Genomic DNA, 228832 nt, shown 5'->3' on the forward strand with positions numbered 1-228832 from the left:
CAATGGCGTCGAGATCGATTTCTGGCGCATCGCCATGCGGCCGGGTAAACCGCTGATGTTCGGTCGGCGCGGCAAAACCCTGGTTTTCGGACTGCCAGGAAATCCCGTTTCGGCGCTCGTTACCGCACGTATCTTCGTCTTGCCGGCGGTACTCGCCATGGCCGGGGCGACGCCCCCTGCCCCGTTCTATCTGCCGCTGGGAGATACGCTGCCACCGAACACGGGCCGGCGCCATTTCATTCGCGGGCGCCTCATCCACGATGCCGAGCATGGAACCATGATCGAGCCGGTTCGGCAGACCGATAGCGGACATCTTTCTTCCCTGGCCTCGGCCGATGCGCTTATCGGCCAGATGGAGCACTGTCCCGGCAAACGCCGCGGCGAGTTCGTGCAAGTCCACCGTTTCTAATCTCCCCCTTTCGCCTTTGCCGAGCTTTTAGATCGCATCTTGCGGTGGGCTCCGCGATATGCGAATTTCCCCCTAAATCATTTTTCCAATTGGTCAAATTTTAATATTCGGGAAGTTCTTCCCGGGCGAAATCGGCGTATATATTTGCATAATATTCTATACAGCGCAGTAAACACGATTTTTTGACCCGTATGCCTGTTCATTCCTAGTGTTAACGCGTAAATTACGCATACGGCGCGCGAACCTGTTTGGAAAGGGGGAGGAGCGTGTCTGACACTTACCAAATGCAGAAGAAGGGCAGTCTGCCGGCAGGAGAAATACCCGAGCTCGACGCAGCCAGGGAACGGCCGGAGATCGCCGCCTTACTCGACGGCGCAGCCATAGACTCACTCGCGGAGCCCGAATTCCGGGTCCTGTCCTTGCGGGGTGAGCGCAAAGGGATCAGGCTCGAGGCCGTATTCTGGCAGGCTCTCGATCGGATCGCTTCGCAACTGAACGTTCCCCGTAACACCCTGGTTCTCTGGATCATCACTGCCGCCGGCCATGACCGATCCAACGCCACCAGCGTGCTCAGAAGCGTGATCATCGCCTATCTGCTCGACGATATCGATCGCCGCGCAGTCCCACCGGCGGACGCAGGCTGAACGAAGCCGGCGGGCGATTGCCTCGGCTTCTGAAGAACGGACACCGCCAACGATAAACAACGGCCGACGCGCAGGTAAGCGCGTCGGCCGTTTTGCTGTGTTCATGCTCGGCCTAAGGGACGCCGGCACCGGCCGCCCTCACCCCATAATTCCTGGATTTTGCGGTTTCGCACTCGCGAAATTAACAAAATGTAAAGATAAGCTGGACAGCGAACTCAAGTTGTGGAAATATAAATACATAGGCAATACTATATTATGTGCAGCATGTGAGGGGGTTCACGCAATGCATACAGGTATATGCTAAGTATAATCCGCTATACGGCGACAATTCTCAACATATAGATATATACAAAACCGCATAATGATCCAGCGATCTTCGCCTGAGATCATGCGGGCCGGTTTTGCCGCCCTTTCGGATTTCCCAGCAAATTCAAGAGTTTCTTGCGCTAACGCGGCGCTTTGCCGTGCGCTTTCTGATGTGCCGACCGGTTAAATGCCGGCGCCGCAAGCGTAAGTTCTGTATTTGCACAAACCAATAAAGGCTCGGACTGCGCAAGTAATGCTTGCTCAGAACAATGGAGGTTTGTGCAAATTTTCCTGGAAACAGGGCAACCGCCCCATGAGGGCAAAATTGGAGAGCAAAAATGAATAAACTTCTCGTAACGACCGCACTGGTGGGCGTGGCTGCCCTGGGCGTAACATCATCGGCCCAGGCTTTCGGTGGAGGACATCCCTGGTGGCCGCCTCACCCTGGAAACGGCGACGACGACTGCATCGAATGTATCGACAATGCCATCAATCTCGAGCAGGTCTTTTCCGGCTTCCAGAAGGCATTCAACAACATCTCCGACGTTGGTGATGTGACCGATGCCGCGCAAACAGCGCTCAACGCCGCCAACCTGATCTCGCTCGACGGTATCGATATCTCCGATGTCAATATCGGCGAAGTCGATCAGGAGGCCGATCTGGACCAGATCGCCGACAACGACATCTATGCCAGCGTCTTTGCGACCCTCTACAACATCGAGCAGTCGGCCACCAACGTGGCCAACGTCTTCTCGGCGCCCGAGGTGAACGACATCGACCAGGATGCCTGGGGCTATCAGGACGCGTTCAACACCATCGAGTTCGGCAAGGGCGGTTATGACGCCGATGCCCTCTATGATGAAGAAGGCGAACTGCTGCCCACCCAGGCAGCTCTCAACGCTGTCAACATGATCACCGTCGATCAGCTCACCGGTCAAGCCGTTCAGATGGCTGCGGTCGGCCAGACGGCGATCAACACGATGAGCTATGCCGGCGGTGGCTACAGCCCGTTCGGATATGGCGGTCATCACGGTTGGGTGGACGTGGACGTCTATGACGTCGGCCAGACGGCAACCAACGTGGCCAACGTCTTCTCGGCCACCGATATTGTTGGGCTCGATTGCGGTTGCGTTTCCGTCCTTCAGGACGCCGAAGCAGCTCAGTTTGCCGCCAACAACTTCTCCGGCTCGGGTTGGTCGACCGACCTGACCAATATCGTTCAGGAGGCGACCAACATCGCCAACTCGATCAGCTACCTGACTCCAGAAGTAGCAGAATAACTGGAGCAATAGAGAACGTCGCCGGATTTTCATCCGGCGGCGTTCATCACCGTAGAGTTCGCAACCCAGCCCAGGGAGGAACAGATGCGTATAGTTTTCGTTGCCGCGTGCCTCGTTCTTCCGACCGGTATTGCTTCGGCCCAAACGCTGGAACCGGATTTCCGTCAGTTCTTCCGGGATTCTCAATTGGCATTGCAGAAGATGTCCGAGCCCCAGGTGCCCGACACAACCAGTGGGCCCCCGTTATTCCCGCTTCCGGAAGGCCTTACATTGCAGTTGAGCCAGTCAGGAGCGAACGCGGTCAATATCCTCAATTCTGACCGCGATCTAGGGTCGGTCACGCAATTGTTCGATGGTCAGCAAGGAATAGAAAATTCGATCGACGCCCATCGTTCGGGCACGCTCGGCTCCCTATCGATCAGCCAATCCGGCAGTAACTACGCCAACATGATGCAGGGAAATACCATCAGCATGGCTGACCAGCTGATGACCGACACTTCGACCCAGCAGGTGTGGAATTCCATATGGGCAGGGGGATCGATCGATGTGATCGCCCAGACCGGCGTCAACATCGCCAACATCGCCATGGCCGAATACGCAATCGGGACCGCCGTCCAAAACATCGAGGAAGGCGCCATCCAGCGCGTGGAAAACTACATCGAGTTCGATGCCGACACAGCCGTCTCCGGAACCGTCAACCAAAGCGGCGTCAACATCGGCAACGTATTGATCGCCGACAGGATCGATAGCGTCACACGCACGTTCGCCGGCGAACAGATCGTCGACAACACCGTCGTTCTTCACGGCTCGAGCGTGCCACCAATTGAACAGTCGGGCGGCAATATCGCCAACATGGTCGTCGCCAACAATATCGGAACGATCAAGCAGCTATCGGTCGGCGCACAGCGCGTCATCAATACTGTGATCGGCCCCGATGGCCAGCCGCTCAGTCACGGCAACATCAGCCAATCGGACTATAACTACCAGGGCGCATCCAATGTGGTGAACATGATGGTACTACGCGCCCAACAGTCCGGAAGCTCATCACCCCAACAACCGGTGCTCATCGACCAGCAGGCCAACTTCCCGCAGACAGGCCAAGGGGTGTCCGGTCAGTCGCAGTCCGGGAACGTCACAGTTATCAATCGGTAAAACTTGAGTATAGCCTGATCGATTGACAGTAAAGACGCGCGGTGCGATTTTGGCGAAAATGTGAGTCGGATGCCATGATCGCACGCGTTTGGGTCTATTCCGTTATCGTGACCAGCCTTGCTTGCAGCTCGGCGCTGGCCCAGCCTTTGGCTCCGCAAATGCCGCCTCCGGGCACCGCCGAAACGGCGATCGGCGCCCAGCCGCCCGATCCTGTGCCGCTTGTTCCCCGGCAACCTGCATCCCCGCCTCCAGCCCAGGTCGCTCCCCAAGTTTCGGGACCATTCGTGACCGAGACCGATGCGGCACTGCCTGAGGTCGATGAAGACGTCCAGTCGGAGATGACTCGCGCCTTGCCCGATGCCATTGCTCCCCAGGGCGAGACCGAGGCCGCCGAACCCGCTCAAGCGGCGGCGGAGCCTGAAACCCAGGCGGAGCCGGAGCTTCCCTTCGACGTGAACCCGTTCCTTGGGGCCATGGTCGAATTGCGCGGAGCGGCGCTGACCTGCGAGCCCTTCGTGGGTGACGACCCCGTTGGCCGGACCAATACGATCCCGCAGTTCTTCGCGATGCTGGAGCAGGAGCTTCCCGAGCTCACGAACGAAACGACCCAATCGAGCCTTCGGCAGTTCATTGGATCGCAGGCCGCATCGCTTTGCGTGAACATGCTCAACGGTGCATTTTTCCGCTATACCGAGGCGGCGACCGACTACCAGGCGCGCAAGCCCGAGGCATGGCCCCCGGCCCCGCCCGTTCAGCCGGGCATGTGGTGCGCGCAACCCTACTGCCTCGATCGCTAGAATCGCGAATGTGGCGAGAATTGGCGCATAATCGGTTATACTTATCTTATCTCATTATTATCAAAGCGTTTTCTTTATTTACCAAAAAACGGTGTGCTGACCAAGCAACACCTCCGCAAAGTTTTCTTGTGCTCGTTGACGCTACGACGGAACAAGACAATACTCAAAACAAGAATCGACCGAGGTACCGGAATGCGTAAGTTCAAACGCGTTGTGCTGGTTGTAGCGACCGCGACGCTGGCGTTATCTCCCCTTCCGATACTTGCCAATGGTCTTGGGGAAGGCCGTCCCTTTCAGTTCCGCACGGACGCCCAACGGCAAGTCAACCTCTCGCTCGAGCGCACCCGGTTGGAGTTGCTGGGCCTGCTTGGGACCTCCAACAACGGCGGGCCGGGCGGTGGCAGCGGTCAAACCGGTAACGCCGTTTCGATCAATGTCAGCGGCTCGAACAACAACATAACCGTGACCCAGACCAACAACGGCAATCAGGAGCAGACGAGCACCTGCTCTGATTTCGATATTACCGGGGGCATGTTCGGAGTATGCTGATCCTCAAAGCACCCGTCGCCGCGATAACCGCGCTTGCCCTGAGCGGTTGCGTGCATTGGGGCGAGATGGGCCGCCCTTCCGCCCAGTTCTACGGGCCCGTGCCCCTGGCCACGACAACCCCGGCCGACGACGCCCTGCTCTGCCTGAGCCAGACCCCCGAAGTAAGGCGTTCGGGCATTGTTTTCGCGGTCCACACCGTGACCGACCAGACCAACAAGTTCACGTCCGAAGAAGGTGGCGTGGTGCCCCGTGACGTGGCCGGCATGCTTGTCACTGCCTTGCAGAAGGCCGGCGTGCGTCAGGTCAATCGCTCCAATACCGTCGTCACCGAATGGGAGATCGCCCGCGCCCGCGAGCAGATTCTCGGCGATGGGGGCTCGGTTACTGTCGGCAACCAGACTGTGGATTTCCGGCCCATCACGCCGGGTTCGATGCGGGGTTCCGACTACGTCATCGACGGAGCAATCACGCAGCTCGATTTCAATACCTATTCGGGCGGCGCGGAGGCGCTGATCGCAGGGATCGGCGGCGGTGCACGGCTTTATGCGCTCACCGCCGCGGTCGATCTGCGGGTCACCGATACGGAATCGACGGAAATCGTGCGCGCAGGCACCTATTCGAAACAGGCTGTCGGGACGGAGGTTTACGCCTCGGTCTTCCGCTTCTTTTCGAACGATCTTTACGATATCCGGATCGGCGACAAGTCGCAGGAAGGGCTGCATGCGGGCATCCGCTGGGTGTTGGCCGAAGCTGCGTATGACATCGTCTCCTCCATCGTGAACCACAACGGCTCGTGCGACAGCCGTCTGCCCGAGGTTACCCAGGAGCTCCGTTCCGAACAGGCCGTGCATCGTGCCGAGGTGGCCACCGGAGCAAGTTGACCGTCGGTCATTGTCGCAAGCATTTCCCGGTCCTGCGCCGAAAATTCCTGCCGAACCAAGATCTGAAGATCATAGCCGCGTCGCGCGTTCAATGTTCCGCACGAATGTAATTCTATCGAAACACTTGCAGAACATTTCCGGAACACGTATAAAAGTTCAATATTTGTTCCGATTCTACGCCGCCGAGGGGCCCGACAATGTTGACGCGCAAGCAGCACGAACTTCTGATGTTCATTCATGAGCGGATGAAGGAGAGCGGCATCCCGCCCTCTTTCGACGAAATGAAGGAAGCGCTTGATCTCAAGTCGAAATCGGGGATTCACCGTTTGATCACGGCCCTTGAGGAACGCGGGTTTATTCGCCGCCTGCCCAACCGGGCGCGCGCGCTGGAGGTTGTCAAGCTTCCCGATTCGATGAATCCGTCCTTGGGCGGCCGCAAGGCGCGGTTCGAGCCGAGCGTCATCGAAGGTAATCTGGGCAAGGTTCCCGCCAAGCCGGTGGCCGCCACTGCGGAAAATGGTGGTTCGGTTTCCATTCCCGTCATGGGGCGCATCGCGGCTGGTGTTCCCATCGAAGCGATCCAGACTCACTCTCACTCGATAGCCGTTCCCCCTGAGATGCTGGGTGCCGGAGAGCATTTCGCGCTGGAAGTGCGCGGGGATTCGATGGTCGACGCCGGTATTTTCGATGGTGACACGGTGCTGATCCGCAAGCAGGACGCTGCAGGCAATGGTGAAATCGTCGTCGCTCTGGTCGATGACGAAGAAGCGACCCTCAAGCGTCTGCGCAAGAAGGGCAATGCCGTGGCGCTCGAAGCGGCCAATCCGGCGTATGAGACCCGCATTTTCGGGCCGGATCGCGTGAAGGTTCAGGGGCGGCTTGTGGGACTTTTGCGGCGCTATTGAGCAGCGCAAAGACTATAAGTCCCGGACTTTGGGATGACGGAATTTTTCCTAATCCGACGCCAGCCGCCACGGGCGCGAGGGCGTATCGATCCCGGTCCGTATGGTGGGGGAAGCCTCGGGACCATTCCAGTCGACCATATGCGCCCCGTAGCGCGCAAGTTCGGATGCATCGATGACCAGATGGGCGGCTGATCGACAGACTTCAGGCGCTTTGATGCGGGCGATCACCACGTCGGCGATCCGGCAATCCTCATCGAATGCCGATCGGTCCTTGACGAGGGCGATCGTGTATCCCTGATCGGTTTCGAGCACGCAGCCGAGGCTATCGCAGCGGGTTGCATCGTGACTGTCCGCTATGGAAGTGATGTAGCGCTCCGACCAGACGTTGGTGGCGAATGTGCCGTTTCGGCCCGCCATCAGGGCGACCGCCCCGTCGTGGCGGACCGCAACGGCCTGGCTTTGGTCGGCGATAAATATGTCGGGCGCCCGCTCGATGCAAAAGATCGTGATGATCGGAACGGCGAGTATGGGGCCTGAAAGCCGTATCCTATTGCGGAAATAGGCAAGCCACGCCAGCGCAGCCAGGGCTACAATCAGGGCGGCTGGCGAGAGGATCGGACTGGGATCGAATCCGCCGCTCAACTCGCGCACGAAGGCGGCGCACCAGAGCATTGCCTCGATGCTCCAGCCCAAGGCCGCGTAGGGCAAAACATCAAGCCCAATCGGGATCAATAGCGTGCCGAGCAACGCCGCCGGCATCATCACGAAGCTCACAATCGGCATGATCATGAGATTGCCGACCACACCGAATGGTGCCGTCTGCTGAAAGTGATAGGCCGTGAAGACGACCGTCGCCAATCCGGCGATGACGCTGGTCATCGCAACACCGATCGTCATGCCGAAAGCCTTGGCGCGAACCGGTGTTTCTCGATTGTCCCGCCGTCGCCGAACCAGTTCATATGCCGCTATCAGCGCGACAACGGCGGCGAATGAAAGCTGGAACGACGCCCGGAATACGGTCGAGGGCTCGAAGATGATGATGATCAGCGCGGCGATCGCCACATTGCGCATGGTGAGGGCTTGCCGCCCGGCGATTATCGCCGCGAAGACCAAAGCCAGCATGATGGTGGACCGCACCGCCGGGATAACCATGCCCGAAAGCAGCATATAGGCAAAGGCGGTGACGATCCCGAAACCGGCGGCGATCTTTTTGACAGGGAAACGCTGGGGCAGCCGGTGACTCAATGCAAGAACGAAGCGGACAACGGCAAACATGGTGCCCGCGACAAGGGTAAGGTGCAGTCCCGAAATGGAGATCACATGCACGATCCCCGCCTCGGCCATCACATCGTAATCTGCTTCGCTGATGCGGCTTTGGTCGCCGGTGATGAGCGCTGCCGCGATACCGCCGATCCTGTCGCCAAGTTGGGCGACGAGTCGTGCCGTGATTGCGCCGCGTATGTCGTTGACGAAGCGTGATAGGTCGCTCTCCTGCGCCGCCGCGGTCGAAACCTCGCCCAAAACATTTCCATAAGCCCCTATACCATCGAAATAACTTATGAATTGGGAATCATATCCTCCAGGAACCGCCGGCGCCGGAACGGGATAGAAGCGGATGCGCGCCTTGATGGTATCGCCACTCGATACCGCGTAGGCTCCCGATACGCTCACCCGGGCCAGCCGGATGTCGGGCACGGTCCAATCCGCCATCCCCTCCGCAGCCGCAATATCGGAGAGTATCCAACGCTGCTCCTCGCCATCATTGAAGATCACGGCGTCGATGCGGGCGGTGTACGTGCCGTATCGCGCCGTTTCCAGCATCGGTGTTCCGAACAGCGCCCCGTGGACCGGCAGTAACATCATGCCGAGCCCGACCAGCAGGCCCAGCAAAGCCGCTTCGCGTATGCCGACGCTATTGCGGCCGGATATGGCAAGGATGAGGGCCGCGCCAATCCCCAGGCCCAGCGTTAGCAGAGCGGGTTCCATAGGCAGTATGCGGTAGATAATGAGCCCGACGATCATCGCGAACGGCCAGAGGATGAAATTGCGCCTCTGGGTCACCGCGTCCGCGATCGCCTTCGCCAACACGCAAACCAGCACCGAACGCGCCGCCCGGAGTCGGCCCAATGGGCCGACGGCCCGGGCATTGTCGAGATTTCTGGCGACCGGAAAGTCCACCATTATAGCGCACACCCCCACCCTTGCGCTCGGCGGGCGCTATGGTACACACGGGGCCAGCAAATCTCCAAGCGGTAAGCCTTATGTCCAAACCCGTCGTCACGCGCTTTGCGCCTTCTCCCACAGGTTTTCTGCATATCGGCGGCGCCCGAACGGCTCTGTTCAATTGGGTTTTCGCGCGCAAGACCGGCGGGACAATGCTGCTGCGCATCGAAGATACCGACCGCGAGCGCTCGACAGATGCCGCCGTGGCGGCAATTCTGGACGGCATGAGCTGGCTGGGGCTCGACTGGGACGGCGAGCCGATCAGCCAGTTCGCCCGCGCCGATCGGCATGCAGAGGTGGCGCGCGAATTGCTCGCCTCGGGCAATGCCTATAAATGCTACTGCACGCCCGACGAACTCACCGAAATGCGCGAGAAGGCCCGCGCCGAGGGCCGTCCCCCACGCTATGACGGACGCTGGCGCGATCGCGACCCGTCCGAAGCGCCAGAGGGCGTGCAGCCGGTGATACGCGTCAAGGCGCCGGAAACCGGCGAAATCATCGTCAAGGATCGGGTGCAGGGCGATGTGGTGTTCAAGGCCGAGAACCTCGATGATTTCATCATCCTGCGGTCCGACGGCACTCCCACCTACATGCACGCCGTGGTTGTCGATGACCACGATATGGGCGTTACCCACATCATTCGCGGCGACGACCATCTGACCAACGCCGCCCGGCAGATCGTCATCTATCAGGCGATGGGATGGGATGTGCCCGAGATGGCCCACATCCCCCTCATCCACGGTCCGGACGGCGCCAAGCTCTCCAAGCGTCACGGCGCCATGGGCGTGGAGGCCTATCGGCAGATGGGATATCTGCCCGAAGCGCTGCGCAATTATCTGGCCCGGCTGGGCTGGGCCCATGGCGACGACGAAATATTTTCCACCGATCAGATGGTCGAATGGTTCTCGCTCGAGGCACTCAACAAAGGACCCTCGCGCTTCGATTTCGTCAAGCTCGACAACCTCAACGGGCATTATATTCGCGCGGCCGAGCCCACCCGCCTCTATGAGGTCATGGTCGATACAGCCTCGGAGACCGGCCGGAACGCCGACTATGCGGGGCTGGTTTCCAACAAGGACACGGCACTGGCAGCCCTCCCGGAATTGCAGCCGCGCGCCAAAACCATTCTCGAACTGATCGATCTGGCCCAGTTCATCTATGCCGAACGCCCTCTGCCCATCGAGGAAAAAGCCGCCCAGCTCCTGACTGAGGAAAGCCTGGGACACCTCATGGCTCTCACCGAGGCCTTTGCCGCGCTCGATGGATGGAATGTTGAACGGCTCGACGCCACCGTGCGCACCTATGCCGAAAGCGTCGGCCTAAAGCTCGGAAAGATTGCCCAGCCGCTGCGCGCCGCGCTTACCGGACGCACCATTTCCCCCGGTATTTTCGAGGTGATGGTTCTGATCGGGAGGGAAGAGAGCCTGGCGCGGTTGGCGGATGTAACCCACGCGAGTGCGCAGGCCTGACCGCCATCAGCCATTCGTCTTACCTATAGGTCAAGAGCCATGACGCAGTTGCATGGCTCCGCAATTTCGGATACCCAAGCGAAGCATTTTACGAAGTCGTTGTGCGTGCTCAGATCGGGCGAGCCCTGCTGCTCGCGACGGCGCTGGGCCGATGAATCGGGAGGCACTTCATGAGCGATACTAAGGCAAAGCTAACTCTGGGCGATGAGACCTACGAGTTCCCGGTGCTGAGCGGTACAGTCGGTCCGGATGTGATCGATATCCGCTCCCTTTATTCGAAAACCGGTCTTTTTACCTACGATCCCGGCTTCACCTCGACCGCTGCGTGCGATAGCGCCATCACCTATATCGACGGCGACAAGGGCGAACTGCTCTATCGCGGCTATCCGATCGAGCAATTGGCAGACAAGAGCTCTTATCTCGAAGTGTGCTATCTGCTGCTTTACGGCGAATTGCCGAGCAAGCCCGAACTCGCGGATTTCGAAAACCGCGTGACGCGGCACACCATGGTGCATGAACAAATGCACTATTTCTTCCGCGGTTTCCGGCGCGATGCCCACCCGATGGCTGTGGTTACCGGCGTGGTCGGCGCCATGGCCGCCTTTTATCATGACTCGACCGACATTTCCGATCCGATGCAACGCGAAATCGCCTCGGTTCGCATGGTCGCCAAGCTGCCGACCATCGTCGCCATGGCCTATAAATATTCGGTGGGCCAGCCTTTCGTCTATCCGCGCAACGATCTCGATTACGCTTCGAACTTCCTGCACATGTGCTTTGCGGTTCCGGCCGAGGAGTACAAGATCGATCCAGTGGTTGCCAAGGCGATGGATCGGATTTTCACGCTCCATGCCGATCACGAGCAAAACGCTTCGACGTCCACGGTTCGTCTTTCCGGCTCGTCCGACGCCAATCCTTTTGCCTGTATCGCGGCCGGCGTCGCCTGCCTCTGGGGTCCGGCCCATGGCGGCGCGAACGAGGCGGCGCTCAACATGCTGCGCGAAATCGGCACAGTGGATCGCATTCCCGAATTCATCGAGCGCGCCAAGGACAAGAACGATCCGTTCCGTCTGATGGGCTTTGGGCACCGGGTTTACAAAAATTACGACCCCCGCGCTGCGGTGATGCAGGAATCGGCGCGCGAAGTACTCGAACTGATGGGCGTTGAAAACAACCCCACGCTCCAGGTCGCCCAGGCGCTCGAAAAGATCGCGCTGGAAGATCCCTATTTCGTCGATCGCAAGCTCTACCCGAATGTGGATTTCTATTCCGGCATCATTCTCGATGCCATCGGCTTCCCCACCTCCATGTTCACCGCCATCTTCGCGCTGTCGCGCACGGTGGGCTGGATTGCTCAGTGGAAGGAAATGATCGCCGATCCGCAGAAAAAGATCGGCCGTCCCCGCCAGCTCTACCATGGCGCCACGACCCGCGATTATGTGGATATCGCCCAGCGTTAAGCGGGCAGATAGCCGATAATCTTGTCGATCGGATTTTGAAGGGGCGCTTCGGGCGCCCCTTTTTCCATGAGCGCGCGAATGTCGCGAAAGCCCGCGACTTGCGCGGCAAGAGCCTTGGAATTTCCGATCAACGATTTGGTCACGGTGGCGAGCTTGTCGGCGTCGCCATTGTGGACAAAAAGGACCTCCGGGATCACATCGCGACCGGCGATGATGTTGGGCAACCCTATGAATTGGGTTGTCGCCTTTTCGAAAAGTCGCACCTGCGCGCCCTCCGCAACATAGGTCAGCACCTGCGGAACCCCGGCAAGAGCGAGCTCCAGGGTGACCGTGCCGCTGGCCGCGATTGCGGCGACCGCCTCCTGCAATGCCTGCTGCCGCTCCTCCTGGGTGACGAGCACGGAGACCGGGAACGGCCATTGCGCCACCATCCTGTTGATGCGGGCGGCTTGCGAGCGCGTCGAAAGAATTGCGAAGCCGGTTATGGAAGGAAGCGGGGCAAGCTGTTCGGCGGCGGTGCCCAGCATGGGCAGATGCCGTGCGATTTCACCTGACCGACTGCCGGGAAGCAGCAGAAGCGGGCCGGCTTTCGGTTGTCCTTCGCGCATGGGGTATTGCTTGAGCGCCGGGTGACCGACATAGGCGGTTTCCGGTCCACCCAGCCGTCGCATCGCTTCGGGTTCGAACGGAAGAACGGACAGGATTTCGTCGAAAATACCCACAAGTTTCCTGGCCCGCTCGGCGCCCCAGGCCCAGACGGCGGGAGCGACGTAGAGAATGATCGGTCCCTTGTAGCCGCGCCGACGCAGGGATTGGGCGACGACTTTGGAAAAGACCTGTGCGTCGATAAGGACGACTGCATCAGGGCGTTGTCGCAGGATGGTGGACGCCACCTGCCGGGCGCGCCAGAGCAGCAGCGGCAAACGCAGTATCACGTCGCGATAGCCCATGACGGCGAGGTCATCCATCGGGAACAGCGAGGACAATCCCTCGCCTTCCATGGCATCGCCGCCCACTCCCGTGATGGTTAGATCTGCGCGGCGCTCCTTAAGACCGGCCATCAAATTGGCACCGATGCGGTCGCCCGAAGCCTCGCCGGCGAGGATAAAAACGCTAGTCATCCGAGGCCATCAGACCAAGGATCGCGATGCTGGCGGCATCGGCGGCAGCAACGAGCTCGGCGCGTCCGATGAGCAGCGTGCGGCCAGTCTCGACGACGATCGCCTCGATTCCCGCCTGCTCGGCCAGTTCTATAGTTCGTTTGCCAATGGCTGGAAGATCGATGTGCAGGGGCTGTCCAGGCTTCGATGTCTTAGCCAGCACAAGATGGCCGCGCCCATTGCCGATCAAACCCCGCTCGCGATAAACGCGGCAACGTTCGAGCAATTCGTCAGTGCCACCGATATCCTCGGTGGCCACGACGCGCCCGCCCGCCACCACCAGAGCCTGCCCCAGATCGAGCGTTCCCCCCTTGCGCGCGATGTTGAAGGCGAACTCGGCGGTGCGGCGCAGATCGCCTTCCAGGGGAACGGCCCCGATCTGCCCTTCGGGCGCGAGAAGATCGGCGACGATTTCATGGACACCGATAAACGGCAGGCCGAGCATTTTAAGGAGGGCCGAGCCGAGTTGGGACAGTTTGCTGTCGCCTTTGCCAGTCGCTTCCTTTTCGCCGGCGAACTCGGCAAAGGTTTCACGCTCCTTGTCCGACATATGCATGGCGCCTACGGCACAGACGTGGGTCGCCTTGAATTTGCGGATTTCGCGCAAAACCTGATCGGGGCGCGAGACCTTGATCGAGAACGGGTCTTCGCTGGCCAGGTCGGCCCTTGGATGCAGGGCCAGAACGCGGATTTCCCACCCTGCGGCTCTGGCTGCGGCAATCGCCTGGGGCACAAGGTCGCCCGACCCCACGACCAGGGCCAGCCGCCCGGGCCCGCTCATTCGTCCGTCGAGCTGCCGTTTCCGTTTCGCGGCATGCAAAGTGCGCGTTCGGATGGCGTGCGGATGAAATCGATGACGTCTTCGACGAGCTTTTCATCCTTGAACATTTCGGCAGCGTCTTCGATGCGCTCGCGCAGCGTACCTTCGTTGGAAAAGATCATCCGATAGGCGGCGCGAAGCGCATGGATCGACTCGCGATCGAACTTCCGGCGCTTAAGGCCCACGAGATTCAGGCCGCCGAGATAGGCGCGATTGCCCAGCACCGAGCCATAGGGGATCACATCGTTTTCAACGAACGACATGGCGCCGACGAAGGCATGGGCCCCGATGCGGACGAACTGGTGCACGCCGCAAATTCCGCCGAACCTGACGTAATCGTCAACCACGCAATGACCGGCAAGCGAGGCCTGGTTGGCCATCACCACATAATTGCCAACGCGGCAATCGTGCGCGATGTGCACGCCCACCATCAAGAGACAGTTGTTGCCGACCCGCGTCTCCATGCCCCCGCCGGCGGTGCCGGGATTGATGGTGACGTATTCGCGCAGCACGCAGTCTTCGCCGATAGTGACGGTGCTCGGTTCCCCTTCGAACTTAAGATCCTGAGGCGGGTGGCCGATCGAAGAAAACGGATAAACGGTCGTCCGGGCGCCAATCGCGGTGCGGCCATCGACCGAAACGTGCGATACGAGCCTGACCTCGTCACCCAGCGTCACGTCGGCGCCGACGATGCAATAAGGCCCAATGGAAACGTTTTCGCCCAGGGTCGCATGATCGCTGACAATGGCCGTTGGATGGATTGCTGCGGTCACTCTTGTTCCCTGACGATCATCGCCCCGATTTCGGCTTCGGCAACCACGGTGCCATCCACGATCGCCTTGGCTTCGTAGCGGCCGACCGTCTTGCGACGGTGAATTTTCTTTATGTGATATTCAAGGCGATCGCCGGGCTTGGCGGGCTTGCGGAATTTCACCGCGTCGATGGTCAGCAGGTAAACGATATGCCGCCCGCCCGACTGGTTTTCGAGGTTGATGACGATGGCGCCCGCAGTTTGGGCCATCCCCTCGATGATCAGCACGCCGGGAAAGATCGGTTCGCCGGGGAAATGGCCGAGAAATTGCGGCTCATTGTAGGTCACGTTCTTGATGCCGACAGCGGAGTCGTCGCCATCGATATTGATAATCCGATCAATCATCAGGAAGGGATAGCGATGCGGCAGCGCCTTGAGAATCGCGTCGATCTCCATGCTGGAGAGTTCTCCGGCCTGCCGGGCCGTATCCTCACTGAGCGTACTCAAACCTTATCCCCTTTCGCCAGTCGTCTGATCGCCGCGATCTCGCGCTTCCACATCCTTACATCCTGCGCGGGCGCTCCGGCAATATTGGAGCCCGGCGGAAAGCTGTGGGTAATTCCTGAACGCGCGAGAATGCGGGAATTCGCACCGATGCGCAGATGTCCCGCACTTCCGACATTGCCGCCCATCACCACACCATCCTCGAGAATGGTGGAGCCGCTGAGCCCGCACATGCCGGAAATAACGCAGTTGCGCCCGATATGGCAGTTGTGGCCGATCTGGACAAGATTGTCGATCTTGGAACCCTCGCCGATTACGGTATCCCCAAGCGTTCCGCGATCGACAGTGGTGTTGGCGCCCAATTCGACGCGATCCTGGATGATGACTCGGCCCAGTTGCGGAATCTTGCGGTGCCTGTCGGCCCGTAACTGGAAGCCGAAACCTTCCGCGCCGATCACCACGCCGGGCTGCAGGACGACTTCGTTACCCAGATAAGCGCATTCGATCGAGACGTTGGAGCCGATGACGCTGTTCCGCCCAATCGCAACGCCTGCGCCGATGGTGGTGTTGGCGCCGATGACGGTGCCCGATCCGATCTGCGCTCCGGCGCCGATCACGACGCCCGCCCCCATGATCACCCCCGGCTCGATGAGCGGCGCCGGTTCGGTCCGCGTCGAAGACCGCACGACCGCTGCGCTGTCATCGGGATAGAGCACGTTGAGCACATCGACGAAAACGTCATAGGGATTTGCGCACACGACTGCCAACGCATCTTGCGCCACTGCCTCCGCGAGCTCGGCGGTGACCAGAACGACCCCTGCCCCGCTGGCCGAGAGCTGGTCGGCATATGCCCGACTCGCAGCAAAAGATATGGCGGCGGCGCTTGCGTCGGAAAGATCGCTCGCGCCCTCGATTATCGGGTCCAATGCAAGCGCGGCGGCCAGATCGCCATTGCCGGACGATACGAGCAGGTCCGACAGCCGGATCGGGCCGGTACATTCATGAAAACGATTGTCGATCATTGGGGCGCCTGAAAAAGAAACCGCGGCATTGTCGCGCCGCGGTTTCAGCTTTTTCCATGAAACGGACGATTAGAACAGTGTCGACAGCGTCAACTGGAAGACCTGAGTTTCGTCCTGATCGTCTGGATCGATAACGTGAGCGAAGTCACCACGCAGCGGGCCCAGCGGCGATTCCCAGATCAGCGAGCCGCCGACCGACGACTTGAACTCGGTGCCAAGGCCAGTAGTCTCCACGCCCTGGGTGTCCGGAATACCGTCGATCCAGCCGACATCACCCCAGACCGCACCGCGGATACCCCAGTTTTCCGGCAGAAGCGGGATCGGGAAATCGACTTCGGCAGAGAGACCTGCGTAGGACAGGATGCCCACGGGGTTGCCGGCACCGTTCTCGCCCGAGGCCACCCGAGCGCCCATACCACCGTAGCGATATCCTCGCACCAGATCGGGGCCGAGCTGCATGGCGTCGGTCGGGTGAATACCATTGCCGTCGACATCGGTAACCGTACCGGCCGTACCGCGAAGGCTCGCCACCATGCCCATTTCTTCCCAGATCGGGTAGTAAACACGGGCGCGGACTTCGGTGGTCAGGAAGTCGGAGGTGAGCGTGGTATAATCCTGCGAGAAGGACAGGATCATGCCTTCGGTCGGACGGCGCTGATTGTCGAGCGTGTCGTAGGTCAGGGTATAGCCAACACTCAGACGATCACGTGTACCGCCGAGATAGTCAGGAGCATCGCCCGTGTTTGAGAAGGTTACCTGCTCCAAGCCCACACGGGTAGAGAGGGTCAGATCCTCGGCAACCGGAATTCCGAAGCGGAGGCGACCGCCCGTGGTTTCGGTGCTGTAGGTGAAGTTGCTGCTCTCACCGGTTACGCGGCGATAGAGATCGACGCCGGCGGAAACGCGCAGGCCCATGAAGCGCGGCTCGGTGAAGCTGAAATCATAGGTCTCGCCATTTTCCGAGCGCCCGATTGCAGCGCGCAGATACTGGCCACGCCCCAGGAAGTTGCGCTCGGTGAGCGAAATTTCACCAAAGATGCCATCGCGGGTCGAATAGCCGGCACCAACACCATAGTCACCGGTGCTGCGCTCGACGACGGCGACGTTGAGGATCACACGGTCAGCCGAGCTACCGGGAGCGGAGGTCACCTGCACCGACTGGAAGAAGCCCAATGCCTCGATATTGGCACGGCCCTTGGTCACCAGCGCACGGTTGAACGGATCACCTTCGGAGAAGTCGAACTCGCGGCGAATGACATAGTCGCGGGTCTTGGTGTTGCCCGTGATGTTGATGCGCTCGACATAGATACGCGGCCCTTCGTCAACCAGATAGGTGACGTCGAAGGTTCCGTTCTCGAGGTTACGATTGATGCGCGGACGAACTTCCGCGAAGGGATAGCCCTGATTGGTCGCACCGATCGCCAGATCGCCCGTGGTCGCCGAAAGATCGGAGAGCGAATAGCGGCTACCGCTGCCGGTCGAGATGTCGCCGCGCAACGCGTCGGCATTGAGACCGGGGATCGACGTTTCGATGGCGATGTTGCCGAAATTGTAGCGCTGCCCTTCGTCAACCGTGAAGTTGATGTAATAGGCATTGCGCTCGGCATCGAACTGGGCGACGGCCGACAGAACGCGCGCGTCGGGGAAACCGCGGTTAGCGTAATAAAGGCGAACGCGCTCGCGATCGAGAGCCAGGCGATCTTCCGCATAGACGTCGTCGCGGAACAGCCAGCTCAGGAGATGGGTTTCCTTGGTGGTGATAACGCCCTTGAGAACCGAAGAGCTCATCGAATTGTTGCCGGTGAAATTGATCGCGGCAATGCCGGCACGATCGCCTTCATTGACGTCGAACAGCACGCGAACCCGACCGTCCGTGGTCGGCTCGACGCGATGGGTCACCGTGACGTTGGAATATCCGGCTTGGCTGTAAGCGGCCTGGATCGTCTGGATATCGGTAGCGATGCCCGCCTGGGTGTAAACCCGGCGCATCGCGACATCGACCATGGCCTGAAGCTGATTGTCGTTGAAACGGCTGTTGCCGTCGAAACCGATGGCGGCAACCTGAGTTCCCTCGGCCACCTGCGCTTGCGCCTGGGGAACCCCCAGGACCAACGCCGCACTCCCCATGAATGGCGCGAATGAAAAAAGCGCCATGGCGAGGAGGACGCTGTGCAAAAGCTTGGCTGATTTGGTCATGATTGTTCTTGCTTGCCTTGTGAGACTTTGTGCCGGGAATCGTCTCCAGACGTGGATTCCCCCATACTCCGACGACAGGTTTTACCTGTTTTTGCTCCACGAGCAAGGCGAAACCCCATGCTTCGCGGCCAAAAGATGACCATGGCTGTTTTCGTGCAACACTCGCTAACCCCTTGATACCTCGCGCCCGATCTAAATCAGGTCGTTGATCAGCGTCGCGACCATGAGCGTACACACCAGGACGAAGCCGATGCGGTATCCGATTTCCTGAACGCGCTGGCTCAGGGGTTTCCCGCGCAAGGCCTCGTAGAGGTAGTACATCAGGTGACCACCATCCAACATCGGCACTGGGAAGAGGTTAATTATCCCGATATTGAGCGATAAAAGTGCGGTTAGGTTAACCAATGCTAACAAACCGAGGGTCGCCACCTCCCCGGAAACCTGCGCCATGCCCACCGGACCGGCCACCTGATCGAGATCGGCGCGGCCGATGAAGATATCGCCCAGGAAGATGAGGGTGCGGTCGATGATGAACCAGATTTCCTCGAACGTCATCCCGATCGCTTCGACGGGACCGGGCTGGTAGCGAACGACATCGTTCTCCCCCACTTCCCGGCTGACGCCGATGCGCCCGATCTGGATATCGCGTCCGAATCGGGTGGTGGCCGTTTCCGAGCGCGGGACCAGGGTCAGTTCCACCCTCTCCCCGTCCCTTTCGATTACGATGGGGACCTGGCGGTCGGGCGAAGTCGAAACGATCCTCTGAACGTCCTCGAAGCCGCGAATGCCATAGCCATCGACGGCGAGGAACGTATCGCCGGGCACGAGGCCGGCAATGGCCGCAGGCGATTCCGGCGCCACTTCACCGACAACCGGAGCAAGCGTTAGGCGGCCATAGCCGAGCAACATCACGTAGAGGATGAGGAAGGTGAAGATGATATTGGCCAAGGGCCCCGCAACCACGACCGCCATGCGCTGGAAGACGGATTTGTTGGCGAAAAGATGCGGCGCAAGGGCCGGGTCTTGCAGTTCGGGAGCGTTGGGGTCGGGAACGCTGGCTTCGTTGGCGTCCCCGGCAAACCGCACATAGCCACCCAGCGGAAAGGCGGCGATGCGCCAGCGCGTACCGCGCCGATCCGTCCAGCCGAAAAGCTCCGGGCCGAAACCGATCGAAAAGGCATCGATGGCCACTCCGTTCCAGCGCGCGACGAGGTAGTGCCCCATCTCATGGACGAAGACGATGACCGTCAGCACCGCCAGAAAGGGGATGATATAATTGAGGAAGAACGGAAGCTCGCCGATCATCGCATTCCCTTGCATTCGATGGGATCACGTTGGCTTTGAGCCGCCAATGTGTCCAATTGAGGGGTTACCAGAACAGGATGCCCTGCGGCACGGCGCCCAGGCCCCGATTGGCGAGGCCGATGCACCAGAGCACGATGCCAGCGACCGTCAGGCTGTCGATCCTGTCCATAAGACCGCCATGGCCTGGGATTATGTCGCCACTGTCCTTGACCGCAAAGCGGCGTTTGACCGCACTCTCGCCCAGGTCGCCCAATTGCCCCGAAATCGAGACCACCACCGAGATCAACAGGCCGATGGCAAAGGGTGACGGGGTATCGAGTGCCCATCCCGCCAGAAACCACACGAGAATTCCGCTCAGCGTGCCGGCACACAGTCCGCCCGCAGCGCCCGACCAGGTCTTGGACGGAGATACATCGGGCGAAAGCTTCGTGCCGCCAACGATTCGGCCGACGAAATAAGCGCCGATATCGGTCATCCAGACGATCGATACGAGGAAGATGCCGGCCCATATGCCGACTCCCGAACTGCCCCGGATGGCGAGAAACGCAATGGTGGCAACGCCGAAAAACACGAGCCCGCTTATGCGCCAGTGTCGATTGGGTGCCCTAACGACCAGCGCCGCGACAATCGCCACGCCGAAGATCACGGCGCTCGCCCACGCACCGTTCATCGGGTAGGCGATGGCGATCAGTGCGATCAGCCCCATGAACAGCACCCCCGGCCAGGGTGCCTGCTGTCCGGTGATCATGGTTTCCCATTCGCGATAGGAGCCCGCCATCACCAGAGCGATCAGCAATGCAAAGGGAACCCAGCCGGCCACCAAGGCGATGGCCGTGAGCGGAATGAGAACGATCGCCGAAAGCAGGCGCGGCAGCAGGTCCGGCCCGAAGGGCCATAGCCTCGAATATATCGATTTGCCCCTGCTCTCCTGGTCCGTCACGTCCTGATACCGCCAAACCGCCGATCGCGCCCAGTGTAGGTCCTTAGCGCCCGAACGAAAACCGCCTCATCGAAGTCCGGCCAATTCTCGGGCACGAACACCAGTTCCGCATAAGCGGACTGCCAGAGCAGGAAATTGGAAAGCCGCATCTCGCCGCTGGTGCGCAGGATCAGGTCCGGATCGGGCAGGCCCGATGTGTCCAGATGATGGGCAAGCGTGGTCTCATCGATATCTTCTGGGCGCAACTCGCCGGCAGCCACCTTCTGGGCTATGGCCCGGGTGGCGTTGACGATTTCGACCTTGGCGCCATAGTTGAACGCAATGATCAGGTCGAGCCCGGTATTGTCTTTGGTCCGGGTTTCCACATCGTCGATAATCCCGCGCAGGCCCCTTTCGAGCCCGCTGCGTTCACCGATGATGCGGATACGCACGTTGCGCTGGTCGAGCTTTTCAAGATCGGAAGCAACAAAGCGGCGCAACAGGCCGAAGATAAACCGAATCTCGTCCGGCGGGCGCCGCCAGTTCTCGGCCGAAAACGAAAACAGCGTCAGGCACTGGACGCCATAATCCATTGCCAGTGTCACCGCCCGGCGCACAGCCTCAACGCCCGCCCGGTGCCCTTCCGAACGGCTGAGGCCCCGCTGCTTTGCCCAGCGGCCATTGCCATCCATGATGACCCCGATATGGCGCGGAATCTTGAGGTCGCGCTCGGGTTCTATCGATGCTGCTGCCGGATTCGTGGACATCGGTTCCCTCGGAACGGGACCAAGCGGGACGCCGCTCAGACGTGCATGATTTCCTGTTCCTTGGCGGCAACGAGCTGATCGATCTCGGCGATCGCTTCGTCCGTCGCTTTCTGGACTCTGTCTGTTTCGGCGCGAGCGTCGTCCTGCCCGATCTCGCCATCCTTATCGAGCTTGCGCAGAAGCTCGATGCCGTCGCGGCGGACGTGACGCACGGCGACACGGGCCTGCTCGGCATATTGATGGGCGACCTTGGAGAGTTCGCGGCGGCGCTCTTCATTGAGCTCCGGCAGTGGAACGCGGATGATCTGCCCTTCAGCCATCGGGTTGAGGCCCAGCGAAGATTCGCGGATCGCCTTATCGACCGCAGCGGCCATCGAGCGATCCCAGACCTGAACGCTGAGCATGCGCGGCTCGGGCACCGTTACGGTCGCCACCTGGTTGAGGGGCATCATCGAACCATAGGCATCGACCATGATCGGCTCGAGCAGGCTGGCGCTGGCTCGGCCCGTGCGCAGGCCCGCAAGATCGCCCTTCATGGACTCGATCGATTTCTTCATCCTGACGCGCAGGTCTTCAAGTGAGAACGCTTCGGACATCAAGTTTCTCCCGGTCATCGCGGGCAGTTCGCCGTTTGAGGGCGCTCTACCCGAGTTCTTGGTTTCAAATGTGGCGTCAGCCAACACGCGTACTGGGGGTTCGTCCCTCGAGAACGCCCACCAGACCGTCCTCGTCCGACAAGGCATAGACGATTATCGGCAAGCCGTTGTCCCGCGCAAGCGCAAATGCCGCAGTATCCATCACCCGCAGGTCCTGCGCGATCACCTCCGCGTGGGAAATGGTCTCGAACCGGGTCGCTGAAGGGTCCTTTTCGGGGTCGGCGGAATAGACGCCGTCCACCTTGGTTCCCTTGAGCAGAACGTCGCAGCGCAATTCGATGGCCTTGAGGGCAGCGGCGGTATCGGTGGTGAAGAACGGATTGCCAGTTCCGCCCGCGCAGATCACCGTTGCGCCCCCCTCAAGTGCAGCGATCGCGGCGCGCTGGGTGAAGGTGTCGCAAATCGAGGGCATCGAGACCGACGAGAAGACGTGAGGCCGCCCCCCTGCCTTGCGAATGGCATCGCCAAGCGCCAGCGAATTGATCACCGTGCCAAGCATGCCCATGTGGTCGCCGATCACGCGATCGCCGCCCTTGGCCGCAATGGTCATGCCACGGACGATATTGCCGGCACCGATGACGATTGCCACCTGGATGCCCTGCCGGGTGAGATCGACGATCTGCCGGGCGATGGCATTGAGGAACTGTGGCTCAATTCCATATGATTGGTCTCCGGCGAGCACTTCGCCGGAGACCTTGAGTAAGACGCGTGAATAGGCGTGTCTGGACATGGATGTCCCGCTTTTGAACTAACGAATCCGTGATACTTCGGATTACGTTACGCGGTGCCCGCAGCGGCGGCAACCTCGGCGGCGAAGTCAGTTTCCTGCCGCTCGATGCCTTCACCCAGAGCAAAGAGCACGAAGCCCGTCACCTTGATGGGGGCGCCCACTTCCTTTTCGGCGTTCTTGACGGCCTGTTCGACCGAATTCTCGCCGTCGATGACGAAGGTCTGCGCCAGAAGCGTCACTTCCTCATAGTACTTGCGGATACGGCCTTCGACCATCTTCTCGACGATGTTGTCGGGCTTGCCGGACGCCTTGGCCTGTTCGGAGAATACGGTGCGCTCGCGCTCGACGGCCTCGGCATCGAGGTCTTCGGAGGAAAGTGACATCGGCTTGACGGCCGCGACGTGCATGGCGATCTGCCGACCAAGCACTTCGAGCTTGTCCTTGTCACCGGACGATTCCAGCCCGACCAGCACGCCGATGCGGCCCAGGCCTTCCGAAATCGCCGAGTGGACATAGGTGCCCACGACGCCTTCGCTCACTTCGAGCAGGGCGGCGCGGCGCAGGGTCATGTTCTCGCCGATCTTGGCGATCGCTTCGGTCAGCTCCTCGCCAACCGTGCGGCCGGTGCCCGGATAGGCAGCGGCGGCGAGCGCCTCGACGTCACCATCGACGGCGAGCGCCGCTTCGGCTGCGTTGCGCACGATCGACTGGAACTGCTCGTTGCGGGCAACGAAGTCGGTTTCCGAGTTGATTTCCACCACTGCAGCGCGACGGCCGTCGGTGGCAACGCCAACCAGGCCTTCGGCGGTGACGCGATCGGCCTTCTTGGCCGCCTTGGCCAGGCCACGAGCGCGAAGCCAGTCGACTGCCGCTTCGATATCGCCATTGGTTTCGGTGAGCGCCTTCTTGCAGTCCATCATGCCCACGCCGGTCATTTCGCGGAGCTGTTTTACGTCTGCTGCACTGATTGCCATCTCGATACCTCTTTGTCTGCCCTCATCTCCGCGCTCACGGCACGGGGTGGGCACGGATAATAGGAAAAGCGTGTCGGAGAGATGACGCGCGGTAATCCCGCGCCATTCCCTCCGGACGGAAACGCGCGATTTAGGCCTGTGCGGCCTGCTCTTCGGCGGGCTGTTCTGCCGTCTCTGCCTCGAGCGCCGGCTCTTCGAGCACTTCTTCCGAAGCGCCAAGATCGCGGCCCAGCGACGAGGACGAGCGCGAGATGCCGTCGATCGCGGCCTTGGAAACCAGCGAAAGATAGAGTTCGAGCGCACGGGAGGCGTCGTCATTGCCCGGGATCGGGTAATCGACGACGTCGGGATCGCAATTGGTGTCGACGATGGCGACGACCGGAATGCCCAGACGACGCGCTTCCTTGATCGCGTTGGCTTCCTTGTTGGTATCGATCACGAACAGCAGGTTCGGGATGTTGCCCATGTCCTTGATGCCGCCCAGGTCGCGCTCGAGGCGTTCCTGCTCGCGGCTGCGCTGCAGGCGTTCGCGCTTGGTGAGGCCGGAGGCGCCTTCGGCCTGAAGGGCTTCGAGCTCACGCAGGCGGGCGATGGAGTTCGAAATCGTCTGCCAGTTGGTCAGCATGCCGCCGAGCCAGCGCGAGTTGACGAAATACTGTGCACTCTGGCGCGCGGCCTCGGCCACGAGCGGGGCAGCCTGACGCTTGGTGCCCACGAAAAGCACGCGGCCACCATCGGCGACGGTGTCGCTGATGAGCTGCAGGGCGCGATAGAGCGCCGGCACGGTCTGGCTCAGGTCGAGAATGTGGATGTCGTTGCGAACGCCGAAAATGTAGCGTTCCATCTTGGGGTTCCAGCGATGCTTCTGGTGGCCGAAGTGAACGCCGGCCTCAAGCAACTGACGCATGGAAAAATCGGGCAATGCCATGGGTATAACTCCTTTACCGGTTATGCCTCTGCAAAGGGAAAGAGGTGGGTTGCCCCACCACCGGATGGATCCGTTCGACACGGACCCGCCTCTGCATGTGGATTTGACGTCGCGGCCTATACAGCAGCCCCGTTGATATAGCAAGCAAAACCGCTAGTTCAACCGCACGTCCACGACGCCCGTGATTGCCTTGAGGCCGCCGGCCAATTGCGGGGTGAGCCGGAATTGGCCCGGCAACTCGATTTCATACTCGCGTTCGCCCTCGTCGCGGACCAGCACCAAGCTGACCACCCCCTCCCCGCCGGGCTGAAGCTGGGATTTGATGGGGCCAAGGCATCTTTCGTTTCCGGCAAAGATCGTCATGCGCCCCCCGAGCTTTTCGACCGATGCGTCAATCGGCTCGCAATTGATCAGGCGCAGCCGCACCCCATCGGGCCGCGCCTCGGCCCCCACTTCGATGACCACGGATTTTCCCGCTTCGAGCCAGCGGCCGAAATCGTTGATCTGCTCGGAAAAGGCGATGCATTCGTAAGACCCGCTCGGGTCCGAGAACATCATGATCGCCATGGTCGAGCCCTTACGCGTGCGGCGGTCCTGCCGGGAGATCAGCGTGCCGGCCAGACGTCCGGCGACAGCGCCATTGCGCGCCGCCCGCTCGAAGGCGGACCATTGCTGCACGCGGAGTTTTTCGAACAGCTCCTGGTAGTCGTCCAACGGATGCGCGGAAAGATAGAACCCAATGGCCGAATGTTCCCGCGCCAGCCGTTCAGTCAGGCTCCAGGGCGCCACGTGTTCGGGCGGGGTAATGGCCTGGGGCTGGCTCGAGGCGAACATGTCGACAATCCCGTCAGCGCGGCCATTGGTTTCACGCTGCGCGGTGTTGACGATCGTGTCGATGACCTGGACCAATTGCTCGCGGCGCTTGGAAATAGTGTCGAACGCCCCAGCGTTGATCAGGGTTTCGAGCGTGCGCTTGTTGATGATCTTGGGATCGATGCGCGAGGCAAAATCGGCCAGGTCCTTGAACGGGCGATCTCCGCGAATCTCGACGATATGCTCGGCGACCTGCCGCCCCACCCCTTTGACCGCACACAGCGAATAGTGAATACGCCCATCGCGCACCGAGAAGTTGACCTCGGAGCGATTGATGCAGGGCGGAACGACCTCGATCCCTTTCTTCTGGGCTTCGCGGCGGAAGTCGGAAAGCTTGTCGGTCTGCGCCATGTCGAGCGTCATCGAGGCGGCGTAAAACTGCTCAGGGTGGTGCGTCTTGAGATAGGCCGTCTGGTAGGAAACCCAGGCATAGGCGGCAGCGTGGCTCTTATTGAAGCCGTAGTTGGCGAATTTGGCGAGCAGGTCGAAAATGGTATCGGCCTGCCCTTTCTTGATCCCGTTGGCGATCGCGCCTTCCTGGAAACGGACGCGCTGCTTGTCCATTTCGGCCTTGATCTTCTTGCCCATGGCGCGGCGCAGCATATCGGCTTCGCCCAGCGAATAGCCCGAGAGGAGCTGGGCGATCTGCATCACCTGCTCCTGATAAACGATGATGCCATAGGTTTCATCGAGCACTGTCGAGAGCGAGGCGTGCGGATATTCCACCTTCTCGCGCCCGTGCTTTCTACTGATGAAGCTCGGGATGTTGTCCATCGGACCGGGCCGATAGAGCGCGTTCATGGCGATCAGATCTTCGATGCGGTCGGGCTTGAGCTCAACGAGCGCCCGCCGCATGCCGGGACTTTCAAACTGGAAGATGCCGTAGGTGTCGCCATCCGCATAGAGTTTGTAGGTCGGCGCGTCCTCCAGCGGAATGGCGTCGATGTCGAGATCGACGCCCGCTTCCTTGACCATGTCGACAGCGTAGCGAATGGTCGTTAGCGTCTTGAGCCCCAGAAAGTCGAACTTCACCAGCCCGGCCGGCTCGACCCATTTGAGGTTGTACTGGGTGACCGGCATGTCCGAACGCGGGTCGCGGTAGAGCGGCAAGAGCTTTTGCAGCGGCCGATCGCCGATCACGATGCCCGCCGCGTGGGTCGATGCGTGGCGGTAAAGCCCTTCCAGCTTGCCGGCGATCCGCAGCAATTCGGCAACCGTTTCGTCCTCGTCCCGCATCATCTGCAGGCGCGGCTCGTCATTGATGGCCTGAGCCAGAGTTACCGGATTGGCCGGGTTATTGGGAACCAGTTTACAGATCCGGTCGACCTGCCCGTAAGGCATCTGGAGCACGCGGCCCACGTCGCGCAGCGCGGCGCGCGGCTGGAGCGTACCGAAGGTGATGATCTGGGCGACCTGTTCGTAGCCGTATTTGTCTTGAACGTAATGAATGACCTCTTCGCGCCGCTCCTGGCAGAAGTCGATGTCAAAGTCCGGCATCGAAACGCGTTCGGGATTGAGGAAGCGTTCGAAGAGCAGATTATAGCGCAGGGGATCGAGATCGGTGATGGTCAGTGCATAGGCGACCAGCGAGCCCGCGCCCGAGCCACGGCCCGGCCCGACCGGAATATCATGGGCCTTGGCCCATTTGATAAAGTCAGAAACGATAAGGAAATAGCCGGGAAATTTCATATCCCGGATCACCTTGAGCTCGAATTCGAGCCGGTCTTCATACTCCGCCGTGGTTCGTTCGGGCGCGTGCCCATAATCCTTGAGCCGATGCTTGAGCCCCTCGCGGGCCTGACGGGCCAATTCCTCGCCCTCGGCGGCTACGGCTTCGGCATCGCCTACCCCCTCGGCTGCGGCGAATTTGGGAAGGATGGGATCAAGCGTGCGCGGGCGGTAGCTGCAGCGTCGGGCGATCTCGACGGTGTTCTCCACGGCCTCGGGCAGATCGGAAAACAGCGCGATCATTTCCGCGCGCGTCTTGAAATAATGTTGATCCGACAGCCGGCGACGCTCGGTCTGGGCGACCACCGAACCTGCTGCGATGGCCAGCAGGGCGTCATGGGAATCGAAATCGTCCTGCGTGGGGAAATAGGGCTCGTTGGTCGCGACCAGCGGCAGGTCGAGACGGTAAGCCAGATCGATCAGGCGCGGTTCGACAGAGTTTTCGAGGGCGCGGTCGTGCCGTTGCAGCTCGACATAAAGCCGGTCGCCGAAAATGCGCGAGAGCACCCTCAGGCGAGCTTCGGCCTGGGTGTCCAGCCCTGCGGCGAGGTAGGGATCGATGGCGCCTTCGGGGCCGCCGGTGAGGCAGATCAGACCCGAGCCATGGTCCACCACCCAATCGATATGGGCAGCGGTTTTGCCGTCGCTGCCGACCTGATAGGCCTTGGAGACGAGTTCGGAAAGGTTGGCAAATCCGGTGGCATTGGTGGCGATCAGGACCACCGAGCCCTTGCCCAGATTGATGCGATCGGAGGGCTTATCGGCATCGGCGCCGAAATCGAGGGTGAGCTCGCACCCGATGATGGGCTGGATGCCTTTGGACGATGCCTTTTCGGAAAACTCCAATGCCCCGAAGAGGTTATTGGTATCGGCAATGCCGATGGCCGGCTGTCCGTCGGTTTTTGCCGTCTCCAGAATCGCACCCAACTGCAGCGCGCCCTCGAGCAGTGAGAAGGCGGAGTGGACGTGGAGATGGACGAAGCCGGGACCGGACATTTGTAGCGTAACCCGTGGAAATCTGGTGCTTTCTTGTGCCATTCAAAGCCACTGTGCGCCACCGTGACGGCGGCTTATGCACAGGGGGAATCAGGCGAGGTAAGTGATCATATCGAAATAGAACAGTGTGACGCCACCGAAGGCGGTGAGCGAAACCAGGGCCATGAAATCCTTGACGAAATCGAGCATGGAAGCCTCCTGAACATTGTTTATGTTTTGTTCTTATATGTTCATTTTTTGTTCCTGTCCATATGTCGCATGAACGGGTTGAGTTCGGTGGTTAAGAAAAGGTTGCGCGCGCCCGTTCCGGGGTTTGGTGGCAGCAATGTGCCAGAACTGAGAGGGTAGCGCGTGCCGCGCTGGATTCCGGGATTTGTTCCCGGAATCCAGCAACAGAATCTCCACAGCAGCAGGCTGCTTTTTCGTCCGTCCTAAAGCGTCAGCGGCTCGACCTTGCCTTCGACTATGGTCACCACGCGGTCGGCGCGGCGGGCGAGGTCGTGGTTGTGGGTGGCGATGATGCAGCCGGCGCGTTGCTGACGGATCAGATCGGACAGGGCGAGAAAAACCGTGTCGGAGGTAGCCGGGTCGAGATTGCCGGTCGGCTCGTCGGCGAGGATCAGGCTGGGCCGGTTGGCGGCAGCGCGGGCGATGGCGACGCGCTGCTGCTCGCCGCCCGAGAGTTCGGCTGGGCGATGGTCGGTGCGGTGCCCGATGCCCATGAGATCGAGCAGTTCGCGCGAGCGAATGTCGGAAGTGCCCTGCCCTTCGCCTGCGATCAATTGCGGCATCGAGACGTTTTCAAGCGCGCTGAACTCGGCGAGCAGATGATGGAACTGATAGACATAGCCGATGCGATGGCGACGCAGCAGCGTGCGCTGACGGTCGGCGAGCTTTGAAGTCCGTTCCCCGTCGATATCGACATCGCCGCCCGTCGGGCGTTCGAGAAGACCGCAGATATGCAGCAGCGTCGATTTTCCGGCGCCCGACGGGGCGACGAGGGCGACCATTTCCCCGCGATTGACGGTGAGATCGGCGCCGCGCAGAACGTGAATCGCCCCCTCGCCGTCGCCATAGGTCTGGTGCACGTCGCGCAGGCTGAGAAGAACATCACTCATAGCGCAGCGCCTCCACGGGGTCGTATTGCGCGGCCCGCCAGGCGGGATAGAGCGTGGCGAGGAACGAGAGCGCCAGTGCCATGATGAGCACCGCCGAGACCTCGAAGGGGTCGACGCGGGAGGGCAATGCCGAAAGCATGAACACCTCGGGTGGGAACAGCGCGATGCCCAGTACATTGGATATCCAGGCGCGGATGGTCTCGGCGTTGAAGGCGAGCACGACCCCGAGGATAAAGCCCGCGAAGGTGCCGATAAAGCCGATGGCGGTGCCGGTGATGCAGAATATGCGCATGATCGAGGCGCGCGTGGCGCCCATGGTGCGCAGCACCGCGATATCGGGGCCCTTGTCCTTCACCAGCATCACCAGACTTGAAATGATGTTGAAGGCTGCGACCAGCACGATCATCGAAAGGATCGTGAACATCACGACCCGTTCGACCTGCAGGGCCGAAAAGAAGGTGGAGTTTCGGGTTTGCCAATCGGTGAAGACCATGGGGCGCCCCGCCGCCTGTTCGAGCGCGAGCTGCATGTCCCAGGTGGCATCGGGATTGTCGAGGAAGACCTCGACCGCCGTCGCCATATAGACCCGTTCATAGGCCGCGTCGATTTCCTCGTCGGTCGCCATGATGTCGAGCTCTTCCACGCCCTCGCGCAGCCGGTCCTCATAGAGGCGGAAATAGTTCTGCGCGACGTGGATGGGCATGAAAATGAAGAGCGAGTCGAACTCGACCATGCCCACGTCGAATATGACGTTGACCGGATAGGAGCGGATCTGCGGCGTCGAACCGAGCGGCGTGCGCGGCCCGTTCGGGGTGACGATGGTGATGGCATCGCCCACGGTGACGCCGAGCTGAGACGCCATGCGTGAGCCGATGGCCACGCCTTCGAGCTCGTTCCAATCCTCCCAGCCGCCGGCGATGGTGCTCGAATAGAGCAAGGGCAGCTTTTCGATATCCTCGAGGGTCATGCCGCGCACATTGGCGCCGGTGGAATTATAGGTGCCGGTGACGAGCACCTGCCCTTCCACGAACGCAACCGCCGAGACGACGCCGGGCACCGTCTGCAGGCTGTCGCGAACCGCCTCGTAATCATCAAAGGTCTGTTCGATGGGAAAGGCCGTGAAATGGCCGTTAAGCCCCAAAATCTTGCCCAGCAATTCGTCGCGGAACCCGTTCATGACGCTCATCACCACGATGAGGGCGGCCACGCCTATGGCGATGCCGATCATGGTCAGCGAGGCGATGACGGAAACGAACGCGTCCTTGCGGCGCGCGCGCAGGTATCGCCCCGAGACCAGCCATTCGAAACGCGAGAACGGGCGCGTGCCCTTTTGCTGCCGGGCCGGGCTGGTGGAGGTCAAACGTTGTCCCTGCGTTCGGGTTCGATCAAGGCCTTGAGGCGGGCGATCGCATCCTCGATGCCGATGGTTTCGCGTTCGCCGGACTTGCGGTGCTTGATCTCGACTTCGCCGCTCGCCAGACCACGGGGACCGACGATCAACTGGAACGGAATGCCCACCAGATCGGCGGTTGCGAATTTCTGGCCGGCGCCCGTCTCGCGATCGTCATAGATCACGTCGAGACCGGCGGCCTGAAGCTGGCCGTAGAGCTTTTCATTGGCCGCGTCGCATTGCGCATCGCCCGATTTGAGGTTGATGAGGCTCACCTCGAACGGCGCCACCGAAACCGGCCAGACGATACCGTTCTCGTCATGGCTGGCCTCGATGATGGCGGGCACGATGCGGGTGAGCCCGATGCCGTAGGAGCCCATGTGAACGGGAATGTCCTTGCCGTCCGGACCGGTAACGGACGCACCCATGGGTTCGGAATATTTGGTGCCGAAATAAAAGACCTGCCCGACCTCGATGCCGCGCGCGGCGATGCGCTTGTCCTCGGGGACCTTGGAGGCGAAATCGGCCTCGTCGTGCATGTCCTCGGTCGCCGCATAAAGCGAGGTCCAATCGGCAACGATGCCCGTGAGATCGCCCGTATAATCGGTATCGACGGGCGGAATGGGCTTTTCGATCAGATCGGCGTGGCAGAAGACGCCGCTTTCGCCCGTGTCGGCGAGGACGATGAATTCATGCGACAGGTCGCCGCCGATGGGGCCGGTTTCGGCGCGCATCGGGATGGCGGTGAGGCCCATGCGATAATAGGTGCGCAGATAGGCCACGAACATGCGGTTATAGGCCTTGACCGCCGCATCCTTGTCCAGATCGAACGAATAGGCGTCCTTCATGAGAAATTCGCGGCTGCGCATGGTGCCGAAGCGCGGACGGATCTCGTCGCGGAACTTCCACTGGATATGGTAGAGATTGAGCGGCAAATCCTTGTAGGAGCGCACATAGGAGCGGAAGATCGAGGTGATCATTTCCTCATTGGTGGGCCCATAGAGCATGTCGCGCTCGTGACGGTCCTGCATGCGCAGCATTTCCTTGCCGTAATCGTCGTAACGGCCGGATTCGCGCCAGAGGTCCGCGTTCTGGAGCGTAGGCATCAAAAGCTCGATGGCCCCTGCCCGGTTCTGCTCTTCCTCGATGATCTGCTGGATCTTGCGCAGCACCTTGTACCCCAGCGGCAGCCAGGCGTAGAGGCCCGCGCCCTGCTGGGAAATCATGCCGGCGCGCAGCATCAGGCGGTGGGATATGATTTCCGCCTCTTTCGGCGTCTCTTTGAGCACGGGGAGGAAATAGCGTGACAGGCGCATGAAAACTCCGAACTGCCGGGAACAACCCTTCAGCCATCCGGCGCTTCATGGCATCGCCGAACGGCTCCAAATTCTCTGGCGCATCGCGAGTAGAACCCGAATCGGCCGCGATGTCCCAGTGTTTTGATATTGTGCAACTTCATCCGCGAAAAGCGGTATTCACCTTTTCGCGTGCAAAGCCGCCCCGATGCCGGCTTTTTTTGACCGGGCGCCGGCACCGTTCTTTGCCGTTGTGACAGTTTTTTGTCATGGTGTGACATATCCCCGCATTTTCTTCTTGTCGCGGCAAAATGTCCTTGATAGGGTCCCCGCCATAAAATGAAAGGCGGGTGTAACCCGCCCGACGCTGACAACGTCAAGGGAGGAGCACTGGCCGCCCATATGCGCGCTGTAAGTCCAGTGGATTGTCGCGAAACTCTCTTTAAAACGCAGGGCTTAGCCCTGCTTTTTTTTGTTCTGCGCGAGGTTTGGAATGGTCGATAAAGACGATTTGCGATCTCTTGCCATGAGCCTTGAAGGCACGCAGGAAGCGCCCCATCACGCGCGGACTGCCTATAAGACCGGGCGCATATACGCCACCGTCGATGGAGCGGGCGAAACGCTCAATCTTGCGTTATCGCCCGACGAACAGGCCATGAAGGTGGAAATGGCGCCCGAGATCTTCTCGCCGGTTGCAGGAAAATGGGGGCAAACCGGCTGGACGCAGGTTCGGCTCGCCCTGCTGGAACGCGATGAGCTCGAACAGGTTTTGCGTATGGCGTGGAGCCACACGCATCGGCCGCCTGCCCCGTCTTCGAGGCGGCGATGAATCTGCAAATTCAATTGCTCATGACTTGCGCCGATTGACCGTCCGTCAGCTCCAGTATTCCTGCAACGCAGGATTGGACATACCCCAGAAAATCAGCGCGGTGACGATGGCGGCGAGAATGGTCGTCGCCAGGGCCTTCTGCCATAGATAGGGATTGACCGGCGCGCCGGGATCGGTGCCATCGGTCACTTCGCCATCTTCATGCTGGCCGCGCACGCCGAAGGGCAAGACGACGAAAAGCACGGTCCACCAGACGACGAAATAGATCGCGATATAGGTAAAGGTCTGCATTATCCAAGCTATACCTTATGGACGAACACTTTGACGATGGGCTTGCGCCCCCAGGCTGCGTTGAGCTCGGAGCGCACCGCGCGGCGGATGGCTTCGGCGAAACGGCCCGTGTCGGAGCGGCGCTTTTCGGGGAAGCTCTTGATCACGCTTCTTGCGGCCCGATGAGCGACGGCGCTCAGCGGATCGTCATCGTCTGCCAGATCGGGGATGCCGTCCAGATCGAATACCGGTCCTGAGACGATCTGTCCCTTAGCGTTGACCACAAGGCTGACGATGGCGACGCCGCCGAATCCCAGCCGGCGGCGGTCGCGCACGTTGGACTCTTCGGGCGTGCACAGCAGATTGCCGTCGAGATAGAGCACGCCGGTGCGAACTTCGCCGGGCATGTGCTTGGGTTCGGGATAGAGACGGACCATATCGCCATTGCGGATGGAAATGACCTTCTTGATCCCCTTTTCGCGGCCGAAGGTGGCGTGGGCTTCCAGATGCATGGGTTCGCCATGGACCGGGATCAGCACGTCGGGCTTGAGCCAATCGTAGAGCTGGGCGAGTTCGTGCCGGCGCGGGTGGCCGGAGACGTGGATCATCTCATCGCGACCGGTGACGATTTCGACGCCCTTGTCGACGAGCTTATTCTGGATGTCGAGGACGGCCTTTTCATTGCCGGGAATGGCCCAGGAGGAAAAGATTGCCATGTCGCCAGGCGAAAGGTCGATGACCGGATGGGAGCCGTCGGCGATGCGCGCCATGGCGGCGCGGGCTTCGCCCTGGCTGCCGGTGCAGATCAGGACGACCTTGTCGCGCGGCAGGTAGCCATAGGCGTCCTGGTCGAGGAAATCGGGGACGCCTTCCATCAGCCCCAGCTCGCGGGCGATGCCGGCGATGCGGTGCACGGCGCGGCCGGCGGCGACGACCTGGCGGTCGGCCTTGGCGGCGGCGCGGGCGATGGAGATCATCCGGCCCAGGTTCGAGGCGAAGATGGTCACTGCGACACGGTTCTTGGCGGTGGCGATCAGGCGCTCGAGATTAACGCCGACTTCGGTTTCGGACGGGCTGTCGCCGTCCTTCATGGCGTTGGTGGAATCGCAGATCAGCGTGAGCGGCTTGCCGTCCTCGCCGATCTCCTTGAAGCGCTTGATGTTGGTGGGCGGCGTGCCGACGGGCGAGGGATCGATTTTCCAGTCGCCGGTGTGGAGCACGCGGCCGGCGGGAGTTTCGATCAGCAGGGCGTTGGATTCGGGGATCGAGTGGGACACTTCGATCGGCTCGACCTTGAAAGGGCCGATCTGGAAGGGGATGCCGGGGGTGAATATCTGGACTTCCACATCATCCTCGATGTTGTTGGAAATCCGCTTGGCCTTGAGCATGGCGGCGCCGAAACGGCCGGCGAAGACCGGCTTGTCGAAAGCCGGCCAGATGTCGAGGATGGCGCCGTAGTGGTCTTCGTGGGCGTGGGTGAGGACCAGGCCGACGACGTTTTCCGCCTCGTCTTCCAGGAATGACGGGTCGGGCATGACCAGTTCGATGCCGGGGAGTTCGGGGCCGCCGAAGCTGACACCGCAATCGACGACCAGCCATTTGCGGTCATCCTCGGGGCCATAACCGTAAAGCCCCATGTTCATGCCGATCTCGCCCACGCCCCCGAGGGGGACGAAGACAAGTTCCTCGGTGCCCGAATTCCGTTTCGCCATAAGCCAATAGCGCGGCCGGGGTGCGGCCACGTCCCTTCAATTATCTGTTGTCGCGTTCCCGAAGCGAAAAACCGGTACCCGATTTTTCTGGGAATGCTCTCTAAAATTACGGCAATCGCCCTCGTTAGCGCAGCGTCGCCGTGGTTCCAAAATGGACATCGCCCGCCGCTATGGCGATCCGATGCCCCTCGTCGTCGCGGACAATCAGATGGCCCGCATCATCAATCGTTTCAAAAACGCCGCGCAGGACGCCATCGTTGCGTTGCACGGCCACCTCGGTACCGATCCCGGCGGCGTTTCCGCGCCAGGCCCGGATGATCTCGGCGGTGCCTTCGCCATTGTTCCATGTCTGGTAACACTCGACCCAGCTTTCGGCCAGTGCCTCAAACACCGCAGCCGCATCGAAAGGTGCGCCGAGCGCTGCAAGCGCGGTCGCGGGATAAGGCAGGCCCTGGGGCGCGGCGACGACGTTGACCCCGATGCCGATGACGATGGCGGTCTTGCCGTCGGGCCGTTTCTGGGCTTCGAGCAGGATGCCCGCGAGCTTTGCGCCGTCGGCGAGCAAATCGTTAGGCCATTTGAGCGCGATGCGCGCCCTGCCCTTATCGCTCACAAAATTTTTGTCTTGTCGCGCGGTCGAACCGGAAAAGTCTCCAACTTTTCCTGACCACGCTCCGTCAGCTCCATCGATGCCGCTGCGGATGGCGGCGGCGGGCAGGAGCCGGGCCAGCGCGGAATTGAGCGCGACACCGGCGACGAAACCGAGGCTGGCGAGGTTGGCGGTGGGAGCATCGGGAACGATCAGCAGCGAAGCGGCGAGGTTGCCGTGGGGGTTTTCCCATTTCCGGCCCCGGCGCCCCCTGCCCTCGGTCTGCTGGAGGGCGGCGAACCAGATCTTGCCGGCATCGCCCGCCATGGCGGCATCCATCGCCTCGATATTGGTCGAGCCGACCGTATCGAAGCCAATGACGCGATAGCCGGCTTCGACGGCTTTGGGAGGAAGCGGAAACGCGACCATCTAGAAAAGCGAATTCGCGGCAGTGTGCGCCAATGCTGTCAGAGCCGGCCCCACGGTCACGTAATAGGTGAGAATCAGGAACCCGGTAAGAGCGATCACGACACGCAGTTCGACTGCCGGGACGGCGTATGAGGCGGTTGGTTCGTCGAAATACATGACCTTGATGACGCGCAGATAGTAGAAGGCGGAAACCGCACTCGCCAGCATGCCGATGACGGCCAGGACGAAGAGTTGGGCTTCGATCGCGGCCAGGAACACCTGCCATTTGGCGAAGAACCCGGCGAGCGGCGGCAGGCCGACCAGCGAGAACATGAAGAGCGCCAGGACGGCGGCGACGAACGGGCGGCTTTGGGCAAGTCCGGCCAGATCGTCGATGGTTTCGACGTAGCCGTCCTCGTTCTTGAGCGCCAGGATGCAGGCGAAGGTGCCGATGGTCATGGCGAGGTAGATGGCCATATAGATGGCGACGCCTTCGACGCCCACGAGGCTGCCGGCCGAGAGGCCGACAAGCGCGAAGCCCACATGGCCGATGGAGGAATAGGCCAGAAGGCGCTTGAGATTGTTCTGGCCAATGGCCGCGAACGAGGCCAGCACCATCGACGCTATCGAAATGAAGACCACCACCTGCTGCCAGTCGCGGGCAATGGGCTCGAACGCATCGAAGACGATACGGATGAGGAGCGCCATGGCGGCGACCTTGGGGGCCGAGGCGAAGAAAGCGGTGACGGGCGTCGGTGCGCCTTCATAGACGTCGGGCGTCCACATGTGGAACGGCACGGCGGAAATCTTGAAGGCGATACCGGCGAGCAGGAACACCAGCCCGAAGATGACACCGGGATTGCGGTCGCCCAGCGCCACGGCCTGGGCGATTTCGTTGAGCTGGGTGTGGCCGGTAAAGCCATAGACCAGCGAAGCGCCATAGAGCAGCATGCCCGAGGACAGCGCGCCGAGGACGAAATATTTCAGCCCCGCTTCGGTGGCTCGGGCACTGTCGCGCTTGAACGCGGCGACGACGTAGAGGGCGAGCGATTGCAGCTCGAGGCCGACATAAAGGCTCATGAGATCGTTGGCCGAAACCATCATCATCATGCCCAGCGTCGCAAGGAGCACGAGCACCGGGTATTCGAACTTGTTGAGCCCGTTGTCGACGGCGGTGGAGACCGAAAGGATCAGCGCGAAGGCCGAACCGGCGATGACCAGCACCTTCATGAACCGGGCAAAGCCGTCATTGATGAAACCGCCCGCGAAGATGACGCCTTCGGTCGAGCGGAAGACGATCATGATGGCGACGGCCAGTAAGAGGCCAATGGAAATGCCCGTGATGACCGTCGAATTCTCCTTTTTGGAGAAGACGCCCACAAGGAGCATCACCAGCGCGCCGACGGCCAGCAGCATTTCGGGATAGGCAGGCGCCAGGGAGGCGAAACCGGCAAATTGAGACACCACATTCACCTCCTAATGCGCCGCCGGAGCGGCTTCGGCCGGCACCGGTATGTCGACCGCCGGAGCAATCTGCTCGATGCCGACGGCGGCCTGATACTGTTCGACGAGCGCACCGACCGAGACGGCCATCGCGTCCATCAGCGGCGCGGGGTAGAAACCGAAGAAGATCGTCAGCACGACCAGCGGGACGATGGTCACCATCTCGCGGGGGTTGAGATCGAGAATGCCCTTGAGGCTTTCCTTTTCCAGCGCGCCCCAGATGATCTTGCGATAGAGCCAGAGCGCATAACACGCCGAAAGGATCATCCCCAGTGCCGCGACGGCCGCGAACCAGGTGTTGACCTGGAAGATGGCCAGCAGCGTCAGAAACTCGCCCACGAAGCCCGAAGTGCCCGGCAGGCCGACATTGGCCATTGTGAACACCATGAAGGCGAAGGCGTATCTGGGCATCCGCTCGACCAGCCCGCCATAGGCATCGATATCGCGGGTGTGCATCCTGTCGTAGATGACCCCGATCGACAGGAACAGCGCACCCGAAACGATGCCGTGGCTGATCATCTGAAAGATGGCGCCCTGCACGCCATAGACCGTACCGGTGAAGATGCCCATCGTCACGAACCCCATATGGGCGACCGAGGAATAGGCGATCAGCTTCTTGATGTCGGTCTGGACGAAGGCAACCAGCGAAGTGATGACGATGGCGGCGACCGAAAGGAAGAACACGAAGTTGGCGAAATAGGCCGAGGCATCGGGGAACATGGGCAGCGAGAAGCGCAGGAAGCCATAGCCGCCCAGCTTCAACAGAATCGCCGCCAGGATGACCGACCCCGCCGTAGGCGCCTCGACGTGCGCCTCGGGCAGCCAGCGGTGGAACGGCCACATGGGCATCTTGACCGCCAGCGAGGCGAAGAACGCCAGCCAGAGCCAGAACTGCATCTCCTCGGGGAAATCGACCCGCAGCAGCCGCGCGATATCGAGCGTGCCGCCATACCAATACATCGCCATGATGGCGAGCAGCATCAGCACCGAGCCGATGAAGGTATAAAAGAAGAATTTGTAGCTCGCCTGAATCCTGCGCTTGCCACCCCAGATGCCGATGATGAGAAACATCGGCAGCAGCGTGCCTTCGAAGAAGACGTAGAACATGGCCAGATCGAGCGTGCAGAAGACGCCGATCATCAGCATCTCGAGCACCAGAAACAGCACCATGTATTCGCGCACGCGGAAGGTGACCGAATCCCAGCTCGCCAGAATGCACATGGGCATCAACAGGCCGGTCAATACAATGAACAGTACCGAAATTCCGTCGACGCCCATGCGGTAGCCGATGACGTCGCCGAGCCAGACATGGTTCTGGACGAACTGGAACGACGCCGTTTCAGGATCGAACATGCCCCACATGACCAGCGTGAAGATGAAGGTCACCACCGTCGTCGCCAGTGCGATGCGCTTGATATTGAGCTCGGCGACCGCATCGCGGCCCGGAGTCAGCAGAATGAAAAAGGCCCCGACCAGCGGCAGAAAGGTAACGATGGTCAGGATGTTGTTTTCAAGGATCATCCCAGAAGTCCCCCGGCGGCGATGGCCCAGGTGATGAGCGCAGTAACGCCGATGAGCATGGCGAAGGCATAGTGATAGAGGTAGCCCGACTGCAGGCGCGTGACGTAGCCCGTGGCCTGCTTGACGCGACGGCCCAGGCCTTCGACCAGGGTCTGATCGACCAGCCAATCGTCAAAGCCCTTCCAGAGCGCCGTCCCCAGCCAGCGGGCCGGCCGCACGAAGATGCGGTCGTAGAGCTCGTCGAAATACCATTTGTTCAAGAGGAACTGGTAGAGCCCGCGATGTTCCTCGGCGAGGCGCTTGGGCGTTTCCGGGCTGCGGATATACATGAACCACGCCAGGGCGAAGCCGATGAGCATGGCGAAGGTCGCCGACCATTTGACCCAAGTGGGAACGTGGTGGGCCGCATCGATGATCCCCGCATCGACCACGATCGAGCCGTGGAAGAAATGCTCGATATGCTCGGCATGGCCGAAGAAGGCGTCATAAAACACCACGCCCGAGAGCACCGCACCCACGGCCAGGATATAGAGCGGGATCAGCATGACGTTCGGGCTCTCGTGAGCATGATCGAACGTATGGTGATCGGCGCGGGTCGGGCCGTGGAACGTGAGGTGGACGAGGCGCCACGAGTAAAAGCTCGTGAAAAGCGCGGCGATGACCAGAAGCCAGAAGGCGAACGACCCTGTGTTCCCACCGAAGGCGTAGGCCGCCTCGACGATCGCATCCTTGGAGAAAAAGCCCGCGAAACCGAACGAAGTGCCCGGGATACCGACGCCCGTAAGCGCCAGTGTGCCGATGAGCATCATGGCATAGGTCAGCGGAATTTTCCGCGCGATGCCTCCCATGTTGCGCATGTCCTGCTCGTGATGCATCGCATGAATCACCGAGCCGGCGCCAAGAAACAGCAGCGCCTTGAAGAAGGCGTGAGTGAAGAGGTGGAAAATGCCCGCCGAATAGGCCCCTACCCCGAGCGCCACGAACATGTAGCCGAGCTGGGACATCGTCGAATAGGCGATGACGCGCTTGATATCATTCTGGACCAGACCGACCGTCGCCGCCATGAAGGCGGTGATGGCGCCGATGGTGATGATGAACACGGTCGCCGCTTCGCTTAGCTCGAACATGGGCGAAAGCCGCGCAACCATGAAAACGCCGGCAGTGACCATGGTTGCCGCGTGGATGAGCGCCGAAACAGGCGTCGGGCCTTCCATGGCGTCGGGAAGCCAGGTGTGGAGCAGGAACTGGGCCGATTTGCCCATGGCGCCCATGAACAGCAGCAGGCAGACGACGGTCATCGCGTGCGCATCCCACCACAGGAAACCCATTGTAGCATCGGCGACGCCGGGTAGCGCCGCGAAGGTTTCATCGAACCCGAGCGTGCCCAGGAGGAAGAAAGTGCCGAAAATGCCCAGGGCGAAACCGAAATCACCCACGCGGTTGACCACAAATGCCTTCATGGCGGCGGCGCGGGCGGTTTCCTTTTTGTACCAGAAGCCGATCAGCAGATAGGACGCCAGGCCCACTCCTTCCCAGCCGAAGAACATCTGGACGAAGTTATCGGCCGTCACCAGCATGAGCATGGCGAAGGTGAAGAGCGAGAGATAGGCGAAGAACCGCGCCCGGTGCGGGTCGTCGTGCATGTAGCCGATGGAATAAAGGTGCACGAGACTGGAGACGGTATTGACCACGACCAGCATGATGGCCGTGAGCGTATCGACGCGCAGCACCCAATCGAGCTGGAGATCACCGGAATGAATCCAGGTCAGCACGGTGACCTTGTAGGCTTCGCCATCGCCCAGGAAGAAGGGGATGAAGACGATCCATGACAGCACGGCCGCCGCGATCAGCAGCGAGGTCGTGACTATCTCGGCGGGCCTGTGGCCGATGGCGCGGCCGAAGAGACCCGCCACCAGCGCGCCGATCAGCGGCAGAAAGACGATTGCCTGGATCATGGCCGGCTCAGCCCTTCATCATGTTGACGTCTTCCACAGCAATCGAACCTCGATTGCGGAAGAAGATCACGAGGATCGCGAGGCCGATGGCGGCCTCGGCGGCGGCGACGGTCAGGATCAGCAACGCGAACACCTGGCCGACGAGATCGCCCAGATGGGCGGAAAAGGCCACTAGGTTGATGTTGACGGCGAGCAGGATGAGTTCAATCGACATCAGGATGATGATGATGTTCCTGCGGTTGAGGAAAATTCCGAACACTCCGATGGTGAACAGAATGGCCGCTACGGTCAGGAAGTGACCGAGCCCGATAACCGGTGTCATATTCAGTCCCCCTTACAGCCCTTTTCCGCTCTCGACCTTGACGGTCGTGACGCCCGATTTCCCTCGCGCGACCTGGGCCGCGATGTCCTGACGCTTGACGTTCGGCTTGTGGCGCAGGGTGAGGACGATCGCCCCGATCATGGCCACGAGCAGCACGAGACCACACGCCTGGAAAAGATAGATGTATCGTGTGTAGAGCACTTGCCCGAGCGCCCTGGTGTTTTCGACGCCCGCATCAATTGGCAGAGCGCCCGATCCCGCAACTTCGGGAACGACGAAGGCCGAGCCAGCGACCATCAGCAATTCGAGCAGCAGGATAACGCCGACCACGATGCCGATCGGGGCGTATTGCATGACGCCCTGGCGGAGCTCCTTGAAATCGACGTCGAGCATCATGACAACGAACAGGAACAGCACGGCGACGGCGCCGACATAGACCACGATCAGGATGAGCGCGAGAAATTCGGCGCCCGCCAGCATGAATATGCCGGCCGCGTTGACGAACGCCAGGATCAGGAAAAGCACCGAATGCACGGGATTTCGCGAGGAAATCACCATGATCGCCGACGCGATGACGACGGCGGAGAACAGGTAGAAGAAAAACAGCGGCAAGGTCACCTGTCGCTCCTAACGGTACGGCGCATCAAGGGCGATGTTGGCGGCGAGTTCACGCTCCCAACGGTCGCCATTGGCCAGGAGACGTTCCTTGGAGAAATACAGCTCCTCGCGCGTCTCGGTTGCGAATTCGAAATTGGGACCTTCCACGATGGCATCGACCGGGCAGGCTTCCTGGCAGAAGCCGCAATAGATGCATTTGACCATGTCGATGTCGTAGCGGACGGTGCGGCGCGTGCCGTCGTTCTGGCGCGGGCCGGCTTCGATGGTGATGGCCTGGGCTGGGCAGATGGCTTCGCAGAGCTTGCAGGCGATGCAGCGCTCTTCGCCATTGGGATAGCGGCGCAGGGCGTGCTCGCCCCGGAAACGCGGGGAGACGGCGCCTTTTTCGAAGGGATAGTTGATGGTGGGCTTGGGCGAGAAGAAATAGCGCATCGCCAGGAAAAAGGTCGACACGAATTCGCGAAGGAACAGGGCGTCGAGAAACCGCAAGGCTTTCATTTCGGCTCTCTCCTTATGCCATGCCGCCATGCCAGCCCCAGCCCGTAAGCATGAGGACGGCGGCGACGACGACGACCATCAGAAGCGAGATCGGCAGGAAGACTTTCCAGCCCAGACGCATCAACTGGTCGTAGCGGTAACGGGGGACCATGGCCTTGACCATGGCGAACATGAAGAAGGCCAGACACACCTTCAGGACGAACCAGACCACGCCCGGTATCCAGGTGAAGGGCGGCAGGTCGATCGGTGCGGACCAGCCGCCCAGGAACAGGATGGTGGTCAGCGCGCACATCAGGATGATGGCGACGTATTCGCCCAGCATGAACATCATGTAGGGGGTGGAGCCGTATTCTGTCATGAAGCCGGCGACGAGCTCGGACTCCGCCTCGACCATGTCGAAGGGCGGGCGGTTGGTTTCGGCGAGCGCTGAGATGAAGAAGATGATGAACATCGGGAACAGCGGCAGCCAGTACCAGTTTAGGAAGGTGAGCCACGGCACGCCGAGCATGTGCGCAAGGCCACCGGCCTCCTGTGCACGGACGATGTCGGTCAAATTCAGCGAGCCGACGCAGAGCAATACGGTGATGATGACGAAACCGATCGAGACTTCGTAGGAAACCATCTGCGCGGCGGAGCGGAGCGCGCCCAGGAACGGGTATTTCGAGTTCGAGGACCAGCCCGCCATGATGACGCCATAGACGCTGAGCGAGGAGATGGCGAAGATATAGAGGATGCCGATATTGATATCGGCCAGCGCCCAGCCGTCGGAAACCGGGACCACGGCCCATGCGGCGAGCGCCAGGAGGACGGTGACTAGCGGCGCGAGGATGAAGACGGCCTTGTCGGCGCCGGCGGGGATCACCGGCTCCTTGAAGGTGAACTTCAGGAGGTCGGCGAAGCTCTGGAGCAGGCCGAAGGCGCCCACGACGTTGGGGCCACGGCGGATCTGGACGGCGGCCCAGATCTTACGGTCGGCCAGCAGAATATAGGCCGTGAACACCAGGAGCGCGACGAGCAGCAGCAGGGCTTTCCAGACAAACCCGACCATGGTGCCCAAACCGATGATGGGGACACCGAAGAGATAGTCGAGCGCGTATACGATCCAGTCCATATCGCTGCCTTACTCCGCGGCCTGTTTCAGACCCGCCATGAGCTGCGAGCATTCGGCCATGACAGCAGATGCGCGGGCTATGGGGTTGGTGAGGTAGAAATCGCCGACCGGGGAGATCAGGGCGTAGGATGATTTCGGTGCGGCAGAGTTCGCAAGCGCCGAGATTTCGGAAGCGGCGCCCGGCGCGATCGCATCGAGCTGGGCGAGGTGCGGATACTCGCGATAGAGAAGAGCCCGAAGTGCGCCAAGGGAGTCGAAAGGCAGCGTCTGGCCCAGCACTGACGACAGCGCGCGCAGGATGGCCCAGTCCTCCTTGGCCTCGCCGGGGGCGAAGATCGCGCGGGTGGTCATCTGCACGCGGCCTTCGGTGTTGACGTAGGTGGCGGACTTTTCCGTATAGGTGGCAGCTGGCAGGATGATATCGGCACGATGGGCGCCGGCATCGCCATGGCTGCCGATATAGACCAGCTTGGTGTCGCCGAGGGCGGACATGTCGACCTCATCGGCCCCGAGCAGAAAGAGCACGTCGAGCTTGCCCTTGAGCATGGCGGCAGTGTCGAGACCGCCGCGAGCGGGGACGAAACCGATATCGAGGGCGCCGACGCGGGAAGCGGCGTTGTGGAGGACGGCGAAGCCGTTCCATTCCTCGGTAAGTGCGCCGGAGACGTTGGCGATTTCGGCGGCGAGGGCAAGAGCATCCTTGCCCGCTGCGCCTGTGACGGCTCCCTCGCCCACGATGACGATGGGACGCTGGGCGTTGCGGAGGATTTCAGCGAAGGCGCCATTGCCAGCCGCAAGATCGGCCAGCGAGTCGAGGCCGGCACCCAGATGCGCGTAGTCATAGGTCAGATCGGCGGCTTCGCCGATGACGCCGATTTCCACATTGCCGGCGCGCCACGCCTTGCGGATGCGGGCGTTGAGGACGGCGGCTTCGCGGCGCGGGTTGGTGCCGATCAGAAGAATGGCGTCGGCCTGCTCGATCCCGGCGATGGTGGGATTGAAGATGTAGGACGCCCTACCCTTTTTCGGATCGAGCGCCGACCCTGCCGGGCGGGCATCGATATTGGGCGAGCCGAGTGCGGCCACCAGGGATTTGAGGGCGTACATTTCCTCGACGCCGGCCAGATCGCCGGCGATAGCACCGATACGTTTGGGCTCGACGGACTTGACCAGCGCTGCCACGGCGGCGAAGGCTTCGGCCCAGCTTGCGGGCTTGAGCTTGCCGTTCTTGCGCACATAGGGGCGATCGAGGCGCTGTGTGCGTAGACCGTCCCAGATGAAACGGGTCTTGTCGGAAATCCACTCCTCGTTGACGCCTTCATGAATGCGCGGCAGAACCCGCATCACTTCGCGGCCACGGGCATCGACGCGGATGTTGGAGCCCACGGCATCCATCACGTCGATAGACTCGGTCTTGGTCAGCTCCCACGGGCGGGCCTGGAAGGCATAGGGCTTACTGGTCAGCGCGCCGACCGGGCAGAGGTCGATGACATTGCCCTGGAGCTCGCTGGTGAGTGCCTGCTCCAGATAGGAGGTGATCTCGGCATCTTCGCCGCGACCGATCAGGCCTAGTTCGGAAACGCCGGCGACTTCGGTTGTGAAGCGTACGCAGCGGGTGCAGTGGATGCACCGGTTCATGATCGTCTTGACCAGCGGGCCGATGTATTTGTTTTCGACGGCGCGCTTGTTCTCCCAATAGCGGGAGGTATCGACGCCATAGGCCATGGCCTGGTCCTGCAGATCGCACTCGCCGCCCTGATCGCAGATCGGGCAATCGAGCGGATGGTTGATGAGCAGGAATTCCATCACGCCTTCGCGGGCCTTCTTGACCATGGGCGTGTTGGTGAACATTTCGGGCGCTTCGCCATTGGGGCCGGGGCGAAGGTCGCGCACGCTCATGGCGCAGCTTGCCTGCGGCTTGGGCGGCCCGCCCTTCACTTCGACGAGGCACATACGGCAATTGCCGGCGACCGACAGGCGTTCATGGTAGCAGAAGCGCGGGATTTCCGCGCCCGCCGCCTCGGCGGCCTGCATCAGCGTGAAGTGATCGGGAACCTCGATCAGTTCGCCATCAACCTTGATTTGCGCCATATCGGATTACTCCGCCGCGACCGATGGCACGGCGCCATCGGAGGTGGACTTGTAGGTGTATGCGTCGATCCGCTCTTCGATCACGTGCCGGAAGTTCTTGATCAGGCCCTGGATCGGCCAGGCGGCGGCGTCGCCGAGGGCGCAGATGGTGTGGCCTTCGACCTGTTTGGTGACGGCGAACAGCATGTCGATCTCGCGCTTTTGCGCCTCGCCGCGCACCATGCGCTCCATGACCCGCATCATCCAGCCAGTGCCTTCGCGGCACGGCGTGCACTGGCCGCAGCTTTCGTGCTTGTAGAAGACCGACAGGCGCCAGATCGCCTTGATGATATCGGTGGACTTGTCCATGACGATCACGGCGGCGGTACCGAGCGAAGAGCCCACTTCACGAAGTCCGTCGAAGTCCATGTTTGCACCGCGGATTTTCTCGCCCGGCACGCAGGGAACTGACGAGCCGCCGGGGATGACAGCCAGCAGATTGTCCCAGCCGCCGCGAATGCCGCCGCAATGCTTTTCGATCAGTTCTTCGAAGGGCGTGCCCATTTCTTCTTCGAAGGTCGCCGGGTTGTTGACGTGCCCGGAAACGCAGAAGAGCTTGGTGCCCGTGTTGTTCTCGCGCCCCAGTCCGGCGAACCACGACGCGCCGCGCCGTAGGATTTCCGGGACGACGGCTATGGATTCGACGTTGTTGACGGTGGTGGGGCAACCGTAAAGCCCCATGCCGGCCGGGAATGGCGGCTTCAGACGCGGCTGGCCCTTCTTGCCCTCGAGGGATTCGAGCAGCGCGGTTTCCTCGCCGCAAATATAGGCCCCTGCCCCATGGTGGACGACGATATCGAAATCCCAACCATGGACATTGTCCTTGCCGATGAGGCGCGCGTCGTACGCCTGCTGCACGGCAGCTTCGAGTCGGTGGCGCTCGCGCATGAATTCGCCGCGCACATAGATATAGGCCACATGCGCATCCATGGCGCGGCCCGCGATCAGGCACCCTTCGACCAGATGGTGCGGGTCGTGGCGCAGGATTTCCCGGTCCTTGCAGGTGCCCGGCTCGGATTCGTCGGCATTGACGACGAGGTAATGCGGGCGGCCATCATTGACCTTGGGCATGAAGCTCCATTTCAGCCCGGTCGAGAAACCAGCGCCGCCGCGACCGCGCAGACCCGAAGCCTTGACCTCGTTGGTCAGCCATTCGCGACCCTTGTCGAGCAGGTCCTTGGTGCCGCTCCAGGAGCCGCGACGGCGCGCGCCTTCGAGGCCCCAATCGTCCTGGCCGTAGAGATTTGTGAAAATGCGGTCCTGATCGGTGAGCATCCCTCAAATCCCCCTATCGCGGCTTCTTGCCGAAAACGCGGACGTATTCATCGACACCGCCGTCGGCGAGCGCCTTGGCCTGGGCTTTCCAGTTGTCGCGGTTCATGCGTCCCTTGAAATTTAGTTCGGCCTCGACACGCTCGCCGTCAGTATCCGACAGCGCGGCAATCTGGGCGTAAGTGGTGATGCCCAGGGCGTTGAGCTTTGCCTCGATGCCGGGGCCAACGCCGGAAATCAGCTTGAGATCGTCGGCGTCACCTTCAGCCGGAGTAAAGAGCGGCTGGATGCCCTCCCCCGTTTCTTCGGGTTTTTCGAGCTTTCGGCTCTTGGTTTTGGTCTTCTCGCCGGCGCTACTGGCCGTCTTTTCGATCGCCGGCGACTCGGCACCGGTCGCACCTTCGCGCCCGGCCTGGCTGGGCTTGCGACGATCGGGGCCGGCGGCCTTCTTCCCGGCTTGTTCCACCTCGGCTTCAGAAACCTTTCCTTCGGCGGAGGGTCCCTTGATGGCAGGGGCGGCTTCTTCGGTGATCTCCTGCTTGCGTCCCGGCTTGGTCGCGTCCGCATCGGCTTCGACCGGGCCGGCGGAGGATGGTTCAGGAGATTTCGCGGAATCAACTAGCAAGGTCGTCTGCCCGGAAAGCGGCGCGGCGAACTGGCGGCCGTTTTGCGGGCCGGGCTGTATGGTGTCGCCCTTGCCATCGCGGAACGCGATCAGGATTTCCTCGAAGCGCTCAGGGGTGAGATCTTCATAGGTGTCGAAGCCGATGGTGACCATCGGAGCGTTGACGCAGGCGCCGGCGCACTCGACCTCTTCCCAACTCATCGTGCCCTCGGCATTGAGATGGTGCGGTTGGGCGTGGATATGCTTCTGGCAGACCGCCTTGATGTCCTCGGCTCCGCGAAGCATGCAGGGCGTGGTGCCGCACACCTGGATATGGGCGCGGGTGCCGACCGGCTGGAGCTGAAACTGAGTGTAGAAGGTGGCCACTTCCAGCACGCGGATATAGGGCATGCCCAGCATATCCGCGACCGTTTCGATGGTGGCACGGGAAATCCAGCCATCCTGTTCCTGAGCGCGCATGAGCAGCGGGATCACTGCCGATTGCTGGCGCCCTTCGGGATACATGGCGATGCGCTTTTGAGCCCATGCGGCGTTGTCGTTGGAAAACGCGAAGGCGGCGGGCTGGACGGATTCGTCTGCAAGGCGGCGCACACTCATCAGCGATCGACCTCTCCGAACACGATATCGAGGGAACCCAGGATTGCCGTGACGTCGGCGAGCAAATGCCCGCGGCACAGGAAATCCATGGCCTGGAGATGGGCAAAGCCCGGCGCGCGAATCTTGCAGCGATAGGGCTTGTTGGTGCCGTCCGAGACGAGATAGACGCCGAACTCGCCCTTCGGCGCTTCGACGGCGGCATAAACCTCGCCCTTGGGAACGCGGTAGCCTTCGGTATAGAGCTTGAAGTGATGGATGAGCGCTTCCATCGAGCGCTTCATCTCACCGCGCATGGGCGGCACGACCTTGCCATCGGTGGTGGAGACCGGCCCCTGTCCTTCGGGCGAATTGAGCAGCGCGATGGCTTGCTTCATGATCTCGTTGGACTGGCGCATCTCTTCCATGCGGATGAGGTAACGGTCGTAGCAATCGCCGTGCTTGCCGACTGGAATGTCGAATTCGAATCGGTCGTAGCACTCATAGGGCTGGGCCTTGCGCAGATCCCACGCAACGCCGGAAGCCCGCACCATCACGCCGGAAAACCCGAAGCTCCATGCCTCATCGAGCGTTACTACGCCGATATCGGCGTTGCGCTGCTTGAAGATGCGGTTTTCGGTGAGAAGGCTATCGATATCGTCGAGCGCCTTGGGGAAATCCTCGCAGAATTGGGCAATGTCGTCGATCAGCGCCTGGGGCAAATCCTGATGGACGCCGCCAGGGCGGAAATAGGCGGCGTGCATGCGGGCGCCCGACGCGCGCTCATAGAACACCATCAGCTTTTCGCGCTGCTCGAAGCCCCAGAGCGGCGGGGTGAGCGCGCCGATATCCATGGCTTGCGTGGTGACGTTCATCAGATGGCTGAGCAGGCGGCCGATTTCGGAGAACAGCACGCGGATAAGCTGACCGCGCATGGGCACTTCGATGCCCAGGAGCTTTTCGACGGCCAGTGCGAAGGCGTGCTCCTGATTCATCGGCGCCACGTAATCGAGGCGATCGAAATAGGGTACGGCCTGGAGATAGGTCTTGTGCTCGATCAGCTTTTCGGTGCCGCGATGGAGCAGGCCGACATGGGGATCGACGCGCTCGACCACCTCGCCATCGAGCTCGAGCACCAACCGCAGCACGCCGTGTGCGGAAGGGTGCACAGGACCAAAATTGATGGTGAAGGTCCTGACATCGACTTCGGAAGCGGTTTGCGTCATTGCTTGGCCTTTTCGTCGCCGGGCAGCACGTAATCGGTGCCTTCCCAGGGCGAGAGGTAATCGAAGTTCCGGAACTCCTGCGCGAGCTGGACGGGCTCATAGACGACGCGCTTGCGCTCCTCGTCGTAGCGGACCTCGACAAAACCGGTCAGCGGGAAGTCCTTGCGCAAGGGGTGGCCGTCGAAACCATAGTCGGTGAGGATACGACGAAGGTCGGGGTGGCCGGAGAAAAGAATTCCGTAAAGATCGTAGGCTTCGCGTTCGAACCAGTTGGCGCCGGGGAAAACGCCGGTGATCGAAGGCACGGGCGTCACTTCGTCGACGATGACACGAACGCGGATGCGGGTGTTCTGGTGCGGGCTGAGGAGGTGATAGACGACATCGAAGCGTTGCGCGCGTTCGGGATAATCGACGCCGCAGACATCGATAATGCAGATGAACTGGCAGCGGGGATCGTCCCGCAGGGTGCGCATGACGTTGACGATAGCGTCGGGTTTGACCTCCAGGGTCAACTCCTCATAGGCCACGCCATAGCCCTCGATAGCTTCGCCCAGTTTGAGCGCAATGTACTCGCCGAGTTCGGAAAGAGAGTTGTCCATCGCCTGGCCTTATCGCTCGATCGTTCCGGTGCGGCGGATTTTCTTTTGCAGCAGCAGAATTCCGTACAGCAGCGCCTCGGCGGTCGGAGGACAGCCCGGCACGTAGATATCGACCGGCAGGACGCGATCGCACCCACGGACGACCGAATAGGAATAATGGTAGTAGCCGCCGCCATTGGCGCAACTGCCCATGGAGATGACGTAGCGCGGCTCGGGCATCTGGTCGTAAACCTTGCGCAGCGCCGGGGCCATCTTGTTGGTCAGCGTGCCGGCGACGATCAAGACGTCCGACGTACGTGGAGAAGCGCGCGGAGCGGTGCCGAAGCGCTCGATATCGTAGCGCGGCATCGACATCTGCATCATCTCGACGGCGCAGCAGGCAAGGCCGGTCTGCATCCACATGAGCGAGCCGGTGCGGGCCCAGTTAATCAGTTCATCGGTCGCCGTAACGAGGAAGCCCTTGTCGGCGAGCTGGTTATTGACCTCGACGAAATAGGGGTCGGTGGCACCGACGGGCGCGTTGGTGGCCGGGTCGATGACGCCGCGCGGCCTGGGGGCGACCAGCGTCGTATTGTCGCTCAATCCCATTCAAGAGCTCCCTTGCGCCATTCGTAGATGAAGCCGATAGTGAGCACCCCCAGAAACACCATCATCGACCAGAAGCCGAACCAGCCCACTTCCCCGAAAGCAATGGCCCAGGGGAACAGGAACGCGACTTCCAGATCGAAGATGATGAACAGGATCGCGACGAGGTAGAAGCGCACGTCGAATTTCATGCGCGAATCCTCGAAAGCGTCGAAGCCGCATTCGAAGGCCGAAACCTTTTCGGGATCGGGGCGTTTCACGGCGATGAGAAACGGAGCAACGAGAAGCGCCAAACCAATGACGGCGGCGAGCCCAACAAAAATCAAAATAGGCAGATAGGCGCTAAGCAGTTCGTTCATAGACAGCCAAGCCTTCGCTGAAATCCCGGCTGGCACCGGGGCGTAGAGGACTCGCGGGCTATCGCAGCCCTTGTCGTTGGCACAGGGCTTATCCCACCCCCTAGGTGGTTTCAAGGGGGCATAAAACTGATAATAATTGTCATGTTTTAACGCGCGTAAATGCGGCGTTTGCTCGCACCCTGGCCGCAAAAGCAGGGGCTCCGCAAACCACACCCGAGCGACGCTTCACGCCATAGCCGCGCGCGCGCCCGTTCGAGGCGAACACATTTGCGAGATCGATTCGGATGAACGGGCGCCCTGCCCGCCCCAAACTTCAGAGGTGGAAGGCGACGCCGGCCGTCAGGCGCATGTCGTCGGGCATGCCGTTCCAATCGCCGGTTCCCAGAACTTCACCTCGGACGCTCATGTAATCGGTGAAGCCGTATTCGGCACCGCCACCCAGGGTATAGCCCCAATCGCCCGAAACGACGCCCACGCCGCCGGTGGCATAGACCAGCGCATCTCCGAACGTCATGCCCCCCTTGCCCAGGACCAGGGCATCGAAGCTTGTCGAATCGGCGAAATCGGCACCGAGTTGCGCCTCGACACCGACAATCGCCGCATCCAGGGAAACGTTGACGCCCGTAAAGATACCCGCGTTCAACGATGTTTCACCGAACGGGACGCCGCCGCCATAGACGCCAGCGTAGAAACCGTCCCAGTCAAAACCATAGCCGCCGAAACCGCCACCCATCCCGTAAGGGCCGTAGTCCTGCGCAGTCGCAGCGGCAGTAAAAGCAGTCGTGGCGGCAAGAAGCGCCGCAAGGCGAAGGGCAAGAGACATGGGCGTCACTCCATTAAGGTTAATTGACGCCATTATTGCGGTGATGGCACCGCGCTCAAGCCAAGCCTCTGAACGTGGATAAGACTTTACTAAAATTGCGCGCATTTCGACGTCGCACGCACAAATGAAAACGGCCCGGCAAAGCCGGGCCGTTCACAATTTAGATTGAGCTGGCGACGCCCCCGCTACGCCAGCAAAATCTTAGAAGTGGAAGTTCAGGCCGACGCGAGCGGTGTGAACTTCAGAGTCAACACCGGTGTCACCGATATCTTCGAAGTTCATGTAAAGGTACTCGCCCTTGACCGACAGATTGTCCATGACCATGGCTTCGACACCGGCACCCGCAGTCCAGCCCCAATCATAGTCGGTATTGTCAGCATCATCTTCGAACTCGCCGAACGCCACACCGGCGGTCAGGTAGGGCAGGAAGCCACCCATGTCAGCACCGACGCGAGCACGAACGGTACCGAAGTGGTTGATGCCGAGATCGCCGTCCTTGATGTCGGAGAACTGGTAGTCACCTTCAACACCGATGACAACACCGCTCAGGGCCATGTTGTAGCCGAGCTGGGCGCCACCGAGCCAGCCTTCGATATCATCGAAGCCAGCAACGCCGTCGACTTCACCCCAGCCGTAGCCGACGTTGGCACCAGCGTAGAAACCATCCCAGACGGACGAGTTGTCAACGACGGGAACGATGGGCGTGGGAGCCGGCATGATCGGGTCAGCGGCGAAAGCAGCCGAAGCGACAGTCATCGACGCAGCGGCGAGCAGAGCAGTCTTAAGTGCGTTCATTTCAATTACCTCACAGCACGGGGGTTGGTTGTTGTGATATTGCCTAAGTCTCGACTGATTCCAACCCCCTCTGCCCCCAACGCACCCCTAAATCGGCACAAAGATGCCATCAATTGCACCTTCTGTTGCGTTTGGGGCACAGAAAGTAGTCGTTTCCTAACAAGGCGTAAACAAAAACGGCCCCGCAAGGGGGCCGTTCGAGCAATCGTAGCAGATGCTGCGATTAGAAGTGGAAGTTGGCACCGATCTGGAACTTGTGGATGTCCGAGTCGGTCGCCACGTCATCGGTGGACCAACCATAGAGGTACTGGCCACGGACCGAGACGTTTTCGGTAGCGGCGAATTCGAGACCACCACCGGCCAGAACGTGATCACCCTGACCATAAGCGGAATCGGCATCGAAGTCGGTGCCGTAACCGATAGCGGCATAGGCGAGCAGGTCATCGGTGACCAGCACACCACCACGGGCGAGAGCCGAACCGTAGGCGTAGGTTTCGTCTTCGTCGAAGACACCGTCGATGGCCACTTCGGCACCAACCAGGAAGAAGTCGAAGGTGGCGTTCACACCGGCCTGGGCACCCAGGGTCCAGTTGGTCACGTCTTCTTCGATATCGTTCTGGGCACCGACGCTGGCACCAGCGTAGAAGCCGTTCCAGTCAAAACCGCTGGCGTCGTCAAAAACGGGAGCAGGCGGAAGGACGGGAGCGGGAACCCCGATCGCATCGGCGGCAAACGCCCCACCGAAAGCGGTCGTGGACAGAAGGGCTGCGATGGCCACTTTCTTGAGAGTGTTCATATGTATTCTCCTTTATACCGGCGGATGTGCAACTAATGGGTGCCGGTGAGCACTGGTTCCGATCTCTAGGCCGCCGCTCCGCACTCAGAGCCGGGAGTGTTGCCCTGACGCTACAACTGTGCCGCACGAGATCCGCACCAACGCGATGGGCCGGACTTTCGGTTTCGAGTGCGGACGAAGTGGGGCCGGCTCGTGGCAGGAATAGGGCAAGCCGGCAATGTTGCTCAAATGCCACGTAATCATAGTTAACCCATCGTAAAACATGGACTTTTTAGAATCCGTCATCCCCTGCCCCACCGCGCATAAATGGGTTGGGCAAGCCAGATTGGATGAGTAATCTCGACGGCAGGTCAGCAAAGGGGGGAACAATCATGACATCAGAAAAAGTGCCTCCGCAGATATCGGTGCGGCGAAGGCAGGTGTCTTGATTCGAGCGCAGCGTCACAGGCTGCGTATGACGCTGCAGATGCTTGGCCGGCAGCCGGGCGTTTCGGTGGGGTATCTGAGCCAGGTCGAACGCAATCATGCACGCTCGCCTTGTTTCGCCCAACGCCGACTAACGGTGCAGCCGATGGTGAAGCAGACGGATCGGCCAAGCGAGCAATCCGGCGATCAGCAACAGGGCACCCATCGCGACACAACCGGCGACGATCAGCACGCTTTGCACTGCACCGATGAAACCGCTGTCGGGCCGAGGCGCGGCAGGGTCTGAATCGGCAGGGTGCAGGGCCGTACGGATGGTAGTCGTTCTCATGATGTTACCTCGTGGCGCGCCGGTGTTCCGAATGTTCGGCGGCGGAGCGGTGGGCGAAATTGAACATGGCGCAAAGGCCCAGGACGAGCAGGCCCAACATCCACAGCAGCAGTAAAGATCCGATGCCCAACTCGCCGGACGCGGACGTTCCAGCCCGCAGGGTGGCCCGGCCGGTGAGCATATAAAAGCCGATCCAAGCGAGCATCAATGCGTTGAAGGCGGCAAAGGTCCAGGCGAAGACGCGGTTGGCGACATCCTTGCGCGGCGCGTGCAAACGCCCGTGGCATTGGGGACATTCGTCCGAACGGGTCGATACCGTTGCTCCGCAATTTGGACACCGAGTGAGCATCGCCGCCCTTCCTGAAGCTCTTACACTCAAACGCGGGGCGGAGGGGCCGAGTTCCGTGGGAGACGACCGATCGATCCAAGGTTGGGAAACGACAAGAGCGGCGGGAACCATCAGCTCCCAGCCCGCCCGACCATCGAAAAAGGAAATGGAGGCCTCGACCGGAATCGAACCGGTGTGCACGGATTTGCAATCCGCTGCGTAACCACTCCGCCACGAGGCCTCTGTCGGCGGTATCTATGTCAGGCCGGGCGCTTAGGCAAGGCCAGATACCGACGATGCTGAATTTTCTGGACGCCGGCATCGCCCTCTGCCCGAGGCAGTCACATAAGTGTGCGATTCGCCTGACAAGGAAGCGTCGGGCGGGAACTTCTCTCCCACCGGAAGATTATCGACGCGAGGCGCGGGGTCGCATCGGCGGCCTGCGATAGCAGCAAGGAATTCCGATATGCAAAGTAAGCTCATCCACGATGCCGACGGCGCGCAAACCTATGCCGTCATCCTCGAGATCGGCGATGAGGTCATGTCGTGCCTTGAAACCTTCGCCGCCCAGAAGGGCCTGAATGCCGCCAGCTTCAAGGCGATCGGCGCGTTCGAAAAGGCCACGCTGGCCTTTTTCGACTGGCAGGAAAAAAGCTACCTCAAGATCAATGTCGGCGAGCAGGTGGAAGTGGCGTCCCTTACCGGCGATATCGCCATGGGGCCGGACGGCAACCCGGCCGTTCATGCCCATGCGGTTCTGGGCACCTCCGACGGCCGGGCGATCGCGGGGCATGTGACGAGCGGCATCGTTCGCCCCACGCTCGAAATCATCCTTACGGAAGCTCCTACCTATCTGCGGAAGCGCTTCCACCCCGAAGTCGGCCTGGCATTGATCGACACGGCGCTCTGACAGGCAAGGAGCGCGTGCGCCCGTTCCGCCTATTCCACTATAAAGTGACCCGCGGCCCTGAACTCGGACTCTTGAACACCTTCGGTGCCGGCGGCCAGCCCTTGGGCAATGGGGTTGCGGCCGATGGTGAATTCATATGTGCCCGGCCGGATCGGCACGAAGCTGAACGAGACCTTTCCGGGTTCGTCGAATTCGAAGGCGCGGAACATCAGGCCCTGCAACTGGACTTCGATGCCGTCATTGACCGTCAGAACCCGCAGATGCGAATTCGATAGCAATTCGGGCGCCGTCATTTTCATGGATGTCGAGTTCGATATCTACGGGCGGAAATCCGGCGAGATTGCCGCCGACCTGTGCCTGCGCCGCCATCGCCGTCAGGCCGAGAACCGTTGCCAACGCTGCTGCAGATACGCTTTTGAACATGGTTGCCTCCTCATATGTTCAGACAGCAGGCATTCTAGCGCGCGGGGGCTCGCAGTCAGTCTATGGGCGCAATAGGTCCGGCATCGTTTCCAAAATCCCGACATTGCGTTTAATCGCCAAGAAACTGGAACCATTATATATAGTGGACGATACACGCCCATAAGGACTTCACCTCCAATGCTCATCGACCAAACCCCGCTGTTCGTGGCAGCAGGCATCAGTGCCGGGGCCATGTCGATTGCGCTTCTTACCGTCTGGCTGACCAGCCGGGCCGACCGTTTCCTGGCTGTCTGGTCGTTCGCGATGCTGATCATCGCCGTCGGGGTGGTGCTTTACATGCTGGCGCCGTTTTCCAACCATGCGGTCATGGCACTGGCGTTCTGGCTGCAGACGCTGGGCTTCGTCGCCATCTATCTGGCGGCCTTCCACTTCGCGCATGTAAAGCCGCGCGCTGCCGTCGTCGCGATCTGTGCCGCCGCGCCATTCATCGTTGCGCTTCCGATAGCGCTGGGCGCCAATGGGCTCGGGCTCATCCTCTATAATATCGTGGCTTGCCTGCTGCTGGCCGCAACCGCCTATCGGTTCTGGACCGTGCGCTGGGAGGCTCGGACGTTCATCATCGGGAGCATCGCGATCTATGGGCTGGTCGCGCTCTCGTTTGCCACGTGCGCCATGGTTCTGCTGATCGCCGGCGACATCACGCTGGCGACGCGGCCGGACAATCCCGCAGAATATTTCAATTCCGTGATGAGCATTGTCGGGATTACGGCAATCGGGGGGTTCGCGCTGTCGATCAACCAGTTCCAGAAGGCCCGGCGGCATCACGAGGCAGCGCTGACCGACACGCTCACGGGGCTGCTCAACCGCCGCGCGCTTTTCGAGCATAATGATGCGCATCCGCTTCGCGGGGACGAGGCGATCATCGCTTTCGATCTCGACCACTTCAAATCGATCAACGACCGGTTCGGACATGCGGTGGGCGATCGTGTGCTGCAGGCCTTCGCCCAGACGCTTAGAAGCTGCATTCGCCAAACCGATATCGCTGCCCGAATCGGGGGTGAGGAGTTTATCGTGCTGCTCAAGGGGAGCGACCTGCCCGGCATCCAGTCGCTCGCCGAGCGCGTGCGGCAGGCGTTCGCGTCGATAACCATCGACACGCCGGAAGGTCCCGTATCCAGCACGACAAGCAGCGGGATCGCGATCGCCCGGCCGGGCGAGACGGAGTTCGACGCCCTGCTGCTCCGCGCGGATCGGGCGCTCTACAAGGCCAAGGCGCTGGGGAGAAACCGTATCGTGATCGATCTGGACGCAGTGGCGTAGAGATCGATGGCAATGAGTATCCCCGCTGTTGGCCTGATTCTCGCCGGAGGCGCGGGGAAAAGACTGGGAGGCGTGCGAAAGGCCGATATCAGGCTGGGCAATGTGCCGCTTTTGGAGCGGGTCCGCGTGGCCCTCGAGCCGCAATGCGCCGCGGTTCTGCTTTCGGTCGGCGCCGGCCAGAATTCGGCAGAGGACGGGATCGTCGCTCTCGCCGATGACCCTCACGGTGTAACAGGACCGGCGGCAGGGCTTTGGGCTGGGGCTCGGTGGTGCGAGGACCACATGCCCGGCGCGTTTCTGGTGTCTGCATCGGTAGATACGCCGTTTTTCCCGGAAGATTTCGTGCGAGGGTCCCTCGCCCTGCTCGATGCCGATTGCGGCTGCGTGGTCGGAGCATATGATTCGCGGGACTATCCCACCAACGCGCTTTGGCGCCCCGATCGCCTGCTCGCCCATCTCGCTACGCTTCGCCCCGCCCCGCGCGGCCCGCGCCTGCGCGATATCCAGTCTGCGCTGGCCGTTCGACGGCTCGACTATGCCGATAGCCAAGCGGACGATCCCTTCATCGGCGTCAACCGCGTTGCGGACCTGCTTGCGCTCAACGACCGTCTTAAGGCGATGGATCGCTGAATGACGATTTGGGGGGTTGGCAAGCGCAACCAAATTGGCTAGATGATCGCCACCTGCCGAGCAGGCTACACGTTCCCCGGTAGCTCAGTGGTAGAGCAACCGGCTGTTAACCGGTTGGTCGCTGGTTCGAATCCGGCCCGGGGAGCCATTTCTTTCCAAACATCGTCATTCTGAGCCTCGCTAGGGGCTTTCACTGCGGAACCAGCCCGGATCGATCAGGGCGCGTTCGCCGTGGCGGGTGAGTTTTTCCCGCAATTGCCCCAAATCCTGCTGCGTCCAACCGGTGGGATCTGTCAGGACCGTCCAGGCGTCGAGATAGTCGGTGGGCGCATAGACGTGGCCGAAGCCGATGGGCGAGGTCTGGGCCAGCGCCATATCGAGCAATAGCTGGAAAAAGGTGACGACCGGATACCAGTTGAGCAGTTGCGAGATTTCAGGCGGACGCTCCCCGGAAAGCCATTCGGGCGGGCGATACAGCGTGGTCGGCTCGAAGAATACGATCGGGTCGCTGGGGTATTGCAGATAGAGAATCCGCGTTGCGCCCCAACGCCCACCCGCCGATTCCAAAACGTGTCCCGCGCTGGCAAAGCGCACTGTTGAGCCATCGCCAAATTGAGGAAGCCACCAGGGCGATTCGGGATCGCGGTTCTCGGTGAAATTACGCCATGCATCGCTGGCGAAGGGCGGGCCGACCCAGAGCGCGCCGTCGAACGGGTCGCCAAGAATATCGTAGAGCGTGGCCGATGCCTGCGAACTGTAGGCGCCCAGGCTCAGGCCGTGCAGGTAGAGCCTCGGGCGGTCATCGGCGGGCAGATTGGTCCAATGGTCATAGACGATATTGAACAGGGCCTGTGCTGCGGCAACCCCAACGTCGGGTTCGGTGACCAGCGACAGCCAACTGGTTAGGTAGGAATATTGCAGGGCGACGCTGGCGACGTCGCCATCATGGAGAAATTCCAGCGTATCGATCGCCGCCGGGTCGACCCAGCCGGTGCCCACCGGCATGATCAGCACCAGAATCGATTTATCGAACGCCCCTACCCGTTGCATTTCGGCCAGGGCGAGCCTTGCGCGCTCCTCGATCGTTTCGGCGGAACGGAGGCCGACATAGACGCGCAGCGGGGTTTCGGCGGGGTGGCCGGTCATCGCCTCGATTTCCTCGCGCGTCGGACCCGATTGCACATAGGCGCGCGCGTCCCGCCCGATCGTGTCCCAGGCGACGAGGGAGGCAGCGCTGCCCGAGCGTAGCGGATCGGCCGGCGGGGGCTCCAGGCTGCCTGCGAGTTGATCGAATTCTGCATAGGTGCGATCGGCGGCCGCCAGAATCCAGCGGATGAGAACGCCATCGACTATCGTGCTCGAAAACAGCGCAACGATGATAATGCCGCTGACCAGCGCCGCCCGCCGTGGGATGACGCGGGCCAGCCAATAGGAGACTGTCTGCACGGCGCGCACGATGAGCGTGCCGAGGCCGATGAAAATCAAGGCCGGCAACAATGCGATCAGCGCGATGCGCACCGGTTGATGGATTTCCACCGGAGCCATGCCCATGCCGGCGCGAATGGAGTTCTGCCAATCGGTGGAAAGCCAGAGGAACGTCACAGCAAGCAACGCGCCGCCAATCAGCAGGATTGCCCTGACCCAGGGAGACCAGGGCTTGTTGCGCGCCACAAGCCCGAGATAGTCCAACAGCCATTCGATGAAGAGGCCCACCGCGTAACCCGCGGCGAACACCGAACCGCTGAGTATGCCCTGCAGCCAATATTGACGCGGGATCAGGCTCGGCGTCAGCGAGAGTGCGAAAAAGACGAGGCCGACGAACAGGCCGCCCGTCGACAGCCACCCCAATTGCCACGCCCCCTGCCCGATGGCCCGCGCCGCGCGCCCGATCCGGGAAGTGGCCTTCGTCGATTGCGTTTCGCGTTGGCCCTCGGTGTGCGTCATTTCAGGATGCCAGAACGTTGTGCGCAAGGTTGATTGCGCCCCAGAATATCGCGATGGCGATGCCCACGCCCAGCAGGCCGACGATCGCCCCTATTACAACGCCCAACCCATCGCGATTGATGCGTGAAACGCAGATAATCGCAATTCCGACATTGGGAACCGCGTTGATGAAGGGGATAGGCAACGCCATCGGCAAGCTGATCAGCATGACGAGCAGCCCCGTGGGTATCTTGGCGCGTTCGCCGGTGAGCATTTCAAGGCGGGCGCGCGACAGCCGGGCGAGCAGACGGGCAAGGAAAGCCAGTCGCTTCAGCATCGCTGTAATCATTTTTCCTGGAATTCGCCTCTCGCCGATCCAGCCACCCAGCCGCAGCGGCTTACCGAGCATCATGAGCGTGGAAACGGTGACGATGGCGATCCCCATGAGCATCGCATAACCCGGCGGTCCCCAGATCATACTGAGCACGCTGAGCAGCAGGATGACGACGGTGTGGGAATGATTTCCGAGCATATCGACAAGCTCGACGACCGACAGCGCCCCGTCCGGATTTCCGGTTGCCATCCGGACATTGGCCGCTATTGCCTCGATTTGCAGTTCAATCGGGGTCAACGCTTCGCCTGCCCGTCGTAGATGTGGTCGAATGCGCCCCTTGGTACGTGCTGGTTCCGTGGAATTCAAGCGCCTGCACGTCACCTCCGCGTGTGATCGATGATGGCATTTCACGCATGCCGGAACCAAAGCAGAGCGAGGGCATTGCAGCGACAGGAGCGCAGAAGTCAAGTCGGTGGCCGCCCCCGCCGACGGGTAGAGCGATGGGAGGGTCCTCTGCCCCTGCGCCCGACGATTTCCATTCGAGGATCGCGCAAATTGTGCTCGAACAATGGCGCGTTGCCCTTTAAATTGGTTCGCGAAAGGCGTATATACCGTCGCGCAGTGCCGGGCCCCTCTGGCGTAGCGCACTTGATCGCTACGTGATGTCGGAACTGTTCCAACTAACATGGAGAAGGTCCGGCGATGGATTTAGCATCGTTTTTCACTCAATCTTTTCTCGACACGCCCGTCTGGTTCTGGCTTGCGTTCCTTGGCGTCGTCGCTGCAATCTTGGTGTTCGATCTCGGCTTCCTGCACAAGGAGCAAAAGGAGATCAGCGCCAAGGAAAGCTTCGTGCTTTACGGCATGTATGTGCTGGTGGCCTGTGCGTTCGGCGCGTGGGTCTGGTTCGTGCGCGGCTCCCAGGCGGGGCTCGAGTTCTTCACCGGCTACATCATCGAACAGTCGCTGGCGATGGACAACATCTTCGTCATCGCGACGATCTTCGCGTTTCTCGGCGTACCGCGTCTCTATCAATACCGCGTTCTGTTCTGGGGCATTATCGGCGTCCTGGTTTTCCGTGCCATCCTGATCGGCATGGGCGTGGCGCTGGTTCACGCTTTTGAGCCCATCTTGTTCCTCTTCGGCGCATTCCTGATCTTCACCGGCATAAGGATGTTCCGGAAGGTCGATGAAGACGACGACATCGAGAACAACAAGATCCTCAAATTCCTGCGCAAGCGCTTCCGGATCACGCCGCAATTCCACGGCGACAAGTTCCTCGTCGAGCAGCCGCATCCAACGACCGGCAAGATGGTCCTGTGGCTCACCCCGCTCGCCGTCGCGCTGATCATGGTGGAAATCGTCGACGTCATCTTCGCCGTCGATTCGGTGCCGGCGATCTTCGCGATCACCCAGGACCCGTTCATTGTCTACACCTCGAACGTCTTTGCCGTCCTGGGCCTGCGCGCCCTGTTCTTCGCCCTCTCGGCCGCCATGGCGCGGTTCCGCTACCTCCAAACCGCGCTGGCCGTGGTGCTGGTCTATGTGGGTATCAAGATCTCGCTGGTGCCGCTCGGTATTCATATCGACACCGTGCTGTCGCTGATCTTTACCGTGGGCACGCTGGCCATCGGCATCCTCTACTCGCTGTGGAAGACCCGCAACGATCCTCCGCTCGAAGTGCAGGACAAGCCGGTCGAACCTGAGGACCTTCGGAGCACCGACGCTCCCAATCCCTGATCGGGCGGCTTGACGGTCCAAGGGACCGGACGTAAGTCTTGAAAATCAGCGCGGCGCAGCTCTCCTGCGCCGCGCGTTTTTTTGGACGCCGACATGACCACCACCACTGCCGCGACGCCCCAGCCTGCCCAACAGGCCACCTCTCTTTGGGTGCTCTTTGCCGTCAGCTTTTCGCACCTGCTCAACGATTTGCTGCAGGCACTTCTGCCGGGGATTTATCCGCTGCTGGCGGAACTCTATGCCCTCGATTTCACCCAGATCGGCCTGATCACGCTGGTCAATCAGTTGACAGCGTCGCTGCTCCAGCCGCTGGTGGGTCATTACACGGACAAATACCCTAAGCCCTATTCGCTGCCGGTGGCGATGACGTTCACGCTTGTCGGGCTGTTGCTGCTCTCGGTGGCCGACAGCTTTCCCATGCTGCTGCTCTCGGCCGGGCTGATCGGGGTGGGCTCATCGATCTTCCATCCCGAATCCTCGCGCGTTGCCCGCATGGCTTCGGGCGGACGGCTTGGTTTTGCCCAATCGCTGTTTCAGGTGGGCGGAAATCTCGGCACGGCGATCGGGCCGCTGATGGCCGCCTTCATCATCATTCCGCGCGGACAGGGAAGCATCGCCTGGTATGCGGGCGTCGCTCTTGTCGCGATTGCCGTGCTTTACGCCGTTTCGACCTGGTATGCCGGCCAGCATCGCCGGACGAGAGGCGCGCCGCCGGCAATCCGGGCAAAGACGCTGAGCCGCAACACGCTCATCGGGGCCTTCGCGATCATCGGCGTGCTCCTGACCAGCAAATATGTCTACACCGCCTCGATGACGAGCTTTTATTCGTTCTTCCTCATCGAGAAATTCGGGCTCGATGCGTCGAGCGCGCAGCTTTGTCTTTTCGTTTTCCTGGGCGCGTCGGCGGCCGGGACGTTCCTCGGCGGCCCCATCGGGGATCGCGTGGGGCGCAAGGTCGTGATCTGGGTGTCCATTCTGGGGCCCCTGCCCTTTACGCTGGCGCTGCCCTATGTGGGGCTGGAACTTTCGATCGTATTGACCGCTTTGATCGGCTTCATACTGTCGTCGGCTTTCGCGGCGATCGTGGTTTATGCGCAGGAGCTGATGCCCGGTCGTGTCGGCATGATCGCGGGGATGATCTTCGGGTTCGCGTTCGGGATCGCGGCGCTGGGCGCGGCGGTGATGGGCGTGGTCGCCGACGCGACGAGCATCGCGTTCGTGTTCCAGATCTGCGCGTTCCTGCCGCTTGGCGGGCTGCTGACGGCGCTGTTGCCCGATATGCGGGAAAGGTAAGGATAATCTCATGAGCGATATTGGCGAAAACTCCATCACCCTCACCCGCACCATCGATGCACCGGCCGAAGAGCTTTTTGCGGCCTGGACCGACCCCGCGCTGCTGGAGCAATGGCAGGCCGAGGCTGTGGAATTCGAGGCGTTCGAGGGAGGGCGTTTCCGGTTCGAGACGGTCGATGCCGACGATATCCAGACCGTTCATGTGGTTACCGGCACGGTCGCGGGTTTCGAACAGGACCGGAAGCTGGTCGAACTCTGGCATCACGAGGGGAGCGATGCGTCCGACGACAGCACCCTCATCGTCACCTTCCAGCCGCTCGATGACGAGCGCACGGAAATCAGCATCGTCGAGATCGCCGAAAGCCATGCCGATCCGCAATCGCGCATCTTTTCGCTGGAGGCCTGGGACGAGGCGCTGAGCGCCATCGCCGAGCTGCTGGAGTAGATTTCCACAGCATTGACCGAGGGTTATGAGCCTGCCTCTTGCGGCGGCAGGCCAAGCGTATAAATCGGCGCTTATGGACCTGTTTGCAGTAATTGCCGACCCTACGCGGCGGAAAATGATCGACATGCTGCTCGGCGGCGAACTGCCGGCCGGTGCGTTCGTTGCCGCATTTCCCGGAGTGACCCAGCCGGCGATTTCGCAGCATCTCAAGGTGTTGCGCGATACCGGCATGGTCGATATGCGGGCCGACAGGCAGCGCCGGCTTTATTCCCTCAAGGCCGAAGCGCTGGCGCCGCTCGTCGCGTGGCTGGCGCCGCATGTTGCTCCCGCGGCGGAGGCAGTTGAGCCTGTCCCCGAGAAAAAGCCCAGGCCGAAGGTCAAGCAGGCGCCGGAACCAGAGATGATGCTCGATCTGTTCGCATAAGCGCTGGTGCTTGTGGACAGGTTGTCCTGTGAATCCAGCAACGGCTTATCCGAGAGCCCAGACGCAGAAGACTAGACCTTCAGCGCCCCATATACCTCATCGGCCATTTCCTGCGGTGTCTTGGTTGCGCCGTGGAGGGTGATGTCGGCGCGTTCGGGAACCTCGAACGGGCTGTCGATGCCGGTGAAATTGGTGATCTGACCGGCGCGCGCCTTGGCGTATAGGCCTTTGGGGTCGCGGGCTTCGCACACTTCCAGTGGCGTATCGACATAGGCTTCGAGGAAGGCGATGTCGCCGGCGATTTCGCGGGCGATGCGGCGTTCGTTGGCGAAGGGCGAAATGAACGAGACGATGACGATCAGCCCCGCATCGGCCATCAGCCGCGCCACTTCGGCCACACGGCGGATGTTTTCGATGCGCGCCGCGTCGGTGAAGCCCAGATCCTTGTTGAGCCCGTGCCGGACGTTGTCGCCGTCGAGGATATAGGCGTGCCGGCCCTCGGCGGTCAGCCGCTTTTCCAGAAGGTTGGCGACAGTGGATTTGCCCGAACCCGACAATCCTGTGAACCAGACCACCTGCGGGGTTTGCCCCTTCATCGAAGCGCGGACTTCGCGGTTCACGTCGAAGGACTGGTAGGAGAGGTTTCGAGCGCGTTGAAGCCCGAAGGCGATCGTGCCGGCGCCAAGGGTGAGATTGCCGATCCGGTCGATGAGGATGAATGCGCCGGTCAGCCCGTTGGTCTTGTAAGGGTCGAAGGCAATCGGCCGGTCGGTGGCGATGGTGACCGTGCCCACCTCGTTGAGTTCGAGGCGCTTGGCGGCGGATTTTTCCAGCGTGTTGACGTTGGTGCGGTGCTTGAGATCGGTGATGGTGGCCGGCACCAATTGCGACCCGATCTTGAGCAGATATGAACGGCCCGGATAGGCGGGTTCGTCGGCCATCCAGACCAGTTCGGCCTGGAACTGGTTGGAAAATTCGGGCGTCTGGCCGGGATGGGTGAGAACGTCGCCGCGCGATACGTCGATCTCGCGGTCGAGAACCAGCGTCACGGCCTGACCCGCGACGGCTTCCTGCAGATCGCCATCCATGGTGACGATGCGCTTGATTTTTGCCGGCTTGCGCGAGGCAGCGTCCAGAACCTCGTCATCGACGCTGACCGCACCCGAGGCGACCGTGCCCGAAAAGCCCCGGAAGTCGAGATTGGGGCGATTGACCCATTGCACCGGAAAGCGGAACGGGATCTGCGTCTTGTCCTGATCGATGCCGATCTCTTCGAGATAAGGCAGCAGCGGCGAGCCCGTGTACCAGGGCGTGCGCTCCGAATTGGCGACGATGTTGTCGCCCCGAAGCGCGGAAACCGGGATGGCGGCGAGGGACGCAAAGCCCAGCTCCTGCGCGAAAGCCCGATATTCGGCCTCGATCTTCGCAAACACCTCCTGGCTGTAATCCATCAGGTCGATCTTGTTGACGACGAGGACGACGTGTTTCACCCCGATCAGGGAGAGGATGAAGCTGTGGCGACGGGTTTGGGTCAAAAGCCCCTTGCGCGCGTCGACCAGCAGCAGCGCCAGATCGGCGTTGGAGGCGCCGGTCGCCATGTTGCGGGTGTATTGCTCATGGCCGGGCGTGTCGGCGACGATGAACTTGCGCCGGTCGGTGGAAAAGAACCGATAGGCCACATCGATGGTGATGCCCTGTTCGCGCTCGGCGACGAGCCCATCGACGAGGAGGGAGAAATCGATCCCCTCCTCTCCCACATGGCGGTTGCGACTGTCGCTGCGCAGCGAGGCAAGCTGATCGTCGAGGATTTGCTGGCTGTCATAGAGCAACCGGCCAATGAGCGTCGATTTGCCGTCATCGACAGAACCGCAGGTGAGGAAGCGCAGCAGGGATTTGTCGGTCTGCTGAGTGAGCCAGAGGTCGAGGTCGTTATCGGCGGAGGGCTGGGAAGCGGGTGCCACAGACATCAGAAATACCCCTCCTGCTTCTTTTTTTCCATCGATCCGGCCTGATCGCTGTCGATCAACCGACCTTCGCGCTCGGAGGTTCGGCTGGCCTGCATTTCCATGATGATCTCGGGGAGCGTCGCGGCGCTGGAGCGGATGGCGCCGGTGAGGGGGTAGCAGCCCAGAGTGCGGAAGCGCACCACCTGTTCAGTGGGCGCTTCACCTTCCTGGAGACGGAAGCGATCGTCATCGACCATGATCAGCGTGCCGGAGCGTTCGACCACCGGGCGCGGGCGGGCGAAATAGAGCGGCACGATGGGGATGTCTTCGGCGTAGATATAGGTCCAGATATCGAGTTCGGTCCAATTGGAGAGTGGGAACACCCGCATGCTCTCCCCGGCCGCCAGCCGCGTGTTGAACACGCGCCAGAGTTCGGGGCGCTGGTTCTTGGGGTCCCAGGCGTGATTGGCGTTGCGGTGCGAGAAAATCCGCTCCTTGGCGCGGCTCTTTTCCTCGTCGCGCCGCGCCCCGCCGATGGCGGCATCGTACCCGCCGGCCGAGAGCGCCTGGCGCAAGGCCTGGGTTTTCATGATGTCGGTATAGGCCGATCCGTGATCGAAGGGGTTGATCCCCTGGGCCTTACCGTCGGGGTTGGTGTGCACCCGCAGCTCGAACCCATACTCCTGGGCCATCCGATTGCGGAAGGCGATCATCTGGGAAAACTTCCAGGTGGTATCGATGTGCAGCAGAGGGAACGGGATCGTGGACGGATAGAACGCCTTGCGCGCCAGATGCAGCAGCACCGAGGAATCCTTGCCGATCGAATACATCATCACCGGTCGTTCGAAGCTCGCGGCAACCTCCCGGAAAATCTCGATGCTTTCGGCCTCGAGGCGAGCAAGATGGGAGAGCGGAGCAGAGTGGGCCATGGGGATTTCCCGTTCGAAACGGCGTGTTTTGTCGGGCTAGAGATATTTCAGTTGCCATGGCCGAACAACCGCGTGCAGGCCCGTCCGGAGTGCTCGAAACGCCCGCTTTCTCTATATTTCAAAGCTGGCACCAGATTATTCCAGCCCCACGCGTACGACGCCAATTTCCCATTCCCGATCCGCGCAGGAGAGAAAGTTTTTTCATCAGGGCGTCGCGCTCGCGGCATTTCGATAATTCATGCGTTACTCACGTTTTTCGAGGGGCCATGGGCAACGTCATTGCCCGACGCGCGCTTTACGTGGCAGAGGTTTGCGCCATTGGCGCCGAAAGTGAAAAAGCCTGTCTGCCAAGGCCTTGTGCCTTGCCCGCCCGATTTGCGGCCTCTACCATCGAAGGCCCTTCCCACCGGACGTTTCAGGCACCATGAATCGCTATCCCGATATCCCCTCCGCCATCGGCAACACGCCTCTCATCCGTCTCAATGCCGTTTCGGAGGCGACGGGATGCGAAATCTGGGGCAAGGCTGAATTTCTCAATCCCGGCCAATCGGTCAAGGATCGTGCCGCTCTCTTTATCATTCGCGATGCCGTAGCGCGGGGCGCGCTGGGTCCAGGCGGCACGATCGTCGAGGGCACGGCGGGCAACACCGGCATCGGGCTGGCGCTCGTGGGCAACGCGATGGGGTTCAAGACCGTCATCGTCATTCCCGAGACCCAGAGCGAGGAAAAGAAGGACGCCATTCGGCTGGCCGGCGCGGAACTCATCCAGGTCCCGGCCAAAGCCTACAAGAACCCCAACAATTACGTGAAGGTTTCGGGCCGCCTTGCCGAAAAGCTGGCGGGTGAATTGCCGAACGGCGCGATCTGGGCCAACCAGTTCGATAACGTCGCCAACCGGCAGGCGCATGTGGAAACGACCGGCCCCGAGATTTTCGAGCAGACTGACGGCAAGGTCGATGGCTTCATCTGCGCGGTGGGATCGGGCGGGACGCTGGGTGGCGTGGCGATGGCACTCAAGGAACGCAACAAGGACATCCAGATCGGGCTGGCGGACCCGGAGGGCGCTGCGCTCTACAGCTATTATACCGATGGCGAGCTTAAATCTTCGGGCGGCTCGATCACCGAAGGAATTGGTCAGGGACGGATCACGGCGAACCTCAAGGACCTTACCGTCGATCACGCCTATCAAATTCCCGATGCGGAAGCCCTGCCCTACATTTTCGACCTTATCAGGCAGGAGGGATTGTGCCTTGGGGGGTCCTCTGCCATCAATATCGCAGGGGCTGTGCGGCTGGCCAAGGAACTCGGGCCGGGCAAAACCATTGTTACGGTGCTTTGCGACTACGGTAATCGCTACCAGTCGAAACTTTTCAACCCGGCCTTCCTGCGTTCCAAGGATTTGCCGGTGCCGGAATGGCTTGAAGCCGACCCCACGGTCGACATCGGTTCGGTGCTGGAGGCTGATACATAATTAAAGAGGCGACGTGGATCTCATAAGGCTCATCGCCGATAATTTCAGTTTCTGGGCAACGCTTTATATAGCCAACTACGTACTGGCGTTCGTATGCGGCGCGCGCGAGATCATGAATTCGCGAACTTCGCAGGGTTCGATCGCCTGGCTGCTCTCGCTTCTGATTCTGCCGTTTCCCACGACGATCATCTATCTGGTATTCGGCTGGAAGTTTTTCGACGACTACGCCGAATCCCAGGTTCATTCCGGACGAAGCTGGCGTCTGGCGCGTTCCGAGGATTTGCGCATCGTCGACCGGGGCACCAGCGATGATTGGCCGGTGCTTCGCAAGGTGGCCGAACTGCCGTTTCTGTACGGCAACGCGGCCAACCTTCTCGTCGACGGCGAGGACACATTCGCCTCGATCTTCGACGGCATCGCGCGCGCCAAGGAATATATCCTCGTCCAGTTCTACATCATCCGTGACGACGACCTTGGCCAGCGTTTTGCCGATGCGCTGATCGAACGGGCGAAAGCGGGTGTCCGCGTCTATGTGCTTTACGACGATGCCGGCGCGCATGCGCTTCCCAACAGCTACAAGGAGCGGCTTCGGGACAGTGGCATTTCCTTTTACAGCTTCAATCATCGCCACCCGTTTTTGCGCTTCTACGGGCTGACCCGCATAAATTACCGCAACCATCGCAAGAACGTGGTGGTGGATGGCCTCGAGGCTTGGGTCGGCGGGCACAATGTCGGCGACGAATATCTCGGCAAGGACCCCAAATTCGGGCGTTGGCGCGACACGCATGTCCATGTCGCCGGACCCGCTGCGCTGGCCTGCGTGTTGATGTTCCGCGAGGATTGGCACTGGGCGACGGGCGAAGATCTGGTCGTGCACTATCCGAGCGAGGTGCCGACGCCGGGCAACCAGCCGGTTCTCGTGATGCCCACCGGGCCGGCCGACAAGTTGGAGGACTGCTCGATCGCCTTCACCGAGGTGATCGCCCGCGCACGCGAACGGCTTTGGATCGTCAGCCCTTATTTCGTGCCGGGCATCGAAATCCAGACCGCGCTTTATGCAGCCTCGCTACGCGGGGTGGATGTGCGCATATTGCTGCCGCGCAAGCCCGACCACATGATCGTGTGGCTGGCGAGTTACGCCCATGCCGACCAGATGGTCGAGCACGGCATCAAGGTGCACCGCTACGAACAGGGCTTTCTGCACCAGAAGGTGATCCTGTGCGACGACCAGATCGCCGGAGTGGGCACCGTCAATTTCGACTATCGCTCGTTCAACATCAATTTCGAGGTAACCCTCTGGTTCACCCATGAGGACATGATCGCCAAGATCGCCGCGATGCTGGAAACCGATTTCGCCGCCTCGTATCTGACGACAGAACGCAACCTCAAGCGCCGCAATTTCCTGTTCCGGCTGCTGTGTCAGGGTGCGCGGCTGTTTTCGCCCATCCTTTGAACGGAGTTTAGAGCATTTCCGAACCGCAAAAGTGGTGTCCACTTTTGCTGGAAACGCTTTAATAAATCGGCGGGGCGTAGAGCAGCCCACCATTGATCCAGAGCGCGTTCTGCCCGCGCAGCAGCGGCGCGCCAGAACCGGCACCGAAATGGCGGGAATAGATTTCGCCGTAATTGCCCACACTGCGGATCACGTCACGCATCCAGGTCGGCGACAGGCCGACCGGCGCTCCGACATCATCCTCCACGCCGAGCAGACGACGGATCGCGGGGGTGCGGGCCGACAGCATGGAATCGATATTGACCGAGGTGACCCCATATTCCTCGGCGTTGATCAGCGCGTAGAGCGTCCAGAGCACTATGGTCTTCCACTGCTCGTCGTCGTCTCGCACGACAGGGCCATAAGGCTCCTTGCTGAGCCGTTCGGGCAGGATTGAATGCGAGGCAGGCTCGGGCATCGTCCGGCGGATGGCCTGGAGCCAACTCGCCGGCGCCGTTATCGCGTCGCACCGGCCCGACCGGTAGGCGACCGCCAGATCCTCGCGGTCCTCATAGAGCAGTTCGTCATAGCCGAGCTGGTTGAAAAAGAAGAATTCATCCAGCCGCCGCGAAGCGTCCGAATTGGAGGCCACGCAGATGTTGACGTCCTCAAGTTCATAGGCCGAGACCACGCCCAGTTGCTCGGGCACCATGAAGGCCTGTCCGTCGAAAAAGGACGTGGCGACATAGCTCGCGCCGTAAAGCGTATCGCGCGACATGGTCCAGGCGGCGTTGCGGACAACCAGATCGACCTCGCCCATTTCCAGATGCGCGAAGCGGCTCTGGCCGGAGAGCGGGCGAAACTCCACCTTGGACGGATCGCCGAATATCGCGGCGGCTACGGCGCGGCAGATGTCGATATCGAACCCGGACCACAATCCTTCCGGGCTCACCTGGGCGAAACCGGGGAGCGGATTGGTCGCGGCACAAATCACATAGCCGCGCGTGCGCACCGTTTCGAGCGTGGAAATCGTGAAGGGCGCGCTGGTTTGCGCTTCCGGCTCTTGCGCCAACGCGGCGGGCTGGCCAGCCAGCGGCAGGACCATCGCCACGGCCGCACCGGCCAATATCCGCAAAAAGCGCGAAAATATGAGCAAGATCAACGCGGCGCTAACCGTCCCTTTCGATGAAGGTCATATTGGCACGGCGCACCTTGCGGTCAAGGCAAGAGCGTCTCTTCTCCCCGGCCAATTGGCCTTGCTCCCGCAACCGGACGTAAAGGGCCGCGCCCCGATATGGACGCGACCCTTCGTATTGTCGTGTTGGGTCAGTGAAGGATCTGGCTGAGGAACAGCTTGGTGCGTTCGTGCTGGGGATTGGAGAAGAACGCTTCGGGCTCGTTCTGCTCGATGATCTGGCCCTGATCCATGAAGATCACCCGGTTTGCGACCTGCCGGGCGAAGCCCATTTCGTGGGTCACGCACAGCATGGTCATGCCATCCTCGGCGAGCTTGACCATCACCTCGAGCACTTCCTTGATCATCTCGGGATCGAGCGCAGAGGTGGGTTCGTCGAACAGCATGATCTTGGGGTTCATGCACAGCGACCTGGCGATCGCCACGCGCTGCTGCTGCCCGCCCGAGAGCTGGCCGGGGAATTTATTGGCCTGTTCGGGGATTTTGACGCGCTCGAGATATTTCATCGCGGACTCCTCGGCCTCGGCCTTGGGCGTGCCGCGCACCCAGATGGGGGCGAGCGTCAAATTCTGCAGCACCGTCAGGTGCGGGAACAGGTTGAAGTGCTGGAACACCATGCCCACGTCGCGGCGCACTTCGTCGATGCGCTTGAGGTCGGACGTCAGTTCAACGCCGTCGACGGCGATTTTTCCCTGCTGGTGCTCTTCGAGCCGGTTGATGCAGCGGATGAGCGTGGATTTGCCCGAGCCCGAAGGGCCGGCGATGACGATGCGCTCGCCGCGCATCACCCGCAGGCTGATGTCGCGCAGAACGTGGAAATCGCCGTACCATTTGTTCATGTCGACGATGTCGACGGCCACATCGGTATCGGACACCGTCATCTTGGTGCGATCGGCCTGCGGTGCTTCCATGGTTGCGGTCATGGTTATCTCCTGTGGCCGGTGTGGAGCCGGCCTTCCATATAGATCGAGTAGCGGGACATGCCGAAGCAGAAGACCCAGAAAACGAAGCCAGCAAAGACGTAGCCGGTGACGGCATCGGACGGGAATTGCCATGCGATGTCCGAGCCGGCGGCGCGGACTGTATTGAGCAACTCGAAAATGCCGATGATCGAGACCAGCGTCGTATCCTTGAACAGCGCGATGAAGGTGTTCACGATGCCCGGGATCACGTGCTTGAGCGCCTGCGGCAGGATGATGAGCGCCGTGGTTTTCATCTTGCTCAACCCCAACGCATAGGCAGCTTCGCGCTGACCGCCTGGGATGGCCTGAAGACCACCACGCACCACCTCCGCCATATAGGCGGATTCAAACAGGCAGATGCCGATGATGGCGCGCAGGAGCACGTCGGTGTTGGTGCCTTGGGGCATGAACAGCGGGAACATCACCGAGGCCATGAACAGCACCGAAATCAGCGGCACGGCGCGCCAGAGTTCGATGAATGCGACGCAGAAGCCCTTGATGATCGGCAGCTTCGATTGTCGCCCCAAGGCCAGCAATATGCCTGCAGGCATGGACACGATGATACCGATCAACGAGATGATCAGCGTCAGCGTCAACCCGCCCCATTGGCGCGTCGGCACGTGCTGCAGGCCAAAGCCCCCCGCCATCAGGAAATAGGCGACGAAGGGGTACACCCCGAAAAAGAGGATGGCGGCGAGGCGGGTGAAGGGAACCCGCGGGACCAGCAACGGGATCAGCAGGATGATGCCGATCAGAAACATCAGGTTGATGCGCCAGATTTCATCGGCCGGATAGAAGCCGTAGATGAAGAAGTTGAACCGGGCCCGGATGAATATCCAGCAGGCTCCAACCCCCTCGAAACGGCAGGCCGCGCCCCTCTGTCCCTCGGGGTCCGTGAACACCGCGTCGGCGACGAGGAAGTTCCACATCGGGATCAAAATCCAGACGATGAGGGCCAGCCCCAGGATGGTGAGCACCGAATTGAGCGGGGATGAGAACAGATTGGAGCGCATCCACGCGCCTACCCCAGTAGTGCGCCGTGGAGGCGGCAGGGGCTCGGCCATCTGGGACCGGACGAAAACGGATTGTGATTGGCTCATGGCTCAGCGCTCCACCAGCGCAACGCGCGAGTTATACCAGTTCATGAACAGCGAGGTCGTGAGCGAGAAGGTGAGATACACCGCCATTGTGAGCGCCACGATTTCGACTGCGCGCCCGCTCTGGTTGATGGCCGTTCCCATGAACACGTTGACGAGTTCGGGAAAGGCGATCGCCGCACCGAGCGAGGAGTTCTTGGCAAGATTGAGATATTGGCTGGTCAGCGGCGGAATGATGATCCGCATGGCCTGGGGGATGATGACCAGACGAAGGCGGTCGCCTTCCTTGAGCCCCAACGATGCAGCCGCTTCGACCTGACCGTAATTGACGGCCTGGATGCCGGCGCGAACGATTTCGCCGATGAAGGCCGCAGTATAGACGACCAGACCAAGGACGAGCGCCGTCAATTCGGGCGGTACGACGAAGCCGCCGGTATAGTTGAAACCGGTCAGTTCGGGCACGCTGAAGGCAACCGGCACTTGCAGAACGAAAAAGGCCAGGATGGACGGCACAAGGATGATGCCGAGGAACGGCAGCAGCACCGGCAATCTCTCGCCTTTTTCCTCCATGCGCCGCACGCGACGCCGGCGCCAGAGGACGGCCACGACGATGGCGACGAGCAGGACGCCGAGAAGGATCAGGAAGCGTTGGTCCGATTGCAGCAGCGGGAGATAAAGCCCGCGCTGGTTGAGCACGACGCCGAGCGGAAACTCGTAACTCTGGCGCACCCCCGGCATGGCATTGAGCGCCAGGAAGTACCAGAACAGAAGCTGGAGCAGCAGCGGCATGTTGCGGACGACTTCCACATAGACCATCGCCAGCTTGCGGATCAAAAAATTCGGCGAAAGCCGCGCAATGCCGATGATGAAGCCCAGAATCGTCGCAAGGACGATGCCCACGACGGCCACCAGCAATGTGTTGAGAATGCCCACGACATAGACGTCGAGATAGGTCGAGCTTCTGTTGAAGGGGATCAGCGAAAAGCCGATGTTGAAACCGGCCGTCTGAAACAGGAAGCCAAAGCCAGTGGCCCTGCCCTGTGCGGCCATGTTGGCCGCAGCGTTCGATTGCAGCCACCAGAACAGCAGCGCAACCGCTATGAGGAGCGCGGCCTGGTAAACAACGGCTCGCGCCGTAGGATTATAAAAGAGCGAAGGATCGATTCCGGATCGGGCGGTGACGCCCGATCGCTTGTCCGAGACATCTGTCATGTTGGTCCCTAACCTGCCGGATACCCCAATGGCGCCGGCGGCTACGCCCCGAGCTTTTCCGCGTTCGCCTGGAACGCGCCATCTGCTCCGGGGCCTGTTTACCACGCTCGCGAAACGGAAAACGCAATTGCGCTTTTCCTACGGAGCGCTCCAGCCGCGCGGGTAATGCCAGTCCGGTAAAAATGCCCGGGCGCCATATGGTGCCCGGGCTCAAATCCATCGGCGATCAGCGGATCGGCGGGGCGTACATCACGCCGCCTTCGGTCCACAGATTGTTGATGCCGCGCGGAATACCGATCGGGGTGGATTCACCGACATGGGTCTCATAGACCTGGCCGTAATTGCCCACATGCGAGATTATGCGGTAGGCCCAGTCGGCCGTAAGACCAATCGGGGTACCGAAGTCACCCTCGACGCCGAGCAGACGGCGGACTTCGGGGTTGTCCGAGCCGAGCATCTCATCGACGTTTTCCGAGCTCACGCCCAGTTCTTCGGCATTGACCATCGCAAACAGGGTCCACTTGGCAATGTTGAACCATTGCACGTCACCCTGCCGAACGGCTGGGCCAAGCGGCTCCTTGGAAATGATCTCGGGCAGGATGATGTGCGCCTCGGGATCGGGGAAGCCCGAACGTTCGGCGGCTAGCGCGGAAGCGTCGGTGGTGTAGACGTCGCAGCGGCCGTCGAGATAAGCCTGAACCACTTCGTCCTGGTTCACGAACACCACGGCGTTCGAAAGATCCAGACCCTCTGTCGCGAAGTAGTCGGCGGCGTTGAGCTCGGTCGTGGTGCCGGACTCGATGCAGACAGCGGCGCCGGACAGTTCGGTGGCCGAGGTTACGCCGGCATCTTCGCGCACCATAAAGCCCTGGCCGTCATAGAACATCGTACCCGTGAAGCTGATGCCCAGATCGGTGTCGCGGCTCATCGTCCAGGTGGTCGTGCGCGAAAGCACGTCGACATTGCCGTTCGCCAGGCTCTCGAAGCGAACCTGCGAGGTCAGCGGCGTGTAACGCACCGCATCCGGATCATCGAAAATCGCAGCGGCCATTGCCCGGCAGAAATCGACTTCCAGGCCGGCCCAATTGTTGTTGTCGTCGGGGAACGAGAAGCCGGGAACGCCTTCGGTCACACCGCACTGCAGGTAACCGCGCTCGGTAACCTCATCAAGCGTCTGCGCGAGCGCGACGGAAGAGGTGCCGGCGACGGCCGCCATCACTGCACAAGTGATAAGCTGTTTTTTCATGGTTTTGCCTTTGTTTCCTAACCCTTTTTCGATCGGCTCGGGCCCCTTTTTGCCCGATCCGTATATCTCGCCTTGCGGCGAGGCAGCATCACCCTATTGCCATCGGGCGCATTGCTGGGCAGCATCGAAGCGCAGTTTTGCCATTTGCGTCAAGGTAAAATCCGACACAAAAATAGTCACTTCGGAGCCCGCGCCTAATTATGCAGCAAGAATGCTGACCTATTTTTCGCCAACACCGCCAAGGTAACATGTCAGAAACGAAAAAAAGCCGGTCATTTCAGACCCGTACAGAAACCTTTCTCACCCATGGCGGCCGGAACCCCGCGAGCCAGCACGGATTCGTGAACACGCCCGTATATCGGGGCAGCACCATCATTTTTCCCACGCTGGCGGCGCTCGACGACTCATCGATCCGCTATCGCTACGGGCGGCAGGGCACGCCGCTTACCGATGGGCTCGAAGACTTGGTGACCGAACTCGAAGGAGCGGCCGGCACCATGCTCACGCCGTCCGGCGTATCGGCAATTTCCTTGGCGCTTCTTACGTGTTTGTCGGTAGGCGATGAGGTTTTGATCACCGATTCCGTCTATGAACCCACCCGCAGCCTTGCCGATACCGTGCTCGCGCGCATGGGAATCACCACGCGCTATTTCGATCCGCGCATCGGAGCGGGAATCGCCGGGATAGTCTCGGACAAGACCCGCGCCATTTTTATCGAAAGCCCCGGATCGCTCACCTTCGAAATCCAGGACCTGCCGGCGATCGCCCAGGCCGTCGAGGGCCGGAACATTGCCATTCTCGTCGACAATTCCTGGGCAACGCCTTTGTTTTACAGGCCCTTGTCGCTTGGCGCCGATCTGGTGATCCATTCGGCGACCAAGATGTTCGTGGGCCATTCGGATGCGATGATGGGTACCGTTTCGGCAAATGCCGCCTATATGGACGCGCTACGGCGCACCCATCACACGCTGGGCCTCATCGTCTCGCCCGATGACAGCTATCTGGCGACGCGCGGCATGCGCACGCTGGCCGTGCGCATGAAGGAGCATGAGTCGCGCACGCGCGAGCTCGCTTCGTGGCTGGAAGCGCGGGGCGGCGTGGAAGTGCTCCATCCCGCCCTGCCCTCGCATCCCGATCACGCGATCTTTGCGCGAGACTTTTCCGGCTCGGGATGCCTGTTCTCTATCGTTCTTCCATCCGCGCCACGCAGCGCTATCGCCGCGATGGTCGACGACATGGAAATTTTCGGCATGGGATATTCCTGGGGCGGCTTTGAAAGCCTCATCCTGCCCTCGGCCCCCAAGCGCATCCGCACGGCCGTGCCCTGGTCTAACCTGGGCAATCTCATGCGTATCCATGTCGGCTTCGAGGATATGGACGACCTCAAGGCCGATCTCGAGGCGGGGATTTCGCGCTATTACGCGTCCGCGGGTTTCTGAGCTCTGCGGAGTCGCCTTATCAGCGGCTTGAAAGCGGCGAACATGCGATAGTTGATCTTGCCGTTTTCGATCCGCATACCCCAGTGACGGGTCGCGAAATAATCGCGCACGAGGATCGCGCTGGCCAACCCCACGAACGAGCCGGCCAATACGTCGGAAAGATAGTGATCCCCAACGACGATTCGGCTGAGCCCGATGGCGAAGCCAAATGCGATAATCCAGCCGTGAAAGCGGCGGTTGACCAGTGTGTGCAACGCCAGGGCGAAGGCAATCGCGGTGGTGGCGTGGCCCGAGGGAAAGCTGTGGAAGCTCCAATGCATGTTGAGCGGTTCGAGATGGAGCACCCCGAGCTCTTCGAGATGCATGGGGCGAGCTCGACCAATCAGGCGCTTGATGATCTGGACGACGATTCCGGAGAAGGCGATGGTAGAAAAAACGTAGGCGGAGAGCGAAAAGACTCCGCGCACAGCCCAAGCCCAACTGTAGGGCAGGTTCATGCGCATGGCGATGGCGCCGGCGATGATCCCGATCAGCGTGGGAAACAGCAACCAATCGGACTTTCCCAGATCGGTAATGACATCGAAGAAGGCCCGCTCATGGGCCGGCCAGTTGCCAAGCGCTTCGAGCACGGGGGCATCGAGCAGCAGCGCGATGGCCAGCAGGCCTAATAGCGTCCACAACGGCCACCAGAACAGGACCTTGGCCTGTCGGTGCCGCTCGCTTACGGCCTTGAGCCAGCGGATCGTGAATGTATCGGGCGCGAGCACTTGGGGTCGACTCCGTTATTTCGTTCACAGGAGGCCCGGTGCCGCCACGAACACGCCTTGCCCTGCCAGAAAAGAATGTGTATCGCAACAGCGACGGCCATGTCGGGGTATAGCTCAGCCTGGTAGAGCACCGGTTTTGGGAACCGGGGGTCGCAAGTTCGAATCTTGCTGCCCCGACCATTGGCCCGTAGATGATTTGCGGTTCGGAAGCGCTGCAGGGGAAGACGAGAATGGTCGCACGCATCTATCGCCCGGCCCGCAATGCCATGCAGTCGGGCAAGGGCAAAAGCCAGGATTGGGTGTTGGTGTTCGAACCCCAATCGCCGCGCACCATCGAGCCGCTGATGGGTTATACCTCCTCGGGTGACGTCAAGCAGCAGATCGTGCTTCGTTTCGAAACGCTCGAAGAGGCTGAATCCTACGCACGGCGCGAAGGCATTCCCTATTTCGTCCAACCCGCGCAGGAGCCCACCATCAAGAAGGTGAGCTATCCGGACAATTTCCGCTACGACCGGAAATCGCCCTGGACCCATTGAGCGGGGACGCTCAAAGCCATTCCGCTTTTGTCCGAATCGCATGATTGTCTTTCCAGGCGCTTTGGGAGGACGGGCGGCTGGAGACATATCTTCTCGTCATCATCGGCGGTGCGATCGTCGCAGGCTTCGTTCAGGGGCTTGCCGGCTTCGCCTTCGCGCTCGCCAGCCTGAGCATATGGGCGTGGGCGGTGGACCCGGCGCTGGCAGCACCCATGGCGGTTTTCGGGTCGCTGGTCGGTCAGCTCGTCACCCTCCCTATCGTCGGACGGCATTTCGACCTCAAGGGCATGATCCCCTTCGTTATCGGCGGGGTGCTCGGCGTGCCGTTGGGCATCTGGCTCCTCAGCGTGCTCGACCCGCTCGGGTTCAAATTCGCGCTGGGGGTTTTCATGGTGGTCTATTGCCCGCTCATGCTGTTCGTTCCGCCCGGCTTCAAGCTGGGTTTCGGCGGCCGTTGGGCCGATGGCGTTGCGGGATGGCTGGGCGGAGTCTTCGGCGGCCTTGGGGGGCTTTCCGGACCCATCCCCACCCTCTGGTGCACGCTTCGCGGCATCGACAAGGACGCCCAGCGCGGCATCATGCAGGGATTCAACATCGCCATGCATGTCACCACGATGATTGGCTATTTTCTGGCCGGGTCGATCATCACGGCGGAAACCTGGGGCTATTTCGGGCTGATCTCAGTCGCGCTCGTCGTCCCGGCGCTGCTCGGGGCAATGCTGTTCCGGCGGCTGGACACGCGCGCCTTCCGGCGTCTCGTTCTGGTGCTGCTGTTCATCTCCGGGGTGGTTCTCGCGTCTTCGACGGCGCCCGCGATCTTTTCCTGACAGGCTTCACCTTGGTTTTGCCGGGAACCTTGGTGACATTTGTCGCTTGAAACCGACGATCTCACCCACTCCGGAGCGCTTCCATGCATATCGACCTTTCGGGCAAGACTGCCATCGTCACCGGCTCGACGCGAGGCATCGGCCTCGCGACCGCCCGGGGGCTGGCCGAAGCCGGTGCGACGGTGGTGATCACCGGCCGCAATTCCGATGATGTTGCCGTCGCCATGTCACAAATCGCGGCGGGCGTGCCCGAAGCCAAGCTCGACGGCGTGGCCGCCGATCTTTCGACAGCGGAAGGCTGCGACCGCATTACGTCGGCTTTCCCGTCCGTCGATATCCTCGTCAACAACGCCGGCATCTTCGGCGAGCAGGATTTCTTCGAGACGTCGGATGCCGATTGGCAGAAATTCTGGGATGTTGACGTGATGTCCGGCGTACGTCTTTCGCGCCATTATCTGCCCGGCATGGAAAGGAACGGCTGGGGCCGGGTTGTGTTCATTGCCTCGGAATCGGCGATCAACATTCCCGCCGACATGATCCATTATGGCGTGATGAAAACCGCCTACCTCTCCCTGTCACGCGGGCTTGCCAAACGCATGCGCAAGACAGGGGTGACCGTCAACGCCGTCCTCCCCGGCCCCACCCTCTCGGAGGGGATGATCGACGGCCTCAAGGAGACGGCGGAGCAAACCGGAGAATCCATTGAACAGGCCGGCATCAATTTCGTAGCCGAAAAGCGCCCGTCCTCGATCCTCATGCGGCCCACGACGACCGACGAAGTGGCCAACATGATCGTCTATGTCTGCTCGCCACAGGCGTCGGGCACCACCGGCGCCTCGCTGCGCGTCGATGGTGGGGTGGTGGACACGATCTAGGCTCCGTTCAAACCAGCAACGCCTGCGCCTCGACCGGCCCTAGCGCATCGGGACGGGTGCAGGTCGTCGTCAGGGTGATCGCTTGCCCCATCTCAGCCGATTTGAGGATCGAGGTCATGACGTCGACCCCGTGCAGCGTGGTTTCCAGCGAGCAGCGCGGTTTGCGGCCGGCATCGATGGCCAGCATCATGTCGGCCAAGCCGGCGGTGCGGTAATTGGCGAAGGGCGGGCCGTCCGGCCGTTCCCAATTGGGCACGCCAAGCGGGTGCTTCCAGGGCTCGACCACCTCCTTGCTGCCATTGCGCCGGGCCAGCACCAGTTCGCCGCCGAAGAAATTGGGATCGGGCACGTAGAGCGAGCCATCGGACCCGTAGATTTCCATGTTGGAATGCTGGTGGGCCTCGACGTCCCAGGAGGCGCCCAATGTCACCACGGCGCCATTGTGGAACTCAAGGATCGCGTGAATCGTGGTCGGGGTTTCCACCGGCACATATTGGCCCCGCCTTGGCTCGCTGGTGATCTCCCGGCGCTCGCGCGGGGTCGAGGCAATCGCGGATACCCTCCGCACCGGGCCGATCAGATTGATCAGATTGGCGATATAATACGGCCCGATATCGAGGACCGGCCCTGCCCCCGGCTTGAAGAAGAAATCGGGATTGGGGTGCCAGTGCTCCATGCCATGGCTCATGACGTGGCATGTGCCCGAAACGATCCGCCCGATCGTTCCTTCGTCGATCAGCGCGCGCGCCTGCTGATGGGCGCCGCCCAGAAAGGTGTCGGGAGCGCATCCGACCTGCACGCCATTGGCCTCGGCCGCCACCTTGAGGTCTTCGCCCTCTTGCAGCGTCAGGACGAGCGGCTTTTCCGAATAAGCGTGCTTGCCGGCGGAAACGATTTCCCTGGACACACGATAATGGGCTTCGGGGATGGTGAGGTTGACGATGACATCAACCTCCGGATTGGCCAGCAGTTGGTCGGGTGTTTGCGCGGCGACGTTGAATTCATCGGCACGCGCCTTGGCGGCCTGCGGAAGGATATCGGCGACCGCCCGCACCTCTATGCCTTTGAACAGAGGCGCAAGGGCCAGATATGCCGCCGAAATGTTGCCGGCACCCAGAATGCCGACGCCGTAAGTCTTGCTCATTTGGTTGTCCTACAGCGTTTTCGCCGCCGCGATCGAGCGCGACGCGAAGCGTTCCAGATCGTTGGGATTGTCGTGCTCCATCACGAAATATTTCGCCGGCGTTTTCGCCTTGATCGCCGCGAAGAGATCCTTCCAGGACACCGTGCCATGGCCCAGATCGGCCCAGCCGTCCTCGTCGGCCGCCTCGCCCTCGGGTGCGATATCCTTGAGATGGACGGCGACGATGCGGTCACCGTGATCGTCTATCCAGCGCTTGGGATCGTCATCGCCACGCACCACCCATGCAACGTCCATCTCCCAGTCGGCTTCCGGCGCTTCGGTGAGGATGATCTCCATGGGCCTGCGGCCGCTGTCGAGCGGCCAGAATTCGAAATGATGGTTGTGCCAGGCGAACCCGAAACCCTCGTCGCGATAGGTTTTTGCCAGATCGCCGAGTTCGCGGGCGAAGTTCACCCATTCCGCGTCACGTTGTTTCCAGCGTTCCTGCGGCACGAATGGGCAGATGATGGTTTCGACGCCCAGCGCTCGGGCAATCGCCAGCGTTCCGGCCTTGTCACGGAGTTGATCCAGTCCGAAATGGCCGGTGGGCATGGTGAGCCCGTTGGCGTCGAGGTCGGCCTTTACCGCCACCGGATCGTCATAGACCCCGCCGAAGCCCTCAACCTGGCGATAGCCGAGGCGGGAAAGCATTGCCAGGGTGTCCGACAACGGCGGAAAATTGCGGGCGCTGTATAATTGGAACGAAAAATCAGTCACTTGATACTCCTAGATGCGCTCGCCGCTGGCGGCATCGAATATGGACGCGCGGGCCGGATCGAACCCGAGGCGAATTTTCTGGCCGACAGCGAGATCGAGTTCGCTATCGGCGCGGAAGGTGAAGGCCTGCTGACCAAGGCTGCTCCAGGCGATGGTGTCCGAGCCCATGGGCTCGACGATCTCGATCTCGGCTTCAAAGCTCACCGGCTGGCTGGCGGCCGCCTCGCCCACGATCACATGCTCGGGCCGAATGCCCAGCACCGCCGCGGTATCGAGATATTCATTGCCGGGCTCGAATCCGTATCGTTCGACGGAAAGGGTCATGCCATCGGCCGTTAGCACCTTGTTGCTCAGCGCGCCCTTGATGAAGTTCATCGAGGGCGAACCGATGAAGCCGGCAACGAACAGATTGACGGGCCGGTTGTAGATTTCGTGCGGGGTGTCGAGCTGCTGGATGATCCCGTCACGCATGATGGCGATGCGGTCGGCCAGCGTCATCGCCTCGATCTGGTCGTGGGTGACGTAGATCATGGTGTTTTCAAGCCGCTGGTGCAGCCGCTTGATTTCGACTCGCAAATCCGAGCGCAGCTTGGCGTCGAGGTTCGATAGCGGCTCATCGAAAAGGAACACGTCGACATCGCGCACCAGCGCCCGCCCGATGGCGACGCGCTGTCTTTGCCCGCCCGAGAGATTGGCCGGCTTGCGGTCCAGAAGCGGTTCGATCTGAAGCATTTCGGACGCGCGCTTCACCCGACGGTCGATCTCGTCCCGGGGCAGCCCGGCGACGCGCAGGCCGAAGGAGAGGTTCTTCTTGACGCTCATCTGCGGGTAGAGCGCATAGGACTGGAACACCATGCCGATGCCCCGGTTTTTTGGCTCTTCCCAGGTGACGTTCTTGCCCGAGATGAAGATTTGTCCGCCCGAAACGTCCAGCAGGCCGGCAATGCAGTTGAGCAATGTCGATTTTCCGCATCCCGAGGGGCCGAGCAGCACGAGGAATTCGCCCTGCTTGACCTCGAGGTTCATTTCCTGAAGCACCTGCACGACGCCGAAGTTGAGGGACAGGTCGCGGATCGAGACGGAAGTGTCTGTGTTTGTTGTCATTATGCCTTACCCTTTGACCGCGCCGGCTGCGACGCCGCGGACGAACAGGCGTCCAGAGACGAAATAGACGAAGAGCGGTACGAGGCCGGTCAGCATGGTGGCTGCCATGTTGACGTTGTATTCGGGGCTGCCCTGCGCCGAGTTGACGATGTTGTTGAGTTGCACGGTCATCGGGTAGTTCTGCGTGCCCGCGAAGACGACGCCGAACAGGAAATCGTTCCAGATGCCCGTCACCTGCAGGATCAGCGCCACGACCACGATGGGCAGGCTCATGGGCAGCATCACCTCGAAGAAGACCCGCCAGAACCCTGCCCCATCGACGCGCGCCGCCTTGAACAGTTCGGGTGGCAGCGCGGCGAAATAGTTACGGAACAGCAGCGTCAGGATGGGCATGCCGAAAATGGTGTGAACCATGATGACCGCCCAGATGGTGCCGAAGATGCCGAGCTCGCGGGTGATCATTACCAGCGGATAGAGGAACACCTGATAGGGGATGAACGAGCCGAAGATCAGGATGGCAAAGAAGATTTCCGAGCCCTTGAACTTCCAGTTGACCAGGGCATAGCCGTTGACCGCAGCGACGGCCGTCGAAACGAGGACCGAAGGAACAAGGATTTTCACCGAGTTCCAGAATCCGGGCGATAGTCCATTGCAGGTCAGGCCCGTGCACGCGGCGCTCCAGGCCTTGACCCAGGCGTCGCCCGTGAACTCGACCGGCGGCGCGAAGATGTTGCCGAAGCGGATTTCGGGCATGGTCTTGAACGAGGTCATGACCATCACATAAAGCGGGAACAGATAGTAAAGGCATGCAACGAAGAGGATCGAATAGAGCACGATCCGCCGAGGCGTGAAGAACGGCTTGGGCCGGGGTCCATGAGGGCCGTCGAGCGTCAGTTGCTCCTTGACGGCATCGATGGCGACATGGGTGGAAAGCTGTGCGGGATTGCTCATGACTTCCTCCCCCGGCCGCCGAATTCGAGATAGGCCCAGGGCACGATGATGATGAGCACGGTGACCAGCATCATGGTGGAAGCGGCGAGCCCCTGCCCGATATTGCCGGCTGTGAACATGTAGTCATAGACATACTTGGCCGGCACTTCGGACGAGATACCCGGTCCTCCATTGGTCAGCGCCACCACCAGATCGTAAAGCCGCACGATGCCCGAGCCGGCCAGCACCACGGCGGTGACCAACACGCCCCGCATCATGGGCAGGATAATAAAGAGATAGGTCCGCCAGGTGGGGATGCCGTCGACGCGTGCGGCCTTCCAGATTTCCTCATCGACGCTGCGCAGCCCGGCGAGCATGAGCACCATCATGAACCCGGTGCCCTGCCACAGGCCGGCGATCAGCAGCCCATAGAGCACCATGTCCGAACGGGCGATCCAGTCGAAGGTGAACCAGTCGAACCCCAAATTGCGCATGGTGCCCTGCAGGCCCAGCGTGGGGTTCATGATCCACTGCCAGACGAGGCCCGTCACGATGAACGACAGCGCGAACGGATAGAGCATGATGGTGCGGAAGGCGCTCTCGAAGCGGATTTTCTGGTCCATCAGGACGGCCAGCAGAAAACCCACCGAAAGCGTGAAGGCCAGCGAGAGAATGCCGTACCAGAACAGATTGGCCACCGACACGTTCCAGCGCGAGGTGCCGAACAGGCGCTCATATTGCGCGAAACCCACGAAATCGCCGGTCGGCAGCAGGCGCGAATTGGTGAAGGAATACCAGATCGTCCAGAGCGTGCAGCCGACGAATACGACGAGCACCGTAGCGATCATTGGCGTTGCGGCGATCTTGGCCGAGAGATTGCGGGTGAACATATGGCGCAAAACGCGCCCTGCCCTCGTCTCCTGCCGGGCGCGTTCGCCCTGGGCGGTAGCTTCGGTCAAAGTCGATCCCTCCGTTGAGGAGGACAGCGGCCGGCCTGAGGAGGCAAACCGGCCACTGTCCGGTCAGACGACGCGAAAGCGCTTAATTGGCGCTTTCGATGATCGAGGCGTAGCGCTCGATGTAGTCGTCGACGGAGATGGAATCGTCGTCGAGGAACTCGATGTTGAGGTCCTGAAGCTGCTGCTGGGTATCGCTCGAGAGCGCGAAATCACCCGAGGGCAGCAGGCCGTTGTCGAGAAGGCCGAGAGCCTTCTGCATGCACGGATTGGCCTCTTCGAGGTCGATATCCGTGCGGATCGGCATCGATCCCTTCTTCATGTTGAAGGCAAGCTGGGCTTCGGGCGAGATCAGCACGCGGGCCAGATCGAGCTGGGCGTCGAGGATTTCGGGATCGGTCCCTTCCGGAAGCACGGGGAAGAAAAAGGAGTCCCCGCCGCCTGTAAGCTGATCGTTCATGCCCAGGCCCGGCAGGCATTCATAATCCACACCGGGCTCGCCGCCCGCCACCTGCAGGTCCGCCTGCAGCCAGTCGCCGTGGATATTGGCGGCGGCGGTGCCTTCGAGCAGTTGATTGCCGACGTCCGAGAAGTTGGGAACCATGGTTTCGGGCGAAACGACCGAACGGATGGCGTCCATGGCCTCGGCAACGCGGCGGAAATCCTCGCTGCGGACCGCTTCCGCATCGCGGTCACGGTTGATGGCAAGCACCAGATCGGTGCCGCCAATGCCGGCCATCAGCACGCCGGGCACGCCGGCGATCGGCCAGCCGGAAGCAAGGCCGAACGGCAGGATGCCGGCTTCCTCGAGCGCAGGCCAGGAGGCGACGTATTCGTCCCAATTGGTGGGGACAGGCTGGCCGATTTCTTCATAAGCCGCCGTCGAAACCCACAGCCAGTCCCACGAGTGGATGTTGACCGGGAAGCAATAAATGCGGCCTTCATAAGTGCAGGGTTCGAGCAGGGTCTGGTCGACGTAGAAATCGGCAACGCCCAGTTCCTCGGCGATGTCGGTCATGTCGCGCATGAGGCCGGCCTGGATGAGTTCTTCGGCATCGCGGCCGGTGTTCATCATCGTGGCGCCCATCGGGTTGCCGCCCAGGATGCGGCTGATGATGACGGGGTTGGCGCCGGTTCCCGAGCCGGCAAGCGCGCTATCGACCCAGGTGTGACCGGTTTCTTCCTCGAACACCCGCGCGAATTCGGCAACAGCCGCGGCCTCTCCGGCCGATGTCCACCAGTGGGTGACTTCGAGATTGGCCGCAGAAGCGGCGGTCGTGCTCATGAGAGCAGCCGCGAACGATGCGGCTACGGCAAAATTCTTCATCGGAACAATCCTCCCAAGGGTTTTCTAAGATGGCCCTCCGGCCCTCTTCTCCTCCAAACCGTACCGTGGCTCCTCAACACACGGCCCTCCGCAGAACGGAGATGTAATCGATTACAGTGCAGGCAAACGCCGCCTTGCAATCGATTGCATCATAGTCCGTTCATTCTGTAATCGATGTCAAGACCGAATACGACGAAAGTCGCATAGGTGTGAAGTCCGGCCTGTTACCAATATGAAAACAGCCCGCATTCCGGTGGAATGCGGGCTGTGAATTCTTCAAGCCAGTATAGCTTACGCGGCCTGGCGGGCGCGCTTGACGCGCTGCTTCTTGCGATTGCGCTGGGTGGCCGCCTTCATCGGATCGAACGGACGAGCCGCCTTTCCGTTATTGGGCTTGCCGGCACCGGCGGGCTTGCCGCCCCTGCCCTGCATCCGCTTGGGTCCATTGCCGCGCGGAGCCCTTTCGGGGCGCGTGCCGCTGGCTGTATCGATAGTCAAACCGGTCAGCTTTTCGATGGCGATCAGGAGACCGAAATCGTCGGGGCTGCAAAGCGCCACGGCCTCGCCTGATGCCCCCGCGCGAGCGGTACGGCCGATCCGGTGGACATAGTTGTCGGCCACCTGCGGCAGGTCGAAATTATAGACGTGACTGACGCCGGGAATATCGATGCCGCGTGCCGCCACATCGGTTGCGACCAGCACACGAATATCGCCGGAACGGAACGATTTCAGCGTCCGGTCGCGCTGACCCTGGCTCTTGTTGCCGTGGATCGAACCGGTGGCGAAGCCGGCGGCTTCGAGCTGCTTGGTCAGCTTTTCAGCGCCGTGCTTGGTGCGGGTAAAAACCAGCGACAGATTGTCGAGATCGGCTGAAAGGAGTTCCTTGAGCAACGCGACCTTGCCCGGTCCGTCGACGAAATGGACAGACTGGGTGATCTTGTCCGCCGTCCGACCCGGAGGCGAAACTTCGACGCGAACCGGATCGGTAAGGTAAGCGCTGGCGATCTCGTTCATCTGCTTGGGCATGGTGGCCGAAAACAGCATGGTCTGGCGCGGCTGCCCCACGAGGCGCGAGATTTCGCGCAGCGCGTGGATGAACCCCAGATCGAGCATCTGGTCGGCTTCATCGAGCACGAGGTGCTTGGCGGAATCGAGACGGATCGCCTGGCGCTTGACGAGATCGAGCAGGCGACCGGGCGTTGCGACGACGATATCGGAGCCGAACGAAAGCGCCTTGATCTGGGCGCCGATGGAAACACCACCCACCACGGAGTTGACCTTGATCGGGCCACCCTTGGTGAAGGCGCGCAAGTTCGTCGCGATCTGGTTCACCAGTTCGCGGGTCGGCGCCAGGATCAGCGCCTTACAGGTCCGGGGCGCGGGCTTGCCGGGCTGGGCGGAAAGATGCTGGATCAGCGGCAGGCCGAACGCCGCCGTCTTGCCGGTGCCGGTCTGGGCAAGGCCCATGACGTCACGGCCCTCCAGCGCCAGCGGAATCGCCTTGGCCTGAATGGGGGTCGGCTCGGAAAAGCCGAGAGCGGATAGAGACTTGAGAATATGAGAATTGAGGCCAAGGGCCTGGAAGTCGGTCAAATGATATCCTTTCCGGCGCCCTTCGCGGAGGCCGGACAAATGAGGCACAGCGCAACATCCGAAAACGGATGGCGCATGCCAAAGCGGTTGCAGGGCCGCCCAAACTTCGAAGGACCACATTGTCCATCGAGCGTCGGCCCCGTCAGAACCCCGCGTGATCTGGGAACTATTGGGAAAATCATGCCGGCTGGTAAGATCCGCTTTTCGGCGGCACAGGCTGCTCACGCGGCAGCACACGGCACGGGTGTCGATATCGGCGCTTGCGCCTTCAAAGTCAAGGCCTTGTGCGTTGTTTCGGCTTAACGGCTGACAAACCGAAGCGATTGCGCTACAGCACGCTTCAACCGGCCCCGTAGCTCAGCTGGATAGAGCAGTAGCCTTCTAAGCTATTGGTCGCAGGTTCGAATCCTGCCGGGGTCGCCAATCAATCAACGACGTGAATTACCGCGCATAGGGGGCCATTAGACAACGTTCCCGGCTAACACCGGCCGATGACGTCGATGCCAAGCCCGCCAGACATCACCATCAAATCGTCTGAGGGCCGCCAGATTTCCGCCCCCTCCTTGGCAAGCATTTTTGCCACTTCGATTATTTCACTGGCGCCGTCGGCATCGTTCGGATCTATCCCGTAAGACCGGAGAAGCTCTTCTTCATCGACCGAAACGACAAATCTCCGCCCCTCCGCCAGCGTTACGGATTGTGTCACGCTGGTATCGTCGTAACTGGCAAACGTCTCATAAATCTCGAAACTCGTCGGCCCCGTCACTTCTTGCACCATGGTATAATCCGCATCATCGGCGCAGTTTCTCAGGCGGCTCTGTTCGAGATCATCGGGACCGAAACCAACCCCGTCGCCACCCCAATTTCTCACCATATTGGCCAGCGTAAACCAACGCCCGTCGATGCCATCGATGATCGATTCCGCGTCGTCCGGTCCGCCCAGCGCGTCAAGATTTCCGGCATTGACCGCCGGCGCAACGCGGTCCATCTGCTCGGATAGTTCTTCAGCCCCCGCCTGCGCCGTGAACAAAGCGAAGGAAAGGGCAGCCAGAAACGCAGTCGGTGTTCGGGCCATTAAACCGGCCTCGGAATTCGCGGGCGACCGGGTGCACATTCCAGGGTGCTACGCGGCCAGTTTCCGGTGTCGGCGGCGGCGCCGTAGGTGGTATTGAGAAAACGGAGCAGCGTTTCTTCGGGATCGCTGCTGCGACGCACGGCGTCATAGGGCAAAAGGAACTCGCCGAGCTTGTCGTCGAACCAGGCTGCTTCGGGCTCGACCTTTCGGTCCTTGAACCCGTCCGGCGCCGGATAGGCGTAAGAATAAAACATCGCCTCTTCTACCCCGCCCCCGCCCGGCCAGAACCCGGCCGAGGAGACTTCGTGGCTATAGGCCTCGCGCGAGACATCGTCTGGCAGGCCCGGCACGCCGCCCGGATGCACTGGAGCCGACCGGCCCGAAAAGCGGGTCACCGCCAGATCGAACGATCCCCAGAACAGATGCACCGGCGAAACCTTGCCCAGATAGCCGGTTCGGAACAGCTCGAATACGCGCGTGACGCTGACGAGCGCGCGATGGAAACGCTGGACGGCGCGGGCATCGTAGGGGCGGTCGGCCTCATCGCTCTCAAACGGGACCGGATCGGCCACTTCGTTGGGAACGCCATGCATCGCCGGGGTGCCGCCGACCGAGCGGATCGCATCCGTGGCCTTGGCGAAAAACTCCGCGATGCTCATGGGTTGCAGAGGAAAAATCGTCCGCGCCCCGCCTTCCGCCTCGGCTACGAAAACATGATCGCAGAAATCGAGGCGTGCAGTCACGAGCACCCCCGAATCCGGAACCGGACCGGTCGTCAGCCCGCGCGGCGTGGTATAGAGCGTGGCGTGCCAGGAATGGTTGATCCATGGCGTATGCGCGAGACGGTATTTCCCGAGGATCTGGGTCCACAGATGAAGCGCCGAGCAAGTCTCGCGCCATTCCGTGTAGGGTATTTCCGGCCATCTATCCATGATGTAGCGATCCTAGCAGACGAGGCTCATGGTTGCGATAGGGGTCACGAGCCCAGCCCGAGCATGGCCGCGAGTTCCCTGGCTGCGGCTCCGCCCGCCCGGTTGGCTCCGATGGTGGATGCGGAAGGTCCGTATCCGACCAGATGGATGCGCGGGTCTTTTGCAACCTGGGTCGCCAATCGTCCTGTCATGACGATGCCGCCACTCTCCTCGCGCAATTGGAGGGGCGCGAGGTGATCGAGCGAACTGTGAAATCCGGTACACCACAAGATGACATCAGCATGGCTTTCCGTGCCGTCCGCCCACCGCACGCCGTGTTCGGTGATCTCGGTGAACATGGGTTTCCTCGCGAGCACGCCGCGTTCGCGCATTTCCCTGATGGCGGGCGTAACGGGAATGCCGGTCACAGACACCACCGAGGCCGCCGGCAGACCTTGCCTGACCCGTTGCTCGACAAGGGCGACGGCCGCCCGGCCATCCTCGGGTGTGAACGGGCCTTCATGGAATTCCGGTTCGCGGCGGGTGGCCCAGGTGGTCGAAGTGACGCGGGAAATCTCATTGAGCAACTGGATGGCCGAGATGCCCGCGCCGACCACGATCACATGCTGTCCCGCGAATTCCTCGGCCGTCCGATAGTCCCTGGTGTGGAGCTGCCGGCCGCGGAAGCGATCGCGGCCGGGATAGGCGGGAATATAAGGCGTTTCCCAGGTTCCTGTCGCATTGATGATGCCCCGGGCCGAAAAGATGCCCGCGTCCGTTTCCACGCGCAATCTCTCTCCCCGGTCGCAGACGACAGCGATCTTGACCGGACGATGGACGCGCAGATCGAATTTCTTTTCGTATGCCTCGTAATATTGCGGCACGGCGACAGCGGCTTGCACCTCGCCCGCCGCTCCGACGTCGATCACATCCTCGAACTTGAGGCCGGGAAGGTCGTGGACCCGGTTGGCGGTGGCCAGCGTCAGCGAGGGCCAACGATACTGCCATGCCCCGCCCGGTCGCGGCGATAGATCGAAAGTGACGAAATCCCGATCCGGCTCGAGGCCCATATTGCGCAGATGATACGCCGATGAGAGCCCTGCCTGCCCCGCGCCGATCACGACGATATCAATCTTGACGGCTATCATTGGTGTTTCGGCAATGTCCGGTAATGAAGGGGGTGTTTCGGAGGCCGCTCTCCCCTAGCATCGAATGGTTGCGGAAGCGATTCCCGGCCAGCCACGAGGTTTGGAAAGTGACAACCGGCATTCATCATGTCACCGCCATTACCGGCAACGTTCAGAAGAACGTCGATTTCTACGTCGGGTTTCTGGGCCTGCGCCTGGTCAAACAGACGGGCGGCTACGAAGACGCCGAACAGTTGCACCTGCTATATGGCGACCAATTGGGCCGCCCCGGATCGGTTATCACCTTCCTCGTCTGGCAGGACGGGGCATCCGGTGGCGTTGGCCTGGGCCAGATCAGCGAGATCGGGTTCGCCGTCCCGCCCGCCAGCATCGGCGATTGGCTGCAACGCGCCATCGCGGCGGGCGTGCCGGTCACCGGTCCGACGCGAGAACTGGGCGAGACCGTGCTCCGCCTGCGCGATCCCGACGGGATCATCGTCAAGCTGATAGGCGTCGACCTGCCGGCTGCGGCGCCTTTGCCCGATTGGTTTGCGCCCACACGTATCCGTTCGGTCACGATCCTGACCGAGGACAGTGCGGCGACTGCGGCCTTCGCGGAGCGCTTCGGTTATCGTGAGATAGTGCGGGACGCTCCCTTCACGCGCATGGCATCGGAAACCGACGTGATCGACCTGCGCCAATCGGCGGGGTTCGTGTTGGGGGCTCCCGGTACAGGCGTATTCGATCACGTAGCCTTCCGGGCACCTGACGTCGACGCCGTGCGGCGGATGCGGCTGGACCTGCGCGATCATGAGGGCGTCACCAACGTTCACGACCGCAAGTATTTCCTCTCGCTCTATGTGCGCGAGCCGGCGGGAGTGTTGTTCGAATACGCTACCGACGGTCCCGGCTTCACCGTCGACGAGGACCCGGACCATTTGGGCAAAACCCTGATGATCCCACCTCGCGACGCAGCTCGCGCACACGATCTGCGCGTCATGCTGCCCCAGTTCGCCCGGCCGGGTGAGGAGCGGATGCCGGCCCGCGACCTGCCCTTCGTTCACCGCTTCCATACTCCCGACGATCCCGACGAGTCGGTGATCGTCCTGCTGCATGGCACCGGCGGGAACGAGGCGGATTTGATGCCGTTCGCCGCGCGCCTGAATCCGCGCGCAACGCTGCTGGGCGTACGGGGCCGGTCGACCGAGGAAGGTGTCTTCCGCTGGTTCCGCCGTTTCGATGCAGTGACCTTCGATCAGGAGGACATCCGCTTCGAGGCCGCGGCTTTCGCCGCCTTCATCGAAGGTGCGGTTGCGGGCTATGGTCTCGATCCGTCCGCGATGACGTATCTGGGCTATTCAAACGGGGCGAACTTGCTTGGCGCCTTTCTCCGACTACATCCGGGCCTCGCCCGCCACGCCATCCTGCTGCGTGGGGCCGAGGTGCTGGAGAACGCGCCATCGAGCGACCTGAGCGACACGCGTGTACTGCTGCTCGCCGGCTCGCGCGACCCCTTCGCGCGCACGGCCTCGCCATTGGAGGCATCGCTGAAAGCCACCGGTGCCGATCTGGATTCCCGGATGCTCGACGTCGGCCATGAATTGTCGACCGAAGATCTGGAAGTCCTGAAGGCCTGGATGGCCGGTTGATTAAAGAGGAAGCTTAAATACCCTGCCCGGAAGGGCAAATACTTGTCAGATCGATCTCATTGTGGCAGAGGCAAATGCACTCGCCCCGGACCCGGTGAAACTCCGGGTGGCTCTTCCGACCGCCGATCCGTCGGACACTCAAATAAGCTCATCATCAGTGAATTTGGCTCGTGCCCCACGGCCCGATGATGTCTTTTATTGTGTGATTTCAATGATCTCTTCCAAGGCAATTCGCCAAAACTGGTTTTCAAATATTCGCTCCGATGTGCTCGCCGGCATCGTCGTTGCCCTGGCGCTCATCCCGGAGGCCATCGGCTTTTCGATTATCGCTGGCGTTGATCCTCGCGTCGGATTGTATGCGTCCGTCGTGATCGCCATCGTGATTTCTTTTACGGGCGGACGTCCGGCCATGATCTCGGCGGCCACTGCCGCTACAGCCGTGTTGTTCGGAACGCTCGTCCGGGAACACGGGCTTCAGTACCTGCTGGCAGCCACGATTCTCGCTGGCGTCATCCAGATCGTCGCCGGCTGGTTGCGCATCGGGTCGGTCATGCGCTTCGTGTCGCGCTCGGTCATGACCGGGTTCGTCAATGCGCTCGCCATCCTGATCTTCATGGCGCAGTTGCCCGAGCTGATCGGCGTGACTTGGGAGACTTACGTCCTGATCGCCGCCGGGCTTGCCATCATCTATCTTTTCCCGCGCCTGACGACCGCCGTGCCATCGCCTCTGGTCTGTATTGTCGTTCTGACGGGCATCGCGCTGATGCTCGGCATCGATATCCGCACTGTCGCCGATCTCGGCGAACTGCCGGACGCGCTGCCCGTGCTACTTTTTCCCGATATTCCGCTCAACCTCGAAACGCTCTGGATCATCTTGCCGACCTCGGTCGCCGTAGCGGCCGTCGGCCTGCTGGAAAGCCTGCTGACCGCCTCCATCGTCGATCAGATGACGGACACAAGCAGCGACAAGAACCGCGAGAGCATCGGCCAGGGCATTGCCAACATCGCCAGCGGGTTTTTCGGGGGTATGGCCGGCTGCGCGATGATCGGACAATCGGTAATCAACGTTCGATCGGGCGGACGCACCCGGCTTTCGACCCTGACGGCGGGATCATTCCTTTTGTTCCTGCTGATGGTTCTGGGCGATCTCGTGGGGCTGATCCCGATGCCGGCGCTGGTCGCCATCATGATCATGGTGTCGATCGGCACCTTTAGCTGGACGTCGCTCGCAGACCTTCGTCACCATCCACGGCGTTCCAGCCTCGTCATGCTGGCCACGGTGATAACCGTCGTCGGCACACACAATCTGGCGCTCGGAGTTGGCGTAGGCGTCCTTCTCTCAGGCATATTCTTCGCCTGGAAGGTCGCTCAGATCTTCCGCGTCACCTCCACGCTTTCCGAAGACGGCAAGCATCGGCGCTATCGCATCGAAGGTCAGATTTTCTTCGCCTCGGCGGAGGATTTCCTGAACGCCTTCAGCTTCGGAGAACCGCTGGAAACCGTTACGATCGACGTCAGCGACGCCCATATCTGGGATCTGACCGGCGTCAACGCCATTGACAAAGCCGTGCTCAAATTCCGCAAGGCCGGTGTCACTGTCGAAATCGTTGGGCTCAACGACGCCAGCGCAACCATCATGGACAAGTTTGCCCTGCATGACGGGCCAAACGCTATGGAAAAGGTGCTTGGCAACTGATCAATTGGCTTCCAGATACGTCTTCGGCAATGTGGACGCATTGTCTGGATTCGGAAAGAACCGTATTTTGATGCATACTTTCAGAGGCATGCCCTGCCGAGCCGACGATTGAGTTCAGCAGCATTGCCATTTTGCCAGCCAAACTGGAAATGCGTCTTATGAATCTTATTCCCCTGCGTTCTGTATTCTTCACCATTATTGCGATCCTTTTCATTTCGGCGGGCATAGCGCCGGCTAATGCACAGAATGACGAGACGTCCGAAATTGCCTCCGCCGCCCAGCCCCTGACCGTCGGCGTCTATGTGCATCCGCCTTTCGTCATGGAAACCGACGGTGAGTTTCAGGGCATGGCGATCGATTTGTGGCAGTGGCTGGCCTCGCAACTCGACCTCGAAAGCGAATATGTCGAGTTCGGCAATGTCGGCGAATTGGTCGACGCCGCGGCGTCAGGAGACGTCGATGTCGCCGTCACCAACATAACGGTCACCAGGGACCGAGCCGAGCAAATCGATTTCACCCATCCCTGGTTCGATGCCGGCCAGCGGATAATGGTCAATGAGAACGCCGGGGGCGGCTTTTCGGACCTTGTCGCCGGGCTCAGCGAATCCGGCCATCTGCGCGCATATGCCTGGATCGCCATTGTGATCGTCATCGCCACCATCCTCGTGACGCTGTTCGATCGTCGGTTCGACAAGGATTTTCCCCGCCGTTGGCGCGACGGGTTGGCCGAAGGCTTCTACACCGTCATGTCCGTCGCGACCTCGGGCAAGCCGCCGGCGCGCAAAAACCTGTTCGGATGGGCCGGTAGGTTCTGGCAGGGCCTGTGGCTGGTGTGCGGCATCGCCGTACTGGCGTATCTCACCTCATCGGTGACCAGCGTCATGACGACCTTGTCGCTGAACAACCAGATCAACACAGTGGCCGATCTCCCCGGCCGCCCCGTGGGTGTCCAACCTGGAAGCGTATCGGAGAGCTACGCGCGACAGGCCGGCCTGAACATTCGTCCCTTCGAGCACATGGACGAGGCCGCGACCGCACTGGTCGGTGGCCGGATCGACGCGATCGTCGGTGATGCGCCGGTGCTCGAATATTACGCGCATACGAACCCCCAGCAGCCCGTCACCGTCGTGGGTCCGATTTTCGCGCCGGATAAATACGCGTTCGGCCTCACGCGCGGGAGCGACATCACGCGCCAGCTTACCGTCGAACTGATCGGGGCCCACGAAAGCGGGATGATCGAGGATCTCAGGACGCGCTATTTCGGCGACGATTCAATTTGAGAAAAGCCAGTTCTTCCAACCGGCCCACATATCGCGTCGATCAAATAGTCCATTCCTCCACGGGTTCATAAAGCACGCGCTTGCCCGTCGCGTGGCGGTATCTGTTCCCCAAATACTGTGTTCCAGATCGCACACATTCCTCGCCGATGATGCACGAAGGCGTGAACGGAATTGTTTCAATGTTATGGCAGTGTTATTGACCTACATTGAAGTGAGACATGCCGTTTGCACCCACCCCACAGAGTTTGGGGCGGAATGGATTGCGATTGCGGATCGCGGTGTTGGAGCATCGAATGGACCTGCGCGTTTACGACGACGACCGGATTTCGGGCCCGGAATCCGCTGCGGTCGGCATTGGTTCGCGGGCCTATGACACGGGCATGCGAGCGCCCCGCAACGATCGCTTTCACGAAAAGAAAACCCGGCGCAGGCGCAATGGTGGGTTCGGTTTCATCGTCACCCTCATCTATTGGGGGGCCGCGCTCGCATTGCTGGCCATGTTCGCCGTCGGTGGCGCGATCGCCTATTACGGCCAGGATCTGGGCTCGTTCCAGACCTGGGAAATCCCCCAGCGCCCGCCAAACATTCAGGTTCTCGCGGCCAATGGACAGGTTCTGACCAATCGGGGCCAGACCGGCGGCGAAGCCGTGGGGCTGCATGAATTGCCCGCCTATGTCGGGCAGGCCGTCATCGCCAGCGAGGACCGGCGTTTTTATTCCCACTTCGGCGTCGATCCCCTTGGCCTTGCGTCAGTAGCGATCGAAACGCTGCAGTCCGGGCGCGTGACGCGCGGCGCATCGACCATCACCCAGCAGGTCGCCAAGAACCTGTTCCTCACCCCCGAGCAGTCGATCGAACGCAAGGTGCAGGAAGCGCTGCTGGCCCTATGGCTCGAACGCAACTACACCAAGGACCAGATTCTCGAACTCTATCTCAACCGGGTCCACTTCGGATCGGGCGCAACCGGAATCGAGGCCGCCGCGCAGACCTATTTCGGCATTTCCGCGCGCAATCTCTCGCTCGGCCAGGCCGCGATGCTCGCCGGCATCCTGCCAGCACCGAGCACCTACAATCCGCGCAACCACCCCGAGCGCGCCATCGAGCGGCAAAAACTGGCCTTGGCCAACATGGTTCGCGCCGGCTTCATCACCCAGACCCAGGCGGATGCGTCGGTGGCCGATATCGACGCCTCGATCGTCACCAGCGGCCGGATGGGCGCAGAGCACTATGTGGCCGATTGGGTCGAAACGCTGATGACCGCATATCTGGGCGAAGTCGGCCGCGACGTGGTGGTAACGACCACGCTTGACGCAAATCTCCAAGCCCATGCCGAGCGCGTCTTGCGCAATGCGGTGGCCAATGAAGGCGCCGGCGCCGGCTTCTCGCAGGCGGCGCTGGTCATCATGGATGTCGATGGCCATGTGCGGGCAATGGTGGGTGGAACCGATTATGCGCGCAGCTCATACAACCGCGCCGTCACTGCCCGCCGCCAGCCCGGATCGGCCTTCAAGCCCTTCGTGTTCCTCACTGCCCTGCAACAGGGCTATACGCCCGATACGCTGGTTGTCGATGGCCCGTTCGAGCACAATGGCTGGTCGCCCCGCAACTCTTCAGGCAAATTCGTCGGCCCGGTTTTGCTGCGCGATGCGCTGACCTATTCGCTCAACACCATCCCCGCCTTGCTCGCCATCGAACTCGGCCCGGACGCGGTGGTCGAGACCGCCTATCGCATGGGCATTTCCTCGCATTTGCAGGCGGTTCCGTCCATTTCACTGGGCTCGGAAGAAGTCTCGTTGCTCGAACTGACCGGCGCCTATGCCCCCTTCGCCAATGGCGGCTATGGGGTCATTCCCGATGTCATTTCCCAGATCGCGACTGTGGATGGCGAAGTGCTCTACCGCTCGTCGCAGGCCGGTCCGGGACGCATCCTCACCGACGAGCAGGTGGGCATGATGAACGACATGCTGCGCTCCAGCGTGGAGGTCGGAACCAGCCGGCAGGCCCATTTCGGCGATTGGCCGATGGGTGGCAAGACCGGCACTTCCCAGCGCAACCGGGACGCGTTGTTCGTCGGCTATACGGCGCGATATGTGGGCGGCGTCTGGCTGGGCAATGACGACGACTCCCCAACGCGCGCGTTCGGTGGACAGATCCCCGCCCGCATCTGGCGCGACATCATGGTCGAGGCCCACGCAGGCCAGCCGGTGACCGATTTGCCGGGCCGTTACGTGCGATTGCACGACCGGATGGAAAGTTTCGCGCCGGCGACGGTGCCCTGATCGGCACCGTCCCTTGCCCGCTCGCCTTCCCGACACGTTGGTTACCCGCTCCATGACCGCTCTATCAGACAACATCGCCATCGATGGCTCGCGCAAGGCGCGGGAAACCGTCACACGTTCGCGCCTGCGGATCGCGCTCGCCGTCATCGTGCTCGTGTTCGGGGTCATGGTGGTGCGTCTGGTCGCTCTCGGCATGACGCCCCACATCGACACCGTGGATGCGCAGACGCGCACGGCCCTGCTCGCGTCGCGTCCGGTGCTGCTCGATCGCAACGGGCTCGAACTTGCCTTCGATATCCAGGTGCCTTCGCTCTATGCCGAGCCTCGCCGCATCATCGATGTGCCCGAAGCAGCCGAAGCCATTCTTTCGGTCCTCCCCGGCCTCAACCGGGTGTGGCTTGAAAATCGGCTCGACGGCGACGAGGGTTTCGTCTGGATCAGGCGTGAACTCACGCCGCGCCAGCGCGACCAGATCATGCGCCTGGGCATTCCGGGCCTGGGGTTTCTCGAGGAAACCCAGCGCTTCTATCCGGGCGGGCCGACGGCTTCGCATGTGCTGGGCACCGTCAATATCGACAATGCCGGCATCGCCGGGATCGAGCACTATCTCGACCGCGATCTGGAACTCGCACTTCTCCAGGAGCTGGGGCTGGCGCGCGGGCAGGACCTCGCCCCCGTCCACCTCTCCCTCGACCTGCGCGTCCAGCACATCCTTCATGACGAGTTGACGCTGGCGCTCGAACGCTACAAGGCCAAGGCCGCCGCGGGCGCCATCATGGACGTGACCAATGGCGAGATCGTCGCGCTTGTGTCCCTGCCCGATTTCAATCCGAACCAACCGGCCAGCATGCTCGAGGACGGACGCTTCAACCGGATCACGGCGGCCAAGTTCGAGGTCGCCTCGATCTTCAAGACGGTGACCATCGCCGGCGCTCTCGACTCCGGCGCGGTCAGCCTGGACGATGAGGTCGACGCCAGCACCGGCGTGCGCTTCGGCCGCTACACGATCTCGGATTATTACGGCCAGAACCGCATTCTGACGGTGCCGGAGGTCTTCCGCTATTCTTCCAACATCGGCACGATCCGCATCATGGAGGCCATGGGCAAGGAGCAATTTCGCGCCTTTCTCACCCGCATGGGGTTCGATGACAGACCACGGATCGAGCTTCCCGAAATGACCAGTTCGTCCATTCCGAACAGCTTTTCGGACGTCGTGGCCGCCACTGCATCTTACGGACACGGATTGAGCGTCACTCCGCTGCAGATGCTGATGGCACAGAGTGCCATGGTCAACGGAGGGCATCTCCTCCAGCCTACGCTGCTCAGGCAGGATACAGCCGACATGGGCGAAGCCGCACACGTCCTGAGCGCCCAGACGAGCGATCAGATCCGCTATCTCCTGCGTCTCAATGCGTTGGAAGGCTCGGCTCGCCGCGCCAATGTCCTTGCGCCGGGTTACCGGCTGGGCGCCAAGACGGGAACCGCCGAAAAAGTCGTCAATGGCCGCTACACCGGCGAGAGCGTTACAACCTTCTTTGCGACCAGTTTCCCCATGGATGCGCCCCGATACACGATGATCGTCATGGTCGACGAGCCCGAACCCGAAGGTCCGGGAACCGGGCGAACCGCCGCCTGGAACGCAGGCGATACGACCGGACGGATCATCGCCCGCGCCGGCGCCCTCCTGGGCGTGGTCCCGGAAATCGTCATTGCCGAATAGCCGTGGCAGGCAGGGCCGGCGTGGCCCTGCCCGACTTTGAGATCAGATAGCCGCCAGAGCCTGATCGACGTCGGCGATGATGTCTTCGATGTCCTCGATACCCACAGACAGGCGCACGAGGTCTTCCGACACGCCCGCCTCAGCGAGTTCCTCGGGGCTGAGCTGGCGGTGGGTGGTCGTTGCCGGGTGGCAAGCCAGCGTCTTGGCGTCGCCGATATTGACCAGCCGATAGATCATCTTCAATCCGTCGATGAACTTGCCGCCTGCCTCGCGGCCACCCTCGACGCCGAAGCTGACGATGCCGGAGGCCTTGCCCTTGTAGAGCCGATCGCAGATCGCTTTGTACGGGCTGCTATCGAGCGCGGCGTAGTTGACCCAGGTCACCTTGGGATGCTTTTCGAGATATTGGGCCAGGGCGAGGGCGTTTTCGCAATGGCGCTGCATGCGCAGGCCGAGCGTTTCCAGCCCCATAAGGATCAGGAAGGCGTTCTGGGGCGCAAGCGCCGCGCCGGTGTTGCGCAGCGGCGCCACCCGCGCCCGCCCGATATAGGCCGCAGCGCCCAGCGCCTCGGTATAAACGACGCCGTGATAGGACGGATCGGGCTCGTTGAGGATCTTGAACCGGTCCTTGTTGGCGGCCCAATCAAACTTACCGGAATCGATGATGACGCCGCCGATCGAATTGCCGTGGCCGCCGATATATTTGGTCAGCGCGTGCACGACGATATCGGCGCCCAGATCGAACGGGCGGCAAAGATAGGGCGTGGCGACGGTGTTATCGACAATGAGCGGCACGCCATGACGGTGGGCGATCTCGGCGAGCTTTTCGATATCGACCATGTTGCCGGCCGGGTTGCCGATCGATTCACAGAACACCGCCTTGGTGTTCTCGTCGATCAGGCGCTCGAAGCCCTCGAAATCGTCGCCCTTGGCCATGCGCACCTCGATGCCCTGGCGGGGCAGAGCGTGCATGAACAGATTGTAGGTGCCGCCATAAAGCTGGCTGACCGAGACGATGTTGTCGCCGACACCCGCTATGGTCTGGATGGCATAGGTGATCGCCGCCATGCCGGACGCTACGGCCAGCGCCCCGATCCCGCCTTCCATCGCCGCCATGCGCTGTTCAAGCACCGCATTGGTCGGGTTCATGATGCGGGTATAGATATTGCCCTCGACCTTGAGATCGAACAGATCGGCGCCATGCTGGGTGTTGTCGAACGTATAGGACGTCGTCTGGTAGATGGGCACTGCCGCTGACTTGGTGGTGGGCTCGGGCGTATAACCGTGATGCAGGGCGATGGTATCGAGCTTCATGGGAACTCCTCCGGAAAACTGGATCGGACCTTATTTCATTTCCCCGGTCCGTTGGGGCGCCGAAATGGGAACGGTTTCCCCAATATCGCACGGGGCAAGCCATATTCTTTCCCAAACCGGAAAGACAATGCCCCTGCGGTTTCCTCGAACCGCAGGGGCATTTGCGGAAGTGGCTTAGACGACGCCCAGCGCCATCATCGCATCGGCAACGCGCACGAAGCCGGCGATATTGGCGCCAGCGACGTAATTGCCCGGCAAGCCGTATTCCTCTGCGGTTCCGGCGCAGCGGTCATGGATATCGGTCATGATTTCCGCAAGGCGTTCCTCGGTCTGTTCGAACGACCAGGAATCGCGCGACGCGTTCTGCTGCATCTCGAGCGCGCTGGTCGTAACGCCGCCGGCATTGGTGGCCTTGCCGGGCCCGAACAGGACGTTGCCCTGCTCGAACAAGCGAACGGCTTCCGGCGTACAGGGCATGTTCGCCCCCTCGCCCACCGCCACGACGCCATTCTTGATCAACGCCCGCGCGTCACGTCCGGTCAATTCGTTCTGTGTCGCCGCGGGAATGGCGATGTCGCAGGGGACGTCCCAGATCGCACCCTTCTCGCTGAAATGCGCGCCATTGCCCTTGAGTTCGGCGTATTTGGCGATCCGTCCGCGCCGGTTTTCCTTGATCTCCTTGACCAGATCGAGATCGATCCCGCCCTCGTCGACCACATAGCCGCCCGAATCCGAGCAGGCCACGACCTTGCCGCCCAGTTCCTGGACCTTTTCGATCGTGTAGATCGCCACATTACCCGAACCGGACACGACCACACGGCGTCCGTCGAAATCCTGGCCCCGGGTCTTGAGCATTTCGGAAATGAAATAGACGGCGCCATAGCCGGTGGCTTCCTTGCGCACGCGCGAGCCGCCCCAGGCCAGGCCCTTGCCGGTCAAAACGCCGGATTCATAGCGATTGGTCATGCGCTTGTACTGGCCGAACATATAGCCGATCTCGCGCTGGCCGACGCCGATATCACCGGCGGGAACGTCGGTATATTCGCCGATGTGGCGGCTGAGCTCGACCATATAGGACTGGCAGAAGCGCATGATCTCCATTTCCGATCGCCCCTTGGGGTCGAAATCGGAGCCGCCCTTGCCGCCGCCGATGGGCATGCCGGTCAACGCATTCTTGAAGGTCTGCTCGAAGCCGAGAAATTTCACGATGCCCAGATTGACGCTGGGGTGGAACCGCAGGCCGCCCTTATAGGGACCGAGCGCGGAATTGAACTGCACGCGGAAGCCGCGATTGATCTGCACATGGCCTTCGTCGTCGATCCACGGCACGCGGAAGATGATCTGACGCTCGGGCTCGCATAGCCGCTCGATAAGCCCGGCCTCGGCATAACGCGGGTGCTTTGCAATCACCCGTCCGAGGCTGTCCAGCACCTCCTGCACGGCCTGGTGGAATTCGGCCTCGCCGGGGTTACGCCGGAGAACCTCGGCATAGACCGGGCCGAGGATATCGTCTGTTGCACTCATATTTGCATCTGCTTTCTCTTGTGTGTTGAAGGGTGGCGACGCCGTTACGCAGCCGAAGGACCGGGATCGTCGTCGGAGGGATAGGTCGGGCGCTGGAGCGGAGCGGTCTGGGTGCTGCTGTCCCGGCTCGACACGAGGCGCAGGCCCTGCCCCCTGCCCCGGTTTTTTCTCTCCGCCTCGGGCTGGGAGAGCACCTGGATGATCGCCAGGGTTTCGGTTCCCTCTTCGAGCTCGACCTCGAGATAATTGCCCTCGGCCAGCCCCAGCATCGCCACCCCGCGCAGGCTCGCGATGGACAAATGATCCTGTCCGGGAACGTATTGATCGACAGTGACGAGGGTGCCCTCCTGGGCCGGCTGCTCATCTATCCGGAAGGCGACGCGCGTGCCCAGGGTCACGATATTGGCCGGCAGATCGTCGGCGAAAACGATCTGGGCAAGTTGAAGCTTGCGCCTGATGGCTCCGGTCAGCATCTCGCTGCCCTCGATGCCGCGATCGGCCATCGTTTCGAGAATGCCCAGGTCGCGTGGCGTGATCTTGGGAAGGTAATCGGTGCTCATTGCGGTGTCCTTATGCGGTGAAACAAGAGTGAACACACGGCCGGATCGGCGGACATTCGTCTCGCCAACCCGGCCGTCATCGCAAAACTTGCGCACTCCGCGCGCTCGGCTATCCGCCGACTGCCTGAGGATCACCATGGTTCAGTCGCCCGCGGTGACCTTTTCGACGGTGAGCGAGAGCTGCCGCCCGTCGCGCGCCGTCCAGGGAATCGACTGACCTTCCGAAAGCCCGATCAGCGCCGCGCCGATCGGGGTCAGGACCGAGACCCTGCCCTCCGAAATATCGGCTTCGCCCGGATAGACGAGCTGATAGGTCCGGTTGAAACCATCAGTCGTCGTGAACGAGACCTTCGATCCCATCCTCACGACGTTTTCGGGCAGCTTGTTCTGGGCCACGACACGGGCCCGTTCGAGCTCGACGATCAATTGCTCGGCCACCTGAACGGACGGTCCCGATAAGCCGTCCGCCATGGTCAAAAGGCGGCCATGGTCTTCAACACCGATAACCAGCGTCGGCATACGTGAGGTTTTTTTTGCAGCTTGTGACATTGTTGCGCACGATCCTGTCCGACAGGCAGTCGGACCCAAAACAGGGGAAATGGTAATGCGCCGCTGACGCTATGGATCGTGGGAAAAAGGATCGAAAGCGCGCCCCGAAGCTCGGGAGGCGCGTACGGCCGAGCTTCGGGCTACAGTCCTGTTACAGGCTGTCCTTTAAGCATTCGCAGCAATGTCAAAAGCGCTCGGATCGACATGGCTCGAAGCTAGCCCCTTCCCCGCGGAAGTCAAGAGAACGCTTCGTCGCGCCCCCGCGAGCGGCTTGAGACACCATGGGCAACGGACCGACGCGCGCGGCACGCGGTCACGGCAAAAACGACATACGAACGGATTTTGGAAAAATCGCACACCACCCTCCAACAAGGACGAAACAAGACGTTATGGACTTGTTCCCGAGGCGGCGTACCGGTTCAGCCCGGCACGAATTCCCCGCCCCGGGAGGCAGGGAGTGCGCCAATGGGCGCTCTCTGGCAGGCGATTTCAATCGAAGTTTTCAGCATAATTTATACATAGACACTCAAAATTCTTTTTCAAGTTGCTTCGCAGCCCACGAGCAATACCAACTATAGCCGGTTGACTTGAATAATTTATGATATACCCTAAATCCACCATGACTGAGATTTTTTCTTCGTATTCGCTTCGCTTCACGAGTCGCGATCGGGATGCGTAGCCCGAAGGTGTCGGAATAGTCCACACCTTCGGGGAACTTTCCGAAACAATCCTGTTTTTCTTGATCCGGCGTCCCGAACGCCGGGTGGAGGTTCGTCATGGCATTGACCAATCCGGTATTCGAAGCCGATTTCACCATCGATAAGGTATCGAACTCACGCAAGGCGGCTTTGGGCGCTCTTGCCCGGCGCATCTGCGCGCTTCGCCCCGACATATCGGTCGAAGATATCTATGGGTGTTTCCTGGCCCGCGAGCGGCTGGGCTCGACGGCGATCGGCGCGGGCGCTGCAGCGCCCCACACAATCCACGAACAGGCCGGCGCGCCCCTTATCCAGGTCACGCGACTGGCCTCGCCGGTGGATTTCGACGCTGCCGATGACGAGGCGGTCGACCTGCTTTTATGCGTCATCGGCAATCGTCACGATCTGAAGTGGCTGCATCTCGCCCTTCCGCGCATCGCCAAACTGGCCAATACACCCGATCTCGCCAAACGCCTGCGTTCTGCCCGATGCATCGCCGATGCCGAGGAGCTACTGGCACAGGCCGGCATCTACACCGACCGCACAGCGCCCAGAAAGGCCGCATGATGCGGTACGTTTTCCCGCCCATCTGGAGGCGTTCTCAAACAGGAGGCTTGCCTGGCCGGCGCTGCTAGCCGGCCAGGAGCAATGAAATTCAGCCCGTTCTTACGGGTTTCTCCTGTCATTTAACGAGATGGAGTTTTTCCATGGCCAAACGCAAGGGCGACCAACAGCGCAAGCAACCCAAGAAAAAGCAAAAGAAGAGTCTGGCGGCGGAATCCGTCAGCGGGCTTTTCTCGGGAGCGACGGGTCCCGAAGCCGCAAAGCGAAAAGGCAAATAAGCCTGACGGGCAGAGCATGGCTCTGCCCGTTTCCGGTCACATCGCTGTCATGCGCCGGTGGGATAGACCGGCCTTGCCCGGTGTGACATGACCAAAAGCACAACGCCCGAAAAGCTCCGTATCGCCTGCGAAGAATTGCTCAAGGCCGCCAGCCGTCCCGAAGAGGTGACCGTGCGCGGCATTGCCGAGCGCGCGGGCACCAATATCGGCGCCGTCAATTATCATTTCGGCAATGTCGACCACCTGATCGTCACCGTAGCCGAACGGGTCTATCGCCGTCTCAATGCCGAACGGCTGGCGCTTCTCCACGCCGCCCTGCAACGCTCCCATCCCGCCCCTGCCCGCGTCGAGGATTTGATCGAGGCGCTTGTCGGCCCATCGATCCGCTGGAGTCTCGATCCCAATTCCAGCTATGGCGTGTTGCGGCACATGACCACGCTGGCCCAATCGAGCGGCCACCCGGAAGTCTTCAAGCCGATGATCGAGGATATCGACCACCATCGGCTGTTCATCCCTCATTTCCGCAAGATCGCGCCCTGGCTCGGCGATGTCGAAATCGGCTTCCGCATGTCCTGCCTGCTGGGGGTGCGCTCGCAGATGACGCGCAGCCGGGAGCGCACCGAGGAACTCACCGGCCACGGGCTCGATCTTGCCGATCCCGAAGTGGTCATCGCCCAGGTCGTCGCCGCCACCGCGCCCATGTTCACCGCCCCTTCGGCCCGCCATTCAAACGCTGTTCCAAACTCGTCACGCCAGTGAAACCGGACAGGGATAGGTCGTCTCCAGCAACAAGGAGCACGACGCATGGGCGAAACCATTTTCATCCACATTACGGACCTGCATGTCGGCAACCCGGCGATCGTCGACGACCATCTGTTCAGCGACACCTCCACCACGCTGACCCGCGTGCTCGAGATGATCGGCACAATGGATCAGGCGCCCAAATTCATCATCGCCAGCGGCGACCTCACCAATCGCGGCGACGCCGACAGCTACCGCCAGCTTAAATCGATCATGGAGGCCACCGATCTCCCGGTGATCTACGCGCTGGGCAATCACGATACCCGCCCCGGCTTTTACGAGGGCATGCTGGGCCGCACGACCGACCTCGAAGCGCCGTATGACCACGATCAGGTCATCGAAGGCGTCCATATCATCACGCTCGATACCACCACTCCCGGCCAGATCGGCGGCAGTCTGACCCCCGAGCAGTTCGATTGGCTGGCCCGCACGCTCGACACCAACTCCGAGCTACCCAAGCTGATCGTCGCCCACCACGCCCCCGCCCTCGGCGACACCGCTCCGTGGGACCATTGGCGCACCATCGAATTCGGCCAGTCCCAGCAGCTCGCCCAGCTTCTCAAGGGCCGGAACATCCTCGCCATCCTCTCGGGCCATATCCACCACGACCGGTTCTCGGTCTGGCATGGCATCCCGGTGATCGTCGGCATGGGCCAGCACGCGGCCACCGACATCCTCACCCAGGATGTCCTGCGCATGGTCGATGGCGGGTCGTTCGGCATCGGCACCGTCCGCTCGTCCGGCCTCACCATGGCTCTGGTGCCCCTGCCCCAGACCCGCACCGAACTCAACCGCTACGACCTTTCGGCCCTGCGCGCCAAGCAGGAAGCCGCGTTGGCCGAAGCGGCGAACTAACCCTCTCCACCACAAGGAAATCTCGCGATGCTGAAGCGCACCATCCTTACGCTCATGGCCGCCGCCGGCCTGGGCGCCACGGCCCTCGCCGGCCCGGCCTTGGCCCAGATGGCCGATGCCATCACCGAGCCGGTCACCATCACTTTCTACAATTACAACCTGGCCACCGCCAGCAACGGGGCCGATGCCACTCGCGAGCTGATCGCCCGGTTCGAGGAAGAAAACCCGCTGGTCACCGTCGAAACCGTGGCCGTTCCTTCCAATGAAATCATCACCCGCATCCAGGCCGACATGGCCGCCGGCCGCCAGCCCGACGTCGCCCAGCTCGTCTTCCGCGATCTCATCTATCTCTCGACCGATCTGGGCGCCAACGCGCTCGAAGACATGGCTGGCGAAGAAGCCTATGCCGAACTCACCGAAGGCATGATCCCGCAGGGTCTGGAACTGGGCAGGGTCGACGGCAAGACCTATGGGCTGGCCTACACCTTCTCCACCCCGATCCTTTATTACAACGCCGATCTGTTCCGCGAAGCGGGCCTCGATCCCGACAATCCACCCCAGACCTGGGAAGAGGTCAAGGCAGCCGGCGAAGCCATCGTCGCCAACACCGATGCCGAAGGCTTTTTCCCCGGCGCCTATGGCCCGGCAGACGGCACCTTCGTCTATCAGGCGATCCTCATGTCCAATGGCGGCAACGTCCGCGACGGCAACACGCTGACCTTCGCCAACGAAGAAGGCACCCAGGCCGTGCAGATGCTGCGCGACATGGTCGACAGCGGCGCCCATGCCCGCCTCGATCCCGCCAACCCCAGCGAGGCCATGGCAGCGGGACAGCTCGGCATGTTCCTTTACACCAGCGCCCTCCAGAACAGCCTTTCGGCTTCCGCCGAGGGCAATTGGGAGCTGCGCGTGGCGGCCATGCCCGCCTTTGGCGACAAGCCCACCGCACCCACCAATTCGGGCAGCGCGCTGTTCAACTTCTCGCAGGACCCCGTCAAGCAGCGGGCATCCTATGAGCTGATGAAGTTCCTCACCTCCGACTATGGCTATACGATCATCACCAGCAAGATCGGCTATCTGCCGCTTCGCCTCAATATCGTTGACGATCCGGAATTCCTCGGCCCCTGGACTGCTGAAAATCCGCTGATCCGCCCCAATCTCGAACAGCTTGAACGCCTGACCCCCAATGTCGCCTTCCCCGGCCAGAACTACCGTCAGGCCGAGTCGATGATGAAGGACGCCGTGACCGAAGCCGTGCTCGGCAATGGTAATGTCGCCGAGGTTCTGACCTCCGCCCAGGATATCGCGCAGACCCTGATGCCCTGATGGGCAACCCGACGCGGGGGAGCTTCCCCCGCGTCCCCCTTTCTTTCCCCACCAGATTGGAGACGACCATGTCCCTGGCGGCCTCGCGCCACTGGGCCCTTCCCGGTACGCACAATATTCGCGACCTCGGCGGCTATGCCCGCGCCAATGGCGGGATGACGCAATGGCGTCGCATCCTACGCGGCGAGGCGCTGCATCATCTCAGCCCCGAAAGCATTTCCGAGCTCGTGGCCAACGGTCTGGCACTGGTGCTCGATCTGCGCGGCCCCCATGAAACCGGCCTCGCGCGCCACCCCTTCTCGACTCATGAGCAGGTGGCCTACCGCAACATTGCGCTTTTCGATGCCCTGCCCCGGATCACTTTGACCGAGACGCCGTTCGACATGGCGCAGCGCTATTGCAACGCGCTGGACAAATGCGGTCCGCAACTGGCCGAGGCCCTACGCGTCATCGCCACCGCCCCGCACGGCATCGTTCTGTTCCATTGCACCGCCGGCAAGGATCGTACCGGCATCGTCGCCGCATTGGTGCTGCTGGCCTGCCGCGTCGCCCCCGCCGATGTCGTCGCCGATTATGCCCTCACCGCCTCGGCGCACGAACTCATCGATCAATTGCGCGAGCGTGCCCTGGCCGCCGGCGGCCACCCCGAGCATATCGAGCGCGTGCTGGCCAGCGACGCCGACACCATGCAGGCGATGATCGATCACCTCGAGAGTGCCCACGGCGGCATCGATGCCTATCTCCCGGCCATCGGGCTTGCCCCAGCCGAAATCATAGCGTTGGTCGATCGGCTCTGCCTCTGAGAGCGTCAGTGGGCGATCGCAACCACCTTGTCGAGCGACGCCCGGCTCACCGGCTTGTGGATCACCGCGGCCTCCTCGAACTTTCCTTCCAGGCCGGCACGTCCGTAGCCGGTGACGAAGGCAAAGGGAATGCCGCGTTTTTCCAGGGCCTGGGCGATGGGAAAGCTCTTCTGGTCGCCCAGGTTCACGTCGAGAAAGGCAAAGCTGAACTCCCGGTCGTTCACCAGGGCCAGACTCGCATCGACGTTGGAGGCCGTGTAAATTGAGTGAAACCCCAATTGCTGCAATTCATCCTGAAGTGACCAGAGAACCAGGAATTCGTCGTCGATAATTAGGATTGGCGCGTCGGCTGGAAGGTAGTGTGTATTCATCTCATCATGCCGCAATATCGGGCGGTTCGGCGAGACGGAAGCGGGCGTTGAAACGCAGGCCATCGGGCGCGTAGTCGAGCACCACGCGCGCGTCCAATTCGTGCCGGAGCGCATTCTGGATCATATGGGTTCCAAAGCCGACCCGCGTCGGCGTTGCGACGGTCGGGCCGCCTTTCTCCTCCCATCGCAGTTCGGCCTCGTTCTCCCCCACATCCCAGCAAACCGTGACATGTCCTCCCGGCCGCGACAGCGCGCCGTATTTGGCGGCGTTGGTGGCAAGCTCGTGGATGGCCATGGCCAGGGCGTTGGTCTGGCGAAGCGTCAGCTTCAAATCCGGCCCGTGGCTGATTTCGATCCGGGCCGGATCGCCGCCGAACGGGTCGAGCACCGCTTCGAGCATGCTCAGGAGCGGCGCCCCGCTCCAGCCGTTTCTCGTCAGGAGATCCTGGCTGACGACCATTGCCCCGATCCGCTGACGGAACAGCGCCAGATGCTCAGCCGAATTGGCGAGCGAGCCGAACGTTTGCGCCGCCGTTGCCAGCACCGTCGCCAGCAGGTTCTTGGTGCGGTGGTTGAGTTCGTTGACGAGGATTTCCTGCAATTCCTCATTGCGCTTCCGCTCGCTGACATCGCGGGCGATCTTGGAAGCCCCCACGATCGTGCCGCTGCGGTTGCGTAAGGGCGAAACGGTGATCGAGACATCGATCCTCTCGCCCGTTTTGGTCAGGCGCACCGTATCGAAATGCTCGATCTGTTCCCCGCGCCGGATCTTGCCGATAATCTCGGCTTCCTCGCCCTGCAGTTCTGGAGGAATGATCGTGGTGATCGGACGACCGACGATCTCCTGGGCCGTGTAGCCGAAGATGCGTTCGGCGGCCGCGTTCCAGGAATTTATAATGCCGTTGAGATCCTTACTGATGATCGCGTCGTTGGACGAGGCGACGATGGCGGCGAGCCGCGCAAGTTCAATCTCTGTTTCCATGTGAGGGTCCGTGGCAAAGACCATCATATTCTACCCCTTGATCATACGCTGGGTGCCCACCCCTCCATGTACGAATGCGCGTGCCTTTTCATTCGACGCAACGCGGCCTGACTTCATTGGTTCCTATAGATAGCTGTTCTTGATCAAATAATTGGCATTGACAGACAATCCAAGGGATTGGCCGCCCGTTCCGATTCGCCAACGTCAGGGAAGCGTGTTACCAATATCGGGCTGGACGGGGGCCCAGCGCCGTGGCGGCAAACAGACGAGGCCAGCATGACGATCCTCATTCTGGAGGACGAAGCCCTCATCGCGCTTGATCTGCAATACGCCCTCGAGGCCGCCGGTCATCAGGTCGCGGCCATCGCTTCCAACCGTGCTGCCTATGCGTGGCTGGGCGACAACATCCCCAAGGCCGCGATCATCGATCTCAAGCTGCGCGACGGCGACAGCACCGCCCTGGCCGACCGGCTGGCCAGCTCTCATGTGCCGCTGGTGATCTACACGGGTCACGACGTCCGAAACATCGATCTGGCGCGATCGCTCCGTCAGGTGCCGATCCTCAAAAAACCCACCGATCAGAATGGCGTCGTCGCCACGCTCCAGGCGCAACTCACGGCTTTTTCCTGACCGGCGTTCAATTGATCGAGATCAATTGCAACGTTGAGGCCTATGCTATCGTTGTCGTCCGAAGATGGAGAGAGCGCAATGTACAAGCATATCCTGATTGCAACAGACGGTTCCGAACTCTCGACCAAAGGGCTCGATCAGGGCCTCGAACTCGCCAAACAGCTCGGCGCCAAGGCGACAATCGTCACGGTCACCGATGTGTGGGCTTCCGGCGCGCTGGCGGCCGCCGGCCCGGCTACGATCGCCGAATATGAGGAATCCATGCGCGAGGCGGTCCAGGATATCCTCTCCGAAGCGGCGCGGTTCGCCACCGACAGCGGCGTGCCTCACGATACGGTCCACATCCCCAACCGCTACGCCGCCGACGCCATCGTCGAAACCGCGCAGGATATCGGCGCCGATCTCATCGTCATGGCCTCACACGGCCGGCGCGGGTTCAGAAAGATGCTGTTGGGCAGCCAGACCACCGAGGTCCTGACCACCAGCACCGTGCCCGTCCTGGTCGTGCGCTAACATCATACCGGCGCATACGCCACCCAGCCCCTGAAGCTGAGCCCGGCGTAGAACAGCCCGACATCGGTAAATCCCGCTTCGCGCAGCAGGGCTTCATCGTCCTGCGGCGCCAGGATCGATAGCCTGGTGCCGATGGCCTGACGGGCTTTTTCCACCTGAAGCGGGTCCTGCACCTCCGGCGCACCATAAGCGACGTGACGGCTTATCCATGTCGAGCGTTCGGGCTCGGTCTGCACAAAGCTGATATGGGCGACGACGAAAGGCGCGCCGGGCTTGAGCCGACGCCTGATTTCATTCAGCGTATCAAGACGTTGCTCGCGCGGAACGAAGTGAAGCGTGAGCAGGCAGGTCGCGGCATCGAACGGGCCTTCCGGCGCGCTTTCGATATAGCCCTCATAGAGCCGCATACGCCCGGAAAAATCTCCGACCGTCTGCCGGGCCAGTTCGATCATGTCCGCCGATGGGTCGATGCCATCGAACGTCCAGCCCGATTGCGCCTCGGCAAAGGCCTTGAGCTCCAGCCCACCTCCGGCGCCCAGCACCAGCACCCGGCCATCGGCAGGCACGCGCTCGGCCATCAGCAGCACCGCCATGCGGTGAAGGTCGGCGAACCCCGGCACCTGACGGGCCGGCCTTTGGGCATAACCCCTCGCTGCCTTACCTTCGAAAAACGCCGAACTCATGCTGGAAGCCCCGGTTTTGATTAGTATGTAACCACATATGTTACATCAAAACCGGCCCGTCAAGCGAGCCTGCCTCCGTCAACGATCAGCGGTTAGCGTCCGGCTCCGCCTCGATGCGCGGGTGCTCCAGCCGGTCCCCGGCGTCGATCCCCAGCTCGGCCGCGCGTCCGCCGGGGATTTCCAGCACGAAGCGGACCGGCTCGCCCGAGGGGATCGAGGTGCGATCCATCGGCACCGCCTCGGGGTGCACCCGGGCGATGGTGCCGTCGGATTTGATGAAGATCATGTCGAGCGGGATCAGCGTATTCTGCATCCAGAACGCCACGGGCCGTTCGTCGAAGAAATCGAACAGCATGCCCGCGTCCGGGGCCAGTTCCTCACGGAACATCAGTCCCCGCGCGCGCTCGGCGTCGTCATCGGCGATTTCGATGGTAAAGCTGTGGCTTTCATCGCCCGAATGGATCACCGCGATGGTTTCATCTCCATCCTGCGCCCATGCGGGCGTCGCGAACGCCGCCACGGCGATCACCAGCGAAAGCACCAAGCGCGGAGAATTCATGGCAGGCCTCAATGCGAAGACGGAGCGTCGCCCCACCCATCCGGGCGGATTTCGGCAACCATAAGGCCCTTGGGTCCATCGCCATAGCGCGCCAGAACGAACTGGCCGGGCCGCAATTCGGTCAGCCCGAAGCGCCGCAGCGTTTCCATGTGAATGAAGATATCGGGATGCCCTTCCCCTTCGGAGAGGAAACCGAACCCGCGCACCCGGTTGAACCATTTCACCTCGAGCCGCACCAGCTTGGAGGTGGGCTCCACCTGCACATGCGTGCGCGCCGCCGGCATCTGGGCCGGGTGCCGAGCCGTCGACTCATCCATCGAAATGATGCGGAAGGCCTGCAATCCGCCGGGCCGGTTGAGCGCTTCGACCACGATGCGCGCGCCCTCATAGGCCGTCTGATATCCGTCGCGGCGCAGGCAGGTCACATGCAGCAGCACATCCGCGCCGCCGCCATCGGGCACGATAAATCCGAAGCCCTTGCCCGCATCGAACCATTTGATGGTCCCCGCTAGCTCGATAACGTCGAAATCGCTGCCCGTATTCTGAAAGTTTCCGTCCGTCTCCTGGCCGTGCGCGTCTTGCCGCGTCTCGTTTCCAGTGTCTTGTCCGGTGCCGGAAGTGTATTTCGCCCCCATGCTCAACGCCTTTTCCACACACGGCCCGCAATGCGCGGGTACTCTTTTACAAATCAAGGGCAGTGTGGCCGATTCAAAACGAAAAGTTAAGAACCATTCATAATTTTATTACGGGCTTTTAACCTTATGGCGTCCGGCGCGCGCCTTGGCCTCATCTCCATTCTTTTGTAGCCTCCCCGCTCCGGCACGATTGCCGGGCCGAAACACCCAAGCTGGAGCCTTGCCTTGAAATATCTTCACACAATGGTCCGCGTCACCTCGATCGAGGACAGCCTGCGCTTTTATCGCGACGGCCTGGGCCTGGTCGAATCGCATCGCTCGGAAAACGAAAAGGGACGCTATACGCTCGTCTTCCTCAACGCTCCGGGCCAGGAAGACGCCAAGGTCGAGCTCACCTACAACTGGGACCCCGAGGATTATACGGGCGGCCGCAATTTCGGCCATCTGGCCTATCGGGTCGACGATATCTACGCCCTTTGCCAGCACCTTTCGGACATGGGCTACACCATCAACCGCCCCCCGCGCGACGGGCACATGGCCTTCGTCAAATCCCCGGACGGAATTTCGGTGGAGCTGATTCAGGACGGCCATCTCGCTCCGCAGGAGCCGTGGGCTTCCATGCCCAACACCGGCACATGGTAAACGCTTAAGAGCGCATTAACCACGCCTATTGACCGGCGGTTAGGCAACCGCCGGTATTTTCATTCCGTGGTTTGGGTACAACACCCCCGGCACGGAAGTTGTTTTAATGCGTACTATCTCCAGTCTGATCGTCATGGTGTGCCTGCTCGGTGCGTGCGCCCCTATGGCCATGTTCGCCTCCGGCAGCGGAGCCGGCTACAATGGCTTGCGCAGCGACTGGGGCACTTACGTCTCACATTCCAACGTCAACGCCTTCTGCCTTTCGCCCAAGCTGCGCTTGCTGATCTGGGATATCGAAGGCCATTTCGGCAAGAAGGTCGTGATGAATTCGGGCTATCGCACGCCCTGGCACAATGCCTCGGTCGGCGGCGCCGAATCCTCGATGCACACCAAATGCATGGCGGCCGATTTCTACATTCCCGGCGTCGAGAAATCGCGCATCATCGCCTATGCCCGCAACAACGGGCTGGTCGGCGGGCTGGGTTGCTACCCCGGTCAGAACTTCGTGCATGTCGACGTTCGCGACCGTCCGCGCGGCTATCGCGGCCCGGTCACCTTCAACGGGTGTTGAAATCAAAAGAAATTCCATTTTGGGTATTGCGCATTCGCAATGCCCCCCCTATACACCCGCTCACCGGCTGGAACGGTTCTCCGAAACAGCCCTCCGCGCCCTTCGTCTAGCGGTCTAGGACGCCGCCCTTTCACGGCGGAAACACGGGTTCGAGTCCCGTAGGGCGCGCCATTCTTCCCCAACAGGAAGCTGGCCAATTTCCCGTTGCCATCGGTAGCGCTTGCCGTTATCAATGCCGGCGACAAACGGTCCTCAAGCGTCCCTGAAAATTGCCTTTCGGTTCGGACGCCAACAGGTCACTCAAGCTAGCGCCCTTCGTCTAGCGGTCAGGACGCCGCCCTCTCACGGCGGTAACACGGGTTCGAGTCCCGTAGGGCGCGCCATTTTCCCTTATATCGCTATTCGATCCCTCGTCGCGCGCGGTCTGGAACTGCGTCCGGAGTTAACCCATGGCGCTGCCGGGACCGGAAGAACCGCCAACGCGTTTCCCTGTAAAGGAGAACCGCGATGAAGGAAAAGATCATCAAGGGACCGAGCGATCGCCCCAGGCCCGAGGAAAAGCCCGAACATAGCGAAACCATCATCGATGTGGCGCGCGACGGAACGGCAACCCAGCGGACCGAGCCGGGACAAACCGGCGCCGCCGTGGCCGATGAGGACCCCGACGACAGCCTCATGGACAATAGTCCGGCCCGGAACAAGGATCGTTGGCGCGATCCGCACTATGATGAACCCGGCCCCGATGACGATACTTACGATTGATAGGTCCTGAGGAACCAGATTCGCCGTTGCATGGCCGATCAATCCGTTTTTCGCCATTTTTCCAGGCAGGCGGCAGCGTTGCCCTGCCCTTTCAAGCGCGCGCCCACAGGGCAATTTCCACATTTATGGCCAGTGCCACAAGTTCGCCCTACTCTTGCTCAAATTGGATTATCGATCACGCGCCTGTGATCAGATTGAGGATTTTGGACAATGAAAACGTACTTCGCGCCTTTCGCCATTGCATCGCTGATCGCACTCGCCGGCTGCAGCAACGACGGCGGCGATACCGCCAACGCCGAAACCACCGAACCCACGGCCGTGGAAGCGCCCGCCGCCGAGACCGCGCCGGCCGAACCGGCCCCCGTTGAAACCCCTGCTCCGGCCGCACCCGCAGCCGAAGAGCCCGCTGCTGCCGAAGAGCCTGCTGAAGACGTCGTCGACGAGGCAGCCGACGCAGCGGCCGAAGAAGCGGCCACCGAAGCCCCCGCGGCACCCAGCGCCGACGCGATGGCCAACCAGGCCATGCAGATGCTGACGCCCGAAGCGCAGGAAGCCCTGCAGACCCAGGTCGATTCGATGACCGACGAGCAGAAGCAGCAGGCCGTCGAAGACGCCCGCACCACCGCCGAGGACGCCGCGCGTCAGCAGGGTCTTTCCGACGAAATGATCCAGCAGGTCGGCGAGCAGGCCGAAGCCGCAGCGCGCCAGATGTTCGATCTCTAAAACTGTCGATTGCGGAAATGCTGTTGCTGGACCCCGGGAATAAAATCCCGGGGTGCCAAGGAAGTGGTTGGGGCGACAACGTGCCCTGAACCTGAGCCTGTCATTCCGGGATTTATTCCCGGAATCCAGTGCAGCGCCCGCCAAGAACACCGAATGCCCAGCAGCCCTGGCACCAAAATTTCTTTACCTCGGCGGTCCCCCTGCTAATCTCCGGTCACCTTTGAAATCCAGAGACGGACCCTCCCGCCATGACTGACGCCAACGCCTCGCTCGATGCCGTGCTTTCCCACGTCGATGCCAATCTCGACCAAAGCCTCGAGCGGTTGTTCACGCTGTTGCGGATCAAATCGATTTCCACCGATCCGGCCTTCACCGGCGAAGTCAACAAGGCCGCCGATTGGCTGGCCAACGAACTGAACGCCCTCGATTTCGACGCCTCCGTGCGCCCCACCACCGGCCATCCCATGGTCGTGGGTCACCAACGCGCCGAAGGCCCGAACGTGTTGTTCTACGGCCATTATGACGTCCAGCCGGTCGATCCCATCGAGCTTTGGGAAAACGACCCGTTCGAACCCAGCATCGGGGAAGAGAACGGCAACAAGGTGATCCGCGCGCGCGGCGCTTCGGACGACAAGGGCCAGCTCATGACGTTCGTCGAAGCCTGCCGCGCCTACAAGGCCGTGCGCGGCGCGCTGCCCCTCGGCGTCACGATCCTCTTCGAAGGCGAGGAAGAGTCCGGCTCTCCTTCCCTCGACGCCTTCCTCACGGCCAACGCCGAAGAGCTCAAGGCCGATATCGCGCTCGTTTCCGACACCGACATGTGGGACGAGGACACCCCCTCGATCATCACCATGCTGCGTGGCCTCGTGGCCGATCAGGTCGAAATTCAGGCCGCCAGCCGCGATCTTCACTCGGGCATGTACGGCAACGCGGCACGCAATCCCAATCAGGTGCTTGCCGAAATCATCGCCTCCCTGCGAAACCCCGACGGGTCCGTGGCCGTCGAGGGGTTCTACGACGACGTTCCCGAACTCCCCGAAGCGGTCGCCGAACAGTGGAAGCGCCTGCCTTTCGACGACAAGGGCTATCTCGGTGCCGTCGGTCTTTCCGAACCGGCCGGCGAACAAAACCGCTCGGTCCTCGAACAGATCACCTCGCGTCCCACCTGCGAGATCAACGGCATGTGGGGTGGCTATACCGGCGAGGGCTTCAAGACCGTCATCCCCGCCAAGGCCTGGGCCAAAATCTCCTTCCGCCTCGTGGGCAATCAGGACCCCAAAAAGATCCGCGACGCCTTCCGCGCCCATGTCCGTGCCCGCGTGCCCACCGATTGCACCGTGACCTTCCACGAGCACGGCGGCAGCCCCGCATCGGTCGTGCCCTCCGACGGCCCGATGCTGCAAAAGGCGCTCGAGGCGTTGACCGCCGAATGGGGCCGCGAGGCCGCCGTCGCCGGTTCAGGCGGCTCGATCCCCATCGTGGGCGATTTCAAGCGCAAGCTGGGCATGGATTCGCTGTTGATCGGCTACGCCCACGCCGACGACCGCATCCATTCGCCCAACGAAAAATACAACCTCAAAAGCTACCACCGCGGCATCCGCTCCTGGGTCCGCGTCCTCGACGCACTCTCGCGCTAGGATCGCACGCCATTCCCTCGTCACCCTCGGGCTTGCCCGAGGGTCCATGCGCGCGTTCTCGAATCCTTGCGACTCTGAGAAACGCCTCTCTCTCCCTCGTCGTCTTCGGGCTTGACCCGGAGACCCGCAAGGCTTCCACGCACCTCAGCAGAAGTGTGCCCCAACCGCTCACCTCAAAGCCCCGCCGCCGCAATCTCCTCCATCAACCACTCCAGCAGCGCCCGCACCGCCGGGCGCTCCCCTGCCTCCGGCGTCGTAACGAAGAACCAACTCGCCTGCGTCGGCAGATCCGGGCCGAAAGGCCGGACGATATGCCCGCGCGCCAGATCGTCGGACACCAGCACGCGCCGCGCCAGGGCGATCCCCTGCCCGGCGATCGCCGCCTGCACCGTCAACCCGGTGTCGTTATAGGCCGGGCCGCGCGCCGCAGATGACGGGTCCAGCCCCGCCGCCTTGAACCACGCCGCCCAATCCGGTCCGTCGTTGGACGAAACGACCGATGAATCATGGATCAACGTCTGCCCTGCAAGATCGCGCGGCGTGGCCAGCGGCCGAGGTCCCTCAAGCAGGCTCGGCGCGCACACCGGAAATGCCACATCGTCCATGAGCTTGGTGGAAACAAGCCCCTCATAAACGCCGCCCCCCGCCCTTATCGCAACATCGACGCCTTCGCGATGCAGGTCCACGGCCCGTTGCGTCGTGCCGATCATCGGGCTGATATCGGGATGGCGCGCCTGAAATCGATGGAGGCGCGGAATGAGCCATTTGGTGGTGAAGGACGACAGCGCCGAAATCCTTAAAATGTGCCCACCCGAGCTCTCCATCGCGCTTCGCGTGGCCCGCCGCACCGTTTCGAACGCCGTCTCGATCTCCCCGAAATACCGCCGCCCCGCGTCGGTCAGTGTCAGCCGCCGATTGTGCCGGATAAACAGTTCCAACCCCAGAAACTCTTCCAGCGCCCGGATCTGATGGCTGATGGCGGCCTGGGTGACGAACAGATCCTCGGCCGCCGCCGTAAACGACAGCCGTCGCCCCGCCGCTTCGAAAGCACGCAGCGCCGAAAGCGGCGGCATCCGATCGGTTTTTCCCATGAGCTAAACTAATCCAAGTTGTAAAAACTAGGCATTTGTGGCGCCACGATAGCCCGATTTATTCTGGGCCTCCATCGAAGGAGGCACAACCATGCACCCGCACTTTTCCTTAGTTCACCTCATAAATCAAATCGGGCTCTGGCACCGCCGCCTCCGCGATCGCCGCCATCTCGCCCACCTCGACGCCCATACACTCAAGGATATGGGCACCAATTGCGTCATCGCGGCGCGGGAAGCCCGGCGCCCCTTCTGGCACCCCATCGATCTTTGCCCCGATAACGCCGGGCCTCGGAAATGAACCCGGCTCGCTAGCCTTCCACCCGCTCGGCCCGAACGCTGGATGCGAATGCCATCGCCTCCTCGCGCTGGGCCGGCGCAAAGGTCCGCACCTCGATCTGCGGCAGGATGGCGCCCACGGTCTTGGCCAAACCCTCGAACCAGCCCGGTTCGGTGATCATGGCTATCTTGGGAAACCGCTTCCAGTCGCCAAGAAATTTGAACTGGGAGGCGAAGTCCTTGGCGATGGCTTCCGCCGTCATGCTTTCCAGCCCGGTCATGTCGGCCATCACGCCGATTTCCTGATATTCGGCCAGCATGGTTTCCGCCGCCGCGACGATCCGGTCGACGTCCTCGCCGGTGACCTGCCCACTCGCCGTCACCACAGCCACATTGCCCCGCTCTTGCGAAAATTCCAGCATTGCGTAACTCCTCGCTTGTGCGAACTGTCGCGAGGTCCAACGCGTTTCCGGCCAACCGGTTGCGACGGGCACCAAGCGCAAACCAACAGCGAGGCAATATGGCAAAGGTGGCGTGGGTGCTCGGCGGCGGCTCGGGGATCGGGGCGGAAATCGTCAAGCAGCTCTCGGGTCGCGGCTGGACCGTCGCCATTTCAGGCCGGCGCGAAGAAAAGCTCGACGCCCTTGCGGCCAGCCACGGCGCGCATCCCTACCCACTCGACGTCACCGATCTCGACGCCACCCGCACCACCGTCGCCCGGATTGCCGCCGATTTGGGAAGCATCGACCTCATGGTCTTTTCGGTCGCCGCCTCCAAGACGACCAAAACCGGCAGCTATGACTACGAGAGCTATGCGAGGATCATCGACACCAACCTGCTCGGCGCCATGCGCGTCATCGATCCCGTCGTCAGCCAGATGCGCAGGCAGGGTTCGGGCGAAATCGCCTTGATCGCATCGGTCGCCGGCTATCTCGGCCTGCCGCGTTCGGCGGCCTATTCCTCGGGCAAGGCCGGGATGATCGCCTTGGCCGAAACCATGCGCACCGAACTCAAGCCCGACAACATCGCCGTCCGGCTCGTCTGCCCCGGCTTCATCAAAACCGATTTCACCGCCAGCAATGATTTCCCCATGCCCTTCCTGATGGAAGCCGAAGAGTCCGGCAAGCGGATCGTCAATGGCCTGCTCGACACCCGAAAGTTCGAAATCGCCTTCCCGCGCCGCATGGTTTACCTGCTCAAGCTCGTCGCCATGCTGCCTTATCCGGTGTTTTTCGCTATCATGGACCGGCTGCTGACAGTGCGGAAATAGCTAAACCATGTGGTTTGACATCATCCCGACGCAGTGATACTAAACCTTATGGTTTCTTTTCCCGACGCCCAACTCGATACCATATTCCGCGCGCTGTCCGATCCGACGCGACGCGCCATGCTGCGCAGCCTGTCGCGGAACGAGCAAAGCCTGTCCCAGCTCGCCGCGCCCTTCGAGATGAGCTTTCCCGCCGCGTCGAAACATGTGCGCGTTCTCGAACAGGCCGGCCTGGTGCGCCGCCGGATCGAAGGCCGCACCCATATCTGCACGCTCGAGCCCGCTCCGCTGGCGGCCGCCACCGATTGGCTAAGCTTCTACCAGACCTATTGGACCGAAAAATTCGACGCGCTGGACGCGCTTTTCCAGACCCAACCCAAGGGAGACTGACCATGGCCAAATCCGTTACCCCGTTCCTGATGTTCGAAGGCAAGGCCCAGGAAGCGCTGGACCTCTACATGAGCCTCCTGCCCAATTCCGAGGTGGTGTTCATCAACAGATACGGCCCCGAAGGGCCAGGCCCCGAGGGCACGATCAGCCAAGGCCTGGTCAGTCTCGCCGGCCAAAAGGTGATGGTTTCGGACAGTCATGTCCACCACGCCTTCACGTTCACGCCCTCGATTTCGTTCTGGATCGAATGTGCCGACGAAGCCGAGCTCGAAAAGCTGTTCGCCGAACTGAGCGAGGGCGGCCAGGTTTATATGGAACTCGCCGATTACGGCTTTTCCACCCGCTTCGGTTGGGTCGGCGACCGCTTCGGCGTCACCTGGCAGCTCAACCTCGCGTGAACGCCATGAGCGATCTCCCCGACCGCTTCCTGCGGATGACCCGCCGCTTCAAGGCGCCCATCGAACGCGTTTACGAGGCGTGGCTCGACCCCAGCGTCACCAGGCAATGGCTGTTCACCTCGCCAACCAGCGAGTCCAACGAGACCCGAATTCACGCCCATGTGGGTGGCAAATGGACGATGACGGATGTGCGTGAGGGCATTTCCTACACCGGCGAGGGCGAGTATCTCGAACTCGATCCTCCCCATCGCATCGTCTTCACCTTCGGCATGATGCAGTTTTCACCCGATTTCGACACCATCACCGTCGAGCTCTCCCAGGAGGGCGACGAAACGGTGATGGTCTTCACCCAATCGGGTGTCGGCATCGCCGAGGAATTGGCCAATCCGCCGGCCAACCCCGAGGACACCAGCGAGCATGGCTGGAACCTCATGTTCCTCGCCCTGGCGCAGGCCGTCGAGCGCTGAACCGAAAAGGGCGGCTCTGGCCGCCCTCTTTCATTCCGTCACGTCTTCCGATCGCTCGATCAGCGCGGTGATCTTTTCCAGTTCGCCCGCATAGGCGCTGTAGGTCCTGATCCACCATGCCGGCCAATCGCCCGTCTGGTCGGCGCCAACCGCCGGGATCAGCCGCGCCGGCGGCTGGCTGTCGATGGCGATGCGCGAGCCACCGTCGAACCGGTCGTCCAGCAGCAGGATATCGGCGGGATAGGTGTCGGCGTTTTCCCAGCTCAACTGGTGCCAATATTCGCCCTCCGGCACGTCGGGCATGACGATATCGAGCCCCCAGCGCTGGAAATCCTGCAACTCCGCCGCCGATCCCGGCCTCGCGACATAAAAGCCGTCGGCGCTGGCGTAAGCGGCCATCGCGACAAGATCGGGCTTTGCCTCCGCCGCCGTCGTGAACGCCTCGCGTGCGACCTCGAACGCCTCGCGCTGTTGGGCGATCTCGGGGGCATCCAGATCGGCACCCAGCGCCTCGGCCAATTGGCCATAGCTTTCGATGATCGAGAGCACGGAATCGCCCTGCTCGATCCCCACGATAGGCGCCACGCCCCCGAACTGCCCCTCGGGCGTCATCTGGTCGCCGCCGCTGTAATCGCCCGTGGTGGGGAAAAATTCAGTAACGATCAGATCCGGCTCGAAGGCCAAAAGACTCTCGGGCTGCAATTCATTGTACGCCGTGCGGATCACCTCGATCCCCTCAAGGTCGAACTCGGCGTAGCTTTTTTCCGACGCGCTTTCGTCGGTGAAAATCGCCACCGGACGGATGCCGAACTGCATCAGCCCCGCTGCCGAGGCGGAAAACGCGACAACCCGTTCGGGCTGCGAATCGAGGGCAATCTCATTGCCGACATCGTCGGTGAACGTCCACTCCTGCGCGAGCGCGGCACCAGCGGAAAACGCAAGCGCCACAAGCACGAAAGCGGGAGTCCTCATCAATCGATTCATCGTGCATCACCCTCTTCGAGCGTTTCAGCGAGCCGGGGCACGAAGCGGTCCATCGCCCACGGCAGCGAAAGAGCGGAAGGCGCCGAAAGCGCCATCGCGTAGGACAGATCGGTGAGCGGAACGAAGTGGCCCTCGGCGATGGGCTGCCAGCGCGCGAACAGCGGGTTGGCCATCAGCGTGTCCACAGTCTCCTGGTCGTTGTACCAGGCGATAAACACGTCGGCGTCGATCGTATCGAGATTTTCGTAGCTGATCTTGCTGGTATAGCTGTCAGCCGGCAGCTCATGAAGCGCCTCGGCCGGCACCAGTCCAAGATCGGACAGCAGGTGCACGCGCGGATCGTGCGGCAGGTAAACACCCATTCCCGCTCCATCGACGCCCATACCCCCGCCAAAAGCGAAAGTCTTGCCTTCGATCACCGGATACTGCTCGACATAGCTTTCGAGCATGTTCTGCGTATCGGCGACCAATTCCTGCGCCTCGTCCTGACGCCCCAGCACGTTACCGGCGATCTCGATCACCTCCTGCCAGCCCCCGCTCCAGGGAATTTCCTTGAACGGGATGGTGGGCGCAATCGCTGAAAGCCTCTGGTATTCTTCCTGGCTGTACCCGCTATAGGGCACGAAAATCAGGTCCGGCTCATAGGTCAGCAGCTCCTCGAAGGGCACCCCATCGGTGGTGTCGATGGTGGGCGGCAACTCCTCGCCGCGCTCGGCATAAGCGTCCTTGATCCAGGGCAGATAACCGTTTTCGTCGCCGCCCCAGGCCTGATACTGGATGGCGACCGGGCTTTCGCCCAGCGCGATGATCGCTTCCTGGCTCATCCAGCTCAGCGTCACGATGCGCTCGGGAAACTCCTCGATCACCGTTTCGCCGAACGCGTGCTCCACCGTCACCGGATAGGCGTCCTGCGCCCAGACCGGCGTCGAAGCCAAGGCGGTTGCCACAAGGGCACCGGCGAAAATCCTGCTCATGGAGCGATCCTCTCGTTTTTAGAGCATTTGCTCTAAGTTTTTGTTTTGTCCCGCTTCCGAACCGCAATAGTGGTATCCACTTTTGCTGGAAGCGCTTCAGGGTTTGTCGGGCGCCGTATGCGGAATCGAGCCGCGCGGAATGACCATCGGCGTCTTGGCCAGCGGATCGTCGATGATGATGCAGGGCAGCCCGAACACCTCTTCGACCAGTTCCGCCGTGATGATCTCGGCTGGCGCGCCTTCGGCGAGAATCTGTCCGTCCCGCATGGCGATGATATGGGTCGCGTAGCGGCAGGCGTGGTTGAGGTCGTGCAGCACCGCCACCACCGTATGCCCCTCGCGCTGGTTGAGCACGCGCAGCAATTCGAGCAGCTCGATCTGGTGGGCGATGTCGAGATAGGTCGTCGGCTCATCGAGCAGCAGCATGGGGGTTTGTTGGGCCAGCACCATCGCCACCCAAACCCGCTGGCGTTGCCCGCCGGAAAGCTCATCCACCAGTCGGTGCGACAGCGGAGTGATCTTGGTCGCTTCCATAGCGTCCATCACCGCCTTTTCGTCCTCGACGGACCATTGGCGGATGAATTTCTGGTGCGGATAGCGCCCGCGCGCCACCAGATCGGCCACAGTGATGCCCTCGGGCGCTATCGAGGTCTGCGGCAGCAGGCCGAGCCGGCGCGCCACCTCCTTGGCGGGATATTGCGAAATCGCCTTGCCATCCAGCATCACTTCGCCCGCCGATGGACGGATCAGCCGTGAGAGAGCCCGCAGCAGCGTCGATTTTCCGCAGGCATTGGCGCCCACGATCACCGTGAACCCCTTGTCGGGGATTTCGACCGAAAGGTCCTGCGAAATCACCCGCTGGTCGTAGCCAATCGTCGCCTTCTGCGCCGAAAGCCGGGCCGTGCCGACGAGTTCGGCGGGGTCGAAATGCTGGTTCATCGTGGCTTCCCCGGTCATTGCCGCCGGGCTTCCCGCACCAGCAGCCAGACAAAATAGATCCCCCCGATCGAGACGGTGACCACACCGACCGGCAGTTGGGTGGGCGCGAACATGCGTTGGGCCAGAAGGTCGGCCACCGCCAGCAGCAGCGCCCCCATCGCCGCCGAGGGCAGCATGGCGACCCCCGCCGCTCCGGTCACCCGGCGCGCGATTTGCGGCGCGGCCAGCGCGACAAAGGCGATCGGCCCGGCTACCGCCGTGGCCGTCGCCGTCAATGCCACGCCCAAAAGCAATAGCGAGAGCCGCACCGGCTCGACCAGGACGCCGAGCGCGCGCGCCGCGTCGTCCCCCATTTCGAGCTGTTTCATCGGCCGGCCGAGAATGAACGCGGCGGGTATGAAGATGCCCAGCACCAGCAGCGTGGGCCACAATTTGTCCAGCCCCAGCCCGTTGAGCGAGCCGGCGCCCCACACAGCCGCCGCCATGGCGACTTCGAGATCGGCACGCAGCATCAGCCAGGTGTTGAGCGAGGAGAGCATGGCGCTCATCCCGATCCCCACGATGATCAGCCGGAAGCCTTCGACGCCGCGCCGCCAGGCCAGCAGGTAAACGGCCAGCGCGGTCACCACGCCCCCCAGCAGCGCCCCGCCGGCGATCTGGTAGTAATTGCCCGAAAACCCGATGATGACGATCAACGCGCCGGTATAGGCGCCCGAATTGAACCCGATGATATCGGGGCTGCCCAGCGGATTGCGGGTCAGCGACTGGAAGATCGCCCCGCTCATCCCCAGCGCCGCGCCCAGCAGCAGGGCCAGCAGCGCGCGCGGCAGCCGCCATTCGACCACCACCATATGGATGCGCCCTTCGGCCTGTCCCATCAGGGCAGAGAACACGTCGGGCACGGGCACCGGATATTCCCCGCTCGACAGCACGATCAGCGTCACGAGAATCGCAAGGACCGTCATGATCGAAACGAGGAACAGCACGCGCGTATCGAGCCTGATCGTCAGCCGGCCGTCGAGCAGGCGCAGGACCCGGGTGGGGCGTCCGAAATCGATGGCGCTCATAGTCCGCTCACCTTGCGTCGCCGCGCCAGAAGGATCAGCACCGGCGCGCCCACGAATGCGGTGACGATCGCCACCTGAATTTCCCCCGGCCGCATGATGATGCGCCCCACGATGTCGGAAACCAGCAGCAGCACGGGCGCGAGCACCACGGTATAGGCAAATATCCAGCGTTGGTCCGGCCCCACGATCCAACGCGCGACGTGCGGCACCATAAGCCCCACGAATCCAATGGGCCCGGCCGCCGCCGTCGCGCCGCCGGCAAGCAGCGTTACTGCGACCACCACCACCACCCGCACGCGAAAAATGTTGGCGCCCAGCGCCTTGGCCAGATCGTCCCCCAGCGCCACCGCATTGAGCGGCCGCGCCACCGCGCCCGCCAGCACAAGACCGACGATCACGAAAGGCGCCACGGTGACCACTGCATCGTAATTGCCCCCGCTCAGCGCCCCGGCGCCCCAATGGCGCATCCGGTCGAACGCGCTCGGATTGAGCAGCGTCAGCGCCGTCGAGACACCCCCGAGAATCGCCCCGATGGCGACACCAGCGAGCGTCAGCGAGATCGGCGTCGCCCCACCGCGACCCGCCGAGCCAACCAGATAAACCACGACCGTCGTGACGATGGCCCCGAGAAAAGCGAACCAGATATAGGCGTCGAGCGAGGTGTACCCCAGATAGCCCACCGCGATCAGGACGAAAAAGCTCGCGCCCGCGTTGACGCCCAGAATTCCCGGATCGGCCAGCGGATTGCGCGTCAGCGCCTGGATCAGCGCCCCGGCAATCCCCAGCGCCGCCCCCACCAGCAGCCCCAGAACGGTGCGCGGCAGGCGCAACGACTGGATGATGGCGTGATCGTTGCTGTCGTCATAGGCAAACAGGGCATCGATCACGGTGGGCAGCGCAATGTCGCGTGACCCCACGGCGATCGAGAGCAACACCACCAGCACGAGCACCGCGATCATGGCCAGAAGCCCGCCAAAGCGGCGCGCATTGGTTGCAGCCACTCCGGGCCGGCGCGCGGCTTGTGCTTCTTCGGCAATGGCGGTCACAGGGCCCTGTCTCCGGCACGAAGCTCACAGGATTGGCGATGACCCTAGCTATATTTTATGATTTCGGCAGTCAAGTTACTGCTACGCACCCATTGCATTTCCCGCCGCGCGATTATCACGCCCTGTTGATCGGCATATCAATCATCCAGCAACTGTTTGGAGCGAAAAGGGCGGTCCAAGGGGGCAACGCGTATTTGGAGTTCCGAAATGCATAAAACCATGATCGCCGCAGCCGCGCTGTCGGCCATTCTCGTCGGCCAGGCCAGCGCCGCCGATCCGCTGGGCACCAACTCATCCTACGGCCCATACGGCATGGCGACCGGCTCAGGCTTTGGCGGGTTCTATGCCGGCGGCAATCTCGGCTATGGCCGGGGCGAATATTCCGACAGAGACGGCGACACCGATATCGGTGGTTTCCTCGGCGGGCTGCAGGCCGGTTACAACGCCGATCTCGGCGGCCTGGTCATCGGCGTCGAGGGCGATTACCAGCTCTCGGACGTCAAGTTCGAGGAACCCCGCCCCGTCAGCGACAACTACAATGCCGGCCTCAATCACTACGGCACCGTGCGCGGCCGCGCCGGTATCGATATCGGCGGCATCATGCCCTACGCCACCGGCGGCGTCGCCTTCGGCGACATCGGCTATCAATTCGAGAACTCGGACGGCCAGACCGTCTCGGAATCCGAATATGGCTGGGGCCTCGCCGCCGGTCTGGGCATCGAGGCCATGGCCGCCAACAACATGTCGCTCAAGGCCGAATATCTCTATGTCGGCTTCGGCGAGTACGATCTCGGCGGCGACACCGTGGACGCCAACGCTCACACCACCCGCGTCGGCCTCAACTTCCATTTCTAAATCGCTCGATTTTATCCCCTCCGCCCCTTAGGGAGCGGAGGGGCCGCCGACACCGAAAAAGCCCGCCGCTCCTACCCCACCGCCGCCGCGTCGATAATCCTGAGCTGCACGCTCTCGCGCCCCTGCCAGTGGTCGATATTGAGCGTGCCGGCCACGTGCAGCTTCTGCCCGTCCCGCGCCTTGAGCAGCGCCTCGCCCAGCGGGCTTCCCGCCGCGCGGAACGCTATAGCCTTGAGATTGGCGCCGTCCCCCGAGCTCACCGTGCACCGCACATGCCCGCCCGCCCCCACCACGTCGGCAAACCGTATCTGGTGAGCGGGAAAGGCAAAGACCGGCGTGGGATTGCCCGATCCGAACGGCCCGGCCCGCTCGACCTCATGGACGAAGTCGGTATTGGCCCCGCGCGCCGTCAGCGCCGCGTCGATCTTCAGCCCATCGCCCGCCTTGGCCGCCGCCACGTCGTCGGCCAGCACGTCGTTGAGATAGGTCCTGAACGGCCCCAACTGCCCCGCGCTCAGCGTCACCCCCGCCGCCATGGCGTGGCCCCCGCCCTTGACGATGATCCCACCACGCACGGCATCGACCACCGCAGCGCCCAAATCCACCCGCGGCACCGAGCGCCCGGAACCCGTGCCGCCCCCATCGGGGGCCAATGCGATGGCGAAGGCCGGCCGGTTGAACCGTTCCTTGAGCCGCGCCGCCACCAGCCCCACAATCCCCTGGTGCCATTCCGACGATGCGGTCACCAGCACCGCCGGCCCCGGCCCCTCGCCGATCTCGTACTCAGCCGCTGCCACAGCCTGCTCGACCGCCGCCACCTCGATCCGCTGCCGCTCGGCGTTCAGCTCATCGAGCCTCTGTGCAATCGTCAGCGCTTCATATTCATCATCGCCCGCCAGAAGCCGCGCCCCCAGCCCCGCATCCCCGATCCGCCCGCCGGCGTTGATCCGGGGCCCGAGCAGGAAGCCCAGATGATAGGCATTGACCGGTCCCGAAACGCGCGCGGCGATCGCCAGGCTTGAAAGCCCCACATTGCCCCCGGCCCGCATCACCTCGATGCCGCGCACCACGAACGCCCGGTTGAGCCCCTTGAGCGGCACCACGTCGCACACCGTCGCCAGCGCCACGAGGTCCAGCCAGCCCATCAGATCGGGAAGCCCCGACTGCCCGCGTTCGCGTAAAATCCTGTTGGTCGCCACCAGCACCATGAAGGCGACGCCCGTGGCGCACAGATATCCCAGCCCTGAAATGTCGTCGCGCCGGTTGGGATTGACCAGCGCCGTCGCGTCGGGCAGCTCGTCGGGCGCCAGATGGTGATCGACGATCAGCACATCCGCCCCGCGCGCCCTGGCATGGGCGATGGGCCCGTGGCTTGCCGTTCCGCAGTCCAGCGTCATCACCAGCGAGACACCCTGCTCGATCAGCCCGTCCATCGCCGCATTGTTGGGCCCATATCCCTCGAAAATGCGGTCCGGAATATGGGTGGGCGGGTTGAGCCCGAAATGGCGCAGATAGCGCACCATCAGCGCCACCGAGCATGCGCCGTCCACGTCATAGTCGCCGAACAGCCCGATGGTTTCCCGCGTTTCGATGGCGTCCGCCAGCCTTCCTGCCAGCGCATCCATATCGGCCAGCGTCGAGGGGTCGGGCATCAGCGCGCGGATGGTGGGCGCTATGAAGCTTTCGGCGTCTTCCACCGCCACCCCGCGCCCCGCCACGATGCGGGCCAGAATCTCCGATAGTCCCGTCTGCTGGCCGATCGCGCCCGCCATGCGGCCGGCGACAGGATCGAGCCGGTCGAGCCATCGCCGCCCGGAGACCGATCTTTCAACGTTGAGAAAGGCTTGGGTCGTAAGCGTCATGACCTATCTATAGACGCTGGATGGCCGATATCGATAGCCCGGCCACGCCGATTTACACGCCATTCGGCGTTATGCCGCGCGGGAACATCGGCGTCCGATCGTCGTTTTGCATGAGGCACCGATTTGCCTGATAGATTTTTCGAGGGACCGACAATGAAGACCAAGTTCGTTTTGCCTTTCGCCCTGATTTCGGCCATCGCCCTTGCCGCCTGCGAGGAACGCGCCGGCGCGCCCGATGTCCCCAACCCCGACGCCGGCAATCCCGAATCCTTCTCCGAACCGGTAGAGGAAAACCCCGACACCACCGAAGAGGTCATGTCGCCCGAGGAATTGCAGCAGCGGCGCGAGGAGATCGAGCAGGACGCCCAGCAGACCTTCGAAACCATCATGGAGGACACCCAGCAGGCCGGCGACAACCTCATGCAAATGGGCGATGACGCCATGGACGCATTGAGCCAGGGCGTCACCTCGGCGACCGACGCCATCGAGGTCCAGATCGACTCCCTCGTCGACAACGCCGCCCAATTGCGCGACGACAACATGACCGAGGCCCAAAAGCTCGAAGTCGTCGCCAACGTCCGCAACGCCGCCGAAGAAGCCGCCCGCGCCCTGGGCCAATCCCAAGCCGAAATCACCTCCGCCGGCGACACCGCCGAAGACCGCGCAAGACAGGTGCTCGGCGTGGAGTGAGACCCGAGGCGTAAGCGCCGGGCGTCCGCCCCACGCTCGCTCTCCCCTCTCCCTTCCCTTCGTCGTCCTCGGGCTTGCCCCGAGGACCCACGCAGCGTTCCCACGCCCTCAACGAAAATGTGGCCCTAGCACCCCTCGGAGCAGCCTTCTGGATTGTCGGGTCAAGCCCGACAATGACGAGAGGAGGGATGAGAGCGGGAAAGGAAAGCAGAGCCGGAAGAACTACCGCATCCCATCACCCACCAATCCAGCGTGCCCATCCGAACGCCCCAACCCCTCCATTCCCCACACTCCCTCCCCCTCGTCGTCTTCGGGCTCGACCCGGAGACCCGCAAGGCTTCCCGCAGCTCGGCAGAAGTGTGTCCGCCACCACCCACAGCGCTACAGCTTGAGCAAAACACCCCCACAGCCTTGACAGCCTTCACACTCCCTGAGACCTATGGCCCGCGGCTCCCCTCCCGCCCCAACTTCCCCCTTGTCCGAATCGCTTAAAAAGCTCGGCCATCCCCCTTCAATACTGGTCTATGCGTTCCCTTCTTGCCCTCTATGTCGCCCGCCACGAACCCCGTAAGGATTGGCGCGTTCATTTTCGTTCGGCCCTCGCCACCGGCCTTGCCGTCACCCTTATCGGCTGGCTGTCGGTAACGACCGGCCTGCCGCTGCTGCTGGCCCCGCTCGGGCCGACGGCGATGCTGATCTTCGGGCAGCCCGCCTCACCCGGCGCGCAGCCGATCAACATCTTCGCTGGCTATCTGATCGGAACGATCTTCGCGCTCCTGGCCTCGATCATGCCGGACTCGTGGTGGCTCGCAACGCTGGGCGTCAGCTTCACCATGCTGGCCATGCTCGTTTTGCGCGTAACCCATCCGCCGGCGGCGGCGGTTCCGCTGCTGGTCTATTCCAACCCGGTCGATCCGGTCACGCTGTTCCTGATTCCGTTTCTGGCGTGCCTGTTGCTCGTCGTCCTGGGCGTCGGCGTGCACCGCCTGCCCCCGCGCCAGCGCTACCCGCTGCCGCTCGCCGATGTGGTGTCGCGCCCGACTTAGCATGTCAGCGTTTCTTCGAATCGCTTAATTCCTCTAAGTCTTTGTTTTGTCGCGCTTCCGAACCGCAAAAGTGGTACCCACTTTTGCTGAAAGCGCTCCAGCCTACACGTCCCGCCGATGCTCGGCCGTAATCCACCGGACCGAATGCGACCATGAGCGCATGACGACGCTCGACGTCACCACCCGGCGCGGCATCAGCTTCACCCCGCGCAGCAGGCTTCCATCGGTCACCCCCGTCGCGGCGAACAGCACGTCGCCGCGCACCATGTCCTCGGCTCTGAGCCGGGCGTCCGGGTCCTCGATCCCCAATTCGCGCGCCGCCACCTTCTTGTCGGGCGTATCGAGGATCAGCCGCCCCTGCATCTGCCCGCCCATGCAGCGGATCGCCGCCGCCGCCAGCACGCCCTCGGGCGCACCGCCAGAGCCGAGATAGATATCGATGCCCGTGTCGTCGCTGTTGGCGGCGTGGATCACGGCGGCGATGTCGCCATCGGGCAGCAGCTTGACCGCCACCCCCAGTTCGCGCAATTGCGCGATCAGCCGGGCGTGTCGTGGCCGGTCGAGAAGGCACGCGACGATATCGGTCACCGCCACGCCCTTGGCCTCGGCCAGCGCCGCGATGTTTTCCGCCGGCGTCTTGTCTAGATCGACGATGCCGCGCGGATACCCCGCCCCGATGGCGATCTTTTCCATATAGACGTCGGGCACGCGCAACAGGCCGCCCCGCTCGGAAAACGCCATCACCGAGAGCGAATCCGCAAGGTTCTTGGCGCAGCCCGTCACCCCTTCGAGCGGATCGACTGCAACGTCGATCTCCGGCCCGCGCCCCTTGCCGACAGCTTCGCCCAGCGCCAGCAGCGGAGCATCCCTGCCCTCGCCGATGACGACGCGACCCGCGATCTCGGTGTCGTTGAGCGCGGCATGCATGGCGGTCACGGCGGCCTGATCGGCTTCCATCTCATCGCCCTTGCCGCGCCATCCCGCCGCCGCGATCGCCGCGCGCTCGGTAATCCGCGCGATCTCCAGCGTCAGATTGCGGTCGACGGCAGTCTCGGGGGTTTGGACCACTAGAATTCCTCGATCACGGAGCGCTTCCAGAAATAGTGGCTACCACTTTTCCGGTTCGGAAGCGCGACAAACAAAGACTTAGAGCGATTGAAGCGATTCGAAGAAGCGCTGAAATGCTCTAGGCTAAATCGACATTCAGAAGACCCGGGCTAGCGAATGACAATCTGGGTTCTAGGCAACACCCTGCCCACACCCATCTCCCTGTCACCTCGGGATTTATTCCCGGGGTCCAGCAGCCGCCCATCCACAGCCACCGAGGCGATTTGTATCATTTTCGACTGAATGTCGATTGGCCCTAAAACTCCTCGATCCTGATCAACTGCGGCTGGCCGACGATGAACCCATCATTGGCGATCCGCGTCAGCGCCTCGCGCACGGCGCTTTCAATCGTCTCATGGGTAATCAGCACAACGGTGCGCGAGGTTTCCTCCTCGACGCCCGGCTCGCTGGCCCGCAGATCGGGGCGTTGGATAACGCTTTCGAGCGAGATGTTGCCCTCGCCCATGCGCGTCGCGATCGCCGCCAGCGCACCGGGCACATCCCTTGCGTTGAGCCTTATATAATAACCGCCTTCATGAACCCGCATCGGCGCGCGCTCGCAGGGCGCCAGTTCCGAGGATGGCACGCCGAGCGGGGGCACCTGCGTACCGCGGGCGATGTCGAGAATGTCCGAGAGCACCGACGCCGCCGTCGCTTCGCCACCCGCGCCCGGCCCGGCCAGCAACAATTCCTGAACATGGTTGGTTTCCAGCGCCACGGCGTTGAGCACGCCGTCCACCCCGGCGATCGCGCTCGATTTCCTCACCAGCGTCGGATGCACGCGTTGTTCGATTCCCGTTTCGATCTTGCGGGCCATGCCCAGCAGCTTGATCTTGTATCCCAGATCGGCCGCTACTTTTATGTCGGCCTGGGTGATCCGCGAAATGCCTTCCACGAACACCTGATCGGCCGAGATTTCCGTTTCAAAGCAAAGGCTTGCCAGAATGGCGAGCTTATGGGCCGTGTCGAACCCCTCGATGTCGAAGGTCGGGTCGGCCTCCGCGTAGCCGAGCGCCTGGGCGTCCTTGAGGCATTCCTCGAACGAGATTCCCTCATTGCCCATCCGGGTCAGGATGTAGTTGCACGTCCCGTTCATGATGCCATAGACGCGCGTGATCGCCGCCGAGCCCAGCCCTTCGCGCAGCGTCTTGATCACCGGGATGCCGCCGGCCACCGCCGCTTCGAACCCGAGCTGCGCATGGGCATTTTCCGCCGCCCGCGCCAGCGCCACGCCATGTCGGGCCAGCAGCGCCTTGTTGGCCGTCACCACCGGGCAGCCATTCTCCAGCGCCGCGGTCACCGAAGCCAGCGCCGGTCCATCCTCGCCGCCGATCAATTCCACATAGAGGTCGATATCCCCCGACCGCGCCAGCGCAACCGGGTCGTCGAACCATTTGAACGATGAAATATCCACGCCCCGATCGCGCGAGCGGGACCGCGCCGAAACCGCCGACACGACGATCCGCCGCCCCAGCTTGCGCGCGATGGCATCGCCGTCCTCGGTCAAGATTCGGATCAGCGCCGCCCCGACCGTTCCAAGGCCGGCGATGCCGACCCGCAACGGCCGCATCTCGCCGCCTTCTTCGCCCGCATAGGTCTGCATCGCCCGCGCGATGCGCTGACGCGTTTCGCTGCGGGGCTCACGTCCGTCGCGCAGGTCGAAGACGAACAGCGGATCGCCCGCGATCTCGCGCCCGAACCGCGTCGGGGTCCACCCGCGTTCCGAGATGAAGGTTTCGATTGAAGACTTGAAATTTTCGATGTCACTCATGTGCGCGCCTATGAATTGCGCGCGCACATGAATAGGAATTTGCCTACACGTCAACCCCAAGGCTTCAATACCGTCAACGCAGGGCTCGGCACCCGTTCAATACCATGAACAGGTGCCCATGTTGATGAGTCACGCCTGGGACAGTTTCACCACATTGCCGCCGCTCGCGGTGCCGCCGAGAAATTTCTTGATGGCCCGCGCGGCCTGGCGGATGCGCTGCTCGTTTTCGACGAAAGCGAGGCGCACATACTGGTCGCCATATTCGCCGAACCCCACGCCGGGCGCCACGGCGACACCGGTTTCCTTGATCAAAAGCTTAGCAAATTCAAGGCTTCCCAGCTCCGCGAACTGATCGGGGATCGGCGCCCAGGCAAACATCGTGGCGGCCGGAACCGGGATGTTCCACCCTGCCCGCCCGAAGCTTTCCACCATCACGTCGCGGCGGTGCTTATAGATGTTGCGCACCTCTTCAATGCAGGAATCATCGCCATTGAGCGCCGCAGCGGCGGCCACCTGAATCGGGGTGAACGCACCATAGTCGAGATACGACTTCACGCGCGCCAGCGCAGCGATAAGCCGTTCATTTCCCACGGCAAATCCCATCCGCCAGCCGGGCATCGAGAAGGTCTTGGACATGGAGGTAAACTCCACGGTCACATCCATCGCGCCGGGGATTTCGAGCACCGAATGGGGCGGCTCGTCGTCGAAATAGATCTCGGAATACGCAAGATCGGAGAGAATGAAGATCTCATTCCTACGGCAATAGTCGACGACCTCCTTGTAGAAGTCGAGCGAGGCGACGTAAGCTGTTGGATTGGCAGGATAATTGAGAATCAGCGCAATCGGCTTGGGGATCGAATGGCGCACCGCGCGATCCAGCGAGCGCATGAAATCCTCATTGGGATCGGCGGGCATGGAGCGAACCACGCCACCGCTCATGATAAAGCCAAAGGAATGAATGGGATAGGTCGGGTTGGGCACCAGTACCACGTCGCCGGGCGCGGTGATCGCCTGCGCCATGTTGGCAAACCCTTCCTTGGAGCCCAAAGTCGCCACGACCTGGGTATTGGGGTCCAGCTTCACCCCGAAACGCCGGCCGTAATAGGACGCCTGCGCCTTACGCAGTCCGGGAATTCCGCGCGATGTCGAATAGCGGTGCGTGCGCGGGTCCTTGACGGTTTCCTTAAGTTTATCAACGATGTGCTGGGGGGTCGGCAGGTCCGGATTGCCCATGCCCAGGTCGATGATATCGACACCTTCCGCTCGCGCCTTGGCCTTGATGGGGTTGATGTGCTCGAACACATAGGGCGGCAAGCGGCGGATGCGGTGGAATTCTTCGGTCATTTTATCCTCGTGCGGGACAGCCATGCTATCCCTATTGCTCCCGGCGACGCAGCGCGCGCGGGCAAAAGATTATCTGGGGATCAAGGTGTCGAAAGTGTGAACGGGGCGTCCGCTGTATTGAAAAGACCGGCCGCTCGCCGTGGTCTTTACCGGCCCTGACGCTGTTAGGGAAACAGCGGCAGAGCCTCGATAGCGGTTGCCTCGGGGAAACCGAAGGCCACGTTGAAGTTCTGGATCGCCTGCCCCGCGCTGCCCTTTACGAGATTGTCGATGGCCGCGATCACGATCACCCGTCCGGGAATCCGGTCGTCGAACACGTTGATGACGCAATAGTTCGAGCCGCGCACATGGCCCGTCGACGGAATATCGCCCTTTTCGCCAATGCGGATGAACTGCTCATCGGCGTAGGCGTCACGCAATACCTGGCGCACTTCGTCGGCGTTCTTGCATTTGTCGAGCTTCACATGGGCCGTCACCAGCTCGCCCCGGCTCATCGGGATCAAGTGCGGAGTGAAGTTGACAGCGACCTTCCTGCCGGCCACTAGCCCGATTTCCTGTTCGATTTCAGGCGCATGGCGATGCACGCCCACGCCATAGGGCGTCACGCTCTCGCCGGCTTCGGCCATCAGCGTATTCTGCTTGGGCGCCCGCCCTGCCCCCGAAACGCCGGACTTGGCGTCGATGATCAGGTCGTCGGTCGAAATCGCTCCGTGCTTGACCAGCGGCAACAGCGCCAGAAGCGTCGCGGTGGGATAGCAGCCGGGACATGCGATGATCCGCGCATCGCGAATCGCATCGCGATTGTGCTCGGTCAGTCCATACGCCGCCTGTTCCTGCAAATGGGGGGCGATGTGGTCGGCGCCATAGACCGGACCGTAATCGGCGGCATTGCGGAAGCGGAAGTCCGCTCCCATATCGATTACGCGCAGCGACGGATTGCGTTCGGCAATGTCGGCGACCAGTTTCTGGCTCGCTCCATGCGGAAGGCCGGCAAAAACGACGTCGACGCCGGAAAAATCGACGTCCTCATTGGCGACAAGGTCGGGAAGCCCCGCCCCCGCCAGATGAGGATACACCGAGGACATGGGCTTTCCCGCATGCGTATTGGCGGTGAGCGCCACGAATTTGAGGCCCGGATGCCGTACACCCAGTCGCAGCAAATCGGCTCCGGTATATCCCGAAGCGCCAAGAAGTGCGGCTGTCCTGGGCGGTTGCATCTGACTTGCCCTCGTTGTCCGATTGTGTAAATGAAACGCGCGAAGGGTCGTCATAATGCTCTGTATCGACAAAGTAAATGACCCCGTTGCCTTCCGGCGCGCCATCGCGCGCGCGGGCCGCGGCAAGGTATCGAGGTGAAGATGACAAAGCGCATTGCGATGGCCACTCTTGGCACGCAAGGTGACATTCAGCCTTACGTGGCCCTGGCAAGAGCGATGAAGGCTCAGGGCTATTCGGTGGTCCTTGGGGCGACCGACGATTTCGAACCCATGATCACCGGATACGGCATCGAGTTCTGGAGCCTTGGCCCCTCGATGCAGGACTTCGTCAAGCAAAGCCAGTTCGAGCGCGCCATGAACCAGAGCCTGCTGGTCAATGCGCCGTCCCTGCTGCGGCAGGGCCAGAAAATCGTCGATCGCGCCGCGCGCTCGGCCTGGGACATGGCGCAGGGCGCGGACTGCATCGTGCTCAACATGAACACGAGCTTTTCGATAGATATCGCCGAAGCGCTCGATATTCCGGCCATTGTCGCCGCCCTGCAGCCGCTCAATTCGACAAGCGAATTCCCGCTCTGCATCTATTACGGTCCATCATTCGGCAAGACCATCAACCGGCTGACCTATTCAACGATGACCGTGCAGCAGATCTATTACAATCTGCCGCGCAACAAGCTGCGCCGCGAGTTGATGAATTTGGGGCCGCGCCGAAATGGCGGCTTTTTCAAGGATACCGACGGTACTCCGCTCTGGACCCTCAACGCTTATTCCGAAATCGTGTCCCCGCGCCCACGCGACTGGCCGAAAACATCGATCGTCACGGGATATTGGATGCTGCCCGACAATACGGGCTGGCAGCCGAGCGAAGAGTTCAAGACCTTTCTCGCGAAGGGACCGCAGCCGATCTATGTGGGCTTTGGCTCCATGCCCTTCGGTGCGGATCGCAACACCGATATCCTGCGCGAAGCCCTCAACCGCTGGGACGGCCGGGTGGTCGTCGGTCGCGGCTGGGGCGGCATCAAGCCCGATGAACTGCCGAGCGAGCGGGTTTACGTGATCGACCGCGCGCCCCACGACCAACTCTTCAAGCACGTCAAGGCCGTGGTCCATCACGGCGGTGCCGGCACGACGGCCGCCGGCCTGCATCTGGGCCGCCCGACCTTCATCGTGCCTCAGATGGTCGATCAGCCCTATTGGGGCGGCCGCGTGCATGAACTCGGTTGCGGGCCAAAGCCCGTACGCCGCCGCAAGCTCACGGCGGAGGCACTGGCCGACGCACTCGCGCAACTTGATTCCAATCCCGACTACGCCCGCAACGCCGAAAAAATCGGCGAACAGCTTCGGGCTGAGGACGGCGCCGGCAAGGCGATCAAGGTGATCGAGCGGGTGATGGCCAATTACCAACCGCGCAGCGAGCGCAAGCTGGCCTGAGGCCAGGCCATTCTCTCGCCTCGTCGCCTTTGCGCTAGCTCCGCAGCTTGTAGCCCGTCCTGAAGATCCAGGTGATGATGCCGAGCGCTATGGCCATGAATACCAGCGTCATGGCCAGGCTGATCGCGATATCGACGTCGGCGACCCCATAAAAGCTCCAGCGGAAACCGCTCACCAGATAGACCACCGGGTTGAACAGCGCGATGGTCTGCCAAGTCTCGGGCAGCATGGTGATCGAATAGAAGGTACCGCCGAGAAAGGCGAGCGGGGTGACGATCAGAAGTGGAATAAGCTGAAGCTTTTCAAAGCCATCCGCCCAGATGCCGATGATGAACCCGATCAGCGAGAAGGTCACCGCCGTGAGCACCATGAAGACTACCATCCACACCGGATGCTGGATCGTGATGTCGACGAAAAGCGTCGCGGTCGCGAGGATGATCAGCGCGAGAATGATCGATTTCGTCGCCGCCGCCCCCACAAAAGCAATGATGGTTTCCACATGCGAGATAGGCGCCGAGAGGATTTCGTAAACGGTGCCGGCGAATTTGGGAAAGTAGATGCCGAACGAAGCGTTGGATAGCGATTGTTGCAACAGGGACAGCATGATCAGTCCCGGAACGATGAACGCGGCGTAGGAAACGCCCTCGACCGACTCGATGCGCGACCCGATCGCGGCGCCGAAGACCACGAAATAAAGCGAAGTCGAGAGCACCGGCGAGACGATGGACTGGGTAACCGTGCGCCACCAGCGCGCCATTTCGAAAGTATAGATGGCCTTGATCGCGTAGTAGTTCATGTCCGGTCCCTCAGAAGCCCGATAAAGATATCCTCGAGCGAGGATTGGCGTGTCGAAAGGTCCTTGATGCGGATGCCTTCGGCATTGATGGCGGAGATCAGATTGGCGATGCCCGTGCGGTCGGCCTGGCTGTCATAGCTGTAGATCAGCTCCTCGCCATCGGCCGAAAGCGCAAGACCCGTTTCGGCCAAGGCCGCCGGCAGCACTTCGACCGGCTCCTGCAACTGGATCGTCAGATCCTTCTTGCCGAGCTTGGCCATGAGCGCGGCTTTTTCCTCGACCAGAATGATCTCGCCGTTCGAGATGACCCCGATCCGGTCGGCCATCTCCTCGGCTTCCTCGATATAGTGGGTGGTGAGAATGATCGTGACGCCGTTTTCGCGCAGGTCCCGCACCACGTTCCACATGTCGCGCCGCAGCTCGACGTCGACGCCGGCTGTCGGCTCGTCGAGGAACAGGACCTTGGGTTCGTGGCTCAGCGCCTTGGCGATCAGCACCCGGCGCTTCATCCCGCCCGAAAGCGTGATCAGCTTGTCGTGACGCTTGTCCCAGAGCGAAAGATCGCGCAGGATTTTTTCGACCACCGCATCATTGCGCGGCTTGCCGAACAGGCCGCGCGTAAAGCTCACCGTCGCCCAGACGGTTTCGAACCGGTCGGTGGTCAGCTCCTGGGGCACCAGCCCGATCAGCGCCCGCGTTTTGCGGAATTCAGTGACGACATCGTGGCCGCCTACGAGGATCTGCCCCGATGTCGGACGAACCAGTCCGCAGATCGTGCCGATCAGCGTCGTCTTGCCCGCTCCGTTCGGTCCCAGCAGCGCGAAGATTTCGCCGGCCTTGATCTCGAGATCGACATTCTTGAGCGCGGAAAAACCGGTATCGTATGTCTTGTTGAGACCCGAGATCGAAACCGCCGGTCGCGCCGTTATCGTCTGCATGTTCATGGAATCGCCCTCCGGCTAGAGCAGCCAATGTAGGTAGCGTTTTTTCAAAGACTACCCTCGGAAAATAAAAAAGCCCGCCGAAGCGGGCTTTCTCGAAAAATCGTTTGAAGCGATTAGCGCTTGGAGAACTGGAAGGACCGGCGAGCCTTGGCCCGGCCGTACTTCTTGCGTTCGACCACGCGGCTGTCGCGGGTGAGGAAACCACCCTTCTTGAGCGCGCCGCGCAGCTCGGGCTCATAATGGGTCAGAGCCTGCGAAATGCCGTGACGGATGGCGCCGGCCTGGCCCGACAGACCACCACCGGCGACGGTGGCGACGATGTCGTACTGGTCGACACGCTCGGCGGTCACGATGGGCTGCTGCAAGATCATCTGCAGAACCGGACGCGCGAAATAGGCGGTGAATTCCTTGCCGTTGACGGTGATCTTGCCCGAACCGGGCTTCACCCAGACGCGGGCAACGGCATCCTTGCGCTTGCCGGTGGCATAGGCGCGGCCGTAGGCGTCGAGCTTCTGGGTATAAACCGGCGCGTCATTGGCGGCCGTATCCGTCGCAGTGCCGAGGTCTTCGAGAGAATTAATGGTCTCGGACATGATTACTTCACCCTCACATTCTTGGTGTTGAGCGCTGCAACATCGAGGGCTTCGGGCTGCTGGGCTTCATGGGGATGCTCGGAACCGGCATAGACGCGCAGGTTCTTGAGCTGGGCGCGGGTCAGCGGGCCGCCCGGCATCATGCGGCGCACGGCGTTCTCGACGACGCGCTCGGGGAAACGACCCTCGAGCATTTCGCGCATCGTGCGGTCCTTGATGCCGCCGGGATAGCCGGTGTGCCAGTAGAAGCGCTTGTCATCGAGCTTCTTGCCGGTGAACTTCACCTTGTCGGCATTGATGACGATGACGTTGTCGCCCATGTCCTGGTTGGGGGTGAAGGTCGGCAGGTGCTTGCCGCGCAGACGGGTCGCGATGATCGTGGCCAGACGGCCAACGACGAGACCTTCCGCGTCGATCAAAACCCACTTCTTCTCGATCTCGCCAGCCTTGGCCGAGTAGGTTTTCATTATTGGGTTCCTTATGGATATCTCTTGCGAGAAAGGCCGCCGAAAATCCGGCGGCCGGTTCTCGACCGCCCTTGCGGACGGCCATTTCGAAGCGCGTCATACAGGCGGCCACAACAGCCGTCAAGCACAAACTATTTATCGTTTATAAACAAGCACTTGCGCTTGCGGTATTATTTTACCGCGAAGAAAGCTTATGCATATCAGAAAGATAGGCCATGACGATTCCGATGAGGATAAAGGCCAGCGCCTGGTGCCCCAGCGCGATCGGAATACCGACCACCGACAAAAGCGTGCCGATGCCCAGGAAAACCTGCAGCAATACCGTCAGTGCAATGACCGACATCCACACATGGACACCCTCGAAATCCGAGCGGAAGTATCTCACGACCCACATTGCCAGGGCGTAGAACGTGATGAAATAGGCCAGCATGCGGTGATTGAACTGGACGGTGAGGACATGTTCGAACGCGCTTTTCCACGCCGGCTCGAGCGGGAACAATCCATCGGGCACGAACATGCCATTGATCAACGGCCAGGTGTTGTAGATCAGCCCGGCGTGTAGCCCGGCAACCAGCGCTCCGGCTACGATCTGGATGAAAAGCAATCCGAAAAGCACCCAGCTTGCGATCAGCCATCCGCGGCTTGGTCTTGTCCCCTCGCTCGGCGGCTCCAATCCGCGCGCCACCCAGACCAACGCCAGCATCAACACGCAGGCGGCGCCCAGATGGGTGGCAAGGCGATATTGAGAAACCGAGGTGAGGTCGGACAATCCGGAGGAGACCATCCACCAGCCGAGGAAACCCTGAAAGCCGCCGAGTACGAACAGGCCGGCCAGCGGCCAGATCATCGATTTCGGGATACGGCGCTGGGCGACGAAAATCACGAAGGGAATGGCGAAAGCAAATCCGAGCATGCGCCCCAGGAAGCGGTGAATCCATTCCCACCAGAAGATGAGCTTGAATTCGGCCACGCCCATCCAGCCGGCGAAGTTTTCCTCATACTGCGGAATCTGCTGATAAGCCTCGAACTCGGCCTGCCAGTCGGCATCGGACAATGGCGGGATGATGCCGGAGATCGGCTTCCAGCTCGTTATCGAAAGCCCCGACTCGGTCAGGCGGGTCGCTCCACCGACCAGCACCATCAACAGCACGAAGGCCGCAAGGCAGTAGAGCCAGATGCGTACGGGTTTGAGGCGAGCATAGTCGAGCGATATTGAGCCGGAGGAGGCGATGGCAGACACGAAACTGTACCGGAGTTGTCAATCTTGACCGAACTGCTAATGGGATGGCGTCCAAATGGCAATGATCACATTCGCCGCAGTTCGGAGACAGGATGACACAACGCCAACGCAAGGCCGTCGGAACGATCCTCACCCTGCTTACGCTGGTCGTGTGGGCCGCGCTGGGAATGTGGATTTACGAGCTCTGGCTGGTGGGCGCACACAATCTCGTGCATCTGGCGTTTTTCGTTCTATTCGGGCTCGCGTGGGTCTTCCCCGCGATGGTCGTCATCCGCTGGATGCTCAAGCCCGATTAAGAAACGTCGAGACGCCTGCCCCGCCGCATGAGGGTAAAAACCTCCGCGGTCAGGAAAACATCTATGAAGCGTTTTTGCTGGAACAGGCCGTTGAGCGATATGCGCGGCAGTGCTTCCAGATGGCCGGCGTGCTCGGCATAGAGCCCGCCGGGCCGCGTGGTTACCGCCGTTGTAAATCCCAATCCCTTCGCCGTTTCGAACTCACGCGGCCCCGCTGCCGCAACGCCGCCGATCGGATAGGACAGATGGCGCGGCGTTTTCCCGAACTGGGCGGCCAGCACCTTTGCCGATTGCTCGATCTCGGCCCGCATCTGGTCGGGCGGCAGCTTGGAGAGTTCAAAATGGTGCACTGTATGGGCGCCGATCGTGCAGAGCGGATCGTCGGCAAACGTCTTGAGCTCGGTCCAATCCATGATCAGGTCCCGGCAGTGCCGCGCGAGGTCTAAGCCATAGCGATCGGCCAGAGTTTTGACCGAGGCTTCCCGTTCAGGTTCGGGCATCTTGCGGTAGCGGTCATAGACATAGGCGAAGGTCGCGCGCTTTTGCTCGAGCGTCGCCGCATCGCCATAGTGCGGCCCCTCGGGCAAATCGATGACGACCACCTCATTGGCCGCGATTATGTCTTCAAGCGCCTGCCACCAGACGATGCCCGTGCCATCGATCAGGGCCGTCGGGATATAGAGCGTGAACGGCGCCTGATGCTTTCTGAGCACAGGCAGAGCGTGAACCAGATTGTCGCGATACCCGTCATCGAACGTCAGCACGACGAATGGCTTGTGCTCCGAGGTGCCCAGCCGCCGCACGGCCTCGTCGAGATCGACGATATCGAACCCCGTCTCCCGCGCCCGCACGATCACCGCTTCGAGAAAGTCGGGCGTGACCTGCAGGATGCCATTGGGCGCGAACGCGGCCGGCGGCTCGGGCAACACGTGATGGAGGGTGAAGATGACGCCGCGCGCGCCGGAAAAGCGCCGCAACGCCGGGGCGACACCCGGCAAGGCCAGAGCCTCGAACGCCGCTCTATAGAGCCCGTAGCGGGGCATCAGGCGACTTCGGATCGCGGCCCGGCGGCGGCGATGACGCGCAAATCCTCGAACCCAAGGGAGGCGACTTCGCTGCGCGTGTCGCCGAGTGCCGAATCGTCGTTGGCGAGCAGCACGCATTTGGCACCCGCGCCGGTGAAAAGCGGCAGGCTCGAGCCCATGCCGACCTTCCCGGTCACGACGACGATCACCTCGTAAATGTCGGAGAGCGCATCGATGAGGGTCAGGACGCGGTCCGTGGCCGGACGAAGGTGCTCGCCCTGCCCCCAGGGCACGAAGGCAAACCGTTCTTCCATGCCACGGTGCACCACATCGCCGAAATCGGCTTCCTGCGCGCAGAGATCGGTGAGACCGGGTTCGATCCCCTGCTGCCCGCTGGCGGCGTCGATTTCGGCGACGCTCTGCCCGTTCCCCACGATGGAGGCGGTCAGCCGCTCGGCAAAATCCATGCTTTCCTTCCAACCCTCGTCGGAGGCGACCACGATAAGACGGTCGAGGCCGGCGAGCGCACGCGCCGCCTGGGCCTCGATTTCCGATTCCAGCGCGCTTATGGGTGCGCGGATGCCGGCGATGGCCGGGGGCTGGTTCGGCGCGTCGGAATTGGCGGCGAGGAGCGCACCGCCCTCCTCTTTTCCGAGCAACGGTTCAGCCGTCAGCCCGCGTTCGACCAGCGCGCGGCCCGACAACAATTCCGAGAAGATGACGGCGCCGACCTGCAGCAGGATGGACGCGATACCGACCGCCATCAGGATCAGGCTGGTCTGCGGCGAGGCGGGCGAGCTGGAGGGCGCCGCTTCGCTCACGAACCGGACGTCAGGCAGCGATGATCCGATATCCGAGCGCGCCGTCGCTTCTGTGAACCGCAGAAGATAGGCGTTGAGCAAATCACGTTGCGCGGCGGCTTCGCGCTCGAGTTCGGCCAGCGTCACGCCCTCGACGGTGTTGGAGCCGGCGGTAACCTTGAGGCGATCGAGCTCGGCCTGCAGCGACTGTTCCAGATCGGCCTCGATCTGCGCCTGCGCCTCGAGCGCCTGGGCTACGCGCTGACCCTCGTTGGAAATCTGCTCGTTGATCGCCGCGATCTGGGCATCCAGTGCGCGGATCGTCGGATGATTGGGCAAGAGCGTCGCCGATTGCTGGGCGCGCTCCCCCTGCAGGCGCGCCAGTTCCTGGCTCAGTTGCTGCACGATCACCGAGGTCTGCACGTCGGAAACGCCCACGACGGACTGGCCGGATTCGAGCAGGCTGCGGATCAGCTGCGCGCGCGACTGTGCGGCGCTGCGCCGTTCCGCCGCCGCCGCGATCTGCGCGCCGAAGTTGGAAAGCTGCTGATCGGTGAGATTTTCGTTGTTGGAGCCCGTAAACAGATCATTGGCGACACGGAAATCGGCGATCGCCCGCTCGGCCCCGGCCACATTTTCGCGCAGGCGATTGATTTCCTCTTCCAGCCAGGTGGTCGCCGATACGGTATCCGCGATCTGTTGACCGGCCCGCCGCTGGACGTGGGTTCGGGCAATCCCATTGGCGATCCGCGCCGCAAGCTCGGGATCGGTGGAACGATAAGCAATCGAGATCAACCGCGACGAGCGTTCCTGGGTGACGATCAGATTGTCACCGATCTCCCCGATTATCTCGCCGTCGCTCCATCCCTCGAAGGCCGCCTCGTCGCGCAGATCGATGGCCTCGATGGTTGCGAGAATCGTGTCGCGGGACTTGATCAGCTCGATCTGGCTGGAAACGGCTGCCGCGTCGATGAAATAGGATTCGGCGTTCTGGTTGCTCGCCGCGCTCGTAAAGACGGTGCTGCGCGGCTCGACCAGCAATTCGGCCCGCGACTCGTAGAGGCGGGGCACAAACATCAGCACCATATAGGCCAGCGCCAGAAGCAGGACGGTAACGAATCCAATCCGCACCAGCTTACCGAGAAGGGCGCGCAGGATCAGGCTTGCATCTATGCTCGCTTCCGCTTGCGCCGCGATGGGTGCAGAATCGCTCATATGTCGTCCCCCGGGTATGATCGGCTTATCGCCCCTCCATGGTAATCAATCGGTTAAGGACTCCTGTAATAAGGGGTTATTAACCACGACATGGGACAGCTAGTGCAGGATCGCTGGGGGCAAATCATGGGTCGGCTGCGCTTTGCATTGATTTTCTTGCCGCTGCTGCTGGCAGCGTGCGCCCATGGCAGCGCTCCCGCCACCTACCTCGTCGAGCAGACCGGTCCCTATCTCCTCGATAGCGGCGACGTACTGCGGGTGAGCGTTTATGGCGACCCCAACCTGACCAATACCTACAGGGTTGACGATTCTGGCTCGATCGCCATGCCGCTGGTCGGCGCCGTGACGGCGCGCGGCGTTACCACCACCGTCCTCTCCCAGCGGGTCGCATCGGCGCTCGCCGCCGGTTTCATGCGCAACCCCAATGTCGCTGTCGAAGTGGCTGAATATCGTCCCTTTTTCATTCAGGGCGCCGTTGGGTCCTCGGGTCAATATCCCTATGTTTACGGCATGACGGTTCGCGCGGCGATCAGCGCCGCCGGCGGCTTCTCGGATACGGCCAGCCGCGACACGGCCACGATCTACCGCCGCCAGGACAATGATATGGTCAAAGGCACCGTAGAGCTCGATTTCCCCATCCTGCCCGGCGACACCATCGTCATCTCCGAACGCTGGATCTGACCTTGGCCCAGCCTCCGCTGCGGATATTGCAGGTCATGCGCTCACCGGTGGGTGGGCTGTTCCGGCACGTCGCCGATCTGACCAAGGCGCTCAGCGAACGCGGCCATCTTGTTGGGATCATTGCCGATAGCGGAGCGGGCGACGCGCAGTCCGATGCCAAGCTCGTGTCGCTGGAAGCCTCCGCCGCCCTGGGCGTGCATCGTTTTCCGATACCACGCCTGTTGGGCGTCCATGATTTTTCGACCCCGCTCAAGATCAGGTCGCTCGCCCGTTCGCTCGATATCGATATCCTTCACGGCCACGGCGCCAAGGGAGGTTTCGGTGCCCGCGTCGCGCGTCTCGCCGGCCGCCGGCCGGCTACCGTTTACACCCCCCACGGCGGTGCGCTTCATTTCAATCCGCGCACACCGGCGGGGGGCATTTTCATGGCCATAGAGCGCGCCCTGCTCAGTGCCACCGACGCGCTGATCTTCGAAAGCGCCTATGCGCAACGGATTTTTGTCCAGCATGTGGCCAAACCCGGCCGCAGGCAGGAGGTCATTCACAACGGGCTGGCCGATTCCGAATTCGAAACCGTCCGCCCCGCCGCCAATGCCGCCGATTTCGTATTCATCGGCGAGTTGCGGCTGCTCAAGGGAATCGATCTGATCGTTGACGCGCTGGCGCCCCTGCGGCGTGCCGACGGAAGCCCCGCAACCATCGTCATGGCCGGCGATGGGCCGGACGCGGGAGCATTGCGCGAAAAGATCGCATCATTGGGTCTGGAGCAGCGGGTGGTGCTGGCGGGCGTGCAACCGGCGCGGGAAATGTTTGTCCGTGGGCATTGCGTGTTGGTGCCTTCGCGTGCCGAGTCCCTGCCCTATATCGTCATGGAAGCCGCCGCCGCCGGCAAGCCGATCATCGCGACCGACGTCGGCGGCATCGGCGAGATTTTCGGGCCGACCGCCGACCGGCTCATCACGCCGGACAATGTCGATGCCCTGCGGCAAGCCATGGCCTCGTTCCTGGCCGACCCCGAAGGCATTGCATCGGAAAGCGATTTGCGCCGCACATTCGTAGAAGCCCAATTCTCGCTTTCGAATATGGTGGACCGCATCGAAGCCCTTTACCGCGATCTCTCAACCTGATTCATCGTTTTTCACCGAGTCTTCACTTCTCCCCCGCATATTGCGCCGTCTATTTCCAGCAGCATCAGCGGGGGGATGCTCTTGTTTCGGGTCGACGCCAAGCAAGCCGTGCTCAGCCATATTTCCACCGGCGCGGACACTGCCGCCGGTGCGCTCGGTCCGGATGCGGAAGCGCTGGTGCACGCCTCCAGCGAACCGGGCATCTCGCACAAGGTCGTCACCGGTTTTGCGCAATTGTTCGAAACCGGACTGCTGCTCGTGCTCGGTCTGGGCATCTACCTCGCCTATCTGGGAGGCACGAACGCCGCGATCTACCTGCCGCTCTCGCTCGGCATCGTCGTTGCAGCCAATGTCGCCTTCAACATCGCCCGCACGCATCGCATCGCCGCGTACCGCACCGGCGTAAAGCAGATTTTGCAGGTTCTCGTCGGCTGGACGGGCGTGTTCCTTCTCGTCGTCGCGGGGCTGTTCATCTTCAAGGCGGGCGATCTGGTATCGCGCGTATGGCTCGGTAGCTGGTTCGCCTCGGGCGCGCTGCTGCTGGTCATCTACCGTTTAGTGGTGCGTTCTGTCGTTCTCGACTGGTCGGCAAAGGGTCGTCTGCGGCGGCGCACGGTGATCGTGGGCGGTGGCCCGGTGGTGGAAACGCTTGTCGCTGCGATCAGGCAGGCGGCTGCCAGCGATGTGGAACTGATCGGGCTGTTCGACGACCGCGACGACGAACGCTCGCCTAGGGCAATCGCCGGCCTCAAGAAACTGGGCCGGGTTGCCGATCTCGTCGAATTCGCCCGACGCGCCCGGATCGAACTGGTCATCGTTTCCATGCCGCTTTCGGCGGAAACGCGCGTGCTCGAAATGCTCAAGCAGCTCTGGGTCCTGCCGGTCGATATCCGGCTCAGCGCCCATATGAGTAAGCTGCGTTTCACCGACAAGACCTATTCCTATGTCGGCGACCTGCCGGTTTTTGACATTGCCGACCGGCCAATTTCCGACTGGAACCTCGTGTTCAAGTGGATCTTCGACAAGGCCGTGGCGCTGCTGGCGATCATTGCGCTTTCGCCGGTGATGCTGGCGACGGCCATCGCCGTCAGGACGACCAGCAAGGGACCGGCCCTGTTCCGGCAGAAGCGCCACGGGTTCAACAACGAGTTGATCGAGGTCTATAAGTTCCGCTCGATGTACACGGACATGGGTGATGCCAGGGCCGCCAAGCTGGTCACCCGCGACGATCCGCGCGTCACGCCCGTGGGGCGCTTCATCCGCAAGACCTCCATCGACGAATTGCCCCAGCTCTTCAACGTGCTCAAGGGCCAGCTTTCCATCGTCGGTCCCCGCCCCCATGCCCTTGAGGCCAAGGCGGCCAACAGGCTCTATCACGACGCCGTCGACGGCTATTTCGCGCGCCACAAGGTCAAGCCGGGCATCACCGGCTGGGCGCAGATCAACGGCTGGCGCGGGGAAACCGACACCGTCGAAAAGCTGATGGCCCGCGTCGATCACGATCTCTACTACATCGAGAACTGGTCGATCCTGCTCGATCTCTACATTCTGGCGATGACCCCGGTGTCGTTGCTCACCAAAAACGAGAACGCGTTTTGACCGTCGCGCTGCCGGGCGCCGACGAGGCGGGCCGCCGCCTTCTCGGTCAGGCCTGGGTCGGCGGTTCCGCCCGCAAGGCGCTCGGCTTCATCGTCGCGCTGTGGATATTTTCCGGCGGCTTCGTGATCGTCGAGCCTTCGCCCTATGAGGTGATGTTCATCATCGCGTTCACCGTCGCGCTGGCGGGCGGACTCAAGCTGCATCGCGATACCCTGCCGGTGCTGATCATCACGCTCGCCTTCGCGCCATTTGCGCTCATTTCACCGTTTTTCATGCGCTATCAGGGTGTGCTCGATGGGTTGATCTTCAACCTCGTCACCATTTTCCTTCTCATCACAAGCTATTTCGCCGCCAATTTCGTCGCTCAATCCCCACACACCCATATGCGGCTGATCGCCAAGGCCTATGTCGCCATCGCAGTCATCACCGCGCTCGTGGGGGCCCTAGCCTATATCGGAATACTGCCCGGCGAAGATTTTTTCCTGCGCTTTGGGCGCGCCAAGGCATTCTTCAACGACCCCAATGTCTATGGCCCCTTCCTGATGCTCCCAGCGGCGATCGTCCTCCAACGCACGCTTTTGGGCACCGGACGGGCCGCGCTGTGGAACGGGCTGGCCTATCTCGTGATCTTCATAGGCGTTTTCGTCAGCTTTTCGCGTGGCGCGTGGGGCCATCTGGCCGCGACCTCGCTGCTGGTCTTTGCCATGGCTTTTTTTCTCGAAGCCTCGGCCCGTGAAAAGGTCCGGCTGCTGCTGATTGCCATCGGCGGCATCATGGTTCTGGCGGCGGCGATGGCGGTGCTGTTATCCATCCCGGTCGTCGCCGAGCTTTTCGCCCATCGCTTCACGCTCACCCAGAGCTACGATACAGGGGAAACGGGGCGGTTCGGCCGCATCTGGTACACGCTCGATCTGGCGCTCAACAATCCCTGGGGAATCGGCCCGCTCGAATTCGGCTATCTGCGCATCAGCGAACAGCCGCACAACACCTATACCAATGTGCTCCTCACCTATGGCTGGGGCGGTGCGCTGGCCTATTACGTGCTGGTGGGCTGGACGCTGCTGATCGGCGGCAAGACGCTGTTCCGGCCGTCACCGCACCGGACATTGCTCATTCCGGTCTTTGCCACCTTCGTGCCCATGATTCTGCTCTCGGGAATCATCGACACCGATCACTGGCGGCATTGGTTTTTAGTGACGGGCCTCGTCTGGGGCATTTGCGCCGCCTATGGCGCGCCCGACCGGTCCGGCGGCGCTGCGCGCTTCCTGCCTTAGAAGACTTTCCTCATGATCCAGACCGCGGCAATAAACACGGTCACCACCACCAGAATCCAGAACAGCACCAGCAAAGCCACGGCTCCCAGCAGCGCGCCAAGCGCGTCCCAGAAGCCCACGGTGCCGATAAGGATGGCGAGCAATACGATCAACAGGATAGGCATGGAAAAACGATCCCCCGGTTCAATTGTCGATAAACGACGGAGATAGCCAGGCGTTCCTTCCAGATCGCGCTTCAACGGTCAATTTTCAGGAACAGAACCCTTGCGCTCGTCATCGCGATTGGATAGGTGAGAGGCCAATCGGGGCGTAGCGCAGCCTGGTAGCGCATTTGTCTGGGGGACAAAGGGTCGTCGGTTCAAATCCGGCCGCTCCGACCATCATTTCCGTTACCGTCCCGGGCTTTCGGCATTATCGCCGGATATGCCCGGGATGGAACGAAACGGAAAGATCGGCGCCGTGTGGCACGGTGCCGAACCGAAAGTCCCACCAAAACTCCCATCGATGTCGCTGATTCGTCCATGCGGACGATTCACACCCGCCCCGCCGGCCTGCTCCTCGCCGCGGTCTGCGTGCCCGAGCTTTGGCGGGCAAGAAGCCAGCCCGCGCAATGAGACGCGGCCCGACACGAAGTGCCGGGCCGGCTTTTGCTATTGAGCGAATTCGGAAGGCCGGATCGTAGCCAGCACCTCTTCGTCGGCCGGCAATTCCTCGGTGCCGGTCGGCATGCCGTTTTCGGTCGCGAGATAGGCGATGATGTCGGCATATTGCTGCGCGGTAAGGCTGCCCGGAGCATCGCCGGGCATGGTGGTCGAGATGAACCCGTAAAACTGCCCCGCCGAAGGGAAGCTCTTGAAAATCGACACGATGTCCGTGCCATGGCAGGTCGCACATCTCTGCTGATAGGTCGATTGACCGCGCTCTACCTGCTCGGGCGTAACCCAATCGCCGCCGGCGGCGTCCTGCGCCACCGCATTGGCCGCGAAGCCGAGCGCGGCTGCGCAGACGACAGCGGCGAGGCCTGAAATCGAAGGGTTTCTCAATTCATTCTCCTTGCACTTTCAATGAAACTCGTCGGAAACCGGTCATGGGACGCCGTATCCCATCTCGGTGACCAGGGCGGGAATCGTTCCGTCCGCCCGCAGCACGGAAATGGCGTCGCCCAAAAGGTCCCGCAGATAGGTGTCGCGGCTCAGCAGCGCCATGCCTATCGGTTCAGGCTCGATCGTCGGCGCCGTCAGTTCGGAAACGAAAATTCCGCTGTCGGCGAATTCGTCCTCGAGCAGCGGCACCGCGTAATTGGGAATGATGCCCGCCTCGAGCCGGCCCTGGGCGATGGCGCGCAGGATGTTCTCGGGCGTGTCGTAAGGTATGCGGACGATATCGGCGCCCCCGCCCATCGCCCGAGCGAAGGTCATGTCGGCCTGGGACAGCATGATCGATCCCACCCGCGAGCCGGCCGGCAGATCAAACGGGCTGGTTGCACCCTCTATGGTCGCGGCCAGAACGTAGCTGAGTTCGAAATAGGACCGGGTGACGGTCAGCCATTCGGGCAATGGCCGCCAGTTGAGGCTGGTGCCCATGGCCGCGTCACAATCGTCCATGAGGCTTATGAAAAGCTGTTCCTCAAACTGCTCCTGCGAGCCCGAGCTGACCTGGCGAACCTCGAAGAATTCGGCCTCCAGCAGATGAAGTCCGGCGATTTGCGATGCGATGGCCCGGTCGAGCTCCACCATGGGGCTGTCGGACCAGACGCAGAAGATCAGCCGATTGCCGCGATCGCGGATTGCGCCCTCGTAGAAATCGCGCTGCACCATGGGCTGCGCGAGGGCGACCGATGCGGCGAGCATTGCTGAAAATGTGATCGACAGGCGGAGCATGCCCAAAATCCAATGGAAACGGTCGGGCCGTCCGCCGCCGATTGGCAAGCGGCGGACGGCCCATAAAGCGGCTAGTCAGTCTCCGGGAGCGCGAAGACGAACAGATTGTTGCCGCTCATCGGGTGGCGGATGTCGGGAACCAACGCCGCCTGTGCACGCGGGCTGCCGCCACCGAGGCCGGTGGGGATGGCGATATACTGCGTGCCATCGACCTCATAGGTGACCGGCATGCCCTGCACGGACTGGGACAGACGCACTTCCCACACCACTTCGCCGGTTTCGGCATCGAACGCCTTGAAGTAGCGGTCGAGGTCGCCGGCAAAGATCAGGCCCGATTCGGTCGACAGGATTCCGGTGAGGAACGGAGCGTGCTGCTCATGGCTCCAGACGGTTTCCAGCGTATCGACATCGACGGCCGCAAGCAGACCCTGGCCGCCTGCGTCCGGCATGGGCGCAAAGGTGCGGAACCCGCCGGTGCCGCCGCCGCCGACCACCGGCTCCACTTCACGCGCGGTGAAGTTCATGCAGCTCTGGCTGAGCGGCATATAGAGAGTGCGCAGGTCGGGATTGAACGCCATCGGGTGCCAATCCTTGCCGCCGGCCGTGCTCGGGCACGAGAAGATCGGCGTTTCGAAATCGACAGGGATCTGCTCGGGTCGAACGGTGGCCTGACCGGTTTCCTCATTCACGTCGAAGACGTTCTGGAATACCATTTCGCGGTGATCGATATATTCGCCGGTCTCGCGGTCCATGACCCAGAGAATGCCGCTCTTGCCGATCTTGTAGAAACGCTTCTCGCCGTCGACATCGACGAAGACATGCTCGAACGCATCGTCGAGATCGAGCGTCTCGCCAGGGAGATACTGGTGATACCAGAGTATTTCCCCATTGTCGGGATCGAGCGCCAGAGTTGAGTTGGTGTAAAGCGCTTCGCCTTCATGCCCGCGCCCCACGCTCGTCCAGGGATAGGCCTGGCCGGTGGCGCACAGGATGATGTCCTGCTCTTCGTCATACGAGCACGGATGCCACACGCTGCCGCCGGCACGCAGGAAGTCGGGGGCATCGCCCCAGGTGTCGCCGCCCTCTTCTCCTTCGATGGCGACGGTATAAGTGCGCCACAGCTCTTCGCCGGTTTCGGGATCGTGCGAGACGACGTAGCAGCCCGTCCGTTCCTCGCGGAACACACGGCAATCGGTCAGCCCGGAGATGACCTGCCCCTTGACGATGGTGGGACCGGTACTGAAACCGACCTTGTAGTCCTCCCAGACCTCCATCTCGACGTCCCAGGCGACTTGCCCGGAAAAGGCGTCGAGCGCCACCACGTGGGCATCACAGGTCGAGGTGAAGACGCGCTCGCCATAGAGCGCGATGTTGCGCGTCGCGCCCGACGTGCCGTGGCACGCGTCTTCGGGCAGCTCGCGCTTGTACTCCCAGAGAAGATCGCCAGTGACCGCATCGAGCGCCTGGATGACGTCGCGCGCGCCCGCCAGGAACATGATCCCGTCATAGACCAACGGGGTCGATTCGAAAGTGCCCGGCTCGACGTTCCACGACCATGACATGCGCAGGTCGGAAACGTTTTCCGGGTTGATCTGGGTCAGCGGCGAATGGGCCCAGCTATCGCGCGTGCGACGCCAGTTCAGCCAATCCCCGTCATCGGGGTTGGCAAACATTTCGTCAGTGACAGGAACGAAATCTGCCCAAGGGTCGGCCGCGGCCTCCTGGGCGGGCAGGCTGGTGGCGCTCGCTGCCGTCAGCAGCAGGGCCATAGCCAGAATACTATGTCTCATCTTCTCCTCCATGCCCTTGGATATGCCTTGACCGGGAAGCCGGGCATCACAGGAGCCGGCAACGCGATCGTCCGGGCTGTCGGAAAGGGCGGCCCGGCAGCCTGGAGCGATTGCTCGAAGAGCGCCTGACGGTCCGCTCGTGAAAGCATGCCGACGGCGCGAAATCTGGCTCAGGAAAGCTGCCGGTGCCTTCCTGCCATTTCCTGCCTTGCCCGCCGTCCTCCCGACGGCCGCGCTCGGCTTTACAAATCGAAGTATCCCGCCTTGATCTACTCACGGTCAACTTCCAATAATCACTTCACTTGCGAGTTAAACTCTTTCGCTTTTCAGTTATTCGACATATAATCCAAATATTGTCTCTTATAATAATATGAAAATATAAGCAGCTATCCCCGTGCTCGCTATTTCCGCGTGACATCTGCCGCTACGGCGTTCAATAACGCGGGCAATCAGGGGATATGGAATGAACGACGCATGGGGCGGGCTGGCGACAGCCCTGGGGAGTTGGCCGGATTTTGCGGGCAGCGCTCTCGAACTCATCAATCTTTCGGAAAATCACACATTCAGGCTCGATCTTCCCACGGGCGGCCGGGCGGTTCTGCGGGTTCATCGTCCCGGCTATCATTCGCGGCAGGGCATCGAGAGCGAATTGGCCTGGATGCAGGCCCTGCGCAGCCAGACGGGTCTCTTCACGCCCCGCCCCCTGCCCGGCTGCGACGGCCAACTGGTGCAGGAGGGCCCGTTCCGCGGTGAAACGCGGCACATGGTGGCCTTCGCATTCGAGGAGGGCGAAGAACCGCAGGTCGGCGACGATCTGGCGCCGGTGTTTCACCAATTGGGTTCGCTGGCCGCCCAGTGCCATCTCCACGTCATCGGCTGGACGCCTCCGGCGGGTTTTACGCGCCATGTGTGGACCGCCCGCACGATCCTCGATCCCGATGCGACCTGGGGCGACTGGCGGGCAACTCCCGGTGTTATCGGCGAAACGCGCCAGGTACTCGACAAGCTCAACGGGCGGCTACGGGAATTGCTCGACACCTACGGCATGAGCAGGGAACGCTTTGGGCTGATCCACGCCGATATGCGACTGGCCAACCTCCTGGTTTCCGACGGACAGACCCGGCTTATAGATTTCGACGACTGCGGCTTCTGCTGGTTCGGCTATGATTTCGGTGCGGCGGTTTCATTTTTCGAGGAAAGCGAAACCATCCCGGCTCTCCGCGCCGCCTGGCTCGCCGGCTATCGCACCCATCGGCCGTTCAGCCGCGAGGACGAAGCCATGCTCGACGTCATGGTGCTCCTGCGGCGCATGGCGTTGCTGGCATGGATCGAAACGCATCCGGAGGCCGAACCGGCCCAGCAACTCAGGGCTCGCTACGCGCGGGAATCGGCGGAAATGGCCGAACGGTTCCTTTCGACCGGCACGATAGACCGTTAGATCAATCGTAGAACAGCGACACCCGGTGCCCGCCGATCTCATGGACGTTGATGTCCATGTCGTAGATTTCCTTGAGCGCCTCGGCATTGATGATGTCGTTTTTCGACCCGTGGCGGACGACCTTGCCGTTCTTCATCGCAATGATGTAGTCGGAGTACCAGGACGCGAAATTGATGTCGTGGAGCACTAGCACCACTGTCTTGCCCAGGTCGCGGCAGGCGCGTTGCATGAGCTTCATCATGCCCATCGCATGCTTCATATCGAGATTGTTGAGCGGCTCATCGAGCAGCACATAGTCGGTGTCCTGGCACAGGACCATCGCAACGAAAGCCCGCTGGCGCTGGCCACCGGAAAGCTCGTCCAGGAACCGGTGCCGGAGCTCGTCGAGATTGAGATAGGAGATCGCCTGGTCGATATGCCCCTTGTCCTCGATCGTCATCCTGCCCTTCGAATGGGGATAGCGGCCGAAGGCGACGAGGTCCTGCACCGTCAGGCGTGCCGTCATGTGGTTGTCCTGGCGCAGGATCGACAGGCGCTTGGCGAGGACGTCGCTGGGCGTGTTGGACACGTCCATGCCATCCACCGTCACCGTCCCCGCGTCCATGCCCAGAAGGCGCGAAACGATCGAGAGCATAGTCGACTTGCCCGCCCCGTTCGGTCCGATGATCGAGGTGATGCCGCAGGCGGGCAGCTCGATCGACACATCGTCCACCACCGCGGTATCGCCATAATATTTCTTGAGGCCGGAGGTGATGATCATCGGGCCGCTCCCCGCAGGATAAGAATAATGAAGACGAGGCCGCCCAGGAACTCGACGATGATGGACAGCGCCGTATCGAACTCGAACACGCGCTCGAACACCGTTTGACCGCCCACCAGCGCGATCACGCCGAGCAGCGCCGCCGCAGGCAAGATGTATTTATGCTTGGACGTGCCGACAAGCCCATGAGCGAGGCTCGCCACCAGCAGTCCAAAAAACGTGATCGGCCCCACCAGCGCCGTCGATACCGAAACCAGCACGGAAACCATCACCAGGATGATGACGACGGTGCGCTTGTATTCAACCCCGAGATTGATCGCCGTGTCACGGCCGAGCGAGAGTACGTCGAAGGTGTGCCCCATGCGCCAGAGGATCAGGGACACGATCAGGATCAGGGCAAAGGCGACCCAGAGCAGCGTGGTATCGATGGTCGAAAAGCTCGCAAAAAAACTGTCCTGCAGCACCTGAAACGCGTTCGGGTCCAGCAGCCTTTGCATGAAGTTCGAGAGGCTTCGGAAGAAGATGCCGAACACGATGCCCACGAGGACCAGCAGATGCAGGCTCCGGCCCTCGTTGAGGAACAGCCATTGAAACAGCAGCCATGAGAAAGCGATCATCATAACCACTTCGATGCCGAACTGGGCATAGGGGTTAATGAGCGCCAGCACCTGTGGGCCGAGGAAGAAGACGAGCGAGGTCTGAAGGAGAATATAAAGCGCGTCGAACCCCATGATGGACGGGGTGAGGATGCGGTTGTTGGTTACCGTCTGGAACAGCACCGTCGAAATCGCGATGGCGTAGGCGACCAGCATCAGCCCGATCAGCTTGCGGCCCCGGAAGGGAATGATGAAACTCCAGCTTCCCTTGGCGCCGAGCGTCATGAAGCAGACGATCGAGACCAGCGCGATAACCGCGAGGATCACAAGCACGATCGTGGGACGCGACCAACGCAAATCACGCAGCATTGTGACGCTTCCTTAGCAGCAGATAAAGGAACAGCCCGCTGCCGATCACCCCGACGACGACGCTGATCGGAATTTCATAAGGGAAGCGGATAAGGCGGCCGACGATGTCGCAGGCGAGCACGAACGCCGCTCCGAGCACGGCCACCCAGGGCACCGTGCGGCGCATGTTGTCGCCGATCATCAGGCTGACGACGTTGGGAACGATCAGCCCCAGAAACGGGATCGAGCCCACGGAAACGAGCACGACCGCGCTCACGATCGAGACGATGATCAACCCCAGCGTCATCACGCGCTTGTAATTGAGCCCCAGATTGGTCGTGAAATCCTCGCCCATGCCGGCCACCGTGAACCTGTCGGCGGCGATATAGGCCATGATCGTACCCGCAAGGCCGAACCACAAAAGCTCGTAGCGGCCGCGCAGCACGCCCGAGAAATCGCCCATATTCCAGGCCAGCAGCGAGGGCAGCAGATTGTAGCGGTAGGCAAAAAAGCTGGCGACGGCCCCGATCACCCCACCGAGCATGATGCCCACCAGTGGCACCAGCAGGACGTCGCGCAGGGGGACGAAGCGCAAGATGCGCAGGAACAGCGCCGTCCCCGCCAGCGCGAAGACCGCGGCCACCAGCATCTTGGCCATCAGCGGCCATCCCGGCGCGAGAAGCGTGACGACGAGAAAGCCAAGCGTGGCCGATTCGGTCGTCCCCGCCGTCGAAGGCTCGACGAAACGGTTGCGGACGATCATCTGCATGACGAGGCCGGCGATGGCCAGCGACGAACCGGCGAGAAGTATGGCCAGCGTGCGCGGAATCCGGCTCATGACCAGCACCTGCATGGGCCGGTCTTGGGCGCTCGACGAGAGCAGCGCCCCCAGCGACACGTCGCTGACGCCAATAAAAAGACTGACGATCGCTAAAACGATCGTCAGCACGATTCCGACTATGAGAAGCCGCACGTTAGCTTGCCCGTCGATCAAGGCCGGACCAGGCGGTCCGGACGGAAAAGAACAAAGCCCGGCGACGGGAGTCGCCGGGCGTTATGGATGTCTGCCGGATCACTCGGCGCTGTTGTAGCCGTCGATCACCTGATCGAGCATGGTCATCAGGCCGGTGTAGCCGTGCATGGTGATATAGGCGGCCTGCGGATCGAGATAGATGATCTGGTCGTTCTGCCAGGCAGTGGTCTCGTGCATCAGTTCGTTGTCGAGCAGGGCAGCGGCGGCGCCTTCATTGCCCACGCCCGCGTCGCGATCGACGACGAACAGCCAGTCGGGGTTGGTTTCGAGCAGGAACTCGAAGGAGATACCGTCGCCGCCGTGGTCACCGTCCTCGACGTCGTCCATCACCGACGGAATAGCCAGTTCGTTGTGAACCCAGGCCACGCGCGAATCCGGGCCGTAAACGCCCAGATTTCCGGCATTGGTCACCAGAACCAGCCCAGTGCCCTTGCCTTCGGCGGCGGCGCGGGCTTCCTCGACCTTGGCGTCGAGATCGGCGATCAGTTCGGCGGCGCGGTCTTCGACACCGAAGATTTCGCCAAGCTGGGTAAGGTTCGCTTCCACACCAGCAACGAGGTCGGCGTTATTGACCGACATATCGATGGTCGGTGCAATTTCGGAAAGCTGGGGATAGGTCGAGGCCGAGCGGGCGGCGACGATCACGAGATTGGGCTGTTCGGCTGCGATCGTTTCGAAATCGGGCTCAAAGAGCGAGCCGACATTGACGAGGTCGTCGGTCACGAGGTCGGCAAGGTAGCCCGGAGCGTTGGAGCCCGGAGCGCCGGCGACGTGCACGCCGAGCGCATTGAGATTGTCGAAGGCCGCCCAATCGATGGTGAAAACCTTTTCGGGCGTGCCGGAAATGGTGGTTTCACCCTGCGGATGGGTGACAGTGATGTCCTGAGCGGACGCTCCAGCGGTGAGGGCGAGCGAGGCTGTAAGGGCCAAAGCGGCAGTCGCGGTGCGGAAAACAAGCGATATCGTCACGATGACATTCCAATCAATTGACTAGGGCTCGGCGTCCAAAATCGGTCGCGTCGTCCACCATTTTTCATCCCGCCACGCCCTCGCCTGGAAATCCCAAAACCGAAGACGCCTGCAGGCGTCCATCGCCGGCTGTAAACCCAACCGGACACCGCAGGTTATTAGGCGGCCCCGCCCGGCCCGTCAACATTCCTGATCGTAACTATCATCTTAATCTTTCGGCTACCCCGGCCGGCACTGCCGGGCGTTACCCGCGGGCCTTGTCGAGCATGAGCTTGGAAGCCGCGAGCGTGTCGAGAACCGCGTTGAGTTCATCCCGTTGCCGCGACGAGAGCCCGAACCCTTCCCCCGACGGGGCAGCGATCTGCGGTTGCGGCTCGAGAGAGATGGAATCGACATCGACAAAGTCGACAGCGTCGTCATCCCCTGCCGGTTCCATCTGCGGTTGGGGAGATATGGGCTGGATGGAGCCGGTCTCGCCGATGGCGATGACGTGCTTGGCGCCCTGCTCCTTGAGGATGCGCTGCACACCCTTGATCGTGAAACCCTGATCGTACAGCAGGTGCCGGATACCCTTGAGCAACTGCACGTCGTCAGGCCGGTAATAACGCCGCCCGCCGCCGCGCTTCAAAGGTTTGATCTGGTTGAACCGGGTCTCCCAGAAGCGCAGAACATGCTGTGGCAGGTCCAGTTCGTCGGCCGCTTCGGAAATTGTCCGGAAGGCGTCTGGCGATTTGTCCAACGACGTTCTCCGGTAAAAACGTTTATTTACCAGACCGAACCATAGATTTGTTGATCTTGGATTTCAAGACATTGGACGGTTTGAACACAAGAACCTGCCGGGGAAGGATCGGAACCTCCTCGCCAGTCTTGGGATTCCGGCCAATTCTTTCGTTCTTGGAACGGACCTGGAAGGAGCCGAATGAGGACAATTTGACGTTGTCGCCGTCGGCCAGTGAGTCGCTTACGATCTGCAATACGCGTTCCACGAGTTCCGCCGATTCGGTACGCGACAGCCCCACAGATTGATAAACCGCCTCGGCCAGATCGGCGCGAGTCACCGTTTTTCCCGACATGATCTTCCCCTCAACCTTATTGAAGCCCGCGAGCCAGCCCCCAAGATTTCAACCACTTAACGCCCAAAACGAAGCGCGGTCAACTCTACCAGCGAATGAGAGCCGCACCCCAGGTAAACCCGCCGCCCATCGCTTCGATCATCACGAGGTCGCCCTTCTTGATACGACCGTCCTCGCTCGCCTCCCAAAGCGCAAGCGGGACGGAGGCGGCAGAGGTATTCGCGTGCCTGTCCACGGTGACCACCGTCTTGGCCTCGGGGATGCCGAGCTTGCGGCCCGCGCCATCGATGATGCGCTTGTTGGCCTGGTGCGGAATGAACCAGTCGAGGTCGTCGGTGGTCTTGCCGGTCTTTTCCAGCACGTCCTCCACCACGTCGGAAATCATGCCAACGGCATGCTTGAAAACCTCGCGCCCTTCCATGCGGACGTGTCCGATCGACCCCGTCGCCGAAACGCCGCCGTCCACATAAAGCTTTTCCCAATGGCTGCCGTCCGTGCGCAGGCTCGAAACCAGCACGCCATCCTCGGGCGCATCGTCGGACACCTCGCGCGCTTCCAGGATCATCGCCCCTGCCCCGTCGCCGAACAGCACGCAGGTGGCGCGATCCGTCCAGTCGAGAATGCGCGAGAAGACCTCGGCGCCCACGACCAGGGCCCGCTTGCCCAATCCGGTCCTCAGATAGCTGTCGGCGGTCGCGACCCCGAACACGAAGCCCGAGCAGACCGCCTGCACGTCGAACGCAGTACCATGCGTAATGCCGAGCTTCTGCTGCAGAATCGCGGCGGTCGCAGGGAACGTCCTGTCCGGCGTGGTCGTACCCACGATGATCAGATCGATATCGCTTGCCTCAAGGCCCGCGTTGTCGAGCGCGCGACGCGCCGCGACCAGCGCCAGATCGGAGGTTACTTCGCCCTCGGCGGCGATGTGGCGCTGGCGGATGCCGGTGCGCTGCACGATCCACTCATCGGAGGTGTCGACGATCTTGGCCAGGTCGTCATTGGTCATCACACGCTCGGGCAGATATCCGCCGATGCCGCGCACAACAGATTGGATTTTGGTCACGCGGAAGGTGCCTCCAGATTGGACAGGTCCGCTGGCACAGCCAGCTTGGGGAAGTTCTTCACACCTTCCCCGATCTTGGCGATGAGATCGTTACGCGCCATGTCATAGGCAAGGCTCAGAGCGCTTTTGTATCCGATTTCGTCGGTGCTACCATGGCTCTTGATCACGACACCATTGAGGCCGAGGAACACACCGCCATTGACCGTGCGCGGGTCCATCTTCGAGCGGATGGCGTTGAGGGCCTGCCGCGCGAACAGCGCGCCCAGCATGCTCATGAACGAGGATTTCATGGCGTCACGCAGATAGGTGCCCACCTGCCGCGCCGTGCCCTCGGCGGTCTTGAGCGCGATATTGCCGGTGAACCCTTCGGTCACGACCACATCGACAGTGCCCTTTCCCAGATCGTCGCCCTCGACGAACCCCTTGTAGGTAAAGCCGGCGCCCGAACTTTCGCTCAGGATCTTGCCCGCATCCTTGACCCATTCATTGCCCTTGGCCTCTTCAACCCCGACATTGAGCAGCCCCACCGTCGGGCTTTCGATATCGAAGACGGCCCGGGCCAGCGCCGCGCCGAGAATGGAAAAATCCACGAGCTGCTGCGCATCGGCGCCGATGGTGGCCCCTACGTCCAGCACGATGATATCGGATCGAAGCGTGGGCCAGATGGCCGAAATCGCAGGCCGGGAAATGCCTTCCATGGTCCTGAGGCAAAACGTGGCCATGGCCATCAGCGCCCCGGTGTTGCCACCCGAAATCGCCACCGCCGCCTCGCCGTCCTTGACCGACTGGATGGCCGCCCACATCGATGAATTGCCCCGGCCCTTGCGCAAAGCCTGGCTGGGCTTGTCGTCCATGGTGATGACGGTTTCGCTGTGGCGAATCTCGGAAACCGCGCCAAGTTCGGGAAATTCAGCCATCAGTGGTTTGATGGCTTCTTCGCGTCCGTGAAAGATGAAGCGCGCGTCGGGGCGCTCGCGAAGCAGGAGTTTTGCCCCATGGAGGGGTGCGCGCGGCGCATTGTCTCCGCCCATCGCGTCAACGGAGATCGTTATCGTTTCACTCATTGCGTGCCTTAATGCTGCCCGTCTAAGCGCACCGGATTCTCCGTGGGCGCTCACCATAGTCAATGAACTTCGTCGTGCAAGGGTGTCAACCGGATCGCTTGGAGACACTCAATCCTTTTTGAGAGCCTTGAGCGCTGCAAAGGGCGAAAGTTCGGCGGGATCGTCCCCCGCCATGTCCTCGGGCAATTCGGCTCCGGGCTTGCGAGGATAGAGGTCGATCGCCAGGGCGAAAACCTCGAGAACCAGATCGGCAAGATCGATTTCGTTGCCTTCGAAATAGTCGGGCAGGTCGTCATCCTCGAGGTTGACGAAAATTTCGGCGCCGGCCGTCGCCTGGCTCGCCGCATCCTGGCCGGGCAGGAAAATCCGGTCGATAGGCTCATCGATCGCCTGGGTCACCGGATCGCCGGTCACAACGCAAGGCTGGACCACCGTGCCGGCCACATTTCCCTGTGCGCGGATACCGCCGCGAAACCGGCTGGCCGTCACCTTGGCCGAAAAATCGGTGACTTCGCTCACCCTGAACCGTTCGGCCAGCGCTTCGCGCTGTCCCGCGTCGGTTTCGATGGTGACCACCCGTCCGTCAGTGGGAATCTTGTCGACCTTGACGACGGCATCGAGGTCGATTTCGACTGGGCTTGCACTCATTTCGGTTCTCCGAACGTCACCTTGCCGTCCATGATGTCCTCGACCCTCTGGGTTTCGAGCAGATCGTCGCAAAGCAGGATGTAATCGGCAAACTTGTCGGCGGCCTCATGGGTTCCGCCGGCGTGGAAGTTGCGCGAGACGAACGCGACAAGCCGCGTACGGTCTCCGGCATCGAGAATCTCGGAAAGGTTGGACAGCATGCCGTAAAACAGCCCACCCATCTTTTCGATGCGCTTGCCGATCGAGAGATCGCCGACGCCCATTTCCCGCAACGAACGATCCATGTCGGTAAAAAAGCAATCGAACACGTTCTGGGAGAAGGCCCTGGTCTGCGCCTCGCGCGAGCGCAGCCTGCGAAAGACCAGCGCGGCGTGGAGCGAAATCATGTCGAACCGTCCGGTCAGCGTGTCGGCCACGCCCCAGTCGGCATAGAAAATCTCGCGCCGGGATTGCGCCACAATGGCGTTATAGACGGCGTAAACGGGTTCGGTGAGCTTGGTCTTGCGGAAAAGGGACAGGATCATTTCGTCTCGGTCTCGAGGGCGAGAAAATCGGCCGGTCACATATTGAAATATATTGGCCGCTTGCCAGAGTCGTGCCTTGACGGCTAAACAACACGTAAAAATCCCTGGCGCATTGTCGCGAGGCTATAGTCGAGAGAGCTGAGGAAAGTCAATTCATGACCGTGCGTTCCGCCCTTGTCCGCCTGTCCCCCCTCGCCGCCGCCGTCGCGGTCGGCCTGACGCTTTCGGCCTGTTCGGGGTCGGGGCTCGTTGCACAGCGCACGCAGGGTTATGTTCTCCCCGCCGACGCGATTGCCCAGATCAGGCCCGGTTCGAGCCAGGATTTCGTCCGCGTCGTCCTCGGCTCGCCGCAAACGACGTCGACCTTCGGCGGCGAAACCGCCTGGTACTATGTCGAGACCAAGGTCAACCAGACAGCGTTCGGGTTGACCTCCGTCGAAGAGCGCACCGTGCTCGCCGTCTATTTCGGCCCCGACCGTCGTGTCACCGACCGCGCGCTCTATTCGCTTGAAGACGGTCGCGTGTTTGCCATCGAGCAGCGCCGCACCGGTTCCTTCGGCGAAGACCGTAACTTCCTGCAAACGCTGCTGGCTTCAGCTCTCTGAGGCCAGCGCCGCGCGGCGCTTGGCTCCCCTGCCCCGCAAATCCGCCCATCCGAGCAAAAGGATGGCGGCGACGGCTATGGGCATGGCGATCAGGTTGACCATTTCCCAGCCGAACAGGTTGAGCAGCACGCCCGCACCGATGGATGCGAGCGCGTTGGCGCCGAAGACGAGCTGTTCGTTGATGGCTTGAACCCGCGCGCCCTCTTCGGCGCGATAGGCGTTCGAGAGCATCACGGTCGATCCGATAAAGCCGAAATTCCAGCCCACGCCGAGCAGGACGAGCGCCATATCGAAATGCAGCGTCGTGATCCCCGTCAGCGATGTCCCGGCGCTGGCGATAATCAGCAGCAGCCCGATTCCCACCGTCAGATGCGGCCCGATCCGGCCGATGATCGCGCCCGTTATGAAGCTGGGCGCGAACATCGCCACGATGTGCCACTGGATGGAATTGGCCGCATCGGCCGGCGCGTGCCCGCACAGATGCACCATCGCCAGCGGCGCCGCCACCATCACGAAAGTCATGAGCGCAAAACTCGCCATGCCCGTCAGGATCGGTACGAAAATATCGGGGGTCCGGATCAGTTCGCCGAAAGACCGTCCCTGCTCGGCGGCCGTCTTTTTCGGCTCGCCCTTGGGCAGGCGCGTGGCGCTCAGGAGCAGCATCGAGACGAGCGAAAGCCCCGCCAGACCGATGAACGAACCCGCATAGAGGGCGTCCGGCACCGCCTCCGAGGTCAGCGACGCGAGCCTGGGCCCCAGAAAGCCGGCCAGCACGCCGCCGAACAGCACCCAGGATATCGCCCGCGCCTTGCCCTCGGGCGGCACGCTGTCGGCGGCCGCGAAGCGATATTGCTGCCCGAAGGCGCCGGCGGCGCCGATCAGCAGCATAGCGGCCGAAAAGATGATGAAGTTGTGGAGATAGAGCCCGAACGCGGCCACCAGCCCGCCCGTTCCGGCAATCGCCGCGCCCAGCACGAAGCCGCGGGTTCGTCCCACCCGATGCAGCAGGATGGCTGCCGGTCCCGCCATCAGCGCGACGCCGATAATCATCACCGTGATGGGCAGGGTCGCAAAGGCCGGGTCGAAGGCCAGCATGGCGCCCGCCAGAGCGCCCACCGCCATCACCATGCCCTGGGACGATCCCGCCACCGCCTGCGCGCCCGAGAGGAGGAGAAGATTGCGCATGGCGGCCATCGGGAATCATCCGATCTAGGGTTGGGGTCTATCCCCAGCATAGCCCTCGGAATATTTGCGCGCCACGGCGTCGAGCACGCCATTGACCATGCCGGGCACCTCGTCCTCGTAAAAGGCGTTGGCGACATCGACATATTCGCGGATCACCACCTTGAAGGGGATGTCCTTGCGCATGGTCAATTCGAACACGCCCGCCCGCAACAGCGCCCGCAGCGTCGCGTCGATCCGCGTCATCGGCCAACCGCCCTGCAGGGCGGAGTTGATCACCGGATCGAGCTTGACCTGATTTTGCACCACGCCACGTACGATATGGCGGAAATAATCGGCATCGGCGGGCAAATATTGCTCGCCTTCCAGTTCCCGCCCCAGGCGAAAGCTTTCGAACTGGCTGAGGGTTTCTTCCAGCGTCTGCTCGCCGATATCCATCTGATAGAGCGCCTGCACCGCCGCCAACCGCGCCGAACCGCGCTGGTTTGCCGGTTTGATCTCGTTATCGGTGGCCATGGCTCAGTCCTCCATCAGCCGGTTGCGCAGCGCCGCCATGGTCATGGCCGCAACCGCCGCGCCGCCGCCCTTGTCCTGCTCGCCCACCCTGGCCCGCGCCCAGGCCTGCGCCTCGTTCTCGACGGTCAGGATGCCATTGCCGAGCGCGATCCCGTCGGAGATTGACAGATCCATCAACGCCCGCGCGCTCTCGCCCGAAACGATCTCGTAATGGGTGGTCTCGCCCCGGATCACGCAGCCCAGCGCGACATAGCCGTCATAATCATCACCCTTGAGTTCGGACGCCATGGCGATCGCCGCCGGAATCTCCAGCGCGCCGGGAACGGTCAGCACGTCGAACGTGGCTCCGGCCTTTTCGAACGCCGCCTTGGCGCCTTCGAGCAGCGCATCGGCGATGTCGTCATAAAACCGCGCCTCGACGATGAGATAATGCTGTCCTTCGGCCGAGCCGGGCGCAATCGCGAAAGTGTCGCCAGAACTGGCCATGTTTAATCCTGTCGGGTTGAGTCTTGGTGGTCGCGCTCTATAAGCCGCGCCGCATAGCGCGCCATGAGATCGACTTCAAGGTTCACGACGTCGCCCACCTGATAGTCAGGCCAGTTTGTCGCGGAAAGCGTATGGGGGATCAAGTGGACCGAAAAGCGGTCGCCCTCAACCCAGTTGACGGTCAGCGACGTTCCATTGAGCGCCACCCCGCCCTTCTTGGCGATGAAGCGGCTCAAATCGTGCGGCGCTTCGAAGACGAAGGTGATCTGGTCGCCGATATCGCGGCGCTCAGTGATAGTCGCGAGCCCATCCACATGGCCTGAAACGATATGCCCGCCCAATTCGTCGCCGATCTTGAGCGAGCGTTCCAGATTGATCCGCCGCCCGGCCTGCCACTCGCCGACCCCCGTCACGTCCAGCGTCTCGCGCGCCGCGAAAACGTCGAACCAGTTGCTCTCGTCGGTTCCCTTGTCGGTCACCGTCAGGCAGATGCCCTCGCACATGATCGAGGCGCCCAAATCAATGCCCTGCGGATCGTAGCGCGTACCGATCCGCAGCCTGCGCCCGTCATTGCGGTCCTCGACGGCCAGAAGCGTGCCGATGTCGGTGATGATGCCGGTAAACATGTGCTCAAATCTTCTCGAAGGTCGTGAGCATATCGCACCCCAGCGCGCGAGTTTCAACCACGCCGAACCCCAGTCGCGCCAGACGCTCGGGCAATTGTCCATGAAGACTGGCCGGAACGCCGCCGGCCCCGACGATCACGTCACTGCTCAACAGATGAAAGCGATCGACCAGCCCAGCGTCGAGCAGAGCGTCGTTAAGCCCGGCCCCGCCCTCGACCAGCACCCGCCCGACACCCCGATCCACGAGCGCTTCAAGGGCCAGCCCGGCATCGGGATAGCCGTCCCGCCCGCCGACCCATACCACATCCGCGCGTTCGAAAATTGATTCAACTCGGCCTTTTTCCGCAACGAAAACAGTCTCTTGGATTGAATCTGTCGCGAAAAGATTCAAATTCGCCGGCAGTGCCCGCCCCGCCATAACCACCCGTAATGGTGTGCGCCCTTCCAGCCCCGGCAACCGAACGCTGAGTCTGGGATTGTCCAATCGCGCCGTCCCCGCCCCCACCATAACCGCGTCGCTCAACGCCCGCTGCATATGCGTCCAGCGCCGCGCATCCTCGCCGGTAATCGCGACATTGCCTCGGTCACGCCGCCCGATCATGCCGTCCCGCGAGACCGCCAGTTTCGCTGTGACAAATGGCCTTCCGCGCCGTACGCGCGAAAAGAACCCCTCATGCAGCCGCTCGATAGCAGCGAGCCCGCTCCCCGCCTCGACCGCGATCCCCGCCGCCCGCAGCTTTTCAATGCTCCGCCCGCCGGTACGCGGATCGGGATCGGTCGCACCGCACACAACCCGCGCCACTCCAGACGCAATGACGGCATCGACGCAGGGCGGCGTCTGCCCCCAATGGTTGCAGGGTTCGAGCGTAACATAGAGCGTAGCGCCCTTCGCCCGCTGGCCGGCCATCGCCAAAGCTTGCGGTTCGGCATGCGGCCGCCCGCCCGGCGCGGTCACCCCACGCCCCAGGACGATCCCATCGGCAGAAACCACGATCGCCCCCACTGTGGGGTTTTCCGCCGTCGTCCCGCGATAGGGCATGGCGATACGAGCCGCCGCCTCGAGCCAGCGCAGATCGGCTGGCGCGAGGTCGTTCAACCCTCGTCCTCGGGAAGCGCGGGCTCGTCGGTGTCCATTTCGGTGAGGAACGACTGGAAGTCGTCGGCGCTCGAAAAGTTCTTATAGACCGACGCGAACCGGACGAACGCCACGTCGTCGAGCCCCTTGAGCCCATCCATCACATATTCGCCGATCTGGTCCGAGGTCACCTCGGCATCGCCGAGACTTTCGAGTTGCCGGACGACGCCCGAGATCATGCGCTCCGCCGTCTCGGGGTCGACCTGCCGCTTCCTCAGCGCCGTATAGACCGACCGCGCCAGCTTCTCGCGGTCGAACGGCACCTTGCGGCCCGATTTCTTGACCACGGTCAAATCACGGAGCTGCACCCGCTCGAACGTGGTGAACCGCCCGCCGCAGCCGTTGCAAACCCGGCGACGGCGGATGGCGTTGGAATCCTCGGTTGGCCGGGAATCCTTGACCTGCGTATCGTCGTTCCCGCAATAGGGGCAGCGCATGAGCTTATCCGTAGATGGGGAATCTGGCGGTCAGTTCGAGAACCTTTTCCTTGACCTGCGCCTCAACGGCCCCGTTGTTGTCCTCGCCATTGGCGGCCAGCCCGTCGATCACCTCGACCATGAAGGCGCCGACCTGACGGAACTCCTCGGTGCCGAAGCCGCGAGAGGTTGCCGCCGGCGTCCCGACGCGGATACCGGACGTGATCGCCGGCTTTTCCGGATCGAACGGCACGGCGTTCTTGTTGCAGGTGATGAAAGCACGTTCGAGCGCGGCTTCCGTCGCCTTGCCGGTCACCTTTTTGGGGCGAAGGTCCACGAGCATCAGATGGTTGTCCGTTCCGCCCGTCGCGATCTCCAGCCCACCCTTGACCAGCGTATCGGCCAGTGCCTGGGCGTTCTCCACCACCTGCCTGGCATATTGCTTGAATTCAGGCGTCAACGCCTCGCCGAACGCAACCGCCTTGCCGGCGATCACATGCATCAGCGGTCCGCCCTGGATGCCGGGGAAAATCGCAGAATTGACCTTCTTGGCGATGGCCTCGTCGCTGGTGAGGATCAGCCCGCCGCGCGGCCCGCGCAGGGTCTTGTGTGTCGTGGTCGTCGCAACATGAGCGTGCGGGAAGGGGCTGGGATAGACACCCGCGGCGACCAGCCCGGCCACATGCGCCATGTCCACGAACAGATACGCCCCCACCTCGTCGGCGATCGCGCGGAATTCCGCCCAGTCGAGAATGCGCGAATAGGCAGAGAACCCGGCCACGATCATCTTGGGCTGATGTTCCTTGGCAAGCTGGCGCACCTGATCCATGTCGACCCGCCCGTCCTGCTGGCGCACGCCGTACTGGATGGCGTTGAACCATTTGCCCGACTGGTTGGGCTTGGCGCCGTGGGTCAAATGCCCGCCGGCATCCAGGCTCATGCCCAGAATGGTGTCGCCCGGCTGCAGCAGCGCCTGATAGACGCCCTGATTGGCCTGCGAGCCCGAATTGGGCTGCACATTGGCGAAATCGCAGCCGAACAGTTCCTTGGCCCGGTCGATGGCGAGCTGCTCGACCACGTCGACGAACTGGCAACCGCCGTAATAGCGCCGTCCGGGATAACCCTCGGCGTATTTGTTGGTGAGTACCGAGCCCTGGGCCTCGAGCACCGCCTTGGAAACGATATTCTCCGAAGCGATCAGCTCGATCTCTTGCTGCTGGCGACCCAGCTCATCGGCAATCGCCTTGGCGACGACCGGATCATGGTCGGCAATCGTGCGGGTGAAGAAATCAGGGAAAAGCGGTGCTGTCCCGGTGGCGCTCATCGGCAAACCCTCGACCTGTTGCAGAAGCTATGAATGGCAAGCAAGCGCGATCCGCATAGCACGGGCACCCAAGCGATTCCAAGCAAAGATAAGGCATGCGGCAGAGTGGAAGCATCGCTCGGACGACAAGCTGATGGAATTGGCACAGCCCCGCCTAAAAAAACCCACTGTCATTCCGCGATTTATTCCCGGATTCCAGCAACGGCGCTCCCACAACCGCTGATTACGCCATTGTGCCTCTCAGCGCCCCTTTTCCGTTTCCAGCCGCCGGCGCAGCTTGGCGAGCGCAAGATTTTTCATCTGCATCTGGGTCGCGCTGGCCGGCGCGATCGCGACGACCTCGATCCCGGTCAGGACGTCGATCGCCGCCACGCGAACCTGCGGCCCGGCCTGGTGAAACTCAAAGAGCACTTCCCGGCCGGGTTGCCGATCGTTCATCAGGCGTTGATTTCAGGGAAATCGACCTTGCCCTGCGCATCGAACTCGTAAACGTCGTCACGGAAGCTCACGACGCCATTGCGGTTCGCCCATGCCGTAAAATACGTCATGAAGATCGGCACGGGGTTGCTGACGCTGGCGTCGACCCGCTCGCCGGAGGCGAAGTGCGAATTGACGTCGATGATGTCGTAGCTGGAATCGCGGAGAATCCAGGCGACGAACTCGGCGACGTCGGCAACGCGCACGCAGCCCGACGAATGGAAGCGCGCATTTTCCGAGAAAAGGCCCTGCTGGGGCGTATCGTGCAGGTAAACCGCGTGGGGGTTGTGAAAATTGATCTTCACATGGCCCATCGAGTTCTGCACGCCCGGGTCCTGGCGGAAAGTGTAGTTGACGGCCTGCTCGGTGTTCCAGTCGATGGCCGTCTGGGGCACCTCGTTGCCGCTGCCGTCGAAAATGCGGATCGAATATTCGTTGAGATAGTTGGGGTTGTCGCGCACCAACTGGATGATATCGCGCCGGATGATCGAGACGGGCACCGTCCAATAGGGATTGAAATTGATCTGGTGGATGCGGCTGCGCAGGATCGGGGTCTGACGATCGATCTTGCCGACCACCGCCGTATGACGGCGCCCCACCTGCCCGGCCTCGATGGTCTCGATGGCCGCTGCCGGGATATTGACGTTGACGTAGCGGTTTTCCAGACGCCCTTCGAGCCCGCGCACTCGCTCGATGTTGAGCTTGATCTGGTTGAGCCGCGTTGCCGCCGGCACCTTCATCGCCCAATAGGTGTGCTCGTCGACCATGCCGTTGATCTGCAGCCCGTGACGCGCCTGGAAGCCACGCACGGCGGCGTCGAGCTGGGCGTCGAAGCGCTCGGACAACGGCGTTTCGCGCGGCAGGTCGCCCGTGTGGGCCAGATAGGTGCGCAGATCGTTCACCGGCGCCCGGTCCGAGCCCAGGCCCAGCCGGAAGATCGATTCCGGAACGTCCGGCCACCCGCCGATGGAGGTCAGCCGCTCGTAATATTCGGCCACGCGCTGGAGGTTGAATTCGGTATCCACCGAAACGATGGGGTCAGTGCCCCCGATCGCGTCCATCGCCTGGCGCGAATTGAGCTCGAGTTCTTCCTGCGTCACCGTGGGGCGGCGGCCGCCCATCAGATTGCCCAGGATCGACTGGGACAGGGCCGGCATCGGGAACGCCGCAGAGGCGGCAAGCGCCGTCATGCCGGTCACGACGGAACGCCGATTGAGTTTTCCTTGTGTGTCGCGCATTTGCCTAAGTCACCCATCGAGAAAGCGGTAGAGCCGATAGATCTTTTGCCTCTGTTCGGGGCTCACCACAATGCCCCTCCCCGGACTTTGATCGTCGCTGATTTTCGCAAGCGTCATATATCGGCAATTGCCCGCTAAAAAGAGTTTGCGGCGCAAATAAGAAACGCCGGCCTTTCGACCGGCGTTTGATTTTCCAGTGTGGCGTCGATACCACAAGCAAACCGCTTAAAGCTTGTAGAGGATCTGGTCGACCCAGAAGCGTTCCAGACGCGAGAGGGCGGTGTTGAGACCCGAGAAATCCGATTCGCCCAGGCCGCCGACCTTCTCGATCGAATTGAGGTGGCGTTCGTAGAGCTCGTCGATCACTTCGGCCACTTCCTCGCCCTTGGGCGTCAGCCGGATGCGCACCGAACGGCGATCGGTCTTGGAACGCTCCTGGAAGATGTAGCCGGTTTCGACGAGCTTCTTGAGATTGTAGGAAACGTTCGAGCCCAGATAGTAACCGCGCGTGCGCAGTTCGCCGGCCGTCAGTTCGCTGTCGCCGATGTTGAACATGAGCAGCGCCTGGACGGGGTTGATGTCGTCCCAGCCCATGCGGTCGAACTCGTCCTTGACCAGGTCGAGAAGCCGGCGGTGCAGACGCTCGACGCGAGAGACCGCCTCGAGATAAAGCGGCTTGAGACTCTGCCGGGGAGCGTCTGCCTTTGCAGCGGAAAGATTGTTAGCCATTGGTTCTGCCTCACTGTATTTTTTAGCGCGATTTTTCGCGTCTGTGAGGGCAACCTACCGCCCCCGCCTCAAGATCGGTTTAAGAGACACGCTTAATGGTATCTTACGGGAAAACTTGGCGTTTTTAGGTTTTCAGAATCTTACACCCGTATCGAAAACGCTAACCTTTACGGGTCGTTGCACACCTCCGCCATCCGCACGGCCCTTGGGATTGCAGGCACGCGGCACGGTTCCGCGCAACGCGCGCCGATGCACGGTAAGGACGGGCTGGAGCTGTTTGGGATCAGTCGGCGATTTGCCGTCGGGCAGCCATCTGGGCAAAAACGAGCAGCGCAAAAGTTGCCAGCATGACGGCAAGTTTGAAGATAAAGCCCCACAAACTGAGACTAACCCACGCGCTGCCCGCGAGATAAAGCACGATCTCCACGATCAGCGATCCGGCAAGCACGACGGCGCCCCAGCGCGCGTGTATCCACAATCCCACCGCCGCAAAGAGTCGCATCAGGCTCAAGCCGGCCAGTAGCAGGAAGCCGACGACGCCGAGGGTGACGATGGGACTTGTCGGTCCCGTGCCCAGGCCGAGCAGGCGCGTTGCATCGCCCAGCCCCATGAACAGGCTGGCCAGTGCCAATACGCGGGCAAAAAACCCGGCAGGTTCGACTCTGAAATCCATGGAAGAATCCCCCGTGCGCCGATTGCTAACGCGATTTGGCCGCTCCGGACAACCCTGACGGTCCGCTACGGCGCCTTTGCATCGCCCCCTGCCCCCTGCTAATGGACACTCGCCGAATTTAGAGGACGACGACGATGGCTTTCCAAAAGCACGACATGGAGTTTCTGGGTGGACGCCGGCTGCGCCGGCCGCGCATGGCCGGATGGAGCCGCGATCTCGTGCGCGAGACGGTGCTGACGCCCCATGATCTCATCTGGCCGCTGTTCGTCGTCGAGGGCCAGAACGAGCGCCAGCCGATCTCATCGATGCCCGGCGTCGAGCGCCTGTCGATCGATCTCGCCGTCGAGGCCGCCAAGGCCGCCCACGCCGAAGGCATTCCCGCCCTGGCGTTGTTCCCCAACACCGATCCCTCCAAGCGCACCGAGGATGGCCGGGAGGCCACCAATCGCGACAACCTCATGTGCCGCGCGCTTTCGGCCATCAAGGACGCGGTGCCCGAAATCGGCCTGGTCGCCGACGTGGCGCTCGATCCCTATACCAGCCACGGCCATGACGGCGTGATGGAAGGCGACGAAATCCTCAACGACGAAACCGTCGCCATCCTCGTGCAGCAGGCGCTCGTCCAGGCCCGTTCGGGCGCTGACGTCATCGCACCCTCAGACATGATGGATGGCCGCATCGCCGCCATCCGCGAAGCGCTCGACGACGAAGGGCTGGAAAAGACCATCCTGCTCTCCTACGCCGCCAAATACGCCTCGGCCTTTTACGGCCCGTTCCGCGAAGCCATCGGCTCGGGTGCCCGGCTGCGGGGATCGAAACTCACCTATCAGATGGACCCGGCCAATTCCGAAGACGCCATCCGCGAGGTCGAACAGGATCTGGCCGAGGGCGCCGACTGGATCATGGTCAAGCCCGGCATGCTCTATCTCGACATCTGCCGCATGCTGAAAGACCGGTTCGACGTCCCGGTCTTTGCCTATCAGATCTCGGGCGAATATTCGGTGATCGCCATTGCCGCCCAGGCCGGCGCCATCGACCGCGACGCCGCCATGGCCGAAAGCCTCATCGCCTTCAAGCGCGCCGGCTGCTCGGGCATCCTCACCTATTTTGCCCTCGACATGGCCCGCAAGCTCAACGCCTGATCACCCTGCCCTTGTCAATCGCCGCTTGCGTACCAACATGAAAAAGCAAGCTTGAGGAGCATGGACCCATGGCAACCGACTTTTTTGGCCGCATCATGCGCGACGACCTGCCCAGCCCGGCGGATGCCCCCGAACTGTTCGAGGGCATCTTGACGCGCCGCGTCCTCGCCTTCCTTATTGACTGCGTGATCATGGGCATCGCCGTCACCGTGGTGATGCTGGTGGCGGGCATTCTCGGGCTCGTGACGTTCGGGCTCGCATGGCTCGCCATTCCCATCATCGTGCCGGTGACCTTCATCGCCTATTACGCCGTCACGCTGGGCTCATCCTCGCGCGCGACGCTGGGCATGCGCGCCATGGACATCATCCTGACCCCCACCCGCGAGACGCGGCTGGACGGCTGGATGGCCATGATCCATGTCGTGCTCTTCTGGATTTCGTGCTCGGTTCTCACGCCCTTCATCGTCCTGATCGGCCTTTTCACCAATCGCCGGCAGCTCCTGCACGACATGATCGCCGGCACGCTCATGGTCCGCCGTTCTCCCATGGTTCGCCATTGGCGGGCATATTCCCGCCCGGGCCAGGCCGCCTGATCGTCGCACTTGCCGCGTTGCGCCTGAGAGGCGGTGCGACTACACTTGGTCCATCGCCAAATCGGGCCCAAGCGAGCTTCGTTGATGGACCAAACGCCGGAAAGCGCCCAGTTCTTTCTCACAGCGCCCTCGCCCTGCCCTTATCTGGAGGGCAAGCAGGAGCGTAAGCTGTTTACGCACCTCTCGGGCCGCCGCGCGTCGGCGTTGCATCACCTGCTGTCCGATCACGGCTTCCGCCGCTCCCAGAACCTCATCTACCGCCCGGCGTGTCTCGATTGCGACGCCTGCCAATCGGTTCGCATCCGCGCCAATGATTTTCACCCCGCCACGCGGCACAGGCGCAATCTCAAGCACAATGCCGATATCGCCGCCGAAATCGTCGCGCCCATCGTCACCAGCGAGCAATACGCGCTCTTCAAGCGCTATCTCGAAGCGCGGCACGATGGCGGCGGCATGACTCAGATGAGCTATCTCGACTATGAATTCATGGTCGAGGACACTCCAGTCCATTCGGTCCTGGTCGAATACCGGCTGACCGCCGACGGGCCGGACGGTGCGGCCGGCCAGCTCGTCGCCGTAGCGCTAACCGACCCGCTGCCCGATGGGCTTTCGATGGTTTACAGCTTCTTTGATCCCCAATTGAGCCGGCGCGGGCTGGGCACCATGATGATCCTCGATCACATCGCGCGCGCCAAAATGTCGGGCGGCTATCTTTATCTGGGCTATTGGGTCAAAAACTCGCCGAAAATGGCCTACAAGGTCGCCTTCCAGCCGCTGGAGGTGCAGCGCGGTTCACGCGGCTGGCTCCCTCTCGATATCGACTGCGCGGATACGGGCGCGGACTAGGTGAAGGCCATCAGGACGATATTGGCCGCGCTGATTGCGGCAGGTTATTTGCTCGCATGCTGCCTTCTGGCCGGCATGGCGATCGTTGCCGTGCTCGGCTTCATCTATCCGGCCATGGACCTTTTCAACCATGTCCAGCCGATCCTGTTCTTCGGCCTCGCCGCGCTGCTTTTGGCCACCCCGATCTTCGTGCGGTTCCGCCCGATCCGCGCCCTGGCGCTCAGCATCGCCGCGACCGGGCTCGTCGCATCGAGCGTCATCTACGTCCCCGAACTCGTCTCGGGTTTCATCCCCCGCACCGTCCCCGTCGAAGCAGCGCCGACCTACCGGCTGATGACCTTCAACGTCTTCGGCCGCAATGAAGAGCCCGAATCCATCGTCGCCAATATCGCCCAGGTCGATCCCGATTTCGTCACGCTGCAGGAATACAGCCCCGGCGTACGTGCTATCGTCCACCCGCTCCTCGTCGACCTCTACCCCCATTTCCAATATTGCGCCGGCGGACAACGCGCCTTCGTCAGCCTTTACTCCAAACTCCCCTTCGAGCCCCTGGACGAAGACGCCTGCTCATCCTCGATCATGAGCACCGACCGCACCGCCCGTATCATCGTCCGCATCCAGGCCGAGACCGGTCCCGCCTTCTCGCTCGCCACCACTCACAATGACTGGCCGGCCCCGGTAACGCGTCAGGCCGAGCAGTTCGCCCGCCTGCGCGACGCCCTCGCAACCGTCGAGCCACCCTTGATTTTGGTCGGCGATTTCAACTCGACCCCCTGGTCCTACGCCCTGCGCGGTTTCGTCTCCTCGGCGGACCTCACACGCCACACCTTCAACCTCCCCACCTTCCCCACGCTCTGGTACTACCTCCGCGATTGGCGCCCCACCTTCCCGTTCCTCCCCATCGACCACGTCATGACCCGCGGCAACATCTCCATCCACGACCTGCGAACCGGCGAGCCCAGCGGCAGTGACCATCTGCCGATCATCGTGGAGTTCTCGGTGGGGGAATAGCGCTCGAGGTCGGGCTTTGTGCATATGGCCACCTCAGCGCCCCCTCATCCCCATCCCTTCTCCCCCGGTGGGAGAAGATGGCGGCGAAGCGGTCGGATGAGGGGGCGCTGAGCTAGCAAAAGACACAACCGCCAGAAGCATACCCCGATCCTTCCCCACCCCACCGCTGTCACCCCGGGTTTATCCCGGAGCAAGGTACGCTCGCCGTCTCCGGCTCCTTCTCCAACACATGCCCAGCCGCGCCACGCTCCATGCCGCCGCCCTTCTCCTCTTTTGGGGAAAGAACCGACACCAACGCGCATACCTCGCCCCGGGATAAACCCGGGGTGACAAATGGGTGGTTGAGGCAAGGCTAGGGGTGGGCAACGCCGGGTGTTTGAGGCAACGCGCTACCCCTTCTCCCGCCTGTCATTCCGGGATTCATTCCCGGAATCCAGCTTCAGCCTCGCCACTCGCTCCACCGTCGAGACCGTCCGCAGCACCGGCCCCAGCTCCCCTTCTCCCCTTGAGGGAGAAGGTGGCCGCGAAGCGGTCGGATGAGGGGTGCGCTGAGCTTGCGCCAAGCACCCTCGTCAGAAACTTATCCCCGCCCCTCTAACCCACGCCATAGTATGCCCACGACCCCGCGCTTATGGACGCAAGCGCAACGAACGTTTGGGCGGGATCGGTTCGGGTTCCTCATGGGTCGCCATGGGGAAGGCCCAAAGCGGACGGATGGCCGGATGTGGACACCAGGTGGGGCAACCCTCCCACGTCGCACCGGGGAAACCCGGAGGGGCAGCGAGAAGGCCGCAAGGCACTCCCAACAACCCCCAGCCCGAGACGCCGCCATAAGCCCAAAACCCCGAATGCATGGGGCGATGACCGCTTCATACTAACTACAAACCTGCGGAGCGTTCATTGCCCCATGCCGTCTGCCCCAATCACCCAACGGCCATGACCGGAGGGCAATTCCGCACGCCCTCCAACCTTTTACCCCACGAACTTATTGTTCCGCGGGAAGCCCGTGGGCGGTTGCCGGCCGGCCTGCGCGCGTTCGCCGATCCAGTCGCGCAACTCGTCGGTGGATTTGGTGTAGGTGCGGCCCGAAGAGTCCGTCCACGTCAGTCCATCCGCCGCCTTGAACAGTTTAGCATCGGAAATACCGCCATCCTTGTACTTCTGCAGCCGCACGCCCTTGCCCCGGCTCATTTCCGGCAATTGGTCTGCGGCGAAGGCCAGCAGCTTGCGGTTCTGCCCGATCACCGCGACCATGTCGCCATCGGCCGGAACGCAGAGCTTGGCTTCCTGCCCGCTCGATACGTTGAGCACCTGCTTGCCCTTGCGGGTATTGGCGATCAATTCGTCCTCGCCGACGATGAAACCGTTTCCGATATCGGACACGATCAGCCGCTTGGCGCCGGCCTTATAGACGAAGAGGTCGACGATATCGGCCCCCTCCTCGATATCGACCATGATGCGCACCGGCTCGCCATGTCCGCGTCCGCCCGGCAGCTTGTCGGCGCCCAGCGTATAGACCTTGCCCCCGGTGGTCAGCACCAGCAGCTTGTCGGTCGTCTCGCAGGTCAACGCCAGTTTCAGCCGGTCGTCGGTCTTGAAGCTCTGGCCCGCCACGTCGTTATTGTGCCCTTTGAGCGCGCGTATCCACCCCTTTTGCGACAGGATCACCGTGATCGGCTCGCGCTCGATCATCGCGGTTTCGATATCGGCCAGGTCGGTCTGCGGCGCTGCGGCGAACTGGGTGCGCCGGCGGCCAAGCTCGGTTTCGGGCCCATAGGCCTTCTTGAGCTCGCCGACTTCGGTGGTGATCACGCCCCATTGCTTTTTCTCGGACGCGAGCAGTCCCTCGAGATGCGTCTTTTCCTCGGAGAGCTTGTCGAACTCGGTGCGGATTTCGATCTCTTCGAGCTTGCGCAAGCTGCGCAGGCGCATGTTGAGGATGGCATCGGCCTGGACCTCGGTGAGGTCCCAGCGCGCCATCATCACCGCCTTGGCGTCGTCCTCCTCGCGGATGATGCGGATCACCTCGTCGAGATTGAGATAGGCGACCAGATACCCGCCCAGCACTTCGAGCCGGTGTTCGATCTGTTCGAGCCGGTGCTGCGAGCGCCGGATCAACACGTCCTTGCGGTGGTTGAGCCACGCCTTGAGTGCGTCGGCGAGGTTCATCACCTTCGGGATGAGCCCTTTGTCGAGCACGTTCATGTTGAGCGAGAACCGGCTTTCGAGCTCGGTGAGCTTGAACATCGATTCCATCAGCAGGACCGGATCGACCGTCCGCGCCCGAGGTTCGAGCACCAGCCGGATATCCTCGGCGCTTTCGTCGCGCACGTCCTTGAGCAGCGGCAGCCGGCGCGCCAGCAGCAATTCGGCGATCTTTTCGACCAGCCGCGATTTCTGCACGCCATAGGGGATTTCGGTGATGACGATATTGTAGGTGCCGCGCCCGTTGTCCTCGACCTCCCATTTGGCCCGAATACGGAAGCCGCCGCGTCCGGTAGTATAGGCCTGTTCGGTCGCCGCCGGATCGTCGACGAGAATGCCGCCGGTGGGGAAATCGGGGCCCGGCACGAAGCGGATCAGGTCCTTGGCCGTGGCGTCGGGGTTGGCCAGCAGATGCAGGCACGCATCGCAAAGCTCGGCCACGTTGTGCGGCGGGATCGAGGTCGCCATGCCCACGGCGATACCGCTCGAACCGTTGGCGAGCAGATTGGGAAAGTTGGACGGCAGAACGACGGGCTCTTCTTCCTCGCCGTCGTAATTGGGCCGGAAATCCACTGCGTTTTCGGTGATCGCTTCGAGCAGGCGCGAGGCCACCTCGGTCATCCGGCTTTCCGTGTAGCGCATGGCCGCCGCGCTATCGCCGTCGATCGAACCGAAATTGCCCTGCCCGTCGACCAGCGGATAGCGCACGGCGAAGTCCTGGGCCAGACGCACCAATGCGTCATAGACCGACTGATCGCCATGCGGGTGATATTTACCGATCACGTCGCCGACGATACGCGCCGATTTCTTGTACCCCTGCCCCGGATCGAGCTTCAAAAGCCGCATGGCGTGCAGGATGCGCCGGTGCACGGGCTTGAGGCCATCGCGCGCATCGGGCAGCGCGCGCTGGGTGATCGTCGAGATCGCATAGGAGAGATAGCGCTCTTCGAGCGCACTCCTCAGATCGACGATGCGCTCATCCCCACCGGGCGGTTCCATGATGTCGGCCATAAGCCATCCTTGCGTGTTGGCGAATCAGGTGCAGATTATAGCCCCACAGCCGCCGGATCGGCGATTTGGAGAAAAAATCTTGGCTCTCGTGTCGGCCAAGCTCAAGCACTATCGTCCTAGAAGCGCAACGCCTGAAACGACCATGGAGAGAGAAATGCCCAAGATGATTTTCGTGAACCTTCCCGTCGCCGACCTGGCCGCGTCGGCCAAATTCTACGAAGCCCTCGGCTGCGAGAAAAATCCCCAGTTCAGCGACGAGAATGCCATCTCGATGGTGTGGTCCGATGCGATCACCTTCATGCTTTTGAAGCGCGATTATTTCGCGACGTTCACCAGCCGGCCCGTCGCCGACACCAAGGGCGCGGTCGGCGTGCTGCTCGCGCTTTCGAACGAGAGCCGCGAGGACGTGGACAAGACCGCCGAGGCCGCCGGCGCGGCGGGCGGCAAGCTCGACGTGCGCGAGCCGCAGGATATGGGCTTCATGTACCAGCGCACCGTCGAGGACCCTGATGGGAACACCTTCGAGCTGAGCTACATGGATATGTCCAAGGTCGATTGGTAACGCTCAATCGCCCCGGGACAATTGCTCAACCAGCCATTCCCGTGTCGAAGGCGGCTCGATCTGTCGGGCCGCCCAGACATGGCGATCGAGAAAATGGCCGGTCAGCCGGAACGCGGCGGCAACGTCGTCATCCCCGAGCGGCGCATTGCCCCTCAGAAAGCCCGGCAGCCGCAGCAACCTGTCGCCATAGGGCGCCGCGGCCTCGCCGCAAACCGCCCGACCCGTTCGTGGAGACACGTGGGTGAGATTTTCGTGCACCCCCGTCAGGGCGCAGGTTTCCAGATCGAGCCCGAACCCCAGTTCCTCGAGCAGGAACATCTCGAAGCGCGCGAGTTCGGCCCCAAGCCAGCGCCCTTCCCATTCGCCGTCGATCAGCGCAACGACCTCGCGCAGCAATTCGTCGTGCGGATCGCGTTCGGGCAAAAGCCGCAGATGGTCGGCCAGCAATTGCACGAGATAGAGCCGCCGGCGATCGGCCAGCATCTCCGCCGCCCTTGCCCGCGTCGCCTCGGCGGTGAAGGTCCCCAAATGGTCCTCCAGCCGCGCCCGCCACGTCAACTGCACCGAATTTCCCGGCTGCAAAAACGCAGCCTGCTTGGGCGAACGTCCGCCTCTGACCAGCCCCAGGCATCGCCCACGCTGAGGCACCATGGCTTCGAGGATCACCGCGGACTCCCCGTGCCGTCTCACACCGATGATCAGGCCTTCAGCAGACCATTCCATCTATTTCGTCCAGTCGAGACCCATCTCGCGATAGCGCTCGGGATCGTCGGCCCAATTGGCCCTGACCTTGACGAACAGGAACAGATGGACCTCGGTCTCGAACATCTCCATCAGTTCCTTGCGCGCTTCCGCGCCGATCATCTTGATCGTCTGCCCCTTGGCGCCCAGCACGATCATCTTGTGCGTGTCGCGGGTGACGTAAACCACCTGCTCGATGCGGTAGCTGCCGTCCTTCTGGACCTTGAAGCTCTCGGTCTCGACGGTTGCCTGATAAGGGATTTCGTCGTGGATGCGCAGGAACAGCTTTTCGCGCGTCACCTCGGCCGCCGTCAGCGCCAGCGTCAGATCGGTCAGATGCTCCTCGGGAAAATGCCACTCCCCCAGCGGCGCCTTTTGCCGACACCACGCGATGAAATCGGCCACGCCGTCGCCATTGAGCGCCGAGATCATGAAGGTCGTCTCGAACCCGGCCTTCTCGTTGATCTCCTGGGACAGCGCCAGCAGCTTCTCACGCTTGACCTTGTCGATCTTGTTGAGCACCAGAACCTTGGGCTGACGAATGTTCTCAAGCCCGGCCAGCAGTGCCTCGACCTCGGCATTGAGGCCCTTCTGAGCATCGACGATCAACGCCACCATGTCGGCGTCGCCCGCCCCGGTCCAGGCCGATTGCACCATCGCACGATCCAGCCGCCGCTTGGGCGCGAAAATGCCGGGCGTGTCGATGAAGACCAGTTGCGTCTCATCGGTCGAAATCACGCCGCGCACCTGCGCCCGCGTCGTCTGCGCCTTGTGGGTCACGATCGACACCTTGGTCCCGACCAGCGCGTTCAAAAGCGTCGATTTTCCGGCGTTCGGCGCGCCTACAAGCGCCACGAAGCCGCATTTACTGGCCAATGTGCGATCCTCGCTCATGCCGGACTCTTCCATACGCCCTCGCGAAAAAGGAATTTCTCGGCCGCCTGGTGTTCGGCCAGTTTCTTGGATGTCCCTTCGGCCGTGATGGGCTCATGCCCACGGACGACCACCGAGATGGTAAAAACCGGCGCATGATCGGGGCCCGACCGCGCCGTTTCCAGATAGGTGGGTGGCTCGAGCCCGCGCGCCTGCGCCCATTCCTGCAACGCCGTTTTGGCATCCGCCCGGCGGGCCTGCGCCACGTCGAGATTGTCCCCGAACATGCGCGCAACGAACGTATAGGCCGGGTCGAGCCCGCCATCGGCGTAGATCGCACCGATCACAGCCTCGCAAACGTCCCCGAGGATGGCGTCCTTGTCGGCGCCGCCGGTTCTCGCTTCGCTCTCGCCGAGCTTGACGAACGAGCCCATCCCCAGCTTGCGCGCCACCTTGGCGCAGGTTTCCTTGCGCACGAGGCTATTGAGGGTGCGCGACAATTCACCCTCATTGGCCTTGGGCAGCTTTTTGCTGAGCATGTCGGCGACCACGAGCCCCAGCACCCGGTCGCCGAGAAACTCGAAGCGCTGATAGGAATCGGCGGTTCGCTTGGAAGGCGATACGGCGCTCGAATGGGTCAGGGCGCGCTGGAGCAAAGCGGGGTCGTCGAAAACGTAACCCAGCCGTGCCTCCAGTGTTTCCCGATCGCGCGCCCGCAAACTCATTCGTAAACCGACGTGAACATCCGGTCGAGCCGGACGTTGCCCGGCCAGCGCCAGATCTGCCAGGGCGGAATGTTGTCGTTGATCGAGAAGAAGCGCCATTCGGCCTTGCCCACGAAATTCTCGAACGGCACGAACCCGACCGACGAAAGCGAACGGCTGTCGAGCGAGCGGTCGCGATTGTCGCCCATCATGAAATAATGACCCGGCGGAACGGTATAGACACCGGTGTTGTCGAACTGGGTGTTGTCCGAAATTTCCTGGGTTGTGTAACTCACCCCGTTGGGCAGCGTTTCGCGATAGACGATCACCGGCAGGTCGACGCCCGTGCTGTCGCGGTCGATGGTGTTACCGACCTGCTCGCGCTCCACGGCCTCGCCGTTGATGTGGAGAAGGCCTTCTATCATCTGGATCTGGTCGCCCGGCAGCCCGATCACGCGCTTGACGTAGTTTTCGTTCTGGGGGACCGGCCGGAAAACGGCGACATCGCCGCGCTGGGGCGCGTTGCCCAGGATGCGCCCGTTCCAGGGCACGTCCGAATAGGGCAGCGAATAGCGCGAATAGCCATAAGTATATTTTGAAGCCAGAATGTAATCGCCGATCAGAAGATTGGACTGCATCGAAGCAGTCGGAATCGAGAACGGCTCAAAGGCGAAGGTGCGGAAAACCAGAGCGATCAGCAGCGCTTGAACGATGATGACGATGGTTTCGCGCAGTTCACCCTTGCCGGTCTTCTTCTTGGCGGCGTCCGACATGGGGGTGCTCATGGTTCGAAAAAATCTCGGTGCTCGTGTTACGGGAGCGGTCCGGCCGGGTCAACCGGCAGGGCCTCGATGATGACGAAGGCCTGGGCCATGCCGTTGTCGTCTGTGATGCTGACGTGAATATGGGCCTGATGGCCCGCCGGCACAAGGCTGGCAAGTCGCCTTGCCGCACCGCCCGTTAGGCGCATCGTCGGCTTGCCGCTCGGCAGGTTGACGACGCCCATGTCGCGCCAGAAAACGCCATGCGAGAGCCCGGTTCCCAAGGCTTTGGCGCAGGCTTCCTTGGCAGCGAACCGTTTGGCGTAAGAGGCCGCGCGCAGGCGGCGCCGGTCGGATTTGGCCCGTTCGATCTCGGTGAAGCACCGATGGGTGAACCGCTCGCCGAACCGCTCCAGCGTACGCTCCACATGGGCGATTTCGCAGATGTCGTTACCCAGCCCGATGATCATTCCGGATTATGCTCCCCGGTCTCTTGCCCCTCGGGTTCGAGCGCGCCCTCGATGCCCGAGATCGCATTGGTCTGGACAAGCGTGGCGCGCTGGACTTTCGACAGGCCCGGTGTGCGTTTGAGCGTTGCGAGCACGTCTGTCAACTGCGTCAGGTCGCGTACGTCGAGCTCGAAGATCAGTTCGTGCGAATCCGCCGCCAGGGCGCGCATCACCAGATTGGAAATATTGGCATCGCACGCCGCGATCGCGCCGGTGATTTGCGCAAGCGAGCCGGGACGGTTCTGGGAGTACATCGAAACGATCGTCTTGAAGTTCTGCTCGGGCTTGCCCTCAAGGTCCCAACGCACGTCGATCCAGCCCACATCCTCGTCGTGGAAGTCGGCCAAGGCCTCGGAATCCATGGGATAGACTTCCATCCGCCCGCTTTGGTGGAAAATTCCGATGATGCGGTCGCCCGGAACGATCCCCTCGCGGGAGATATCGACAGGCATGTTGAAATCGAAGCCCACCAGCGCGGCAAATTTCTTGATCGCGCTGCGCTGGCCGCCGGGCATGCGGAACTTGAAATATTGCGCGTTGCGCAGCGAGAACCAGCCCTCGGCGTCATTGGCGACCGGCAGCGTCAAACGCCCCTTGCGCCGCCGCTTGCCCTTGAGGGTGGTGGTCTCCTCGGCCAGTTCCTCGGCCGTGATCCGCCCTTCCCCTATCGCGGCCAGCATCGAATTGCGGTCACCCATGTTGAAGCGAGCCGCGAGCGCGGCGATCTCGTCTTCATCCATTTTGAGCGACTCGCGCTCGATCACCGCCATCAACACCTGCTCGCCCAGCGAAATCGCCCGCTGGAACGCGCCGGCCCGCACCGCGCGGCGGATCGCCGAACGTGCCTTGCCGGTCACCGCGATATTTTCCCAATTGGGCGGCGGCGCATGGTCCGCATCGCGCAGGATTTCCACCTCGTCGCCAGAATGAAGCTGGGTGATGAGCGGCATGATGGTGCCGTTGATCTTGCAGCCCACGCAGGTGTCGCCGACGTCGGTATGGACCGCATAGGCGAAATCGATGGGCGTCGCCCCCCTCGGCAGGGCGATCAGCCGGCCGCGCGGAGTGAAGCAGAACACCTGGTCCTGGAACAGTTCGAGCTTGGTGTGCTCGACGAATTCCTCGGGATTGTCCCCTTCGGTCAGCCGGGCAATCGTGGTGCGCAGCCAGTTATACGCCTGGCTTTCCTCCTCGAGCTTGTGCATGTCGCCCAGGATCGCGTCCTTGTAGAGCTGGTGCGCGGCGATGCCGAATTCGGCGATGGCGTGCATCTCCATCGTGCGGATCTGCAGTTCGACGCGCTGGCGCCCCGGCCCCACGATCGTCGTATGGATCGAGCGATAATCGTTGGCCTTGGGAACCGAGATATAATCCTTGAACCGCCCCGGAACGACCTTCCAGCTGGTATGGATCACGCCCAGCGTGCGGTAGCACTGGTCGATCGTGTCGACGATCACCCGGAACCCGATCATGTCGGAAAGCTGTTCGAGTGCGATGGCCTTGCGCTCGATCTTGGAATAGATCGACCACGCCGATTTGAGCCGCGCCGAAACCTTGGCCTCAATGCCCTGCTCGCTCAGATGATCGGCAAGCTCGGACCTGATCTCGGCGATGACCTCCCGGCTGGAGGTTTCCATCTGCGCGAGCCGGCTGGTGATGGCGTTGTAGTGCTCGGGATGCAGGGTCTTGAACGCGAGGTCCTCGAGCTCGTTGCGCATGTCCTGCATGCCCATGCGTCCGGCCAGCGGCGCGTAGATGTCCATCGTCTCCTGGGCGATGCGGCCACGCTTGTGCACGGGCATGAATTCGAGCGTGCGCATGTTGTGCAGCCGGTCGGCCAGCTTGACCAGCAGCACGCGCACGTCCTGGGAGATGGCCAACAGGAGCTTGCGCAGATTTTCGGCCTGGGCCTCTTCGCGCGACACCAGGTTCAGCCGGTCGATCTTGGTCAGCCCATCGACGATCTGGCCGATCTCGGTGCCGAACATCTCGTCGATCTCGGCCCTGGTGGCATCGGTATCTTCGATGGTGTCGTGCAAAAGCGCGACAGCGATGGTCGCATCGTCGAGCTTGAGGTCGGTGAGGATCGCCGCCACTTCGAGCGGGTGGGCAAAGTACGGGTCGCCCGAAGCGCGCGTCTGGCTGCCGTGTTTTTGCATGCCATAGACATACGCCTTGTTGAGCAGGCGTTCGTCAGCATTGGGATTATAGGCCAACACGCGTTCGACGAGTTCGTACTGACGCATCATGCGCCGGGATACTCCAGCCAGAGAATTCAACTAAAAACCAGAAAGGCGTCCGGCGGTGAGCCGGACGCCTTTGAAAATATATAGAGAAAGGCCTGCGCCGATCAATCGTCGCGACGTTCGGGCGGAGCCAGCGACTCGATGCCGCGGAGCAGCTCTTCTTCGCTGATCGTATCGAAAACGGGGCCGTCCTCGTCCGAGGAGGTTTCGATGCGCGGTGCGACTTCCTGCTCGGGCTCGTCCACTTCGACATATTTCTGCAGCGAGTGGATCAGATCTTCCTGCAGATCGTCGGGCGAAATCGTGCCATCACCGATCTCGCGCAGGGCAACGACGGGGTTCTTGTCGTTGTCGCGGTCGACGGTGATCGCGCCGCCCGAGGAAATCATGCGGGCGCGATGGGCCGCCATGAGAACCAGTTCGAAGCGGTTCGGAATCTTTTCAATGCAATCTTCTACGGTGACGCGTGCCACAGCCGGTCTCCATTGCTACAGGGGGAGCGAGCGGCCCTCTTACACGACTGTCCGGTCGATGACAAGCGTGCGGCCATGAGATGGGCTCACTCTAAATTTACAGCCGGGCGTGAACTTCTTTCCCTCCTGCCGCGTTGAGCGAGATACGCCTGCACGTTTTTTACCGCAGATTTTTTGTTTGGAGCTTTTACCGGTAATGTTCGATCCACGGGAAAAGGTGGTCCTCTTCATCGACGGCGCCAATCTCTACGCCACGTCCCGGGCGCTCAGTGTCGATATCGACTACAAAAGGCTTTTGAGCCAGTTTCAGGACACCGGCTATCTGCTGCGCGCCTACTATTATACCGCCCTTGTCGAGGATCAGGAATATTCCTCCATAAGGCCGCTGATCGATTGGCTCGATTACAACGGCTACACCGTCGTCACCAAACCCGCCAAGGAATTCACCGACGCGCAGGGACGGCGCAAGATCAAGGGCAATATGGACATCGAACTGACCATCGATGCCCTGGAGATGTCGCCCCATTACGATCACCTCGTGCTGTTTTCCGGCGATGGCGATTTCACCGCGCTGGTTGCCGCGCTCCAGCGTCGCGGCAAGAAGGTGACGGTGGCCTCCACCCTCACCACCCCCACCCCCATGATTTCGGACGATCTGCGCCGCCAGGCCGATTACTTCCTCGAAATCGCAACGCTCGCCAAAACGGTCGGGCGCCCCCAGGTTGACCGCCAGCAATCGGCCAAGGAGGATGTCGCGCATTGATTCCGATGCGAGACAATTCTCCAGTGACGACCCCAAATCCGCCATCCGATTGTCCGCTCTGCCCCCGGCTGGTCGAATTCCGCCACCTCAACCAGGCCCAGTTCCCCGATTGGCACAACGCGCCCGTTAACAATTGGGGCGATACGGCGCCCAGCCTTCTCATCGTCGGCCTCGCGCCCGGCCTGCGCGGCGCAAATCGCACCGGACGCCCCTTCACCGGCGATTATGCCGGCGACCTGCTCTACGACACGCTCAAGATGTACGGGCTTGCGCGGGGCCAATATCGCGCCGACCCCAATGACGGGTTCGAACTTGTCGATACGATGATCGTCAATTCCGTGCGCTGCGTTCCGCCCCAGAACAAACCGACCGGCCCCGAAATCGCCACCTGCCGGCGCTTCCTCATCGCGACCCTCGCCGCCAATCCCCAAGCCAAGGCCTATTTCGCGCTCGGCCGCATTGGCCATGATTCCCTTCTGAGCGCCCTGGGCGAACGCCGCGCGTCCTTCCCCTTCTCCCACGGCGCCGTACACCGGCTGAGCGACGGCCGAACGCTCATCGATAGCTTCCACTGCTCGCGCTACAACACGAACACCGGCCGCCTGACCCCGGAAATGTTCGAGAGCGCGATGGGAAAAGCCGTGGCGGCGATAAGGGGTTGATCTAGCGTTTCGAATCCTACCGAAACGCTGCAAGAGGCTCCCCTTCTCCCCTTGAGGGAGAAGGTGGGCTTTCGCTGAAAGCGAAAGGTCGGATGAGGGGTGCGCCGAGTCGGCTAAGTGCTCCGCCGCAGGCGGTTTGCCCTACCCCTGCTTGAGCAACCGCTGCTTGTCGCGCGACCAGTCCCGATCCTTCTGGACCTCGCGCTTGTCGTAGGACTTGCGCCCCTTGGCCAAACCGATCAGCAGCTTGGCCATGCCCCGCTCGTTGAAATAGAGCTTGAGCGGCACGATGGTGTTGCCCTGCCGTTCCACCCCCCGCGCTAGCTTGGCCATTTCCCGCGCCGAGACGAGCAGCTTGCGCCGGCGTTTCTCGTCATGGTTGAAGCGGTTGGCCTGCACGTATTCGGGGATATTGGAGTTGATCAGCCACAACTCCCCATCCTCGGGCGAAACATAGGATTCGGCGATCTGGGCCTTGCCGTTGCGCAGCGATTTGACCTCGGTTCCGCGCAGCACCAATCCGGCCTCGAGCGTTTCGAGAACCTCATAGTCGAAGCGGGCGCGGCGGTTCTCCGCCACGACACCGGTTTCGAGCAATTCTTTTTCCTTCTTCGGTGCCATGAAAGACCGATCAGTTGATAAGGCCCGCGTGAACCAGCGCGCCGTCTATAGCCGTTTTCGCGATCTCGGAGACCGGCACCAGCGGCAGACGAACCTCGTCGCCGCACAGGCCCAGCCTTGAGGCCGCATATTTAACCCCCTGGGGGTTGGGCTCGATGAACAATGCCCTGTGCAGCGGTGCCAGCCGGTCCTGGATCGTCAGGGCCGTGGCAAAGTCGCCGGCCTGGCACGCGGCCTGGAAGGCAGAGCAGAGCTTGGGAGCGACATTGGACGTCACCGAGATGCACCCATTCCCACCATGGGCGTTGAAGCCGAGCGCCGTGATATCCTCGCCCGACAGCAAAATGAAATCGGGGCCGAGCGCCGCCCGCGTCATTGTCGCCTTGCTCATGTCCGCCGTCGCGTCCTTTACACCCACGATATTGGGGCAGGCGTCGCGCAACCGCTTGATCGTGTCGACAGCGATATCGACCACCGTCCGCCCCGGCACGCTGTAAAGGATGACCGGCAGGCTCGTGGCCCTGGCGATTGCCGAAAAGTGCTGGAACAGCCCTTCCTGGCTGGGCTTATTGTAATAGGGCACGATAGTAAGAATACCATCGGCCCCGGCCTTTTCGGCGAATTCGGCAAGATGGATCGCTTCGCGGGTGGAATTGGAGCCCGCGCCGGCGATCACCGGCACGCGGTCCTTGGCGACATCGATAGTGATCTCAATGACGCGGCGATGCTCTTCATGGCTCACGGTGGGGCTTTCGCCGGTCGTGCCCACGGGCACCAGCCCGTTGGTCCCCTCGTCGATCTGCCATTTGACGAAGCGCGCCATCGCGTCTTCGTCAACAGCACCATTCTGGAACGGCGTTATGAGCGCCGTGATCGACCCGCTAAACATGCGAAACAGTCCTCGATTTGGACCACCGGCGCGCCCGGCAAGCCCGTATTCTGCTCAATTGATATTGTCCACGGAAATGTGGACGTGTTCTTGATGGCGCGAGATGACGAATTTGTCACCCCGAAAACTGGCGCACCATAGTGGCACTTGCATGGCGCGACAAGCGCAACCGCGCCGCTTTCCGGCAACACGAAGGAGAGATTGTCCAAGGCGCGCGCCGTGGTATGAAGCGTCATGTTCAACCGCGCCAAGCCCCTGCCTGAGGCTCTGATTCTGTCCGACCTGCCGGTCCGCATGGTCACCTGCGGCTGGGCCGGCGTGCAAATCGCCGTCCATATCCACGGGACGCTAACCGACGAAACGGTTCCCGTAATCTGCATCCCCGGCTATCTGCGCAATATGGCCGATTTCGCCGATCTCCCCGCCGCCGTCAATCAGCTTCCCGGCACCGGGTTTGCCTTCGTGCTGATCGACCTGCCGGGTCGCGGACGCTCCTCCCGGAACCCCAGGGATCTCGCCTATTCGACCCTGCAGGATGCCGATTGCGTCATCGACGTTCTCAACGCGCTCGATATTGCCCGCGCCGTATTGATCGGCGAAGGCCATGGCGGTCAAGTCGCCATGCTCGCGGCAGCGCGTCACCCCACCATGCCCGCCGGCACTGTGCTGGTCGATTCCGGGCCGGTGGCCGATTCCCGGGGGCTGGTGCGGATGCGCACCAATTTCCGGCACCTCACCGAACTGCGCGGCCCCTCCGCCACGCGTTCCGCATTGCACAAGATCCTCGGCACCGACTATCCGGGAGAAACCGAAGCCCGCCTCGACGCACTTGCCGAACGGGTCTATGTCCAGGGACAACGCGGTCGCCTGGAGGCCTTGTTCGACAGCCGGCTGATCGAACAACTCGAGCAGTTCGAATTCGATGACGTGCTCGAACCCCAGTGGCGCCTCTTCGGCGCCCTCGCCCATTCTCCTCTGATGATCGTTCGCACTCAGCTCAGCGACCAGCTCCGCCGCGCGACTTTCGAGGAAATGGTCCGCCTGCGCCCCGACGCGGCAACCCTTCTTATTTCCGGCCAAGGCTCCCCCGCCCTCCTGGACGGCGCCGCCGAACGCGACGCGCTCGCCCAGTTCCTGATCGAGGTTTGCCGCCGTCCGCTCGACGAGGAATAAGGGGCTAGAAGTGATGTAGGAACGGCGCCGCCCCAACTCAGCCTGTCATTCCGGGATTTATTCCCGGAATCCAGCAGCAGCGCCGCCCCAAACGCCACACTATCGAATAGACCTACCGCGCTTCTTCCTCGGCCAACGCCTGCGCCTGCGAAACCCACTTCTCTCGCTCGATGCGCCCTTTGAAGGACAGTCGATCATTCATAAGAATGATAGCGCGCGTGTCCCAGGCAGCGATCTGATGGAAATGATAGACACCATTTTCATGGAGAAGCGCTTCAAGCTTGGGCCCTACGCCCTTGATTTTTTTGAGATCGTCCGGCTTCCCGCCGAGCGGTTCCGAGAGCAGCCCCAACCCGGCCACATCCGTGCTCGCCTCGTCTCCTACCCCGCGCGGACCAAATACGCGTTTAAGCAAATAGCCGATCACGCAGCCGATCAGGAAAGCGACGAGCAGCAGCAGTGCGCTGGGAATGATATGCGGAGTGGGATTCATTGCATGGCCCTCACTGCCGATTTTCCGGCGAGCCATACCATCCGGTGGCAATCCCGATCAGCAATGCGATCACCAAAAAGGGCCAATTGATGATGATGAGATACGCTATGTCGCTCAATGCCTTACCCCCTATTCGGCTCCGGCAGCATCTTCGAAACTGAAGACGATCCGGCGGTTCTGCGCCTTTCCAACCGCCGTATCGTTCGACGCGATCGGCAGGCTCGCCCCATAGCCTACGGCGTAAAGCCGCTCCGGGTCGATACCCAATTGGGTCAACTCAAAGACAACAGCTTCCGCCCGCGACAGCGACAGGATCAGATTGGTCTCCGCCCGCCCATCGGCGTCGGTATGTCCTTCTATATAAACCGGCGTGGCTGGGCAATCGGTAAGGATTTCAGCCACTTCCCCCAAATCCCCTTCCGATTCCGCAGCAATCCGCGCGCTCCCCGACGCAAAGAGGATCGATCGGTCGGTCATGAACGTTTCAAGCTGCTCACGGCAGACCTGAAGGCTTGCCGAGTCGATATCCCCGCCCACCGATGCCTCGCCTTTCGGTTGATCGGGCTTCTTACGCTCTTGCTGAATGTCGAGGTCCTGGACCTGGGCTTGGGCCGGCGCGCTCATCAGTGGGAGCGCAGCGACAATCAGGGAGAGAGCGACGAGATTTCGTGCGGTCATAAATTGGCTTCAGCTGAGAGGATCACAACGAGCGCATACCGCGCCCACGATTCGCCCCACTCTAGACGATTCCAGCCCATCTGCCTCCCTAAGGCTCGGCACGATAATGTCATCGCGCGAGGAAAAATTGCGGAAGCCTGAACCAAAAGAAAGGGCCCGGCCAAGGCCGGACCCTTTCCCACACTTCTATTTCGAAACGTTCTTAGAACGACTTCGAAGCGTTGAAAGTGATGGCATAGAGATCTTCGGTGTCGCCGTAAACGTCGACGCTGGTCTCGAAGTTGCCGCCGGGAGCGTAGGTCACGCCAGCAGCACCGTAAACGAGATCGCCGCCGTTGTAATCAACATAGCCGAGTTCAGCAGTAGCAACAATGGTCTCGGTCACGTCGAAGTTCACGCCACCGTAAACGGTGAAGAGTTCATCGGTGACGATTGCTGCGTCGTCATAGTACGCGGCAGTCATGATCAGCGGGAGACCGTTGTTGGACTCGGAGTAAGCAGCACCGATGTAGATTTCGATGGCGTCGGTTGCACCAAATGCACCTTCGGCAGCAATGTTGAAGGCCTCGTCAGCGAACATAGCGTCAGCCGAAAGCGAGAACATGTCGAAGGTGGCTTCCGCACCGAGCGAAGCGATCCAATCGCGAGTTTCGTTGGCATCGTCGGTTCCGTCGACCAGGATACCGCCGCGAACGAGGAACGCGTCGAATTCTGCGACAGCACGAGCGTAGTAGTTGACTTGGTCGACTTCACCGAAGATGTCGCCAAGCAGCACACCGGCCTCAGCCGAGATACCCGCGCCGTTGTAGGCGACGCCGAGGCCAGCAGTACCTTCACCGTCGTTCTGGAGGTTTTCCAGAGCGGCGAGAACGGTAAAGCCATCAGCGACAAGCGCTTCGATCTGAATGCCGTGACCGCCAGTTTCAACTTCGTTGCCCAGCAGGTAGCCGTTGTCGACTTCGTCGAAGTTCAGCCAGCCGTAACGCTTGTCGAGAATTTCAGTGTCGAAGATCGAACCAATGCGACCGGCGGTCAGGACGGTGGTGTCACCGAACTGAACATAGGCACGCTCAGCTTCAACCAGAAGATCACCATTATCCTGCGTGCCGGAGTCATTCAGACGAATGACGGCGCGAGCGGTGCCAGCGTCGGTCTGGGTAGCGGCATCAAACAGAACCTGCCACTCAACTGTCGAGTCGGTGAAGAACTCGCCGGTGTAGTTGCCGGTCTCAAAGGTATATTCGACCGAACCCGAAACGAGCAGGCAGGTGTCGTCGGATTCGATGGTCAGGCCGGACATGCCGAGCGCATCGCAAACGCCGAGCGAAACGAACTCGACGATCGGATCAGCTGCCTGGGCACCCGTCGACAGGGCCAGAACGGCTGCAGAACCCAGAAGAAGGCTCTTAAGTTTCATAATTGACCTCCAAAGTCAGTCATTCAGTTTGTTACCGGGCTATCCGGCAGTTTGTCGAAACGCGACCACATTTTTGTTTGGTGTCGTGTGTTGCCGCCGCGTTGCGACCGACAAACGATCCCATGCATGGATTCGCAAGACCCACTCTAGCGATGCCGGTTGCCCGCGCAACAACCGTTAAGCCCCTTCAACAGGCACTCTTAAGGGTTGCAGGGTGAATGTTGCAAAATATCCACACATCTGGAAACCACTCGTTAAGACTTGAGGCAAACATCGTTTACGGGCTGTTTAGAAGTTTGCCGCAACAACGCCCAAACCCTCGATGGTCCGCAAAACGGCCACATTGTGATATGCACTGCTGAGCCACTTTCCCCTGTTCGAAAGGCCCCCTTTTTGTCGGTCCGAGTGCTTTCCTGCCTTATCTGTATTTCCAGCGGATTGCTCAGCGGCAGCACGTATGCCCAGGACGTTACGGGAACCGAACAGATGCTCACCGATATCGATGCGCTCGTGGTGGGCACAGAGGTCACTACGCGCTGCGCGCTCTTCGATATGACGCTGGACTATCTCACCCCGCTCGAACAGGTGGGAGCGAGCTTGCGCCTCGATGAACTGATCGCGGTCGGAACACCTCGGCTCGAGGACATGCCGGACCGCCTCGCGGCCATGCGGGCCGAGGCGGCGGCGATCGAATGCGGGGACGATGGACTCGTCCCCTATATGGATTTCAGCCGGCAGATCGCGCGCGACATGATCGACATCGCCCTGGTGGCCTGGCGGTCGATCGATATCGAGCGCTGCAACAATTTCGCCGACGACGATTTTCTCGTAGCGGCAGATCGCGCCCACAGCGCAGCCGAAGACGCAACGATCGAGGGGGAGTCGAACCGGGTCGTCTATATCGAGCAGCGGGCCGCGTCCTGGGTCGAAATCTTCGCCGACAACTGCGCGAATCTCCAGTTCCAGCCAGTCGAGACCGTTCCCGGACAGATCGCCCTGGCGCTTCCGACACAATAGTCGCCTCACCCTCTTCCAGTGCAAAACAAATTGCGCTAATAGCGGTCCTTGAATGGGGCTGTAGCTCAGTTGGGAGAGCGCGTCGTTCGCAATGACGAGGTCAGCGGTTCGATCCCGCTCAGCTCCACCATTCACCTTCCAAGCGATTGAAATGATTGCCGGTATCTTCGCCCGAAGATGGCGCGTATTGCCGCCGTTCCCCGTCTAATATCGGGGTGGTTATGGCGCTCACTAACATTTCACTGTAACCCGGTAAGGCGTCCGAAAATCAGTTCGGGCAATCCAGCCTTGCGGCGGAGGAGGAAGAATGAAAACGATTTTGCCAACCACATTGATGCTTGGGGCAGCCCTGGCGACAGCCACGGCAGCGCAGGCCGAAACGCAGACAGAGAACGTGGTGTCCGAGGCCAGGACCTATGTTTACCTGACCGTCCCAGATGACGTCGTTCAGGGCGTTTTGCCCGAGGGCTGGGAATCCACGCCGGCGGCCGAGGGACCAACGACGGGCGCCAATGTGATCATGCTTCTTGTCGATCGCAAATTGGCGCTCGATGCCGCAGGCGCTCCGCTGGGCGGTGGCACCAATCAACTCGCCGTCTTTGCCGTTCCCGCCAAGGGCGCCGGCGACGACGCGGGTCTGGTGATCGTCGGCGGGTACGCAGCGGCCGGCGCGCCGGCCGCCTATGGCAATTACGAACCCGCAAGCGTCACCCTGGAACGTTCGTCGAGCACCGTCGATCTGGTCACCAGCAGCCAGGAAACCTGGACTATCGCCTCGGAAGATGGAGACAATCTCACGCTTTCGCTGAGCTATGAAGAGGCCACCCCGACCCTGTCGAGCTTCGATCAGACGGTATTCTCCGGCGCTACGCCGGATTTTTATCGCATGTATCGCGGCGACCAGGTGGTCGACGTATTGCAAAGCGTGGCCAACGACGTCGATCGGGTCGACCAGTTTGATCTCAGTGCCAGCGGCGGGCTTGCAGGCACTCTCGTCGTCGAGAACGCCGAAGTGGTCGCGGTATCGCGCTTCGCGCACTACACACGCGAAACCTTCGTGCCCTGACAATCAAGCAGCCCGGCGCTTGCGCATCATTGCGCGAGCGCCGAGCCGCAGCAAACTGGACTCCGCCGACATCGTATCCTAGTATCCCAGAGCTCGCCCGAGTGGCGGCGGCGACGTGCGCGTTGCGGCTCGGGACCCCGACACGCAACCCCTGGGAGGATACAGTGCACCGTTCCATCTTTCTCGTCGCCGTTTCGGCGGCGGTTCTCACGCCCGGTTTTGCCGCTTTTGCGCAAGACATCGACATTCCGCGCGACGTTCAGTCGGTGGTCACCGAAATCTGGGAGCCCATTCCCAAAAGCGTCGATGCTGCCGAAGGCGAGGTTCCATCCGATGCGGTGGTGCTGTTCGACGGCGCCAATCTCGACGCCTGGGAATCGGTCGATGGCGGTGCCGCCGAATGGACCGTCGAAGATGGCGTTCTCTCGGTTGCCCGGGGCACCGGAGATATCCGGACCACCGAATCGTTTTGTGACATCCAGATGCATATCGAGTGGCGCGTTTCGGAGGATATCGAGGGCTATGACGGCCAGGATCGCGGCAACAGCGGCATCAAGATCCAGGATCTCTACGAGGTCCAGATTCTCGACAGCATCGACAACCCCACCTATGTGAACGGCCAGGCGGGTTCGATCTACAAGCAGCACCCGCCCCTGGTTAACGCCTCGCGCGCGCCCGGCGAGTGGCAGACCTACGACATCGTCTTCGAGGCGCCGATCTTTGGCGAGGACGGCTCGGTGCGCAAACCGGCATACATCACCGTGCTGCACAATGGCGTTGTGGTGCAGAACCACGCCCAGGTTCAGGGCACCACGGCGTGGGTGGGCTATCCGCGTTACGCGGCCCATGATTGCCAGCCGATCCGGCTGCAAGACCACAATGCGGATGTCGATTTCCGCAATATCTGGGTCCGCCCGCTCTAGGCTGGGCCGCAGGTCGCCCCGGCATAAATCCCAGGGTGACAGGAAAGTGGATAAGGGCGCGGCACTGCCCAAAAACTCAATCTGTCATTCCGGGATTTATTCCCGGAATCCAGTGCCGCGTAAACCAAGGCCTTCCAAACCCTACGCCCCGCCGACCTTTTCCTGCACATATGAGGCAAGGGCCGGCATATCGATCCGGTCGGCGTGCAAGCCGAATTTCGTGCGCCGCCAGAGGATATCCTCGACCGTCCGCGCCCATTCCCTGTCGATGAGAAAATCCACCTCGGCGGCGTAGAGCCCGGCGCCGAAATCAACGCCGAGGTCGCCGGCGGATTTCGCTGCGCCCAGAATCACTTGCGCCTCGGTGCCGTAGCGACGGATGAAGATTTCGGCTTCGCTTTCGGAGAGAAATCCGTAGCGCTCCCGCAGCCGCGCCACTTCGGCCATAAAGCCGTCGAGGCCGAAATCCCCGCCAGGCAATTGCGCTCCCGCCGTCCATTTCCCGCTCCGGGCGCCGAGCGCCTTTTCCACCTGCGCCAGCGCGGATTCGGCGAGGCGACGATAGGTGGTGATCTTGCCGCCGATCACGGTGAGCAGGCGTGCCTCATCGGCCTCCCCGGTCAGCTTGAGCACATAGTCTCGCGTCGCTTCCTGCGCCTTGGAGGCCCCGTCATTGTAGAGCGGGCGCACACCAGAATAGGTCCATACGATATCCCCGCGCCCGATCTCCCCGGCGAAATAGCCATTGGCCGCCGCGATCAGATAATCGATCTCGGCGTCAGAGATTTTCACATCGGCCGGATCGCCGGAAAAATCGGCGTCCGTGGTCCCGATCAGCGTAAACTCGCGCTCATAGGGAATGGAAAAGAAAATGCGGCCATCGGCATTCTGGAAGAAGAAGCAGCGCGGATCGTCATAGAGCCGCCTGACGACGATATGGCTGCCCTTGACCAGACGCACCGCATGACTGTCGGCCGTGCCGAGCACCTTTTCCACCCAGGGCCCAGCCGCGTTGACGAGCATGCGCGCCGTCACCGTTTCCCGTTCGCCGGTCGTTTCGTTGACGATATCGACGTGCCAGAGCCCGCCTTCACGCCGCGCGCCGACCATTTTGGTTCGCGTCCGGATGATGGCCCCGCGCGCCGCCGCGTCGCGGGCGTTGAGAACAACGAGGCGAGCGTCGTCCACCCAGCAATCGGAATATTCGAACGCCGTCTCATGGCCGGGCTTGAGCACCTTGCCCAGCGGATCGGCATTGAGGTCGCGCGTCGCCGTCGGCGGCAGGCGTTTACGTCCGCCCAGATGGTCGTAGAGGAACAGCCCCATCCGCAGCAGCCATTTGGGCCGCAACCCCTTGTGGTGGGGCAGGACGAACCGCAGCGGCCAGATGATATGGGGAGCCATCGACCACAGGATTTCCCGTTCGATCAACGCTTCGCGGACCAGCCGGAATTCATAATGTTCAAGATAGCGCAGCCCGCCATGGATCAGCTTGGTCGAGGCCGAGGACGTGCCCGAGGCCAGATCGTCCATTTCGGCGAGAAACACCGAGAAACCGCGCCCCGCCGCGTCCCGCGCGATGCCGCAGCCATTGATGCCCCCGCCGATGATGAAAAGGTCGACCGGGTGTGATGGAGATGGTGAACCAGAAGCCATGCCGCAATCCGTAGCGCGAATTGGCGGCAAATACGAAGCGAAAGTTACGGTTTGATGGCAGTGCCCGGATCGGCCGAAGCCAGCAGCCGCTGGGCCGATCGCAGATGCGGCCGATCGAGCATCCTGCCATCGAGCTTGACCGCCCCGGCCTCAGGATTTTCGGCGAAAGCGGCGATCACCGCGCGGGCATGGGCAATCTCGGCCTCGGTCGGCGTAAAGGCGTCGTTGATGATGCCGATCTGGCTGGGGTGAATGGCCATCATGCCCGTGAACCCGTCCCGCCGACCTCTTCCTGCGTAGGCGGCGAGACCGGCGCTGTCGGAAATGTCGGGGTAAACCGTCTCGATGGCCGGAACCCCGGCGGCGTGGGCGCCGAACAGCGCAAGGCTTCGTACCAGCTCATACGGGCCTGTATAGAAGCCCCTCTCATCGCGCGCGGTCGTCGCGCCCGTCGCGGCGGGCAAATCCTCGGCGCCCCAGGTCAGACCGCACAGCCGGCTGGCGACCGCACCATAGGTGCCCAGCCCGAAGACCGATCTTGGCGTCTCGGCCGCGATGGGCAGGATTTTCGTATCGACGAGGCCCAGCATGGCCGCCAGTTCGGCGACCGAACTTCCCGATTCCGATTTCGGCAGCACAAGCGCATCGGGGTGGGCCGGCAGCACCGCTTCGAGATCGGCTGCGAGGTCCGAGCCGCCCAGTGGATTGACGCGGACGAACAGCGGCACCCCGCGCGCAGCCGTATCGAGAAACCGAGCCACATCCTTGCGCGCCCATGGCTTTCGCTGGGGCAGCACCGAATCTTCGAGATCGAGGATCACCGCGTCGGCCCCGCTTGCCATGGCCTTTTCCATGCGGTCCGGCCGGTCTCCCGGCACGAACAGCAACGAGCGCAGCCTCATTGCGGCCTCCGCTGCACCAGCGCGGTGCGCGTGCAGGTGCAGACAATTTCGTCGCGCTGGTTGAGCGCGTGGTGCGAGAAGGTGACGATACCCGCATTGGGCCGGCTTTCCGAGGCGCGCATGGCCGTCACCTGCGTCTCCGCTCGCAGCGTATCGCCCACAAACACCGGCCTTGGCATTTTCACGGCGTCATAGCCCAGATTGGCGACGAGCGTGCCTAGCGTGGTTTCGCCCACCGAAAGCCCCACCATCAGCGCGAAGGTGAAGGTGCCGTTGACGACGATCCGCCCGAATTCGGTGCCCGCCGCATATTCGGCATCGAGATGCAGCGGCTGGGGATTGTGGGTCAGGGCCGTGATCAGCAGATTGTCGGCCTCGGTCACAGTGCGGCGGATGGGATGGGCGATGACGTCGCCAACCGTCCATTCCTCGTAATAGCGTCCGCTCATGGCCCTTCCTCCACCCGCACCAGCACCGCGCCTTCGACAACCTGATCGCCCGTGGCGGCATCGACGGAGGCGACGACACCATCGAAAGGCGCGGACAGAGTGTACTCCATCTTCATCGCTTCGAGGATAACCAGCGCATCGCCCTTCTTGACGGACTGGCCTTCTGCGACGGCGATAGCGCTGATTTTCCCCGGAATCGGTGCGGCTATCGCGCCATCCCCCGCCGCCGCCCCATGGCTCGCCTCGGTCTCGTCGGGGGTGAAGGCGAAGACTTCGCCGCGGTGGGCGATGAGGGTTTGGTGGGGTGCGCGCCGCACGATTCTGGGCACTTGCGGCGTACTCCCCTTCTCCCCTTGAGGGAGAAGGTGGCCGCGAAGCGGTCGGATGAGGGGTGCGCTGAGCTGCTTCCGCCAACCGTGGTTCGCATTGAAACGCTGCACACCGGGAGAAGGGCGTTCTTGGGGCAGCACCGCAGACACCAACCTCCCATCGAACCGCATCCGCACCTCTCGCTTCGGCTCGGCGTTCATCCTGAACCCCACAAGCCGGTGCCACGGCCCCTGCCCCTCCGGCAGAAACGATACTGCGGCCAATTCAATCACTTGAGCCGACGGCTCGACAGCTTGAGTCAACACCTCCCCTTGCCGCTCGATAAACCCCGTATCGACACCCCCTCCCCGAAATTCCGCCTCCCCCAACACCCCCGCCAGAAACGCCGCGTTGGTCCGCACCGGATAGACGGCCACCGCCTCGCATGCCATCCGCAGCCTTCCAACCGCCTCGTCCCGCGTCTCACCAGCGGCGATCAGTTTGGCGATCATCGGGTCGTAGAACGAGGTGATCGTGTCTCCCTCTTCCACCCCGGTTTCGATCCGAACGCCATCCGGCAGGTCGAAAATCTCCAGCCGCCCCGTCGATGGCATGAACCCCTTCGCCGGGTCTTCCGCATAAAGCCGCGCCTCGACCGCCCAGCCGGAAAACCGCAATTCCTCCTGAGACTTGGGCAGGATTTCTCCCGCCGCGATTCTCAACTGCCACTCCACCAAATCGACGCCGGCGATCTCTTCGGTCACCGGATGCTCCACCTGCAATCGCGTGTTCATTTCCATGAACCAGACGCGGTCGGCCCGCAGCCCGTCCGAGGCATCGGCGATGAATTCCACGGTGCCCGCCCCTATGTAATCAACCGCTTGGGCCGCCTTCACCGCGGCGGCGCAGATGGCCTCGCGGGTTGCCGGGTCCATCCCCGGCGCGGGCGCTTCCTCGATCACCTTCTGGTGCCGGCGCTGCACCGAGCAATCGCGCTCGAACAGGTGCACCACATTGCCGTGCCGGTCGCCGAACACCTGCACCTCGATATGACGCGGGCGGGTGATGTATTTTTCGATCAGCACCCTGTCGTCGCCAAACGCGGCACTCGCCTCGCGCCTGCAGCTTTCGAGCGCGGCAGTAAAATCCTCTTTCCTCTCGACCCGCCGCATTCCCTTTCCACCGCCACCGGCGACAGCCTTGATCAACACAGGATAGCCGATCTCGTCGGCGGCGAGGACAAGTCGGTCGGGTGACTGGTTTTCTCCCAGGTAACCGGGCGTCACCGGCACCCCCGCCTCCGCCATCAGTTTCTTGGCCGCGTCCTTCAACCCCATCGCTTCGATGGCGGCGGGATCGGGACCGATCCAGATCAAACCCGCATCGATAACCCCTTGCGCGAACCCCGCATTTTCCGAGAGGAAACCGAACCCCGGATGGATGGCATCGGCCCCCGTTTCCCGCGCCGCCGCGATGATCCGCGCGCCATCGAGATAGCTTTTCGCCGCTTCGGCGGGCCCGATGTACACCGCCCTGTCCGCCATCCGCACATGCAACGCATCGGCGTCCGCGTCGGAAAAAATCGCAATGCTTTCAATGCCCATGCGCCGCGCGGTGCGGATGATGCGGCAAGCGATTTCGCCGCGATTGGCAATGAGGAGACGCTGGATCATCGCTACATCCTGAACAGGCCGAATTGCGGGCGTTCGGGGATCGGCGCGTTGAGCGCGACGCGGAACGCGAGCCCCAGAATATCGCGGGTTTGCGCGGGATCGATGATGCCGTCATCCCACAGTCGCGCCGTGGCGTAATAGGGATTGCCCTCGGCCTCATAGCGCTCGCGGATGGGGGCCTTGAACGCCTCCTCGTCCTCCGCGCTCCAGCTTTCGTCTTTCAATTCAAGGGCATCGCGCTTGACGGTGGCCAGCACCGAAGCAGCCTGTTCGCCACCCATCACCGAGATTCGGGCGTTGGGCAAGGTGAACAGGAACCTCGGAGAATAGGCGCGCCCGCCCATGCCGTAGTTTCCAGCTCCGAAACTGCCGCCGATGATGACGGTGATTTTGGGCACCGTAGCGGTAGCGACGGCGGTGACCAGCTTGGCGCCGTCCTTGGCAATTCCGCCCGCCTCGTATTTTCCTCCGACCATGAAGCCGGAAATATTTTGCAGGAAAAGCAAGGGAATACGGCGCTGACAGCACAGTTCGATAAAGTGCGCGCCCTTCAATGCGCTTTCGGAAAACAGCACGCCATTGTTGGCGATGATGCCGATTTGCGTGCCCCAGATATTGGCGAAACCGGTGACCAGAGTGGTGCCGTAGGCCGCCTTGAACTCCTGGAACCGGCCGCCATCGACCAATCGCGCGATGATTTCGCGGACGTCGTAAGGCGCCCGGACATCGATGGGAATGATGCCGTAGAGCTCCTGCATATTCTGCATATACGGGTCGAGATCGGCGAATGTGCCGGTGATCGGCGCCTCTGTCGGGGGTATGGTGGCAACGATGTGCCGAACGATGGTTAGCGCGTGCTCGTCGCTCTCGGCGATGTGGTCGACCACCCCAGATTTGCGCCCATGCGTATCGGCCCCACCCAGTTCTTCCGCGCTGATGATTTCTCCCGTAGCGGCTTTTACCAGTGGGGGCCCGGCAAGGAAGATCGTTCCCTGATTGCGAACGATCACCGTCTCGTCGCTCATCGCCGGAACATACGCCCCGCCCGCCGTGCACGAGCCCATGACGCAGGCGATCTGCGGGACCGATTGCGCCGACATCTGCGCCTGATTGAAGAAGATGCGCCCGAAATGATCCCGGTCGGGAAACACTTCGGCCTGATAGGGCAGATTGGCGCCGCCGGAATCGACCAGGTAGATGCAGGGCAATCGGTTTTCCAGCGCGATCTCCTGCGCGCGAAGGTGCTTTTTCACCGTTATGGGAAAATAGGCACCGCCTTTGACCGTTGGGTCGTTGCAGACGATCATCGCCATCCGGCCCGAGACGAGGCCGATCCCGCAGATCAACCCAGCGCCGGGGGCTTCGCCATTATAGAGGCCGTGGGCGGCAAGCTGGCCGATTTCGAGAAAGGGCGAGCCGGGATCGAGCAGGCGTTCCACACGATCGCGCGGGAGGAGCTTGCCACGGGCGGTGTGGCGGTCGCGGGCTTGAGTGGGGCCGCCGAGCGCGGCTTTGGCGACGTGCTCATGGAGCTCGGTGACGAGCGCGCGGTTGTGGGCGGCGTTGGCGCGGAAAGCGGGATCGGCGGGGTTGATCGCGGATTGAAGGATGGGACCGGTCATTGTGTGTGACCTTTCTCCCTCGATTGCCCCACGCTCCCCTTCTCCCCTTGAGGGAGAAGGTGGGTTTTCGCGTCAGCGAAAAGTCGGATGAGGGGTGCGCAGCGATTACCCGGCCAGAGAAGGTTCGCGTGGAAGCTCAGCACACCCCTCACCCCCAACCCCTCTCCCACCAGGGGAGAGGGGGGCTCTTTTGGGTGGGCTCGTTGACTGCAAACGGGCTCGGCGACACTCATACCCCAATCACCTCCCGCCCGATCAAAAACCGCCTGATCTCATTGGTCCCCGCCCCGATGTCATAGAGCTTGGCATCCCGCACGAACCGTTCCACCGGCCATTCCCTGGTGTACCCAGCCCCACCCAGCGCCTGCACGGCTTCGAGCGACACCCTCACCGCATTCTCCGAGGCCAACAAAATCGCACCCGCAGCATCGAACCGAGTGGTTTTTCCGGCATCGCACGCCTTTGCGACAGCATAGACGTAAGCTCGCGCAGAGTTCAGGGCGACATACATGTCGGCGATCTTGGCCTGCATGAGCTGGAAGCTGCCCACCGGGGCGCCGAACTGTTTCCGGTCGCGAACATAGGGCAGGACCGTATCGAGGCACGCCTGCATGATGCCCAGCGGCCCGGCGGCGAGGACGACGCGTTCGTAGTCGAGCCCGGACATGAGGATTTTCCCCCCCTGCCCTTCGCCGCCCATGACGTTTTCGGCCGGCACCTGGCAATCGGTGAAGACGAGTTCGGCGGTGTCCGAACCGCGCATGCCCATCTTGTCGAGTTTGGGCGAAACGGAAAAGCCGTCCATGCCCTTTTCGATGATGAAGGCGGTAATGCCCTTGGGGCCGGCAGCCGGATCGGTCTTGGCGTACACCACCAGCACATCGGCCTTGGGGGCGTTGGTGATCCAGAACTTGGTGCCGTTGAGGACGTAGCGGTCGCCGTTTTTCTCGGCGCGCAGGGTCATGGAGACGACATCGGAACCCGCGCCGGCTTCGGACATGGCGAGCGCGCCGATATGCTCGCCGGAGATGAGTTTGGGGAGGTATCTGCGTTTCTGTTCCCCGCTGGCCCAGCGGCGGATCTGGTTGATGGCAAGGTTGGAATGCGCGCCATAAGAAAGGCCCACCGAGGCCGAGGCGCGGGAGATTTCCTCCATCGCGACGCAATGTTCGAGATAACCGAGGCCGAGGCCGCCGAATTCTTCCTCGACGGTGATGCCGTGAAGGCCGAGTTCGCCCATCTCCGGCCAGAGGTCGATGGGAAAAGCATTGGTCTCGTCGATCTCGGCGGCGCGCGGCGCAATGCGGTCGGTGGCGAACCGGTGAGTGGTGTCGCGAATAGTGTCGGCCATCTCGCCGAGGGAGAAGTCGAAATGGGTCATCTCAGAGGGCCTCCGCGAAAATTGGTATTTCTGGCTGCAAAACGCGGTTCGAATGGAAATGCTGCGCACCCCTCATCCGACCTTTCGCTTCGCGAAAGCCCACCTTCTCCCTCAAGGGGAGAAGGGTAGCCCCTGGCGGAGTTTGGGGGAAACATCAGCGCTGCCAAGCGAGCCCCCTTCTCCCCTTGAGGGACTTCGAGGCGATGGCGCAGCCACCAATCGTGCCGGTGGCACGATTGGAGCCGAAGAAGGGTCGGGGATGAGGGGTGCGCTGAGGTGGCGGCAAACACTGGCGTTACAATCATCCCCAGCTCCTCTTCCCGATAAAAATCAGCGCCGGATTCTCCAACAGCCGCTTCAACCGCTGGATGAATTTCGCCGCCTCGTAGCCATCCACGATCCGATGGTCGAAGCTCGAGGATAGGTTCATCATCGTCCTCACCGTCATCTGGTTGCCCACGACGACCGGCCGGCCCATCAGTTTGTTGGGGCCGATGATTGCCACCTCGGGATGGTTGATGATCGGCGTGGCCGCTACCCCACCCAGCGCGCCAAGGCTGGTGAGCGTGATGGTCGAACCGGAAAGCTCCTCCCGCGCCGCCCGGCCCTCGCGAGCAGCGTTGGTGACGCGGCTCATTTCGCGGGCGCAATCCCAGATGTCGAGGGCTTCCACATGTCGGACGACGGGGACCATCAGCCCATCCGCCGTCTGGGTGGCGATACCGATGTGGATGGGGTCGAACTGGCGGAGCACACCGGCGTCGGAATCGAAATGGGCGTTGATGTGGGGAAATTCGGGGAGCAGTTGCGCCAGCGCGCGCATGAAGAAGGGCAGCAGCGTCAGCTTGGGCTGGGCGCCCTGGCGCGAAGCGTTGATTTCGCGGCGCAGCCCTTCCAGAGCGGTCATGTCGCAATCTTCCACATAGGAGAAATGCGGAATGGTGCGGGCGGAAAGCTCCATGCGCTCGGCGATCTTGCGGCGCAGGCCGATGATTTTGACCTCATGGACGCCATGGCGCTCGCGGGCGGCGGGCTCGGGGGCGCGGGATTTGAGGAAAGCATCGAGATCGGCATCTGTGATGCGACCCTCGGGGCCGGTGCCGGTGACGGCGGCGAGGTCGATGGAAAGATCCTCGGCGCGGCGGCGGGTGGCCGGGGCGGCGAGGATGGATGCGGTGTCCTCACTCTCACCATTGTCATTCCGGGATTTATTCCCGGCATCCAGTGCAGCGGAAGCAACGGACTCGGTGCCCGCGGCAAGCTCGGGCGTAGAGGACTTGTCTGCCTCTGTGGCCCCCTCCCCCTCAATCTCCAGTTCCACCAGCACCGAACCCACCGGCGCCTTGTCCCCCTCCGCCCCGTGCAGCTTCAGCACCGTGCCCGCCACGGGCGAGGTCATGTCGATGGTGGCCTTGTCGGTCATCACGTCGACGAGGGTCTGATCTTCCTCGACCGTATCGCCGACTTTCACATACCAGGCGGTGATTTCGGCCTCGGCGACGCCCTCGCCGATGTCGGGGAGGCGGAAGTGGTAGGTTTTCATGCCACCGCCTCCACGCACTGCTTGAGGGCTTTGGAAACGCGGGCCGGGCCGGGGAAATAGTCCCATTCGAAGGCGTGGGGGTATGGCGTGTCCCAGCCGGCGACGCGGGTGATGGGCGCGCGCAGGTGATAAAAGCACCGCTCCTGGATCAGGGCGGAGAGCTCGGCGCCGAACCCGGAAAAGCGCGAGGCTTCGTGGACGATGACGCAGCGGCCGGTCTTTCTGACCGAGGCGGTGATGGTTTCGATATCGAGCGGGACGATGGAGCGCAGATCGATCAGTTCGGCATCGACGCCGGATTCGGCGATGGCGGTGGCGCAGACATGGACCATGGTGCCATAGGCAAGGACGGTCGCCTCCCTGCCCTCGCGGAGGGTCGCCGCTGTGCCCAGCGGCACCGTGTAGTGGCCGGCGGGCACTTCGCCCGAGGGGTGCTCTGCCCAGGTGGTAAGCGGCTTGTCGTGGTGCCCGTCGAAGGGGCCGTTATAGAGGCGCTTGGGTTCGAGGAAGATCACCGGATCGTCCTCCTCGATCGCCGCGAGCAGCAGGCCCTTGGCATCGTAGGGGTTCGATGGGATGACGGTTTTCAGCCCCGTGACATGGGCGAAGATCGCCTCGGGGCTCTGCGAATGGGTCTGGCCGCCGAAGATACCGCCGCCATAGGGCGAGCGCACGGTGATGGGGCACCAGAACTCGCCGTTCGAGCGATAGCGCAGCCGCGCGGCTTCCGAGACGAGCTGATCGTAGGCGGGGAGGATGTAATCGGCGAACTGGATTTCGATGACGGGGCGCAACCCGTAGGCGGCCATGCCGATGGCGGTAGCGACAATGCCGCCCTCGGAAATGGGAGAATCGAAACAGCGGGTTAGCCCGTGTTTCTGCTGCAACCCTTCGGTTACGCGAAAGACGCCGCCGAAATAGCCCACGTCCTCGCCGAAGATCAGGGTGTCGGGATCTGTGGCGAGCTTGACGTCGAGGGCGGAGTTGAGCGCCTGGATCATGTTCATGCGGGGCATGGGCGAGGCTCCGGGCGCTGTGCGTGGGGAGAGGCATGCCGGCCCCCGGGAATAAATCCCCGAGTGACACCGCAGGGTTGGAGCAGCGCTGGAGATCGAACCGAAATCTCCGCCTTACTCTCCATTGTCATTCCGGGACTTGTTCCCGGAATCCAGCAGCAGCGCTTCAACGAGCGCCGCGCGCGGTGGCGTGTTCGATTCAACGAAGTCACCCTCATACCCCCGCCTCCCGCCGCTGCTCGACAATCCGCCAGTCCGGTTCGGCGAAGACGTCCTCGAACATTTCGCGAGGGTTGGGCTTGGATTGGCCCAGCGTTCCCACGGCTTCGGCCTGTTTCGCCGCCGATTTGATGTCGGCGGTCAGTTCGGCGGCAAGCGCCTCGTGCCGTTCATCCGACCACTCGCCCATGGCGATGAGGTGCGCCTTGAGCCGTTCGATAGGGTCGCCCAGCGGCCAATTGCCCGCCTCGTCCTCGGGGCGATAGCGCGTGGGGTCGTCGGAGGTGGAGTGCCCCGCCACTCGATAGGTATAGAGCTCGATCAGCGTCGCGCCGAGATTGGCGCGGGCGCGGTCGGCGGCCCATTCGGTGGCGGCGGTGACGGCGAGGAAATCATTGCCGTCGACCCGCAATCCCGGCAGGCCATAGGCGATGGCGCGGGCGGCGAAGGTGGTCAGTTCGGCCCCGGCGATGCCGGAAAAAGACGAGATGGCCCACTGATTATTGGTGACGCATAATATAACCGGCGCCTTATAAATTGCCGCGAAGGTCAGCGCCTCGTGGAAATCGCCCTCGGCGGTGGTGCCCTCGCCCACATGGCCGATGGCGATCCTGTCGTCGCCCTTATAGGCCGAGGCCATGGCCCAGCCCACTGCGTGTCCGTAGCGCGAGCCGACATTGCCCGAGAGGGAATAGAAGCCGTAGTCGCGCGCCGAATAGAGGATGGGGAGCTGGCGGCCGCGCAAGGGGTCGCCCTCGTTGGAGAAGATCTGGTTGCACAGGTCGATGAGCGGATAATCGCGGGCCATCAGCCAGGCGAGCATACGATAGGTAGGAAAGCACATGTCCTCGGCGCCCATCACCATCGATTGCGCCGCCCCGATCGCCTCTTCGCCCAGCGATTTCATGTAGAAACTGGTCTTGCCCTGCCGGTGCGCGCGGAACATGCGCTCATCGAACAGCCGCGTCTTGAGCATGGCCCGCAGCCCGGCGCGCAGGGTTTCGGGGTCCAGACGCGGGTCCCAGGAACCCACCGCCCTGCCCTTTTCATCGAGGACGCGGATCAGCTTATAGGGCAGATCGCGCATGGTGGGCTCGGCGTCCCACACGTCGGGGCGACGGGTTTCGCCGGCTTCCGGAATGACGAGCGCGGAAAAATCGTTAGCCTCGCCGGGACGAGCCGGCGGCTCGGGCACATGCAGCGAAAGCGCCGGCCGATTGGATTTGGCAGTGGATGCATGGTCGTCCATGTTGCTATCCTCCCCGATTGCAACATTTCAACAATCCGAATACTACTTCCAATCGAGGGGAATATTCCGCCTTCGTTTTCGCCCTTTTCCCTGATCGGTAGTTATATTATCCTCATTTCCCGCGCGCTTTGAGGAGACAATCGCATGGACGACATGGACCGGAAAATCCTCTCGGTTCTACAATCGGATTCGAGCCAGTCGGTTGCGGAGATGGCGGAAAAAGTCGGGCTGTCGCACACACCCTTCTGGCGGCGGTTGAAGCGGCTGGAGAAGGATGGGGTGATCCAGGGGCGGGTTTCCATTCTCGATCCCAAAAAGCTCGGGCTCGACATCACGGTCTTCGCCAACGTCAAATTGCGCCAGCACGACGAGGAAACGCTGGAGGCATTCGAGCGCGAGGTGGCGGCGTTTCCCGAGGTGATGGAATGTTATTCCATGAGTGGGGAGACCGACTATGTGGTGCGTGCGCTGGTCGCCTCGATCGAGGAATATGAGCGGCTTTTGAAGCGCAGGCTGTTGCATTTGCCCGGCGTTGTGGCCATCAACTCTCATTTCGCGCTCAAATGCATCAAGCTCACGACGAAGCTCCCTATCTAGGCAGGAGACGGTTTTGAAAATACTTGTACCGGTCAAGCGGGTGCTCGACGCCAATGTCGCCGTGCGGGTAAAGGCCGACGGCACGGGGGTCGAACTCGCCAACCTGAAAATGAGCATGAACCCGTTCGACGAGATCGCCGTCGAAGAGGCCGTCAAGCTCAAGGAAGCGGGCGTGGCCGACGAGATCGTCGCGGTGTCCATCGGGCCGGCCCAGGCGCAGGATACGCTGCGCACCGCGCTGGCGATGGGCGCCGACAGCGCCGTATTGGTCAAGACCGACGAGACGGTGGAGCCGCTGGCTGTGGCGAAAATCCTTAAGGCCATCGTCGCGCAGCAAAGCCCCGATCTGGTGATCATGGGCAAGCAGGCTATCGATGACGATGCCAACCAGAGCGCGCAGATGCTCGCCGCCCTGCTCGGCTGGCCGCAGGCGACGTTTGCCTCGAACGTGGTGATCGCGGACGGCAAGGCGACGGTCACCCGCGAGGTCGATGGCGGGCTCGAAACGCTGGAGATGGCGCTGCCGGCGGTGATCTCCACCGATCTGCGATTGAATACGCCGCGCTACGCCTCCCTGCCCAATGTGATGAAGGCCAAGAAAAAGCCGCTCGAGGAAGTGGATGCAGCGAGCCTCGGTGTCAGCCTCGCGCCAACGCTGAAGGTCGTTTCGACGGCGCGGCCGGCGGATCGCAAGCCGGGGTCGAAAGTGGGTTCGGTGGCCGAACTCGTGGCGAAACTCAAGGATGAGGCGCGGGTGATATGACGACGCTGGTTCTGGCCGAACACGACAATTCCAACCTCGCCATGGCGACGGCCAAGGCCGTGACGGCGGCGCGGCAAATCGGCGGCGATATCCACGTGCTGGTGGCCGGCACTGGCTGCGCTGCGGTGGCCGAGGCGGCGGGCAGGCTCGATGGCGTTGCCAAGGTGCTGGTGGCGGACAATGGTGTTTACGAGCATCAGCTGGCCGAGCCGGTGTCCGAGTTGATCGTCCACCTCGCGGGGACTTACAGCCATATCGTGGCGGCGGCGACGACCTCGGGCAAGAACACCCTGCCCCGCGTCGCGGCGCTGCTCGATGTGATGCAGGTATCCGATATCACGGCGGTTCTGGGCGAAAAGACCTTCGAGCGACCGGTTTACGCCGGCGCGGCGATCCAGACCGTCGAGGCGACGGCTGACAAGGTCGTGCTCACTGTACGCGCCTCGGCGTTCGACGCGGTTGGCGAAACCGGCTCGGCGGGTGTCGAGGCCGTGGATTTCGTCGCCGGCGCGCCCAAGGTCAAATTCGTCTCGCGCGAAGCCGCGGCCAGCGAGGGGCCGGAGCTGGCCAATGCCCGAATCGTGGTTTCTGGCGGCCGGGCGCTGGGTTCGGAAGAAAAGTTCAACGAAGTGATCAAGCCGCTTGCCGAAAAACTCGGCGCGGCCATCGGCGCCAGCCGCGCGGCGGTCGATGCGGGCTATGCGCCCAATGATTGGCAGGTGGGCCAGACCGGCAAGGTCGTGGCACCGGACCTCTACATCGCCGTCGGGATTTCCGGCGCCATCCAGCATCTGGCGGGAATGAAGAACTCCAAGGTCATCGTCGCCATCGACAAGGACCCCGAAGCACCGATTTTCGGGGTCGCCGATTACGGGCTGGTGGGGGATTTGTTCGAACTGGTGCCGGAGTTGACGAAGGCGCTGTAGGTAATCGATACACGATCGGCGTGCCCCAACTCAGCTTGTCATTCCGGGATTTATTCCCGGAATCCAGTGCGGCGCTAGCCCAGAATGCTGACTGTCGGTTTGAACCGGAATCCCGCTCCAACCTCTCCGCTCGTCATTGTCGGGCGTGACCCGACAATCCGCAACGCTGCCGACAGTGCAGGAGGGGTTAGGGAACCCACTTCTGCTGAACTGCGGGGAAATCTTGCGGGTCTCCGGATCGAGCCCGAAGACGACAAACTGAGGGGTAGGCGAAGACGCTTTAGTCGCGCGGCTCGGAGTGAATGAAACTGCCGGAGAGATGATGGCGGCCGGCCTTGTCGATGACGGCGTAGTCGCCATCGGCGCGGACGGTGGCCCTGTCGATGGCTTCGCCGGGGACCAGGCCGTCTGGGGAGATAGCATAGACGCCGCTCTTGTCCGCCGCGAAACTGGCGTTGAGGATTTCGAGGCTTTGCGGGTCGAGGCCGGCGATGGGCTTGCGGTAGCGGCCCATCACCAGCATGTGCCCGCCGGCGTCGATCAGCAGCAGGGGATGCAGGCCGCGCGCGGTGTCGGGATCGAGTTTGCCCGGATTTTTGACCACCCTGCCGCGATACAAAAGTGCATCGCCCATGCGGGCGAAGGTCTTGCCCAGGGAGACGACGGCGCCCGGATCGGCGATGTCGCGCTTGCGGACCCCTTCGGCGATCAGTCCCTTGGCGTCGCGCGCGTAAACACCGCCCAGCGTCTCGAAACTGTCTGGATCGGCCTTGACCACGATCAGCGTCGGCATGGGGTCGTCGGGGCCAAGATAATAGACCTGACTTTTGTCGCGATACCACCCTTCGCCCAGGGCGGTGAACGTTTCAGGATCGGCTCCCTTGACCGGTTCACGGCCATAGGCTTCCAATCCCGGCTCGACATAACGCAGGCCGTTTTTGTCGACGCCGAAGACATCGACGATGTGGCGGAAGCTGTCATGGTCGAAATGATCGAGCGAGACCGTATCCCCGCGGCGCCTGTTGCGCGGGACGACGAGCACGCGGGCGCCATCGCTGAAATAGGGGCCGCCAAGCGGTTTCAGTTCGGAGGGGTTTTCCGCCTGTTGCGCCCGGCGCGCCTTTTCGCGGTGCCACCAGGTGCCGCTCAGCTCAGGATGGTTTTCGAAGAATTCGCGCCAGCGCTCGAACTCGGCCGAGACCGATTGCGGCTTGCCGCGCAGATAGGGGCGGTCCTTGTCGAAGGCGTGATATTGGCCGGCCTCCGAAGCGCAGACAAAGGTTTTCCGATTCGCGTCGGGGATCGGGAATTTCTCCCAATAGATGCGGTCCCTGTCAGCGAAGTAACGCCCCTCGTCGCCGATGGCCGCAAAGCTGGGCGCGTGTGCGCCTTCGATGGGACTGCCATAGGCATAGACCTTCTCGCTGTCCCTGGCGTAGTGGCTTTCATGGATGTGGAACCCAGGCTTCTGGCCGCGTCCGTAGTAATAGCCCACGATTTCGAAGCTGCCCGGTTCGGCCGTTGGCAGGCGGCGATTGGTGATGTAATAGCCTGCCGCCTTGTCGGCGGCGTAGCGTTCGTTGAGAACGGTAAAGGTCTCGGGATCGGCGCCGCGCGCGACGAACCAGAAGATTTTCGTGGGGGTTTCAGCCTGGCCATAGACGCGTTTGTCGTCGCGAAACCAGCGATCGCCCAGTTGACGGAAACTTTGCGGATCGATGCCGTCGATGGGCTTGCCGTTGCGGTCGGCGAGCGGCGCGCCGTCGACCATCACGCGCTCGCCGTCATGGAGGTAGCGGATGGTGGGGAAACCGCGCTCGCAGATATAGACGGCGGTCCAGCTGGTATCGGCAAAGGGTCCGATCCGGGGAGCGGCCTCGACGGCATGGCGCAGGGCGCGCAACTGGTCGCGGACGCTCAGCGGCTCGACGCGTTCGGGCACGATGTCCCCACCCGCCAGCAGATGGGCATAGAGCGCTTCGTCACTAGCCGGTGGCGGCAGGCCTTCGCGGGCGTAGGCCGAGGCTACCCAGCCCATATTGGCGAAATGGAGATTGCCGTAGCGGTTGTCGAGCACACCCCAATCTTCGGGCCTTATTCCCAGCCGCTCCAGTACCTGAGGCGCCGGGTGGCCCGTTTCGATAAACAGGCACGCCGCATACCAATAGGCGTAGGGGATGGGAAACAGTTCAGTGAATCGATTCGCCGGCATGGAGCCCTCCATGGTGTTGTTTTGGCACAATCGATAGGGCCACAATGAGGAAGATGCCCTATCCGGGCTGCGCTCCAAGCCTCGTCACCGCCCGTGCCCCGGCGGCAATTGCCGAACCGAGGCACTCGGCAGGCGCTTTTCCGCTCAGTTCGGCGGCGAGGAAGCCTGCGAGGAAGGCGTCGCCGGCGCCGGTGCTGTCGATGGTTTCGGAGGCTTCGGCGGGGAGCGCGATGGGCTCGGAATTGCGGCGGGCGAGGATCGCGCCGTCTCGGCCGCGCTTGAGGACGACGCGGGGGAAGCGGACGAGGAGCGCGGCGATCTGGTCCGCAGGGTCGGATGCGCCGGTCAGAAGCGCGGCCTCGTCGGCGTTGGGGAAGAGGGTTTGCGCGCCCGCGATCCAGTCGAGGAACACCCCCGGCCCTACGGCAGTGAGAAAACCCGTGGAGGCCGGATCGACGCTGACGGGGATGCCCCGCGCGCCGGCAGCCGCCATCAGGCCCATGACCGCCGCGCGCGGGGCGGGTTCGAACAGCGCGTAGCCCGAAACGTGCAGCCGTTCGGCGCCGTCGAGCAGGCGGGCGGGCAAATCGTCTTCGGCGAGATGGGCGTTGGCGCCCCGGTCGGTCAGGAAGCTGCGTTCGCCGTCGGGGTCCACGATGCAGACCAGCGTGCCGGTGGGGTGGGTATCATCGGCGGCGAGATGGGCCGCCACGCCCTGCCCTTCGAAATAGCCGGTGAGCCGGACGGCGTCGGTCGCGCCGACGCGGGCGGCGAAATGGGCGTCCACTCCCATGGCGGCCAGCCAAACGGCCTGATTGGCGCCCGAGCCGCCGGGCATCTGCCGGATGGTGGCGGCTGTATCGGTGCCACGGGCGATGGCCCCTTCGGGGCGCACGAGGATATCGGTGATGACGTCACCGATGACGAGCACGCGGGCCGTCATCCGATCAGCCGAGCGCGGCCAAAGCGGCGGCGATTTTCGCGGCCACGGCGGCGTTGTTCTTGACCAGCGCGATGTTGGCCGTGAGCGATCTGCCGCCGGTCAACTCGAAAATGCGGTTGAGCAGATAGGGCGTCAGATCCTTGCGGGTCACCCCCTGCGCCTCGGCATCGGCAATGGCGGCGGCGATGCGGCCATCGATCTCGTTCGCATCGAGCGCATCGGCCTCGGGGATCGGGTTGGCGATGAGCACGCCGCCCTTCATGCCCAGTTCGGCCTGGGTATCGATGAGGGCGGCGACTTCCTCTGGGGTGTCGAGGCGGTAATCGACGCCATATCCGCTTTCGCGGGCGAAGAAGGCCGGGAAGGCGTCGGTGCCGTAGCCGACCACCGGAACGCCATTGGTTTCAAGCACTTCGAGGGTTTTGGGAATGTCGAGAATCGACTTCGCGCCCGCGCAGACCACGGCCACCGGGGTCTGTGACAGCTCGGTCAGGTCGGCGGAAATATCGAAGGTGGTTTCGGCCCCGCGATGCACGCCGCCGATGCCGCCGGTGGCAAAGATCTTGATCCCCGCCATATGGGCGATCTGCATTGTGGTGGCCACCGTGGTGCCCGCCGTCAGCCCCTTGACGAGGATGGCCGCCAGATCGCGGCGCGAGGCCTTGGCGGCATCGAGGCCGGTGCGGGCCAATTGCTCGAGCGTATCGCCGGCCACGCCAACATGGCATTTGCCGTCCATCACCGCGATGGTCGCGGGCAGCGCGCCGTTGTCGCGGACCACCTGTTCCACCGCAAGGGCGGTTTCGAGGTTCTGCGGATAGGGCATGCCGTGGGTGATGATGGTAGATTCGAGGGCAACAACCGGCTTGCGATCGGCCAGCGCGTATTTGACCTCGGGGGAGATGGCGAGAAATTCGGACATCGGTGGCCTCTGGGTGGCTTTGTCCGATGCAGAGCACAGGTGGGAGGGGAGTGCAAGCGGGATGCCTCTGCCCTCTCCCACCAGGGGTAAGGGGGCTCTTTTGTCTGGCACCAAAGCTCCCACACCCCCAACACCCCTTCTTCCCTTGAGTGAGAAGGTGGCCGCGAAGCGGTCGGATGAGGGGTGCGCCGAGCTGCCGCGAGCGCCAGGTTTTGAGCTTTAGCCGCCTCACCACCGCGGCAATTGCGCGACGAAATCAGCGTATTCCCCCGTCCGCACTTTGGCGAGCACGGTGGAAAGATCATCCAAAGGAGCAAGCGAAAAATCCACCCGCGCATCGACCAACGGATAAGGCTGATCACTCACCACCTTGATCGCCGCCGACTGGATGCCACGCGCATCGCCCCCCGCGATATCCCCGGCGGTGAGTGCCGCGAGAAGCTTCAACTCAAGCGCCCCCGACGTACGCAGAAACGCCTCTGCCATGGCGGGGATCACGTCCGCACCCGCGAGCAGATTACCTGCGATGGCGAGGCCGGTTTCCAGATGCATGGCGACCGCGTCAGTGAGGCGGGGACCGCTCCACCCGGCCGCGTGCCCGGTGCGGTCGAGCACTATAAGCTGGCGCTTATCCTTGTCGGGGTCGGCGGTGGTGAGGGCATAAACCACCGCATCGGCCCCCTGCCCGGCTTCGAGCGCGGCCATGCCATCATGGGCGTAGAGCGGGTTGGTATAGCCCTGCGTCGCCAACGCCCCGATGCCGGCCCATGCGTGGGGCACGAGCGAGCCCACCGCCGGGCCGCCCGTCGCCGTGGCGACGCCGAAAGCCCCGGTGGCGGGGTCGCGGGCGATAATCGAAAAGGTCATGAGCAGTGTTCTCCTCGACGCTTGAATACGCCGATTCTCCGGGGCGTGCCGCAGCGCGCCTTCCACAATTTATACGGATAAATCGATTGCCATGTCCATTTATGCTGATAAATTAATTTGCGGAAGAGGAGCCCGTGATGGAACGGGCCAAGATCAAAGGAGAGGTTATCATGAAGAAACTGCTCGCCGGGGTTGCCGCCGCCGTGTTGCTGGCCGCCTCCCCCGTCGTTGCCCAGACCCCGCCCAACGTGCTGGTGGTCGGCCAGATCGCCGAGCCGCAGTCGCTCGACCCGCAGGTGTCCACCGCCGCCAACGATTTCCGCATCGCGACCAACGTCTATGAGGGGCTGGTGAGGTTCGCCTCGGGTACGCTGGAAATCGAGCCGGCGCTGGCCACCGAATGGACGATTTCCGATGACGGGCTGGTCTATACCTTCACCCTGCGCGAGGGCGTCACGTTCCACGATGGCACCCCGTTCAACGCCGAAGCGGTAAAATTCACCTTCGACCGCATGCTGGACGAAGAGCACCCCTATTACGAGACCGGTCCCTTCCCGCTGTCGTTCAATTTCGCCGACGTGACCGAGACGCGGGTGGTGGATGAATACACTGTCGAATTCACCCTCGGGCAACCCTTCGCGCCGTTCCTCACCAACCTTGCGACCAACACCGGCGGCATCGTTTCGCCGACCGCCGTCGCCGAATATGGCGACGATTTCGGGCGCAATCCGGTGGGCACGGGGCCGTTCCGGTTCGCCGAATGGCAGTCCAACACCCGCGTGGTAGTCGAGCGCAACCCCGACTATTGGGGCGAGCCGGCGGGCGTCGAGGCCGTGGTGTTCCGCCCGGTGACCGACGCCAACACCCGCGTCGCCGAAATGCTGTCGGGCGGGCTCGACATCATGGTCGAAGTGCCGCCCGACAACGTGGCGATGTTTGCCGACGACCCCACGTTCACCGTCTATGACGCGGTGGGCCCACACGTCTGGTATGTGATGCTCAACGCCAAGGAAGGCCCGTTCGCCGATCCGCTGGTGCGCCAGGCCGCCAATTACGCGGTCAACAAGGAAACGCTGGTCAACGACGTCCTTCAGGGCACCGCCGACGTTTCGGCCGGCCCGATCCCGCCGGCGTTCAACTGGGCGTATAACGAAGCCGTCGAGCCTTACCCCTACGATCCGGACATGGCGCGGCAGCTTCTCGAAGAATCCGGCGTCGAGGATCTTGCGGTGACCTTCTACGTCACCGAAGGCGGTTCGGGCATGCTCGATCCGGTGCCGATGGGCACCGCGATCCAGGCCGATCTGGAGGCCGTGGGGTTCGACGTCACCATCGAGACCTATGAGTGGAACACGTTCCTGGCCAATGTGAACCCCGGCCTCGAGGGCAAGGCCGACATGGCCGAAATGGCGTGGATGACCACCGACCCCGACACCCTGCCCTTCCTCACCCTGCGTACCGCCGCATGGCCGGACGAAGGCGGGTTCAATTCGAGCTATTATTCCAACATCGATGTGGACGAAATGCTCGATCAGGCCCGCATGTCGACCGATATCGAGGAGCGCGCGGCGCTCTATCGCGATATCCAGCAGGTGGTTCACGACGAGGCGCCCTGGATTTTCGTCGCCAACTGGAAGCAGAACGCGGTGTCGACCGCCAATGTGCAGGGGTTCGAGCTGCAGCCGGACTTCAATCTGGAGCTGGCGAGCGTGACCAAGCAGTAGCGATTGAGTGATCGCGGAGCCGAGAACTTCGCGTTTGAGGCGACCCGCTGCTGGATTCCGGGGACGAGCCCCCCAATGACAAGCTCGGGGTGAGGCAAGGTCGCACCCAGACAAACCCGCTGTCATTCCGGGATTTATTCCCGGAATCCAGTGGCCATACGCTCAGTAGCCTGCTGGGAGAATTCAATGTCCGGATACATACTCAAGCGGCTGGCCTATGCCGTGCCTGTCATCGTCGGGCTCAGCGTCATCGTGTTCGGCATCATGGCGCTGATCCCCGGCGATACTGCCACGGCGCTTCTGGGCTCCTATGCGACGCCCGAGAACGTTGCGCGGATCAATCGCGATCTTGGGCTGGATCGGCCCGTATGGGAGCAGTATTTCGTCTGGGTCGGCAATCTGCTGCAGGGCGATTTCGGGCGCTCCTACATCCTCAACCGCCCGGTGCTCGATGAAATCCTCGAACGGTTCGGCGCGACGCTGATCCTGGCCGGTGCCGCGCTGGTGCTGTGTTCGATCTTGGGCATCCTGGCCGGCGTCGTCTCGGCGGTGCGCCAGTTCGGCTGGGCCGACCGCATCATCACCCTTTTCGTCCTGATCGGCATTTCCACGCCCGCCTTCTGGCTGGGGCTGATCTTCATCCTGTTGTTTGCCGTGCAATGGCGGCTGCTGCCGGCCTCGGGCATGTATGCAGTTTATGGCGGGGGCGACCTGCCCGATCTGCTGCTGCACCTGATCCTCCCCGCCACCACGCTGGCCATCGTCGCCACGGGCGTCATCGCCCGCCTGACGCGGGCGGCGATGCTCGAAGTGCTGCGGCAGGATTTTGTGCGCACGGCGCGGGCCAAGGGGCTCAATGAGAGGGCGGTGATCTATCGCCACGCGTTCAAGGCGGCGCTTGTGTCGATCATTCCGGTGATCGGCATCCAGGCCGGGTTCGTGATGGGCGGCGCCGTCTATATCGAAACCGTGTTCCAATGGCCCGGCATCGGGCAGATGCTGGTCAACGCCATTTCCACGCGCGACCTGCTGCTGGTTCAGGGCGGCGTGCTGCTGGTGGCCGTCACCTATGTGCTGATCAACCTCGTCGCCGACGTGGCGCAGGCCATACTCGACCCGAGGCTCAAGACATGACCCAGGCGCTCGCGACAACCGATACGCCCATCGCCTCGGCCCGGCCTTCGAGCTGGCGGCTGCTGTTCAACAACCGGCTGGCGGCGGGCGGACTGGTGATCCTGGCGATCATCTGCCTCACGGCGCTGCTGGCGCCGCTGCTGCCGATCCCCAACCCCGATATCACGAATCCCCCCAATCGCTTGCAGCCGATCCTTAGCGAGGGACATCTGCTGGGCACCGACCATCTGGGCCGCGATATCCTCTCGCGGCTGATCTGGGGCACGCAGGTTTCCATTGCCGTGGGACTTTCGGCAACGGCCATCGCAGCGCTGGTCGGCTCGGTGATCGGGCTGGTGGCAGGCTACGCGCGGGGCACCACCGATAACGTCCTGATGCGCGGCATCGATATGGTGATGGCCTTTCCCTACATCCTTCTGGCGCTGGCCATCGTCGCGGTGCTCGGGCCGGGGCTGCTCAACGCGCTTTATGCCATCGCCGTGGTCAATATCCCGTTCTTCGCGCGCAACGTACGCGGCATCACCGTGGGGCTGGCCAGCCGCGAATTCGTGGACGCGGCGCGGCTGTCGGGCAAATCGCACGCTTCGATCCTGTTCACCGAAGTGCTGCCCAACGTGCTGCCGGTGATCGTCATCACCATGTCGACCACAGTGGGCTGGATGATCCTCGAAACGGCGGGCCTCTCCTTTCTCGGGCTGGGGGCGCAGCCGCCGCAATCAGATCTCGGGTCCATGCTGGGCGAAGGCCGGCGGCTGCTGTTCAACGCGCCGCATGTGTCGATCATTCCCGGCCTGATGATCTTCGCGCTGGTGATGAGCATCAATCTGCTCGGCGACGGGGTGCGCGACGTGCTGGACCCCCGGCTGCGGGCCGGCGACCTGACGCGGCCGCGCGCCGTGACGCGGGTCGAGCGCCGCAAGGACCGCGCCCCGGCCAAGGGCGCGCCTTCCGATGCCATTCTCGATGTGCGCGGCCTCGAAACCAGTTTCCAGCGCGGCAGATCGGCGGTCCCCGCCGTGCGCGATTTGTCGTTCTCGCTGCGCAAGGGCGAGTGCATGGGGGTGATCGGGGAATCGGGCTCGGGCAAGTCGGTGACCGCGCTTTCGTTGCTCGGGCTTGTCGCCTCGCCGCCGGGAATCATCACCGGCGGGACCGTGGAGATCGAGCGGCAGGATGTGTTCTCGCTGCCCGAAACCGGCATCAGGGCGCTGCGCGGCTCCAAGGTCGCCTATGTATTCCAGGACCCGCTGACCACGCTCCATCCGCTCTACAAGGTGGGCGACCAGATCGCCGAGGCGATCACCGCGCACCAGCCGGTGGGCCGTGGCGAGGCGCGGCGGCAGGCCATCGAGCTCATGGAACAGGTGGGCATCCGCGATGCGGTGGAACGGGTCGATGCCTATCCGCACGAGATGAGCGGCGGGCAGCGCCAGCGCATCGGCATCGCCATGGCGCTGGCCAACGATCCCGACATCATCATCGCCGACGAGCCGACCACGGCGCTCGACGTCACCGTGCAGGCTAAAATCCTCGACTTGCTGCAAAAGCTGCGGCGCGAGCGCGGGCTGGCGTTGCTGCTCATCACCCATGATTTCGGCGTGGTGGCCCAGGTGTGCGACCGGGTAGCGGTGATGAAGGATGGCGAAATCGTCGAAGCTGGCACGACGACCGAAGTGCTGCGCAATCCGCACCATGACTACACAAAAAAGCTGATCGCCTGCGTGCCCGAGCTGGGCAAGGGCAAGAGCTTCCTCGCCGGCGTGCGGCCGCTGTTCTCAGGAGGCCAACCATGAGCAATGCGATCGTGGTTCGGGACCTCACCAAGACGTTTGGCGGCAAGCGGACACTGTTCGGCGGACGCAGTCATGCCGTACACGCGGTCAAGGGGCTCTCGTTCGAGGTGCGGCAGGGCGAAACGCTCGCCATCGTCGGGGAGAGCGGGTCGGGCAAATCGACCATCGCCCGCATGCTCGTGGGGCTGGAGACGCCCAGTTCGGGTTCCATCGAGATTGGCGGCAAGGATTATGCGGCGCTTGCTGCGGAAGGCTCCCAAGCCTTCGGGCGGATGATCCAATATGTGTTCCAGGACCCTGTGGCCTCGCTCAACCCGCGCAAGACGATAGACCGGATATTGGACACTCCGCTTCGGCTGCTGCGCGGCTACGATGCCGACCGGCGCCGGGCGCGCAAGCGCGAACTGCTCGACGCCGTGCAGATGCCCGCCGATACGCTGGAGCGCTATCCGCACGAATTTTCCGGCGGCCAGGCCCAGCGCATCGCCATCGCCCGGGCGCTGGCGGCGGAGGCTCGGATCATGGTGCTCGACGAGCCGGTCTCGGCGCTGGACGTTTCGGTGCAAGCGCAGGTGCTGCTGCTCCTCGACGATCTGAAGCGCGAGCTGGGGCTGTCCTATCTGTTCATCAGCCACGATCTGGCCGTGGTAGAATCGGTTTCGGACCGGGTTGGCGTGATGTATCTGGGCGAGATGGTGGAGCTGGACACCGCCGAGCGGCTGTTCGCTGCGCCGACGCATGACTATACGCGCGAGCTGATCGCCAGCGCGCCGAAATTGGATGCGGTGGGAAATGGGTAGCTGGGTTGATTGGGCAAGCTCGGAGAAGGAATCCGAACGCTGCCAAGTGCTACCCTTCTCCCCTTGAGGGAGAAGGTGGCCGCGAAGCGGTCGGATGAGGGGTGCGCGGCGCCCGCCACAAACGCCATAGCTTGAAATGAACCGATGACCGACCTCACACCGCCCACCCCGCCCCGCCGCAAACGCACCGACGAAATCGTCGATGCGATCAAGAGGACCATAATCGAGCACGGCCTCCAGCCCGGCGATCGGCTGCCGCAGGAAAAGGAGCTGATGGAGCAATACGCCGCCTCCAAGGGCACCATCCGCGAGGCGCTGAAATCGCTGGAGGTGCAGGGATTGATCCGCACCCGCACGGGGCCTGGCGGCGGGGCGTTTATCGACACCATGTCGGAAAACCGGGCGATGAGCCTGCTTTCGAACTATCTCTTCGCCAAGACGGTGACCATCGCTGACATCTATGCGCTGCGCAAAGTGGTCGAGCCGCTGGTGGCGGTGAGCGCGATGGGGAACATGGACGCGCGCGGCTACAAACGGTTGAGCGATATCATCGCGATATACGATCACGAACCCGCCGACCCTCAGGAGCGCTGGGACCAGCGCATGGCGGAACTCGATTTCCACGGCGTCGTCGCCGAATATTCCGACAATGCGCTGCTCGCCTTCACCTGCCGGTTTCTCCAGCGGCTGCTCAAGGATCTGACGGTGGCGCGGGACATCTATGTCCAGCCCAAGCCGGTGCAGCGCGCCGAGGGGATCGGCTATCAGCGCCGGATGATCGCCGCCATGCAGGCGGGCGATGCCGAAGCGGTGCATGCGATCATGGCGGATCATATGGCCTATGCCGAACGTTCAATGCTGGACCTGCAGGCGGAGCTGGCGGGAGATTTCCTCCACGATCCCGTCGCGCGGGGCAGTGCGGACAAGCGGCGAAAGGCGGCACGATGATCGACACCGGATATTTGAAGCGTTGCCTGGAGGATCTGGTCAACACCCCCTCCCCGGTCGGGATGACCGAGCGAGCCACGGTCAAGGTCGCCGCATGGCTCGAAACGCTGGGCTATCCGGTGAGCTACACACGGCGCGGTGTCCTCAGCGTTACGGTAGGCGACGGCGAACCGCGCCGGGCTCTGGCCGCCCATATCGATACCCTCGGGGCGATGGTGGTGGGCTTCCACGATAATGGTCGGCCCAAGGTCCGCAACACGGGCACCTGGGCGGCGCGCTTTGCCGAAGGCGCGCGGTGCACGATCTTTACCGACGCCGGGGAGGTGCGCGGGACCATTTTGCCGCTGAAAGCTTCGGGGCATCTGTTCAATACCGAGGTCGATACGCAACCGTCCGATTGGGATAATCTGGAGGTGCGTGTGGATGCATGGTCAACAGAGGCTTCAACACCGCCAACACGGCCATTCAACACCATCAACATCGGGGACGTTGTTGCCATCGATGCGCAGCCCGAATTTCTGGACAATGGCTTCATCGTTTCGCGCCATCTTGACGACAAGGCGGGGGTTGCATGCCTGCTCGCGGCGCTGAAATCCATCGCCGACAGCGGCAGCAAACCGGCAGTGCCGGCGCAGGTGATGTTCACGATTTCCGAGGAAGTCGGGATCGGCGGGACGCACGGATTTGGCCAGCAAGTTCAAGAGCTTGTGGCCGTGGACAACGGCGTCACCGGCCCCGGACAGGCGACCCGCGACGACGCCGCGACCATCGCCTTCCGCGACCGAACCGGGCCGTTCGACTTGCCCATAACGCGGCATCTTCTAAAGCTCGCCGAGGAGAACGGCATCGCCCATGAGCGCGACACCTTCCGCTCCTACCGCTCCGACAGCGCGGCGGCCATCGACGCGGGCTGGGATTTGCGTGTGGGGCTGGTCTGCTTTTCGCTCTACTCTTCGCACGGTTGGGAAAGAACCCACATCAAGTCGCTGGAAGAGCTGACGAAACTCATCGTCGCCTATCTCGGCAGTCCCCTCGTTCCCCTGCCCGGCTAACGGGAACCGGCGCGCCGCATCGCCGTTATCCGGAGACCCTTCCGGAGACGACCATGTTGCCCACGGGCCTGCTGCGCGGAATGGGCGCGGCGCTGATTTTTTCGCTCCCCATGCTCATGACTATGGAGATGTGGGAGCTCGGCGTTACGCTCGACCGCTGGCGCATGCTGGCGCTGCTGGCCGTGAGTTTTCCGCTGTTCCTGCTGCTCTCGCGCGAGATCGGGTTCGAAACCACGGGCGGGTGGTTCGAGGATGTCCGCGATGTCCTCATCGCCTATGGCATCGGGATCGTGACCAGCGCCGGGATTCTGGCCGTGCTCGCCCTTCTGGGCGATCCCTGGTCGCCGAGCCAGATCGCCGGAAAGATTGCCATCCAGACGGTACCGGCCGCATTGGGCGCGATGCTGGGACGGGCGCAGTTCATGGACGAGGACGGCGACCCCGGCCGGAAGGAAGAGACCTTCGGGGGCGAGGTGATCATCATGGCGGCGGGGGCGCTGTTCCTGTCGTTCAACGTGGCGCCGACCGAGGAAATGCAGCTCATTTCCTTCCGCATGAATGCCTGGCACGCACTGGCGCTGATCCCGCTGTCGCTGGCGATCATGCATGCTTTCGTCTTTGCCGCTTCGTTCGCCGGCGGCAGCGAGATTTCGCCGCAAACCCCGTGGTGGAGCGCATTCCTGCGGTTTACGGTCTCGGGCTATGTGGTGGCGCTGGCGATCAGCATCGTCGTGCTGTTCATCCTGGGCCAGTTCGACGGCATGAATTTCGAGCGGGCGCTGCGAGTAACCGTGGTGCTCGGATTTCCCGCCGCCATCGGGGCGGCGGCGGCGCGGCTCATTCTGTAGGGTGTGAACGATGGCAGGCAAGACAGAGCAGTCGCGGAAACACAATGCGCAGGGAGAGCGGCTGGAATGGGTGGTGGCCACGATCAGTTCGGTGATCGTGCTCGCGCTGGTAGGGTTCATCCTCTACGAGGCCATTACCAGGACCGGACGGGAGCCCGATTTCCGCTTTACCATCGAAAAGGGCGTGGCGATGGCCGATGGCTATGCCGTGGAAATCGAAATCCACAATGATGGGCACGTCACCGTCTCGGACGTGCAGATCGAGGGCATAGCCCAGCCCGAAGGCGGGGAGAGCGAAACGAGCACGGTGACGCTCGATTATCTCCCCGCCGAAAGCAGCACCAAGGTCGGCCTGGGCTTTTCGGGAGCGGTGAACCCAGAGCAAATGAGGCTCCGGGTTATCGGGTACACTTATCCCTGAAGGTCTTGGGGCAGCAGGCCCTGGGGGATATTCTGGTAGCTGACCGGCCGCAGGAAGCGGCGGATGGCGAGGGTCCCGACCGAGGTGGCGCCGAAATTGGTCGAGGCGGGGTATGGGCCGCCATGCACCATGGAATCGACGACCTCGACACCGGTGGGGAAACCATTGGCGAGGACGCGGCCCGCCTTGCGTTCGAGGACCGGCATGAGGCGGCGGGCGAGATCGGTGTCGCCGGGCTCCATATGCAGGGTACAGGTCAACTGGCCGTCGAGGTTTCTGGCGATGGCGAGCATTTCATCGGTGTTTTTGGCGCGGACGACGATACCGAGAGGGCCGAAGACTTCTTCGCCGAGTTCATGGTTGGAGAGCCAGTTTTCGCCGGTCGTCTCGAAGAGGTAGGGCGTGGCGTTGCGCAAGTCGCAGGTGGAGGTGAGGACTTCACGGACGCCCGACGAGCCGGCGATGCGGTCTCGGCCCGAGCGGTAGGCGCCGGCGATGCCGTCGGTGAGCATGGTCTGGGGGCCGACTTCGGACAGCGCGGATTTTGCGGTCTCGATAAGGGTGTCGGCCTCGGGGCCTTCGATCACCACGGCGACGCCCGGATTGGTGCACATCTGGCCGGCGCTGGAGGTGAGAGAGCCGGCCCAGCCTTTGGCGATGGCCTCGCCACGGCTGCCGGCGGCTTCGGGCAAGATGAACATGGGGTTGACCGAGCCCAACTCGCCGAAGAACGGGATGGGCTCCGGGCGGGCGGCGCAGAGGTCGAACAGCGCCCTGCCCCCGCGCAGCGAGCCGGTGAAGCCGACGGCCTTGATCAACGGGTGCTGGACGAGGGCAGCACCGACATCGTTGCCACCGCCCTGAACGAGAGAGAAGACGCCGGGGTGCAGGTCGAGCTTTTCGCGGGCGGCGTTGATGGCTTCGGCGACGATTTCCCCCGTGCCCGGATGGGCGGCGTGGCCCCTGACTACGACGGGGCAACCGGCGGCAAGGGCGGCCGCCGTGTCGCCGCCTGCTGTCGAGAAAGCCAGCGGGAAGTTGGAGGCGCCGAACACCGCGACCGGGCCGATGGGGCGCTCGATGAGGCGAATATCGGGGCGTGGGAGCGGCTTGCGATCGGGAAGCGCTTCATCGTGGCGGCGGTCGAGATAGTCGCCCTTGCGGATGTGGGCGGCAAAGAGGCGGAGCTGGCCGGTGGTGCGGCCACGCTCGCCTTCCAGGCGGGCCGATGGCAGGCCCGTTTCCTGGGTGCCGATTTCGGTGATTTCAGCGGCCCGCGCTTCGATTTCGTCGGCGATCAGATCGAGGAATTGGGCGCGGGTTTCGCGCGGGGAATAGCCATAGGACCAGAACGCATCCTCGGCGGCTTTCGCCGCGCGGTCCACGAGTTCGGGCGTGGCCACGGCGAATTGGTGGCTGGGGCCGGTCGCGGGATCGGACGCGAAGGTCCCTGCCCCATCAACCCATTCGCCAGCGACCAGATGCTTGCCGTGCGGCGTGAATCCCATGGTTCTCTCCCTCCTGACTCGATCAATAAGTATGATTTATTGGAGTCGTCGGCCTATAGCAAGATGGAGATCAGGCGCGGGCGGCGGTCCAGCTCACGATCTGGCGCAAAAGGCCATCGAGAGCCGAATTGAGCGCGGCGACGACTTGAACCTGATCGAGCGAGGCGGAGGGTACGTCAGCCGAGAAAGTCTGGCTGGCGATGACGTTGCGGCTGCGATCATCGACGAGCTGGATCGCCAGCGACACGCGGGCCAACGCGCTGCCGGTGGTGGTATCGAGCTCGAAGGCGCGGATGTCGGTGGAGAGGATGACGTCGAGGGCGATGGGATCGGTGGGCTTGCCGATATTGGTGACGCCGGCATCGCGGAAGGTTTGCAGCATGCGGGCCTGTACCAGCAGCGGCAGGGTGTCGGACCACTGAGAATCGCTGAGATAGGAGAGGACGCCGCCGGGCTGGCGTACGACGATGCGCTGGGTATCGTATGTGGCGACTGTCGAAGGCTCGCGCACGACGATGGCGCGATTGGACCGGCGCGGTACGGCGCCGGGCGAACCGGGGGTGAGGTCATAGGTGACCGGGGCGCTGGCACCGAGGCTCAAACAACCGGCCAGGGTAGAGGTCAGGCCGATGGCGGCGACGGAAAGAAACGCGCGGCGTCCGAGTTTGGCTGTCATCTGACTCTTCCCTTGTTTTATCGTTTGTCGCGCAATCAGGGCGTGAAATCGCGCACCGTTTCACCGCCGAACACCAGGGACTGCGGATTGCGCTCGATTTGTTGCATAACGCGGTTGAACAGCTCAAGGCTCCGAACTGCTTCATTGGCAAGCGTCTGATAGGCGCCCAAGCCGTTATTAGTGAAGCCGACGATGCCGTCGGAAATGGCCGCCGTGCGTGCATCGAGCGCATTGGCGAGGCTTTCGATGGAAACGGCGGCATCGGAGATATCGGCGATGAAACGCTGGCCTTCCGGCGAGGAGGCGATGGTGTTGAGCCGGTCGGACAGATCGCGGATGGACGTGGCGGCGGCGCTGAAATCGGCAAAGAGGGTCTGGCCGTCGTCGGACGCGACCATGGCGTCGACACGTTCGATGAGCTGGCGGAGCGCGGCGGCGGTATCGCCGATTTCCCCGAACAGCATCCTGCCGTCCTCGGTGGTGATCATGCCGTCGATGCGGGCGATGATGGTATCGGCCCGCTCGGTGGCGTTGCCCAGGGTTTCAGTGAAGGCACGTGTGTTGGTGAGGATCTGATCGACATTGGCGGCGTTGTTGCCCAGTGCCTGGGAGAAGGAATCGATATTGTCCATGGCGCGGGCGATCACGTCCGGATCGACCGACGCTGTCGCCCTGTCGATCAGGTCGAGCGTGCCTTGCAGACCATCGGAAACGCCCGAAAGGTTGCTGGCGAGCGAGCGGGCATCCGTGAAGAAGCCTTCCATATTGTCGTTGTTGTTGGCCAGTGTCTGGGCAAAGCTTCCGATATTGGCGACGGTCGAGCGCACCTCGTCGGGAGGGATGGCGGCAACGATTTCGCGCACCTGAACCGTCAAGTCGCGCAACTCGTCGGCGAGCGGGCCGATGCGCTCACTAGTTTCGGTCATCGAGGAGAGAAAACCGTCGATGGATTCGGAATTGGACGCGAGGGCCGCCGAGAAGGTTTCGGCATTGGCGATGGTGGTGGAAAGGCTCTCGCGGTTTTCCGAAACCAGCAGTTCGAGTTCGGAAAACGTGCTCGATACGCTTTCCAGGGTGTCGGTGAAATCGGCAACAACCGCGTTGAAGTCGAAATCGCTCACGCCCCCTGCCCCTTCGACGAGCTGGGCGAGGCCGGCGGAGAGCTGGTCGATATTGTCCAGGGTCGAGGCGAGGCTTTGCTCGTTATCGGCGAAAAACCCGTCGATGCGGGCGAAGGTGGATTCGGCGCTGGCCACGATATCGCGGGCGCCTTCCATGATGAGCTGGAAATCGGACGCCTCGCCAATCATGGTGGGTAGGGTTTCGCCCGGGCGGGGCTCGAGCCGACCCGCTTCGAGCGTTCCGCCCAGAAGCTGGATATTGGCGATGCCCGTCAGCCCCTGAACTTCGAGGATGGCGCGCGTGTCGTTCATGACTGGCGCGTCCGCTTCGACGCCGATGCGGGCCACGACCTGATTGGGGTCTTCGGGATTGATGGCGACCGCTTCCACGGTGCCGACCGGCAGGCCGTTGAAGAGCACGTTGGTGCCCGCGTTGAGTCCGGTCACCGCGCCGTCGAAGACGATACGGTATGCGGTGCGCTCGCGAACGGCATCGGCAATGGAGAACCAGTAGATGAAGCCCATGAACCCGACGATCACCAGGGTCACGAAAGCGCCGACGATGGCGTAATTAGCTTTGTTTTCCATCGTTCACCTCTGCTCCGAAGAGCGATCCAACTCACTCAAATGTCTGGCGCGCGGCCCGTGAAAATATTCGACCAGCCAAGGGTCGTCGGCGGCCAGAAGTTCCTCCATCGTGCCAACCTGCAAGAGCCGGCCGTTGCCCAGCGCGGCTATACGGTCGCAAACTGTGACGAGGCTGTCGAGATCGTGGGTCACCATGTAAACGGTCAGGCCCAGGGCATTCTTGAGGCTGAGCACGAGTTCATCGAACTTCGCCGCGCCGATCGGGTCGAGGCCGGCGGTCGGCTCGTCGAGGAACACGATGTCGGGATCGAGGGCGAGTGCACGGGCCAAAGCGGCGCGCTTGATCATGCCGCCCGAAAGCTCGGAGGGGTAAAGGTTCTCCGAGCCGGGGTTGAGGCCCACGAGGTCGATCTTGAAGCGGGCGATCTCGCGGCGGAGTTTTTTGGGAATGTCGGAGTGCTCACGCATGGGGAATTCGACGTTTTCGAGCACAGTGAGCGAGGAAAACAGCGCGCCTTGCTGGAAAAGCACGCCCCAGCGGCGTTCGATGGCGACGCGCTCCTTATAGGGGAGGCCGGCGTAATCCTCGCCCAGAACCTCGATGGTGCCTGCCGTCTTGGGCAAGAGGCCGACGATGGTGCGCAGCGTGACGGACTTGCCCGAGCCCGAAGGGCCGATGATGCCCAGCACCTCGCCACGGCGGACATCAAGGCTGAAACCGTCGATGACCTTGCGGTCGCCAAAGGCCACGACGAGGTCGCGGATGGAGATGATGGGATCGGGGAGTGTCATATCGGCCATGACTAGAACCCGATGGCCGCAAAGAACATGGCGAAAAGGCCATCGGCGACGATGACGAGGAAGATGGCCCGCACCACCGAAGCCGTCGTGTGACGGCCCAGGGACTCGGAGCTGCCGGCGACCTTGAACCCTTCATTGGTGGCAACCAGCCCGATGATGACCGCCATGAACGGCGCTTTTACGAGCCCGACCATGAGGGTGCGCATGTTGAGCGCGTCCTGAAGGCGATCGAGAAAGATATCGAGCGGGATGCCGCCATAGATGAGCGCAACGATGGCCGCCCCGGCCAGCCCGGAAAGCGCGCCGATGAAGGCCAAAAACGGCAGGCCGATCAGAAGCGCCAGCATGCGGGGCAGGATGAGAACCTGATAGGGATCGACGCCCATCACCGAGAGGGCATCAAGCTCCTCGCGCATGCGCATGGAGCCCAGTTCGGCGGTGATGGCCGAACCCGAGCGGCCCGCGATCATGATCGCGGCGAGTAGCAGGCCGACCTCGCGCAGCATGAGGATGGCGGCCAGATCGACGACGTAGATGCCCACGCCGAAATTGTTGAGCTGGAGGATCGATTGCTGGGTGATGATGGCACCCACGACCACCGAAATCAGCA

228 protein-coding genes, 8 tRNA genes and 1 other annotated feature (2 of these 237 running past the window's edge) are annotated in these 228832 nt (G+C 62.1%); of the genes, 87 read left to right on the top strand and 149 right to left on the bottom strand.

Features of this window, described 5'->3' with window-relative positions; translation table 11 throughout:
* From V4T21_RS06240 to lexA, 8 genes are all read left to right on the top strand, one after another.
* Nucleotides 1-409 carry the end of a molybdopterin molybdotransferase MoeA gene (locus V4T21_RS06240; protein ID WP_332714531.1) on the top strand. The gene continues 782 nt to the left of window position 1, outside the view, so the window shows 409 of its 1191 coding nt (coding positions 783-1191); the start codon falls outside the window, past its left edge; its stop codon occupies nt 407-409.
* A 266-nt stretch (nt 410-675) separates the two neighbouring features.
* Entirely contained in the window at nt 676-1053 is a 378-nt protein-coding gene (locus V4T21_RS06245; protein WP_332714534.1) for a ribbon-helix-helix domain-containing protein, read from the top strand.
* Between the two features lie 644 nt (nt 1054-1697).
* Entirely contained in the window at nt 1698-2639 is a 942-nt protein-coding gene (locus tag V4T21_RS06250; protein ID WP_332714536.1) for a hypothetical protein, read from the top strand.
* Nucleotides 2640-2723: 84 nt separating this feature from the next.
* Entirely contained in the window at nt 2724-3791 is a 1068-nt protein-coding gene (locus V4T21_RS06255) for a hypothetical protein (protein WP_332714538.1), read from the top strand.
* A gap of 74 nt (nt 3792-3865) precedes the next feature.
* The gene (locus tag V4T21_RS06260) at nt 3866-4588 is read left to right on the top strand and encodes a hypothetical protein (RefSeq protein WP_332714540.1); all 723 of its coding nucleotides are present in this window, start codon (nt 3866-3868) and stop codon (nt 4586-4588) included.
* Nucleotides 4589-4780: 192 nt separating this feature from the next.
* Complete coding sequence (locus V4T21_RS06265) at nt 4781-5137, top strand: hypothetical protein (RefSeq protein ID WP_332714542.1); 357 nt, start codon at nt 4781-4783, stop codon at nt 5135-5137.
* Nucleotides 5131-6018 carry a CsgG/HfaB family protein gene (locus V4T21_RS06270; RefSeq protein ID WP_332714544.1) on the top strand — a complete coding sequence of 296 codons (888 nt, stop codon included), beginning with the start codon at nt 5131-5133 and terminating at the stop codon, nt 6016-6018. Before V4T21_RS06265 ends, V4T21_RS06270 begins: the two co-directional genes overlap by 7 nt.
* 197 nt (nt 6019-6215) lie before the next feature.
* Complete coding sequence (gene lexA / locus V4T21_RS06275; protein WP_332714546.1) at nt 6216-6923, top strand: transcriptional repressor LexA; 708 nt, start codon at nt 6216-6218, stop codon at nt 6921-6923.
* A 48-nt stretch (nt 6924-6971) separates the two neighbouring features.
* Here the strand turns inward: lexA and V4T21_RS06280 are convergent, their stop codons facing one another.
* Entirely contained in the window at nt 6972-9104 is a 2133-nt protein-coding gene (locus V4T21_RS06280; RefSeq protein WP_332714548.1) for a ComEC/Rec2 family competence protein, read from the bottom strand.
* Between the two features lie 80 nt (nt 9105-9184).
* On the opposite strand from V4T21_RS06280, the gene gltX reads away from it, so the two are divergent.
* Together gltX and gltA are read left to right on the top strand one after the other, a co-directional pair.
* Complete coding sequence (gene gltX / locus V4T21_RS06285; RefSeq protein ID WP_332714550.1) at nt 9185-10615, top strand: glutamate--tRNA ligase; 1431 nt, start codon at nt 9185-9187, stop codon at nt 10613-10615.
* Between the two features lie 170 nt (nt 10616-10785).
* Nucleotides 10786-12075, top strand: coding sequence for a citrate synthase (gltA, locus tag V4T21_RS06290; RefSeq protein WP_332714552.1), 1290 nt, complete (start codon nt 10786-10788; stop codon nt 12073-12075).
* Here gltA and V4T21_RS06295 read toward each other — a convergent pair.
* From V4T21_RS06295 to proS, 17 genes are all read right to left on the bottom strand, one after another.
* On the bottom strand, nt 12072-13196 hold the full coding sequence (locus tag V4T21_RS06295; RefSeq protein WP_332714554.1) for a lipid-A-disaccharide synthase: 1125 nt from the start codon (nt 13194-13196) through the stop codon (nt 12072-12074). The two genes, gltA and V4T21_RS06295, sit on opposite strands and share 4 nt — an antisense overlap.
* On the bottom strand, nt 13189-14016 hold the full coding sequence (lpxI, locus tag V4T21_RS06300) for a UDP-2,3-diacylglucosamine diphosphatase LpxI domain-containing protein (RefSeq protein WP_332714556.1): 828 nt from the start codon (nt 14014-14016) through the stop codon (nt 13189-13191). The genes V4T21_RS06295 and lpxI overlap by 8 nt, the downstream gene beginning before the upstream one ends.
* Entirely contained in the window at nt 14013-14828 is an 816-nt protein-coding gene (gene lpxA, locus V4T21_RS06305) for an acyl-ACP--UDP-N-acetylglucosamine O-acyltransferase (protein ID WP_332714558.1), read from the bottom strand. Before lpxA ends, lpxI begins: the two co-directional genes overlap by 4 nt.
* Entirely contained in the window at nt 14825-15262 is a 438-nt protein-coding gene (gene fabZ / locus V4T21_RS06310) for a 3-hydroxyacyl-ACP dehydratase FabZ (RefSeq protein ID WP_332715056.1), read from the bottom strand. Before fabZ ends, lpxA begins: the two co-directional genes overlap by 4 nt.
* Nucleotides 15263-15309: 47 nt before the next feature.
* Entirely contained in the window at nt 15310-16332 is a 1023-nt protein-coding gene (lpxD, locus tag V4T21_RS06315) for a UDP-3-O-(3-hydroxymyristoyl)glucosamine N-acyltransferase (protein WP_332714560.1), read from the bottom strand.
* 69 nt (nt 16333-16401) lie between these two features.
* Nucleotides 16402-18528 (bottom strand): outer membrane protein assembly factor BamA, encoded by a 2127-nt coding sequence (gene bamA / locus V4T21_RS06320; RefSeq protein ID WP_332714562.1) that lies wholly within the window; start codon nt 18526-18528, stop codon nt 16402-16404.
* Between the two features lie 192 nt (nt 18529-18720).
* Nucleotides 18721-19833 (bottom strand): RIP metalloprotease RseP, encoded by a 1113-nt coding sequence (gene rseP, locus V4T21_RS06325; protein ID WP_332714564.1) that lies wholly within the window; start codon nt 19831-19833, stop codon nt 18721-18723.
* Between the two features lie 64 nt (nt 19834-19897).
* Nucleotides 19898-20773, bottom strand: a complete 876-nt coding sequence (locus tag V4T21_RS06330) for a phosphatidate cytidylyltransferase (RefSeq protein ID WP_332714566.1) — start codon at nt 20771-20773, stop codon at nt 19898-19900.
* On the bottom strand, nt 20770-21519 hold the full coding sequence (locus tag V4T21_RS06335; RefSeq protein WP_332714568.1) for an isoprenyl transferase: 750 nt from the start codon (nt 21517-21519) through the stop codon (nt 20770-20772). The genes V4T21_RS06330 and V4T21_RS06335 overlap by 4 nt, the downstream gene beginning before the upstream one ends.
* Before the next feature lie 35 nt (nt 21520-21554).
* A complete protein-coding gene (gene frr, locus V4T21_RS06340; RefSeq protein ID WP_332714570.1) occupies nt 21555-22115 on the bottom strand; it encodes a ribosome recycling factor in 561 nt (186 codons plus the stop codon).
* Between the two features lie 76 nt (nt 22116-22191).
* Entirely contained in the window at nt 22192-22905 is a 714-nt protein-coding gene (gene pyrH / locus V4T21_RS06345; protein WP_332714572.1) for a UMP kinase, read from the bottom strand.
* A gap of 47 nt (nt 22906-22952) precedes the next feature.
* Nucleotides 22953-23879, bottom strand: a complete 927-nt coding sequence (gene tsf / locus V4T21_RS06350; RefSeq protein WP_332714575.1) for a translation elongation factor Ts — start codon at nt 23877-23879, stop codon at nt 22953-22955.
* A gap of 130 nt (nt 23880-24009) precedes the next feature.
* Nucleotides 24010-24807, bottom strand: a complete 798-nt coding sequence (gene rpsB / locus V4T21_RS06355) for a 30S ribosomal protein S2 (RefSeq protein ID WP_332714577.1) — start codon at nt 24805-24807, stop codon at nt 24010-24012.
* Between the two features lie 153 nt (nt 24808-24960).
* Complete coding sequence (dnaE, locus tag V4T21_RS06360; RefSeq protein WP_332714579.1) at nt 24961-28404, bottom strand: DNA polymerase III subunit alpha; 3444 nt, start codon at nt 28402-28404, stop codon at nt 24961-24963.
* Between the two features lie 431 nt (nt 28405-28835).
* The gene (locus V4T21_RS06365) at nt 28836-29522 is read right to left on the bottom strand and encodes an ABC transporter ATP-binding protein (RefSeq protein ID WP_332714581.1); all 687 of its coding nucleotides are present in this window, start codon (nt 29520-29522) and stop codon (nt 28836-28838) included.
* On the bottom strand, nt 29515-30882 hold the full coding sequence (locus V4T21_RS06370) for an ABC transporter permease (RefSeq protein WP_332714583.1): 1368 nt from the start codon (nt 30880-30882) through the stop codon (nt 29515-29517). Before V4T21_RS06370 ends, V4T21_RS06365 begins: the two co-directional genes overlap by 8 nt.
* Entirely contained in the window at nt 30879-32228 is a 1350-nt protein-coding gene (gene proS / locus V4T21_RS06375) for a proline--tRNA ligase (RefSeq protein ID WP_332714585.1), read from the bottom strand. The genes V4T21_RS06370 and proS overlap by 4 nt, the downstream gene beginning before the upstream one ends.
* A 472-nt stretch (nt 32229-32700) precedes the next feature.
* On the opposite strand from proS, the gene V4T21_RS06380 reads away from it, so the two are divergent.
* On the top strand, nt 32701-33036 hold the full coding sequence (locus V4T21_RS06380) for an MmcQ/YjbR family DNA-binding protein (protein ID WP_332714588.1): 336 nt from the start codon (nt 32701-32703) through the stop codon (nt 33034-33036).
* 45 nt (nt 33037-33081) lie between these two features.
* Here the strand turns inward: V4T21_RS06380 and V4T21_RS06385 are convergent, their stop codons facing one another.
* The 24 genes from V4T21_RS06385 to V4T21_RS06500 form a co-directional block, all read right to left on the bottom strand.
* Nucleotides 33082-33327, bottom strand: coding sequence for a DUF1467 family protein (locus V4T21_RS06385; RefSeq protein WP_332714590.1), 246 nt, complete (start codon nt 33325-33327; stop codon nt 33082-33084).
* Between the two features lie 8 nt (nt 33328-33335).
* Nucleotides 33336-35018 carry a ribonuclease J gene (locus V4T21_RS06390; RefSeq protein WP_332714592.1) on the bottom strand — a complete coding sequence of 561 codons (1683 nt, stop codon included), beginning with the start codon at nt 35016-35018 and terminating at the stop codon, nt 33336-33338.
* A 124-nt stretch (nt 35019-35142) separates the two neighbouring features.
* Nucleotides 35143-36036 carry a biotin--[acetyl-CoA-carboxylase] ligase gene (locus V4T21_RS06395; protein ID WP_332714593.1) on the bottom strand — a complete coding sequence of 298 codons (894 nt, stop codon included), beginning with the start codon at nt 36034-36036 and terminating at the stop codon, nt 35143-35145.
* Nucleotides 36037-37482, bottom strand: coding sequence for an NADH-quinone oxidoreductase subunit NuoN (gene nuoN, locus V4T21_RS06400; protein WP_332714595.1), 1446 nt, complete (start codon nt 37480-37482; stop codon nt 36037-36039).
* Between the two features lie 9 nt (nt 37483-37491).
* Nucleotides 37492-39039: an NADH-quinone oxidoreductase subunit M gene (locus V4T21_RS06405; RefSeq protein ID WP_332714596.1), complete on the bottom strand. Its 1548-nt coding sequence runs from the start codon at nt 39037-39039 to the stop codon at nt 37492-37494.
* Nucleotides 39036-40994, bottom strand: coding sequence for an NADH-quinone oxidoreductase subunit L (nuoL, locus tag V4T21_RS06410; protein ID WP_332714597.1), 1959 nt, complete (start codon nt 40992-40994; stop codon nt 39036-39038). Before nuoL ends, V4T21_RS06405 begins: the two co-directional genes overlap by 4 nt.
* A gap of 7 nt (nt 40995-41001) precedes the next feature.
* Nucleotides 41002-41316 carry an NADH-quinone oxidoreductase subunit NuoK gene (gene nuoK, locus V4T21_RS06415; RefSeq protein ID WP_309161410.1) on the bottom strand — a complete coding sequence of 105 codons (315 nt, stop codon included), beginning with the start codon at nt 41314-41316 and terminating at the stop codon, nt 41002-41004.
* 12 nt (nt 41317-41328) lie between these two features.
* A complete protein-coding gene (locus tag V4T21_RS06420) occupies nt 41329-41934 on the bottom strand; it encodes an NADH-quinone oxidoreductase subunit J (RefSeq protein ID WP_332714603.1) in 606 nt (201 codons plus the stop codon).
* Between the two features lie 9 nt (nt 41935-41943).
* Complete coding sequence (gene nuoI, locus V4T21_RS06425; protein WP_332714605.1) at nt 41944-42432, bottom strand: NADH-quinone oxidoreductase subunit NuoI; 489 nt, start codon at nt 42430-42432, stop codon at nt 41944-41946.
* A 13-nt stretch (nt 42433-42445) separates the two neighbouring features.
* Nucleotides 42446-43480, bottom strand: a complete 1035-nt coding sequence (gene nuoH, locus V4T21_RS06430) for an NADH-quinone oxidoreductase subunit NuoH (RefSeq protein WP_332715058.1) — start codon at nt 43478-43480, stop codon at nt 42446-42448.
* A gap of 72 nt (nt 43481-43552) precedes the next feature.
* Nucleotides 43553-45634: an NADH-quinone oxidoreductase subunit NuoG gene (gene nuoG / locus V4T21_RS06435; RefSeq protein WP_332714607.1), complete on the bottom strand. Its 2082-nt coding sequence runs from the start codon at nt 45632-45634 to the stop codon at nt 43553-43555.
* Nucleotides 45635-45640: 6 nt separating this feature from the next.
* Nucleotides 45641-46948, bottom strand: coding sequence for an NADH-quinone oxidoreductase subunit NuoF (gene nuoF / locus V4T21_RS06440; RefSeq protein ID WP_332714609.1), 1308 nt, complete (start codon nt 46946-46948; stop codon nt 45641-45643).
* A gap of 13 nt (nt 46949-46961) precedes the next feature.
* Complete coding sequence (gene nuoE / locus V4T21_RS06445; protein WP_332714611.1) at nt 46962-48167, bottom strand: NADH-quinone oxidoreductase subunit NuoE; 1206 nt, start codon at nt 48165-48167, stop codon at nt 46962-46964.
* A complete protein-coding gene (locus V4T21_RS06450) occupies nt 48167-49369 on the bottom strand; it encodes an NADH-quinone oxidoreductase subunit D (protein WP_332714613.1) in 1203 nt (400 codons plus the stop codon). The genes nuoE and V4T21_RS06450 overlap by 1 nt, the downstream gene beginning before the upstream one ends.
* Nucleotides 49366-49968 carry an NADH-quinone oxidoreductase subunit C gene (locus V4T21_RS06455; RefSeq protein ID WP_332714615.1) on the bottom strand — a complete coding sequence of 201 codons (603 nt, stop codon included), beginning with the start codon at nt 49966-49968 and terminating at the stop codon, nt 49366-49368. Before V4T21_RS06455 ends, V4T21_RS06450 begins: the two co-directional genes overlap by 4 nt.
* A gap of 9 nt (nt 49969-49977) precedes the next feature.
* On the bottom strand, nt 49978-50556 hold the full coding sequence (locus tag V4T21_RS06460) for a NuoB/complex I 20 kDa subunit family protein (RefSeq protein ID WP_332714617.1): 579 nt from the start codon (nt 50554-50556) through the stop codon (nt 49978-49980).
* Nucleotides 50547-50912, bottom strand: a complete 366-nt coding sequence (locus V4T21_RS06465) for an NADH-quinone oxidoreductase subunit A (RefSeq protein ID WP_332714619.1) — start codon at nt 50910-50912, stop codon at nt 50547-50549. The genes V4T21_RS06460 and V4T21_RS06465 overlap by 10 nt, the downstream gene beginning before the upstream one ends.
* 313 nt (nt 50913-51225) lie before the next feature.
* Nucleotides 51226-51735, bottom strand: a complete 510-nt coding sequence (locus V4T21_RS06470) for an outer membrane protein (RefSeq protein WP_332714621.1) — start codon at nt 51733-51735, stop codon at nt 51226-51228.
* Nucleotides 51736-51936: 201 nt separating this feature from the next.
* Complete coding sequence (locus V4T21_RS06475; RefSeq protein ID WP_332714623.1) at nt 51937-52530, bottom strand: outer membrane protein; 594 nt, start codon at nt 52528-52530, stop codon at nt 51937-51939.
* 223 nt (nt 52531-52753) lie between these two features.
* The gene (locus V4T21_RS06480) at nt 52754-53326 is read right to left on the bottom strand and encodes an outer membrane protein (RefSeq protein ID WP_332714625.1); all 573 of its coding nucleotides are present in this window, start codon (nt 53324-53326) and stop codon (nt 52754-52756) included.
* A 271-nt stretch (nt 53327-53597) separates the two neighbouring features.
* Entirely contained in the window at nt 53598-53852 is a 255-nt protein-coding gene (locus tag V4T21_RS06485) for a hypothetical protein (protein ID WP_332714627.1), read from the bottom strand.
* A gap of 30 nt (nt 53853-53882) precedes the next feature.
* The gene (locus V4T21_RS06490) at nt 53883-54080 is read right to left on the bottom strand and encodes a hypothetical protein (protein WP_332714629.1); all 198 of its coding nucleotides are present in this window, start codon (nt 54078-54080) and stop codon (nt 53883-53885) included.
* A 4-nt stretch (nt 54081-54084) separates the two neighbouring features.
* Nucleotides 54085-54429: a paraquat-inducible protein A gene (locus V4T21_RS06495; RefSeq protein WP_332714630.1), complete on the bottom strand. Its 345-nt coding sequence runs from the start codon at nt 54427-54429 to the stop codon at nt 54085-54087.
* Between the two features lie 146 nt (nt 54430-54575).
* Nucleotides 54576-54649, bottom strand: a tRNA-Cys gene (locus tag V4T21_RS06500).
* 225 nt (nt 54650-54874) lie between these two features.
* Here V4T21_RS06500 and V4T21_RS06505 point away from each other — a divergent pair.
* Entirely contained in the window at nt 54875-55318 is a 444-nt protein-coding gene (locus tag V4T21_RS06505) for a PPC domain-containing DNA-binding protein (RefSeq protein ID WP_332714632.1), read from the top strand.
* 29 nt (nt 55319-55347) lie between these two features.
* Here V4T21_RS06505 and V4T21_RS06510 read toward each other — a convergent pair whose 3' ends face one another.
* Together V4T21_RS06510 and V4T21_RS06515 are read right to left on the bottom strand one after the other, a co-directional pair.
* Nucleotides 55348-55596: a hypothetical protein gene (locus tag V4T21_RS06510; protein WP_332714633.1), complete on the bottom strand. Its 249-nt coding sequence runs from the start codon at nt 55594-55596 to the stop codon at nt 55348-55350.
* On the bottom strand, nt 55556-55741 hold the full coding sequence (locus V4T21_RS06515; protein WP_332714635.1) for a hypothetical protein: 186 nt from the start codon (nt 55739-55741) through the stop codon (nt 55556-55558). The genes V4T21_RS06510 and V4T21_RS06515 overlap by 41 nt, the downstream gene beginning before the upstream one ends.
* A gap of 177 nt (nt 55742-55918) precedes the next feature.
* On the opposite strand from V4T21_RS06515, the gene V4T21_RS06520 reads away from it, so the two are divergent.
* From V4T21_RS06520 to V4T21_RS06530, 3 genes are all read left to right on the top strand, one after another.
* Nucleotides 55919-57061 carry a GGDEF domain-containing protein gene (locus V4T21_RS06520; RefSeq protein ID WP_332714637.1) on the top strand — a complete coding sequence of 381 codons (1143 nt, stop codon included), beginning with the start codon at nt 55919-55921 and terminating at the stop codon, nt 57059-57061.
* Nucleotides 57062-57073: 12 nt separating this feature from the next.
* Nucleotides 57074-57691: a molybdenum cofactor guanylyltransferase gene (gene mobA, locus V4T21_RS06525; protein ID WP_332714639.1), complete on the top strand. Its 618-nt coding sequence runs from the start codon at nt 57074-57076 to the stop codon at nt 57689-57691.
* A gap of 73 nt (nt 57692-57764) precedes the next feature.
* Nucleotides 57765-57839, top strand: a tRNA-Asn gene (locus V4T21_RS06530).
* A gap of 32 nt (nt 57840-57871) precedes the next feature.
* Here the strand turns inward: V4T21_RS06530 and V4T21_RS06535 are convergent.
* A complete protein-coding gene (locus V4T21_RS06535; RefSeq protein WP_332714641.1) occupies nt 57872-59635 on the bottom strand; it encodes an alpha/beta hydrolase in 1764 nt (587 codons plus the stop codon).
* A 1-nt stretch (nt 59636) separates the two neighbouring features.
* Nucleotides 59637-60314: an exopolysaccharide biosynthesis protein gene (locus V4T21_RS06540; protein ID WP_332714643.1), complete on the bottom strand. Its 678-nt coding sequence runs from the start codon at nt 60312-60314 to the stop codon at nt 59637-59639.
* Between the two features lie 336 nt (nt 60315-60650).
* Here V4T21_RS06540 and V4T21_RS06545 point away from each other — a divergent pair, with 336 nt between their 5' ends.
* From V4T21_RS06545 to V4T21_RS06560, 4 genes are all read left to right on the top strand, one after another.
* Complete coding sequence (locus V4T21_RS06545; RefSeq protein WP_332714645.1) at nt 60651-61688, top strand: TerC family protein; 1038 nt, start codon at nt 60651-60653, stop codon at nt 61686-61688.
* A 93-nt stretch (nt 61689-61781) separates the two neighbouring features.
* A complete protein-coding gene (locus tag V4T21_RS06550; protein ID WP_332714647.1) occupies nt 61782-62981 on the top strand; it encodes an MFS transporter in 1200 nt (399 codons plus the stop codon).
* A gap of 10 nt (nt 62982-62991) precedes the next feature.
* Entirely contained in the window at nt 62992-63426 is a 435-nt protein-coding gene (locus tag V4T21_RS06555; protein WP_332714651.1) for an SRPBCC family protein, read from the top strand.
* A gap of 73 nt (nt 63427-63499) precedes the next feature.
* Entirely contained in the window at nt 63500-63850 is a 351-nt protein-coding gene (locus tag V4T21_RS06560) for an ArsR/SmtB family transcription factor (protein ID WP_332715060.1), read from the top strand.
* A gap of 71 nt (nt 63851-63921) precedes the next feature.
* Here the strand turns inward: V4T21_RS06560 and cysN are convergent, their stop codons facing one another.
* A complete protein-coding gene (gene cysN / locus V4T21_RS06565; protein ID WP_332714653.1) occupies nt 63922-65817 on the bottom strand; it encodes a sulfate adenylyltransferase subunit CysN in 1896 nt (631 codons plus the stop codon).
* Nucleotides 65817-66725 (bottom strand): sulfate adenylyltransferase subunit CysD, encoded by a 909-nt coding sequence (cysD, locus tag V4T21_RS06570; RefSeq protein ID WP_332714655.1) that lies wholly within the window; start codon nt 66723-66725, stop codon nt 65817-65819. Before cysD ends, cysN begins: the two co-directional genes overlap by 1 nt.
* Nucleotides 66726-67149: 424 nt before the next feature.
* On the opposite strand from cysD, the gene V4T21_RS06575 reads away from it, so the two are divergent.
* Both V4T21_RS06575 and cls read left to right on the top strand, forming a co-directional pair.
* Entirely contained in the window at nt 67150-68196 is a 1047-nt protein-coding gene (locus tag V4T21_RS06575; protein ID WP_332714657.1) for a cysteine synthase A, read from the top strand.
* Between the two features lie 13 nt (nt 68197-68209).
* Complete coding sequence (cls, locus tag V4T21_RS06580) at nt 68210-69649, top strand: cardiolipin synthase (RefSeq protein ID WP_332714659.1); 1440 nt, start codon at nt 68210-68212, stop codon at nt 69647-69649.
* Nucleotides 69650-69707: 58 nt separating this feature from the next.
* Here the strand turns inward: cls and V4T21_RS06585 are convergent, their stop codons facing one another.
* The 5 genes from V4T21_RS06585 to V4T21_RS06605 form a co-directional block, all read right to left on the bottom strand.
* The gene (locus V4T21_RS06585; RefSeq protein ID WP_332714661.1) at nt 69708-70790 is read right to left on the bottom strand and encodes an amino acid ABC transporter substrate-binding protein; all 1083 of its coding nucleotides are present in this window, start codon (nt 70788-70790) and stop codon (nt 69708-69710) included.
* A 164-nt stretch (nt 70791-70954) separates the two neighbouring features.
* Nucleotides 70955-71746 carry an amino acid ABC transporter ATP-binding protein gene (locus V4T21_RS06590; protein WP_440589633.1) on the bottom strand — a complete coding sequence of 264 codons (792 nt, stop codon included), beginning with the start codon at nt 71744-71746 and terminating at the stop codon, nt 70955-70957.
* A gap of 2 nt (nt 71747-71748) precedes the next feature.
* Nucleotides 71749-72885: an amino acid ABC transporter permease gene (locus tag V4T21_RS06595; RefSeq protein WP_332714663.1), complete on the bottom strand. Its 1137-nt coding sequence runs from the start codon at nt 72883-72885 to the stop codon at nt 71749-71751.
* A gap of 3 nt (nt 72886-72888) precedes the next feature.
* Nucleotides 72889-74094: an amino acid ABC transporter permease gene (locus V4T21_RS06600; RefSeq protein ID WP_332714665.1), complete on the bottom strand. Its 1206-nt coding sequence runs from the start codon at nt 74092-74094 to the stop codon at nt 72889-72891.
* 226 nt (nt 74095-74320) lie between these two features.
* The gene (locus V4T21_RS06605; protein WP_332714667.1) at nt 74321-75340 is read right to left on the bottom strand and encodes an amino acid ABC transporter substrate-binding protein; all 1020 of its coding nucleotides are present in this window, start codon (nt 75338-75340) and stop codon (nt 74321-74323) included.
* 248 nt (nt 75341-75588) lie between these two features.
* Between V4T21_RS06605 and metC the strand changes: the two genes are divergently transcribed.
* Nucleotides 75589-76779: a cystathionine beta-lyase gene (gene metC / locus V4T21_RS06610; RefSeq protein WP_332714669.1), complete on the top strand. Its 1191-nt coding sequence runs from the start codon at nt 75589-75591 to the stop codon at nt 76777-76779.
* Here metC and V4T21_RS06615 read toward each other — a convergent pair.
* A complete protein-coding gene (locus tag V4T21_RS06615; RefSeq protein WP_332714671.1) occupies nt 76758-77546 on the bottom strand; it encodes a phosphatase PAP2 family protein in 789 nt (262 codons plus the stop codon). The genes metC and V4T21_RS06615 overlap by 22 nt on opposite strands.
* 103 nt (nt 77547-77649) lie before the next feature.
* On the opposite strand from V4T21_RS06615, the gene V4T21_RS06620 reads away from it, so the two are divergent.
* The 4 genes from V4T21_RS06620 to V4T21_RS06635 all read left to right on the top strand — a co-directional run bounded on the left by V4T21_RS06620 (nt 77650) and on the right by V4T21_RS06635 (nt 79784).
* Nucleotides 77650-77726, top strand: a tRNA-Pro gene (locus V4T21_RS06620).
* 50 nt (nt 77727-77776) lie between these two features.
* Nucleotides 77777-78082 (top strand): ETC complex I subunit, encoded by a 306-nt coding sequence (locus V4T21_RS06625; protein WP_332714673.1) that lies wholly within the window; start codon nt 77777-77779, stop codon nt 78080-78082.
* A 44-nt stretch (nt 78083-78126) separates the two neighbouring features.
* Nucleotides 78127-78909, top strand: coding sequence for a sulfite exporter TauE/SafE family protein (locus V4T21_RS06630; protein WP_332714675.1), 783 nt, complete (start codon nt 78127-78129; stop codon nt 78907-78909).
* A gap of 83 nt (nt 78910-78992) precedes the next feature.
* Nucleotides 78993-79784 (top strand): SDR family NAD(P)-dependent oxidoreductase, encoded by a 792-nt coding sequence (locus tag V4T21_RS06635; protein ID WP_332714677.1) that lies wholly within the window; start codon nt 78993-78995, stop codon nt 79782-79784.
* Nucleotides 79785-79791: 7 nt separating this feature from the next.
* Here V4T21_RS06635 and V4T21_RS06640 read toward each other — a convergent pair whose 3' ends face one another.
* The 7 genes from V4T21_RS06640 to V4T21_RS06670 all read right to left on the bottom strand — a co-directional run bounded on the left by V4T21_RS06640 (nt 79792) and on the right by V4T21_RS06670 (nt 87594).
* A complete protein-coding gene (locus tag V4T21_RS06640) occupies nt 79792-80928 on the bottom strand; it encodes a Gfo/Idh/MocA family protein (RefSeq protein ID WP_332714679.1) in 1137 nt (378 codons plus the stop codon).
* Between the two features lie 9 nt (nt 80929-80937).
* Nucleotides 80938-81684: a sugar phosphate isomerase/epimerase family protein gene (locus V4T21_RS06645; protein ID WP_332714681.1), complete on the bottom strand. Its 747-nt coding sequence runs from the start codon at nt 81682-81684 to the stop codon at nt 80938-80940.
* Between the two features lie 9 nt (nt 81685-81693).
* The gene (locus V4T21_RS06650; protein ID WP_332714683.1) at nt 81694-82788 is read right to left on the bottom strand and encodes an ABC transporter ATP-binding protein; all 1095 of its coding nucleotides are present in this window, start codon (nt 82786-82788) and stop codon (nt 81694-81696) included.
* 6 nt (nt 82789-82794) lie between these two features.
* Entirely contained in the window at nt 82795-83739 is a 945-nt protein-coding gene (locus V4T21_RS06655; RefSeq protein WP_332714685.1) for a carbohydrate ABC transporter permease, read from the bottom strand.
* Nucleotides 83736-84608, bottom strand: coding sequence for a carbohydrate ABC transporter permease (locus tag V4T21_RS06660; protein WP_332715064.1), 873 nt, complete (start codon nt 84606-84608; stop codon nt 83736-83738). The genes V4T21_RS06655 and V4T21_RS06660 overlap by 4 nt, the downstream gene beginning before the upstream one ends.
* Nucleotides 84609-84759: 151 nt before the next feature.
* A complete protein-coding gene (locus V4T21_RS06665) occupies nt 84760-86001 on the bottom strand; it encodes an ABC transporter substrate-binding protein (protein WP_332714687.1) in 1242 nt (413 codons plus the stop codon).
* 291 nt (nt 86002-86292) lie between these two features.
* The gene (locus V4T21_RS06670; RefSeq protein WP_332714689.1) at nt 86293-87594 is read right to left on the bottom strand and encodes a DEAD/DEAH box helicase; all 1302 of its coding nucleotides are present in this window, start codon (nt 87592-87594) and stop codon (nt 86293-86295) included.
* 346 nt (nt 87595-87940) lie between these two features.
* On the opposite strand from V4T21_RS06670, the gene V4T21_RS06675 reads away from it, so the two are divergent.
* A tRNA-Arg gene (locus V4T21_RS06675) sits at nt 87941-88017 on the top strand.
* Nucleotides 88018-88072: 55 nt separating this feature from the next.
* On the opposite strand, the gene V4T21_RS06680 is transcribed toward V4T21_RS06675, so the two are convergent.
* Genes V4T21_RS06680 through V4T21_RS06690 form a run of 3 tightly spaced genes read right to left on the bottom strand, consistent with a single transcriptional unit; the run spans nt 88073 to nt 90728 of the window.
* Nucleotides 88073-88669, bottom strand: a complete 597-nt coding sequence (locus V4T21_RS06680; RefSeq protein WP_332714691.1) for a hypothetical protein — start codon at nt 88667-88669, stop codon at nt 88073-88075.
* Nucleotides 88669-89601, bottom strand: a complete 933-nt coding sequence (locus V4T21_RS06685) for a DUF5996 family protein (protein ID WP_332714693.1) — start codon at nt 89599-89601, stop codon at nt 88669-88671. The genes V4T21_RS06680 and V4T21_RS06685 overlap by 1 nt, the downstream gene beginning before the upstream one ends.
* A gap of 44 nt (nt 89602-89645) precedes the next feature.
* Nucleotides 89646-90728: an NAD(P)-binding domain-containing protein gene (locus tag V4T21_RS06690; RefSeq protein WP_332714695.1), complete on the bottom strand. Its 1083-nt coding sequence runs from the start codon at nt 90726-90728 to the stop codon at nt 89646-89648.
* 107 nt (nt 90729-90835) lie between these two features.
* Between V4T21_RS06690 and V4T21_RS06695 the strand changes: the two genes are divergently transcribed.
* From V4T21_RS06695 to V4T21_RS06715, 5 genes are all read left to right on the top strand, one after another.
* On the top strand, nt 90836-92356 hold the full coding sequence (locus V4T21_RS06695; RefSeq protein WP_332714697.1) for a VOC family protein: 1521 nt from the start codon (nt 90836-90838) through the stop codon (nt 92354-92356).
* Nucleotides 92357-92440: 84 nt separating this feature from the next.
* Nucleotides 92441-92496 (top strand) — a sequence feature (sul1 is cis-regulatory element that is thought to sense ions involved in sulfur or methionine metabolism; They are found in Alphaproteobacteria).
* A gap of 71 nt (nt 92497-92567) precedes the next feature.
* On the top strand, nt 92568-94052 hold the full coding sequence (locus V4T21_RS06700) for a SulP family inorganic anion transporter (protein WP_332714699.1): 1485 nt from the start codon (nt 92568-92570) through the stop codon (nt 94050-94052).
* Between the two features lie 158 nt (nt 94053-94210).
* The gene (locus V4T21_RS06705; protein WP_332714701.1) at nt 94211-95332 is read left to right on the top strand and encodes a transporter substrate-binding domain-containing protein; all 1122 of its coding nucleotides are present in this window, start codon (nt 94211-94213) and stop codon (nt 95330-95332) included.
* A 293-nt stretch (nt 95333-95625) separates the two neighbouring features.
* Nucleotides 95626-97611, top strand: coding sequence for a transglycosylase domain-containing protein (locus V4T21_RS06710; RefSeq protein WP_332714703.1), 1986 nt, complete (start codon nt 95626-95628; stop codon nt 97609-97611).
* A 52-nt stretch (nt 97612-97663) separates the two neighbouring features.
* Entirely contained in the window at nt 97664-99331 is a 1668-nt protein-coding gene (locus tag V4T21_RS06715) for a peptidoglycan D,D-transpeptidase FtsI family protein (RefSeq protein ID WP_332714705.1), read from the top strand.
* 42 nt (nt 99332-99373) lie between these two features.
* Here V4T21_RS06715 and V4T21_RS06720 read toward each other — a convergent pair whose 3' ends face one another.
* From V4T21_RS06720 to V4T21_RS06740, 5 genes are all read right to left on the bottom strand, one after another.
* On the bottom strand, nt 99374-100645 hold the full coding sequence (locus V4T21_RS06720) for an O-acetylhomoserine aminocarboxypropyltransferase/cysteine synthase family protein (RefSeq protein ID WP_332714707.1): 1272 nt from the start codon (nt 100643-100645) through the stop codon (nt 99374-99376).
* 174 nt (nt 100646-100819) lie between these two features.
* Complete coding sequence (gdhA, locus tag V4T21_RS06725) at nt 100820-102169, bottom strand: NADP-specific glutamate dehydrogenase (protein WP_332714709.1); 1350 nt, start codon at nt 102167-102169, stop codon at nt 100820-100822.
* 44 nt (nt 102170-102213) lie between these two features.
* Nucleotides 102214-102729, bottom strand: a complete 516-nt coding sequence (locus V4T21_RS06730) for a GreA/GreB family elongation factor (protein ID WP_332714711.1) — start codon at nt 102727-102729, stop codon at nt 102214-102216.
* Nucleotides 102730-102870: 141 nt separating this feature from the next.
* Nucleotides 102871-103278, bottom strand: coding sequence for a nucleoside diphosphate kinase regulator (gene rnk / locus V4T21_RS06735; RefSeq protein ID WP_332714713.1), 408 nt, complete (start codon nt 103276-103278; stop codon nt 102871-102873).
* Nucleotides 103279-103804: 526 nt separating this feature from the next.
* Nucleotides 103805-104056 (bottom strand): hypothetical protein, encoded by a 252-nt coding sequence (locus tag V4T21_RS06740; protein ID WP_332714715.1) that lies wholly within the window; start codon nt 104054-104056, stop codon nt 103805-103807.
* On the opposite strand from V4T21_RS06740, the gene V4T21_RS06745 reads away from it, so the two are divergent.
* The 6 genes from V4T21_RS06745 (at nt 104055) to V4T21_RS06770 (ending at nt 108603) form a co-directional block, all read left to right on the top strand.
* On the top strand, nt 104055-104543 hold the full coding sequence (locus tag V4T21_RS06745; RefSeq protein WP_332714717.1) for a PTS sugar transporter subunit IIA: 489 nt from the start codon (nt 104055-104057) through the stop codon (nt 104541-104543). The two genes, V4T21_RS06740 and V4T21_RS06745, sit on opposite strands and share 2 nt — an antisense overlap.
* A gap of 140 nt (nt 104544-104683) precedes the next feature.
* Nucleotides 104684-104818 (top strand): hypothetical protein, encoded by a 135-nt coding sequence (locus V4T21_RS06750; RefSeq protein ID WP_332714719.1) that lies wholly within the window; start codon nt 104684-104686, stop codon nt 104816-104818.
* 87 nt (nt 104819-104905) lie between these two features.
* Entirely contained in the window at nt 104906-105577 is a 672-nt protein-coding gene (locus V4T21_RS06755; protein ID WP_332714721.1) for a TetR family transcriptional regulator, read from the top strand.
* A gap of 45 nt (nt 105578-105622) precedes the next feature.
* Nucleotides 105623-106474 (top strand): metallophosphoesterase, encoded by an 852-nt coding sequence (locus V4T21_RS06760; protein ID WP_332714723.1) that lies wholly within the window; start codon nt 105623-105625, stop codon nt 106472-106474.
* Between the two features lie 27 nt (nt 106475-106501).
* Entirely contained in the window at nt 106502-107800 is a 1299-nt protein-coding gene (locus V4T21_RS06765) for an ABC transporter substrate-binding protein (protein WP_332714725.1), read from the top strand.
* Between the two features lie 68 nt (nt 107801-107868).
* On the top strand, nt 107869-108603 hold the full coding sequence (locus tag V4T21_RS06770; RefSeq protein ID WP_332714727.1) for a tyrosine-protein phosphatase: 735 nt from the start codon (nt 107869-107871) through the stop codon (nt 108601-108603).
* A gap of 5 nt (nt 108604-108608) precedes the next feature.
* Here V4T21_RS06770 and V4T21_RS06775 read toward each other — a convergent pair whose 3' ends face one another.
* A complete protein-coding gene (locus tag V4T21_RS06775) occupies nt 108609-108974 on the bottom strand; it encodes a response regulator (RefSeq protein ID WP_332714729.1) in 366 nt (121 codons plus the stop codon).
* Between the two features lie 4 nt (nt 108975-108978).
* Nucleotides 108979-109956, bottom strand: coding sequence for a sensor histidine kinase (locus tag V4T21_RS06780; protein ID WP_332714731.1), 978 nt, complete (start codon nt 109954-109956; stop codon nt 108979-108981).
* A 276-nt stretch (nt 109957-110232) separates the two neighbouring features.
* On the opposite strand from V4T21_RS06780, the gene V4T21_RS06785 reads away from it, so the two are divergent.
* Both V4T21_RS06785 and V4T21_RS06790 read left to right on the top strand, forming a co-directional pair.
* The gene (locus V4T21_RS06785; protein ID WP_332714733.1) at nt 110233-110586 is read left to right on the top strand and encodes a response regulator; all 354 of its coding nucleotides are present in this window, start codon (nt 110233-110235) and stop codon (nt 110584-110586) included.
* Between the two features lie 78 nt (nt 110587-110664).
* Nucleotides 110665-111099, top strand: coding sequence for a universal stress protein (locus V4T21_RS06790; RefSeq protein ID WP_332714735.1), 435 nt, complete (start codon nt 110665-110667; stop codon nt 111097-111099).
* 2 nt (nt 111100-111101) lie between these two features.
* Here the strand turns inward: V4T21_RS06790 and V4T21_RS06795 are convergent, their stop codons facing one another.
* The 3 genes from V4T21_RS06795 to V4T21_RS06805 form a co-directional block, all read right to left on the bottom strand.
* Complete coding sequence (locus V4T21_RS06795; RefSeq protein WP_332714737.1) at nt 111102-111782, bottom strand: class I SAM-dependent methyltransferase; 681 nt, start codon at nt 111780-111782, stop codon at nt 111102-111104.
* 85 nt (nt 111783-111867) lie between these two features.
* Nucleotides 111868-112341 carry a DUF192 domain-containing protein gene (locus V4T21_RS06800; RefSeq protein WP_332714739.1) on the bottom strand — a complete coding sequence of 158 codons (474 nt, stop codon included), beginning with the start codon at nt 112339-112341 and terminating at the stop codon, nt 111868-111870.
* 8 nt (nt 112342-112349) lie between these two features.
* Complete coding sequence (locus V4T21_RS06805; RefSeq protein ID WP_332714741.1) at nt 112350-112976, bottom strand: cold-shock protein; 627 nt, start codon at nt 112974-112976, stop codon at nt 112350-112352.
* A gap of 225 nt (nt 112977-113201) precedes the next feature.
* Here V4T21_RS06805 and V4T21_RS06810 point away from each other — a divergent pair, with 225 nt between their 5' ends.
* The 7 genes from V4T21_RS06810 to V4T21_RS06840 all read left to right on the top strand — a co-directional run bounded on the left by V4T21_RS06810 (nt 113202) and on the right by V4T21_RS06840 (nt 117311).
* Entirely contained in the window at nt 113202-113618 is a 417-nt protein-coding gene (locus tag V4T21_RS06810) for a VOC family protein (RefSeq protein WP_332714743.1), read from the top strand.
* A gap of 106 nt (nt 113619-113724) precedes the next feature.
* Complete coding sequence (locus tag V4T21_RS06815) at nt 113725-114189, top strand: YcbK family protein (RefSeq protein WP_332714745.1); 465 nt, start codon at nt 113725-113727, stop codon at nt 114187-114189.
* Nucleotides 114190-114284: 95 nt separating this feature from the next.
* Nucleotides 114285-114360, top strand: a tRNA-Glu gene (locus V4T21_RS06820).
* 137 nt (nt 114361-114497) lie between these two features.
* Nucleotides 114498-114572, top strand: a tRNA-Glu gene (locus V4T21_RS06825).
* Nucleotides 114573-114696: 124 nt separating this feature from the next.
* A complete protein-coding gene (locus tag V4T21_RS06830; RefSeq protein WP_332714747.1) occupies nt 114697-114951 on the top strand; it encodes a hypothetical protein in 255 nt (84 codons plus the stop codon).
* A 210-nt stretch (nt 114952-115161) separates the two neighbouring features.
* Nucleotides 115162-115674 (top strand): hypothetical protein, encoded by a 513-nt coding sequence (locus V4T21_RS06835; protein ID WP_332714749.1) that lies wholly within the window; start codon nt 115162-115164, stop codon nt 115672-115674.
* Between the two features lie 248 nt (nt 115675-115922).
* Nucleotides 115923-117311 carry a dipeptidase gene (locus V4T21_RS06840; protein WP_332714751.1) on the top strand — a complete coding sequence of 463 codons (1389 nt, stop codon included), beginning with the start codon at nt 115923-115925 and terminating at the stop codon, nt 117309-117311.
* Between the two features lie 173 nt (nt 117312-117484).
* Here V4T21_RS06840 and V4T21_RS06845 read toward each other — a convergent pair whose 3' ends face one another.
* The gene (locus V4T21_RS06845; protein ID WP_332714753.1) at nt 117485-118402 is read right to left on the bottom strand and encodes a transcriptional regulator GcvA; all 918 of its coding nucleotides are present in this window, start codon (nt 118400-118402) and stop codon (nt 117485-117487) included.
* A gap of 91 nt (nt 118403-118493) precedes the next feature.
* Here V4T21_RS06845 and V4T21_RS19175 point away from each other — a divergent pair, with 91 nt between their 5' ends.
* On the top strand, nt 118494-118700 hold the full coding sequence (locus V4T21_RS19175; protein WP_440589635.1) for a YjiS-like domain-containing protein: 207 nt from the start codon (nt 118494-118496) through the stop codon (nt 118698-118700).
* A 10-nt stretch (nt 118701-118710) separates the two neighbouring features.
* Here V4T21_RS19175 and V4T21_RS06850 read toward each other — a convergent pair whose 3' ends face one another.
* Nucleotides 118711-119100: a SpoIIAA family protein gene (locus V4T21_RS06850; protein ID WP_332714755.1), complete on the bottom strand. Its 390-nt coding sequence runs from the start codon at nt 119098-119100 to the stop codon at nt 118711-118713.
* Nucleotides 119101-119198: 98 nt separating this feature from the next.
* On the opposite strand from V4T21_RS06850, the gene V4T21_RS06855 reads away from it, so the two are divergent.
* Genes V4T21_RS06855 through V4T21_RS06870 form a run of 4 tightly spaced genes read left to right on the top strand, consistent with a single transcriptional unit; the run spans nt 119199 to nt 121200 of the window.
* Nucleotides 119199-119948: an SDR family NAD(P)-dependent oxidoreductase gene (locus tag V4T21_RS06855; RefSeq protein ID WP_332714757.1), complete on the top strand. Its 750-nt coding sequence runs from the start codon at nt 119199-119201 to the stop codon at nt 119946-119948.
* 48 nt (nt 119949-119996) lie between these two features.
* Complete coding sequence (locus V4T21_RS06860; RefSeq protein WP_332714760.1) at nt 119997-120335, top strand: ArsR/SmtB family transcription factor; 339 nt, start codon at nt 119997-119999, stop codon at nt 120333-120335.
* 2 nt (nt 120336-120337) lie between these two features.
* Nucleotides 120338-120733 (top strand): VOC family protein, encoded by a 396-nt coding sequence (locus V4T21_RS06865; RefSeq protein ID WP_332714762.1) that lies wholly within the window; start codon nt 120338-120340, stop codon nt 120731-120733.
* Between the two features lie 5 nt (nt 120734-120738).
* A complete protein-coding gene (locus V4T21_RS06870) occupies nt 120739-121200 on the top strand; it encodes an SRPBCC family protein (RefSeq protein WP_332714764.1) in 462 nt (153 codons plus the stop codon).
* A gap of 30 nt (nt 121201-121230) precedes the next feature.
* On the opposite strand, the gene V4T21_RS06875 is transcribed toward V4T21_RS06870, so the two are convergent.
* The 5 genes from V4T21_RS06875 to V4T21_RS06895 form a co-directional block, all read right to left on the bottom strand.
* Entirely contained in the window at nt 121231-122172 is a 942-nt protein-coding gene (locus tag V4T21_RS06875) for an ABC transporter substrate-binding protein (protein WP_332714766.1), read from the bottom strand.
* Between the two features lie 8 nt (nt 122173-122180).
* Entirely contained in the window at nt 122181-123158 is a 978-nt protein-coding gene (locus tag V4T21_RS06880) for an iron-siderophore ABC transporter substrate-binding protein (RefSeq protein WP_332714768.1), read from the bottom strand.
* A gap of 96 nt (nt 123159-123254) precedes the next feature.
* Complete coding sequence (locus tag V4T21_RS06885; protein WP_332714770.1) at nt 123255-124115, bottom strand: ABC transporter ATP-binding protein; 861 nt, start codon at nt 124113-124115, stop codon at nt 123255-123257.
* Nucleotides 124112-125164 (bottom strand): iron-enterobactin ABC transporter permease, encoded by a 1053-nt coding sequence (gene fepG / locus V4T21_RS06890; RefSeq protein WP_332714772.1) that lies wholly within the window; start codon nt 125162-125164, stop codon nt 124112-124114. Before fepG ends, V4T21_RS06885 begins: the two co-directional genes overlap by 4 nt.
* On the bottom strand, nt 125161-126210 hold the full coding sequence (locus V4T21_RS06895; RefSeq protein WP_332714774.1) for an iron chelate uptake ABC transporter family permease subunit: 1050 nt from the start codon (nt 126208-126210) through the stop codon (nt 125161-125163). The genes fepG and V4T21_RS06895 overlap by 4 nt, the downstream gene beginning before the upstream one ends.
* 207 nt (nt 126211-126417) lie before the next feature.
* Between V4T21_RS06895 and V4T21_RS06900 the strand changes: the two genes are divergently transcribed.
* Nucleotides 126418-127065, top strand: coding sequence for an outer membrane protein (locus V4T21_RS06900; RefSeq protein WP_332714776.1), 648 nt, complete (start codon nt 126418-126420; stop codon nt 127063-127065).
* 71 nt (nt 127066-127136) lie between these two features.
* Here the strand turns inward: V4T21_RS06900 and recJ are convergent, their stop codons facing one another.
* Nucleotides 127137-128927, bottom strand: a complete 1791-nt coding sequence (gene recJ / locus V4T21_RS06905; protein ID WP_332714778.1) for a single-stranded-DNA-specific exonuclease RecJ — start codon at nt 128925-128927, stop codon at nt 127137-127139.
* A gap of 153 nt (nt 128928-129080) precedes the next feature.
* Here recJ and V4T21_RS06910 point away from each other — a divergent pair, with 153 nt between their 5' ends.
* Nucleotides 129081-129617, top strand: a complete 537-nt coding sequence (locus tag V4T21_RS06910) for a hypothetical protein (protein ID WP_332714780.1) — start codon at nt 129081-129083, stop codon at nt 129615-129617.
* Nucleotides 129618-130141: 524 nt separating this feature from the next.
* Nucleotides 130142-130663, top strand: coding sequence for an HPP family protein (locus V4T21_RS06915; RefSeq protein WP_332714782.1), 522 nt, complete (start codon nt 130142-130144; stop codon nt 130661-130663).
* A 102-nt stretch (nt 130664-130765) separates the two neighbouring features.
* On the opposite strand, the gene glpX is transcribed toward V4T21_RS06915, so the two are convergent.
* From glpX to argC, 4 genes are all read right to left on the bottom strand, one after another.
* The gene (gene glpX, locus V4T21_RS06920; RefSeq protein ID WP_440589638.1) at nt 130766-131737 is read right to left on the bottom strand and encodes a class II fructose-bisphosphatase; all 972 of its coding nucleotides are present in this window, start codon (nt 131735-131737) and stop codon (nt 130766-130768) included.
* A gap of 289 nt (nt 131738-132026) precedes the next feature.
* Nucleotides 132027-133340 (bottom strand): homoserine dehydrogenase, encoded by a 1314-nt coding sequence (locus V4T21_RS06925; protein ID WP_332715066.1) that lies wholly within the window; start codon nt 133338-133340, stop codon nt 132027-132029.
* A 330-nt stretch (nt 133341-133670) separates the two neighbouring features.
* The gene (locus V4T21_RS06930) at nt 133671-134885 is read right to left on the bottom strand and encodes an LL-diaminopimelate aminotransferase (protein ID WP_332714786.1); all 1215 of its coding nucleotides are present in this window, start codon (nt 134883-134885) and stop codon (nt 133671-133673) included.
* A 164-nt stretch (nt 134886-135049) separates the two neighbouring features.
* Nucleotides 135050-136102 carry an N-acetyl-gamma-glutamyl-phosphate reductase gene (gene argC, locus V4T21_RS06935; RefSeq protein WP_332714788.1) on the bottom strand — a complete coding sequence of 351 codons (1053 nt, stop codon included), beginning with the start codon at nt 136100-136102 and terminating at the stop codon, nt 135050-135052.
* Between the two features lie 141 nt (nt 136103-136243).
* Here argC and V4T21_RS06940 point away from each other — a divergent pair, with 141 nt between their 5' ends.
* Nucleotides 136244-137530, top strand: coding sequence for a glycosyltransferase (locus tag V4T21_RS06940; protein ID WP_332714790.1), 1287 nt, complete (start codon nt 136244-136246; stop codon nt 137528-137530).
* Nucleotides 137531-137564: 34 nt separating this feature from the next.
* On the opposite strand, the gene V4T21_RS06945 is transcribed toward V4T21_RS06940, so the two are convergent.
* The 5 genes from V4T21_RS06945 to V4T21_RS06965 all read right to left on the bottom strand — a co-directional run bounded on the left by V4T21_RS06945 (nt 137565) and on the right by V4T21_RS06965 (nt 141570).
* Entirely contained in the window at nt 137565-138326 is a 762-nt protein-coding gene (locus V4T21_RS06945; protein WP_332714792.1) for an ABC transporter permease, read from the bottom strand.
* Nucleotides 138323-139270 carry an ABC transporter ATP-binding protein gene (locus tag V4T21_RS06950; protein ID WP_332714794.1) on the bottom strand — a complete coding sequence of 316 codons (948 nt, stop codon included), beginning with the start codon at nt 139268-139270 and terminating at the stop codon, nt 138323-138325. Before V4T21_RS06950 ends, V4T21_RS06945 begins: the two co-directional genes overlap by 4 nt.
* Nucleotides 139271-139383: 113 nt before the next feature.
* A complete protein-coding gene (gene rpsI, locus V4T21_RS06955; protein WP_332714796.1) occupies nt 139384-139863 on the bottom strand; it encodes a 30S ribosomal protein S9 in 480 nt (159 codons plus the stop codon).
* A gap of 2 nt (nt 139864-139865) precedes the next feature.
* Nucleotides 139866-140330 carry a 50S ribosomal protein L13 gene (gene rplM / locus V4T21_RS06960; RefSeq protein WP_332714798.1) on the bottom strand — a complete coding sequence of 155 codons (465 nt, stop codon included), beginning with the start codon at nt 140328-140330 and terminating at the stop codon, nt 139866-139868.
* 175 nt (nt 140331-140505) lie between these two features.
* A complete protein-coding gene (locus V4T21_RS06965) occupies nt 140506-141570 on the bottom strand; it encodes a COX15/CtaA family protein (RefSeq protein WP_332714800.1) in 1065 nt (354 codons plus the stop codon).
* A gap of 92 nt (nt 141571-141662) precedes the next feature.
* Here V4T21_RS06965 and V4T21_RS06970 point away from each other — a divergent pair, with 92 nt between their 5' ends.
* A complete protein-coding gene (locus tag V4T21_RS06970; protein ID WP_332714803.1) occupies nt 141663-141866 on the top strand; it encodes a DUF2842 domain-containing protein in 204 nt (67 codons plus the stop codon).
* On the opposite strand, the gene V4T21_RS06975 is transcribed toward V4T21_RS06970, so the two are convergent.
* Both V4T21_RS06975 and V4T21_RS06980 read right to left on the bottom strand, forming a co-directional pair.
* The gene (locus tag V4T21_RS06975; RefSeq protein ID WP_332714805.1) at nt 141863-142909 is read right to left on the bottom strand and encodes a polysaccharide deacetylase family protein; all 1047 of its coding nucleotides are present in this window, start codon (nt 142907-142909) and stop codon (nt 141863-141865) included. The genes V4T21_RS06970 and V4T21_RS06975 overlap by 4 nt on opposite strands.
* Complete coding sequence (locus V4T21_RS06980) at nt 142909-144906, bottom strand: GumC family protein (protein ID WP_332714807.1); 1998 nt, start codon at nt 144904-144906, stop codon at nt 142909-142911. Before V4T21_RS06980 ends, V4T21_RS06975 begins: the two co-directional genes overlap by 1 nt.
* A 126-nt stretch (nt 144907-145032) precedes the next feature.
* On the opposite strand from V4T21_RS06980, the gene V4T21_RS06985 reads away from it, so the two are divergent.
* The 4 genes from V4T21_RS06985 (at nt 145033) to V4T21_RS07000 (ending at nt 149587) form a co-directional block, all read left to right on the top strand.
* Nucleotides 145033-145587, top strand: coding sequence for a polysaccharide biosynthesis/export family protein (locus V4T21_RS06985; protein ID WP_332714809.1), 555 nt, complete (start codon nt 145033-145035; stop codon nt 145585-145587).
* A 2-nt stretch (nt 145588-145589) separates the two neighbouring features.
* Nucleotides 145590-146714, top strand: a complete 1125-nt coding sequence (locus V4T21_RS06990; RefSeq protein ID WP_332714811.1) for a glycosyltransferase — start codon at nt 145590-145592, stop codon at nt 146712-146714.
* A 75-nt stretch (nt 146715-146789) separates the two neighbouring features.
* Nucleotides 146790-148313, top strand: coding sequence for an undecaprenyl-phosphate glucose phosphotransferase (locus V4T21_RS06995; protein WP_332714813.1), 1524 nt, complete (start codon nt 146790-146792; stop codon nt 148311-148313).
* On the top strand, nt 148310-149587 hold the full coding sequence (locus tag V4T21_RS07000; RefSeq protein ID WP_332714815.1) for an O-antigen ligase family protein: 1278 nt from the start codon (nt 148310-148312) through the stop codon (nt 149585-149587). Before V4T21_RS06995 ends, V4T21_RS07000 begins: the two co-directional genes overlap by 4 nt.
* Here V4T21_RS07000 and V4T21_RS07005 read toward each other — a convergent pair.
* Nucleotides 149584-149826, bottom strand: a complete 243-nt coding sequence (locus V4T21_RS07005; protein ID WP_332714817.1) for a hypothetical protein — start codon at nt 149824-149826, stop codon at nt 149584-149586. The genes V4T21_RS07000 and V4T21_RS07005 overlap by 4 nt on opposite strands.
* Nucleotides 149827-149890: 64 nt before the next feature.
* Here V4T21_RS07005 and V4T21_RS07010 point away from each other — a divergent pair.
* Nucleotides 149891-149967 (top strand) — tRNA-Pro (locus V4T21_RS07010).
* 270 nt (nt 149968-150237) lie between these two features.
* Here V4T21_RS07010 and V4T21_RS07015 read toward each other — a convergent pair.
* From V4T21_RS07015 to V4T21_RS07025, 3 genes are all read right to left on the bottom strand, one after another.
* Nucleotides 150238-150630 (bottom strand): c-type cytochrome, encoded by a 393-nt coding sequence (locus V4T21_RS07015; protein WP_332714819.1) that lies wholly within the window; start codon nt 150628-150630, stop codon nt 150238-150240.
* A gap of 42 nt (nt 150631-150672) precedes the next feature.
* Entirely contained in the window at nt 150673-151467 is a 795-nt protein-coding gene (locus tag V4T21_RS07020) for a transporter substrate-binding domain-containing protein (RefSeq protein WP_332714821.1), read from the bottom strand.
* 71 nt (nt 151468-151538) lie between these two features.
* Nucleotides 151539-153257, bottom strand: coding sequence for a pyrroloquinoline quinone-dependent dehydrogenase (locus tag V4T21_RS07025; RefSeq protein WP_332714823.1), 1719 nt, complete (start codon nt 153255-153257; stop codon nt 151539-151541).
* A gap of 463 nt (nt 153258-153720) precedes the next feature.
* Between V4T21_RS07025 and V4T21_RS07030 the strand changes: the two genes are divergently transcribed.
* Nucleotides 153721-154695 carry a phosphotransferase enzyme family protein gene (locus V4T21_RS07030; RefSeq protein ID WP_332714827.1) on the top strand — a complete coding sequence of 325 codons (975 nt, stop codon included), beginning with the start codon at nt 153721-153723 and terminating at the stop codon, nt 154693-154695.
* Nucleotide 154696: 1 nt separating this feature from the next.
* On the opposite strand, the gene V4T21_RS07035 is transcribed toward V4T21_RS07030, so the two are convergent.
* The 10 genes from V4T21_RS07035 to V4T21_RS07080 all read right to left on the bottom strand — a co-directional run bounded on the left by V4T21_RS07035 (nt 154697) and on the right by V4T21_RS07080 (nt 162773).
* The gene (locus tag V4T21_RS07035; RefSeq protein WP_332714829.1) at nt 154697-155455 is read right to left on the bottom strand and encodes an iron ABC transporter ATP-binding protein; all 759 of its coding nucleotides are present in this window, start codon (nt 155453-155455) and stop codon (nt 154697-154699) included.
* Nucleotides 155452-156420 (bottom strand): iron chelate uptake ABC transporter family permease subunit, encoded by a 969-nt coding sequence (locus V4T21_RS07040; protein ID WP_332714831.1) that lies wholly within the window; start codon nt 156418-156420, stop codon nt 155452-155454. The genes V4T21_RS07035 and V4T21_RS07040 overlap by 4 nt, the downstream gene beginning before the upstream one ends.
* Nucleotides 156410-157372 carry an ABC transporter permease gene (locus tag V4T21_RS07045; protein ID WP_332714833.1) on the bottom strand — a complete coding sequence of 321 codons (963 nt, stop codon included), beginning with the start codon at nt 157370-157372 and terminating at the stop codon, nt 156410-156412. The genes V4T21_RS07040 and V4T21_RS07045 overlap by 11 nt, the downstream gene beginning before the upstream one ends.
* 99 nt (nt 157373-157471) lie before the next feature.
* A complete protein-coding gene (locus tag V4T21_RS07050; protein ID WP_332714835.1) occupies nt 157472-158401 on the bottom strand; it encodes a siderophore ABC transporter substrate-binding protein in 930 nt (309 codons plus the stop codon).
* A 244-nt stretch (nt 158402-158645) separates the two neighbouring features.
* Entirely contained in the window at nt 158646-159140 is a 495-nt protein-coding gene (locus tag V4T21_RS07055) for a MerR family transcriptional regulator (protein ID WP_332714837.1), read from the bottom strand.
* Nucleotides 159141-159162: 22 nt separating this feature from the next.
* Nucleotides 159163-159474, bottom strand: a complete 312-nt coding sequence (locus V4T21_RS07060; protein ID WP_309161541.1) for an integration host factor subunit alpha — start codon at nt 159472-159474, stop codon at nt 159163-159165.
* 85 nt (nt 159475-159559) lie between these two features.
* Nucleotides 159560-160537, bottom strand: coding sequence for a beta-ketoacyl-ACP synthase III (locus V4T21_RS07065; protein ID WP_332714841.1), 978 nt, complete (start codon nt 160535-160537; stop codon nt 159560-159562).
* Nucleotides 160534-161601: a phosphate acyltransferase PlsX gene (gene plsX / locus V4T21_RS07070; protein WP_332714843.1), complete on the bottom strand. Its 1068-nt coding sequence runs from the start codon at nt 161599-161601 to the stop codon at nt 160534-160536. Before plsX ends, V4T21_RS07065 begins: the two co-directional genes overlap by 4 nt.
* Nucleotides 161602-161709: 108 nt before the next feature.
* On the bottom strand, nt 161710-162249 hold the full coding sequence (locus V4T21_RS07075; RefSeq protein ID WP_332714845.1) for a YceD family protein: 540 nt from the start codon (nt 162247-162249) through the stop codon (nt 161710-161712).
* A complete protein-coding gene (locus V4T21_RS07080) occupies nt 162246-162773 on the bottom strand; it encodes a ubiquinol-cytochrome C chaperone family protein (RefSeq protein WP_332714849.1) in 528 nt (175 codons plus the stop codon). The genes V4T21_RS07075 and V4T21_RS07080 overlap by 4 nt, the downstream gene beginning before the upstream one ends.
* 155 nt (nt 162774-162928) lie before the next feature.
* Here V4T21_RS07080 and V4T21_RS07085 point away from each other — a divergent pair, with 155 nt between their 5' ends.
* A complete protein-coding gene (locus V4T21_RS07085) occupies nt 162929-163378 on the top strand; it encodes an outer membrane protein assembly factor BamE (protein WP_332714852.1) in 450 nt (149 codons plus the stop codon).
* Here V4T21_RS07085 and V4T21_RS07090 read toward each other — a convergent pair.
* The 11 genes from V4T21_RS07090 to V4T21_RS07140 all read right to left on the bottom strand — a co-directional run bounded on the left by V4T21_RS07090 (nt 163367) and on the right by V4T21_RS07140 (nt 172180).
* Complete coding sequence (locus V4T21_RS07090; RefSeq protein ID WP_332714854.1) at nt 163367-164563, bottom strand: MFS transporter; 1197 nt, start codon at nt 164561-164563, stop codon at nt 163367-163369. The two genes, V4T21_RS07085 and V4T21_RS07090, sit on opposite strands and share 12 nt — an antisense overlap.
* A 24-nt stretch (nt 164564-164587) precedes the next feature.
* Nucleotides 164588-165076 carry a transcription antitermination factor NusB gene (gene nusB / locus V4T21_RS07095; RefSeq protein ID WP_332714856.1) on the bottom strand — a complete coding sequence of 163 codons (489 nt, stop codon included), beginning with the start codon at nt 165074-165076 and terminating at the stop codon, nt 164588-164590.
* Between the two features lie 3 nt (nt 165077-165079).
* Nucleotides 165080-165562 carry a 6,7-dimethyl-8-ribityllumazine synthase gene (locus tag V4T21_RS07100; protein ID WP_332714858.1) on the bottom strand — a complete coding sequence of 161 codons (483 nt, stop codon included), beginning with the start codon at nt 165560-165562 and terminating at the stop codon, nt 165080-165082.
* Between the two features lie 2 nt (nt 165563-165564).
* Entirely contained in the window at nt 165565-166188 is a 624-nt protein-coding gene (locus tag V4T21_RS07105) for a riboflavin synthase (protein ID WP_332714860.1), read from the bottom strand.
* 4 nt (nt 166189-166192) lie between these two features.
* On the bottom strand, nt 166193-167284 hold the full coding sequence (ribD, locus tag V4T21_RS07110) for a bifunctional diaminohydroxyphosphoribosylaminopyrimidine deaminase/5-amino-6-(5-phosphoribosylamino)uracil reductase RibD (RefSeq protein ID WP_332714862.1): 1092 nt from the start codon (nt 167282-167284) through the stop codon (nt 166193-166195).
* Nucleotides 167281-167760, bottom strand: coding sequence for a transcriptional regulator NrdR (nrdR, locus tag V4T21_RS07115; RefSeq protein WP_332714864.1), 480 nt, complete (start codon nt 167758-167760; stop codon nt 167281-167283). The genes ribD and nrdR overlap by 4 nt, the downstream gene beginning before the upstream one ends.
* 4 nt (nt 167761-167764) lie before the next feature.
* Nucleotides 167765-169063 (bottom strand): serine hydroxymethyltransferase, encoded by a 1299-nt coding sequence (gene glyA, locus V4T21_RS07120; protein ID WP_332714867.1) that lies wholly within the window; start codon nt 169061-169063, stop codon nt 167765-167767.
* A gap of 240 nt (nt 169064-169303) precedes the next feature.
* Nucleotides 169304-169501: a DUF6898 family protein gene (locus tag V4T21_RS07125; RefSeq protein WP_332714869.1), complete on the bottom strand. Its 198-nt coding sequence runs from the start codon at nt 169499-169501 to the stop codon at nt 169304-169306.
* Nucleotides 169501-170778: a L,D-transpeptidase family protein gene (locus tag V4T21_RS07130; RefSeq protein ID WP_332714871.1), complete on the bottom strand. Its 1278-nt coding sequence runs from the start codon at nt 170776-170778 to the stop codon at nt 169501-169503. Before V4T21_RS07130 ends, V4T21_RS07125 begins: the two co-directional genes overlap by 1 nt.
* A 225-nt stretch (nt 170779-171003) precedes the next feature.
* Nucleotides 171004-171507: a transcriptional regulator LdtR gene (ldtR, locus tag V4T21_RS07135; RefSeq protein ID WP_309161561.1), complete on the bottom strand. Its 504-nt coding sequence runs from the start codon at nt 171505-171507 to the stop codon at nt 171004-171006.
* Nucleotides 171508-171790: 283 nt separating this feature from the next.
* Nucleotides 171791-172180: a DUF6163 family protein gene (locus tag V4T21_RS07140; protein WP_332714874.1), complete on the bottom strand. Its 390-nt coding sequence runs from the start codon at nt 172178-172180 to the stop codon at nt 171791-171793.
* A 134-nt stretch (nt 172181-172314) separates the two neighbouring features.
* On the opposite strand from V4T21_RS07140, the gene hemB reads away from it, so the two are divergent.
* The 4 genes from hemB (at nt 172315) to V4T21_RS07160 (ending at nt 175772) form a co-directional block, all read left to right on the top strand.
* Nucleotides 172315-173322, top strand: coding sequence for a porphobilinogen synthase (hemB, locus tag V4T21_RS07145; protein WP_332714876.1), 1008 nt, complete (start codon nt 172315-172317; stop codon nt 173320-173322).
* A gap of 68 nt (nt 173323-173390) precedes the next feature.
* The gene (locus V4T21_RS07150) at nt 173391-173915 is read left to right on the top strand and encodes an RDD family protein (RefSeq protein ID WP_332714878.1); all 525 of its coding nucleotides are present in this window, start codon (nt 173391-173393) and stop codon (nt 173913-173915) included.
* Between the two features lie 81 nt (nt 173916-173996).
* Nucleotides 173997-174761 (top strand): arginyltransferase, encoded by a 765-nt coding sequence (locus V4T21_RS07155; RefSeq protein WP_332714880.1) that lies wholly within the window; start codon nt 173997-173999, stop codon nt 174759-174761.
* Entirely contained in the window at nt 174762-175772 is a 1011-nt protein-coding gene (locus V4T21_RS07160) for an endonuclease/exonuclease/phosphatase family protein (RefSeq protein WP_332714882.1), read from the top strand.
* A gap of 972 nt (nt 175773-176744) precedes the next feature.
* On the opposite strand, the gene parC is transcribed toward V4T21_RS07160, so the two are convergent.
* On the bottom strand, nt 176745-178988 hold the full coding sequence (parC, locus tag V4T21_RS07165; protein ID WP_332714884.1) for a DNA topoisomerase IV subunit A: 2244 nt from the start codon (nt 178986-178988) through the stop codon (nt 176745-176747).
* A 154-nt stretch (nt 178989-179142) separates the two neighbouring features.
* Between parC and V4T21_RS07170 the strand changes: the two genes are divergently transcribed.
* Entirely contained in the window at nt 179143-179550 is a 408-nt protein-coding gene (locus tag V4T21_RS07170; protein WP_332715068.1) for a VOC family protein, read from the top strand.
* Nucleotides 179551-179553: 3 nt separating this feature from the next.
* On the opposite strand, the gene recO is transcribed toward V4T21_RS07170, so the two are convergent.
* The 7 genes from recO to rpoZ form a co-directional block, all read right to left on the bottom strand.
* On the bottom strand, nt 179554-180273 hold the full coding sequence (gene recO / locus V4T21_RS07175) for a DNA repair protein RecO (RefSeq protein WP_332714886.1): 720 nt from the start codon (nt 180271-180273) through the stop codon (nt 179554-179556).
* The gene (gene era / locus V4T21_RS07180) at nt 180274-181185 is read right to left on the bottom strand and encodes a GTPase Era (RefSeq protein WP_332714888.1); all 912 of its coding nucleotides are present in this window, start codon (nt 181183-181185) and stop codon (nt 180274-180276) included. It abuts the gene before it with no gap.
* A complete protein-coding gene (rnc, locus tag V4T21_RS07185; RefSeq protein WP_332714890.1) occupies nt 181182-181889 on the bottom strand; it encodes a ribonuclease III in 708 nt (235 codons plus the stop codon). Before rnc ends, era begins: the two co-directional genes overlap by 4 nt.
* A complete protein-coding gene (gene lepB / locus V4T21_RS07190) occupies nt 181886-182641 on the bottom strand; it encodes a signal peptidase I (protein ID WP_332715070.1) in 756 nt (251 codons plus the stop codon). Before lepB ends, rnc begins: the two co-directional genes overlap by 4 nt.
* A 38-nt stretch (nt 182642-182679) precedes the next feature.
* Nucleotides 182680-183099, bottom strand: a complete 420-nt coding sequence (acpS, locus tag V4T21_RS07195; RefSeq protein WP_332714892.1) for a holo-ACP synthase — start codon at nt 183097-183099, stop codon at nt 182680-182682.
* On the bottom strand, nt 183096-185387 hold the full coding sequence (locus V4T21_RS07200; protein WP_332714894.1) for a RelA/SpoT family protein: 2292 nt from the start codon (nt 185385-185387) through the stop codon (nt 183096-183098). Before V4T21_RS07200 ends, acpS begins: the two co-directional genes overlap by 4 nt.
* A 101-nt stretch (nt 185388-185488) precedes the next feature.
* Nucleotides 185489-185857 (bottom strand): DNA-directed RNA polymerase subunit omega, encoded by a 369-nt coding sequence (gene rpoZ / locus V4T21_RS07205; protein ID WP_332714896.1) that lies wholly within the window; start codon nt 185855-185857, stop codon nt 185489-185491.
* 196 nt (nt 185858-186053) lie between these two features.
* Here rpoZ and V4T21_RS07210 point away from each other — a divergent pair, with 196 nt between their 5' ends.
* Both V4T21_RS07210 and V4T21_RS07215 read left to right on the top strand, forming a co-directional pair.
* The gene (locus V4T21_RS07210) at nt 186054-186620 is read left to right on the top strand and encodes a LabA-like NYN domain-containing protein (RefSeq protein ID WP_332714898.1); all 567 of its coding nucleotides are present in this window, start codon (nt 186054-186056) and stop codon (nt 186618-186620) included.
* Nucleotides 186621-186625: 5 nt separating this feature from the next.
* Nucleotides 186626-187282 carry a uracil-DNA glycosylase gene (locus V4T21_RS07215; RefSeq protein WP_332715072.1) on the top strand — a complete coding sequence of 219 codons (657 nt, stop codon included), beginning with the start codon at nt 186626-186628 and terminating at the stop codon, nt 187280-187282.
* A 141-nt stretch (nt 187283-187423) separates the two neighbouring features.
* Here the strand turns inward: V4T21_RS07215 and smpB are convergent, their stop codons facing one another.
* Together smpB and dapA are read right to left on the bottom strand one after the other, a co-directional pair.
* Nucleotides 187424-187903 (bottom strand): SsrA-binding protein SmpB, encoded by a 480-nt coding sequence (gene smpB / locus V4T21_RS07220; protein WP_332714900.1) that lies wholly within the window; start codon nt 187901-187903, stop codon nt 187424-187426.
* Between the two features lie 10 nt (nt 187904-187913).
* Nucleotides 187914-188792: a 4-hydroxy-tetrahydrodipicolinate synthase gene (gene dapA, locus V4T21_RS07225; protein ID WP_332714902.1), complete on the bottom strand. Its 879-nt coding sequence runs from the start codon at nt 188790-188792 to the stop codon at nt 187914-187916.
* Between the two features lie 234 nt (nt 188793-189026).
* Here dapA and V4T21_RS07230 point away from each other — a divergent pair, with 234 nt between their 5' ends.
* Nucleotides 189027-189965: an alpha/beta fold hydrolase gene (locus tag V4T21_RS07230; protein ID WP_332714904.1), complete on the top strand. Its 939-nt coding sequence runs from the start codon at nt 189027-189029 to the stop codon at nt 189963-189965.
* Nucleotides 189966-190077: 112 nt separating this feature from the next.
* Here V4T21_RS07230 and V4T21_RS07235 read toward each other — a convergent pair whose 3' ends face one another.
* From V4T21_RS07235 to V4T21_RS07245, 3 genes are all read right to left on the bottom strand, one after another.
* Nucleotides 190078-190458 carry a helix-hairpin-helix domain-containing protein gene (locus V4T21_RS07235; RefSeq protein WP_332714906.1) on the bottom strand — a complete coding sequence of 127 codons (381 nt, stop codon included), beginning with the start codon at nt 190456-190458 and terminating at the stop codon, nt 190078-190080.
* 129 nt (nt 190459-190587) lie between these two features.
* Nucleotides 190588-191136 carry an OmpA family protein gene (locus V4T21_RS07240; RefSeq protein WP_332714908.1) on the bottom strand — a complete coding sequence of 183 codons (549 nt, stop codon included), beginning with the start codon at nt 191134-191136 and terminating at the stop codon, nt 190588-190590.
* A 202-nt stretch (nt 191137-191338) separates the two neighbouring features.
* Nucleotides 191339-192553: a porin family protein gene (locus tag V4T21_RS07245; RefSeq protein WP_332714910.1), complete on the bottom strand. Its 1215-nt coding sequence runs from the start codon at nt 192551-192553 to the stop codon at nt 191339-191341.
* 486 nt (nt 192554-193039) lie between these two features.
* On the opposite strand from V4T21_RS07245, the gene V4T21_RS07250 reads away from it, so the two are divergent.
* From V4T21_RS07250 to V4T21_RS07265, 4 genes are all read left to right on the top strand, one after another.
* A complete protein-coding gene (locus V4T21_RS07250) occupies nt 193040-193570 on the top strand; it encodes a hypothetical protein (RefSeq protein WP_332714912.1) in 531 nt (176 codons plus the stop codon).
* A gap of 54 nt (nt 193571-193624) precedes the next feature.
* Nucleotides 193625-193700, top strand: a tRNA-Ala gene (locus V4T21_RS07255).
* Nucleotides 193701-193877: 177 nt separating this feature from the next.
* Nucleotides 193878-194636, top strand: a complete 759-nt coding sequence (locus tag V4T21_RS07260) for a hypothetical protein (protein WP_332714914.1) — start codon at nt 193878-193880, stop codon at nt 194634-194636.
* A 164-nt stretch (nt 194637-194800) separates the two neighbouring features.
* Nucleotides 194801-195559, top strand: a complete 759-nt coding sequence (locus tag V4T21_RS07265; protein WP_332714916.1) for a 3-keto-disaccharide hydrolase — start codon at nt 194801-194803, stop codon at nt 195557-195559.
* 141 nt (nt 195560-195700) lie between these two features.
* Here the strand turns inward: V4T21_RS07265 and glpD are convergent, their stop codons facing one another.
* The 9 genes from glpD to V4T21_RS07310 all read right to left on the bottom strand — a co-directional run bounded on the left by glpD (nt 195701) and on the right by V4T21_RS07310 (nt 207578).
* Nucleotides 195701-197215 carry a glycerol-3-phosphate dehydrogenase gene (glpD, locus tag V4T21_RS07270; protein ID WP_332714918.1) on the bottom strand — a complete coding sequence of 505 codons (1515 nt, stop codon included), beginning with the start codon at nt 197213-197215 and terminating at the stop codon, nt 195701-195703.
* Nucleotides 197216-197259: 44 nt separating this feature from the next.
* Nucleotides 197260-198117 carry an HpcH/HpaI aldolase/citrate lyase family protein gene (locus V4T21_RS07275; RefSeq protein ID WP_332714920.1) on the bottom strand — a complete coding sequence of 286 codons (858 nt, stop codon included), beginning with the start codon at nt 198115-198117 and terminating at the stop codon, nt 197260-197262.
* The gene (locus V4T21_RS07280; RefSeq protein WP_332714922.1) at nt 198114-198566 is read right to left on the bottom strand and encodes a MaoC family dehydratase; all 453 of its coding nucleotides are present in this window, start codon (nt 198564-198566) and stop codon (nt 198114-198116) included. The genes V4T21_RS07275 and V4T21_RS07280 overlap by 4 nt, the downstream gene beginning before the upstream one ends.
* Entirely contained in the window at nt 198563-200548 is a 1986-nt protein-coding gene (locus V4T21_RS07285) for an acetyl/propionyl/methylcrotonyl-CoA carboxylase subunit alpha (protein WP_332714924.1), read from the bottom strand. The genes V4T21_RS07280 and V4T21_RS07285 overlap by 4 nt, the downstream gene beginning before the upstream one ends.
* 2 nt (nt 200549-200550) lie before the next feature.
* Nucleotides 200551-202170 (bottom strand): carboxyl transferase domain-containing protein, encoded by a 1620-nt coding sequence (locus V4T21_RS07290; protein ID WP_332714926.1) that lies wholly within the window; start codon nt 202168-202170, stop codon nt 200551-200553.
* Nucleotides 202171-202399: 229 nt separating this feature from the next.
* Nucleotides 202400-203551 (bottom strand): isovaleryl-CoA dehydrogenase, encoded by a 1152-nt coding sequence (locus tag V4T21_RS07295; protein WP_332714928.1) that lies wholly within the window; start codon nt 203549-203551, stop codon nt 202400-202402.
* 301 nt (nt 203552-203852) lie between these two features.
* Nucleotides 203853-205094 carry a dihydrolipoamide acetyltransferase family protein gene (locus V4T21_RS07300; RefSeq protein WP_332714930.1) on the bottom strand — a complete coding sequence of 414 codons (1242 nt, stop codon included), beginning with the start codon at nt 205092-205094 and terminating at the stop codon, nt 203853-203855.
* A complete protein-coding gene (locus V4T21_RS07305; protein ID WP_332714932.1) occupies nt 205091-206110 on the bottom strand; it encodes an alpha-ketoacid dehydrogenase subunit beta in 1020 nt (339 codons plus the stop codon). Before V4T21_RS07305 ends, V4T21_RS07300 begins: the two co-directional genes overlap by 4 nt.
* Before the next feature lie 214 nt (nt 206111-206324).
* The gene (locus V4T21_RS07310) at nt 206325-207578 is read right to left on the bottom strand and encodes a thiamine pyrophosphate-dependent enzyme (protein WP_332714934.1); all 1254 of its coding nucleotides are present in this window, start codon (nt 207576-207578) and stop codon (nt 206325-206327) included.
* Nucleotides 207579-207722: 144 nt separating this feature from the next.
* Between V4T21_RS07310 and V4T21_RS07315 the strand changes: the two genes are divergently transcribed.
* The 3 genes from V4T21_RS07315 to V4T21_RS07325 are packed head-to-tail and all read left to right on the top strand — an operon-like array spanning nt 207723 to nt 209864.
* Nucleotides 207723-208175 carry an Lrp/AsnC family transcriptional regulator gene (locus V4T21_RS07315; RefSeq protein WP_332714936.1) on the top strand — a complete coding sequence of 151 codons (453 nt, stop codon included), beginning with the start codon at nt 207723-207725 and terminating at the stop codon, nt 208173-208175.
* Between the two features lie 13 nt (nt 208176-208188).
* Complete coding sequence (locus V4T21_RS07320; protein WP_332714938.1) at nt 208189-208938, top strand: electron transfer flavoprotein subunit beta/FixA family protein; 750 nt, start codon at nt 208189-208191, stop codon at nt 208936-208938.
* Complete coding sequence (locus V4T21_RS07325) at nt 208935-209864, top strand: electron transfer flavoprotein subunit alpha/FixB family protein (RefSeq protein WP_332714940.1); 930 nt, start codon at nt 208935-208937, stop codon at nt 209862-209864. Before V4T21_RS07320 ends, V4T21_RS07325 begins: the two co-directional genes overlap by 4 nt.
* Before the next feature lie 280 nt (nt 209865-210144).
* On the opposite strand, the gene V4T21_RS07330 is transcribed toward V4T21_RS07325, so the two are convergent.
* From V4T21_RS07330 to V4T21_RS07345, 4 genes are all read right to left on the bottom strand, one after another.
* A complete protein-coding gene (locus V4T21_RS07330; protein WP_332714942.1) occupies nt 210145-212076 on the bottom strand; it encodes a DKNYY domain-containing protein in 1932 nt (643 codons plus the stop codon).
* A 58-nt stretch (nt 212077-212134) separates the two neighbouring features.
* Nucleotides 212135-213019 carry a carbohydrate kinase family protein gene (locus tag V4T21_RS07335; RefSeq protein ID WP_332714944.1) on the bottom strand — a complete coding sequence of 295 codons (885 nt, stop codon included), beginning with the start codon at nt 213017-213019 and terminating at the stop codon, nt 212135-212137.
* Nucleotides 213020-213023: 4 nt separating this feature from the next.
* Nucleotides 213024-213941 (bottom strand): pseudouridine-5'-phosphate glycosidase, encoded by a 918-nt coding sequence (locus V4T21_RS07340; RefSeq protein WP_332714946.1) that lies wholly within the window; start codon nt 213939-213941, stop codon nt 213024-213026.
* Nucleotides 213942-214169: 228 nt separating this feature from the next.
* Nucleotides 214170-214808: a DUF1028 domain-containing protein gene (locus tag V4T21_RS07345; RefSeq protein ID WP_332714948.1), complete on the bottom strand. Its 639-nt coding sequence runs from the start codon at nt 214806-214808 to the stop codon at nt 214170-214172.
* A 170-nt stretch (nt 214809-214978) separates the two neighbouring features.
* Here V4T21_RS07345 and V4T21_RS07350 point away from each other — a divergent pair, with 170 nt between their 5' ends.
* The 8 genes from V4T21_RS07350 to V4T21_RS07385 all read left to right on the top strand — a co-directional run bounded on the left by V4T21_RS07350 (nt 214979) and on the right by V4T21_RS07385 (nt 223528).
* The gene (locus V4T21_RS07350; protein WP_332714950.1) at nt 214979-216532 is read left to right on the top strand and encodes an ABC transporter substrate-binding protein; all 1554 of its coding nucleotides are present in this window, start codon (nt 214979-214981) and stop codon (nt 216530-216532) included.
* A 186-nt stretch (nt 216533-216718) separates the two neighbouring features.
* On the top strand, nt 216719-217666 hold the full coding sequence (locus V4T21_RS07355; RefSeq protein ID WP_332714952.1) for an ABC transporter permease: 948 nt from the start codon (nt 216719-216721) through the stop codon (nt 217664-217666).
* On the top strand, nt 217663-219459 hold the full coding sequence (locus tag V4T21_RS07360; RefSeq protein WP_332714954.1) for a dipeptide/oligopeptide/nickel ABC transporter permease/ATP-binding protein: 1797 nt from the start codon (nt 217663-217665) through the stop codon (nt 219457-219459). The genes V4T21_RS07355 and V4T21_RS07360 overlap by 4 nt, the downstream gene beginning before the upstream one ends.
* On the top strand, nt 219456-220259 hold the full coding sequence (locus V4T21_RS07365) for an ATP-binding cassette domain-containing protein (protein ID WP_332714956.1): 804 nt from the start codon (nt 219456-219458) through the stop codon (nt 220257-220259). The genes V4T21_RS07360 and V4T21_RS07365 overlap by 4 nt, the downstream gene beginning before the upstream one ends.
* A gap of 144 nt (nt 220260-220403) precedes the next feature.
* Nucleotides 220404-221207 (top strand): FadR/GntR family transcriptional regulator, encoded by an 804-nt coding sequence (locus V4T21_RS07370; protein WP_332714958.1) that lies wholly within the window; start codon nt 220404-220406, stop codon nt 221205-221207.
* Entirely contained in the window at nt 221204-222259 is a 1056-nt protein-coding gene (locus V4T21_RS07375; protein ID WP_332714960.1) for an osmoprotectant NAGGN system M42 family peptidase, read from the top strand. Before V4T21_RS07370 ends, V4T21_RS07375 begins: the two co-directional genes overlap by 4 nt.
* Before the next feature lie 53 nt (nt 222260-222312).
* Nucleotides 222313-223107 (top strand): TIGR02587 family membrane protein, encoded by a 795-nt coding sequence (locus V4T21_RS07380; protein WP_332714962.1) that lies wholly within the window; start codon nt 222313-222315, stop codon nt 223105-223107.
* A 10-nt stretch (nt 223108-223117) separates the two neighbouring features.
* Nucleotides 223118-223528, top strand: coding sequence for a hypothetical protein (locus V4T21_RS07385; RefSeq protein WP_332714964.1), 411 nt, complete (start codon nt 223118-223120; stop codon nt 223526-223528).
* On the opposite strand, the gene V4T21_RS07390 is transcribed toward V4T21_RS07385, so the two are convergent.
* The 5 genes from V4T21_RS07390 to V4T21_RS07410 form a co-directional block, all read right to left on the bottom strand.
* Entirely contained in the window at nt 223519-225036 is a 1518-nt protein-coding gene (locus V4T21_RS07390) for an aldehyde dehydrogenase (NADP(+)) (RefSeq protein WP_332714966.1), read from the bottom strand. The two genes, V4T21_RS07385 and V4T21_RS07390, sit on opposite strands and share 10 nt — an antisense overlap.
* A 70-nt stretch (nt 225037-225106) precedes the next feature.
* A complete protein-coding gene (locus tag V4T21_RS07395; protein WP_332714968.1) occupies nt 225107-225712 on the bottom strand; it encodes an ABC-type transport auxiliary lipoprotein family protein in 606 nt (201 codons plus the stop codon).
* A gap of 35 nt (nt 225713-225747) precedes the next feature.
* Nucleotides 225748-227421 (bottom strand): MlaD family protein, encoded by a 1674-nt coding sequence (locus V4T21_RS07400; protein ID WP_332714970.1) that lies wholly within the window; start codon nt 227419-227421, stop codon nt 225748-225750.
* Between the two features lie 3 nt (nt 227422-227424).
* Entirely contained in the window at nt 227425-228222 is a 798-nt protein-coding gene (locus V4T21_RS07405; RefSeq protein ID WP_332714972.1) for an ABC transporter ATP-binding protein, read from the bottom strand.
* A 2-nt stretch (nt 228223-228224) separates the two neighbouring features.
* On the bottom strand, nt 228225-228832 hold the 3' portion of the coding sequence (locus tag V4T21_RS07410; protein ID WP_332714974.1) for an ABC transporter permease. 532 nt of this gene lie beyond the right edge of the window; only the last 608 of its 1140 coding nucleotides appear in the window; the start codon falls outside the window, past its right edge — the gene reads right to left on this strand; its stop codon occupies nt 228225-228227.

The sequence above is a fragment of the Pelagibacterium mangrovi genome, from assembly GCF_036662815.1.
GTDB classification, from domain to species: Bacteria; Pseudomonadota; Alphaproteobacteria; order Rhizobiales; family Devosiaceae; genus Pelagibacterium; species Pelagibacterium mangrovi.

Coding starts and splice junctions, on each gene's coding strand:
- V4T21_RS06250 (WP_332714536.1), top strand. CDS start 1,698: ATGAATAAACTTCTCGTAACGACCGCACTGGTGGGCGTGGCTGCCCTG.
- V4T21_RS06255 (WP_332714538.1), top strand. CDS start 2,724: ATGCGTATAGTTTTCGTTGCCGCGTGCCTCGTTCTTCCGACCGGTATT.
- V4T21_RS06260 (WP_332714540.1), top strand. CDS start 3,866: ATGATCGCACGCGTTTGGGTCTATTCCGTTATCGTGACCAGCCTTGCT.
- V4T21_RS06265 (WP_332714542.1), top strand. CDS start 4,781: ATGCGTAAGTTCAAACGCGTTGTGCTGGTTGTAGCGACCGCGACGCTG.
- V4T21_RS06270 (WP_332714544.1), top strand. CDS start 5,131: ATGCTGATCCTCAAAGCACCCGTCGCCGCGATAACCGCGCTTGCCCTG.
- lexA (WP_332714546.1), top strand. CDS start 6,216: ATGTTGACGCGCAAGCAGCACGAACTTCTGATGTTCATTCATGAGCGG.
- V4T21_RS06280 (WP_332714548.1), bottom strand. CDS start 9,104: ATGGTGGACTTTCCGGTCGCCAGAAATCTCGACAATGCCCGGGCCGTC.
- gltX (WP_332714550.1), top strand. CDS start 9,185: ATGTCCAAACCCGTCGTCACGCGCTTTGCGCCTTCTCCCACAGGTTTT.
- gltA (WP_332714552.1), top strand. CDS start 10,786: ATGAGCGATACTAAGGCAAAGCTAACTCTGGGCGATGAGACCTACGAG.
- V4T21_RS06295 (WP_332714554.1), bottom strand. CDS start 13,196: ATGACTAGCGTTTTTATCCTCGCCGGCGAGGCTTCGGGCGACCGCATC.
- lpxI (WP_332714556.1), bottom strand. CDS start 14,016: ATGAGCGGGCCCGGGCGGCTGGCCCTGGTCGTGGGGTCGGGCGACCTT.
- fabZ (WP_332715056.1), bottom strand. CDS start 15,262: ATGGAGATCGACGCGATTCTCAAGGCGCTGCCGCATCGCTATCCCTTC.
- lpxD (WP_332714560.1), bottom strand. CDS start 16,332: ATGATCGACAATCGTTTTCATGAATGTACCGGCCCGATCCGGCTGTCG.
- bamA (WP_332714562.1), bottom strand. CDS start 18,528: ATGACCAAATCAGCCAAGCTTTTGCACAGCGTCCTCCTCGCCATGGCG.
- rseP (WP_332714564.1), bottom strand. CDS start 19,833: ATGATCGGCGAGCTTCCGTTCTTCCTCAATTATATCATCCCCTTTCTG.
- V4T21_RS06335 (WP_332714568.1), bottom strand. CDS start 21,519: ATGTCCACGAATCCGGCAGCAGCATCGATAGAACCCGAGCGCGACCTC.
- frr (WP_332714570.1), bottom strand. CDS start 22,115: ATGTCCGAAGCGTTCTCACTTGAAGACCTGCGCGTCAGGATGAAGAAA.
- pyrH (WP_332714572.1), bottom strand. CDS start 22,905: ATGTCCAGACACGCCTATTCACGCGTCTTACTCAAGGTCTCCGGCGAA.
- tsf (WP_332714575.1), bottom strand. CDS start 23,879: ATGGCAATCAGTGCAGCAGACGTAAAACAGCTCCGCGAAATGACCGGC.
- rpsB (WP_332714577.1), bottom strand. CDS start 24,807: ATGGCATTGCCCGATTTTTCCATGCGTCAGTTGCTTGAGGCCGGCGTT.
- dnaE (WP_332714579.1), bottom strand. CDS start 28,404: ATGTCCGGTCCCGGCTTCGTCCATCTCCACGTCCACTCCGCCTTCTCA.
- V4T21_RS06365 (WP_332714581.1), bottom strand. CDS start 29,522: ATGAGTGATGTTCTTCTCAGCCTGCGCGACGTGCACCAGACCTATGGC.
- proS (WP_332714585.1), bottom strand. CDS start 32,228: ATGCGCCTGTCACGCTATTTCCTCCCCGTGCTCAAAGAGACGCCGAAA.
- V4T21_RS06380 (WP_332714588.1), top strand. CDS start 32,701: ATGGTCGATAAAGACGATTTGCGATCTCTTGCCATGAGCCTTGAAGGC.
- V4T21_RS06385 (WP_332714590.1), bottom strand. CDS start 33,327: ATGCAGACCTTTACCTATATCGCGATCTATTTCGTCGTCTGGTGGACC.
- V4T21_RS06390 (WP_332714592.1), bottom strand. CDS start 35,018: ATGGCGAAACGGAATTCGGGCACCGAGGAACTTGTCTTCGTCCCCCTC.
- V4T21_RS06395 (WP_332714593.1), bottom strand. CDS start 36,036: ATGGTCGCGTTTCCGCTTCCTCCCAAAGCCGTCGAAGCCGGCTATCGC.
- V4T21_RS06405 (WP_332714596.1), bottom strand. CDS start 39,039: ATGATCCTTGAAAACAACATCCTGACCATCGTTACCTTTCTGCCGCTG.
- nuoL (WP_332714597.1), bottom strand. CDS start 40,994: ATGATCCAGGCAATCGTCTTTCTGCCGCTGATCGGCGCGCTGGTGGCG.
- nuoK (WP_309161410.1), bottom strand. CDS start 41,316: ATGACACCGGTTATCGGGCTCGGTCACTTCCTGACCGTAGCGGCCATT.
- nuoI (WP_332714605.1), bottom strand. CDS start 42,432: ATGAAAGCCTTGCGGTTTCTCGACGCCCTGTTCCTTCGCGAATTCGTG.
- nuoH (WP_332715058.1), bottom strand. CDS start 43,480: ATGGTCGGGTTTGTCTGGAAAGCCCTGCTGCTGCTCGTCGCGCTCCTG.
- nuoG (WP_332714607.1), bottom strand. CDS start 45,634: ATGGCGCAAATCAAGGTTGATGGCGAACTGATCGAGGTTCCCGATCAC.
- nuoF (WP_332714609.1), bottom strand. CDS start 46,948: ATGCTCACCGATCAGGACCGCATTTTCACAAATCTCTACGGCCAGGAC.
- nuoE (WP_332714611.1), bottom strand. CDS start 48,167: ATGAGTGTGCGCCGCCTTGCAGACGAATCCGTCCAGCCCGCCGCCTTC.
- V4T21_RS06450 (WP_332714613.1), bottom strand. CDS start 49,369: ATGACGCAAACCGCTTCCGAAGTCGATGTCAGGACCTTCACCATCAAT.
- V4T21_RS06455 (WP_332714615.1), bottom strand. CDS start 49,968: ATGGACAACTCTCTTTCCGAACTCGGCGAGTACATTGCGCTCAAACTG.
- V4T21_RS06460 (WP_332714617.1), bottom strand. CDS start 50,556: ATGGGATTGAGCGACAATACGACGCTGGTCGCCCCCAGGCCGCGCGGC.
- V4T21_RS06465 (WP_332714619.1), bottom strand. CDS start 50,912: ATGAACGAACTGCTTAGCGCCTATCTGCCTATTTTGATTTTTGTTGGG.
- V4T21_RS06470 (WP_332714621.1), bottom strand. CDS start 51,735: ATGTCTCTTGCCCTTCGCCTTGCGGCGCTTCTTGCCGCCACGACTGCT.
- V4T21_RS06475 (WP_332714623.1), bottom strand. CDS start 52,530: ATGAACGCACTTAAGACTGCTCTGCTCGCCGCTGCGTCGATGACTGTC.
- V4T21_RS06480 (WP_332714625.1), bottom strand. CDS start 53,326: ATGAACACTCTCAAGAAAGTGGCCATCGCAGCCCTTCTGTCCACGACC.
- V4T21_RS06485 (WP_332714627.1), bottom strand. CDS start 53,852: ATGATTGCGTTCGACCTGGCTCAGATACCCCACCGAAACGCCCGGCTG.
- V4T21_RS06490 (WP_332714629.1), bottom strand. CDS start 54,080: ATGAGAACGACTACCATCCGTACGGCCCTGCACCCTGCCGATTCAGAC.
- V4T21_RS06495 (WP_332714630.1), bottom strand. CDS start 54,429: ATGCTCACTCGGTGTCCAAATTGCGGAGCAACGGTATCGACCCGTTCG.
- V4T21_RS06505 (WP_332714632.1), top strand. CDS start 54,875: ATGCAAAGTAAGCTCATCCACGATGCCGACGGCGCGCAAACCTATGCC.
- V4T21_RS06515 (WP_332714635.1), bottom strand. CDS start 55,741: ATGTTCAAAAGCGTATCTGCAGCAGCGTTGGCAACGGTTCTCGGCCTG.
- V4T21_RS06520 (WP_332714637.1), top strand. CDS start 55,919: ATGCTCATCGACCAAACCCCGCTGTTCGTGGCAGCAGGCATCAGTGCC.
- mobA (WP_332714639.1), top strand. CDS start 57,074: ATGAGTATCCCCGCTGTTGGCCTGATTCTCGCCGGAGGCGCGGGGAAA.
- V4T21_RS06535 (WP_332714641.1), bottom strand. CDS start 59,635: ATGACGCACACCGAGGGCCAACGCGAAACGCAATCGACGAAGGCCACT.
- V4T21_RS06545 (WP_332714645.1), top strand. CDS start 60,651: ATGGATTTAGCATCGTTTTTCACTCAATCTTTTCTCGACACGCCCGTC.
- V4T21_RS06550 (WP_332714647.1), top strand. CDS start 61,782: ATGACCACCACCACTGCCGCGACGCCCCAGCCTGCCCAACAGGCCACC.
- V4T21_RS06555 (WP_332714651.1), top strand. CDS start 62,992: ATGAGCGATATTGGCGAAAACTCCATCACCCTCACCCGCACCATCGAT.
- V4T21_RS06560 (WP_332715060.1), top strand. CDS start 63,500: ATGGACCTGTTTGCAGTAATTGCCGACCCTACGCGGCGGAAAATGATC.
- cysN (WP_332714653.1), bottom strand. CDS start 65,817: ATGTCTGTGGCACCCGCTTCCCAGCCCTCCGCCGATAACGACCTCGAC.
- cysD (WP_332714655.1), bottom strand. CDS start 66,725: ATGGCCCACTCTGCTCCGCTCTCCCATCTTGCTCGCCTCGAGGCCGAA.
- V4T21_RS06575 (WP_332714657.1), top strand. CDS start 67,150: ATGAATCGCTATCCCGATATCCCCTCCGCCATCGGCAACACGCCTCTC.
- V4T21_RS06590 (WP_440589633.1), bottom strand. CDS start 71,746: ATGACCGCAACCATGGAAGCACCGCAGGCCGATCGCACCAAGATGACG.
- V4T21_RS06595 (WP_332714663.1), bottom strand. CDS start 72,885: ATGAGCCAATCACAATCCGTTTTCGTCCGGTCCCAGATGGCCGAGCCC.
- V4T21_RS06600 (WP_332714665.1), bottom strand. CDS start 74,094: ATGACAGATGTCTCGGACAAGCGATCGGGCGTCACCGCCCGATCCGGA.
- V4T21_RS06605 (WP_332714667.1), bottom strand. CDS start 75,340: ATGAAAAAACAGCTTATCACTTGTGCAGTGATGGCGGCCGTCGCCGGC.
- metC (WP_332714669.1), top strand. CDS start 75,589: ATGTCAGAAACGAAAAAAAGCCGGTCATTTCAGACCCGTACAGAAACC.
- V4T21_RS06625 (WP_332714673.1), top strand. CDS start 77,777: ATGGTCGCACGCATCTATCGCCCGGCCCGCAATGCCATGCAGTCGGGC.
- V4T21_RS06635 (WP_332714677.1), top strand. CDS start 78,993: ATGCATATCGACCTTTCGGGCAAGACTGCCATCGTCACCGGCTCGACG.
- V4T21_RS06640 (WP_332714679.1), bottom strand. CDS start 80,928: ATGAGCAAGACTTACGGCGTCGGCATTCTGGGTGCCGGCAACATTTCG.
- V4T21_RS06650 (WP_332714683.1), bottom strand. CDS start 82,788: ATGACAACAAACACAGACACTTCCGTCTCGATCCGCGACCTGTCCCTC.
- V4T21_RS06655 (WP_332714685.1), bottom strand. CDS start 83,739: ATGAGCAATCCCGCACAGCTTTCCACCCATGTCGCCATCGATGCCGTC.
- V4T21_RS06660 (WP_332715064.1), bottom strand. CDS start 84,608: ATGTTCACCCGCAATCTCTCGGCCAAGATCGCCGCAACGCCAATGATC.
- V4T21_RS06665 (WP_332714687.1), bottom strand. CDS start 86,001: ATGAAGAATTTTGCCGTAGCCGCATCGTTCGCGGCTGCTCTCATGAGC.
- V4T21_RS06680 (WP_332714691.1), bottom strand. CDS start 88,669: ATGGCCCGAACACCGACTGCGTTTCTGGCTGCCCTTTCCTTCGCTTTG.
- V4T21_RS06685 (WP_332714693.1), bottom strand. CDS start 89,601: ATGGATAGATGGCCGGAAATACCCTACACGGAATGGCGCGAGACTTGC.
- V4T21_RS06690 (WP_332714695.1), bottom strand. CDS start 90,728: ATGATAGCCGTCAAGATTGATATCGTCGTGATCGGCGCGGGGCAGGCA.
- V4T21_RS06700 (WP_332714699.1), top strand. CDS start 92,568: ATGATCTCTTCCAAGGCAATTCGCCAAAACTGGTTTTCAAATATTCGC.
- V4T21_RS06705 (WP_332714701.1), top strand. CDS start 94,211: ATGAATCTTATTCCCCTGCGTTCTGTATTCTTCACCATTATTGCGATC.
- V4T21_RS06710 (WP_332714703.1), top strand. CDS start 95,626: ATGGACCTGCGCGTTTACGACGACGACCGGATTTCGGGCCCGGAATCC.
- V4T21_RS06715 (WP_332714705.1), top strand. CDS start 97,664: ATGACCGCTCTATCAGACAACATCGCCATCGATGGCTCGCGCAAGGCG.
- V4T21_RS06720 (WP_332714707.1), bottom strand. CDS start 100,645: ATGAAGCTCGATACCATCGCCCTGCATCACGGTTATACGCCCGAGCCC.
- gdhA (WP_332714709.1), bottom strand. CDS start 102,169: ATGAGTGCAACAGACGATATCCTCGGCCCGGTCTATGCCGAGGTTCTC.
- V4T21_RS06730 (WP_332714711.1), bottom strand. CDS start 102,729: ATGAGCACCGATTACCTTCCCAAGATCACGCCACGCGACCTGGGCATT.
- rnk (WP_332714713.1), bottom strand. CDS start 103,278: ATGTCACAAGCTGCAAAAAAAACCTCACGTATGCCGACGCTGGTTATC.
- V4T21_RS06745 (WP_332714717.1), top strand. CDS start 104,055: ATGGCATTGACCAATCCGGTATTCGAAGCCGATTTCACCATCGATAAG.
- V4T21_RS06740 (WP_332714715.1), bottom strand. CDS start 104,056: ATGACGAACCTCCACCCGGCGTTCGGGACGCCGGATCAAGAAAAACAG.
- V4T21_RS06750 (WP_332714719.1), top strand. CDS start 104,684: ATGGCCAAACGCAAGGGCGACCAACAGCGCAAGCAACCCAAGAAAAAG.
- V4T21_RS06755 (WP_332714721.1), top strand. CDS start 104,906: ATGACCAAAAGCACAACGCCCGAAAAGCTCCGTATCGCCTGCGAAGAA.
- V4T21_RS06760 (WP_332714723.1), top strand. CDS start 105,623: ATGGGCGAAACCATTTTCATCCACATTACGGACCTGCATGTCGGCAAC.
- V4T21_RS06765 (WP_332714725.1), top strand. CDS start 106,502: ATGCTGAAGCGCACCATCCTTACGCTCATGGCCGCCGCCGGCCTGGGC.
- V4T21_RS06770 (WP_332714727.1), top strand. CDS start 107,869: ATGTCCCTGGCGGCCTCGCGCCACTGGGCCCTTCCCGGTACGCACAAT.
- V4T21_RS06775 (WP_332714729.1), bottom strand. CDS start 108,974: ATGAATACACACTACCTTCCAGCCGACGCGCCAATCCTAATTATCGAC.
- V4T21_RS06780 (WP_332714731.1), bottom strand. CDS start 109,956: ATGGAAACAGAGATTGAACTTGCGCGGCTCGCCGCCATCGTCGCCTCG.
- V4T21_RS06785 (WP_332714733.1), top strand. CDS start 110,233: ATGACGATCCTCATTCTGGAGGACGAAGCCCTCATCGCGCTTGATCTG.
- V4T21_RS06790 (WP_332714735.1), top strand. CDS start 110,665: ATGTACAAGCATATCCTGATTGCAACAGACGGTTCCGAACTCTCGACC.
- V4T21_RS06795 (WP_332714737.1), bottom strand. CDS start 111,782: ATGAGTTCGGCGTTTTTCGAAGGTAAGGCAGCGAGGGGTTATGCCCAA.
- V4T21_RS06800 (WP_332714739.1), bottom strand. CDS start 112,341: ATGAATTCTCCGCGCTTGGTGCTTTCGCTGGTGATCGCCGTGGCGGCG.
- V4T21_RS06805 (WP_332714741.1), bottom strand. CDS start 112,976: ATGGGGGCGAAATACACTTCCGGCACCGGACAAGACACTGGAAACGAG.
- V4T21_RS06815 (WP_332714745.1), top strand. CDS start 113,725: ATGCGTACTATCTCCAGTCTGATCGTCATGGTGTGCCTGCTCGGTGCG.
- V4T21_RS06830 (WP_332714747.1), top strand. CDS start 114,697: ATGAAGGAAAAGATCATCAAGGGACCGAGCGATCGCCCCAGGCCCGAG.
- V4T21_RS06835 (WP_332714749.1), top strand. CDS start 115,162: ATGAAAACGTACTTCGCGCCTTTCGCCATTGCATCGCTGATCGCACTC.
- V4T21_RS06840 (WP_332714751.1), top strand. CDS start 115,923: ATGACTGACGCCAACGCCTCGCTCGATGCCGTGCTTTCCCACGTCGAT.
- V4T21_RS06845 (WP_332714753.1), bottom strand. CDS start 118,402: ATGGGAAAAACCGATCGGATGCCGCCGCTTTCGGCGCTGCGTGCTTTC.
- V4T21_RS19175 (WP_440589635.1), top strand. CDS start 118,494: ATGCACCCGCACTTTTCCTTAGTTCACCTCATAAATCAAATCGGGCTC.
- V4T21_RS06850 (WP_332714755.1), bottom strand. CDS start 119,100: ATGCTGGAATTTTCGCAAGAGCGGGGCAATGTGGCTGTGGTGACGGCG.
- V4T21_RS06855 (WP_332714757.1), top strand. CDS start 119,199: ATGGCAAAGGTGGCGTGGGTGCTCGGCGGCGGCTCGGGGATCGGGGCG.
- V4T21_RS06860 (WP_332714760.1), top strand. CDS start 119,997: ATGGTTTCTTTTCCCGACGCCCAACTCGATACCATATTCCGCGCGCTG.
- V4T21_RS06865 (WP_332714762.1), top strand. CDS start 120,338: ATGGCCAAATCCGTTACCCCGTTCCTGATGTTCGAAGGCAAGGCCCAG.
- V4T21_RS06870 (WP_332714764.1), top strand. CDS start 120,739: ATGAGCGATCTCCCCGACCGCTTCCTGCGGATGACCCGCCGCTTCAAG.
- V4T21_RS06875 (WP_332714766.1), bottom strand. CDS start 122,172: ATGAGGACTCCCGCTTTCGTGCTTGTGGCGCTTGCGTTTTCCGCTGGT.
- V4T21_RS06880 (WP_332714768.1), bottom strand. CDS start 123,158: ATGAGCAGGATTTTCGCCGGTGCCCTTGTGGCAACCGCCTTGGCTTCG.
- V4T21_RS06885 (WP_332714770.1), bottom strand. CDS start 124,115: ATGACCGGGGAAGCCACGATGAACCAGCATTTCGACCCCGCCGAACTC.
- fepG (WP_332714772.1), bottom strand. CDS start 125,164: ATGAGCGCCATCGATTTCGGACGCCCCACCCGGGTCCTGCGCCTGCTC.
- V4T21_RS06900 (WP_332714776.1), top strand. CDS start 126,418: ATGCATAAAACCATGATCGCCGCAGCCGCGCTGTCGGCCATTCTCGTC.
- recJ (WP_332714778.1), bottom strand. CDS start 128,927: ATGACGCTTACGACCCAAGCCTTTCTCAACGTTGAAAGATCGGTCTCC.
- V4T21_RS06910 (WP_332714780.1), top strand. CDS start 129,081: ATGAAGACCAAGTTCGTTTTGCCTTTCGCCCTGATTTCGGCCATCGCC.
- V4T21_RS06915 (WP_332714782.1), top strand. CDS start 130,142: ATGCGTTCCCTTCTTGCCCTCTATGTCGCCCGCCACGAACCCCGTAAG.
- V4T21_RS06925 (WP_332715066.1), bottom strand. CDS start 133,340: ATGCGGCCGTTGCGGGTCGGCATCGCCGGCCTTGGAACGGTCGGGGCG.
- V4T21_RS06930 (WP_332714786.1), bottom strand. CDS start 134,885: ATGACCGAAGAATTCCACCGCATCCGCCGCTTGCCGCCCTATGTGTTC.
- argC (WP_332714788.1), bottom strand. CDS start 136,102: ATGCAACCGCCCAGGACAGCCGCACTTCTTGGCGCTTCGGGATATACC.
- V4T21_RS06940 (WP_332714790.1), top strand. CDS start 136,244: ATGACAAAGCGCATTGCGATGGCCACTCTTGGCACGCAAGGTGACATT.
- V4T21_RS06945 (WP_332714792.1), bottom strand. CDS start 138,326: ATGAACTACTACGCGATCAAGGCCATCTATACTTTCGAAATGGCGCGC.
- V4T21_RS06950 (WP_332714794.1), bottom strand. CDS start 139,270: ATGAACATGCAGACGATAACGGCGCGACCGGCGGTTTCGATCTCGGGT.
- rpsI (WP_332714796.1), bottom strand. CDS start 139,863: ATGTCCGAGACCATTAATTCTCTCGAAGACCTCGGCACTGCGACGGAT.
- rplM (WP_332714798.1), bottom strand. CDS start 140,330: ATGAAAACCTACTCGGCCAAGGCTGGCGAGATCGAGAAGAAGTGGGTT.
- V4T21_RS06970 (WP_332714803.1), top strand. CDS start 141,663: ATGACACAACGCCAACGCAAGGCCGTCGGAACGATCCTCACCCTGCTT.
- V4T21_RS06975 (WP_332714805.1), bottom strand. CDS start 142,909: ATGCCCCGCTACGGGCTCTATAGAGCGGCGTTCGAGGCTCTGGCCTTG.
- V4T21_RS06980 (WP_332714807.1), bottom strand. CDS start 144,906: ATGAGCGATTCTGCACCCATCGCGGCGCAAGCGGAAGCGAGCATAGAT.
- V4T21_RS06985 (WP_332714809.1), top strand. CDS start 145,033: ATGGGTCGGCTGCGCTTTGCATTGATTTTCTTGCCGCTGCTGCTGGCA.
- V4T21_RS06995 (WP_332714813.1), top strand. CDS start 146,790: ATGCTCTTGTTTCGGGTCGACGCCAAGCAAGCCGTGCTCAGCCATATT.
- V4T21_RS07020 (WP_332714821.1), bottom strand. CDS start 151,467: ATGCTCCGCCTGTCGATCACATTTTCAGCAATGCTCGCCGCATCGGTC.
- V4T21_RS07025 (WP_332714823.1), bottom strand. CDS start 153,257: ATGAGACATAGTATTCTGGCTATGGCCCTGCTGCTGACGGCAGCGAGC.
- V4T21_RS07030 (WP_332714827.1), top strand. CDS start 153,721: ATGAACGACGCATGGGGCGGGCTGGCGACAGCCCTGGGGAGTTGGCCG.
- V4T21_RS07035 (WP_332714829.1), bottom strand. CDS start 155,455: ATGATCATCACCTCCGGCCTCAAGAAATATTATGGCGATACCGCGGTG.
- V4T21_RS07040 (WP_332714831.1), bottom strand. CDS start 156,420: ATGCTGCGTGATTTGCGTTGGTCGCGTCCCACGATCGTGCTTGTGATC.
- V4T21_RS07060 (WP_309161541.1), bottom strand. CDS start 159,474: ATGTCGGGAAAAACGGTGACTCGCGCCGATCTGGCCGAGGCGGTTTAT.
- plsX (WP_332714843.1), bottom strand. CDS start 161,601: ATGAGTGAAACGATAACGATCTCCGTTGACGCGATGGGCGGAGACAAT.
- V4T21_RS07075 (WP_332714845.1), bottom strand. CDS start 162,249: ATGAGTGCAAGCCCAGTCGAAATCGACCTCGATGCCGTCGTCAAGGTC.
- V4T21_RS07080 (WP_332714849.1), bottom strand. CDS start 162,773: ATGATCCTGTCCCTTTTCCGCAAGACCAAGCTCACCGAACCCGTTTAC.
- V4T21_RS07085 (WP_332714852.1), top strand. CDS start 162,929: ATGACCGTGCGTTCCGCCCTTGTCCGCCTGTCCCCCCTCGCCGCCGCC.
- V4T21_RS07090 (WP_332714854.1), bottom strand. CDS start 164,563: ATGCGCAATCTTCTCCTCCTCTCGGGCGCGCAGGCGGTGGCGGGATCG.
- nusB (WP_332714856.1), bottom strand. CDS start 165,076: ATGGCCACCGATAACGAGATCAAACCGGCAAACCAGCGCGGTTCGGCG.
- V4T21_RS07100 (WP_332714858.1), bottom strand. CDS start 165,562: ATGGCCAGTTCTGGCGACACTTTCGCGATTGCGCCCGGCTCGGCCGAA.
- V4T21_RS07105 (WP_332714860.1), bottom strand. CDS start 166,188: ATGTTTACCGGCATCATCACCGACATCGGCACGCTTCTGGCCGTCGAG.
- nrdR (WP_332714864.1), bottom strand. CDS start 167,760: ATGCGCTGCCCCTATTGCGGGAACGACGATACGCAGGTCAAGGATTCC.
- glyA (WP_332714867.1), bottom strand. CDS start 169,063: ATGAGCGCCACCGGGACAGCACCGCTTTTCCCTGATTTCTTCACCCGC.
- V4T21_RS07125 (WP_332714869.1), bottom strand. CDS start 169,501: ATGAACGATCGGCAACCCGGCCGGGAAGTGCTCTTTGAGTTTCACCAG.
- V4T21_RS07130 (WP_332714871.1), bottom strand. CDS start 170,778: ATGCGCGACACACAAGGAAAACTCAATCGGCGTTCCGTCGTGACCGGC.
- ldtR (WP_309161561.1), bottom strand. CDS start 171,507: ATGGCTAACAATCTTTCCGCTGCAAAGGCAGACGCTCCCCGGCAGAGT.
- V4T21_RS07140 (WP_332714874.1), bottom strand. CDS start 172,180: ATGGATTTCAGAGTCGAACCTGCCGGGTTTTTTGCCCGCGTATTGGCA.
- hemB (WP_332714876.1), top strand. CDS start 172,315: ATGGCTTTCCAAAAGCACGACATGGAGTTTCTGGGTGGACGCCGGCTG.
- V4T21_RS07150 (WP_332714878.1), top strand. CDS start 173,391: ATGGCAACCGACTTTTTTGGCCGCATCATGCGCGACGACCTGCCCAGC.
- parC (WP_332714884.1), bottom strand. CDS start 178,988: ATGGCCGACATCATGGAACCGCCCGGTGGGGATGAGCGCATCGTCGAT.
- V4T21_RS07170 (WP_332715068.1), top strand. CDS start 179,143: ATGCCCAAGATGATTTTCGTGAACCTTCCCGTCGCCGACCTGGCCGCG.
- recO (WP_332714886.1), bottom strand. CDS start 180,273: ATGGAATGGTCTGCTGAAGGCCTGATCATCGGTGTGAGACGGCACGGG.
- era (WP_332714888.1), bottom strand. CDS start 181,185: ATGAGCGAGGATCGCACATTGGCCAGTAAATGCGGCTTCGTGGCGCTT.
- rnc (WP_332714890.1), bottom strand. CDS start 181,889: ATGAGTTTGCGGGCGCGCGATCGGGAAACACTGGAGGCACGGCTGGGT.
- lepB (WP_332715070.1), bottom strand. CDS start 182,641: ATGTCGGACGCCGCCAAGAAGAAGACCGGCAAGGGTGAACTGCGCGAA.
- acpS (WP_332714892.1), bottom strand. CDS start 183,099: ATGATCATCGGGCTGGGTAACGACATCTGCGAAATCGCCCATGTGGAG.
- V4T21_RS07200 (WP_332714894.1), bottom strand. CDS start 185,387: ATGATGCGTCAGTACGAACTCGTCGAACGCGTGTTGGCCTATAATCCC.
- V4T21_RS07210 (WP_332714898.1), top strand. CDS start 186,054: ATGTTCGATCCACGGGAAAAGGTGGTCCTCTTCATCGACGGCGCCAAT.
- V4T21_RS07215 (WP_332715072.1), top strand. CDS start 186,626: ATGCGAGACAATTCTCCAGTGACGACCCCAAATCCGCCATCCGATTGT.
- smpB (WP_332714900.1), bottom strand. CDS start 187,903: ATGGCACCGAAGAAGGAAAAAGAATTGCTCGAAACCGGTGTCGTGGCG.
- dapA (WP_332714902.1), bottom strand. CDS start 188,792: ATGTTTAGCGGGTCGATCACGGCGCTCATAACGCCGTTCCAGAATGGT.
- V4T21_RS07230 (WP_332714904.1), top strand. CDS start 189,027: ATGTTCAACCGCGCCAAGCCCCTGCCTGAGGCTCTGATTCTGTCCGAC.
- V4T21_RS07235 (WP_332714906.1), bottom strand. CDS start 190,458: ATGAATCCCACTCCGCATATCATTCCCAGCGCACTGCTGCTGCTCGTC.
- V4T21_RS07240 (WP_332714908.1), bottom strand. CDS start 191,136: ATGACCGCACGAAATCTCGTCGCTCTCTCCCTGATTGTCGCTGCGCTC.
- V4T21_RS07245 (WP_332714910.1), bottom strand. CDS start 192,553: ATGAAACTTAAGAGCCTTCTTCTGGGTTCTGCAGCCGTTCTGGCCCTG.
- V4T21_RS07250 (WP_332714912.1), top strand. CDS start 193,040: ATGCTCACCGATATCGATGCGCTCGTGGTGGGCACAGAGGTCACTACG.
- V4T21_RS07260 (WP_332714914.1), top strand. CDS start 193,878: ATGAAAACGATTTTGCCAACCACATTGATGCTTGGGGCAGCCCTGGCG.
- glpD (WP_332714918.1), bottom strand. CDS start 197,215: ATGGCTTCTGGTTCACCATCTCCATCACACCCGGTCGACCTTTTCATC.
- V4T21_RS07275 (WP_332714920.1), bottom strand. CDS start 198,117: ATGAGGCTGCGCTCGTTGCTGTTCGTGCCGGGAGACCGGCCGGACCGC.
- V4T21_RS07280 (WP_332714922.1), bottom strand. CDS start 198,566: ATGAGCGGACGCTATTACGAGGAATGGACGGTTGGCGACGTCATCGCC.
- V4T21_RS07285 (WP_332714924.1), bottom strand. CDS start 200,548: ATGATCCAGCGTCTCCTCATTGCCAATCGCGGCGAAATCGCTTGCCGC.
- V4T21_RS07290 (WP_332714926.1), bottom strand. CDS start 202,170: ATGACCGGTCCCATCCTTCAATCCGCGATCAACCCCGCCGATCCCGCT.
- V4T21_RS07295 (WP_332714928.1), bottom strand. CDS start 203,551: ATGACCCATTTCGACTTCTCCCTCGGCGAGATGGCCGACACTATTCGC.
- V4T21_RS07300 (WP_332714930.1), bottom strand. CDS start 205,094: ATGAAAACCTACCACTTCCGCCTCCCCGACATCGGCGAGGGCGTCGCC.
- V4T21_RS07305 (WP_332714932.1), bottom strand. CDS start 206,110: ATGCCCCGCATGAACATGATCCAGGCGCTCAACTCCGCCCTCGACGTC.
- V4T21_RS07310 (WP_332714934.1), bottom strand. CDS start 207,578: ATGGACGACCATGCATCCACTGCCAAATCCAATCGGCCGGCGCTTTCG.
- V4T21_RS07315 (WP_332714936.1), top strand. CDS start 207,723: ATGGACGACATGGACCGGAAAATCCTCTCGGTTCTACAATCGGATTCG.
- V4T21_RS07325 (WP_332714940.1), top strand. CDS start 208,935: ATGACGACGCTGGTTCTGGCCGAACACGACAATTCCAACCTCGCCATG.
- V4T21_RS07330 (WP_332714942.1), bottom strand. CDS start 212,076: ATGCCGGCGAATCGATTCACTGAACTGTTTCCCATCCCCTACGCCTAT.
- V4T21_RS07335 (WP_332714944.1), bottom strand. CDS start 213,019: ATGACGGCCCGCGTGCTCGTCATCGGTGACGTCATCACCGATATCCTC.
- V4T21_RS07340 (WP_332714946.1), bottom strand. CDS start 213,941: ATGTCCGAATTTCTCGCCATCTCCCCCGAGGTCAAATACGCGCTGGCC.
- V4T21_RS07345 (WP_332714948.1), bottom strand. CDS start 214,808: ATGACCTTTTCGATTATCGCCCGCGACCCCGCCACCGGGGCTTTCGGC.
- V4T21_RS07350 (WP_332714950.1), top strand. CDS start 214,979: ATGAAGAAACTGCTCGCCGGGGTTGCCGCCGCCGTGTTGCTGGCCGCC.
- V4T21_RS07355 (WP_332714952.1), top strand. CDS start 216,719: ATGTCCGGATACATACTCAAGCGGCTGGCCTATGCCGTGCCTGTCATC.
- V4T21_RS07360 (WP_332714954.1), top strand. CDS start 217,663: ATGACCCAGGCGCTCGCGACAACCGATACGCCCATCGCCTCGGCCCGG.
- V4T21_RS07365 (WP_332714956.1), top strand. CDS start 219,456: ATGAGCAATGCGATCGTGGTTCGGGACCTCACCAAGACGTTTGGCGGC.
- V4T21_RS07370 (WP_332714958.1), top strand. CDS start 220,404: ATGACCGACCTCACACCGCCCACCCCGCCCCGCCGCAAACGCACCGAC.
- V4T21_RS07375 (WP_332714960.1), top strand. CDS start 221,204: ATGATCGACACCGGATATTTGAAGCGTTGCCTGGAGGATCTGGTCAAC.
- V4T21_RS07380 (WP_332714962.1), top strand. CDS start 222,313: ATGTTGCCCACGGGCCTGCTGCGCGGAATGGGCGCGGCGCTGATTTTT.
- V4T21_RS07385 (WP_332714964.1), top strand. CDS start 223,118: ATGGCAGGCAAGACAGAGCAGTCGCGGAAACACAATGCGCAGGGAGAG.
- V4T21_RS07390 (WP_332714966.1), bottom strand. CDS start 225,036: ATGGGATTCACGCCGCACGGCAAGCATCTGGTCGCTGGCGAATGGGTT.
- V4T21_RS07395 (WP_332714968.1), bottom strand. CDS start 225,712: ATGACAGCCAAACTCGGACGCCGCGCGTTTCTTTCCGTCGCCGCCATC.
- V4T21_RS07400 (WP_332714970.1), bottom strand. CDS start 227,421: ATGGAAAACAAAGCTAATTACGCCATCGTCGGCGCTTTCGTGACCCTG.
- V4T21_RS07405 (WP_332714972.1), bottom strand. CDS start 228,222: ATGGCCGATATGACACTCCCCGATCCCATCATCTCCATCCGCGACCTC.